Raw genomic sequence first — 227,199 nt, 5'->3', positions numbered from 1 at the left:
ATGACCTTCGTGTTCCGCCGCTGCGACGGCGCGCCCCTGGCGTTCCGTGCCGGCCAGTACGTGAACGTCGCCTTTCCCGTAAATGGTGAGGACCAGGAACCGGTGGACCGCAGCTACTCGCTGTCCAGTTCGCCCACCGAGCCGTGGACCTTCAGCATTACCGTCAAGTGCGACTCCACGGGACTGGTATCGCCATGGGTACACGAAAACGTCAAGCCCGGCACCGTCCTTGAGATGTTGGGACCGGTGGGAGCATTCCACCTGCCCGATGCCGACCGGCGGGCACGATACCTTTTGCTTGCCGCCGGCGCAGGCATCACTCCCATCATGTCCATGGTGCGGACCATCCACTCCCTGCCTGGACACGCCGATGTTGTGGTGCTGTACCACGGCTCGGATGCTGGCGGCTTTGCCTTCCACCGGGAACTGGCCTATATCGCCTCCGTAGACTCGCGCGTCAAGGTCTACTATTCCCTGGGTGACCGCAGTGCGCCGGAGGGATGGGAAGGACTCAGCGGAAGGCTGACGGCGGCAATGCTCGAGGAGGTGGCTCCGGACGCCAACGGGCGCCAGGTGTACGCGTGTGGCCCGGAGGGTTACCTGAACACCGCCACCGAGCTCCTCACGAAGGTCGGTGTCGACGACACTTCCATCTACATGGAGTTCTTCTCCGGAGACCGCCAGACACTCCTTGAATACCAGGCGGAGGTGGCACTTGCAGCCGACGTCGCGGAGGAAATTGCCGAGGAAATCGCAGAATCCGCGGAGGACTACTACGAAAGCCAGCCCGCCGCGTTCGGGCTCTACGAGCCTGGCTACGACGCAGACGGAACTCTGCAGGCCTCGGGACTGCCGCTGGAAATCAGCGACCCGGACAAGCCCGGCTCCGACCCCTCTGCCGACAGCCCGGGCGGGGAGCCGGAAGCCGGTGCCCCTGACGCATCCACCTTCAGCACGGTGGGAGCAGGCAGCCTCACTATGTCCTTTATGCGTACCGGCATCAATGTGCGAATCGACCCTACCGAACACATCCTTGAGGCGGCCCAGCGCGCCGGCGTCAGGATCGGCGCGAACTGCAAGGAAGGCATGTGCGGCTCCTGCAAGGTCGTCAAGCTTTCAGGGGAGGTCGATATGAACCACCAGGGCGGAATCCGGGCGCGGGAAATCTCGGCAGGCAAGTTCCTGCCCTGCTGCTCCACGGCGCAGACGGACCTGGTGATCGATGCCTAGCCCCTGTTCCGGTCCACCGTCAAGGCGCGGCCGGAAACCGAGAAATAGAGCTTAAGAGTTCAGAAAAACCTTGACACCAGGCTGTGATCCGAGCCACTCTGTTGCTTATTGCGAGACGTGTTGATCTTTACGGAACAGCCGCCACGATGGAAGCAAAGCTGGCCTTGATTACTGAATACCAGGAAGCCCGATCTTCCGCCCGGCTTGGGGACGCCGGAGTACAGCGCCACCCCATGAATCCGAACTAAGGACTTGCTCATGGCTTTAAACAGTGAAACCCGTCCGGACAACGACGTCCGGCCCGAACCGGATCCCCAGCCGGTCTCCCACCATCCGGAGGCCGAGGTGGAGGACACCGAACAGATCATGCAGGAACTCCGCCAAGGCCGTGCTGAACAGGCCGTGGCAGAGCGCCGAAACCGAAAGCTCACCCTGGACAAAGTCACCTTCGGCATCACGGGCATCCTCGCCCTGGCCTTTGTTGCATGGGGCTTCCTGGGTCGGGACAGCCTGTCCTCCACCTCAACCCTCGCCCTGGACTGGGTCATGGAGTACACCGGCTGGCTCTTTATGGTCCTGGCTTCATTGTTCGTCGTTTTTGTCCTGTGGCTGGCCCTGGGCAAGTGGGGTAACATCCCGCTGGGCAAAGACGGCGAAAAGCCCGAGTTCCGGACGGTCTCATGGATTGCCATGATGTTCGCGGCCGGCATGGGCATCGGCCTAATGTTCTACGGCGTGGCCGAGCCGCTCTACCACTTCGTCTCCCCGCCGCCGGGAACCGTCGATGGACGGACGCCCGCGGCCGTCCAGACGGCCATGGCCACTTCCATCTTCCACTGGACCCTTCACCCCTGGGCCATGTACGCCGTCGTCGGAATTGCCATGGCCTACGGCACCTACCGCCTCGGCCGCCGGCAGCTCATCTCCGCAGCGTTCACGTCCCTGTTCGGGATTAGGACAGTGGAAGGGCCGGTGGGCAGGTTCATCAACATCCTGGCGATCTTTGCCACGCTCTTCGGCACGGCGGCGTCCCTCGGCCTCGGCGCACTCCAGATCGGCAGCGGACTGACATCCAACGGGTGGATCAGCGAAACCGGCACCCCTGTCCTGGTGGCCATTGTTGCCATCCTGACCGCCTGTTTCGTCGCCTCGGCCATTTCCGGGATCAGCCGTGGCATCCAATGGCTGTCCAACATCAACATGGTCCTGGCCGTGATCCTGGCGCTCATCGTTTTCGTCGCCGGGCCCACCCTGTTCATCCTCAACCTCATCCCCGCTGCGGTAGGAGACTACGCCAGGGACCTCGCCGAAATGTCCTCGCGGACCGAGGCCGTAGGTGACGAAGCGCTGCGGACCTGGTTGTCCGGCTGGACCATCTTCTACTGGGCCTGGTGGGTATCGTGGACGCCGTTCGTGGGCATGTTTATTGCCCGCATCAGCCGCGGCCGCACCATCCGCCAGTTCGTCACCGGCGTCCTGCTCGTCCCCAGCGTGGTCAGCGTCATCTGGTTCGGCATCTTTGGCGGCACGGCCTTCCACGTCCAGCAGGAGGCGGACAAGGCCGGCACCCCTGGCCTGGTGTCCATGGCAAGCGGATCACCTTCGATCAACTTCGACGGAGCACTGTTCGACCTCGTGAAGAACATGTCCATGCCTGCCTGGCTGACCGGAGCGGTCATTGTCCTGGCCATGGTCCTGGTGGCCATCTTCTTCATCACCGGAGCGGATTCGGCGTCGATCATCATGGCGTCCCTGAGCTCCAACGGATCCTCTGACCCGAAGCGCGGCCTGATCATCTTCTGGGGCCTGCTGACAGGTGCAGTAGCTGCCGTGATGATGCTGGCCGGCGGCGACAAACCGTCCGAGGCGCTCTCCGGCCTGCAGCGCATCACCATTGTGGCGGCCCTGCCGTTCGTGCTGGTCATGCTGCTGCTGTGCTTCGCCCTGGTCAAGGACCTGCGCCGGGATCCGCTGTCCCTGCGACGGCGGCTGGCTGATTCGGTGGTGGAGCGCGCCATCCGCACGGGCGTGGACCAGCACGGCGGCGCCCAGTTTGACCTCGTGACAAAGCATGAATGCGGTGAACGCTGTTCAGAGGACGCGCCGTGCCACGGCAGTTCCAGTACGGCCGGCTCCACCGCAGTCAATCCCATTCCGGCGGATTCCGCCGTCGCCACCAAGCACACGCAAGCACCCTAGGAGCACACCATGACCACAGTCCTCGAAGGACGGCCCACCGCCAACGCGACGGCGGAAGCCGGCGCCGTCCCCAGCGTCCGCAACACCGGCACCGCACAGTACGTCCTCACCCTTGCCTGCCCGGAGCGCCCCGGAATCGTCCGGGCGATCACCGCATTCCTCGCTGATCGCGGCTTCGACATTGTTGAACACCAGCAGTTCGATGACCACATGAGCGGCAAGCTCTACCTGCGCACGGCCTTCACTCCGGGAGACAAGGAAGTTTCCGCAGAAGGCCTCAGCGCGGAGTTCGCCGCAGTTGCCGATGAGTTCGGCATGGAGTTCACCATCCACGACGGCAGGCCGCAGCGGCTGCTGGTGATGGTGTCTAAGTTCGGCCACTGCCTCAACGACCTGATCTTCCGCTGGCGCGCCGGCAGCCTGGGTGCGGAGATCGCCGTCGTGGTGTCCAACCACGAGGACCTCCGTCCCATGGCGGAAGCCGCCGGCCTGCCGTTCATCCATGTCCCGGTCACCGCGGACACCAAGCCGCAGGCCGAGGCGCGACTGCTGGAACTGGTCGAGGAGTACCAGGCAGACCTGGTGGTCCTGGCCCGGTACATGCAGGTGCTCTCCAACGAGCTCTGCGGCAATCTCCGCGGCCGTGCCATCAACATCCACCATTCCTTCCTGCCCGGGTTCAAGGGCGCCAAGCCCTACCACCAGGCCTACGACCGTGGCGTGAAGCTGATCGGAGCCACCGCGCACTACGTCACCGCCGACCTTGATGAGGGCCCGATCATCGAGCAGGAAGTCTTCCGGGTGGACCACAGTTTGGACCCCAATGCACTGGTCACTGTCGGCAGGGACGCCGAATCGCAGGCACTGTCCCGGGCAGTCAGGTGGCACAGCCAGCACCGGGTCCTGCTCAACAACACCCGCACCGTCGTCTTCCGCTAACGCCAACGCCCGCCACGCACAACAGGAGAACTACACCATGAGCGCATCACCACGCGTTGTCATTATCGGCGCCGGCATCGTCGGAACCAACCTTGCCGACGAACTCGTAACCCGGGGCTGGACCAACATCACGGTGGTGGAACAGGGCCCGCTGGAACTTGCCGGCGGCTCCACCTCGCACGCGCCGGGCCTGGTGTTCCAGAACAACCAGTCACGGACCATGACCGAATTCGCCACCTACACGGTCAACAAGTTCCTCTCCCTGAGCAAGGACGGCGAGTCCTGCTTCAACCAGGTTGGCGGCCTGGAACTGGCCACCACCCCCGAGCGCCTGGCCGACCTCAAGCGCAAGATGGGCGTGATGACCTCCTGGGGCGTCGAAAGCCGGATCGTCGACGCCGACGAATGCGAAAAGATCTACCCCCTCCTGAACACCGGCAAGCTCACCGGCGGCCGCGAAGTCCTGGGCGGCCTGCTCATTCCCACCGACGGCCTGGCCCTGGCCGCCCGTGCGGTGCAGTTGCTGATCGAGCGCTCCAGCGAGGCTGGCGTGACGTACCAGGGCAACACCACCGTCACCGGCATCGCCCAGGAGAGCGGCAAGGTGACGGGCGTGGAAACGTCCCAGGGTTTGATCCCGGCAGACATCGTAGTCTCCTGTGCTGGCTTCTGGGGCCGTGAGCTCGGCAAGATGGTTGGCCTTGAGGTACCGCTGCTGCCGCTTGCGCACCAGTACGTGGTCAGCACCCCGCTGCCCGAACTTGAGGGCGTCAACGAGCTTCCCAAGGGTGCCAGCAAGCCCATCCTGCGCTACCAGGACAAGGACCTGTACTACCGCGAATGGGGCAACCGCATCGGTATCGGCAGCTACGCCCACCGCCCCATGCCGGTGGACATGTCCGCCCTGCCGAAGGTCGCCGCAGAGGAAATGTCGGACCACCGCATGCCCTCCCGCCTGGAGTTCACCCTGGAAGACTTCCTGCCCGCTTGGGAGGACAGCCGGGACCTGCTGCCTGCGCTGCGCAGCGCCGAGATCGAGGATGGCTTCAACGGCATCTTCTCCTTCACCCCCGACGGCGGCCCGCTCATGGGCGAGGCGCCCGACCTCGAGGGCCTGTTCGTGGCCGAAGCCGTCTGGGTCACGCACTCGGCCGGCGTGGCCAAGGCAATGGCGGAACTGCTGGTGGAAGGCCGGTCCCGCACGGACCTGCACGGCTGTGAGCTGACCCGCTTCGAGAAGGTGCAGACCTCTGACGCGTATGTCAGCGAGACATCCCAGCAGAACTTCGTGGAGATTTACGATGTGATGCACCCGCTGCAGCCCAGGGAATCCCCGCGGGACCTGCGCGTCAGCCCGTTCAACGTGCGGCAGAAGGAGCTGGGGGCGTTCTTCCTGGAGTCCGCCGGCTGGGAGCGCCCGCACTGGTTCGAGGCCAACCGTGGGCTGCTCGAGGAACTGCCCACCGAATGGCAGACGCCGGAGCGGGATGAGTGGGCAGGAATGTTCTCGTCCCCCATCTCCGCCGCCGAGGCGTGGAGGACGCGCACCGCAGTCGGACTTTATGACATGACTCCGCTGAAGCGGCTGTCCGTGGTGGGTCCGGGCGCGCAGGCGCTGCTGCACCGTCTTAGCACGGGCAACATCGCCAAGAAGCCGGGTGCCGTGACGTACTGCCTGCTCCTGGAGCACGACGGCGGCATCCGCAGTGACGTGACCGTCGCACGGTTGGCGGAGGAGGAATTCCAGCTGGGCGTGAACAGCAATGTGGACTTCGACTACCTCCGGGTGGAGGCCCGCAAGCAGTCTGCTACGGATCCTGCCCAGTGGGCGCACGTTTCGGACATCACCGGCAGCACCTGCTGCATCGGCCTGTGGGGGCCGCTGGCGCGCGAAGTCATCGGCAAGGTCAGCTCCGACGACCTGACCAACGACGGCCTGAAGTACTTCCGGACCAAGGAAATCTCGGTAGGCGGCATCCCGGTCACCGCGATGCGGCTCTCCTACGTGGGCGAACTTGGCTGGGAGCTGTACACCACCGCTGAGTACGGCCTGAAGCTGTGGGACCTGCTGTTCGAAGCAGGCCGGGAGCACGGCATCATCGCGGCCGGGCGCGGCGCCTTCAACAGCATGCGGCTCGAGAAGGGCTACCGGCTGTGGGGCACGGACATGACGTCGGAGCACCACCCGTACGAGTCCGGCCTGGGCTTCTCCATCGCCAAGGACAAGACCGGCTTTGTGGGCGCCGAGGCCCTCGCTGAGCGCAAGGAGCAGCCTGCCACCCGGGCGCTGCGGTGCCTGACGGTCGACGACGGCACGTCCCTGGTGCTGGGCAAGGAGCCGGTGTACGTGGATGGCACAGCAGTTGGCTACGTCACCAGCGCGGCTTACGGCTACTCGGTCCGCAAGCCGATTGCGTACGCCTGGCTGCCGGCCTCGGTTTCCGAGGGCGACGCCGTCGAGGTCGAGTACTTCGGCAGGCGCATCGCCGCCACCGTCTCGGCCGAACCGCTGTTCGACCCGGGCATGGAGCGGCTTCGCGGCTGACCGGCCTGTCCGCTGGTTGAGCCCTGCGGTCACCGCCGACAACGAAGGCCTGCCGGCTTGGGAAGTTCCCAAGCCGGCAGGCCTTCCTCGTGTCCGGACCCGGTGGGGACCTTCACTGTGCGGCTTTTTCAACGCCAGCTTCAGGGGGCGGCATAGCTGGGCGATAAGGCTAGACTTTTGAGTGGGACCGTGGTGCGACCTGGCGGCTGCTTTGGAGTGCCGGACGGCTATTGATTTAGCCTCCGGCGTCAGCATGGCCCAGACCGGTTGCTCACAGCAGGAAGCCGTGAACAATCTGATGAAAGCTTTCAGCAACCGCAACGAGAAGTTGCGGGACGTCGCTCTCTCCGTCCTGGCACGCTTCAACGGTGCCGCTCACACCCTGCACTCCGATTCAATGTCATAAACGCCCAGAGCGGAAGGAAGCAGAAATGAGACGATCACGTTCCGCGTCAGCCCGGACCGCACGGGGCATGACAGAGGTGAGGCAGCCATGGACAATCCATTGCCACTAACAGGCAGGCTTGCTGCGCTGACGGAACAGATGGCAGGTGGGTTCCTCACCGAGGAGAAGGCATCCAAAGCCGTGCAGTCCCTTGCGTACGTCCTCAAGGACTCGGTACCCAATGCAACCGGCGCCGGCGCTTCGCTGATCAACGCGCGAGGCCGCAGGGAAAGCGCCGGGGCAACTGATCCGGTGGTGCTTCAGGCGGACAAACTGCAGTACGAGCTCGGCCAGGGGCCATGCCTGAGCGCCTGGGCAGAACAGCGCGCCGTCATCATTCAAGACACCAGGGAAGAGACGCGGTGGCCGGAATGGACCGCGGCAGTAGCAAATCTGCCCCTACGGTCCGTTCTGAGTGCCCCTCTCACCACCGAGGGACGGCATATCGGAGCCTTCAAGGTCTACTCCCCGGCGCCTCACGTCTTTGATGACCACTCGATCTTCCTGATCGAGCGGCTGGCCGTTCCTGCCGCCGTCATGCTCGGTAACGCCCGGGACAGGGAAGCCACCCAGCGGCTGAGTTCACAGCTGGTGGACGCCCTGGCTCAGCGTGACATGATTTCCACGGCACAAGGAGTGCTCATCGGGCGAATGAACATCACATCCCAGGATGCACTCAACGTCATGCTGTCGGCTTCCCGGGGAGAAGATAAGCCTCTGTATCTTGTCGCAAGGGAAATCGTCAGTGGAATGACCGACGAGTAGGAGTCCCGGTGGAGGTTTTAGATGACCCGGACGAACAGGCACAGGCCACCCGGGACGCAATGGAAGAAGCCGGGCTTCCATTGCATGCTGTCTGGATGCGCTATTTCAGCTTCACCGGCGCTGCCGGCGAGTACGAGCTCGACGCGTACCTGAACGGTTCCATGGAATTGTCAGCCCACGAACGTAACCTCGTCGCCCACGCCGTCAATGAGCTGATCAAAGAGCTGCCCCCGCGGCGTCTGGCACCCTACAGCCAAAACGGAACCAAACCGGGGGAAGGGCTTGAACCCTCTCAGGATGACAACGCCCTGTGAATTCCCGATCATGCCCCACCCGTCACCTCGGCTGCACGCATAACGCTGCTCCTTCGTTTAGAGGGTTCAACTGACTTACGTGGCCAAATGCCATAGCTGGTTGCCCGGATGAATTCCAGAGCGGCTCTGAAACGGGCGCCCGCACGATGCATTCGTCAGCCTGCGGCGAGGGCTGCGTTGACGAGCTTGGCGAGTTCGGGTGCGTCGGCTGCGGTGACTGCACCCACGGTACCGCTCTTCATAGCAGTGACCGCCAGGTTCCCCTTGACTCCGAAGACGGTGAGATTGCAGACCTGCTTCTGCCCCTCCGGGGTGGTCTGGATGGTCAGTGCAGCCATCGAATTATCGGCCTGCACCTCGGCGCTCACAGGTTTCAATTCGCTGGTGATCTTCTTGCCCTTCAACTCGACGGTGTAGGTGGAGCAGTCATCCAGCGCCGCTGCGCTCTTCTCGTATTGGGCACTCATCACCGAAGGGTCTTTGACCGCGAACACCGTCATGACCGTCGCCGTCTGAGCCTTCCCCGCCAGGCTCGCCCCGGCGGCGTAGGTGCTGCCCTCGGGAACCTGGGTGTTGTTATCAAACAGCACCCCGCAGGCCTCGGGCGTTATAACCGCGGTTTTGAGCATTTCCCGGGCTGCTATCAACCCCTGGTCGATCTGGGCGGCCGGGACCACGGTCAGGGCATTCCCCTGGGCATCCTTGAGGCCGGTGACAATTGCATTGAGGTCCTCGTTGCTGTAGGCCTTGGCCGGCGCTGAGGCGGTCGTCGCGGAGGAGGACGTGGCCGCGGGCGGTGGGGTCGTGTTTGTTTGGTCCGGCCCGCCGCAGCCTGTGAGGCTTAACGCCGCTGCTGCGATGGCAAGTGTCGCTGGTGCAATGCTTCGATGCATGAATTATTCCCGTCCCCTTGGGCCGGCCTGCCCGCGGGTTTCGCGGGCACATCCCGGAATCGCACCCTCTATGGTGGAGTGGCCGCACAGTGAACCTGCCCACCCGGCCGGCGTGATTGCTCAGAGCCTACGACTGGCGGGCAAACAGGCACCAGAGCCGCTGCTACCTGTCTTTCCCGGCACCTCTACCTGCCTACCCGACCACCTCACTAGAGCGCCCACACGAGTGTCAGCTGCTCTCCGTCGCCTTAGACAGCGTGAATATCCCATAGCGCATCGCACCAGTGCGGTAGGCCAGGATCAGGCGGGGGAAGCTCAGAACGAAGATGCGGTTGCGTGCGCCAAGGGCGAGGCGACGGGTCTCGCGGTCGACGAGCAAGGCTTTCACAAGTCGACGGGCGCAGATCGTCCATGTGCGCGCGACGCGGCGGCTGACATCCTCATAGCCATCGATCGCAAAGCCTGCCGCCACTGCCATCGCCTCATACTCCTCGCGCGTGCCCATCGAGGGCAGGCGCCCTTCACGGCAGATCGGCTCGAGCAGGTGGCGAACCTTCCAACCGCTGGCATCAGTCTCGGCGAGCCACGCGCAGACGACGAAGCGGCCACCGGGCGATAACACGCGATGCGCCTCGTCGAAGAACCTGGGCTTGTCGACCATGTGCTCGCTCGACTCGATCGCCCATGCGGCATTGGCCGAGGTATTTGGCAGTCCGTTGACGAGCCAGTCGCGGAGATGGATGTCCACATCGGGTACGGGATGGGCGGCGGCGTAGTGGGCCTGCTCAGCTGAAAGCGTGAAGCCGGCGACGCGGACCTTGCGCGTCACCGCGAGTTGCCGTGCGGTGGAGCCATAGCCGCAGCCGATGTCGACGCACGCCTCGCCGGGCATAAGACGCAGCCGGTCAGCGACCGTGTCGACTAGCGCCTCGACGGCCTCGGCGGGCGTCTCGCGACCCGTTGCCCAGAGCCCGTGATGAACATGCTCGCCCCACACTCGACGATAGATCGGATCGAGCTCGTCGTAGTGATCCGCGACCGCCACGGCGTTCTGGGGAATATCGGGGACGATCACGCCATCACGTTACAACGCCAGCCCTTGCCATCGGAAGGTTTCAGCCCAAGACTCCATAGCTGCCACCACGCGCGGAACCCCTTGCGGTGGCAGGCCACTGATGCTTGGCTGGTGAAATGGTTGACGAAGAGGTTTCCAAAGACATTCCTGACGACGAGCACCTGCGGCAGGACGTTGCGCCAGATTCCGGGGGAGAAGCGCAGGACGCGCCGGACAGCGGTTTCACGCCGGGACAAACCAACGCCGGACAACAGGTGGGAGGGCTTGCTTCTGCCACCGGCTACGGCAAGGACCTGGATCCCGAAGCCCAGCCTGACGGAAACAACCCGGTGTAGGCGGAGACTCAAAAAAAACTGACGACGGCGACATTCGGCACAAACCCGAATGTCGCCGTCGCTGTGTAACGGCGTGAGGAACTAGACCGTCGCCGGCTCAAGCTCCCCGGAAGCCTCCACCTCGGTGGTTTCCGCAAGATGCGGGACAAAGCGGACAAACATCGCCTTGAAGCCCGGAGTGTTGGACTCCCGCGCCACGTTCTCCTTGTGGACCAGGGCGTTGGCCTCGGGGAAGTACGCCGCGGCGCAGCCCTTGGCGGTGGGGTAGGCCACGAGGCGGAATTTCTCGGCGTGGCGGTCGACACCGCGGAAGGTGCTGACCACGTCCACGAGGTCCCGGTCTTGGAAGCCGAGCTCGGCCAGGTCCTCCGGGTGGATCAGGATCACGCGGCGGCCGCCGGAGATGCCGCGGTAGCGGTCGTCAAGGCCGTAGTAGGTGGTGTTGTACTGGTCGTGGCTGCGGATGGTCTGGAGCACCAGGTGCCCGTCCGGCGGGGTGAGGTATTCCAGCGGGCTGACCGTGAACCGGCCGCGGCCGATGTCCGTCTTGAAGGAACGGGTGTCCCGCGGCGGGTTGGGCAGGACAAAGCCGTTCTTGGTCCGGACCCGGGCGTTGAAGTCCTCGAAGCCAGGCAGGACGCGTTCAATGTGCTCGCGGATCACGTCGTAGTCCTCGGCCATGCCTTTCCAGTCCACCGGGTGGTCCGGACCAAAGGTCGCCTCGGCCATCCTCGCCACGATGACCGGCTCGGCCAGCAGGTGCTCGGATACCGGCGTCAGCCTGCCCTGTGTGGAGTGGACCACGGACATGGAGTCCTCCACGGACAGGAACTGGGCGCCCTTGGGGTGCTTGTCGTCCTTGTCCGTCCTGCCCAGGGTCGGGAGGATCAGCGAGGTGCGGCCGTGCACCACATGCGAACGGTTCGGTTTGGTGGAAATGTGCACGGTCAGGCCGATCCGCTGCATGCCGGCCTCGAGGGTTTCGGTGTCTGAGCACGCCAGGGAGAAATTGCCACCCATGGACACAAAGACGTCCACCTCGTCGCGTTCGAAGGCCTCCATGGCCTCCACTGCGTCATGGCCGTGGTGCCGCGGGGAAGTGATCCCAAACTCGCCATCCAAGGCTTCGAGGAGCCATTCCTTCGGTTTTTCCCCAGATGCCCATGGTCCGGTCGCCCTGGACGTTGGAGTGGCCGCGGACCGGGCAGGCTCCGGCGCCTGGCTTGCCGAAGTTGCCCTGCAGCAGCAGGACGTTGACCATTTCCTTGATGGTGTCCACCGAGTGCGGCTGCTGTGTGACGCCCAGGGCCCAGCAGAAGATGGTGGCCTTGGACCGGATCAGCATCCCGGCCACGGTTTCGATCTGTTCGCGGGACAGGCCGGTGGCCTTTTCGGTTTCCGCCCAGTCAAGCTCACCGCGGGCCTCGCGGTAGGCGTCGAACCCGTCCGTCTGCGCTTCCACGAAGGAATGGTCGACGACGGTGCCCGGGTTGCGTGCCTCCTCGGCCAGGAGGAGGTGGCCCAGCGCCTGGAACAGTGCCAGGTCACCGCCCACCTTGATCTGCAGGTACTCGTCGGCCAGCGGCGTTCCGCCGCCCACCACACCCGAGACCGTCTGGGGATCCTTGAAGTTGAACAGTCCGGCCTCGGGCAGCGGATTGACTGCCACCACCTTGCCGCCCTTGTCCTTGCATTCCTTCAGCGCGGACAGCATCCGGGGGTGGTTGGTCCCCGGGTTCTGCCCGACGACGAAGATCAGCTCGGAATCGTGGATATCATCCAGCGACACTGTCCCCTTGCCGATCCCGATGGTCGGGTTCAGCGCCGAGCCCGAGGACTCGTGGCACATGTTTGAGCAGTCCGGCAGGTTGTTGGTACCCAGGGCACGGGCGAACAACTGGTACATAAAGGCCGTCTCGTTCGCCGTGCGCCCGGAGGTGTAGAAGACACAGCGGTCCGGAGTGCTGGCCCGGACGTGCTCGCCGATCAGCTCGAAGGCGTCCGCCCAGGAAATCGGCGAATAGTGCGTTTCACCCTCCCGGATCACCACCGGTTCACTCAGCCGGCCCTGGTTGCCCAGCCAGTACTCCGTCTTCGTTGCGAGCTCAGCAATGGAATGCCGGGCCCAGAACTCGGCGCCCACCGTCCGAAGGGTGTTTTCCTCGGCCACGGCCTTGGCGCCGTTCTCACAGAACTCTGCAGCCTTGCGCTTCTTGTCCGACTCCGGCCAGGCACAGCCCGGGCAGTCGAACCCGCCCCGCTGGTTCAACCGCAGCAGCGACTGCGTCGTCCGCGTCACCCCGGCCTGGGCCACGGCGCGCTCCAGCGCCACCATCACGGCCTTGACGCCCGCCGCCTCCGTTTTCGGCTTGTGGACTTCGAGGTTGTCCTCATTGATGTCCGCCACGGGGGCGGGCTGCTTGCCGAACTTCATTGTTCCAACTTCCTTAGTTCACTGACTACTGCGAAACCTTCGCCAGCGTTTCCCGCTCGGCCTCGATCGTTGTGTTGTCGCCGTGCCCTGTGCGGACCACGGTTTCGGGCGGCAGCGTCAGCAGCCGTTCGCGGATGGAGGTGAGGATGGTGGGGTAATCGCTGTACGAGCGGCCGGTGGCACCCGGGCCGCCGTTGAAGAGTGTGTCCCCGGTGAAGACGGTCCCTTCGCTTTCGAGGTAGAAGCAGGTGGAACCGGGGGAGTGGCCGGGCGTGTGGATCGCCTGCAGCGTCGCCCCGCCCACCTCGAATACGTCACCATCAGCCAGGGAACGGTCCGGTTTGAAGTCCGGGTAGACCTGCTCCCACAGGATGTGGTCTTCCGGGTTCAGGTGGATCGGGGCTCCGACGGCGTCGGCTACCTCGCGGGCGGCACCGATGTGGTCGTTGTGCGCGTGCGTGAGGAGGATGGCCAGGACCTTCCGGCCCTTCACCTGGTTGATGATCGCGGCGGCGTCGTGCGGGGAGTCGATGATGACGCATTCCTCGTCGTTGCCCACGATCCAGACGTTGTTGTCCACGTCCCAGGTGCCGCCGTCGAGCGAAAACGTGCCCGAGGTGACCAGGTTCTCGATCTGGACACCCATCAGGAAGCCACCGCCGGCTCGATCTCAACGACGGAGCGCAGGACCTTGCCCTCGTGCATCCTGGCGAAGGCTTCTTCCACCTGCTCGATGGTGATGCGTTCGGTGACAAACGCGTCCAGGTCCAGGTTGCCCTGCTTGTAGTGCGCCACCAGCATGGGGAAGTCGCGGGAGGGCAGGCAGTCGCCGTACCAGGAGGACTTCAGCGACCCGCCCCGGCCAAAGACGTCCAGCAGGGGCAACTCGAGCTGCATGTCCGGCGTCGGGACGCCCACCAGCACCACGCGGCCAGCGAGGTCGCGGGCGTAGAACGCCTGCTTGTACGTTTCGGGACGTCCGACGGCGTCAATCACCACGTCTGCGCCGTTGCCGTTGGTGAGGGCGCGGATGGCCTCGATGGGGTCTTCCTTGCTGGAGTCCACGCCGTGGGTGGCGCCCAGGGATTTGGCCATTTCCACTTTGTTGGCGTCGATGTCCACGGCGATGATGGTGGTGGCGCCGGCCAGCCTGGCCCCGGCGATCGCGGCGATGCCCACGCCGCCACAGCCGATCACGGCCACGGATTCGCCGCGCTTGACCTCGCCGGTGTTAATGGCGGCACCGATGCCGGCCATCACGCCGCAGCCCAGCAGCCCGACGGCGGCAGCATCAGCCTCGGGGTCGACTTTGGTGCACTGCCCTGCCGCCACGAGGGTCTTCTCGGCGAAAGCACCGATGCCCAGCGCGGGGGAGAGCTCCGTACCGTCCTCAAGGGTCATCTTCTGCGTGGCGTTGTGCGTGTTGAAGCAGTACTGCGGCTGGCCCTTGGCACATGCCCGGCACTCACCGCAGACGGCACGCCAGTTCAGGATGACGCGGTCACCCGGGGCAACTTCGGTGACGCCCTCGCCAACGGCGCTGACCACACCCGTAGCCTCGTGGCCCAGCAGGATGGGGAAATCGTCGGTGATGCCACCCTGCTTGTAATGCAGGTCTGTGTGGCAGACCCCGCAGGTCAGGATGTCCACCAGGGCCTCACCCGGACCCGGGTCCGGAACCAGGATGGTCTGCACTGACACCGGGGCGTTCTTTTCCTTGGCAATGACTGCCTTGACTTTGTGAACCATGAAACTGGTGTTCCTTTCCTAAGTCCCCGGACTCCTGGCCGCGGTATTCCGGGCAGGCCAACCGGCCCGGGTTCAACCTTCTCATTGCTGCCGCTCCCCAGCCCAGTGCGCTTTGGCCGCTCACGTCCTAATTGCGTAATGCACAACACGATGCACATAGCGCGTACTGAAAATATGTCAGCCGTCACAACGGGTGTCAAGAGAAGTGCCGAGTACAACGCCCGCCCTTGTTATATTTTCAGGCCTCGTAGCCGCACCTGCGCAACGCGATTCCTATTATCGCAACGTATGGCGAGATTGCTTCAGTGAATGCATCGGTGCCGTACCGTCCTGCATTGCCGCCAAAATTGCGATCGCAGATACGGAAGCCCATTGACCGTGGTGAAAATCACCCCTAGGCTGTTGCAACAGCGTTGCGCAGATTGCAACCGCTCCTCTTCTAGCTTCGTAGAACCCCAGAAAGGCCCACCACGATGACCATCACCACCGAGAACGCCACCACCGTCGCCGAACTGGAGCGCACGAAGGTCCTCAAGAACGGCGAAAAAGTCCGCCTCACCTTCTCTGCCGCCGAGTTTGAGCGCAGGCTCGCCGGGCTCCGCCGCATCATGGAAGAAAAGGACCTCGACGCCGTCGTCCTCACCAGCTACCACTCCATCAAGTACTACTCCGACTTCCTGTTCACCACGTTCGGCCGCCCCTACGGCATGGTGGTCACCAAGGATGACACCGTCACCGTGACCGCCAATATCGACGCCGGGATGCCTTGGCGGCGGAGCTACGGCGATAACATCGTCTACACGGACTGGCGCCGCGACAACTACATCTTCGCCATCCAGGAAGTCCTGCGCACCCGCGGCATCAACCCCCGCCGTCTCGGCGTCGAGGACGACTCCCTACCGCTGGAGAACCGCAACAAGATCCAGGCCGCATTCCCCTCCGCAACCCTGGTGGACGTGGCGCAGGCAGCCATGCGCCAGCGCATGATCAAATCCGCCGAGGAAATCGAGGTCATCAAGCACGGAGCACGGATCGGTGACCTAGGCGGCGAAGCCATCCGCAACGCCATTACCGCCGGAATCTCCGAGTACGAGGTCGCCCTGATCGGCACCGAGGCCATGGTGCACGAGATCGCCCGGACCTTCCCCGACTCCGAAATCCGCGACACCTGGGTGTGGTTCCAGTCCGGCATCAACACCGACGGCGCTCACAACTGGGCCACCACCCGCAAAATCCAGGAACACGACATCCTGTCCCTGAACTGCTTCCCCATGACCTCCGGCTACTACACCGCCCTTGAGCGCACCCTGTTCTACGGCGAACCCGACGCCCGCTCCCTGGAGCTGTGGAACATCAACGTCGAAGTCCACAAGCGCGGCCTCGAACTTATCAAGCCGGGGGCGGTCTGCAAGGACATCGCCGCCGAACTCAACGAGATCTACGTCGGCCATGGCCTGCTGGCCAACCGCACCTTCGGCTACGGACACTCGTTCGGCGTCCTCAGCCACTACTACGGCCGGGAAGCCGGTCTGGAGCTCCGCGAGGACATCGATACCGTGCTCGAACCGGGCATGGTGGTGTCCATGGAACCGATGATCACGGTCCTGGACGGCCAGCCGGGCGCCGGCGGCTACCGCGAGCACGACATCCTGGTGGTGGGGGAGGACGGTGCCGAGAACATCACCAAGTTCCCGTTCGGTCCCGAGTACAACATCATCGGTGCCTAGTTTTTCAACGGTGCCATACCTGGAAGCGGCGTCATCAATCCGGTGGCGCCGCTTCCGGCCGCCCTTAGGGAATGATGGGTAGCACCATGAGCGCAACAGAACCCGAGACCACAGGCAGCGGCGACAGCAAGGGTGCGTCCGTCATCGTCAACGCGATCGCCGTCCTCCGCACCTTCACGGCGGATGAGCCGCTCCTCGGGGTCACCGAGATCGCCAACCGCGTCGGGCTGCACAAAAGCACCGTCTCCAGGATCCTGGCCACCTTCGAGCAGGAACACCTGGTGGAACGGGACGCCGAGACCCGCCGCTTCCGGCTGGGACTCGGGTTGATTGCGGTGGCGGGACCCCTGCTGGCGGAGCTCGAGGAGCGGCGCGTTGCCTACCCGGTGCTGCGCGAACTGTCGGAGCAGACCGGCGAAACCAGCGCGCTCATGGTGTGGAGCGGGGACGAGTCCATCTGTGTGGAGCAGATCCCCAGCCACCACCAGATCAAGCACACCACCCCGCTCGGTGCCCGCTACAGCGACGCCCTCAGCGCTTCCGTGCAGGTGTTCCTCGCCCGGGAACCGGAACCCCGCGTCCGTTCCCTCCTCAGCAGTGGTGCCATCACCTACCCGGGCCTGGATGAGCCCAGCCTGGACGCCTACCTTGTCCGTCTGAAGGACGACCTCCGGCGCGGCTGGGCCATCAACTACGGGGAAACCTCCATTGACGAAGTGGGCCTGGCAGCGCCTGTCTACGACCACCGCGGCGAAGTGGTGGCCGCGGTCCTGATCCCGGCGCCCCGGTTCCGCGTATCCCAGGACCGGTTGCAGGCGCTCGGTGAATCATGCGCCGCCGCAGCCGGGAAGGTCACAGCCCGCCTGGGCGGAAGGGTGCGCGGAACCGCCACGTAGACTGGCAGGATGCGGTTGGTGGCAAGTGACATAGACGGAACGATCCTCGGGCACGACGGAAAGATCAGTGACCGCACTGTCCGCGCCTTCCATGCCTGCCGGGACGCCGGCGTCGAACTCGTTTTTGTCACCGGCCGGCCGCCGCGCTGGCTGCACCCCCTGCAGGACCAACTCGGCCACGCCGGCACGGTCATCTGCTCCAACGGTGCCGTGGTCTGGGACCTCGAAGCCGAGCAGCTGGTCTCCGCCCGCACCCTCGCCATCAAGTCCGTGCTGGAGATCCGCCACATCATCAAGGAGCTCCGGCCGGGCGCCCTGTTTGCGGCGGAAACACTGACCGGATTCCACCTCGAACCCGGCTTCATCGAAAACGAGTCCAGCGAACTGCTCTCCGAATTCACCCCGGCGCCGCTGGCCGAAACTCTCACCGCGGATGACGCCGTCGTGAAGTTCCTGGCGATTGTCCGGGAGGGCAATCCCGACGACTTCCTGGCTGAGGTGCGGCCCGCCGTCGAACACCTGGCCGCCGCCACGCACTCCTCGCCCGGCGTGTCCATGCTGGAGCTGTGCCTTCCCGGCGTCAACAAGGCAGTGACGCTCGCCGAATATGCCGCCTCGCTGGGTATCGGCGCCGCCGATGTTGTGGCGTTCGGAGACATGCCCAACGACATCGAGATGCTCCGTTGGGCAGGCCACGGCTACGCAATGGCCAGCGGACACCCGGAAGCCATTCTCGCCGCAGGGCAGCAGGCACCCCATTTCGACGACGACGGCGTGGCCCAGGTTCTCGAGGCCCGCCTGGCGTCGCTGGGTGTCAAACTTCCCTGAGCTCAATTCACAGCTGACGCTCACCTTGCGTTCACTTCTTCTCTGTAACGTGGAGGGCGGGGAGCCGACACCTCCCCTTCTCGGGTCAAGGGGTAATGATGGCAAAGAACGTCAAGCACGACGCTGTTGATGCGCCGCTGCGCAGGGCAACCCCCGCGCCGCACTGGAAGCAGCTGCGCCAGGGCGACCGCGTCCGCGTGGTCTTCTCACCCGGATTCGAGGCCGGCGGCCTGGTGGACGCAATCACCGGGGACCACGCGGCAGTGTGGATCAACCTCGACGGCGGCCGTGGCCGCACCCTGCTGCACTGCAGCGACGGCGTGGAGGTTCTTCCCGAAGAGGATTAGGGCCCGGCAAGTCCGGCGTCCGGGGACTCCGGTACGCTCGCAGGGTGAGTTTGCCGTTCTTCAGCAGCCCTGGTGCTGCTGGCCCCCAGCTGCCTGTCGCCATGGCCCACCGCGGGTTTTCCTACGATGGGCTGGAGAATTCAATGGCCGCGTTCCGCGCCGCCGTCGAGCTCGGCTACCGGTACCTGGAAACCGACGTGCACACCACGGCGGACGGCGTGGTGCTCGTCCTGCACGATGACACACTGGACCGGGTGACGGACGGGACGGGGCGGGTCGCGAACCTCACCGCAGCCGAGGTGGCCCGCGCCCGTATTGATGGCCGCGAGCCCATCCCCACCTTCGATGACCTGGTCACCGGGCTGCCCGGTGTCCGGCTGAACGTGGATGTCAAGGACTGGAACTCGGTCCGGAGCCTTGCTGCGGCGATTGAACGCCACCAAGCACACTCCCGCGTCCTGGTCACCAGCTTCTCGGACCGGCGACGGCGGGCGGTGCTGAAGCTGCTGAGCCGTCCGGTGGCGTCGTCGGCGGGGGTTGTCACGGTGGGCCTGTTCACGGTCCTGGGCCGGGTGCTGCCCGGACCAGTCTTCCGGTTGGTCCTCCGCCGCATCCTGCGTGACGTCCACGCGCTTCAGGTTCCCGTGCGGTACGGGGCGGTTGAAGTGGTCACGCCCGGGTTTGTGCGCCGCGCTCACGCCCTGGGACTCGTGGTCCATGTGTGGACGGTCAATGATCCCGAGGAGATGCGCTGGCTGCTGCAGCTCGGAGTGGACGGGCTCGTGACCGACCGGGCGGACCTTCTCCGGGACGTGCTGCAGGAGCGCGGCGAGTGGCCTGACCCGGAGGTTTCCTAGCCCCGGCCGGTGCTGGTCGACGGGTCTTGGTCCCCTTCGGAAGGATCTGCGCGCAGTTCGTCCGGATCGCCGTCCGGCAGGCCTGCTGATCCCGGAACATCGCGCGGAACTCCTTCCGTGCCGCCCGATGGCGCAGAGGCGTTGCCGGCCACTCCGGTTGCATCCGCCCCCCTGCCACCTTGGACGCTGTGCGGCGTCCCGGTGTCTTCCCCTTCCTCGACGTCCCCGCCCAGGGGAGCTTCGGAAACCGGTCCCGGCGCCGCACCGGTTTTCAACCCGGGAGCCTTTTGCTTCTCGGCTTCCATTGCGTTGGACCCCTCACTGAGGGAGGAGTGGACTTCCACATCGTCGTTGGGATCCGAAGGGTCCGGAACATCCATTTTCTCAGTGGGCTTGCTTGTTCCTGCCAGGTCCTCCATGGCGTTCTCTGCTGCCTTGCCGATGCTGTCGCCGATACCCATGTGACTGCTCCTTCTGACATTGCGTGCCGGTGCCCCCGGTGGACTTCCGGAACATTACCCTTCCAGAATTATCAGCATGCTTACAATTAGTCCAGAGCTGGGGCACCAGACCACGGCCGGGCAGGAAGGGCGAGTACTGTGAGCAGCTACCATCCGGAAAACGACCCCGCGAACCCGGACCAGCCGGGCAAAGAGCAGCAGGGAACCAAGGAAGCCGGTCCGGGCCGGGAAGGTGGCCGGGACGTGGCCGGTTCAGCCAATCCGGACCCGGCGGCAGGCAACGTCACGGGGCTGGAACCCGGCGGGGGAGTACCGCCCGGGGAAACTCCACCCGCGGAGGATCAAATGAGCGCAGACCAAGGCCACGACGAATAGCCGGTCTGCAACGGATAGCAACCCGTCCCCGAAGCCCGTTGGGTCGCGGTGACGCCTGAGGGTTCGGCGGACCCTGCCTGACGTCAGCGGGAATCGGTGGGCGGAGAAATCCGGCCGGACGTTTCAGGGCCGACCAGCTGGCGCTTCAGCCCGTCCAAATCAACGCTGGTGTTCCAGCTTGTCCAGTCCTGGGGCCGGACGGACGGCCTGCCCAGCAGGTAGCCCTGGCCCGCGCTGATCCCAAGCTCTGTCAGGACCTTCAGTTCGCCGACTGTCTCGATGCCCTCCGCCACCAGGGTGGTGCCGATCTGCTCGGCGAAGTCCACCAGGCAGGCAACCATGGCCCGCTGGATGCCGTCATTGTCCACATCACCGATGACGTTCCGGCCCACCTTCAGGAAGTCGGGCCGCAGGTGCACCATCCGGCTCAGCGCGCCGGCTCCCGAGTGGGTATCGTCGACGGCGAGGCGCAGGCCCTTCTCGCGCAGCGGGTTGACCGCTGCAATGAACTGCGGGTACTCCTCGTCGCTGATGGTTTCCGTCAGTTCAAGCACCACGCGGCTGATGGGAAGGTCTATGTGCTGGAACAGTTCCGGCAGGCGCGGGTCCAGGCACGACGTGGGCGAAATGTTGAGCGAAACATACAGATCCGCAGGAAGGTCCCTGGCCGCCGCAGCGGCGGATCCGAGGGCCGAAAACTCAAGGTTGGCGCCCAGGCCCACGGCCGCCGCCTCGGCGAACCACAGTTCCGCGGCGGCGCCGTCATCGCTGACGAACCGGGACAGTGCCTCGACCCCCACCACGGTTTCTTCGGACAGTCCGTAGATGGGCTGGAACGCCGTCATCAGCATCTGGCTCTCGAGCAGTGCGCTGATGCGTGACATGCTGCGGATCGCATCGAGTTGTTCAGCGAGTTTCGGTGGCATGGCCGTTGGTTCGAGGCGCATTTTCCGGGCGCTGTCCAGCGTTTCCACGGTATTGGCATCGCTGCGCCGCGTTTCCAGGAGGTACTCCAGCAAAGCCCGTTCGGGCACGCCGGGATTCTCATCGAGGCTGTTGCTAAGTCGCTGCCGGACAGCGGCCCCGGAAGGATCCGGATCCGCCAGCACAGCGGCGATGATTCCCCACGCCTGTACACGAACCGACATTAGCTACGCCCCCAGTTGACGAAGTAATGACCCATTGGCCCTTTTTTGTTCAATTTCCAACCGCTTCTAAAGTTCCATGCTGCTGGCAAACCGCGATACCCGCGGCGACGAAAAACAGACCCAGCACGATGATCGTATATCGGTGCGAACAAAAGCGCAGTAGTTTTTTGCTTACTGCTTCGCGCTTTCCGGCTGGGCCGCGAGCAATCCGGGAACCTCGTCGGGCGGGACAGGCCGGCTGAAGTAATAGCCCTGGGCGCTGAGGCACCCCAGTCCGCGGAGTATTTCGGCCTGCTCCGCGGTCTCGACGCCTTCCCAGACAGCCTCCAGGCCGCACGCGCGCACGAGTTGCAGGACAGCAGCCACCAGGGCGGGCTGGGTGGGGTCGGTGCCGAGGCCGGAGATAAGGGAACGGTCCACCTTCACCCGGTCCACCGGCAGCCGGCGCAGGTAGCTGATGGATGAATATCCGGTTCCGAAGTCGTCGATCTCGATCCCCACGCCAAGGCCGCGCAGCCCGCCGAGCGAGTAGCGGTCCAGTTCGTTGCCCTTGACGATAGCCACTTCCGTCAGTTCCAGGACCACCTGCTCCGGCCGGACCCGGGTTTCCTTCAGGACATTCCGCACATCCTCGATGAACTGCAGGCTTTGCAGGTCAGTGGCGGAAATATTTATCCGGACGGAAAAGTGGCTGTCCACAAGGGACGCGGCAATCCATTGCCGAAGCTGGCGCACTGCCGTGCGAAGCACCCACAAACCAAGCTCGGAGATCAGGCCGGCATCCTCGGCCAGTGGAATGAACTCATCCGGCATGATGAGTCCGCGCGTCGGGTGGTTCCAGCGGACCAGGGCCTCCAGGCCTTCGATCCGGCTGGAGCTAAGTTCCACAACGGGCTGGTAGTGCAGGGTCAGTCCGTCGTTCTTGATCGCCGCCCGGAGATCCTCCACCAGTTGGCTGCGGAGCCTGCGGACCAGAAGGAGGCCTGGCTCGAACCGGTGGAGCCTGTTCTGGCCTTCCGCCTTGGAGGCGTACATGGCGACGTCGGCCTCCATCAGCATGTCCTCGGGGGTCTGGCCGGTTCCGCCGACACTTAGCCCGATGCTCGCGCCGCAGCGCACGCTTCTCCCCGGCAGCTCAATCGGTTCGCTGAGGGCCGCAAGGATGCGGTGCCCCACGATGGCCGCCTGGTCTGAGGAGACCGCCGGCATCACGATCGCGAATTCGTCCCCACCAAGGCGTGCGACGACATCCGTGGCGCGCACTGCGCCGCGGATCCGTTCCCCCACAGTGATCAGGACGTTGTCCCCGGCGGTGTGGCCCAGGCTGTCGTTGATGGATTTGAAGGCATCGAGGTCGAGCAGCAGGATGACAGGCCCTTCATTGGCATCGCCGTTGTCAATGGCCGCGCGTAAAGCCTCGAGGAGCGCCGAGCGGTTCGCCAGTCCGGTCAGCGGGTCCTGCATGGCCATCTTTTGCATTTCCAAGTGGGCCTCGTGCAACAGCTGGGTGCGCACCTGCACGCGCTGTTCGAGTTCCTCGTAAATAATCTGCAGGTCCTCGGCCAGGAGGTTGGTGCCCATGATGATGGCGTCGAGCTCATCGCGGGCGTCGGATACCTCGATCCGGGAGCTGAGGTCCCCGGACGCCAACCGGACAATGCCCTCCAGCAGTTGGGAGAGCCGGGGGTCGTTGTCAGCAAACATCGGTCCTCCTTCCCGCGCTCAGTTGGCCCGGCTGCGGCAGGGATCCAGCGGGAGGCTGACGGTGACCGTTGTCCCCGCGCCCAGGGTGGACGCCACGTCGATGCGGCCGCCGTGGCGCGCCACTATATCCTTGGTGATGGCCAGGCCCAGCCCGGTTCCGGGGATGGCCCCGGACATCGCGTTGGAGGCGCGGTAGAACCGGGTGAAGACCTGGTCGATTTCCTCGCTGGAGATGCCAATGCCGTTGTCCGCGACGCGGACGGTGGCCCACCTGGTGCCGTCGGCCGCCGCGCGCGATTCGCTGCCCACCTCGATCCGGCCCCCGCTGGGGGTGAACTTAATGGCGTTGGACACCAGGTTGGTGAACACCTGCTGCAGCTGTACCTCGTCCGCCAGGATTTCCGGATCGTCAGGGAGGGGGTGGACGGCGATGGTTACGTTCTGCAGTTGGGCCAGGGGACGCAGTGCGCCCGCAACAAGGTCCAGGGTCTGTCCCAGGCGCACCGGGGTGAGATGCATCAGGTTGTCATCGAGCCCGTTGCGGGACACGCTCAGCATGTCTTCGATCAGCATGCGGAGCCGCTCAGTGTTCCGTACCACGATGTCCAGCATCTGGTGGACTTCGGGGGAGACGGGCTGATCAGTGCTTTCCTGGATCATGTCCAGATACGCCATGATGGACGTCAGCGGCGTCCTCAACTCATGGTTAACGGTGGCCAGGAAGTCGGTTTTCGCCTTGTCGAGCTGCTGAAGTTGCTTCACCACCTGTTGCTGGCTGCTGATCAGGTGGCTTTGGATCAGGCCGTGCGCGGCGTTGCCCGCCACGTGCTGGATCAGTCCGAGCTCGGCGCGCGACCATTGCCGCGGCTGGTCCAGCATCACGATCCAGATGATGCCCAGCGAGGAGCCTCCGTCGCCCATCGGCACCGCCAGCAGGGAAGCAGCAGGGGCAAGGCGCGGGGTGCCCGATGCTTCACCCGCCCTCGTGTCCTCTTCCGACCCGTCGAAGGAAAGGGTTTCAGCCGCTGCCCAGAGCCTATTGGCCGTGTGCCGGGCGCAGTCCTCATCCGGAAGTGCTTCTGCTGGAAGCTTGTCGAGCCCCGGCCGGGTCCATGTTGCGGTAATCGGAGGAACCCGCTCATCGGCAAACGTGGTCAGCCGGACATGGTCCGCCTTGAACGTCCTGCCGAATCCCTCCACTACCAGGCGGGCAATTTCCTGCGGATCATTGGTGCCCCGGACGGCAGCCGAGACCAGGCGCAGCTGCTCACGGAGGCCTTCGGCTTCCTGCCGGGCCGCGGCCCGCCGGGACACCTGCCTGATGAGTGCTGTGGCCCGGTGAACCAGTTCTTTCGGCGGCACTGGTTTGGCTACGCAGTCGTGGATGCCAGGAGGCTGCATGGATGCAAGTTCTGCGGCGCTGTCCAGGTCCACCATCACCAGGACGGGGGCTTCTGCTTCCACCGCCGACAAGGACGTATCCACGACGACCACCGAGGGTTCGCCTGCCTCGAGCAGGGCGGCCAGCGCGCCCGCATCGCCGGCAGTACGCACCTCGTAGCCGGCGTCGCGCAGTGCCTGCGCGTTGACCGCCAGCCTTCCGCCGTCGGGGTCCGCCATAACAGCAGTGCAGGGCACAGCCGAGTCCCACGGCATGTCAGCCGTCACAATGCCCCCTTCGCTCCCAGTTGAGTACATTGTAGGGCGGACGCAGGCTGGATGGACCCGAAGAAGTTGAACATCCCGCAAGAGTGACGAAACAACCGGACGCGGACCACCCCGCATGGCCAAACGGGACGCTCGGCCGCCGGTTTGGCAGCGCAACCCATATATTTGATCCGTGTCCTCTCCAGCGAAATCAGTGCGCTCTGCCTGGCAGAAGTACCTGATGATTCCCAAACTCGTCCGCCTGTCCCGCTCCGCGCACAAGGACCGGCCGGTGGCGTGGGACAGGTACTGGGCAGGCATCAACGTGACCGGAGCGGATGGCGAGGTTCTCTGGGACTCCGGCAGGGACCATGAATTCCTGGGGTACAAGGAGGTGCTCGTGCGGTACCTGGACCCGGCGCTTCCCACGGTTGACGTGGGATGTGGGCACGGCAGCTTCACGCGAGCGCTCGCCGGGGTCTTCCCAGCCGTAGTTGGCGTAGACGTCTCGGCCCATGCAATTGAGCGCGCACGGTCTGAATCCGAAAAGGAGGGCGCCGGGGCAGGGTGCGTCCGCTACGAGGTGCGGGACATGACAGCGCCTGGCGCTGCAACCGGGCTGGCGGACGAACGCGGGGCGAACGTCTTTGTCCGCGGCGTGTTCCACGTACTCACCGCCGATGACCAGATGGCACTGGCGGAAAACCTTTGGAGCCTGGCCGGCAGGCACGGCACCGTATTCCTTGCAGAAACCAACTTCCAGGGAAACCCCGTGGACTATGTCTCGCACCTGGGAGCAACTACCAGGGGTATTCCGGCGCCGCTGGAGCGCGCCATCCGTGAGCTGCCCATGCCCGGCCATTTTGGCCCTGCCGAACGGGCCCGTGTCCTTCCCGGGGAAACCTGGGAGCTCCTTGAGGACGGTGCCGTCGCTATCCAGACGAACCCGATGACGGACGTGGCCGAGCAGAGCCTGATCCCCGGCTACTACGCGGTGGCGCGTCCCCGGACCTAGCCGCACGAAAGGGGCAGAGGTACAATCTTCATCCGCCCCGTCCCATGGACCTGCCCCCTTGACAGGGAGGCGGAGCGGGAGGCTACATAGTAAGTAGACTTACTAGTTAGTCGTAGGGGAAGGATGGCCACCATGGCGCAGGACAAAGGCAGTAAGAGCCGCGAGTCTGAAACGGACCAGGACGAAGAGGACCTGGGCGCAGGCCCGGACGACGGGAAGGTCCGCACTGGACCGGAATCATCCAAATCACTGAAGTATTCCCAGGAGGTCACCTCAACGGAAGACGAACCGGAGCGCGAGGGCCGGAGCCTGGTTACCACGCACCATGAAGTCATCAGGCAGTGGGCAGAGGACCGCGACGGCGTTCCCGCCACGGTGGAAGGCACCGAGCACGGTGACCACCTTGGCGTGCTGCGGATCGACTTTGGTGGCGAAAATGACAAGCTCCGCCACGTCAGCTGGGAGGAATGGTTTGAAACCTTTGACTCCCGCCAGCTGAACTTCATATACCAGGAACAGCGCAGCGACGGCCAACAATCAAACTTCTTCCGGCTTGAAAACCCTGGCCGGGAAGACGCCTAAGCCGCATTCGTCCAGCCGTACCCCGCAAGACCAGCACCGGATCACCTCCGGTGCCGTCCCGTCGTCGGCAGGCGCAAAACCAACAGGAACAACCATGCGCAAACTTATCCCTTCCGGTTCCCTCCGCGGGATGCTGCTGCCACCAACCTACGGCCGGCACGTCACGGACAGCACCGCATTCACCGTATTGTCCGTCGAGATCTGGACCAGCGGCCTGGTGGTCAACATCCAGATGGCGTCCGACGACGGGCCGGAGCCCAACATCATCCTCCAGGACCACTTCGGTACCGAGTATTCGCTGCTCAACTCGGCGAATTTGGGCTCCCGCAACCTCCAGGTATTCACCCCCTCGGTGCCGCCCGGAACCAGGAGCCTTACGGTCAAGTCGGCTGACGACGCACACGCCCGTCCGGTGGTTACCTTCGCCGTCCCGCTCCTGACCATGCGGGACGCCGCGGGCGACTCCAAGGATGACGGTTACCCCTCGCCGCCGGAACTCCGCCGTCCGGCCTGAAGACAAAGGAGCCACCATGAAGGACACCACGGGGTTCAGCCCCACCACCGCCATTGTCACCGCGTCAGACTCCGGCATCGGGAAGGCCACGGCCGTTGCGCTGGCCAAGGCGGGCATGGACGTGGGCGTGACCTGGCATTCGGACAAGGCGGGCGCCGAAGCGACAGCCGAAGAAATCCGGAGCCTGGGACGTAAGGCAGTGGTGCGGCAGCTGGATACCACTGAGCTCGGGGCCGCCGGCAGGGTAATCGAGGAACTGGCTGAGGAGCTAGGCGGGGTGGACGTGTTCGTCAACAATGCCGGCACCGGCGACGGGACCAAGTTCCTGGACCTGGATGTAAACACCTGGATGCAAACCCTGGACACGAACCTCAACGGCGCCTTCGTCTGCCTGCAGGCGGCCGCCCGGCGCATGGTCCAGGCCGGCAGGGGAGGGCGGTTGATTGCCGTCACCAGCGTGCACGAGTTCCAGCCGCGGGTGGGATCGTCCGCCTACGACGCCTCCAAGCACGGCCTGGGCGGGCTGATGAAGACGCTGGCCCTGGAACTCGCCGAGCACGGCATTACCGCCAACAGCGTTGCCCCCGGCGAGATAGCCACCCCCATGACAGGGCAGGAGGATGAGGACCCGACGACGAAGGACCGGCCCGGCGTACCGCTGGGCAGGCCGGGCGACGCGCGGGAAGTGGCTGCCGTGATTGCCTTCCTCGCATCGCCCGCTTCGAGCTACGTCACCGGCGCTTCCTGGGCGGTGGATGGCGGCATGCTGCAGATGGGCCCGCAGGGCGGCTCGCACATTACCGGCCACGAATGGCGCGAAGGGTAGGAGCTTCCGGCCGGACCTGCGGGAAAGGTGCCCCACCGTATGACATCTGGCAAGCGCTTTCCTCGCCGGTGCTGGCATGATGGAGCCCATGCGCATTCTTATTGCTCCGGACAAGTTCAAGGGTTCCCTCACAGCCGCTGAAGCAGCTGCCGCCATCGCGGAGGGTGCCCTGCGCGTTTACCCGGATGCCGTCGCCACACAGTTCCCCATCGCCGACGGCGGCGAGGGAACCCTCGAAGCGGCCGTCGCTGCCGGCTACGAGGAGCGGATCAATGCGGTGGTAGGCCCCATCCTTGCCCCTGTCGGCGCGGCCTGGGCCATCCGGAAGGGCGACGGCGGCAGGGTTGCCGCCGTCATTGAAACGGCGCAGGCCTCCGGCCTGGCCGAGATGGAGCCCACCCCCGCCAACGCGGTCCGTGCCCACAGCTACGGCTGCGGCCAACTGATTGCGGCAGCGCTGGACGCCGGTGCCACGGAAATTGTGCTGGGGCTCGGCGGATCGGCAATGACCGACGGCGGCAGCGGCGCCCTGCGCGCCCTGGGCCTGAAGCCGCTGGACCGGGCCGGGAATGTGGTGCCGCTGGGTGGCGGCTCACTCGCCGACATTGTGGCGCTGGATTCCTCCGAACTGGACCCCCGGCTGGCCGCCACCAGCTTCCGTATCGCCGTGGACGTACGGAACCCGCTCTACGGCACGCTGGGTGCCGCACACGTCTTTTCCCCGCAAAAGGGCGCGGACGAGGAGGCCGTGGAGCTGCTCGACGCCGGGCTCCGCAACTGGGCGTCACTCTTGCGCGAAGCAACGGGCCGGGACGTCAACATCGAGGGGGCAGGCGCCGCCGGCGGCTTCCCGGCGTCGTTCCTTGCCTTTACCGACGCCGCGCTGGAAGGCGGGTTCGCGCTGGTGGCGGGACTGACGGGTCTGGCAGGTCAGCTGGCGGAAAGCGACCTGGTGATCACGGGGGAAGGATCCATGGACCACCAATCACTGACTGGCAAAGCCCCCATCGCGCTCGCGGATGCTGCCAGGGAACGCGGCATTCCGGTCATCGTGGTGGCCGGGAGGATCCTGGTGACTCCCGAGGACCTCGCCGGGCACGGAGTGGTTGCTGCTGCCCAACTGCTGGACGTGGCGGCAAGCCCGGAGGATGCAGTGGCCAACGCCGCCAAGTACCTGGCCTGGGCTACAAGCCAGGTACTTGAAGGCGCTTAGGAAAGTGCGGCGCCGCTACCGGGCGCCGGGCGGCTAAACGATGGTCTTGTTGCGCCGGCGCTGCCAGACCAGGATCGCGATCAGCGCCACCAGGACCACTGCACCGATAACCCACGGCGTGTAATCCAGCCGGGTGGACTCGTTCTCAGCTGATTCCCCCGTTCCCGGATTGACCGGGCCGGCTGAGTTGGTATCCCCGGGCGAAGGCGTGGGGGAGGCGGCGGACAGCGCAACAGTAGTTGCCGTGGTGTGCGCGGCCGGCGAGGCATGGGCGGCGCCGAGCGAAAGTGCCGGTGCTGCAAGCACCAGCAGGGCCGCCAGTGCGATCTTCAAAAGTGTTTTCATAGGGTTCTCCTGTCGTTGTCCCGCGGCTTGTTGTCCGGCCGCGTGGCTGGTAAGGGCATGGGTTGTAGCTGGACATCAGCGTGGTAGGCCGGCTCGGGATCCGGTTCGGCGGACGGGCGCCGTGCAGCCGTGTTGTGGGTGGTAAGTTACCGGCCGGCCTCGGCGCGCCTGTTCAGGTGGATGGGCACGTAGACCAGCAGGACCACCATCACGGCCATCAATGCTCCGCCGGCGGTGAGGCCGGCTGTGCGTCCTGCGGTCACGTCGAACACCAGGGCCGCTGTGCCGGCACTCAACAGCGCGATTCCGGCAAGGGTGATCTTGGCGATGGTGTCGCCGCTGGAAACCAGGGTCTCCTTAAGCCGCTTCCGGAAGAGCCGCCGGTGGACACTGACCGGCAAAAGGATGAGCGCTGTGGTCAGCGCAGCGACCATCACGTTGGTCAGGTAGAGGGCAACCTGGAAGTCATCGAGGTCTTCGAACCGTTCCTGGAACGGCAGGGTCAGCAGGAAGCCGCCCAGGATCTGTACGCCCATCTGCAGCACCCGCATCTCCTGCAGCAGTTCCGCCCAGTTGCGGTCCAGCTGTTCCTCACGGGTTTCATTCCTGCCTGTCCGGCCGGTGTAATCCTCCACATCCGACATTGCTTCTCCTTTCTGCGCCGCCCAGTCCCTGGGAGCCTTGCTACTCCCCAAGTACCCAGAAACAAAGGGCAACGTTGCGCCGCGCCCCACATTTGATAAGTTTACTGATGATTTGCACGGAACGGTGGACTTTGCTCCTCCGGCCGGGATAGCTTCGAAGGGCCGGTGCACGGCTGGGCCCTCGGAAAACCGACACAGTGAGTAGGCGGACTATGAGCGAGACGGAAAAGCAAACAGACCAGCCAAAGGATCCCCGGGGCGGCTACCACACCGCCGGGTTCCCCGAGCAGGAGCAGAAGCAGCCCGGCCTGACGGCGCCCATGGAGCCCAAGCCGGACCACGGGGAACTCAGCTATGAGGGGCACGGGAAGCTGCAGGGCAAGTCAGCCCTCATCACAGGCGGCGATTCGGGCATTGGCAAGGCAGCCGCCATCGCCTTCGCCCGCGAGGGCGCCGACGTTGCCATCTCCTACCTGCCCGAAGAGGAGGAAGACGCCCAGGACACCGCGGACTGGATCCGGAAAGCGGGCCAGCGGGTCCTCCTGTTTCCCGGTGACGGCCGCGAAGAGGAGTTCAGCACCCGGATCGCCAATGAAACAGCGGCCGAGTTCGGACGCCTTGATGTGGTGGTGCTGAACGCGGCGTACCAGAAGAACCGCGAGAGCCTGGAGTCACTGCCCACCGAGGAATTCGACCGGGTCTTCAAGACCAACCTGTACTCGCTGCTGTGGACAGCGCGGGCGGCCGTGCCCCACCTGAAGCCGGGTGCCTCGATCATCACCACGGCCTCCATCCAGGCCTTCAATCCTTCGCCCGGCCTGATCGACTACGCCATGACCAAGGCGGCCCAGGTGGCATTCACCAAAGCGCTGGCGCAGGAGCTTGGCCCCAAGGGCATCAGGGTCAATGCGGTGGCTCCCGGACCGATCTGGACCCCGCTGATTCCCGCGACCGAATGGCCGGATAAGCTTCCGACGTTCGGCCAGGACACCCCACTGGAACGCGCGGGGCAGCCCGCCGAGCTTGCCGCGGCCTACGTGCTGCTGGCATCAGAGGACGGGTCCTACATTTCCGGCGCCGTACTGCCGGTCACCGGCGGAAAGGGGCTCTGAGCAGCCCCCGACGTTCAGTTTTCATCCAACGCACAACAGGAGGAACCATGACGCAGGAAAACCAGCACGCCCAGCCGGAATCGGACCCCGGCGGATATGGCACTCCCACCGCTGAGCAGGAACTGGGAGGAGCCCAGGGCTCCGTAGACAGCCCGGCCGCAGGCAGCACAGGCGGCGTGGACACTAATGAGCCGCAGTCCGGCACCGGCAGCGATCCCGTGCCCCGGGATGTGGATCTCCCCTCCGGGGAAGCTGAACTGGATGAGTCGAACGACGACTCCCAGGGCTCGGCCCCGGTGTCCTCCGAGCCCGGGCAGGAAGCCACCGGGATCCCGGACGGCAGCGGCAACGACCTGCCCAAGGAAAAGTCACCGAACGACGACGGCGGCGAGAGCTTCGACGCCGGGTAACCGGTGAGGTGCCGCTCCCTCAAGCAGTGCACCTGACCGCTGAAGGCCTCCCCCGTTGCCACGTGCGGCTCCGGGCGGAGGCCTTCGCCGTGCCCGGGCATACATCGACGCTGATGTGGGTACGGCACACGACGAACCCCATTCACTATCTATGCCGAGGCAGGCGCCGGGAGGTTGGGTGTGAGCAGGAAATCATCGGAACAGTGGGCACGGCGTGTCGAGGTGCCGGTCAGTGTTGCAGTGGACGTGCTGATTCCCACGTGCAACCGCCCGGCAGAACTGGCCGTGACGCTGGCCGGGCTGGCAGGGCAGGCCGACCCGCCCTTCCGCGTGGTGGTCAGCGACCAGTCCACGGATTCTCCCGGTTGGGAACACCCGGCGGCAGCGGCGATGGTCCGCGTCCTTGAAGCCCAGGGCCGCCCGGTCACGTTGCTCCGGCACCTGCCCCGGCGCGGACTGGCGGAGCACCGCCAGTTCCTGTTGGATCAGTCGACGGCCGAGCAGTGCCTTTTCCTTGATGATGACATCTGGCTGGAACCGGGAGCGCTGGAGCGGCTCAGCCGGGCACTCGACGAGCTGCACTGCGGTTTTGTCGGGATGGCTCCGCAGGGCTTGTCCTACCTTGATGACAGGCGGCCGGAGCAGACAGCCGGCTTTGAAGCGTGGGACGGTCCCGTGACCGCGGAGCGCATCCGGCCGGGTGCCCCTGGATTTGACCGCTGGCCGCTTCACAACGCCGCAAACCTCAGCCATCTCAGCGCGGACCTTTCCCTGGAACCGGGGGAGTGGGTGCCTTACCGCGTGGCCTGGCTTGGCGGCTGCGTGCTTTACCGCCGGGAAGCCCTGAACACCGCCGGTGGCTTTGCCTTCTGGACGAGCCTTCCCGTTGACCACGCGGGCGAGGACGTTGTGGCCCAATGGCAGGTCATGGAAAGGTACGGAGCCGCCGGGATCCTGCCCTCGGGCGCGGTCCATCTGGAGTCACCCACCACGGTGACGGACCGGCGGGTGGAGGCATACGACGTCGTACTCAGCGCAAACGCGCAGGCATACGCAGGGAACGCCGCGGCAGCAGACTAGGTAGGCAACCCCCGCTGCCGCCTCCCGCACGCACGGAGCGGGAGTATCCTTAGAACCAGGTTTTGCAGTAGGCCGCCAGCGCTTCAACCAAGGCGTGCAACATGGCCGCAGGACATCCGGAGCAGGTCGGCTGGGGACCGCTTCCACTATCCCCGGAGCCGGTTTTCGACAGCAAGGACGTCGAAAACTACCTCTGGGAGGTCACCCGCGAGTTCATGACGGACATCAAGGGCGAAATCCGCGGCATCGGCTGGGCCGCCACCCTCTTCCGCCTCGGGAAGGCGCGCACCCTGGCTGCAAGCACCGACCGGGCGCGCGAGGCGGACCGGGAACAGTGTTCCTTTGCTGACGGACCGGTCATCGAAGCGCTGCGCAGCGGCGAGTTCGTATTGCTTTCCGACGTCGGGCGGGACCGGCGCTGGCCCGGGTACGCGAGTGCCGCGGCCGGCCACGGTGTCCGGTCACTCCTGTCAGTGCCCATCGTGTCCGAGGGCGGGACGAGTGCAGCCATCAATCTTTATGCAGCTTCGCCCCATGCGTTTACCAGTGATGACCTCCTCCGAAGCCGCAGCTACGTGCAGCAGGTGGCGCGCTCGCTGCGCGTAGTGGTCAGGGTGGCCGAGCGGGCAGAGGCCACGGCGGGCCTTGCCGTCGCCCAAAGTTCGCTGGTCCTGGTGGATCTGGCGGTGCGCAGCCTCATGGACGAGTACGGCCTCAGCCGGGAAGGTGCCCTGCGCTTCCTGCAGCGGGAGGCGTCGCACCACGAGTTGGGCCTGCGGGATGCGGCCCTGAATGTTGTTGCTCCTGGCCCCGGCAGGGATCCGTCAGCGCCCCGGCGGGACCTGGCTGATGACCTGGAGGACTTCCGCCTGATGGCCCCGGCGGAACTGGACCAGCCGCTCGAGGCAGTTGCTGCCCCGGAAACCTACCCTTCCACGACGACGACGACGGCGAAAGGACGGCCGGCATGACCATCGAAGAGCAAGAGACGCGCCCCGGGCGGCCGCCGGCTGAGCGGCACCCGTGGCACCGCTTCGTAGCCCTCGGCGACTCCTACACCGAAGGAATCGGCGACCCGGAGCCCCGCAGCCCCGGCGGGCTCCGCGGCTGGGCTGACCGGACCGCCGAGGAACTCAGCCACGGCCAGAGCGACTTCGCCTACGCCAACCTTGCGGTGCGGGGAATGGTGCTCCAGGAGATCCTGGACCGGCAACTCGAGCCGGCCCTTGCCCTCAAACCGGACCTGGCAGCAATGTCCGGCGGCGGAAACGATGTGGTTTTCCACCGCGGTGATCCTGACAAGCTGGCCGAGAAGATGGACTCGGCCGTGGGCCAGCTGGCTGGAACCGCCGGCACCGTCCTGCTGTTCGCCGGGCCGGACTGGGGCAGTACGCCGGTGTTCGGCCAGATCAGGGGAAGGCTGGCCGTCTACAACGAACACCTCCACACCATCGGATTACGCCACCACGCGGTGATGGTGGACCTGTGGTGCCTGCCGGCGCTCCACGACGCCCGGATGTGGGACAGGGACCGGCTGCACCTTTCGCCGCTGGGCCACCACGTAGTCGCCGTCGCCACCCTTGACGCGCTGGGGGTGCCGCATGCGCTCAAGACCCTGCAGCCGCGGCCTGTTCCGTCCCATGGCTGGAAACAGGCCAGGGCGGATGACCTGATCTGGGCGCGGCAGTACCTGTTCCCCTGGGTCCTTGACCGCCTGCGGCCCCACTCGGTGGAGTCTTTGGCGGCGAAGCGGCCGCAGGCGGGCCCGGTCTTCGGCGTTGGCCTGCCTGGTCCGTTCCCTCCCGGCCATCCGGCCGGAATGGGCGTGGCTAACCTGCCGGAGGACGGTATTTCGACGGCGGACGGCTTCGGGCTCCGGACCGCCTCCGGGCCGGAGGGCGGGGACGGGCCTGAGGACGCGGAGGAAGCCGGTGAAGTGGCTTAGCTGATGTGGCGCTAGCGTTTTTTGGGCGCGCGCTTGGCTGCTGCGTTCATGGCCGCCTTGGCTGCCGGCGGCAGGCCGGCCTGCTCTGTCTCGGGCTCCGCCACGGTGCCGCGGGCCTTCGCGATGGCCTTCATGCCGTGGTAGATCACCAGGGCGGCGGCGGAACCGAGGGCGATGCCCGTGAACGTGAGGTCGCCGATGGTCCACGTGTAGTCGGCGATGCCTATGATCAGGGCCACGGCTGCGGTGGTGAGGTTGACCGGGTTCGAGAAGTTCACCTTGTTCTGCACCCAGATCTTCACACCCAGAATACCGATCATGCCGTACAGCATGGTGGCGGCGCCGCCCAAAACACCTGGCGGAACGGTGGCGATGAGCTCGCCGAACTTGGGGGAGAAGCTCAGCAGGATGGCGAAGACGCCCGCCACCCAGTAGGCCGCCGTTGAGTAGACCTTGGTGGCGGCCATAACGCCGATGTTCTCGGCGTAAGTGGTGGTTCCGGAACCGCCGCCAAATCCGGCCAGGACGGTGGCGGCGCCGTCGGCCATCAGCGCGCGGCCGGAGACGCCGTCGAGGTTCTGGCCGGTCATTGCGGCGACTGACTTAACGTGGCCGATGTTTTCAGCCACCAGCACCAGTACCACGGGTACGAACAGGCCCAGGACGCCCACATGGAACTCGGGGGTCTGGAACTGCGGGAGGCCCACCCAGGCGGCGGCGTCCATCTTCCCGTAGCTCACCTCGCCGCGCAGCATGGCCACGAAATAGCCCACCACCACGCCCACGAGGATGCTCAGGCGGCCCAGGATGCCGCGGAAGAGGACGCTCACCAGGATGATGGTGGCCAGCGTGACGACGGCGGTGACGGGGGCGGCGTCGAAATTGTTCTTGGCGGCGGGGGCAAGGTTAAGGCCGATCAGCGCCACGATGGCACCGGTGACGATCGGCGGCATGAGCCGGTTGATCCAGCCTGCACCGAACTTCTGCACAATGGCGCCCACCAGGGCCAGGGTTGCGCCCGCCAGCACCACGCCGCCGAGTGCCCCGGGCACGCCGAACTGCTGCTGGGACGCCATGATGGGAGCGATGAACGCGAAGCTTGAGCCAAGGTAGCTGGGCACCCGGCCCTTGGTGATCACCAGGAAAAGCAGAGTGCCGATGCCTGAGAAGAACAGCGTGGTGGCGGGCGGCATGCCGGTGATGATGGGCACCAGGAACGTGGCGCCGAACATGGCCACCACGTGCTGCATGCCAACGCCGATGGTCAGTGGCCAGGCGAGCCGCTCATCAGGTGCCACAACGTGGCCGGGCTTGATGGACTTGCCGGTGCCGTGCAGCTTCCATTTGATTCCGAGCATGCTCATGGGCGGAGGCCTTTCAAAAGGGTGGTGCCTCGGAGGGCGAAGATCAACTGGCTCCAGAATACCGCCAGCGTTCGCTGCCGGACCGCTGTGCCCAACGTCACCCGCCGTTACGGGAAGAGGCCCCGGTTAGTTGAAGTTGCAAGGATGGAAAGCATCGAGGCCGCCCCAAGCAGAGGGAGGCGCAGCGAAAGGTAAGCCAATGACCATTGCCCACGAAGAAGCAGTAATCGATTCGGCCGCCGTCGACGCCATTTTTGCCCAGGCCCGCACAGCCAACTCCTTCACCGGAGAGGTGACCGACGAGCAGGCGCAGGCCATCTATGAGCTGACCAAGTTCGGCCCCACGGCTTTCAACTCCCAGCCGCTGCGGGTCACCTACGTCCGGTCGGACGAGGCCCGCGCCACGCTCGTTAAAGCCCTCATGCCGGGCAACCGCGCCAAGACCGCCTCCGCGCCGCTCGTGGCCATCCTCAGCTACGACACCGACTGGGCCGGGCAGTGGGACAACTTCCTCCCCGGCTACAACGCCCCGAAGGCCATGTACGACGCCAACCCGGAACTCGCCGCCGCCACGGGCAGCAACAACGCCCACCTGCAGGCCGGCTACTTCATCCTGGCCGTCCGCTCCCTTGGGTTTGCCGCAGGCCCCATGACCGGCGCAGATTTCGGCGCGATTGACGCCGCCTTCTTCCCGAAGGGCGACCAGAAGAGCTTCCTGGTGGTCAACATCGGCCGGCCCGCAGAGGACGCTTTTGGTGAAGCCAAGCCCAAGTTCTCCTACGAGGACGTCGTCCGCACCGTCTAACCGCCCACCGTCCAACCCGACGCTCTCTCACCTAATGCGCCTTTTGGCCAGACGCTCTCTCACCCATGAACTGGTCCCCGGAAGTCGAAACTGAATTTCTCAGTCCAACTTCCGGGGACCAGTTCACCCATGAGAGAGCGTTTGTGTTCAACCGGCATTAACTGAGAGAGCGTCGTGGGGCAGTGGCAGACTATGGCTATGCCCGTACGGAACCTCATCTTCGTGGCCTTCGTCGAGCCCGTGACGGACGAGCTGGTTTTCCCGCGGACGCACTGGCCCCTGCACATCACGCTGGTGAGGTTCGACGTCGACAGTGACGGTGCTGCCGGACAGCTCGCCGCAGTGGCGGGCCCGCTCGCCGAGCCGGCCCTGGGTGCGACTCTCACCGTAGGGGAGGACGCCGGGTTCGGCCGGAACGGGTCCGTGGCCGTCAGCCTCATCCAGCCGCAAAAGGACTTGCAGGCACTGCACGAGCAGCTGGTTGCCGCAGTCAGGAGCCTTGCCGGCAAAGTCCTGACGCCGGCCCACACCCTGTCCGGCTACCGGCCCCACGTGTCGCACCACGGTGACAAACGGCTGAACCCGGGCGACGCCGTCGTGCTGGACCGGATCGCGCTAATGGACATGGCGCCGGACGGTGACCGAACCGTCCGGCGCATCCTCAAACTGTGGAGCCGGGACTAAACCGCTTAGGCGATAACGCCGTCCACCAGGGCCTTGGCTTCCGCCTGCACCTGCTTGAGGTGCTCCTCGCCCTTGAAGGACTCGGCGTAGATCTTGTAGACGTCCTCCGTGCCGGACGGGCGGGCAGCGAACCAGGCGTTCTCCGTGACCACCTTGAGCCCGCCGATGGACGCGCCGTTCCCCGGGGCTTCGGTGAGCTTGGAAATGATCGGCTCGCCGGCCAGCTCAGTTGCCGTGACGTCCGACGGCGACAACTTGCCAAGTGCCGACTTCTGCTCCCGCGTGGCTGCTGCGTCAATGCGGGCGTAAACGGGCGCGCCGAACTGGTCCGTGAGGCCCTTGTAGAGCTGGGACGGGGACTTGCCCGTGACCGCAGTGATCTCGGAGGCGAGCAGGGCCAGCAGGATGCCGTCCTTGTCCGTGGTCCAGACGCTGCCGTCCCTTTTATTGAAGGAGGCACCGGCCGATTCCTCGCCGCCGAATGCACCCTCGCCGGAGAGCAGCCCCGGAACGAACCACTTGAACCCCACCGGGACCTCCACCAGCTTGCGGCCCAGGCTCTCCGCCACGCGGTCGATGATGGAGGAGGACACCAACGTTTTGCCCACCACCGAGTTGGGGTTCCAGCCGCTGCGGTTGCGGTACAGGTAGTCGATCGCGACGGCGAGATAGTGGTTCGGGTTCATCAGCCCGCCCACCCCATCAACAACAGGTGTGACGATGCCGTGGCGGTCTGCGTCGGCGTCGTTGCCCGTGGCAATATCGAACGCCGGCTGGCCCGAAGACGAAGCATCGGCCATGCGCTGGATCAGCGAGGCCATGGCGGCGGGGGAGGAGCAGTCCATCCGGATCTTCTCGTCCCAGTCCAGCGTCATAAAGGCCCACTGCGGATCCACGGTGGGGTTGACCACTGTGAGGTTCAGGTGGTGGCGCTCGCCGATCTCGCTCCAGTAGTCCACAGCAGCGCCGCCCATGGGATCAGCCCCGATGCGGACGCCGGCCTCGCGTATGGCATCCAGGTTCAGGACGGAAGGCAGGTCATCCACGTAGCTGCTGAGGAAGTCGAATTTGCCGGTGGTGTCGGCGGCCAGCGCGTCCGCCAGCGGGATGCGCTTCACACCGCGCAGGTCGTTTTCGAGCAGTTCGTTGGCGCGGTTGGCGATCCAGCCGGTGGCATCCGAATCGGCGGGCCCGCCGTGCGGGGGGTTGTACTTGAAGCCGCCGTCGGCCGGCGGGTTGTGGCTGGGGGTGACCACGATGCCGTCAGCCTGGGGAGCACCGGCGCCGGCGTTCCGGTTGTAGGTGAGGATGGCGTGGCTAAGGGCAGGGGTGGGGGTGTAGCCGTGGCGTGCGTCGATGAGGACCTGGACGCCGTTGGCAGCCAGCACCTCGAGCGCGGAGTTCTGCGCCGGCTCGCTGAGGGCGTGGGTGTCCTTGGCCAGGAACAGCGGGCCAGTGATGCCCTGCCCCGCCCGGTACTCCACGATGGCCTGGGTGATGGCCACGATGTGCTTCTCGTTGAATGACGCCTTGAGGCTCGAGCCGCGGTGCCCGGAAGTGCCGAACGCCACGCGCTGGCCTGGATCACCCAGATCCGGTGTGATGTCGTAATACGCGTCAAGGAGGGCAGTGATGTCAACAAGGTCCTGGGGTTGGGCAACTGTACCCGCGCGGCTAGCCATGGCTACAGCATGCCAGACCCGGGCCGCAGTCAAAACGACCCGTCCACAATCCGGCCACTGTGTCCGGCCCTGTGACGGAACAACGTCATCAACCAAGTAGCCCACCTGAGTACAGGGCCATCAAAGTACTTATATACCGGCGCCCCTGCACACTGTTACTTTCGAAAAATCGGGCGGAATGTCCGCAAGCAAAAGGGCGACGGCGGCCTTCCGCCGTCGGTATTCCAGTCGGGAAAGCAGGGACGGGCCATGGGGGCAGGGGACGGGGCAGCGGAGCATTCCAGGCTGGCTGCGGAAAGGGTCGCGAGGCTCAAGCGCCAGCTCGACCAGGCAGAGCGCTCCACCAAGGCCTGGGATGCCGGCGCCGCCCACGGGCGGGTGGTGGAGGAGAAGCTCAGCGAATTGGTGCCGCGCGGCTGGTACGTGCTGCACGACGTGCACTGGCCGGGTCGGCCCAAGGCCAACCTGGATCACGTCCTGGTGGGGCCGGGCGGCGTGGTGGTGGTGGACGCCAAGAACTGGACCGGCGAAGTCCGGGTGGCCTCCGGTGTGCTGTGGCAGGGCCGCTACGCACGCACCCAGGCGGTAGAAGGCGCGCTGGCCCAGTGCGCCGCCGTCGCCTCCGTCATGGCGCCGCCACACCGCAGGCTGGTCCGTCCGTTGATCTGTATGGCTGCGCAGCCGGATCTCTTTGGTGTGACGAACGCGGACGTGCCCGTGGCCGGCGCCCAGCGTGTTGTGGGGGCCATCGAGGCCTTGCCCCCGGTGCTGGACCAGCAGGCCGTGGTGGGGCTCTACGCCCACCTCGGCCAGCAGCTCACGCATGAACAGGAGCCGGGCATCACGGCGTTCAGGAATGTCAGGCCGGGCACGGTGGTAAGGCCGGTTGACCCGCGTCAGGCGCCCTCGAACAGCGATAGGGAGCATCGTCCCGTGCCTGCCCGGCGCGTCTCTGCCCGTCCTATGCCTCCCCGATCCAGGGTTCGGGGGACCGCGCCGGAAACGGCCGCTGGCAGGCGGAACCCAGAGGCCCGCCGGCACGGCACAACCGGGGCAGGAACACTGGCACTCCTGGCCGCGTTCGTTATTTTCGCCGTCTACGTGCTGCCGTACTGGGGGCAATAGACCTGCCGCCGGTAGGCTGGAGAGCAAAACTTCCAAGGGGGAAACTTTGACTGACCAGCCGCCGGGCCCGTACAACCAGCCGGGCCCGTACAACCAGCCGCCGGGCTCATACCAGCCGGGCCCGTACAACCAGCCGCCGGGCTCATACCAGCCGGGCCCGTACAGCCAAGGCGGAATCCCCTACAGCCAGCCCGGCTACTACGGCGTGCCCGAGCCGAAGACACTCAGCATCGCGAGCATGGTCTGCGGCATCGCCTCGGTGATCATGGGCTTCCTCCTCCTGCCGCAGATCGCCGCCATCATCACCGGCCACATGGCGCTCAAACGCGAACCGTCCGGCAAGGGCATGTCGATCACGGGCCTGGTGCTGGGGTACCTCTGCCTGCTGGGCTACGGTGCGTTGTGGCTGCTGGCCATTATCGGGTTGGCCGTCGCGAGTACCACCACCGGTACCACCTCCACCTTCTGAACCAGCAGCCGACGGCGGCCCGGGGCTGAGGTGCCCAAGCCGCCGTCGTGCCTCTATGCCTTGGTCCCGGCCGGGAGCGGAAGGGTCTCCGCGGGGCTGTCCGGATAAATCGATTCGGCCGGCGCGCGGTTGGTGGCCTTCGCCCACGGGTAGTAGATCGCGAGGGTGACAGCGATCCCCACCAGCCACGAGATGTCCGCGCCGCCCAGCCAGCGGGTCACGGGTCCTGTGTACAGCGCCTGCGCGAGGAACGGGATCTGGACCACGACGCCGATTCCATAGGACACCAGGGCGGCGGCGTTCCAGCGGCCGTAGCGTCCGTCCGGGTTATAGAGCGCGGGGATGTCCAGGCGGTCCCGGGAGATCTTGTAGTAGTCCACGAGGTTGATCACGGACCAGGGAGTGAACACCATCAGCAGCAGCAGGACAAAGTTCTTGAAGAGGTTCAGGAAGTCCTTGCTGGCGAAAAGCGCAATGAGGACGCTGGCCGCTATCACCGCGATGATAAAAAAGATCCGCATGGCTTTGGAAACCGAGTTCCGGCGGTTGACGGCGGTGCTGATGGTGACGCCGCACATAAAGGCGCCGTAGGCGTTGAGGCAGTTAACGGTGAGCTTGCCGGTGACAATCATCAGGTAGATGAAGATGGCGATCAGTCCGCCGCCGGCAAGGTCGCCCATGTAGCCAACCTGGTTCTTCAGGAAGTCGCCGCCGAGCTTGGCTGCCGAGAGCCCGCCGGCGATGGCGCCCAAAGTCATGGCCCACTGCGCGCCGCCAACAGACCCGGCAAAGGTGTACCAGAACGTTCTGCGTTCGGAAGTGCCGGCGGGCAGGTAGCGGGAGTAGTCCGCTACGTAGGGGCCGAACGTGAGCTGCCACCCCGCCCCGAGCGCGATGGCGGTCAGGAACGTGGGCCATTCGAAGCCCTTGACCATCATCACCTGGGTGACGTCGAACTTTGTGAAGACGGCGACGGTGAGGTACAGGAATCCCGCCACGCCCACCACTGTGGCGATGCGGCCCAGGGCATGGATGTACTTGTAACCCAAGATCGCGAGCAGGGCGGTTGCGGCGCCGAAGATCAGGATGCCGACCGCCGGGGCTTCCACACCGAGCATCAGGTTGATCGCCTGGCCGGAGAGCACCGTCCCGGTGGAGGCAAACCCTACATACATCAGGATCACCAGGACCAGCGGGATGACTGCTCCGTAGACGCCGAACTGCGCACGGCTGGAGATCATCTGGGGCAGGCCGAGTTTGGGTCCCTGGGCTGAGTGCAGGGCCATCACGGCGCCGCCCACCACGTTGCCCACCAGCAGCCCCACAATCGCCCAGAAAGCATCGGCACCAAAAACAACCGCGAGGGCACCGTCAACGATGGCAGTGATCTGGGCGTTCGCGCCGAACCAGAGCGTGAACTGCCCCCGCGGGTGGCCGTGGCGCTCGCGCGGCGGAATCATTTCAATCGATCGTGCCTCTACGGCACTGCTTGTGGCGGCCATGGCCAACTCCTTGTGAAGAACGTAAGTTCCATCACACCGGTTCGGGCGCGCAAAGAGAACCGGAACTGGTGCCACGCTGTCTGGGCTGGGAGACAGTGTTGGCTGGTTGCGGCGTGTCGGGTTGTGCGGGACCTCGGCGGAGCAGTTCCACGTCCGACACCAGTTCGATGTGGGCCAGCATCGCGTCCCTTCCGCTTGGGATCCTGTGCCCTGTCGCTTCACCTCCGGGCGGCCAACCGGCCGCGCTGGTTCTGTTGCTAGGCGCAGCAGGCACCGGCCGCCGTCGTGCTACTTCCGCTGCGGGGACCGGGCGCGGTGGGCATTCCTGCGAAGCTGCAGGATGCGGGCTCCGCCGGCCACGGCAACAAGTACCCCGCCGGTCACGCTTGCGATAAACAGTGCCATTCCGAGCGGGACGAATCCTTCGAGCCCGAAGTAGCGGACGGCCACCTGGTCCTGGTTCTGCAGGATGAAGATGATCAGCAGGATCAGGAGTACCAAGGCGGCGACGACGGCGGCCCACACAACTCCGGCCCGGGTCACCCCCGGCTGGTCTGCAGCAGGCCGGGCTGCAGTTGCTGGAGTGGAATCTGCAGCCGGCCTGTTCGGGCTTACGCCGGTCCCGGGGGCCCCGGAATCAGCGGCGGAGGAGGTCCCGGCCGAGGACGGCGCGTCGGAGTAGTTTCCGTTGCCAGGTTCCGGCTGTCGGTCAGGTGCGGGGGACGGGTAGTTTCCGGTGCTCATGATGCTTCCCTTCCTGGGGGCGTAATAATAAGCATGCTTATTGTCCTACCCTAGTAGGAGGTCTTCCTGCAGCACAACGCGGGAGAGGCGCCGCCCCTCGACGCAACGGAAGGGCCTCCGCTGGAGTCCCTTCCGTTGTCATTTGCAGTGCAGGCGTCAGACCCTCTCCTCGCTCCGTTCAGCTGACGGGGTGCGCGGGGCTGGTGTCCTGCGCCAGTTAGGGAATGCCCAGAACGTAAAGTCCTGTGCCTTGACCGGCTTCTCCGGCGTTTCTACCGGGGTTTCCTGCTTGGCCTCGGGCTGGCGGTCAGCTTCTTTTCTGGTGCTCCGCCCGAAGTCCTTGTTGTAGGAATAACACATGACAGGCCTCCTCATGGTGACTGCCCTTTAATCGTCCTCCTGTTCGCCCACGGAGTCGAGGAGTTCAACCCTGTACATCAGGTGGGGCAGAGGTGGGTGCAGGTCAGGTGGGTGCGGATCAGTTGCGGCCGGACATTACGTCGTCGGCATCCTGCGGCCGGTGGAACTCACAGGGGCCGTGGTGCCGGAGCGGGAGAAGACAGACCCGGCCAGTGGGCAAATGCATTAGGGCGCAGCGCCCGGTCCTGGCCAGGTCCTCCCTGACATTGGCGTTGCTGAGATCGGGCCTGCCTGGACGCATCTGGCGGGAGGCTTCGCTGGCGGTGGTGGGATGTTCAGCGTTCATTGGGGCAACTCCTCGTTGAGTATCGGCCTTGGGTGGAACGGAAACCGTGCGGATCCTGCCAGTCTTACGCACTACGGTTACGGCAGAATTAAACCCGCGTTAGATGCAGGTCAACAAGCCCCGGCGCAAAGCTTCAGTATCCCAATTCCCTGGCCACCTGCAGCAGGAGTGCCTCGGAGCCCATGGGCCCTACCAGTTGGATCCCCATCGGAAGTCCGAGGCCGGGGGCGTTGCCGGTCCAGTGAACGGGGATGGTGATGGCGGGAAGGCCGCACACGTTGACCATGGAGGACCACGGCGCGAATTCGCACTGTTTCCGATAGTCGCCGTCGGCATCCCCTGCCCACCGCGCGGCCGGCCAGCGGTCGCTGCCGTGGGCCGTTCCGGTGAACCAGCCCACCGGGCGCGGAGCCTGGGCGAGGGCCGGCATCAGCAGCAGGTCCCACTGCGCGTATTGCGTCACCGTATCCCGCTGAAACTGGCGCAGGAACGCGGTGGCTTCGTTCAACTTGCCCGGGCTGCGCTGTTGGGCCCGACGGCGGAAGGTCCGGGTCAGGGGTGCCAGCAGCGCTTCACGGTGGGGACTGATCCTGGCCGCACCCACCGGCGCCGTCCAGGCCGTGGTGAACGCATCGGGGTACCGGTTGTCGTAACGGATGCTTGCTTCGCTGAGCGAGTGGCCCGCGTGCTCCAAGAGTTCCTCCCCCGTCCGGAGCGCGTCCAGCGCCTCTTGGTCGGGAGTGAACGGAAAGGTGCCGGACCAAGGACTGTCCAGGGTCACGCCGATCCTCAGCCGCGGCGGCTCCTGTTCAATCGCCGCGAGGTAGCCGCCGTTGTGTACGAACCCAGGCGAAGGGGCCAGTGCGTCCAGCAGCAGGGCGGCGTCGGCGGCGCTCCGGGCCAGGGGGCCGTCCACGACCAGCCGGGCAGGGTCGCCCAGGCTTTCACCGGCAGGCACCAAACCCCGCCCCGGCTTCAGTCCCACCAGCCCGCAGGCTGCGGCCGGTATGCGAATGGAGCCGCCGCCGTCCGTGCCCGGCGCAAACGGAAGGAGCCCGGCGGCCACCGCCGCGGCGCTTCCGCCGGAGGACCCCCCGGAGCTTCTGCTGGGTGCGTGGGGATTGCGCGACGGCGGCGCCACGCGGTTTTCGCTGTAGGCCGTCAGCCCGAACTCGGGCACCTGGGTCTTGCCCAGGGAAACCACGCCCGCGTCCTTGAGAAGGGCTACCAGCGGCCCGTCGCTGACGGCAGGCTTGTGGTCCAGGGCAGCGCTGCCGTGGGTGGTCACCACACCGGCCACGTCTGTGAGGTCCTTGAAGGCCAGGGGCATGCCGTGCAGCAAGGGCAACTCGTCAGGAGGAATGCTGCTTCGGAGCGCGTCGGCCGCGCGGGCACTGGCCCTCGCCTGTTCGGCCGTCACCGTGACAAACGCCCCGAGCAGGGAATTATGCTGTTCGATCCGGGCCAGGAAATGAGCTGCCGCTTCCGCCGATGAGACCTCGCCTTTCCGGAGGCAGTCCCGGAGGGCGACGGCGGATAGGTCGTGGAGTTCAGCCAAGGTACCGCGGCTCCAGGCGTTCCTCAACAGCGCCGTCCGCACCCTCGGAGGCCGTGACGATATACGCGCCCTTACCGGGGACTTCGGTTACCGCCTCCACCAGTTCCGTGCCGTGGTAAACCAGCCCGACGCCGTCGTCCGTGCAGTGCGTCTCGCCCAGCGTCCCGTCCGCCACCAGCCGGTGAACCAGCGGCCGCCTGCGCTCCTCCGAGTCATAATGCACGCCGTTGGCGAACGGCAGGAAGGCCAGGCCGTTGGTCACGGCGCGCAGTTCGGGGCCAAAGGAATCGGTGGTGCCGCCCTGGAACCAGCAGATGGACCCGGCGGACACCCCTGCCAGGACCACTCCGCTTTGCCATGCCTTGTGCAGAATGTTTTCCAGGCCGTGGGCCCGCCACACCGCCAGCAGGTTCACCACCGAGCCGCCGTTCACCCACACGACGTCCTGGTCCAGCACATGCGCCTCGGGATCAGCATGGTTGGGCATCGTGAAGAGATTAAGGTGGCTGAAGTCAAACCCCGCCAGCCGTGCTGCCTCGTCCATCTCGGAGTTGAACGCGCGCTGGTCGCCCGCAGCGGTGCCGATATGCGTCACCTTCGGCGCCCTGCCGCTGACTCCTGAGAGTTCGACGGCGTGGTGCAGCAACCGGTCGAACTCCAGGCGGGTGCGCGTGCCGGGCTTAAGGCCGCCCGAGGTTGCAAGGATGGTGGGCTGCTCTGCAGGCAAGGGTTCCTCCTAGGGGTCTTTCCAGAAGCCTAACTTGCTGTACTTCCGGGCACACCGGGCCGCGGGCACTAGGCTTAACACTGAACCCGATCTGCCAGACAGGACTTCCCATGAGCGATTTTGATACCGTCCGCGTCAACGACCTCCCTGCCGACGCCGCCATCCTGGATGTCCGCGAGGACTACGAATGGGTGGCCGGGCATGCTGAGGGCGCCCTTCACATCCCCCTGGACCAGCTTCCCGCACGGCTGGACGAGCTCGATCCGGACCAGGACCTGTACATCATCTGCCGCACCGGCGGCCGGTCCTTCCGCGCCGCGCAGTGGCTCACCGGCCAGGGCTACACGGCGATCAATGTCTCCGGCGGCATGGACCAGTGGCTCGAGGCCGGCAAGCCCCTCGTCTCGGACAACGGGCTGAAGCCCCTGGTTCTCTAGCGCACCGCTGCCGTTCCCGGGTGCCCGCGCCAAGGGCGCTCCCATGCCTCCGAAGGAATACCTATGCCTGCGCCCTCTGCTACCTACGCCTTCCTCGGGCCCGAAGGCACGTTTACCGAGGCAGCCCTGCTGAAGGTGCCGGGAGCGGCGCAGGCCAGCCGCGTACCGGCGTCGAACGTCAACGTGGCGCTGGACACGGTGCGGGCGGGGTCAGCTGACGCTGCGATGGTGCCGATCGAAAACTCGGTGGAAGGCGGCGTGACGGCCACGCTCGATGCCATCGCCACCGGTCCGGAACTGCGGATCGTACGGGAAGTCCTGGTGCCCATCAGCTTTGTGCTGGTGGCCCGGCGGGGCGTAAGGCTGCAGGACATCCGGCGGGTCTCAACGCATGACCATGCCTGGGCGCAGTGCCGGCTTTGGCTGGACGCCAACCTTCCGGGGGCGGAGTACGTGCCGGGATCGTCCACCGCCGCAGCAGCCCTGGGGCTGCTGGAGGAGGACTGCCACTACGACGCCGCCATCTGCGCCCCGCTCGTGGCCCAGGAGCAGCCGAAACTTTCCGCACTCGCGGAGGATATCGGTGACAACTCCGGCGCAGTGACCCGGTTCATCCTGGTCAGCCGGCCCGGCATTTTGCCCGAACGCACGGGAGCGGACAAGACCACGGTTGTAGTGCCCCTCCCCGAAGACCGCCCCGGTGCACTGATGGAGATCCTGGACCAGTTCGCCAGCCGCGGCGTGAACCTCAGCCGCATTGAATCCCGGCCCACGGGACAGTACTTGGGGCATTACTTCTTCAGTATCGACGCAGACGGCCACCTCGAAGACGCGCGTGTGGCGGATGCCCTGGCGGGACTCCACCGCATCAGCCCGGCCACCCGATTCCTTGGCTCCTACCCGCGGGCGGACAACCAGGAGACGGTGGTGGAGCCGCACACTTCTGATGATGTCTTCGAAGCAGCGAAGAAGTGGGTGGACGGGTTACGGCCGCAAATCGGGAGTCCGGAAAGCGGTTCCGGCGCTTCGCCCACAGCGTAGGTGATTGCCTTCCTTACCACTTCCGCGGGCTGTGGACAATGCGTATGCTTACTTGATCCACATTGGGGGATGGCCCTTAGCGAAGGGAGCGGGTCATGAGTACCAACGGCTCTGACAACGATGGCCAGGGGATGATTGTTAATCCCCGTCCCGCCGCCGACAACCAGGACTGGGACGGCGACGAGGCCGACCGGGCGGACCGCCTGCGCTTCGAAGAGGAGCAGGCCATGATCCGTGAGCAGTCCGAGGCCCGCGCCGCAGCAAAGGCCGCCGCCGAGGCACACAGGGAAGCCCACGCCTGAACCTTGCGCGTCAGGCCAGCGAGCCTTGCCCCTTAACCCTGATCAATAACGAACCCGGTTCCACCTGCACGGTAACCCTGGTGGCTTCGCCTGCCGTATCGCCGTCAAGCTGCGTGGGCATCGGCTCGGGGCACTTGATGACCACTTTGCCCGACCGGTAAACGGTCATGATGGGCAGTTTCCCGCTGTGCTTGAACATGATTTTTACGTACATCAGCACCCAGCCGATCGCACTGCGCGGACTCATCACCACCACGTCCAGCATGCCGTCATCGATCATGGCCTGGGGGATGAAGTCGATGCCGCCGGGAACCAGGCCGCAGTTGGCAAAAAGGATGCTGCGGATGTTCCGGACCTGGTCCGGGCTGCCGTCCAGCGAGATGGAAATCTTCTTGCGCCGGCCGGGCAGGTGGCGCATGCCCGCCTCGGTGTAGGCGAGCCAGCCGAACGTCTTCTTCAGGCCGGCGTTGGTGTCGGCCAAGACTTCTGCGTCCATGCCGATGCCCGCGATCACCAGGAACGCGTGTTCGGAGGAATGGCCGGTCCAGGAGTTTTCGATGCCCATCCGGGCGGTGTCGATGTAGCGCTGGTGGCCGAAGAGGGCCGTCTGCACGTTGCCGTGGAGGTCGTTGACGTCAAGGTCCACATTGCGGGCCAGGAGGTTGCCGGTGCCCAGCGGAATGAGGCCCATCGCAACACCGGTGCGGGCAAGGGACTCAGCCACCACCCGGACGGTGCCGTCGCCGCCGCCGACCACTACGACGTCGGGCTTGTGCTCCAACGCTGCCTGCACCTGCGAAAAGCCGGGGTCTTCCGCCGTCGTCTCGTAAAACACCGGCTCGTCCCAGCCAGCCGTCAGGCAGGCGCGCTGGATGGTGGCCTTGGCTTCGTCCGAGCGGGCCTTGATCGGGTTGAGAATCACCGCTACCCGCTGCTGGCTGAGCCCCGGCTCGTGCGCGTCCTCGCCAACCGCGCTGCGCACATGCAGCGCCTTAAGCCTGCGGACTCCCCACCAGCTGGAGACCGCGAAGGCAAGCGCCACCGCGATCAGCAGGTAGAGAATCAGGTCGCTCATGGTGGTTCAACAGTATCCCGGCGGCAGGTGCGCCGGTCCCGTTCGCCGGCCAGCCGCCGTCGTACCCCTGCGGATTGGATACCCTTATGGGGTGATCGACGTAAAAGACCTCAGCGAAAACCCGGACAAGTTCCGAGCCAGCCAGCGCGCCCGCGGCGCGGACGAATCAGTGGTGGACGCGATCATCTCCGCGGACTCTGCACGCCGGGCGGCGCTGATCCGCTTCGAGAACCTCCGCGCCGAGCAGAACGTCTTCGGCAAAAAGGTGGCCCAGGCCAAGGGCGATGAGAAGAAGGCGCTGTTGGCGGAGGTGAAGGAACTGGCCAACTCGGTCAAGGCCGCCTCCGCCGAGGCTGACGCCGCGCAGTTGAAGCAGGAAGAACTGCTGCGCACCATTCCCAACCTCATCGAGGACGGCGTTCCCGAAGGCGGCGAGGACGACTACGTGGTGGTCAAAACCGTCGGCACGCCCCGCGAGTTCCCCGACTTCGAGCCCCGTGACCACCTGGAGATCGGTGAGCTGATCGGCGCGATCGACATGGAACGCGGTGCAAAGGTGTCCGGCGCACGCTTCTACTTCCTCCGCGGCGTGGGTGCCCGGCTGGAGATGGCGCTGCTGCAGATGGCCATGGACCAGGCCATCGAGGCCGGCTTCGTCCCCATGATCACGCCCACTTTGGTCCGCCCGGAGACCATGCAGGGCACCGGCTTCGACGTAAAGCACGACGCCGAGATTTACCGCCTCGCCGAAGACGACCTTTACCTTGTGGGCACCTCCGAGGTTGCGCTGGCCGGATACCACGCCGACGAGATCCTGGACTTCTCGGCAGGCCCCATCCGTTACGCGGGCCAGAGCTCGTGCTACCGGCGCGAGGCCGGTTCGCACGGCAAGGACACCCGCGGCATCATCCGAGTGCACCAGTTCAACAAGGTGGAGATGTTTATCTACACCACGGTGGAGGAGGCCGCAGCCGAGCATCAGCGGCTGCTGGCGTGGGAAGAGGAAATGCTGGCCAAGTGCGAGCTGCCGTACCGCGTTATTGACACGGCTGCCGGCGACCTTGGTATGTCCGCCGCCCGGAAGTACGACTGCGAAGCATGGGTACCCACCCAGGGCGCGTACCGCGAGCTGACCTCGACGTCCAACTGCACCACCTTCCAGGCCCGCCGCCTCAACATCCGCGAACGCGCAGTCAATGCGGAGGGCGTGGCCAAGGGCACCCGTGCCGTTGCCACCCTGAACGGAACCCTTGCCACAACCCGCTGGATCGTGGCCCTCCTGGAGCACCACCAGAACGCGGACGGCTCGGTCAACGTTCCGAAGGCGCTGCAGAAGTACATCGGCGGGCTTGAGGTCCTCCCGGTCCTGTAGGTTTCCGTTGCTTTTTGGGTTTCCCCCCTTTGGGGGACTCTGCACCCGCGAATCCGCGGGTGCAGAGTCGGTCAGGGGGTGTTTTTGGTTTTGTTTCTGCTGTTGGGCAGACCTGCCTGGCGTAGCAGTGCGCCGAGCCGGGCTGGATCAGAGGCAGTGGCCCAATCCCAGCGCACCACTTTGAATCCGGCTGCACGTAGCTTGTCCTCGCGCTTCTTCTCGGCCAGTACGGCTTGACGTGCCGTTTGGTCGCCGAGGTACTCGTCACGCAGGTATTTCGCGTCGCCATCGAACTCTCCAATCAGACGATACTGGGGCCAAAAGAAGTCGGTTCGGGCAAGGAAGCGCCCTCCTGGGCGGAACGTCACTTGCAGCAAGGGAACAGGGAACCCCATGAGGTGCATCTGCGCCCTGCTCAAAGACTCCCCTGCCGACTCGGAATCAGTAACCGCAAATTCAAGCACCTGCATGACCCACCGCCGGCGCGCTCCCGACTCGAGACGCGCAGAGTGCGCAAGCAATTCCTCCTTGGTAACAGGCGGTCCGGACGAACGTCGCCGACTGATGGCGTGGTCGGCGAGCACTACCCCGGCGGTGAATCCTTCCCTGGCGATAACTGCCACCACCGTCTGCGGCGCTGGCGTTACCAGCAGCCCTTCATGCGGGAGGGTTTCTGTCTGCAAAGAGTGGCGCGCGACCCCGTAGGAAGTGAGCCTCTCAAGTCCAGACTGTCCGGACGGCATCAAAGCCGCGGACGTGGTGGGAAGGCTCCGGCCCATGTGGCCCCTCGATGCACCGGCCAGGTGGACGTGGCTCGGAACATCCAGCAGCTGCAGGTTTTACAGCGAAGCGGCCGTGTTGAGGCAAAACTTTGACAAAGGTAGTTCAAGGTTCACAGCGAACACTGTTTGGCGGTACCTTTCCCACGGCGTCAGCGAGATCCACTCGTCTTTGGGGGCGTATATGCCTTTCCGGACGCGGACCAGCTCGCCGCGGACGTAGCGTCTGCTGAGGGATCGGGCGTCCCCGGTACTGCGCCGGAGATGGCTGGCATCAATGAGCTGCATGCCCTCAGGGTCGCTGCACGCTGGCGGAGCAGGTAGCTCGATGCTGCTCTATGTGGACAACTGCACATCATCAATCACACCGTGAAACGGTCCTTGCACCACCGAGTGCGGCGGTGCTTTGTCCATGGGCGGGTGTAATCCGCGAACTAGGTTAGGATCCGGGGATCGGGAAGCGGGGGTGAACACTGACACCGGGCACACCCTGTGGGTATTTACCAACTGTTCAATAACACTGTGGTGCGCGTCCTAGCAGGTTTTTGGAGGCGTCTGCTCTACTTGATGGATGACAACCCTGACTGAAACCTCAGTCGCCGGCAACGATGACCGGCGAGAGAACGAAAACAACAACACAGACCATAAGCTGATGGTTGCCCTGGACGTGGACGGCACCCTGGTGGACCACGACGGGCACATGTCGGCGGCCGTCCGCGAAGCGGCACAGGCAGTAGTAGCCGCCGGGCACGAGGTCATGATTGCCACCGGCCGCTCCCTCAACGCCATGCTGCCCATCATCGAGAACATCGGCATCGAGCGCGGCTACGCGGTCTGCTGCAACGGCGGTGTGACTTTGCGGCTCCACCCGGAGCTTGAATCCGGCTACGAGGTCATCCACAAGGCCACCTTCGACCCGGCTCCTGCCCTCCGTGCACTCCGTGAACGGCTTCCGTCCGCCAAGTACGCGCTGGAGGACGAGGACGGTAACTTCCTTTCGACCGAACGCTTCCAGGACCCCAGCTTCGGCGTCGAGGCCGTCGGCGTGGACTTCCAGACCATGCTCGAGGCCACTGCCGTGCGTGTGGTGGTCTTCAGCACCGACAACACGCCCGAAGAGTTTACGGAGGCAATCGAGCACATCGGCCTTGCCGGGGTCACGTACTCGGTGGGCTGGACCGCCTGGCTGGACATCGCCGCTGCCGGAGTGACCAAGGCCAGCGCGCTGGAAAACCTGCGCGGCCGGCTCGGCATCGAGCCGCACCTCACAGTGGCCGTCGGTGACGGCCGGAATGATATCGAGATGCTCAGCTGGGCCGGACGGGGCGTGGCCATGGGCCAGGCTCCCGAGGAAGTGATCGCCGCCGCGGACGAGGTCACCCACTCAGTGTTCGACGACGGCGCCGCCCACGTGCTGCGCAGCCTCCTCTAAGCTGCCGGGGGCTTGCGGTGCTCCTGGTTCAGACTGCGGCCTTGACCGCCTGTGCGGTACTGGCCGGCCTGGCCGTTTTCCAGGCCGCACTGCTGGCCGGTGCCCCGCTTGGCAGGTTCGCCTGGGGCGGACAGCACAACGTCCTTCCCCACGGGTTGCGGGTGGGAAGCGCAGTGTCCATCGTCCTGTACGCGGCCTTCGGATATGCCGCGCTCGCCAAGGCAAACATGGTGCCGCCCCTCGGTGATGAGACTGTCACGTCCGTCATCGCCTGGGTCCTGACAGGCTATTTCGTGCTGGGTGTGCTGATGAACGCCATCTCGCGGAGCAAACCGGAGCGCACCGTTATGACGCCGGTGGCGCTTTTACTTGCCATCGCCTACCTGGTTCTCGCCGTCAACTGATCTCCCTGCAGACAGCCCGCCCGAGCCCTGCGTCAGGGGGACGCCCGCCGTCGGGCAGAATGGAAAGCATGACCCTTACGACGTTCGCCCTCATCCGCCATGGCCAGACTGACTGGAATGCGCAGCGCCGGCTGCAGGGATCCACGGACATTCCGTTGAACGACGTCGGCCGGGCCCAGGCACGTGACGCCGTCGCCGTTTTGTCCGCCTACGAATGGGACGCCATTGTGTCCTCGCCGCTGAGCCGCGCCGCCGAGACTGCCGATGTGATTGCCGCAGGACTCGGGCTGAGCGACGTCCGTCGCGTTCCTGAACTAGTCGAGCGCAGCTTCGGGCCCGCCGAGGGCATGCAGGCCGGGCCGGAACTGGACGCCATGCGTATTCCCGGCGGTTTCCGCGGCGCCGAAAGCGAGGACGAGGCAGCAGACCGGGGACTGGCAGCCCTGGAGGCACTGGCCGAGGAGTTCCGGGGACGACGGCTTCTCGTCGTCGCCCACGGGACCCTGCTCCGCGTGACCCTTAGCCGCGCCGTCGGCAGCACACTGGCGAGCATCGACAACGCGGTACTGAACCTCGCGCACCACCACGCGATCGACGGCTGGCAGCTCGAATACTTCAACGGCCAGCCGGTGATGGCAGCCAGCCAGGGCTGACCAAAGCCACTTAGTGTGGGGCCGCCCAGCGTCACCCGAACAGCAGTGCGGCTCCGAGCAGCAGCGGGACTGACAGTACGGTGGTGATGACCGCGGTGGACTGTGCCAGCGCCTGGCCCACGCCGTAGCGGATGCTGTACAGGACGACGTTCTGTCCCGTTGGCAGGATTGCGCAGGCAGTGACCACGAACATGCTGAATTGGTCCAGGTGAAAGACGTAGGCTGCCAAAACCCAGGCAAATGCCGGCTGGACCGCTGATTTCAGTACCACGGCGACGGTGGTAGGGGCCGCGTCGCCAGTGCCTCCGCGCAGGCTGATGCCGTGCAGGGACATGCCAAAAATGATCAGCATGAGCGGGACGGTCATCTGGGCGGCCAGGGATATGGGCGCGAGCACCAGGTCCGGTACTTCCACCTCGAGTGCGCTCAGCAGGATGCCCAGAATGGCGGCGACGGTGACGGGGTTGCGAAAGGGCGTGCTGACGACTTTCAGGACCGACAGCTTGTGTCCCTTGGGGTCTGCCAGATCCAGGATGGTGAGGGCAACCGGTGTCAGCAGGGCCAGCTGGAAGAGCATGATGGGGGTGACGTAAGTGGCGCTGCCAAATACGTAGACGGAGAGCGGCACGCCCAAATTAGTGGAGTTCACTATCCCCGTGGTCAGCGCCCCGATGACGGTTCGCCGGGTGCCCCACCGGCGGAGCGCCCCCACGGCCACGAAGATCATCATGCAGGCGACGGCGGTGATCACCGAAATGAGGCCGGTGGCGCTCAGGACCTCGGAGACATGCCGGGTGGCGATCATGGAAAACATCAGGCTCGGGAGGCCCACCGTGAATGAGAGGGCCGAAAGAACTTTGGTTCCCTGCGGCCCCAGCACGTCGTAGCGGGCCAGGAGGTAGCCAGCAAACAGCACCACGCCCACAACAAAAAAGCCCTGTAATACACCTTCCAAAAGGCAGGCCTCAATTCGGTTCGCGGGATGTTTGCACTTGTAAACCTACTTGGCTTCGAGCACGGCGATGCAAACCGGGCTTGCGTGCGAACTCCTGGGTGCAGGCGTCCTCAGCATGATTTTTCGCAGGACCCTGCAGGCCAGTTAAAGCCGCTAGCGCACCTCAAGGATCAGCGCCAGGAGCCTGGCCGCAGCGGGCCGCGCCGCATGCTCCTCGTTCCATTGCGAGCGCGCCACGGCCTTGCTGACTGCCTGTGTGGTGATGCCCAGTTCCTGGGCCACGGCCTTCTGCTGGCCGCGGACGCCGGGGGTCAGGAGGTCAAGGACCCGCCACTCGGCGTCGGAACGGTCACGGACGATATGTCCCAGGAGCCGAAGCACGGCCTCAGCGTCGTGGGCGACATCGGCCAAGGGCCCCTCCACTGCCACCGGAATCCGCTCTTTGCTGTTCCGCAGCCGGTCAACAGCACGCCGGGCATACACCAGCCCGTGGCCGGAGGCGTCCTTTATCTGGTTGGGCAACGGCTCGTTGACGGGCCCAACGCCGATCCCCACGTACCAGGAACCGCAGCGCAGTGCGATCAGCGCAGCCTCCACGGCCTGGTGCGGACAGTCCACGATGCCCTGGACCTCGTCCTCCACCGACCGGTCAAAGTCCAGGCGCGCAGGAATATGCCGCAGGTCTTTGAGCAACTGCGGCACCCGGTCACCATCGCGCCGGCTGTCCGTTTGGTTGATAGTCAGCGTGAACACTGAACCAAAGACTACCCGCTGGTAGCAGAGTGCAGGCAAGCGGGGTTGCCTCGCCCGGAACCATCTGATGCGATGGACCGACGGCCGCCTTGGCGGCAAACGTTACGTGAGGATGGTTATGGCCGGCAGCATGGGGCAGGACGAACTCGAACTTGTGGACCGCTGGTGGCGCGCCGCCAACTACCTTTCAGTGGGCCAGATCTATCTCCGCTCCAACCCGCTGCTGCGCGAACCACTGAAGGCAGAAAACACCAAGTCGCGCCTGCTGGGCCACTGGGGCACCACACCCGGGCTGAACTTCGTCTACGCCCACCTGAACCGCGTCATCCGCCGCGACTCCGCCGAGATGCTCTTTGTGGCAGGGCCCGGGCATGGTGGGCCCGCCGTCGTCGCCAACGCCTGGCTGGAAGGGACTTATTCCGAAATCTATGGGCATGTGGGCAACGACGCCGACGGCATGGCGGAGTTGTTCCGCCAGTTTTCCTACCCGGGCGGCATTCCCAGTCACGCCGCTCCAGAGAGCCCCGGCTCCATCAGCGAGGGTGGCGAACTGGGGTATTCCCTCGCCCACGCCTATGGCTCGGTGCTGGACAATCCCCAGCTGGTGACGGCGGTCGTGATTGGTGACGGCGAGGCCGAGACGGGTCCGCTGGCTGCCAGTTGGCACTCCCACAACTTCCTGGACCCGGCCACGGACGGCGCGGTGCTGCCCATCCTGCACCTGAACGGGTACAAGATCGCCAACCCCACCATCCTGGCGCGGATGCCCGAAGCGCAGCTGGAACAACTCCTGCGCGGTTACGGCCACGAGCCCTACTTCGTCACCGTGAAGGACCCGGACAGCACCGAGCAGGCGCACCGGGACTTCGCCGAGGCGCTGGAAAACTGCATGGCGGGCATCCGCGCCATCCAGGATTCCCGGCGGACGCCCCCGGCCGGGTCGGACGAGGATGCGAACGAAGCGCCCCGATGGCCGATGATCGTGCTGCGCTCGCCAAAGGGCTGGACAGGACCCCGCGAGGTGGACGGGCTGCAGGTTGAGGGGACGGCGCAGCCACCAGGTGCCGCTGTCCGAGGTCCACACCAACGAAGACCACCTGCGGCTGCTCGAGGAGTGGCTGCAGTCCTACCGCCCGGAAGAACTGTTCGACGGCGACGGCCGGCTCCGGCCCGACGTTGCTGAGGGTGCGCCCACGGGTGATTTCCGGATGAGCGCCACGCCGCATGCCAACGGCGGCCTGCTGCGGCGCGCGCTGAAGCTGCCCGACTACCGGGACCACGCCGTCGAGGTCGCCCGCGCAGGGACCGAGCGGGTCAGCCCCATGATCACGCTTGGCTCCTGGATGCGGGACGTCATTGGGCTGAACATGGAAACGTTCCGGCTGTTTGGCCCGGACGAGACGGCGTCGAACCGGCTCCAGAACGTCTACGAGGTCACGGACAAGGTGTGGCAGTACCGGATTGACGACGTCGATGAGCACCTTGCGCGTTCCGGCAGGGTGATGGAGGTGCTGAGCGAACACCTGTGCCAGGGCTGGCTCGAGGGCTACCTCCTGACCGGCAGGCACGGTGTCTTCAGCTGCTACGAGGCCTTCATTCACATCGTTGACTCGATGTTCAACCAGCATGCCAAGTGGCTGAAGGTGCACCGCAAGCTGCCATGGCGCCAGCCCGTGGCCTCGCTGAACTACTTGCTGTCCTCGCATGTGTGGCAGCAGGACCACAACGGTTTTTCACACCAGGACCCGGGGTTCATCGATCACGCGGTGAACAAGAAGGCCGAGGTCATCCGGGTGTACCTGCCGCCGGATACGAACACACTGCTGTCCGTGATGGAGCACTGCCTCGCGTCAACGGACTACGTGAACATTGTGGTCAGCGGGAAGCAACCGTCCCCCACATGGCTCGGGCCCGCTGACGCCGCCACCCACTGCCAGCGCGGGCTGGGCATCTGGGAGTTCGCGGGGTCCGAAGTCCCCGGGGAGGAGCCCGACGTCGTCCTGGCCTGCGCCGGCGACGTGCCCACGGTGGAGACGGTGGCCGCAGCCGAGCTGCTCAAGGCAGGCGCGCCGGGGCTGAAGGTCCGCGTGGTGAACGTGGTTGACCTGATGCGGCTGCAGGACGAGGGGGAGCACCCGCACGGGCTTCCGACCCGTGACTTTGACGGTATCTTCACCGCGGACAAGCCCATAATTTTCGCGTACCACGGCTACCCCGCGCTCATTCACCGGCTGGCCTACCGCCGCAGCAACCAGGAGGGCCTGCACGTGCGCGGCTACAAGGAAGAGGGCACCACCACCACGCCCTTCGACATGGCCATGCTGAACGGCATCGACAGATTCCAGCTGGCCATCGACGCCATCGACCGCGTGCCGGGCCTGGCGGAGAAGCACTCGATGCTGCGGCAGGAACTTCAGGACAGCAGGATCCGCGCCCGCGAGCACACCCGCACCCACGGAGAGGATCCGGAAGAGATCCGGAACTGGAAGCTGGGCGGCTGACCCATGCCATGGCTTGATGTGCTCGGCAACGACATCCACTACACGGACTCCGGCCGCGGTCGGCCGGTGGTGTTGCTGCACGGCCACGCATCGGCGTCGGCTGCTGGGAACCAATCGCCGCTGAGCTGGAGCAGGACTTCCGGGTACTGACGTACGACACCTACGATCACGGCTGGTCCTCCAACTCGCCGCGAAACGGACCGTTGGTTGACCGGGCTGCAGAGCTGGAGCACTTTCTCAACTCCCTCGGCCTGGAGAACCCGGTGATTGTGGGGCAGTCCATGGGCGGCATGACTGCGCTTCGCTGGGCCGTCCGGCATCCCGGCGGTGCCGCCGCCCTGGTGGTGTGCGGCATGGGCTGGCCGCTGGTGGTGCCGCCTCCCGGCCAGCCTGGGCAGCCGGAGAAGTTTGAGGTGTTCAGCTCCCTCGACTCCGACGAACGGATCTGGTTGGGCGTCGGAAACTCGTTCACTGACCGCTGGATCGCGGAGAACCCGCGCGACTACGCCCGCTACATCCGGATCCGTTCAACCGCCACTGCCATCGAAGCCGCCCGCTACCCGCGCAGCCTCGAGCAAAGCCAAGGAGAATTCCTGAGCGCCGAGCCGCAGGACGTCGACTGGTTCCAGAAGGGACTGGAGTCAGTAACCAGCCCGCTGACGGTTTTGATCGGGGACCAGGAAAGGCCACGCATCCGCCGCGGGGCTGAACACGTTGCCGCCACGGTCCCCGGAGCCCACCTCCTGGTGGTGGAAGACGCCGGGCACAACGCCTACTTCCAGCGCCAGGACATCCTGGTGGAAGCCATCCGCAACACGGTCGCCAGTAAACGGGGCCGCTGACGCGGCCGAAGTTGCTCTGATGTGAGCTTCAGGGCACCCGGGATCCCGTCCTGTCCGCTAAGGTCGTCACCCCGCGCAAAGGCGGCCCATAGGCTCCGCAGTTCCCGCCCCACCGCGTTCACGTCCTCCCAGCTGGCTCCTGCAATCAGACCCACGCCGTCCCACGTGCTCCGGTTGCCAAAAAGGAGTGGCAGGTCGATGGTGTGGGCGGCACCGAAGATGTTGCCGGGCGCGTGCCAGTGCAGGACGTAGCTATGGGCCCTTCCGCCTGCTTGGGCATGCCGCCGGGCGAATTTACGGGCAGCCCTGCCGTAGACGGTTTCGGTCACCACCCAGTCGATGGTGCGGATGGCGGCGGTTCCTGCCAGGGGAATCCGGGCAAGCCGGCTGAGGTACGGGCTGCGCGGCAGGAACAGCCGAGCCTCCTCCGACGTATGTCCGATCAGCACTTCAATGCCGGGGGCGGAACGATTCCATGCGGGTTCAGTATCCTGTTCTTCCGGCAGCGGCTCGTGCCCGTATTGGGTCCCGAAAGGCATGGCGGCGAGCATTCCGAATTTCCGGGCCACCTGCGCCACGTGGTCCTCGCGTTCCACCACTTCCATCGCGGGAGTTTCCTCGGAGACCGCTTCGGCAGCGATGCCCATTGCGTGGTTCATTTTGGCGCGCCCGCGCGAGATGCCCAAAGGTGCGCTCTGGATAATGGCCCGCTGGAACAGCGACGGTGCTTCCGGAGTGGCCATGAGATGGGCGATGGCGTCGCCGCCGGCGGACTGGCCGAAGGCGGTCACCCGGCCGGGATCGCCGCCGAACGCGGCAATGTTCCGCTGTACCCAGCGGAACGCCTCGAGCTGGTCCAGCAGGCCAAGGTTGCCTGGGCGGCCCGAGCGAGTGGCCAGGAAGCCGAACAGCCCCAGCCGGTAGGTCACGGAAACCACCACCACGCGGTTCTCGGCCACCAGTACCGCGGGGTCGAAGATGGCGAGGTCGCCGGAACCCGTGGTGTAGGAACCGCCGTGGATCCAAACCATCACGGGCAGGCGTTCGTTCATGGCGAGGTCCGCCGGCATCGTGACGGAGAGGTTCTGGCAGTCCTCGCTGCCTGGAAGTTCACCGTAGCGGGTGCCCAAAACGTCGTCGAGGAACGGCACCGGCCCCTGGGGACAGGCGGGAGCCAGGGAGGTTGCGGCAAACGGCTCAGTCCTGTCCGGCGCAGGGCTGGGGGCTTGGAAACGCCCGGCGGTGGCGTAAGGGATGCCGGTGGCCCGGACGACATCGCCGTCCCGCCATCCGGTGACGGGGCCGCAGGGCGGGGTAAAAGTTGGTGCGGAGTTCACGCACCAAGAGTTTCATATCCGGCTGGGAGGTCCTGACAGACGACGACGGCGGGTGCCCGGCTCTCGCGAACCGGGCACCCGCCGTCGAACTGCTTCAGTGGTTGAGATGCGCTCAGCCACCCGGGGGTCAGTGGCCCGTGGGGACGTAACGCTTGATGGAGGCTTCCAGCTCGGCTTCGGCGGCGGCGCGGTCGCCCCAACCCTCGGCCTTGACCCACTTGCCCGGCTCCAGGTCCTTGTAGCGGGTGAAGAAGTGCTCGATTTCCTTGATCAGGAAGTCGCTGACGTCGCTGACTTCCTGGATGTGGTCGAAACGGGCGTCGACCGGGACGCACAGGACCTTGGCGTCTCCGCCGCCGTCGTCGGTCATGTTGAACACGCCGATGGGGCGGGACTCAACAATAACGCCCGGGTGCAGGTCGAAGTCCTGCAGGAGCACCAGTGCGTCCAGCGGGTCGCCGTCCTCGCCCAAGGTGTTTTCGAAAAACCCGTAGTGCGTGGGGTACTGCATGGAGGTGAAGAGGACGCGGTCCAGGCGGACGCGGCCGGTCTCGTGGTCAACTTCGTACTTGACGCGTGATCCCTTGGGGATCTCGATGGTCACGTCATGCTTCATGGAATGCTCCTCGGCAATTGCAGGGGGTTCGCGGCACACCTGACGGCTCACCAAAAAGGAGTGTCCGTGCCGCCGACTATTATTGAGGATATAGCGAGAGGCCCTGGAATCAGGAACTTGTGGGGATATTTCAGGACTTGAGGACCAGCACCAGCATGACCAAACCAACTGCCCCGGAACCTGGGCTGGACCATGTCCGCCACCGTGTCCGCGCCGGCGTCACCGGCCTGCGGCGGTCCTGGCCAGCGTTTTTGCTGACGGCCCTCCTGGTGGTCCTACTGGTCCCCGCATCCCTGCTGGTGGCCCCGGGTTTCCTGGGGCCCGAGCCCCCTGCGCCCCCTCCGCCGGTACCGGCATGGCAGCAGGCTCCAACCACGTTGGCGCCCGGGCAAGGACTTGCCCCGCTGGATGACAGAGCCGCCGTCCCGCGGGCGTCCAGCGTGACAGCGAAGTTGGAGCCTCTGTTGAAGGCCGACGGCGGCGGATCGTTTACGGGGCTGGTGCAGGATGCGCTCACCGGGCAGGTTCTCTTTGACCGCGGCGGTTCCGAGAACAGGGTGCCGGCCTCCAACCTGAAGCTGCTGACCGCGGTGGCTGCCCTGCGCTCCCTTGGCCCCGATCACCGCTTTACCACCTCCGTGGTTGCAGGTTCCGCCGCCGGGCAGGTCGTGTTGGTGGGCGGCGGCGATGTTCTCCTTACGTCGGGGGACTCCAAGGCGGACCAGGTCATGGGACGTGCCGGCTTGGCTACCCTGGCTGCCGCGACTGTCGAGGCACTGAAGTCCGCGGGAACTGCGGGCGGGATCCAGGTCCTTGTGGATGACTCCCTGTTTACCGGTCCGGCACTCAACCCCGCATGGCAGGAGGGGGATGTGGCTGCCGGGGAAGTGGCGCCGCTGTTTCCCCTGGCATTGAACTCGGCCCGCTACGATCCTGCCGTCACCACCGGCCCGCGCCCGAAGGACTCCGCAATCACAGTGGCCGAGGAATTCGCGGCCCGGTTGCGGACGGCAGGCGCGGCCGCGGGACTGACCGTCGCAGCCGCCGTCGAACGTTCCCCGCGGCCGGGGCAACCGGCGGGTGAGCCAGCGGAAGATGCTGCAGGGGAGCCGGCAGTCCTGGCCGAAGTGCAGTCGGCCACGGTGGCGGAGCAGGTGGACCACATGCTGCAGGAATCGGACAACTACCTCGCGGAAGTCCTTGGCCGGATGGCATCAATCGCGGCAGGCCAGCCGGGCAGTAACGACGGCGCCACGGCTGCCGTCCGCGCGCAGCTCGCCCATGCCGGAATCCCCGCAGGCACCGTGAAACTGGTCGACGTGTGCGGCCTGGCCATGGGCAACCAGGTTTCAGCCCGGCAGATCGCCGAAGTGGTACGGGCAATGACCACCGGCACGGACGCCAGGCTCCGCGCGGCGCTTGACGGTTTTCCGGTCGCTGGCCTTACCGGAACCCTGGATCAGCGCTTCGGCGATGACTCAACAGCCAGGGGCGCAGGGTTGGTCCGCGCCAAGACCGGAACCCTGAATTCGGTGCTTGCACTCAGCGGCTTTGTGGTTGACGCCGACGGCCGCCTTTTGGTTTTCTCCTTCATCGGCAACGGGCTCACGCCGGGCGCCGCGGGCAACAGAGTGGCGTTGGACCGCGCCGCGACGGCGCTCGCGGCCTGCGGCTGCCGGTAAAGTTCCCTGGCAGGCGCTTGAGAGCGGCTCTGCCCCGCATGAACGGTTCCGGCCGGCACCGTTCATGCGGTTCCGGGCCGTTCCTAAGGGTTCAGCTGGCCCCTGTGAATCGGGGCTGCGGAGGTTCGCCGGTCAGCGAACTTAAGGACTATCCCCGGCCTGCTGTGTTCTGATGGGAACTATGGAGTCCACTGCAGGTGAGTCGTCAGCCCAAACGTTGTCCAGCCAGGCCTCGGCCCTGATCAATTGGGACCTTGCCGCCTCCACCGCGGCGCGGCTGGCTCCTGCCGGTCCGGTGATGAACAATGCCGCCATCGGAGATGCCGTGGAAAGCCTGCGCCGGCTCGCCGACGCCTCGGTTGAGCATGTCCACGAAATCACGGGGCTGGAAGCGGCGCGGGACCTCCGCGACTCGACGGTGCTGGTGGTGGACCGCGCCTCGTGGGCGAAAGCCAATACCCAAAGCTTTGCAGTGATGCTGAAACCCGCCATGGCAAAGATGCTCGAAAACCGGCGCGGCACGCTGAGTCCCGCTGCCGCGAGTGTCAGCGGCGCCATCACCGGCAGCCAGCTGGGCGCGGTCCTGGCCTTCCTGTCAAGCAAGGTCCTTGGCCAGTACGATCCCTTTGCCGCGCTCGCCGAAGGTTCCACGGCGCCGTCGGGTGGCCGGCTGCTCCTGGTCGCGCCCAACATCGTGGCCGTGGAGCGTGAATTGAACGTCACCCCCGAGGATTTCCGCCTGTGGGTCTGCCTTCACGAACAGACACACCGGGTCCAGTTCGCTGCCGCACCCTGGCTGCGGCACCACATGCTCGAACAGATTGACGAACTCAGCGAGCACCTGTTGGGCAACGTTGACACGCTGATGGAGCGGGCCACCGCCGCTGCCCGCTCACTGAAGGACCGCACCGGCAACGGAAATACGCCGGGCCGCGGTGCGATCCTGGATCTCCTGCAGGACCCGGAGGAAAAGGCTGCCATCTCGCACCTGACTGCCGTGATGAGCCTTCTGGAAGGCCACGCTAACGTGGTGATGGACGCCGTCGACGCCAGCATCGTGCCGTCCGTGAAAACCATCCGGCAGCGCTTCAACGACCGCGGCAAGGACCGCGGCGTGGTGGAAAAATTCATCCGCAGCCTGCTGGGCCTGGACGCGAAAATGCGCCAGTACTCCGACGGCGCCCGTTTCGTCCGTGCCGTGGTGGACGTCGCGGGAATGGAAGGCTTCAACAGGGTCTGGGAGTCGGTGGACCACCTCCCCACGGAACCGGAAATCCATGACGCCAAGCTGTGGCTTGAGCGGATGGGACTCTGATTAACACCATTCCCTGCCCCGGCCAGCCCACCCACCCCACCGGCCGTCGGCGGCCCGGAAGACTGGCGCCCGTCGTCGGTACTGCGCGCAAAATGCTTCAGGGCGCTCTGGCCGAGGCCGGTTACCCGCAGCACGTCCTCGTGGCGTGCAGCGGCGGCCCGGACTCCCTCGCTCTGGCCTCCGTGGCAGCCTACTTCGCCCGCCGCGGGCACCTTGAGGGCCACCCCATCACAGTGGGCGCGGTGGTGGTGGACCACCAGCTGCAGGAGGTTTCGGCCCAGGTGGCGGCGGAAACTGCGCAGGTCCTGCAGGAACTGGGCCTTGCCCCAGTGGAAGTCCGGACCGTCACGGTCGCTGGCGCCGGCCTGGGCCCGGAAGCCGCGGCCCGGGAAGCCCGGCACGCAGCGCTTGAAGCGGCCGCAGTAGACCAGGGAGCGGACGCCATCCTGCTGGGCCACACCCTGGACGACCAGGCCGAGCAGGTGCTGCTGGGCCTTGCCCGTGGTTCGGGTACCCGTTCGCTGGCCGGGATGAGGCCTGCGCGCGGCTTGCTGCTGCGGCCGTTCCTGGGACTTCGCCGGGCGGACACCGAGGAGATCTGTGCTGTCGAGGAACTGCGACCATGGCATGATCCCAGCAATTCGGACCCCGCGTTCGCCCGCTCACGCACGCGGGTGGAAGTGCTGCCGCACCTCGAGGAGAAGTTGGGCCCCGGCGTCGCGGAATCCTTGGCCCGCACCGCCTCCATCCTGCAGTTGGACGCCGACTACCTGGAGGATGTGGCTGAAGCCACCTTCACGTCGTTGGTGGAGCGGGACGGCCGGGAATTGAGCCTTCCGGAGGACGCGTTGCGCGCCCTGGCCCCCGCCATCAGGTTCCGTGTGATCGCCAAGGCGGCGGCCGACGTCGGCGGGCAGCAGCCCAGCTACCAGCGCCTTTTGGCCGCGGAAGCGCTGCTGCGGCGGCACGGCTCGGCGGGCCCGGTTGAGCTGCCCGGGGGAGTGGGCGTGTTCCGGTTGTCGCTCGCACAGCTGGAAGATGTCCCGGCCGCGGACCGCCCTGCCGCTCCGGATCACAGCACACCCGGTCCCCGCGGAGGCGCGCGCTGTGGGAAGCTAGTATTCCGGCCTCAAAAACCGCCCGCAAAATAGTCGCACCCCGCATCTACACAGGAGCCATTGGTGGATTCAAACGACGTCCAGGCAGACCTCAAGCACGTTCTCTACACCAAGGAGCAGATCCAGCAGCGGATCACCGAGCTCGCTGCGCAGATCGACAAGGACTACGAGGGCCGTGAAATCCTCATCGTGGGAGTCCTCAAGGGCGCTGTTATGGTCATGGCTGACCTCGCACGTGCACTCCACAGCCACATCTCCATGGACTGGATGGCCGTTTCCTCCTACGGCTCCGGCACCCAGTCCTCCGGCGTTGTCCGGATCCTGAAGGACCTGGACACGGACCTCATGGGCAAGGATGTGCTGATCGTCGAGGACATCATCGATTCCGGCCTCACGCTGTCCTGGCTGAAGACCAACCTGGAATCGCGCGGCACCGCCTCGGTTGAGATCTGCACGGCCTTCCGCAAGCCCACCGCCGCGAAGGTGGAAATTGACGTCAAGTACGTCGGCTACGACATCCCCAACGAATTCGTGGTGGGCTACGGCCTGGACTACGCCGAAAAGTACCGCAACCTCGACTTCGTGGGAACCCTCGCGCCGCACGTCTACGAGTAGGCTGCGCCCCACGCACCTTGCGCAAAAACGTCGGGATTAAGGACGTGGCCCTCGCCGCCGGGGTGTCCGTCACCACCGTCTCCCACGTCCTGAACGATGTTGCCTCCGCGCGGATAAGCACCGAAACGCGGGACAAGGTGCGGTCCGCCGCCGGGCAACTGGGCTACGGACCGAACCGCCTGGCGCAGGCCCTCCGCAGCAGGCGCACCGGGATGCTCGGGCTGGTCAGCGAGGATATTGCCACGACGCCGCACGCAGGGCGGATCATCCTCGGTGCTGATGATGCTGCCCGGGCACGCGGCTACACCCTGATGGTCATCAACACGTCCGGAACGGCAAGCCCGGACTCACGCAAGGCGGACGTGGAGGCGCTGCTCGAGCGGCAGGTGGAGGGCATCCTTTACGCCACCATGGACCGCCGGGCCGTGGATGCCCCGGCCAACCTGGGCCAGGTGCCGGCTGTCCTCATTGATGCCGTCAGCGGTGGTTTCCCCTCGGTGGTCCCGGACGAGTACGCCGGCGCCCGCACCGCCGTCGAAACCCTGCTGGCCGCCGGGCACACCCGCATCGGTTTCATCAACAACGCAGCGGACGTGCCTTCCGCCCGTGAGCGGCTCCGTGGCTTCCGGGGGATCCTCACCAGCGCCGGGCTCGACGCCGGTGCAGCGCCTGTGGAGGCAGCTTCCTCCGATGCAAAGGGAGGCTACAAGGCCGCGCGCAGGTTTATCGAAGCCGGCAACCCGCCGTCGGCCCTGTTCTGCTTTAACGACAGCATGGCAATGGGGGCCTACCGCGCCGCCGCGGAGCTGGGCGTGGCAATTCCGAACGACCTTTCCGTCGTTGGCTTCGGCGACCAGGAACTGATCGCCGACAACCTGCACCCCGGGCTGACCACCGTTGCGCTGCCCCACTATGAGATGGGCGTCTGGGCCGCGGAACGGCTGATCGACATGGTGGAAGGAACGCCTGGGCATGGCCGGTCGGTCGCGGAACCGGTCCTGCTTAACTGTCCGCTGGTACCTCGCGGCTCCGTGGCCAGGCCGCGGATCTAAGCCCAGCGCAGGCCCCGGCCCGGGCGGCGGCGGCCACTACGCCCAGAGGGAACTTTTGCCCCGCACCATGCGTGATCTACTCCGGACGGTGTATAGCTAGAAGCTGACGCAGCACCATCACGCGCGCAGACTACTCGCCGTGCAGCACTACCAGGAGGGACGGGGCCAGCCCCCGAACAGATGAAAGCTAAGAACTTCTTCAAGGGCCCGGGCATCTGGATCGTTGTCGTGATCGGCATGCTCCTGGTGGCCTTTGCAACGCTGGCTCCCGGCGGTGCCGCACGGATTGACACTGACAAGGGCCTCGAACTGCTCGCCGGCGACAACGTTGAGCAGGCAAAGATCTTCGATGGTGAAAACCGCGTTGACCTGGTGCTGAAGGAAAACTACCAGCAGGACGGGCAGGACAAGGGCAAGAGCGTCCAGTTCTTCTTTGTTGACGCACGTGCCCAGGACGTTGTCCGGGCCGTCACCGCTTCCGCTCCCACCGGCGGCTACACCGACCAGCCGATCGAAAGCAACTGGTTCTCCGGCCTGCTCTCCCTCCTGATCCCGGTTATCCTCCTGGGTGCACTCTTCTGGTTCCTCATGACCCGCATGCAGGGCGGCGGCTCCAAGATCATGCAGTTCGGCAAGTCCAAGGCCAAGATGGTCAGCAAGGACATGCCGCAGGTGACATTCGCTGATGTTGCCGGTTCCGATGAGGCCGTGGAGGAACTGCAGGAAATCAAGGAGTTTCTGCAGGAACCCGCCAAGTTCCAGGCCGTTGGCGCCAAGATTCCCAAGGGCGTGCTGCTCTACGGCCCGCCAGGCACCGGTAAGACCCTTCTGGCCCGTGCCGTCGCAGGCGAGGCAGGCGTTCCCTTCTTCTCCATTTCCGGCTCGGACTTCGTGGAAATGTTCGTCGGCGTGGGCGCTTCGCGTGTCCGCGACCTCTTCGAACAGGCCAAGGCAAACTCGCCGGCCATCATCTTCGTGGACGAAATCGACGCCGTCGGCCGCCACCGCGGTGCCGGCATCGGCGGCGGCAACGATGAACGCGAGCAGACCCTCAACCAGCTGCTGGTGGAGATGGACGGCTTCGACGTCAAGACCAACGTCATCCTGATCGCCGCCACCAACCGTCCGGACGTGCTGGACCCCGCGCTGCTGCGCCCGGGCCGCTTCGACCGGCAGATCGGTGTTGACGCGCCGGACCTGATCGGCCGCGACCAGATCCTGCAGGTCCATGCCAAGGGCAAGCCCATGGCGCCCGGCGTGGACCTCAAAGCCGTCGCCAAGAAGACCCCCGGTTACACCGGCGCCGACCTGGCGAACGTCCTTAACGAGGCCGCCCTCCTTACCGCCCGTTCCAACGCGAACCTGATCGATGACCGTGCCCTGGACGAGGCAATCGACCGCGTGATGGCCGGCCCGCAGAAGCGCAGCCGCGTGATGAAGGAACACGAGCGCAAGATCACCGCGTACCACGAAGGCGGCCACGCCCTCGTTGCGGCCGCGCTCCGGAACTCCGCCCCCGTCACCAAGATCACCATCCTTCCCCGCGGCCGGGCACTCGGCTACACCATGGTGGTCCCGGAAAACGACAAGTACTCCGTGACCCGCAACGAGCTGCTGGACCAGATGGCCTATGCCATGGGCGGCCGCGTCGCCGAGGAAATCGTCTTCCACGATCCATCCACCGGCGCCTCCAACGACATTGAGAAAGCCACCGGCACCGCCCGCAAGATGGTTACCGAATACGGCATGAGCGAACGCGTCGGAGCGGTCCGGCTGGGCCAGGGCGGCGGCGAGCCGTTCCTGGGCCGCGACGCCGGGCACGAGCGCAACTACTCGGACCAGATCGCCTACGTGGTGGATGAAGAAGTTCGCCGGCTGATTGACCAGGCCCATGACGAGGCTTACGCCATCCTCACCGAGAACCGGGAAGTCCTTGACCGGCTGGCCCTCGAGCTGCTGGAACGCGAAACGCTGAACCAGATCGAGATCGCCGACATCTTCCGCGACATCCGCAAGCGCGACTTCCGCGAGGTGTGGCTCTCCAAGGAAACCCGTCCGGTCCAAAAGGCCGGCCCCGTGGAATCCCGCCTGGAAAAGGCGGAGCGCGAGGCCCAGGAGGAAGCCAAGCAGGCACGGCTGGATGAGCCGCTGGACGCCCAGCCGCCGCATCCGCAGGGAGTTCCGGAAGACGCCCCGTTCCAGGGAGGGATCCCCGACTCGGGGCCTGACACCCTTCGCGGCTAAGCTTCTTACGTGACCCACTTCGACGATGACGACGTACCCGCCTCCGCCGGACACCCGGCGGAGGACGGCGCCCACCACTCCAAACACCTCAAGGTGGACCGGCCCCGAATCGAGGCTGCCGTCCGTGAGATTCTCCTGGCCATCGGAGAAGATCCGGACCGCGGCGGACTCGTGGACACCCCAAAGCGGGTAGCCAAAGCCTACGCCGAGGTGTTTGCGGGGCTGCACCACGACCCCGCCGACGTCCTGTCCACCACCTTTGACCTGGACCATGAGGAACTGGTCCTGGTCAAGGACATTCCCTTTTACTCCACCTGCGAGCACCACCTGGTGCCGTTCCACGGGGTGGCCCACGTGGGATACATCCCCTCCCATGACGGCAAGGTCACCGGGCTGAGCAAGCTTGCCCGGCTCGTGGATATCTACGCCCGCCGCCCGCAGGTGCAGGAGCGCCTCACCACGGAAATCGTCGAAGCGATGGTCACCCACCTCAAACCCCGTGGGGCGATCGTCGTCATTGAATGCGAACACATGTGCATGTCCATGCGCGGTATCCGCAAGCCCGGAGCAAAGACCGTCACCAGTGCGGTCCGCGGGCAGCTTCATGACCCGGCCACCCGTGCCGAAGCCATGAGCCTCATCCTCGGAAGGTAATGATCAGACCATGGATTCACTAGCTGCAGCGCCGGGAACCGGCCCCGCAACTTCTCCACTGCCTGTCCTGCGCAAACCGCGCCCGGCGGCACGGTTCGAAGACCTGCCCACTGGCCGCACCCTGGTGATGGGCATCGTCAACGTCACCCCGGACTCCTTCAGCGACGGCGGCCAGCACGCAACGGCAGACACGGCCATCGCCGCAGGCTTGCGGATGTTCTACGCGGGCGCGGACATCATCGACGTCGGCGGAGAATCCACCCGTCCCGGTGCTGAGGACGTCAGCCCCGAAGAAGAGCAGCAGCGCGTGATCCCCGTGATTGAGGCTTTGGTGAAAGCCGGCGCCCTGGTCAGCATCGACACCATCCACGCCTCCACAGCTGCTGCAGCCCTGGGCGCCGGCGCCGCCATCATCAACGACGTCTCCGGCCTCACCATGGAACCGGAAATGGCCGAACTTGTGGCGTCCTCCAAAGCTCCCTACATCCTCACGCACCGCCGCGGCGACGCCCGGACCATGAACTCCCTGGCGGAGTACAAGGACGTTGCGGGCGAGGTAGTGGCCGAACTGGCCGGAGTGCGGGACAAGCTTTACGCCGCGGGTGTCAGCCAGGAACAGATCATCATCGATCCCGGTTTGGGGTTCGCCAAGAATGATGCCCAGAACTGGGAGCTCCTGCAGAACCTGGACCAGCTGGAAAGCCTGGGCCACCGGATCCTCGTCGGCGCCTCCCGCAAGCGGTTCCTCGGCACCCTGCTGACGGTTTCCGGAAAGTCCGCCGCTCCCCAGGAGCGGGACGCGGCCACCGCTGCGATCACTGCCATTTGCGCGTCCCGCGGCGCCTGGGGCGTACGCGTGCACGACGTCGGTTCCAGCCTCGACGCCGTCAAGGTTGCCGCGCGCATGGCCGCCCCAAGAACCACCCAGTAGGCCCAGCCATGGACAGGATTACGCTGACCGGCGTCACCGCCGTCGGCCATCACGGTGTCTTTGATTTTGAACGCCGCGAGGGCCAGCCTTTTGTTGTGGACGCAGTGCTTTATCTTGACTTCGCCAAAGCGGCGGAATCCGATGACGTCCGGGACACCGCGCACTATGGCGAGGTGGCGCAGCGTATTACCGAATGGATTTCCGGGGAGCCGCTGAACCTGATCGAGGCGCTGGCCGTCCGGATCGCGGACAGCCTGCTCAGCGAATTCCGGCTCCAGGCCGTGGACGTCACAGTGCACAAACCCGAGGCACCCATCGAGGTGCCCTTCGGCGACGTGGCCGTCAGCGTCCACCGCGCCCGGAACAACGGGGACAAAACGTTCCAGGGGGAGACGCCATGAACTCCGGTTATTCCAAAGTTGTGCTGGCCCTGGGCAGCAACCTGGGCGAACGCAACGAGACCCTGACCGAGGCGGTTGCGGACCTCGTTGACCCGCCCGAAATCCGCCTCCTGGCCGTTTCGCCGATAGTGCAGACCAAACCTGTGGGCGGGCCCGCCGGCCAGCCTGACTTCCTGAACATGGTCATCACAGCTGAAACGAACCTTACCCCGCACGAACTGCTGGAACACTGCCAAGCCGTGGAAAACAAGCACCACCGCGTGCGGGAGGTGCGCTGGGGGCCGCGCACGCTCGACGTCGACATCATCACCTATGGCGAGCTCCGGAGTGATGATCCTGCCCTCACCCTTCCCCATCCCCGTGCGGCCTCCCGGGCCTTCGTCCTCTACCCCTGGTCGCTGATTGAGCCGGCCGCTACCCTGAACGGTGAGCGCATCAGCACGCTGGCGGCGCGGGCGGAGGATTTTGGCGGCCTTGCCCCGTTCGACGGATTCGGGGACTTTGACGGCCTGCGCACCGCCGGGACGGTGGACGAGCGATGAAGCCACTCAGCCCGCTGCGCCTCCTGCTGATCGGCTTCATCCTGGCGGTCGCGGGCTGGTCTGCCACGGTGGTGACCAGCCGTTATGGCATGGGCACTCCAGTCCTTCCGCTCACTGCCTTGGCCACCATGGCCGTCATAGTTGTTATCACCCTGGTCCTCGGCATCAGGGTCCTGAGGTGGCGCAACAGCAACAAACCCAACAGCACCCAAAAGAAACGGGTCCTCGATCCGCTCCTTGCAGCCCGCACACTGGTGCTGGCCCAGGCGTGCGCCTACGCGGGCACGGTCCTGCTCGGCTGGCACGTGGGGATCTTCCTTGACCAGCTGCGGATCTGGAGCCTGCGCAGCAACCAGGGCATCACCTGGTTGGCGCTGGCGATGGCCGGCGGCGGACTGCTGATGATCGTAGTGGGCCTGCTGGTGGAGCGGTTCTGTAAAATTCCGCCCGAGGACGGCGACACAAAGGGCGCAGACGGCAAACCGAACCGCGCGGTACGCGGCGAAGCCACAGGGGAAGGCGAATATGCATACCGAGGCGATTGACCCGCCGGGAATCGCCTGGCAGCGGGTGTCACCCAAGTACGTCACTGTCCGGCTGGTGCAGTGGGCACTGGGGAACCTGATTACCGTGCTTGTCCTGTCCCTGCCCCTGCTGTTTGTCCTCCTGGACGTGTGGGCCTGGCCGCCGCTGTGGCTTGCCGTCGCCGTGCCGGCCGCGGCACTGGTGCTCGCCATCTGGCGGCTGGTGCTGATTCCGCGCCAGGTATGGGCCATCGGGTACGCCGAGCGGGACGACGACCTGCTCATCAGGACCGGCATCTTTTTCCAGCGCACCATGGCCGTTCCCTACGGCCGGATGCAGTATGTGGACATCGGAGTTGGCCCCGTGGAACGCGGGCTGGGCCTCTGTACCCTGAAGCTGCACACGGCCTCACCCGGTACCAACGCCCAGATCCCCGGGCTGCCGGCAGCCGAGGGCGCGCGGCTGCGCGAGCAGCTGGCTGCCCGGGGCGAAGCCAGGCTGGCAGGACTGTGACGGCGGAGGGGCCGCGTCCGGAACTGGGGGGCCCTGCCACTGCCCCTGCTACCGAAGATGCCGCGCAGAACCCTTCGCGTGAAGCCGAGGCTGCGGCCGCAGCCGGGACCGGAGGCCAGGCCGACGGCGAATGGCTGCGGGTGCACCCGGCGTCGCCTTTCGTCCGTGGCTGGGTGGCCCTGGCCGCCATCGGTTTTTTCTTCGGCCGCGACGTCTTCGAGCGGGCGCTGCAAGGCCGGCCCATCCTTGAAGACCAGTTTGCGGGCCGGGCGCCCTTGCTGCTGGCCGGGGGCGGAGTGGTGCTGCTCATCGCGGTGCTGGGTTTCATTCTCACCTGGTACTTCACCAAGTACCAGGTTTCAGGCGGTTACGTCCGGGTCAACACCGGCTTCCTCTTCCGGCAGCAGCGCCAGGCGCGGCTGGACCGGGTCCAGGCCATCGATATCGTGCAGCCCATGCTGGCCCGCATCTTCGGCCTGGCCGAGCTCAAGTTCGAGGTGGCCGACGCCGGGGAGTCCGCCGTCCGGCTGGCCTACCTGAAGATGGACGACGCCCGGCAGCTCCGCGCCACCATCCTTGCCCGGGCTGCCGGGGTAGCCCTGGATCCGTCCCGCCCTGAGGAGCCGGCGCCCGAGGCGCCGGAATTTCCGGTACTGTCCGTGCCGCCGTCGCGCCTGGTCGGTTCCCTGCTGCTCAGCGAGCAGAGCATTTTTGTGGTGGCGGGCGCGGTAAGCGCAGTGGTCCTTTCCGCCGCCACCGGCAACGCCGCGTTCTACTTCTACCTGATCCCCGCCGCCCTCGGCCTGGCCGCCAGTTACTGGGGCCTTTTCAACAAGGGGGTACAACTTCACTGCGGCCATTTCGCCCGATGGCATCCGGCTCCGCTACGGATTGCTGGATACCCAGGCGCAAACACTTCCGCCCGGCCGGATCCAGGCACTGAAAGTAGCGCAGCCGCCGATGTGGCGGGCGCTGGGCTGGTACCGCATCCAGGTGAACGTGGCCGGATACGGCGCCCTTGAGGGGGCCGGCGAGGGTTCGGGCCGGACCACGCTCCTGCCGGTGGGCAGGCTCGAAGATGTGATGTCGATCCTTGCGCTGGTGCTACCGGACCCCGGCACGCAGCAACCCGCGGCAGTGTTCGGTGCCGGGCTCCACGGACTGGATTCCGACGGCGGATTCGTCACCACGCCGCGCAGGGCCCGCCTCCTAGCACCGCTGGGATGGCGGCGGAACGGATTCGCCGCCACAGGCACCGCCCTGCTGATCCGCTCCGGCCGCTGGTGGCGCGAGCTCGTGGTGGTGCCGCATCAGCGGACCCAGTCCATGGCGTTGCACCAGGGTCCGCTGGCGCGCCGGTTCGAGGTGGCAGACCTGGTGCTGCACACCACCGCCGGACCCGTTGTGCCGCGCCTTCGGCAGGCAGGCGTGGAGCAGTCGCTGGCGCTTTTTGACGCACAATCCGCCCGCGCCCGGCTGGCACGGAAGCGGCAGACCACCGAACAGTGGCTGGCCCAGGTGGCACCAGGCGCCCCGGAGCTGATGCCCGCCGAAAGCCCCGCCCCCAGCCCCACCCCGCTGGTTGAGCCCGCCGAAAGCCCGGCTCCCGCCCCGGCCCCCACTCCGCTGGTTGAGCCCGCCGAAAGCCCGGCCCCCGCCCCAGCCCCCACGCAGGAAGGCCAGCAGCATGGCTAAACCCGGACGCCTCGGCGTCGGAATCGTCGGCGCCGGAAAGGTGGGCGCCGTGCTCGGCGCAGCACTTCGCGCAGCCGAGCACGCCGTGGTCGGAGTCTCAGCCGTTTCCGAAGCGAGCCGTGAACGTGCCGAGACACTGCTCCGCGGCGTGCCCATCCTGGAAGTCCAGGAGATCGTGGAGCGCTCGGAGCTGGTGCTGCTGGCAGTGCCCGACGACGCCCTGCCAGGCCTGGTGGACGGCCTCGCGAAATTGGGCGCCTGGCAGCCGGGCCAACTGGTGGCCCACACGTCCGGTCGCTTTGGTGTGGGGGTGCTGCACCCGGTGCGTGCCGCCGGCGCGGTTCCGCTGGCCATGCACCCGGCGATGACCTTCACCGGGATGAGCCTTGACCTGACCCGCCTGCTGGATTGCACTTTTGGTGTCACCGCGGATGCGGCCATGCTGCCGATCGCGCAGGCGCTGGTGGTGGAGATGGGGGCCGAGCCCGTGGCCATTGCCGAGGCGGACAGGACGCTGTACCACGCAGCCCTGGCGCATGGCTCCAACCACCTCGTGACCCTTGTGGCTCAGGCCTCCCAGCTGCTCCGTGAGGTTGGAGTGGAGGCACCCGAACGCATACTGGGTCCGCTGTTGCGGGCCACGCTCGAGAACGCGCTGGCCTCCGGGGAATCCGCCCTTACCGGACCCGTAGCCCGTGGCGACACCGGAACCGTGCGGGCCCACGCGGAGGCATTGCGGGAGTTCGACGGCGGCGGTCACGGCGATGTGCTGGCGGCCTACCTGGCGATGGCGCGCGCCACAGCCCTGCGCGCCGAGGGCCGCGGGCTGCTGAAGCCGAACCAGCTGGGCGAGCTGCGCGAGGCCCTGGAACCGGAGGAAGACTGAGAATGCCCATCAAAATCGTTACTACTGTTGCCGACCTGCACGTTGAAAGTGCACGGCTCCTTGCGTCGAAGGGCGGCACTTCCCAGGGCCTCGTCCCCACCATGGGGGCGCTGCACGAGGGGCATGCCGCCCTGGCCCGCACCGCCGTCGAACAGAATGACGTTGTGGTGGCGACCATCTTCGTTAACCCGCTGCAGTTCGGCGACGCTACGGACCTGGAACGCTACCCGCGGACGCTGGACGCTGATGCTGCCCTGCTGGAAGAACAGGGCGTGGACCTTGTCTTTGCCCCGTCGGTGGACGAGGTGTACCCGGGCGGGGAGCCGCTGGTGCGGGTCACATCCGGGATGCTCGGTGAAAAGTGGGAGGGCGCTTCGCGTCCCGGCCACTTCGACGGCGCCCTGACGGTAGTGGCAAAGCTGCTGCACTACGGAATTCCGGGGGCGGGGCTGCCGGCTTCAGACAGGGACCAGGGTGGCTTGCCTGCCTACCGCGCCTACTTCGGCCAGAAGGACGCCCAGCAGTTGGCGCTGGTCCGGCGGATGGTGGCCGACCTCAACTTCCCGGTGGCGATAGTCGCGGTGCCCACCGTCCGGGCGGTTGACGGGCTCGCGCTCTCCAGCCGCAACCGGTTCCTAAATCAGGAAGAGCGGGAAGCCGCGCTGGTGCTGTCCCGTTCGCTGCGTTTGCTCGAGGAGCGGGCGAAATCCCGCGAACCCCTGGATCTGGAGTCGGCGCAGGCGATGGTGGAGTCCCAGCCGCTGGTGGCGTTGGACTACTTCGATGTGGTGGACCCGGACACCCTGGATCCGCTGGCCGAGAACTGCCGCGAGACACCGTTCCGCGGTGAAGCCCTGGCGATAATAGCTGCCAAGGTGGGTCCGGTCCGGCTGATCGACAATATGCCCCTGAGCTCGTAGCTGCTCGTCGAAGCCCGGAATCCTGAACCTAGATGCCTGGCCGTTCCCGGTTGAATGTCAGCTGTTCGAGGAGCGCCCGCTCCGGCCTGCCCGGATTCCTGGCGACGCAGCGGCGCAGCCTCGCCCTGACCAGCTCCTCGGCCGGTTCCTCCCTGCAGAGCACTTCGTCGATGATCTCCTGGGCCTGCCACCGAAGCGACTCGAGGGCGAGCTGACGAATTTCGGGCGGCGTATCGCTGGACATCCATGAATCCGGGTCCGAGAGCACGCTTTGGAACATCCGCTTTGCTGACATTGGGGCCTCCTTGCACCAGTCCGAAGGGGCCCTTGAACGACCTCCGCGGCGTCGTAGACACTGCGATAGAAGCAACAGTACAGTGGGCAGACCGGTCTGTCTTTACCTAGCCGCGGTAAACTGGGAATGCCATGAAGTCAGAAGCGGAATTCCCACAGGCTGCGGTAGACCTCGAACCTTCAGCCACGCTTTCCGCGGCGGCTCCTTCACCCATGGTGGCCGAAGCTCCCGCCCCGGAGAGCGCCACCGCGAAGTCCGTTTCCAGGATTATGGCCGTTGCCTATGAACTTTTCTCCCAGCGGGGCGTGCGTGATGTTGGCGTCAACGAGCTGATTGAACGGTCCGGGGTAGCCAAGGCGACCTTCTACCGACACTTCCCGTCCAAGGACTCCTTGGTCCTTGCCTTCCTCGAACAGCGGGACAAGCAGTGGACAGTTGACGCCATCGTCTCCGAAGCTCGCCGCCGAGGGGAAACGCCCACCGAGCAGTTGCTGGCCATCTTTGACGTCTTCGGGGACTGGTTCCTGCGGGAGGATTTCGAAGCCTGTTCCTTCATCAATGTCCTGCTGGAGATGGGCCCGGTCCATCCGCTGGGCCAGGCCAGCATCGATTACCTCGCCAGGATTCGCGGACATGTGCAGGCCCTTGCTGAAGAAGCCGGGCTCCAGCGGCCGGAAGAGTTCGCCCGGTCCTGGCACATCCTGATGAAGGGGTCCATCATCTCTGCCACCGAGGGTGACATGCTCGCGGCCAAGCGGGCTCAGCAGATGGCCGGCTGGCTGATCGAGCACCACCGGAGCTAGTCAACGAACGGCGCGCCGCCCGTTCATCACCTCCTTGATCAGCAGAAGCTGACGTTCTACGTCATTCAAGTCGGGATCAAGTCCCAAGCGATCGTCCAAAGCTTCTTTGCGCGAAAGAGCGTCTCAGCCGGATAAGTACTCTACGAAGACCTCTTCAATGGAACTGCGTTCCGGGGCGGGCAGGAGGCCGGGTGGCCAGTGGGGTGGTTCCCAGTTGTGGTGTTCGCTTTGGTAGTGGGCGGCCGGTGGGTGAGGTCCAGCCGGGTGGTTCGTTTGGGGTGGCTGGGGTGGGTGTCCAGCGGCTGTTGTGTTTGAGGCGGTGATGTTTTGGGCAGAGTTGTGCCAGGTTGCTGATTCCGGTGGTTCCGCCGTGCTGCCAGGGTTGGAGGTGGTCGGTTTCGTTGTCGGGGGTGCGGTTGTTGCAGCCGGGGAAGGTGCATTTTCCGTCGCGCAGGCGCAGTGCGTGCTTCATGGCTTTGGTGAGCCGGTATTTTGTGCGTCCGATTTCCAGTGGTGCGCCGTCGCGGGGGTCCACGAGGACGCGGTGGAAGGATGTGGCACCGTCGGTGAGGAGTTTGCGTGCCATGGAGGCGGGGATGGGGCCGTGCCCGTCGAGGACGGCTGGTTCGTCGGTGAGTCCGAGGAGTGCGAACACCGGGACGGTCACGAGCACCGTTGTGTTCGGGACCGGGACTTTGGCGACATCCGCGTACCCGCTGTTGCCGCCGTTGTCGGCGGAGCCTGTGGTGGCGTCGGTGCCTCCGCTGTTGCCGGCGGAGCCTGTGGCGTCTTCGGTCCCCCCGTATCCGGCGTCCCAGTACTCGTCGTCCCCGTATTGGTCGTCCTGGTACTCGATGGGGCCGGTGCCGGTGCCGGTGGCCGTGGCGTTGCTGTCGGTGATTGCCAGGGCGGCTCGTCCGATCGCGTCCGCGGAGCCGTCCTGGGAGCCGTCCTCGGAACCGTCCGCGGGGCCCTCGTCGGGGGTGTGCGGGCTGGTGTGTTCGTCGAGGCTGAGTGTGGTTCCTGCGCTGAGGAGGAGGCTGGTGAGGATGTCGGGCCGGAGTTGGGTGAGGTTTCGGGGTTCGTTCGGGCTTTGGGCGCCTCGGGCGAGGGCGGTGATCTTGTTCCAGATCGCGGATGCCTGGTGGGCGGGCAGGTAGGCGGAGAACCAGGCCATGCCGTTACGGTCGGGGCTGTATTCGACGCGGCGGTCGGCCGCGCTTTTGGCGTGCCGCTTTTCGATGGATTCGGGGTGGTGGCGTTCGCGCCAGGACCGTACTCTGGCCCGGAACCGGGAGGGCACCAGTTTCCCGGCGGCGGCTCCGCGGGCCGGGTGGGGTGCGTCCGGGTCGAGGAAATGCGCTACCAGGGCGTTGGCGCCGGCGGGGGTGAGGCCTTCTGTTTCGTCGGCGATGATTTTCGCGTGTTGCCAGGAGATGGTTCCGGAGGACAGTGCCGCCAGGGCCAGCGGGAGGGAGCAGAGTTGGCGGGACTGGGTGATGAACGCTCCGGCTGCGGGTCCGCTGATGGTCAGGACGCCGGCGGTTTCCTCGATCGCTGACATCTCGTTGTAGGTTCGTTCGTGCGCGGGCGCGTCCGGTGGGGTCATCGCTTGTTGCAGTTCGAAGGCTTCGGCTGCGTCGCGTGCCTTGAGCCCAGCTATCTGCGCTTCGAGCTTGGACAGCAGCCCCAACCGGTCCAAACGGACCTCGTACGCGCGCTGGAGCGCGTCAACCCCGCCACCGGCAGCAGCGGTAGTGGCCAGGGCGGCATCCTTGAGAAACAGGGCCCCCACGCCGGCAACAGAGGCATGAATGCCCTCCATCACTGCCACTGCGCCCTCGCCGTTTCCCATACCAACATCATCCATCGAGGCACTGACATTCTGAGTGGGAGCGCTTTCCGGCGCAACTGGCACGGCAGGCAGGATCGCCTCCTCACCAATGTCCACACCTGACCGGCCTTGCTCCATGGGTACATGCTCCACCGAGGCAATGACAATCCTCCGTGCCTGCGGGCTTTGCCGGTGGTGGGGGGAGAACAAGAAGTTGCCGCCTGCCGTCACACCTATGCCACACCCGCCACGCCGGCCTTGCCACCGCCCGCCACGCACCTGGCGCCCTTCCGCCGTCGTAATTCTGCGCCGCGCACACCCTACGCCCAGCTTGAGAAAAAATACTCAGCTTGCTTATTACTTTCCGACTTCCTAGGCTGGAAGCTGTCAGGCAAACAACTCTCGAAGCGGAAAATTTACGCCCTGATTCGGACGCTGAAACCCGCTTCAGGCGAGGAGGAAGAATGTCAGAACACAGCATCGCAGGCAAGAAGGTTGCATTCCTTTTGACCGACGGCGTGGAGCAGATTGAGCTCACCAGCCCGTGGCAGGCAGTCAAGGACGCCGGCGGCCAGCCCACCCTGGTTGCCCTGAAAAGCGGCAAGCTGCAGGGATTCGAGGGAACTGAGAAGGGCGACACGTTCGACGTCGACCTGACGGTCGCAGAGGCGAACGCCTCGGACTTCGACGCACTGGTGCTCCCCGGTGGCGTTGTCAACGCAGACCACCTCCGCGTGGACAAGGACGCCCAGAGCTTCACCAGGAGCTTCTTCGAACAACACAAGCCGGTGGCCTCCATCTGCCACGGACCGTGGCTGCTCATTGAAGCGGGAGTGGTGCGCGGGCGGAACCTCACCTCCTACCACACGCTCCAGACGGACCTGCAGAATGCCGGCGCCAACTGGCCCCCCCCCCCCCCCCCCCCCCCCCCCCCCCCCCCCCCCCCCCCCCCCCCCCCCCCCCCCCCCCCCCCCCCCCCCCCCCCCCCCCCCCCCCCCCCCCCCCCCCCCCCCCCCCCCCCCCCCCCCCCCCCCCCCCCCCCCCCCCCCCCCCCCCCCCCCCCCCCCCCCCCCCCCCCCCCCCCCCCCCCCCCCCCCCCCCCCCCCCCCCCCCCCCCCCCCCCCCCCCCCCCCCCCCCCCCCCCCCCCCCCCCCCCCCGCCCCCCCCCCCCCCCCCCCCCCCCCCCCCCCCCCCCACCGACGAGGAAGTGGTGGTGGACCAGGGGCTGGTCACCAGCCGCAACCCGGATGACCTCCCGGCCTTCAATAACAAACTGGTTGAAGAAATTTCGGAGGGTCAGCACGCCGGCCAAACGGCCTAGACGGTCCAGCGGAGGCAGCCTCGGCAGCCCCTCCCGACCCCCACTGTTCCCTCAGGGTTAAAGAAAAATCCCGCTCGGAGGAATTACTCCAAGCGGTAGAGTGTTGGAGTCTGCAGCGGCCTTGACCGCGCACCACTCACTTCCACAACTCCCTGAGGGAACACGCATGTCTACCGAAGTCTCTCCGAACGCCAGCGGCCAGTCCGTGCAAGCTCCCGGAACCACGCCCGCCGCGCCGGAGAAGATGTCCCGCGAATCGGTCACCGTCATCAGCACGCTGCTGGTGGCGACGTTTGTGGTGATCCTCAATGAGACCATCATGAACGTCGCCCTGCAGCGGCTCATGGTGGAACTCCAGGTGGACGCGCCCACGGTCCAGTGGCTCTCCACCGGATTTATGCTCACCATGGCAATCGTCATCCCCACCACTGGGTTCATCCTGCAGAGCCTGTCCACCCGTGCCGTGTTTATGCTGGCGATGGGGCTTTTTGCCGGCGGTACTGCACTTGCTGCCGTGGCTCCCGGGTTCGAAATCCTGTTGCTGGCCCGCATCGTCCAGGCCGCCGGCACTGCCATCATGCTGCCCTTGCTGATGACCACTATTCTGACGCTGGTCCCGTTGGCCAAGCGCGGCGCCGTGATGGGCAACGTCAGCATCGCCATCTCGGTGGCGCCGGCCATGGGCCCCACGGTTTCCGGGCTGATCCTGGAGCACTTCACGTGGCGCTTTATGTTTGTGTTCGTCCTCCCGGTGGCACTCGCAGCGCTGGCCATCGGCGCGAAGTACCTGACCAACATCGGCGAAGCGGAAAAGACAAAGCTTGACGCCCTCTCGGTAGTCCTCACCGTCCCGGCGTTCGGCGGCCTGGTCTACGGCCTGAGCCAGATCGGCGGCGGCCACGGCGGCCAGGCCGGCCCCGGCGCCACTGCCATCACCGCGCTGGTTATTGGCGTTGCCGGCCTCACGGCTTTCGTCCTTCGCCAGCTGCGGCTGCAGAAAGCCGAAGCCCCGCTGCTGGACCTGCGCGCGTTCAACTTCCGCATGTTCACGGTTTCGGTCCTGCTGATGGTGGTGGCCATGATGGCGCTGTTCGGCGGCGTCATCCTGCTGCCCCTCTACCTGCAGGAAGTCCGCGGCTTGGGCTCACTGGAGACCGGCCTGGCGCTCCTCCCCGGCGGCCTGGCGATGGGCCTTCTGGGGCCGGTCATCGGCCGGCTGTTCGACAAGGTAGGGCCACTGCCGCTCACCGTCACCGGTTCCATCCTGATGGTGGTGGCCCTGTGGCAGTTCTCACTGCTCGACGCCGGCACCTCCATCGCATGGATCGTCACCCTGCACGTGGGGCTGAGTTTCGGCCTGGCGCTGCTCTTCACGCCAGCGTTCACCACGGGCCTGAACCCGCTTCCGCCGCACCTCTACTCGCATGGATCCGCGATCATGAGCACCACCCAGCAGGTTGCCGGCGCCGCGGGCACCGCCCTGCTGGTGTCCATCTTCGCGGTGGTTTCCGCGACGTCGGGCCTCGTCGCGGGGATGAGCGCCGCCTTCCTGACGGCGACCGTCATAGCCCTCGCCGCCGTCGTACTTTCAGCGATGATGCGCAAGACCGAAGGTGCCGGCCCGGGCCACGGCGCGGGGCACTAAGCTAAGCCCGCGCTGGCCTCCGCCACCGAGCCGGTCGAATCACGCGTGGGTTCGGCCGGCTCAGTCACATGTCAGCCGGCGTAGAAGTCCGCGAGCTCCTTGATGAGCCGGTCCGGTGCCTTGATAACGCCGTCGTGCCCGAAGCCGGGCAGGATGGTGTAACTGGAGCCGGAGAGGACATCGTGGATCTGGCCGCAGGCCACCCCGAAGTACGCCGGGCTCTTTTCGCCCACCACAATCAGGGTTTCCAGCGGCAGTTCCAGGAACGGCTCCGCCGGCATGTCCGCCGCGATGATCGCCTTGATTTCCCGGACACCGGTCCTCATCAGCTCGCGCTGCTGCTTGCCCTCTGACGTGCCGGCCGTGAGTTTGTTGGCAAGGGTCAGCATGGAAAGCGGCATGCGGGACGAGAAGGCGCCGCCTGCCTCGAGGCCGCGCTGGAGGACTGCCAGGGCACGGTCATCATCCCCGGCAGCTGCGGCGCGTTCGTACTCGGCGGTCCAGTCGGCCTTCACGCTGTGGTTCACGGAGACGGCGGGGTCGTAGACAGCGAGCCGTTCAACGGGGAGCGTGCGGGCGGCGTGGAGGGCAACGGCCCCGCCAAAACTGTGCCCGAACACGTCCGTGCTGGCCGTGTGTTTCATAACGGCGGCCAGATCGCGGATGTCCACGTCGAGGGTGTAATCCTCCGGCTGGGGGGATGAGGATCCGCGGCCCCGCCGGTTGAACGTGTGGACCGGGCGGCCCAGCGCTGCGCTGAGCTTTTGCGCGAACTTTGTGTAGTCCGCCGCAGTCACCAGTGAGGGCGGGACAATAACCACGCCTGAACCGGCGGAAGCAAGATCCGCCCCGGTGGAAAAGAGCTCCAGAGTGCCGCCGTCGGGGGTCCTGATGTTCTCACGCGTCATGTTCCGAGCCTAGCCGAGCAACCTGAATGCGGGCACCATGACGCCGCCCGCGGCCGAGGCCGCACACAAACTGTCAGCCGAGGTTCTTGATGAGCACCGCGCTTTGCTCGCGGATGGAAGGCAGCTCGGGGCCGAGCCCGCAGAGGATGAGTCCGGCATCGGCTGCCTGCAGCGGCGAGCTGGAGGTGGCCATCCCGTCTGCCCGGAGGTTGATCAGGGATTCGACGAGGCGGAAGGAGAGGTCGCCCGGCCTGGCGCCCAAAGGGAATGCCGGGTCGGCTGGGGACAGTGCCGCTCCCAGCTCCCCGTACAGGTTCCGCAGCTCCTGCCGGTCTGCAAGGAAACGGGCGAAGCGCGCACTGCGGGCCTCGGGCAGGTGGTAGAGGACACCGAGGTTCCAGCGGGCGCTGCAAAGTTGCGTTCCGTCGTAAAGCGCGACGGCGTGGAGCCGGCTCCCATCCTGGCCTTCAGCCGGCGGCAGAGCCGCCACCGAGCGGGCGAACTTCAGCCCAGCCAGAACCGTGCCCTGAAGCAGGTCCTCGAGGATGTCGTCCTTGGTTTTGAAGTGGTGATAGAGCGATGACTGCCTGATTCCCACGGCATCGGCAATGGAGCGCGTGGAGGTGTTAGCGAACCCCTGGGTGGTAAAAAGCTCGGCCGCTGCGTCCAGGATTTCCTCACGGGCGGTGGCCCCGGGCCTGGAGGGCTGCTGGCTGCGGGGTCTCCCTGGTCCGGCTGAAGTCACCGCATCATTCTTGCACTCTCCTCTGCGCCGTTTGTGCGCGCGTCTGGACGGTGAGGGTACGGAAATAAAGCGGAAACAAGATGTCCATGTGCCTTTTACAGAGGCGAAACGGTTTGGGGACATCGCGCTGGAAAACTATCACTTGACCGGTATTCCGCAGCCATCGGCCGAGTGCTGCATTTGCCGGGAAGGCTCCATTCCAATGCCGTTCCAGCCCCCGGAGAATCCGATGACTTCAACCGTTCTTCCCACCGTCCATGCGGACGATGCGGACCTGACGTCCCTTGGCTACGAGCCCACCCTTCACCGGAAGCTCGGCCGCTACGCTTCCTTCGCCGCCGGGTTTTCGTTCGTATCCATCCTCACCACTATCTTCCAGCTGTTCGCCTTCGGCTACTCGTTCGCCGGCCCGGCCTTCTTCTGGACCTGGCCGGTAGTGCTGGTGGGCCAGCTGCTCGTTGCCTTGAACTTCGCGGAACTCGCCGCCCGCTACCCGCTTTCCGGAGCCGTGTACCAGTGGGCACGGCGGGTTGGGGGAGAGGGCGTGGGCTGGTTCGCAGGATGGTTCATGGCCATCGCCCAGGTGGTCACCGCAGCGGCCGCCGCCATCGCCCTGCAGGTGGTGCTGCCCCAGCTGTGGGACGGCTTCCAGGTAGTGGGCGGCGATCCGGCCCTTAACACCGTGACCGGAGCCGCCAACGCAGTGATCCTCGGTGCCGCGCTCCTGGTGGCCACCACCATCATCAACTCGCTCGGCGTCAAACTGATGTCCCACGTCAACTCCGTCGGCGTCACCTGCGAGATCGTCGGCGTTGTGGCCGTCATCCTTGCACTCATCAGCGCTGCCCAGCGCGGGCCGGACGTCGTGGCCGATACCACCGTGCTGCAGGGCTCGGACCTCGGCGCAGTGGGAGCCTTCCTGGTTTCGGGCCTGATGGCCGCCTACGTCATGGTGGGCTTCAACTCCGCCGGCGAGCTTTCCGAAGAGACCAAGGATCCGCGCAGGACAGCCCCGCGGACCATCCTTTCCGCCTTGCTGATCTCCGGCGTCGGCGGCGCACTGATGATCATCACCCGCACTGATGGCCGCGCCCAGCCTCGACGACGGCCGGCTCGCCACCGAAGGCCTGCCCTACGTCCTCACCGCAGTCCTGGGCACCTTCTGGGGCAAAGTGCTGCTGGTGGACGTGGCCATCGCCATCTTTGTTTGCACCCTGGCCATCCAGACAGCCGGGTCCCGCCTGGTCTTTTCCATGGCCCGCGACGGCAAACTTCCCGCTTCGGGGCTGCTGTCCTCCGTCCACCCCACCCGAGGGACGCCCATGTGGCCCTCGATCGTCATCGGCGCCCTGGCAGTTGGCGTGCTTGCGATCAACGTGGGCAACGCGGCCCTGTTCACCACCCTGACCAGCGTCTGCATCGTGATGGTCTACCTCGCCTACCTGCTGGTCACCGTGCCGCAGCTCCTCAACCGGCTGCGGGGGGAGTGGGACCGGGTGGGCCAGGCGCTGCCGGCAGGACTCTTCTCGCTCGGACGGTGGGGGTTGCCCGTCAACCTCCTGGCTGTCCTGTACGGGGCGCTGATGGTGGTCAACCTCGCCTGGCCCCGGCCCGAGGTTTACGACCCCTCGGGCGGTAACGGGATCCTCCTTTACTCCGCACCGCTCATGGTGACAGTGGTCCTGCTATTGGGGCTCTGGGTCCGCCGCCGCAACATGGCGGCCAACGCCTGAGCGGCACAAAGCTTCCACAGCATCACCCTTCAATACAAACCGAGCTTCAGAACCAACACAGGATCGACATGACACAAGTAACCGAAAGTCCAGCAACAGCCGGCACCGCCACTACGGCAGGCGCCCGGGCGCACGCCAGGGAACAGCACGGCCGGACAGTGGACACCATGCGTTTCGTGCCCGCGGCGTCCGCCCCGGCCCGGCTCACGGCCGGCCTGCCTGAAGAGGCAACCGCCAACCTCACCTGGGCGGAATCCCTCGCCTTCGGCCGCTACACCACCCTCATCCTGGCCCGCGGCACCAGGATCAGGCTTACGGACGCCGCCGGTGATGCCTGCGTCCACGCCCTCCTTTACCGCGCCGGAGCCCTGCACGAGCGACTCAACATCGCGGACACCGTCAAGGTGCCCTGGCAGGCCTACCCTGCCGCCGGCCATCCGCTCGTTTCCGACGCCGGCCGCCTGATGGCCACGATCGTCACCGATTCTTCCTCCCGGCATGACGCCCTGACCGGCGCCACCACACTGGAAGGAAATACGGCAAGGTACGGTGCCGGCACTGCCCACAGCGCGTCACCCGCCGCCCGGGAACTGCTCACGCTCGGAGCCCTCAAAAGCGGGCTGGGGCCGCGTGACGTGGCGCCGTCGCTGTCCCTGTTCAAGGGCATCAACGTGGACCCAGCCGGCAGCATCACCTTCACCGGAAGCGCCGGGCCGGGCGCCGCCGTCGAACTTCTCCTCCAGATGGATGCCGTGCTGGTCCTGTCCAACACCGCCCACCCGCTCGACCCCCGAGCCAACTTCACCGGCACCGCCGTGGACATTGTCGCCTGGCACGCGCCGCAGGACCTGGCAGCACTCGAAGCGGGCACGCTCACCGGCCCCCTGGCTCCCGAACACCTGCAGGCACTGCACAACACCGAACACGACCTGACCGCAAGGAACACCCGATGAACACCGCCACCTCCACCGATTCCATCGCGGACGCACGCGACATTGCACTGACACCCGGAGACGTAGTCCTTGACGAGTTCGTCGAAGCCCGCGGCCCCTGGTCCGCCGTGGTGGCGGCCGGAGAAGTGCTGACCATCGTGGACCTCGAAGGCAACCAGGCCGTGGACTGCCTGCTGTACGCGGCGGGCGACACCACCGTGCGCTACTCCGCGCCGGTCACCATCGCCCGGCAGCAGTCCATCGTCCTCACCGCAGGTTCCGTTCTTCGTGCGGAAACCGGGGTCCCCCTGATGACCGTGGTGGCCGATGAAGTGGGTGTGCACGACACCATCGGCGGTGCGTGCTCGCAGGAATCCAACACCCTCCGCTACGGGCAGCACACCCGGGAACAGCACGCCTGCGTGGAGAACTTCCTGATCGAAGGCTCACGCTGGGGCCTCGGAAAACGCGACCTGGTCTCCAACATCAACTGGTTCATGAACGTGCCCGTGGACCCGGACGGCGCCCTGGGAATTGTGGACGGCCTGTCCGCTCCCGGAAAGCGCATTGCACTCCGGGCAGAGGTGGACACCCTGGTGCTCGTCTCCAACTGCCCGCAGATCAACAACCCGTGCAACGGCTTCAACCCCACCCCTGTCCGCATGATCGTCACCCGGCCGGAGGCTGCCAAGTGAGTACTTTCGACACCCTCCTGATCGCCAACCGCGGCGAGATCGCCTGCCGCATCATCGAGTCGGCTAAAAAGCTCGGCCTGCGCACTGTCGCCGTGTTCTCCGAAGCGGACCGGGGCGCCAAGCACGTCCGGCTGGCCGATGAGGCAGTGCTTCTGGGACCGGCTCCGGCGAAGGAGTCCTACCTCCGGGTGGATGCCCTCCTGGAAGCTGCCAGGTCCACCGGCGCCGGTGCCATCCACCCCGGCTACGGGTTCCTGTCCGAGGACGCCGCCTTCGCCGACGCCGTTGAGGCCGCGGGGCTTGTTTTTGTGGGCCCCACCGCCGAGCAGCTGCGCATCTTCGGTACAAAGCACACAGCGCGCGACGCCGCCCGGGCGGCCGGGGTGCCGATGATCGCCGGTTCCGGGCTGCTTGAGGACGTGGACGCCGCCGTCGCCGCCAGCGCCGTGATTGGTTTCCCGCTGATGCTCAAAGCCACCGGCGGTGGTGGCGGCATCGGCATGACGGTCTGCCGCACCGAGGCCGAACTCGTGGACAGCTTCCCCCGCGTTGCCCGCCTGGCCGGCGCCAGCTTCGGCACCGCCGGCGTCTTCGCCGAGCGGTACGTCGAAAACGCCCGCCACGTCGAGGTCCAGATCTTCGGCGACGGCGAAGGCCGGGTCGTCAGCCTCGGCGACCGCGACTGCTCCCTCCAGCGCCGCCACCAGAAGGTCGTGGAAGAGGCACCCGCTCCGGACCTGCCGGAGGAACTGCGCGAAGAACTGCACCGCAGCTCCCGTACACTCTGCGCCTCCCTGAACTACCGCTCCGCCGGAACCGTCGAGTTCGTCTACGACTCCGCCCGCCGCGAGGCATCCTTCCTCGAGGTCAACGCCCGGCTCCAGGTGGAACACCCCGTTACCGAGGCCGTCACCGGCGTGGATCTGGTGGAGTGGATGCTCCGCCTGGCCCAGGGCGGAACCCAAGCCGCGACGGTCCTCGCCGGAGTTCCCGACAGCCTCCCGGTTTCCGGCCACGCTGTGGAGGCACGGGTTTACGCCGAGGACCCCGCCCGCGGTTTCCAGCCCAGCGCCGGGACCGTCACCAACGCGGTCTACCCCGCCACGGAGGACGTCCGCGTGGACGCCTGGGCCGAAACCGGAACCGAAGTTTCCACCAATTACGATCCCCTCCTGGGCAAGATCATCACCTTCGGCGCCAACCGCACCGAAGCCCTCGACCGGCTGGCCGCCGCGCTCGCCGGCACCCGGATCGACGGGATCGAGACCAACCTCGGGATGCTCCGCGCCGCCACCGGGCTGGATGAGGTCCGCAGCGTCCGGCACTCCACCAGCACCCTGGACAACGTGGGCGACCCCGAGCCGCGCATCACCGTGGACCGTCCCGGCCTGCAGACAAGCGTCCAGGACTGGCCCGGCCGGACCGGCCTGTGGCAGATCGGTGTACCGCCGAGCGGACCCATGGACGACCTGTCCTTCCGGCTCGGCAACACCGCCCTCGGCAACCCTGAAGACGCCCCCGGCCTGGAATTCACCATGACAGGCCCCAGCCTGACCTTCACCCACCCCACCACCGTCTGCGTCACCGGCGCGGAGGTAACCGTGACGGTCGACGGGACGGAAGCGGCCAGCTGGACTCCCGTCACCGTCCCCGCGGGAGGAACGCTCGACGTCGGCACTGCACAAGGCAACGGGCTTCGCGGCTACATCCTGTTCCAGGGCGGCCTGAACATCCCGCAGTACCTGGGCAGCGCCTCCACCTTCACCCTCGGCCAGTTCGGCGGCCACGCGGGCCGGGTCCTCCGCGCCGGCGACGTTCTCCGTGCCGTGACCCCGGTTGCGGGTACCACCGAAGCCGGCGGGAAGTCAGGCGTGGAAGCACTGCCGGCTGCAGTGCCTTTGGACAGCCGGCCTGCCCTGACCTCCACGTGGGAACTGAGTGTGGCGGAAGGGCCGCACGGTGCCCCGGAATTCTTCCAGCGCGAAGACATCGAGGAGCTTTACGCGTCCGAGTACGAAGTCCACTTCAACTCCGCCCGCACCGGCGTCCGGCTGATCGGCCCCAAGCCCCGCTGGGCGCGGACCGACGGCGGCGAGGCCGGCCTGCACCCGTCCAACATCCATGACACCGCGTACTCCGTTGGCGCCCTGGACTTCACGGGTGACACGCCCATCCTGCTCGGTCCCGACGGGCCCAGCCTGGGCGGCTTCGTCTGCCCCGTCACGGTGGTGACGGCTGACCGCTGGAAGCTCGGCCAGCTTCGGCCAGGGGACAAGGTCCGGTTCATTCCCATCCGGGTCAGCCAAGCGCCGTCGGCCAGGGATCTTGGACCCGGCCGCCAGCTGGTGCTGCCGGGCGACGCCGGATGGTCCGGTGACATCTCGACGGCCACCGCGGCAGCGGCGTCTGCACCGGCGCTGGCAGCGACATCCGCCGTTCGCGCTGCGAGGGGAGATTGCGACGACGGCGTGCTGGGCCGGGTGCCGGAAGGCGCCGGAAGGCCCGCGGTTACTTACCGCCGGTCGGGCGATGACAACCTGCTGGTGGAATACGGCGAGATGGTGCTGGACCTCGGGCTCCGCGCCAAGGTGCACGCCCTGCACCAGCACATTGAACAGCTCCGGGTGCCGGGAATCGTGGACCTCACCCCGGGCATCCGCTCCCTGCAGATCAAGGTGGATCCGTCGGTTCTGTCCACGAAGCGCCTGCTGGATGTGGTCCAGGAGATCGAAGTGGCGCTGCCGGCAAGTTCAGAGCTGGTGGTTCCAAGCCGCACCGTCAGGCTGCCGCTGTCCTGGGACGACCCAGCCACCCGTGAAGCGATCGAGCGCTACATGGCAGGTGTCCGAGACGACGCTCCGTGGTGCCCCTGGAACATCGAATTCATCCGCCGGATCAACGGGTTGGACTCGGTGAACGACGTGTTCGATACCGTCTTCAACGCCGAGTACCTGGTCCTGGGACTGGGCGACGTTTACCTGGGCGCCCCGGTAGCCACGCCGCTCGATCCGCGCCACCGGCTGGTCACCACCAAGTACAACCCGGCCCGCACCTGGACGCCGGAGAACGCGGTGGGCATCGGTGGCGCGTACATGTGCATTTACGGCATGGAAGGACCAGGCGGCTACCAGTTCGTTGGCCGTACCACGCAGGTATGGTCGCGCTACGCGGACTCCGCCCCGTTTGAGCCGGGTTCGCCGTGGCTGCTCCGCTTCTTTGACCGCATCTCCTGGTACCCCGTCAGCCCCGAGGAACTCCTGGACCTGCGCGCGGACATGGCCGCCGGAAGGGGCCGCGGAGTCGAGATTGAGGACGGCACGTTCTCGTTGGCCGAGCACGAGGTGTTCCTTGAGGACAACCGCGAATCCATCACGGCCTTCCGCGAAAAGCAGGGTGCGGCGTTCGCAGTGGAGCGGCAGGCATGGGCCGACGCCGGAGAGTTTGACCGCGCCGAAGCGCTTGCCGCCGTCGTGTCACCGGTGGTGGACGAGGTGGCGGTGCCTGACGGCGGATCGCTCGTGGCTGCGCCCTTCGCCGCGAGCGTGTGGAAAGTCGATGTAAAGGCAGGTGACCGGGTGGTGCAGGGCCAGCCGCTGGTGTCCCTGGAAGCCATGAAGATGGAAACAGTCCTGGAAGCGCCCTGTGACGGCGTGGTGCTGCGGGTCCTGCCCGTCGCCGGCTCGCAGGTTGTGGCCGGCGAAGCGGTGGTGGTGCTCGGCGGTACGGACCCGGAGTTCGAGCCCGCGGCGCCAAGCGCCGAACTGGTATCACAGGAACTGGAAGAGGCATCAGTATGAGAAACGCATCCGCAGGTCCGGCCACCCAGCGGGCCCAGGCTGCCCTCGCCGCCCTGGAAACCATCGACCGCCCGGAAATCTGGATCACCCTCCGCGGGGCGGACGAACTCTTGGCCGAGGCCGCTGCCATTGACACATCCGTCGCGGGCGGCGCTGACCTGCCGCTTGCCGGCCTCCTGCTCGCAGTCAAGAACAACGTGGACGTCGCAGGAATCCCGACGACCGCGGCCTGTCCCGGGTTTGCTTACCTCCCTGAGGAGGACGCGGAAGCGGTGGCACGGCTGCGTGCCGCAGGTGCTTTGGTGCTCGGGGCCACCAACCTGGACCAGTTCGCGACAGGCCTGGTGGGCACCCGGAGTCCGCATGGGGCGGTGCGTGATTCCCGCCGGTCGGACTTCATCTCCGGCGGCTCCAGCTCCGGTTCCGCTGTTGCCGTGGCCTTGGGGCTCGTGGACATCGCCATCGGGACGGACACGGCAGGTTCAGGCCGAGTGCCCGCCGGGCTGCAGGGAATTGTCGGCATCAAGCCCACCCTGCACGTTGTGTCCACCGCAGGGGTGGTGCCGGCCTGCAAGTCCTGGGACGCCGTCACCATCTTCGCCCGCCACCTGTCCACCGCCGAGCTCGCCATGGGCGTGATGGCGGGCGGTGCGCGGGCATGGCCGGCGGACATCCGCCTGGCCGCACCGGAAAAGCCGCGCGTGGCCTACCCGGCATCACTGCCGGCGCTGCCCGAGGCGTGGGCTGCCGAGTTCCACCGGCATGTCGATCGGCTGCAGGCTTCGGGAGTGGAAGCCGAACCCTTCGAATTCGATGTGTTCCTCGACGCTGCCCGGCTGTTGTACGACGGCGCGCTGGTGGCGGAGCGATACGCCGCCGTCGGGAATTTCATCGAAACCGCCGACGGCGGTGCGGGGACGCAGGCGGGCATCGACCCCACCGTGGAGCGCATCATCAAGGCGGCAGGCCAGGTGCCCGCACACCGCTATGTCGCAGACACTGCGACGCTGGAAGACCTGAAGCGCGAGGCGATGGCGCGGCTTGAAGGCTTCGACGCCCTCCTGATCCCCACCGCCCCCTTCCACCCCACACTGGCGGAGGTGGCGGCGGACCCGGTAGGGGTGAACTCCCTGATGGGCACCTACACCAACTTCTGCAACCTGTTTGACCTCTGCGCCGTTGCTGTCCCGGCCGGTGGGGTGGACGGCGCCCAGTTCGGCCTGACGGTGGTGGGCCGGACCTTCGATGACGCTGTTGCCGCTGACATCGCACGCCTGCTCGAGGTAACCCCGGATTCTCCGGCGCTCTTCGCCAGGGGAGCGGCACCGTCAGCCGGGCATGCTGCCGGCCAGTCGTCGTCGGGCCCATGGCCTGTAGTTGCAGGCGCCGTTGCTGTACCCCTGGTAGTGGTGGGCGCGCACCGCAAGGGGCAGCCGCTGGCGCCGCAGCTGGAGGAACTCGGAGCTGCCTGGGACGGCCCCGTGCGGACCGCTGCCCGCTACCGGATGGTGTCCCTCGACACCGTGCCGCCCAAGCCAGGCGTCTACCGCTCGGACGACGGCGGCGCGGAGCTTGTGGGTGAACGGTGGCTGGTATCCGAAGCCGGACTGGGACGGTTCCTGGCTGCGCTCCCCGAACCCATGCTGCTCGGATCGCTGGAGCTGGCGGATGGCTCGAAGGCTGTCGGGTTCGCCTGTGATGCTGTCGCGGCTGCACGCGGGGAAGACATCACGCACTACGGCGACTGGCTGGCTGACCGGAATGAGCCCAGGAGCCTGTGGCAGAACCTGGGGGATGCTGCCCTCGCCGGTTTCAGCCGCGGCACCTAGCCCTTGAAGTATTCGGAAATGTCGGTGACCAGTTCGTTCACGGCAGCGGGGATGGAGCCGTGGAACCCCTTGGGGGAGAGCTCATAGGTGCTGCCGGGAACGGCCGCGTGCAGCCGCTCCGCCGTGGCCTTGTAGTAGGCGGGGCTCTTGCCGCCGGCCATAAAGTGGGTGTTGGGAGGCAGCACGCTGAAATCCCTGGCGTGGTCCGCCTCGTTGTAGGCGGCCCGCAGTTCGCCAACGCCGCTGGGCATCACCTCGCGGAACATCCTGTTGACCTTGGTCCGCGATAACAGTGCCATCAGAGCGGCAAGGACAGGTTCGGGGATCTTCGCCATGGCGGAACCGGGGCTTGTGGCCTTCTTCATGTGCGCAAGGGCGTGGCCCACCTTGCCGCTGTTCACGGCCTCCTCGAAGCCGTCCAGCCAGCCGGTGTCGATGCTGCCGTCGATGTTGACGGCGGCGTCGTACACGACCAGCTTGTCAGGCACATAGGGGGTGCCGGTGAACTCCTGCACTGCGTTGAGGGCCACCGAACCGCCCAGGCTGTGGCCCAGGATGTTCCTGGCACCCGTGCCGTCCAGGACAGTACGGACATCGGCGATCTCGGTGGCCATGCAGTAATCCGCCGGCTGCCCGGAGGAACTTCCGCGGCCGCGGCGGTCGTACACGTCCACCGCCCAGCCCTTGCCCAAACCCTTGGCCAGCGCGACCGAAAACGGACGGTAGATCAGGGCAGTCAGGAACGCTCCGCCGATCAGGAGCACCCGGCGTTCTCCGGACGCATCCTCGGTGCCGTAACTGTATAAGGCCAGGCGGCCGCCGTCGTGCGTTGGAAGTACCTGTTCTCTCACCACCCCATCCTAGGCAGCAGCCCGATCCCGCCCCCGAAGCCGGGCCTGCCCAACTCCCGGTAAACTTGATGATTGTGACTTCCCAAAACACCCCCTCGTCCAAGAACGCCCCAGAGCCGCTCGATGCCAGCGAGCAGATGCGTATCCGCATGGAGAAGCGCGCCAAGCTGATTGAGCGCGGCGTCGAGGCGTACCCGGTGGGCGTGGAGCGGACGCATTCGCTCGCGGAGGTCCGTGAAAAGTACGCCCACCTCGAGGCGGACGACACCACTGGCGACATTGTCGGCGTCACCGGGCGCGTCGTGTTCGTGCGCAACACCGGAAAGCTCTGCTTCGCCACCCTTCAGGAAGGCGGCACCGACGGCAAGGGAACCCGCCTGCAGGCCATGCTCAGCCTCGCCAATGTTGGTGAGGAAGCGCTCGCCGACTGGAAGGCCCTCGTTGACCTCGGCGACCACGTGTTCATCAGGGGTGAGGTCATCTCCTCCCGCCGCGGCGAGCTCTCCGTCATGGCCGAATCGTGGGGCATGGCTTCCAAGGCCCTCCGCCCGCTGCCGGTACTCCACGCCGAGCTGAACGAGGAGACCCGCGTCCGCCAGCGTTACGTGGACCTGATGGTCCGCGACGAAGCCCGCGAAATGGTCTACACCCGTGCCGCCATCACGCGCTCCATCCGCGAGACGCTCTTCCGCCACAACTACGTGGAAGTTGAAACCCCCATCCTGCAGCTGGTCCACGGCGGCGCCCTGGCACGCCCGTTCGAGACCCACATGAACGCTTTCGACCAGAAGATGACGCTGCGCATCGCCACCGAGCTCTACCTCAAGCGTGCCGTGGTGGGCGGCATCGACCGCGTCTACGACATGGGACGGGTGTTCCGCAACGAGGGCGTGGACTCGACCCACAGCCCCGAGTTCACCACCCTCGAGAGCTACGAGGCGTGGGCTGACCAGTTCGTTATGGCGCAGCGCATCAAGGAGATCATCCTCGACGCGGCGGACGCCGTGGGCGCCGGCCGCGTCCTGCAGACCGAAGCGGGGGAGATCAACCTCGACGGCGAGTGGGCCTGGGTATCCGTCTACCCCGGACTGTCCGACGCCGTTGGCCAGGAAGTCACGCCGGAGACTTCGCTGGAGGTACTGCGCGAAATCGCCGAAAGGCACGAGGTCAAGGTTGATCCCAAGTGGGACGCCGAGAAGCTGGCGGTTGAGCTCTTCGGCGAAATCGTGGAGCCCACCCTCCTGAACCCCACCTTCGTCTACGACTACCCGCCCTCCGCCCAGCCGCTGGCCCGCCCGCACCGGGAGGACGGCCGGCTGATCGAGGCCTGGGATCTCATCATCGGCGGTATGGAGCGCGGCACCGCGTTCTCCGAACTGATCGACCCCGTTATCCAGCGCGAACGGCTCACCGAGCAGTCACGCCATGCAGCCGCCGGCGATGATGAGGCCATGCAGTTGGACGAGGACTTCCTGCGCGCGCTCGAATACGGCGCCCCGCCGATGGGCGGCATCGGACTCGGAATCGACCGGCTGGTGATGCTGTTCACCGGCGCCGGGATCCGCGAAACCATCCTCTTCCCGCTGCTCAAGCCCGAAGGGCACTGACCATGGAATATGTAGCTGTACTCCTGCCTTCCCTGGTGGTGGGCCTGCTCTTCTGGTTCGCCATGAAGTCGATCTTCAACGCGGACAAATCCGAACGCCAGGCGGAGGCGCAAGCCCAGGCTGAAGCCGAAGCGCGTACTTCCGGGCCTGCGGACCGCACGGACCCCGAATCGAATAGATAAATCCCCAAACTTCCGCTTTTATCCCCAAGAGCCAATAGGCGCTTTGACGCGTTGCCATAAAGAGGGTCATACTTTTAGGGAAACATCCTGCTTTTCTGAAAACCGAACCCTTTCCAAGAGGAAGACTTTAAATGGCACAGAAAGTAAACATCATCCTCGTTGATGATTTGGATGGGGGATCCGCAGACGAGAATGTAAAGTTTGGCCTTGACGGGGTCAACTATGAGATTGATCTATCGGCCGCCAATGCCGCTGAACTCCGCTCCTCCCTGGAACGGTTCATCGGTGCAGCGCGTAAGGCTTCGGGCAGCAGCGGCCGGGCTGCACGCACCAAAGCATCGGGCGGAGGCCGCAGCCACGATTCGGCACAGATTCGGCAATGGGCCCGGGAAAACGGCTACACCGTTAACAGCCGTGGCCGAATTCAGGCCGAAATCCAGGAAGCCTACCAAAAGGCCAATTCCTAGTTTCAGCCGCAATCGGTCAAAAGGCCCTGCTTCCCTCGTCGGGAAGCAGGGCCTTTTCGGTTTCCAGCCCGAAAGAGCGGGCAGTGCCGTAATTACTCCGCTGCACAGCGACATCACGGTGCAGCGACGGATTTACTCGAGGGATTGCGCACTAGGCTCGCGGCCGGAGGCTGTCCGGAAACTTAGACCACAAACAGGGCGCTCAAGGTCAGATGTGCGCATTGCCGGTCCTGACACAAGCAAGGGTGCCCGCTGCGGCGCATGCCGCCCCCACCCCTCGGCAGGAGTCCGATTGATTGGCCTACTACCCACTCCCGGCACGTGCCGCCGGCGCTGAAAAGTGGCGTCTGCGGGTATTCCCGGTCCATCCCGGTTTCCCCCGTGGCGAACACGCTCCACAAGTATGGGCGGGCCACGTAGCATCAAAGTACGTCGTAGCTAGGAGTGTGGCGAAATGTTTGAGCGATTTACGGACCGTGCCCGTCGCGTAGTTGTGCTTGCCCAAGAAGAGGCACGCATGCTGAACCACAATTACATTGGTACCGAACACATCCTCTTGGGTCTTATCCATGAGGGTGAGGGCGTTGCCGCCAAAGCTCTTGAGTCCTTGAGCATTTCGCTCGACGGCGTTCGCGAGCAGGTGCAGGAGATCATCGGGCAGGGCCAGCAGGCGCCGTCCGGCCACATCCCCTTCACCCCCCGTGCCAAGAAGGTGCTGGAACTCTCGCTGCGCGAAGCCCTCCAGCTGGGCCACAATTACATCGGCACGGAGCACATCCTGCTGGGACTCATCCGCGAGGGTGAGGGTGTTGCCGCCCAGGTGCTGGTCAAGCTCGGCGCAGACCTCAACCGGGTCCGCCAGCAGGTCATCCAGCTCCTGTCGGGCTACCAGGGCAAGGAAACAAGCGGTGCCGGCGTCGGCTCCAGCCAGCCCGAGGGTACGCCGGCGGGATCCGTTGTCCTGGACCAGTTCGGCCGCAACCTGACCCAGGCTGCCCGCGAGAACAAGCTGGACCCGGTCATCGGACGCGAGCAGGAGATGGAACGCGTTATGCAGGTCCTCTCTCGCCGCACCAAGAACAACCCGGTGTTGATCGGTGAGCCGGGTGTCGGCAAGACGGCCGTCGTCGAGGGTCTTGCCCAGGCGATTGTCCGTGGCGACGTCCCGGAAACCATCAAGGACAAGCAGCTGTACACCCTGGACCTCGGTTCCCTGGTGGCAGGCTCCCGGTACCGCGGTGACTTCGAAGAGCGCCTGAAGAAGGTCCTCAAGGAAATCCGTACCCGCGGTGACATCATTCTCTTCATCGACGAAATCCACACCCTTGTGGGTGCCGGTGCCGCCGAAGGTGCCATCGATGCTGCGTCCATCCTGAAGCCCATGCTGGCCCGCGGTGAACTGCAGACCATTGGTGCCACCACGCTGGACGAGTACCGCAAGCACATCGAGAAGGACGCCGCGCTGGAGCGCCGGTTCCAGCCGATCCAGGTCAAGGAGCCCTCGGTTGCGCATGCGATCGAGATCCTTAAGGGCCTGCGTGACCGCTACGAGGCGCACCACCGCGTCACCATTACCGACGGCGCCCTGGCCTCGGCTGCCAGCCTGGCCGAGCGCTACATCTCTGACCGCTTCCTGCCGGACAAGGCGATCGACCTGATCGACGAAGCCGGCGCACGGCTGCGCATCCGCCGCATGACCGCTCCGCCGGAGCTCAAGGCCATGGACGAGCGCATCGCCAAGCTGAAGATGGAAAAGGAGTCCGCGATTGACGCGCAGGACTTCGAAGGTGCAGCCGCGCTCCGTGACAAAGAGCAGAAGATGATCACCGAGCGCTCCGAGAAGGAACGCCACTGGAAGTCCGGCGGCATGGACGACATCTCCGAGGTGGATGAGGATCTCATCGCCGAGGTGCTGGCCAACTCGACCGGCATCCCCGTGTTCAAGCTGACCGAGGAAGAGTCCTCGCGCCTGCTGAAGATGGAAGACGAACTGCACAAGCGTGTGGTGGGCCAGGACGAGGCCATCAAGGCACTGTCCCAGGCCATCCGCCGCACCCGTGCAGGACTCAAGGACCCCAAGCGTCCGGGTGGCTCGTTCATCTTCGCCGGCCCCACCGGCGTCGGCAAGACCGAGCTCGCCAAGGCACTCGCGGAGTTCCTGTTCGGTGAAGAGGACGCCCTCATCACGCTGGACATGTCCGAGTACTCCGAGAAGCACACCGTCTCGCGGCTCTTCGGTGCCCCTCCGGGCTACGTTGGCTACGAGGAAGGCGGCCAGCTGACCGAGAAGGTCCGGCGTCGTCCGTTCTCCGTGGTGCTGTTCGATGAAGTGGAGAAGGCCCACGCGGACCTCTTCAACTCGCTCCTGCAGATCCTGGAAGACGGCCGGTTGACCGACTCCCAGGGCCGGGTGGTGGACTTCAAGAACACGGTGATCATCATGACCACCAACCTGGGCACCCGGGACATCTCAAAGAGTGTGGCCACCGGCTTCCAGTCCGGCACCGACACGCAGACCGGCTACAACCGCATGCGTGCCCGCGTGACCGAGGAGCTCAAGCAGCACTTCCGCCCCGAGTTCCTGAACCGTGTGGATGACGTTGTGGTGTTCCCGCAGCTCACCCAGGACGAGATCATCGAGATCGTGGACATGTTCGTTGGACGCCTGGAGAAGCGGCTCAAGGACAAGGACATGGGCATCGAGCTCACGCCCAAGGCCAAGGTGCTCCTGGCAACCCGCGGATACGATCCCGCCATGGGTGCGCGGCCGCTGCGCCGCACCATCCAGCGCGAGATCGAGGACCAGCTCTCCGAGAAGATCCTGTTCGGTGAGATCCACGCCGGCGACATCGTTGTAGTGGACGTGGAAGGCGACGGTGACGACGCCAAGTTCACGTTCGCCGGCAACGCCAAGCCGCGCATCCCGGAAATCGCTCCGAGCGTCTAGCACCAAGACGAAGGCCCCGCCCGCTCCGAAAGAGCAGGCGGGGCTTTCGCTTTGCCCCTCCCTTCCGTCAAACGGTTGGCGTTCTCCGTGGCTTGGTTGCCTGCCGTGGTTTAGTCCGGCACCGACCATCAGAGATTTCCCGGCGCCTGCTCGTTCCTCGCTTTGACGGCGCCTACATAAATCCCTGATGCCCGGCACCTAGTGCACGGTGGCATCCAGCGCAGGTGCTGGGGTCATTTGTGTAGCTTGCGTCAAAGCGACGGAGGAGCAGCAAGCGGCAAATGGCGCCGGGGCCGGAGCGACCCAACCACGGCGCCAAGCAGCCCCGCGTCCTTGCCCGGAAGCCGTTGGAACCGGCCGTGGCGTTTTCGCCGGTAGTGAAGTGGTTGTGACGGGGAGCACAGTTCGGGTTGAATCGGGGGCATGGCTAATCTGAATCCGGCGATCCCGGACGAGCAACCTTTGACTCCTTTCCATGATCTGGACCATTACCTGTCCATCCCGCGGGTGAGCGGGCTGGCGATGAGCCCCGACGGCCGGCGGCTGGTTACTACCGTGGCCACCCTGAACGGCAAGGGAACCGAATTTGGCACAGCGCTGTGGGAGCTTGATCCTGCAGGGCAGAAGCATGCGCGACGGATCACCCGCAGCGCCAAGGGTGAGGCAGGAGCGGCGTTCGCGGTCAACGGTGATGTCTACTTCACCTCCGCCCGGCCAGATCCTGACAGCCCCGAGGGCGACCCTGTGAACGCCCTCTGGCTCCTGCCCGCCGACGGCGGGGAGGCGCGAGTGGTGCTCAACCGGCCCGGTGGCGTGGGTGCCGTGATGACAGCCAAAGCGGCGGACGCCACCTTCGTTGTTGCGGAGGTCCTTGCGGGCTCGGCCGATGAAGATGACGATGCCGAACGGCGGAAGTCCCGCAAGGACAACAAGGTTTCTGCCATCCTGCACAGCGAGTATCCGGTGCGGTACTGGGATGCGGACCTGGGGCCAGGCCAGCCGCGGATCTTCGCTGTGGAGCCCGGGAAGGAGAAGGACCCCGGCAAACCCGCCACTGTGGATGCCATGGCTCCGCTGGCCCTCCGGAACCTCACGCCCGATGCAGGTGCGCGGCTGCGCGAGGCGGAAACTGCGGTCAGCCCCGACGGCCGGACCATTTACGCGAGCTACACCAAACCGCGGGCCCGCGCGGACAGTCGCTCCGTCCTGGTGGCCATCGACGTGGCCTCCGGGAACACGACGGTACTCCTGGACCGCGAGGGGATGAGCTACTTCCCCGGTCCGGTGAGCCCCGACGGCAGCACCTTGGTGGTGCTGAGCGAGAGCGACACCACTCCGCACCAGGCACCCCAAATAAAGCTGCACCTCCTGGATGTCTCTGAGGCCTCCTCGTCCGGCACTGGGCAGCTGACGCCCCTGGCGCACGACTGGGACCGCTGGGCCAAGCCGGCCGCCTGGCTACCCGACGGTTCTGCCCTCCTGGTCACCGCGGACGACGACGGCGCGTCGCCGGTTTTCCGGATCAGCGTCCCGGCATCTGCCGCTGAAGTGAGTGTTACACGGGTGACACAGGACGCGGCGGCCTACACCGACGTCGTGGTCTCACCTGAGGGGCGCAGCGCCTACGCCCTCCGCAGTTCCTATGAGTTCCCGCCGGAAGCTGTACGCATTGACCTGCAAACCGGCGAAACCACGCGTTTGCCGGCGCCGGCGGAACGGCCCACCCGTCCCGGCAGGCTGGAACGGATTGCGGCGACGGCGGCGGACGGTTCACGCGTCCCGGCGTACCTCGCGCTGCCCGAAGATGCCTCCGCCGATTCCCCGGCGCCGATGCTGCTCTGGATCCACGGCGGCCCGCTGGGATCCTGGAACGCCTGGACCTGGCGCTGGAACCCCTGGCTGCTGACCGCGAAGGGGTACGCGGTGCTTCTGCCCGATCCTGCCCTCTCCACAGGCTACGGCCAGAACTACATCCAGCGGGGCTGGGGCCAATGGGGTAAAAGCCCGTTCACAGACCTCATGGCCGTGACTGACGCCGCCGTCGACCGTCCTGATATTGACGCGGACCGTACCGCGGCAATGGGGGGCTCCTTCGGCGGCTACATGGCCAACTGGGTTGCCGGACAGACGGACCGGTTCAAGGCCGTAGTGACCCACGCCAGTCTTTGGGCGCTGGACCAGTTCGGCCCCACCACAGACTCCTCGCAGTACTGGCTGAAGGAGATGACCGAGGAGATGGCGCTGGAGAACTCGCCGCATCTTCACGTTGAAAAGATCAGCACGCCCATGCTGGTGATCCACGGGGACAAGGATTACCGCGTACCCATCGGGGAAGGCCTGCGTCTTTGGTATGAGCTGTTGTCCAAGTCGCAGCTGGCAGGGGACCAGGACGGCCGGACGCCGCACCGGTTCCTGTACTTCCCGGACGAAAACCACTGGGTCCTGCAGCCGCAGCACGCAAAGGTCTGGTACGGCGTTGTGGAAAGCTTCCTGGCCCGGAACGTCCTCGATCAGGACCTGCCGGTGCCTGCGGAACTCGGGCTGTAGGGGGTTGGCTTGGCGCCGTCGGCCGAGACATTTGCCGGCGCCTGCTCGTTCCTCGCTTTGACGGCGCGTACACAAATGCCTGACCGCCGCCACCTGCGTGCGGCACGCCTTAGCTAAGCGAGGGTGCCGGGGTCATTTGTGTAGCTTGCGTCAGGGCGAGGATGGAGCAGCAAGCGGCAAATGGCGCCGGTGCCGGAGCGCCCAAACCTGGCGCCGCCACGCGTCCAGACCCCGGCGCCTCGTAGGATTGCTCTGTGACGAACTCCTTCCATATCCGCCCTGCGCGCACCGGCGATGTTTCCGCTATCAAGAGACTGGTGGCGCCGCTGGCAGACCAGCGGATTCTGATGGCAAAGGAGACGGTGGCGTATTACGAGAGCCTGCAGGAGTTCCGGATCGCAGAGTCCTCGGACGGTGAAGTCATCGGCTGTGGGGCGCTCCACGTTATGTGGGAGGACCTGGCCGAAGTGCGGACCCTTGCCACTTCTGCGGACTGGCGGGGAAAAGGCGTGGGACATGTCCTGGTGGAGAGCCTGCTTGAGGAGGCGCGCGCCCTGGGCATCGCCCGCGTTTTTTGCCTTACCTTCGAGGTGGACTTCTTCAAGCGCCACGGATTCGACGTGATGGCGGACCAGTCCGCCGTGGACCCCGTGGTGTACTCGGAACTGCTCCGGTCCCACGACGAAGGTGTTGCCGAATTCCTCGATCTGGCAAGGGTCAAGCCAAACACCCTCGGAAACACCCGCATGATCAAGTTCCTCTAACCTTCCGGTTTTTCCGCTGCACCGCCAAAACCGGCCTGAACTGCACTTCCTTTTACTCGATTTGATGGATAAACTGTTTCCGGCCGGGATTGGGGGCCCAGGGAAAGGGACAGTCATTGGGGGCTGTCCCTTTTCTCTATTCGGCGGAAGCGCAGCCCTACCGCCGCGCCGCATGCCGGTAGTAGGGTCGGAATGTCATCCTCCAGGAAGCAAGCCAGGAGTACCGCCATGAAGAAGCTCATTAACGATCCAAAGTCGGTAGTCGACGAGTCCGTGCAGGGCTTCGGCCAGGCGCATTCGGGCCTTGTCACCGTCAGCGCCGATCCCCTGTACATCACGCGCAAAGACGCGCCAGTCAGCGGGAAAGTAGGACTCGTCTCGGGCGGCGGCAGCGGCCATGAACCGCTGCACGCCGGATTTGTGGGGCGTGGCATGCTGGACGCCGCCGTGCCCGGCGCGGTGTTCACCTCCCCGACACCGGACCAGATCCTCCCGGCGACACTCGCCGTGAACTCGGGCGCCGGCGTCGTGCACATCGTCAAGAACTACACCGGCGACGTCCTGAACTTCGAAACGGCAGCCGAACTCGCCGAAGCGGAAGGCGTCAACGTCCGCACCGTCCTGGTCAATGATGACGTTGCCGTAGAGGATTCGCTGTACACAGCAGGCCGGCGCGGAGTGGGCGGGACGGTGCTGGTGGAAAAGATCGCCGGAGCCGCTGCTGAGCGGGGGGACGGCCTCGACGCCGTGGCCGCGATAGGCGAACGCGTCAACAGCAACGTCCGCACCATGGGTGTGGCCCTGACCGCCTGCACCGTACCCCACGCCGGCTCGCCCAGCTTTGACCTGGCCGAGGATGAAATTGAGATCGGCATTGGAATCCACGGCGAGCCGGGCAGGCACCGGATTGCGATGGAAAACGCAGACGGCATCACGGACCGCCTGCTGGAGCCCGTACTGACTGATCTGGGAATCACTGCGGGGGACAGGGTGCTGCTGTTCGTCAACGGGATGGGCGGCACCCCCCTGAGCGAGCTGTATATCGTCTACCGGCGGGCCGCCCAGGTGCTCGCGGACAGGGGCGCCGCCGTCGAGCGTTCCCTGGTGGGAAATTACATCACGGCGCTGGAGATGCAGGGCTGCTCCATCTCGGTACTGCGGCTGGACGACGAACTCATCGATCTGTGGGACGCGCCGGTGCACACGGCGGCACTGCGCTGGGGCGTATAGCTGTGGTTCTGGACGTTAACTGGACCGTCAAGTGGCTGACCCTGTGCGCCCAGGCAATGGCGGAGCACAGGGTGGAGCTGATCGAACTGGACCGGGCCATTGGGGATTCCGATCACGGCGAAAACATGGACCGCGGCTTCCAGGCGGTATTGGACAAGCTGTCCGACTCCCCGCCGGAAACGCCCGGCGCTGCGCTGAAGTTGACCGCGATGACCCTGATGTCCAAAGTGGGTGGTGCGGCGGGCCCGCTGTACGGCACGGCGTTCCTTCGTGCAGCCACCTCCCTCGGGGACTCTGCGGAAATAGCTCCTGCCGCCTGGGCCGGTGCCCTGACTGCCGCGCGGGATGGGATAGTGGCGCGCGGAAAAGCGGAGCCAGGGGACAAAACCATGGTGGATGCCTGGACGCCTGCGGCAGAGGCAGCAAGCCAGGCTGCCGCAGACGGCAGCCCGGATGCCTTGACCGTTCTGGTGGCCGCGGCAGAGGCTGCCGAAGCCGGGGCCGTGGCTACTGATCCGCTGGTAGCCCGGAAGGGGCGCGCCAGCTACCTCGGGGAGCGAAGCGCCGGCCACCGTGACCCGGGCGCTGCTTCCAGCGCCCTGATCCTCCGGGCCGCCGTGAAGGCGGCTGCGTGACCGTCAGCATTGTGGTGGTTTCCCATAGCGAAAAAATCGCCGACGGCGCCGTGGAGCTTGCCGCGCAGATGGCGCCCGACGTCGTGCTTCTGGCAGCGGGCGGCACCATGGACGGAAGGATCGGCACCAGCCTGGAGAAGGTGCTGGCCGCTCTGGACAAAGTGGCCAGTGGTGACGGCGCCGTAATCATGACCGACTTGGGCTCCGCTGTCATGACCGCTGAATCCGCGTTGGAGTTCGCGGAAGACGCGTCCGAAATGGTGCTGGCGGATGCACCCCTGGTGGAGGGACTGGTGGCAGCCGCCGTCGCTGCACAGGGCGGCGGTGACGTCCAGGCGGTGAAACGGGCGGCGGAAGCTGTGCGCGGCCCTGCCCCGCAGGCTGGGAGCCCGGCGTTGCAGGCTGTCGGCCAAGGCTATGCCACCGGCTCCGGCCCGGATTTCACAGGGGACTTTGAGCTCGTGAACCAGGCCGGCATGCACGCCCGTCCCGCCGCGAAAATCGCCGGTGGGCTGTCGTCACTGGACGCCGAGGTGCAGGTCAACGGGGTTGATGGTGCGTCCATGACTGCTCTGATGACGCTGGCGGCCGGAAAGGGATCAGTGCTGCACGTTGAAGCATGGGGAGCGGACGCGGAACGGGCAGTGAACTATGTCGCAGGCCTGGTGCAGGCGGGCTTCGGGGAACCCTAGGGGCGGCGAACAACCCGAAATGGCGCCCGGGCGGTGTGTTCACAGCACCGCAGGGGACTCCTAGGGGCGGCGAACAACCCGAAATGGCGCCCGGGCGGTGTGTTCACAGCACCGCAGGGGACTCCTGCGAATATGCTCGATGCCATGGAACGGCTCGACCTCGAAGACAATGCCCCGGATATCGAAGTTCTGGAGGGGCAGATGTCCGTTGAGGAACTCCTCGCCGAGCTGGGTTTCGAGTGGCGGCCTGAGCCAGGGGCCGGGGAGCGCGAAGACGAGGCCGCGACGGCGGAAATCTTTAGCCAGCCGGCGCTGTTCTGACCGTCAGATCTGCTGGTGCAGGCCTTCAGCGTCGAGCAGCACCGATGCGGTGATGAACCTCCCGCACTGTTCGCCGTAGGGATAGTCGCCCCGGGGGCGGAAGTCCAGGGTCCGTACGGGCAGGGGTGATCCGTCCGTGCCCGTGCCCTGTTTCGGAGCCGGAGCTCAGGCGGGGAGCCGGAATCCGCCGTCGTGCAGCTCCGCCAGGCCATCGACGAGCAGGCCTGCAAGGGCACGTTCCAGCTGCTCGGGAGCAGAATTCAACCTGTGCAGGACCCCCAGCGGCACACCAATCCCCGCCGGCGCGAAACCAAGGTCCGCAGGCTCCCGCTGGAACATCTCCGGCGGCACGGGCGCCTCGGCCGCGCGCAGCACCGCCATGACGGCCCCGCGCACCTGGCGGTCAGTGCCGTGCCAGGCCTGGCCCTTGGGGACGTACGACGGCGGGGGCTCGCCTGCTGCCCGCCACGCACAGGAGTCGCTGACCGGGCAATCGCTGCACTTGGGTGCCCGGGCCGTGCACACCAGTGCCCCCAGCTCCATCACCGCAGCGTTCCAGCGCACGGACGTGCCGTCGTTGTCCGGCAGGAGCTGGGCGGCGAGCCGCATTTCTGCTGCAGTCAGCGCAGGGGCGGGCAGCGCAGCCCCGGAAATAAGGCGGGCGTGGACCCGCCTGATGTTGGTGTCCACCACCGTTTCGCGGCGCCCATAGGCGAATGCAGCCACCGCCGCGGCCGTGTAGCTGCCCACGCCGGGCAGAGCCAGAAGTTCGGCGTAATTGTCCGGCACCCTGCCCCTGTGGTGCTCGACAATGGCCACCGCTGCCGCATGCAGCCGCAGGGCGCGGCGGGGGTATCCCAGCCTGCCCCAGGAACGGACTGCCTCGCCGGCTGGTTCGCCCGCCAGGCCCGCGGGAGTAGGCCAACGCTTCAGCCATTCCTGCCAGACGGGCAGCACCCGGACCACCGGCGTTTGCTGCAGCATGATTTCGCTGACCAGCACGCCCCAGGGTGAACACTCAGGTTTCCGCCAGGGGAGGTCCCGGGCAATCCCCGCAAACCAGTTGTTGATTTGGCGGTGCAGCATTTGCAGTTCCGCCCCGGCGGGAACAGGGGCAGGCGCAGCGGTGGTGGGGGCTTGAGTGTCGATCCCAACACTGTAATTGATCCACCTGCGGGCCTGAAAACGGGATGTGACCAGAGCGTTGCCTGAGCGGCGGCGTGGTGGTGAAGCAGATCCGCGCCCGTTCTCTAGCCTAGAAGGATGGGCAGGCAAGGCAATTCAGCATCACGTGGCAGGGCGACGGTATCCGGTTCGAGCACCGTCCGTAAGCCGAGCCCCGCCGTGTACCGCCGGCGTCGGCTGTTCCTCGGCGTGGCGCTGCTCATGGTCATCGCGCTGGTGGCCGGCGGGTTCGCCCTGGCAGGGGCCGTCAGCGGCAGGTCGGAGCAGGCATCGTCCACGGACCCCACTGCTGGTGAGACGGCGTCAGCGGCCGCATCGCCGTCGGCGTCTGCTCCGGAACCTACACCAACGCCCTCAGCCACGCCCACCTGCAACCAGAACCTGGTCACAGTCTCGGCGTCCACGGACAAGGCCGCTTACGGGCCCGGGGAAAAGCCGATGTTCACGCTCAAGGTGACCAATGGCGGCACCATGCCCTGTGAGGTCAATATCGGAACCTCCCAGATGGAGTACCTGGTGACGAGCGGGCCGGACCGCATCTTTTCGTCCCGGGACTGCCAGGCAAAAAGCGAGGACCTGCTGAAAATCATCGCTCCCGGCGCCAGCGAAACCGCAAACTTCCCGTGGTCCCGGAACCGCAGCGTTGAAGGCTGCCAGCCCGTGGAAGCCAAGCCCGGCGGCGGCGGGGCATACTACATCTTCACCGCCAAACTCGGCTCGCGTGCCAGCCCTCAGGCTGTCTTCCAGCTGAACTGATCGGTGCTGCAATGGGCCCACGCTGGCAGGGTTCCCTGGCCGGGCTTGCGAGGCGAGGCCGCCAGTAGGGACTAGAGGAAGCGGTCCAACAGGCTTGCTTCCGCCATCCGGCTTAAGCCTTCCCGCACCGTCCGCGCCCGCTGGTCGCCGATGCCGTCCACCGTCATCAGATCATCGATGGTGGCCGCCATCAGGAACTGCAGACCTCCGAAGTGGTCCACCAAGCGGTCAGCAACTGCCTTCGGAACTGCCTTCAGTCCCGAAAGCAGGCGGTAGCCGCGCGGCTGCACTACAGCGTCGAGGTTTGCCTCACCGCCCGCAAAGCCGACGATCCCCGAGATTTTGCCGAGGTCAATCAACTCCGTGGGCCCGAGGTTCACGAGAGCGCTGACAGCTTTTTCGATTTCCTCGGGGGAGGCGTGGGCCGAGGCATAGTCGCGGATGATGACGTCGCTTCCGGGGCCGCGGCCTACAGTGAGCTCATCAAGCTGGAGCGAGAGGAGGCGGCCGTCTTCGCCCAGTTCAAGGACGTACTGGGAGATCTCCTCCGAGATGCGGCGAACCATCTCCTGCCGCTGCAGGGTGACTGCCACATCCCGGACGGTCACCATCGCTTCAATCTCCAACGCAGACAGCGAGCTGGTGACCTGGTCCAGGCGTGAGCGGTAGCGCTCCAGTGTGGCAAGGGCCTGGTTGGCGCGCGCGAGGACCGTCTCCGAACCTTCCAGGACGTGGCGCAGGCCGTTCACGTACAGGGCAATAATCTGCATGGACTGGCTGACGGAGATGACGGGCACTCCGGTCTGGATGGCCACGCGTTCGGCTGTGCGGTGGCGCGTGCCGGATTCGTGGGTTTCGATGCTGGAGTCCGGGACAAGCTGGACGGCGGCGCGGAGGATGTTGCCGGCGTCCTTGTCGCAGATGATGGCGCCGTCCATCTTGGCGAGCTCGCGCAGGCGTGTGGGGGAGAAATCGATGCCGATGTCGAAACCGCCCGAGCAGATGGAGTCGATGGTCCTGTCCGAGCCCAATACGATCAGCGCCCCGGTCCGTCCCCGGAGAATGCGCTCAAGGCCGTCACGGAGCGGTGTTCCGGGTGCCACCCTGCCCAGAGTTGCCCTTAGAGATTCTTCGGGGCTCCGCGCCATTAGGTGTTTCCCTTCAAAGGTGCGGACTGCCGCCCGCAGAAAATGCCGGCTTTCACGCTTGGCCGGCAGGAACAAAAGTACTCGATTTCCCGCAAGCTCAATGATAGGGGTAAGAAAGCCAACTTCCGCACGGTCAGGCCCTAAAGTGCCCCATTAGGGGACGTGCGGAAGTGGCTGGGAAAGTGTTCGACGGCGGGTGGCTGGCCGGGTACTTTTGAATCCGCTTGGTGGCCTTGACGCCGGGGGTCAGCGGGGCCGCTGCTGAAGCATCCGCTCCAGGTCTCTGCTGACCTTGGTAAGGGACGCCGCCCTGAGGGCCTTTTGCTCGGCGGCTGACTGGGTCCCGCGCCGCCTGGAAGTTTCCGCAGGCCGGGCGGCGCTGTGGTCCTGGATTCCGACGGGAGCCAGGCCGGTGGCCAAAGGATCAAAAAACAGGTTGCTGGAGAAGGAAACGCCCTCCACTGCTGCTCAGGCCCTTACATGGCGGTGCATCGGACTGCCGTACGTCATCATGCGGCCACGCTAGCTGGCCGGGATTTCGCGGCTTTGAACTCCCTGTTTCGCGGGTGTTAAGGGCCGGGGGATTACTGCGGCAGCACGGGTTTGGCCTGCAGCTAGTTCCCGCCCCTGAGGAACCGAACCTCCCGGGATGCCGTGCACCAGCCCGGCGGCAAGGAATATCTGCCGGGACCAGTGTCTTGTCGCTATTAGACCGACGGCGGCTTACCGCCGCCGTGCACGCAGCGTTCGTCCCCTGCCGGAGCCTGACCACCTGGCTTAGGTGCGGGCACGGGCAGCACCGACCAGTAGGAGCACCATGGATTTCGGCACAGGAACAACAACAGGTACCGGGCGCACGGCTCTCGTAGTAGGGGCCACCGGCATCGCTGGGTCAGCCCTTGTGGACAATCTGGCAGCCCAGGGGTGGGCCGTCCTTGCCCTGTCCCGCAACCCCGGAGCGGAGCGCCCCGGTGTCCGCTGGCTCTCCGCAGACCTGACCTCCGCTGAGTCATTGACAGCTGTACTGGGGCCGGAGAATCCCTCGCATGTCTTTTTCACGGCATGGTCGCGGCGGGACACCGAGGAGGAAAACATCACCGTCAATGCCGGCATGGTGCGTGATCTCCTCGCTGCACTTCGTGGCAAGGACGTGGCCCACGTTGCGCTGATGACCGGGCTCAAGCACTACCTCGGACCCTTTGAGGCGTACGCAGCCGGAGAGATGGCGGACACGCCCTTCCACGAGGAGGAGCCACGCCTGCCGGTGCGGAACTTCTACTACGCGCAGGAGGACGAGCTCTGGGCAGCAGCGGCTGATCAAGGATTTACCTGGTCCGTGCACCGCGCGCACACCGTCATTGGGCATGCGGTGGGCAATGCCATGAACATGGGCCTCACCCTCGCCGCCCAAGCGACCCTTTGCAGGGAGAACGGAGAGCCGTTTGTCTTTCCGGGATCCGGGACGCAGTGGAACGGCCTGACCGACATGACGGAGGCCGGCGTGCTCGCCGAGCACATGATCTGGGCAGCCACCACGCCAAAGGCTGCCAACGAGGCCTTCAACATTGTCAACGGCGATGTGTTCCGCTGGCGCTGGATGTGGCCGAAGCTCGCGGCCTACTTCGGTGTGGAGTGGGAGGGGTTCGAGGGGGAACCCCGGCCCCTTGAACAGTCCATGGCAGGGCGCGAGGACCAGTGGAGGGAACTTGCCGCGCGCCATAACCTCAGCGAGCCGGAGTTGGATCGGCTGGCGTCCTGGTGGCACACAGACAGCGACCTGGGACGAAATATTGAGGTAGTGACCGACATGGGCAAGAGCCGGGATGCCGGGTTCACCGGGTACCGGCGGACCCTGGACGCGTTTATCGCACTCTTCGACCGCTACCGGGCAGAGAACCTCATTTCCTGAGCATGGTGCCGGCTCCAGGCCGGATGGCTGGCGGGGGGAACGGGCAGGCGGACATGAAACGGGTGGAGCGTAAGGCTCTGCCGCTGCCGGTTGCAGCCCTGCGATAAACTGGAACTTGGCTGTTCGCCAGCCCGTTCCCCCGGTCCCCAGCCGCAACGTCTGATGAGGCAGTGCCCGGGGTTGCCCAAACCGCAGCGAAAGTAGCACCGTGTCCCAAGATGTCCTTAGCCCCGCCCGGGTCCACGAGATTCACAAACAGGCGGCCCGGCGTCGGACCTTTGCTGTTATTTCGCACCCTGACGCCGGCAAATCCACGCTGACCGAGGCGCTCGCGCTGCACGCCAAGGTCATCGGCACCGCCGGTGCCTCCAGCGGCAAGGCCAACCGCAAGGAAACGGTCTCGGACTGGATGCAGATGGAAAAGGACCGCGGCATCTCCATCAGCTCGGCGGCGCTGCAGTTTTCCTACCGGGACACCGTCATCAACCTCCTGGACACCCCCGGCCACGCCGACTTCTCCGAGGACACGTACCGGGTGCTCGCCGCCGTCGACTGCGCAGTGATGCTAGTGGACGCCGCCAAAGGCCTGGAAACCCAGACCATGAAGCTGTTCGAGGTCTGCAAGCAGCGGAACCTGCCCATCATCACCGTTATCAACAAGTGGGACCGCCCGGGCCTGGACGCGCTGGCACTGATGGACGAGATCACCGAGCGCACCGGGCTGCAGCCCATGCCGCTGACCTGGGCCGTGGGCATCTCCGGCGACTTCCGCGGCGTCTGGGACCTGCGCAATGACTGCTTTGCCCGGTTCCAGCGCAACAATGCCGGCGCGCAGATCGCGCTCACCGAGTACTTCACCCCGGAGGAAGCGGCCGAAAGCCAGGGCAGCAACTGGTCCGACGCCGTGGACGAGGCCGGTCTGGTCATTGAATCGAACCTGGAGTTCGACGTCGAAAGCTTCCACGCCGGCAAGGCCACCCCCATCCTGTTCAGCTCCGCCGCGCTCAACTTCGGCGTGAAGGAACTGCTGGACGCGCTGGTGGATTTCGCTCCGCCGGCAGCTCCGCGGCCCGATGTTGATGGCACCCCGCGTCCCGTGGCGTCCCCGTTCTCCGGCTTCGTTTTCAAGGTCCAGGCCGGCATGAACAAGGCCCACCGGGACCACGTGGCCTTCATCCGGGTCTGCTCCGGCGTCTTCGAGCGCGGCATGGTGGTCACCCAGACCCGGACCGGCAAGTCGTTCGCCACCAAGTACGCGCAGCAGGTCTTCGGCCGGGAACGCGAAGTGATTGATGAGGCCTACCCGGGTGACGTGGTGGGCCTGGTCAACGCGTCCTCCCTGCGCGTGGGGGACAGCCTCTTCCTCGAGGACGCCGTGGAATACCCGGCCATCCCGCTCTTCGCCCCGGAGCACTTCCAGGTGGCCCGGTCCAAGGACCCCAGCAAGTTCAAGCAGTTCCGCCGCGGCATCGAGCAGCTTGAGCACGAGGGCGTTATCCAGGTGCTCCGCTCCGACGTCCGCGGGGACCAGGCACCGGTGCTCGCCGCCGTCGGCCCCATGCAGTTCGAAGTGGTGGAGGACCGGATGGCGCACGACTTCAGCGCCCCCATGCGGCTGGAGCGCCTGCCCTACTCCCTGGCCAGGATCTCGACGGCGGATGCCATGCCCGCACTGGCGAACGTACCGGGCGCCGAGGTGCTCCTGCGGTCCGACGGCGAGTACCTCGCGTTGTTCAACGATGTTTGGGCCCTTCGCCGGATCGAAAAAAACCACCCGGACCTCACCCTCGTGCCCATCGGCACCCACAACCCCGCAAAGTAGGAACCGTGAACGCAGTGCAATCCGGCGCGGTGCAACCCGCCGCAGTTCAACCCCGCGCATTGATTACCGGTGCCGGCACCATCAATCCGCTCGGTTCCTCAGTGGCCGAAACCTGGTCCGCGCTGGTGGCCGGAAAGTCCGGCATTGCACCGCTCGAGGATGCGTGGGCGGAACAGCTGCCCGTGAAGATTGCCGGGCAGGTCACCACTGATCTGTCCGGGCACCTCAGCACCCGCGAAATGAAGCGCATGGACCGCTGCGGGCAGCTTGCGCTTATCGCCGCCCGCGAAGCCTGGAAACAGGCGGGCGCCCCCGAGGTGGATCCGGAGCGCTTCGCCGTGGTGATCGGCTCCGCTTACGGCGGGCTCGGCTCCACGCTGGAGCAGGACCGCACCCTTGCGGCAGCGGGCCCGCGCAAGGTTTCGCCGCACACACTCACCCGCCTGATGGTCAACGGCCCGGCGGCCTGGGTCTCCATCGACCTCGGTGCCCGCGGCGGCGCCCGGACCCCGGTCAGCGCATGCGCGTCCGGGGCGGAAGCGATTGTCCAGGCAGCCGAGATGATCCGCTCCGGCGCAGCCGACGTCGTAATTGCCGGCGGCGTTGACGCCTCCGTCAACGACCTGGTGATTACCGGCTTTTCCCAGATCCGCGCGCTGTCCACCCGCGCCGGGGATCCGCAGCGTGCGTCACGCCCGTTCGACGGCGGCCGTGACGGCTTTGTCCTCGCGGAGGGCGCCGGCGTGGTGGTGCTGGAGAGCGAAGAGCACGCACGCGCCCGCGGCGCAGCCGTGCTCGGTGCCGTGGCAGGCGGCGCGGTGACGTCGGACGCGAACGACATTGTGGCAGCCGATCCTGCCATGCAGCGGCGGGTCATGCAGAAGGCGCTTGAGTCCGCCGGCCTGGCCGCCGAGGACATCGGGTTCATTCACGCCCACGCCACCTCCACACCCGTGGGGGACCGGCTGGAAGGCCAGGCGATCAACGCGATCTTCGGTCCGGGCATCCCGGTCACGTCCACCAAGGGCCATACCGGCCACCTGCTGGGCGGTGCTGGTGCGCTGGCGGCCGTGGTGGTGGTTGAGGCACTGCGCACCGGGATGCTCCCGGGAACCCTGAACGTCCAGGAGGTGGACCCGGAGGTGGACCTTAACGTTGTCACCGAAGACGTCCGCCAGCTTCAGCCGGACAATGCCCCGGCCGGCCTGGTGAACGCCTTCGGTTTCGGCGGGCACAGCGTCGCCCTGGTGATTACGGGCGCGTAGCCAAAAGCCCGGGCCAGATTGCTGGCCCGGGCAGAGTTTTGTTGGCCGGACGGGATTTCCACCCGGGTCTGTTTAGCGTTAAGCCCGGCTCGGAACCGGCGCCTCCACGCTGAGGTCCTCGGCGGCGGCCGGCTCAGTTTCAGTGCGGCGTTCCTTTACGAAATACACCAGGCCCGCCGCGATGGTGGAGGCCGCTGCCAGCGCGAACAGGCCGGGGATGACGCTGCCGGTCTGCTCCTTGATGATGCCGAAGCCGAACGGGGCAACGAAGCCGCCCAGGTTGCCCAGCGAGTTGATGATGGCGATGGCGGGGGCGAGGACCAGCGGATGCAGCCCTGACTGCGGAATGGTCCAGAACAGCGGGGAAGCGCTCTTGAAGCCCATGGCAGCTATGGCCAGGAACACCAGCGCCATGACCGGCGAGGCGATGGCTGCCGCAAATGTGCCCACTGCGGCGACCAGGAGTGCAACCACCAGCAGCGGGCGTTTGGACGTGGCCTTGTCCTGCAGTTTCGCGGCGAAGTACATGGCGAACACGGCGCAGATCCAGGGGATGGAGGACAGGAAGCCAACCGTCAGGTCGGTGGTGCCGGGGATCTGCTTGATGATGCTGGGCAGCCAGAACGTGTTGGCGTAAATGGATAGCTGCACCGAGAAGTAGATGCCGCACAGCAGCAGGATCTGAGGGTTCAGGAGCATCTTCCAGCGGTTGATCTTCCCGCCGTCGGTAGTGGTGTGCTGCGCGTCCTCATCGGCGATGGCCTTGGACAGGGCATCCTTTTCAGAAGCGGTGAGCCACTTGGCGTCGTTGATTTTGGCGTCCAGGAGGAAAAACACGGTAAAGCCCACAACTACGGACAGGGCCCCCTCGAAGCCAAAAAGCCACTGCCAGCCACGCAGGCCCAGGGCGCCGTGGAGGCTAAGCAGCATCCCGGCGATGGGGCCGGACAGCGCGGCGGCGATCGAGGAGCCGGCAATGAAGATGGCCGTGGCCTTGCCGCGCTGGCCCGCCGGAACCCAGCGGGCGAAGTAGAAGATGACGGCGGGGAAGAAGCCGGCCTCTGCCGCGCCCAGCAGGAACCGCAGGACGTAGAACATGGTTTCGTTCTGCACGAAAGCCATCAGGAAGGAGACTATGCCCCAGCTGACCATGATCCTTGCCAGCCACACCTTGGCGCCGTACTTTTCCATCATCACGTTGCTGGGAAGTTCAAAAATTGCGTAGGCGATAAAGAACAGCCCGGCGCCAAAACCGTAGGCCGCGGCACCGATGCCGACGTCAGCCTGGAGATGGTCCTGCGCGTACCCGATGTTTGACCGGTTCAGCTGGTTGCAGACCAGCATGACCAGCATGATGGGCAGCACGCGCTTGAAAAACTTCTTCGTGGCCGAGGCCACGTCCGAGACAGCATTGTCCACAGACATCATTGGATGTTTCCTTTGGAATAGATAACGCAGGCCGGCTGCGGGCTCACGAAAAGTAGTGGGGCCGGTCACAGCGACCCCACTACTTTACTGGACGGCAGGCAGCAGTCAGTGACCCGAAGGCTGCTGCCCGGCTGGTTGCCTGACGGCTGCTAGCGGACCAGGCAGGGCCGTTTCGGGTCGAAGGACCAGCCCTCGATGTAGTACTGCATGCCGATGCTGTCATCACGGGCGTCGAGGCCGTGCTGCAAGTACAGCTGGTGCGCCTTGTCCAGGGCTTCGCGGTCCAGCTCGATGCCGAGGCCCGGGGCGGCCGGAACCTCGATGGCGCCGTCCTTGATCTGCAGCGGGTTCTTGGTCAGGCCCTGGCCGTCCTGCCAGATCCAGTGTGTGTCCAGTGCCGTGATCTCGCCCGGAGCTGCGGCCCCCGTGTGGGTGAACATCGCCAGCGAGATATCGAAGTGGTTGTTCGAGTGCGAGCCCCAGGTGAGGCCGAACTCGTGGCACATCTGCGCCACCCGGACGGAGCCGTGCATCGTCCAGAAGTGCGGATCGGCCAGCGGGATGTCCACGGCGTTGCTGCGGATGGCGTGGGACATTTCCCGCCAGTCCGTGGCGATCATGTTGGTGGCTGTCTTCAGCCCGGTGGCGCGGCGGAATTCCGCCATCACTTCGCGGCCCGAGAAGCGCCCCTCCGCACCGCACGGGTCCTCGGCGTAGGCCACAACGCCCTGCATTCGCTTGCCGAGACGGATGGCTTCCTCCAACAGCCAGCCACCGTTGGGGTCCAGGGTCACCCTGGCGTCGGGGAAGCGCCTGGCCAGTGCCGTGACAACATCCACCTCATCGTCGCCGGACAGCACGCCGCCCTTGAGCTTGAAGTCGCTGAAGCCGTAGCGTTCCTGGGCAGCTTCGGCCAGCGCGACGACGGCGTCCGGCGTCATTGCCTCCTGGCGCCGGAGCTTCTCCCAGCGGTCAGCAGGCGCGTCCTCCACGAGGTAGGGCAAGTCCGTGCGGGCGTGGTCGCCGATGAAGAACAGGTAACCGAGCATCGGCACCGAAGTGCGCTGCTGCCCGTCACCCAACAGTTCCGCCACGGGCACGCCGAGGAACTGCCCGTGCAGGTCCAGCAGGGCTGACTCGACGGCGGTGACGGCGTGGACGGTGGTGCGGAGGTCGAAGGTCTGCAGGCCGCGGCCGCCGGCGTCGCGGTCAGCGAACTCGGCCGCAACCTCCCGCAGGAGCGAGCGGTAGCGGGCCACGGGCTTGCCGTTGATCAGTGCGCCGGCTTCCTCGATGGTGGTCCGGATTTTCTCGCCGCCGGGAACCTCGCCCAGGCCGGTGCGGCCGTCGGAGTCGGTAACGATGACGATGTTGCGGGTGAAGAAGGGACCGTGCGCACCGCTGAGGTTCATCAGCATGCTGTCGTACCCGGCAACCGGAACAACCTCGATGCCGGCGATGGTGGGCTGGTTGCTCATGCGCTGACCTCGGCTTTCTCTGCAGCGGCTACTACTTCGCCGTCGATCCGTCGGTTGAGCTGCCAGGGGTTGGCATCCTGCAGCGCCTCCGGGAGCAGTTCCTGGGGGAGGTTCTGGTAGGCGACGGGGCGCAGGAAACGGTTGATGGCGAGGGTTCCGACGGAAGTGGTGCGGGAGTCGGAAGTGGCGGGGAAGGGGCCGCCGTGAACCATGGCGTGGCCTACTTCAACGCCCGTGGGCCAGCCGTTCACGATAATGCGGCCCACCTTTTGCTCCAGGACCGGAAGGAGGCGTGCCGCCGTCGGGTAGTCCTCTTCGGTGAGCTGCAGCGAGGCGGTCAGCTGGCCTTCGATGCGGGCGGCGGCCTGGAGCAGGTCCGCCACGGAGGAATAGCGGATCACCAGGGACGCGGCGCCGAAAATTTCCTCGTGCAGGACGTGGTTGCTGGTGAATTCCGTAACGCCGGTACCAAAGATGGTGGGGGCGGGGGCGTTCTCGGTGGGGCCCGGAGTGCCTTGGCCGATGACCTGGACGCCCTCGGCATTGCCGAGGTTTTCCGCTCCCGCGTTCCAGGACTTGGCGATGCCTTCGGTGAGCATGGTCTGTCCGGCGCTTGCGGAAACAGCGCGGCCGACGGCGGCGGCAAGTTTGTCGCCCAGCTCGCCTTCGGGGGCGAAGAGCAGCCCGGGGGAGGTGCAGAGCTGGCCGGAGCTGGCGGTCACGGAGGTGACGTACTGCTGCGCTAAGGCGTCGACGTCACCCTTTAGGGCGCCTTCGAAGACGAAGACCGGGTTCAGGGAGGACATTTCCGCGTAGACGGGAATGGGCTCGGGGCGGCCCGCAGCGGTGCGCATCAGGGCGACGCCGGCTGCCTGGGATCCGGTGAAGCCGACGGCCTTGATGGCGGGGTCGGCGACGAGGGCCTGGCCGATGCTTGCCCCCGGGCCGTAGATCAGCGAGAAGACACCGGGGTGCAGCCCGTTGTCCGCGACCGCTTTGGTGATGGCCTGGCCCACGAGTTCGCTGGTGCCCGGGTGGGCGTTGTGTGCTTTGAAGACCACCGGGCAGCCCGCGGCGAGGGCGGAAGCAGTGTCTCCACCCGCCGTCGAGAAGGCCAGCGGGAAGTTGCTGGCGCCGAACACGGCGACGGGGCCGAGGGGGATCTGGCGCTGGCGGATGTCGGCGCGGGGCAGGGGAGTGCGCTCAGGGATGGCGGGGTCGATGCGGACGCCGCGGAAGTCGCCCTGGCGGACCACGTTCGCGAAGAGCCGCAGCTGGCCGGTGGTACGCGCCCGCTCACCCTGCAGGCGGGCGGCGGGGAGGCCCGTTTCCTGGCCGGCGCGAATGATGAGTTCCTCGCCAATTGCCTCGATGTTCTCCGCGATGGCTTCGAGGAAGCCGGCGTGGGTTTCCGGGTCAAGGGTGCTGAAGGACGCGAATGCCTCGGCGGCGGCGGCCGTTGCTGCCCTAAGCTGCTCCTCGGTGAGCAGCGTGTAGGAGGGCTCCAGTGCCTGGTTTGTGGCCGGGTCGAAGCCAAAAGTGGTTTTGCCACCGCCGGCAGTGGGCTGTCCGGCGATCAGTGAGTGTCCGGTAAGGGTCACGGTGGTTCCTCCTAGTAGAGGGTGGATCAGGAGACGGTCGATCAGGAAACGCTGGCGATGAGGGCTTTGAGGTCCGCGAGGTCCTGCTCGGCGAGGTTCTGCAGCGGCGGGCGGACCGGCCCGGCGGACCGGCCGATGGCGTCAAGGCCACCCTTGACGATGGATACCGAGTAGCCTTTCACGCGGTCGCGGATATCCAGGTACGGGATCACAAAGTCGTTGAGCTTCTTGTTCACGGCCACGCGGTCGTTGTTGCGCACGTCCTGGTAGAAGTCCAGCGCGAACTGCGGGACGAAGTTGTACATGGCGCTGGAGTAGGTGCTCATGCCGAGCTGCAGCAGCGGCAGCGCGAAGGTTTCGGCCGTGGGCAGGCCGCCCAGGTAGAAAAGGCGGTCGCCGAGCTTGGCGTAGACGCGGGCGTCGTGCTCGAGGTCGCCCACGCCGTCCTTGAAGCCGATCAGGTTTTCGTGGCGGTCGGCCAGTGTTGCCACCGTGGTGTCCTTGTAGATGGCGTTGGCCCGGTTGTAGATGATAACGCCGAGGGACGTGGCGCTGCAGATGGCGCTGACGTGCTCCGTCAATCCGGCCTGGTCAGCCTCGGTCAGGTACGGCGGGAGGAGCAGGAGTCCGTCGGCGCCGGCTGCTTCGGCAGCTTTCGCGTTCTCGATGGCCTGGGCGGTGGATCCGCCGGCGGAGGCGAGGACAGGAACCTGCCCGCCCACTTCTTCGACGGCGGTGCGGACTACGCGCTCTGATTCCGCCGGGGTCAGCGAGAAGCCCTCCCCGGTGCCGCCGGCGGCGAACAGGCCGGCCACCGGGAAGCTTGCCTGCCACGCCAGGTGCTTGCGGTAGTTCTCCTCATCGAACTGAAGTTCGGCGTCGAACGAGGTGACAGGGAAGGACAGCAGGCCTTCCTTGAGGGTGTCCGCCAGTTCCTGGGGTGAGTACTTTGCCACGGTGTGGTCCTCCGGTGTGTGCGCCGCGGGCGGCGGGCTGATGATTCCCCTCCAGACTAGGAGTGCTGCTGATGCCTGTCTAAGTGCATTTTTGTATGTATTGATACCTTGCAAGCATGAGCGGACTGCCGTCCCCACTTATTCCATAGCGAACTCAAGGTCCCGCAGAAGTCGGGCCAGCGCAGGGTTGGTTATCCTGCGGTTCCAGATGGCATGGAGTTCAACCTGTTCGCTGTCGCTTACCGCCAGCGGCAGGAACTCCACACCCTTGATGCCCAGCAGGGTGGCAGAGTGCGGCACAAACGCCAGCCCGCGCTTTGCTGCAACGAGCGAGACCATTGTCAGGATCTGGCTCACGGTGTGGACAACGTTGGCATGGTTGAAGGGAAGTGTCCGGACCACCAGGTCGTAGAAGTAGCGGGCCTGGGTTGCCGAGTGCATTATCAACGGCTCCTCCTTGAAGTCCTCGGGCGAGATATCGCGCGCCAGCAGCGTCAAGGGGTGGCCGGAGGGGACGGCCAGGACCATGGACTCGCGGTAGAGCAGGTGGGAGTCGAATGTCTCCTTGTCGAACGGGGGGCGTGCCAAGCCGAGATCGAGTTCTCCCGTCAACAAGCCATTGAGCTGATCACCTGTTACCAGTTCCTGCAGGTCAACATCCACATCGGGAATGATGCCTGAAAGCTCTTCCAGCAGCGGCCCCAGGATGCTGAAGCCGCTGGCCGCCGTGAACCCGATGCGGAGAATGCCCGAGCGCCCCGAGGCGATCCGCCGTGCCGTTACCGGTGCCCGTTCGGCGAGGGCCATAAGCCGGCGCGCCTCCTCCAGGAACGTCTGTCCAGCATGCGTAAGCTCCACCTTCCGGTTGTCCCGTTCCAGCAGTTCTGCCCCGACGATTTTTTCCAGCTTCTGGATCTGGCGGCTCAACGGGGGCTGAGTCATGTTCAGCCGTTCGGCCGCCCGTCCGAAGTGGAGCTCCTCAGCTACGGCGATGAAGCCGGCCAGCTGGTCAAAAGTAAACATGATGCCTTCCAGGTATCAAATGATGCAGATTTGGGCTTAGACATGCATCATAACCACTCCCTACACTCGACAAAGCGAACGGGGTGACCCGCTTCACAGATGTTCCGGGCCCCAACGCCCGCCGTGCCAACTAGGAGTTCCAATGAAGCACTTCCCCACACGCCGCACGATTCTCGGAGCGGCCTCTGCCGTCACGCTGCTGGCGCTGACGGCGTGCGGCAACGTCGCCGGCGGCGGCACGGCCGATTCCGCGAAATACCCGTCCGGACCGGTCAACCTCTCGGTGGGTCAGGCTGCCGGCGGCAGTACCGACCTGATCGCCCGCGCCCTAGCCGAAGGTGCTTCCAAGACCCTCGGCCAGCCGATGCCCGTGGTCAACAAGCCCGGCGCCAACGGTGCCCTGGCCACGAAGGAAGTGGCCGGCAAACCCGCCGATGGCCAGGAGCTGGTCCTGCTGACCGCCTCCCTGATCACCATCACCCCGCTGGCAGTGACGCCGGACGAGGCCGTCAACATTGACGACCTGGACATCATCGCGGGCCTCTCCCAGGACGACTACGTCCTGGTGGCCAGCGCCGAGTCAGGCTTCAAGAGCTTCAAGGATGTGACGAGCGCCGGCCGCAGCGTCACGTTCGGCACCACCGGTGTTGGCACCGGTAGCCAACTGGCCCAGACGGTGCTCTTCAAACAGGCCAAGGTCACCGGCACGGACATTCCCTTTGACAGCGGCAAGCCTGCCCTGACGGCCGTCCTGGGTAACCAGGTGGAGCTCGCCACCATTCAGCTCGGTGAAGCCATGCCGCAGATCCAGGCAGGGAAGGTGTCCCCGCTCCTGGTCTTTTCCGAGGAACGCAACAGCTTCCTGAAGGACACCCCGACGGCGAAGGAAGCAGGCTTTGACGTTCCCGTGGCCCAGTACCGGGCCGTGGCCGCGCCCAAGGGCACGCCGCAGGAGGTCAAGGACAAGCTCCTTGCCGCCTTCCAGGAAACCTTCAAGTCGGACGCCTACAAGGAGTTCAACAAGAAGAACTCGCTGACCCCGAAGGAGATCTCCGGGGAGGAAGTAGTCACTGAGTGGAAGGGCTACGCGGCAAAGTACAAGGAACTGGTGGAGAAGTACGACATCAGCCTGAGCGGAAATAAGTGATTCCTGTGAAAGGAACCCCCGCAGGACCCACCGGAGGCAGCACCAGTACTGCTGCCTCCGGCGGGGACACCCCGCACTCCCTCCAGGACGAAGTTCTGGACGACCTGACGCCGGAGCAGCTGGCAGCACAGTGGGAGGAGGAAAAGCCTCCCGCAGCCGGCGCCCTCGCCAACGCTGCGTCGTCGTTGGTGGTCCTTGGCGTCGGCATTGCTGCAGGCATTCTTTCGATGGCCATGGGGCTGGGCACTCCGGCCACCCCACAGCCCGGCCTTTGGCCGTTCATCATCAGCTGCGTCATGGTGGCCCTGGGACTGTTCCAGCTGATTGCCGGCCGCCACAACCGGGACGCGGAAAAGTTCACGCGCATGTCCACCGCGCCGCTGACCGGCCTGGTGACCCTCGCTGCGATGGTGGCCCTGATGCCGCTGATCGGCTTTGAACTGCCCGCGCTGGCGCTGTGCGTCATCTGGATGCGCTTCCTCGGCGGTGAAACCTGGCGCTCCACCCTGGTGGTCAGCGCGAGCGTCGTTATTGGTTTTTATGCCATCTTCGTCCTCGCCCTGAACACCTCAATTCCCCACCTCTTCTAGGAGAACTTCCGTGGATTTTCTCAATCCCGTTATCAACGGATTCGCGGTAGTCCTGGAGCCCACCAACCTCCTTTACTGCCTGGTCGGCGTCGTGATCGGCATGCTGATCGGTGTGCTGCCGGGCCTCGGGCCCGCGGCAACCATCGCCATCCTGCTCCCGCTGACGTACAACGTGGAACCGGTCACCGCCATCATTATGCTGGCCGGCATCTTCTACGGCGCACAGTACGGCGGCACCATCACCTCGGTGCTCCTGCGGCTGCCCGGTGAAGCTTCCTCGGTGGTCACCGTGTTCGACGGCTACCAGATGGCGAAACAGGGCAGGGCAGGCACGGCGCTTGGCCTGGCATCCATCGGCTCCTTCGTCGGCGGAACAGCAGCCATCATCGGATTGACGTTGCTCGCACCCATCGTGGCGAGCTTCGCTCTGGATTTCGGTGCGCCCGAGTACACCGCCCTGGCGATGCTAGGCATCCTCCTCGTTGCCACCATCAGCAGCGGATCGAAAGCCAAGGCCCTGATCGCCGCGGCGCTCGGACTGCTCCTCGCTACCGTTGGCCGGGACATCTTCACCGGCGAAAGCCGGTTCACCTTCGGCAGCCTGCAACTCGCAGACGGCATCGACTTCGTGCCGATCGCCATGGGTATCTTCGGCCTGGGCGAGATCCTCTACAACCTGGAGGAGCGGCACCGCGCTGCCAAGGCGCCGTCGAAGGTGGCCAACGTCTGGCCTTCCCGCAAAGACCTCAAGCAGGCTTCCGGAGCTATCGGCCGTGGATCCGTGCTGGGCTTCTTCCTGGGAATCCTCCCCGGGGGTGGCGCGACTATTGCTTCCATGGCCTCCTACGCCATGGAGAAGAAGCGGGCCAAGCAGCCGGAGCGTTTCGGCAAGGGTGCCCCCGAGGGCGTGGCCGGACCGGAAACGGCCAACAACGCCGCGGCCACATCGTCCTTCATACCGCTGCTGACGCTCGGCATTCCCGCCAACGCCACCATGGCTCTGATGTTCGGCGCGTTGCTGATCCAGGGGGTAACCCCCGGCCCTCAGCTCGTGGAGCAGAACCCCGAACTTTTTTGGGGCGTGGTGAACTCCATGTACATCGGCAACATCCTGCTGCTCATCATGAGCCTGCCGCTCGTGGGAATCTTCGTGAGGATCCTCCGGGTCCGCGCCGCCATCCTGGCACCCGTCACAGCCCTCATTACGCTGCTGGGTGCCTACACCATCAACAACAGCATGTTTGATGTGACGCTCGTGGTGGTCTTCGGCATCGTCGGCTACCTCATGAAGAAGTTCGGCTTCGAACCGGGCCCCCTGGTGCTGGCCTTCGTGCTGGGTGAACTGCTGGAAAGCTCGATGCGGCGCTCCCTGCTGATGTTCGGCGGCGAGCCCCTCGGCTTCTTCGGCCGTCCCATCTCCGCCACCCTGCTGGTGGTCTTCGTCCTGGTAGCTGTGCTTCCGGCCGTCCGCACTGCCATCGCCAAGCGCAAGCGCACTTCAACTGCCACAACATCAGCCGTCACGCCGGACATCTAAGGAGAAGGTATGAGCATCATCGTTGGATTCGTCCCCACACCCGCAGGACAGGCCGCACTCACGGCAGGCATCGCCGAAGCGAAGCTCCGGAACGAGGACCTTGTGATCGTCAATTCGGCGCGGCAGGGTGCCCTGGTGGACAAGTCAGTGGCGACGGAGGACGTCCTGGCGCAGGCCGCCAGGCGTGCTGCCGACGTCGGAGTAACGGCAACTGTCATTCAGCCGCCCTACCAGCACGACCTGGCCGATGAGTTCCTTGACGTCGCCAGGGATGTTGATGCCTCGCTCATCGTTATTGGCTTGCGGCACCGCACCCAGGTGGGCAAGTTCATCCTGGGAAGCCACGCCCAGCAGATCCTGATGCAGGCCGACCGGCCCGTCCTGGCCGTCAAGGCCGACGGCGGCAACTTCTAGCATCCAGTCGCGAAGAAGCCGGTGACCCCCTCTGGGGTCACCGGCTTCTTACGTTCAACGGCGGACGTGTTCCGCCAGGGCATCCAGGACCGGTAGCTGGCCCTTCACCAGCTTGAGCCGCGCTTCCGCTTCCGGAAACCAGCGGGCGTCATCGATTTCCGGATAATGCTGGATCCGGCCTGAACCTTTGGGCCACTCCAGCGGGAAGGTGTTGCTGACGATCTGCTCGGGCCGGAAGTCCTGCTCCGCGGTGAAGACCGTGATGATCTTGCCGGACGGCTGCCGGAACTGTCCGAGTTGCTGGTAGTCCGCGGCGGGGGCGGGGGAGCCCATTTCTTCGGCGAACTCCCGCAGGGCTGCCGCCAGCGGCTCCTCGTCCTCGCTGTATTCGCCCTTCGGGATTGACCACGCCTGCGCGTCCTTGCGCGCCCAGAACGGTCCGCCCATGTGGGCTATCCAGACCTCCAGGCCGCCCGGGTTTGTCCTCCTGTGCAGCAGTATTCCTGCGCTGAAAACCGGCATTTGTCCTCCACCTGCTGGAAGTTTTCAAAACGAACGGAAACTCCCGTCCAACGTTAACCTGCAGTTCATGGCGCTGCTTTAGGTTATTCCTTCAGGCACTCTGCTCGAAGGGACCCGTCATGGCTAACATCGCTGAAATTTTGGGACGGCTAACGCCGGATGAACTTGATGAGCTTCGCACGCTTGGCCCGCAGGGCCACCTGCCGAGGTATCTTGTGGACGCCTTGGACCGGGCGGCCGGAGGACCCGGTTCAGGGCGTGGCTATTACGTTCCCACCGGAAACGTCAGCCCTACCGGCGGCCCGCTCCTGGTGCTGCGCAGCGACGTTGCCGGCTGGCTCTTCAGCGCCCACAGGGACGACCCCGACGAGCTTCCGCAGCACCCTTAACCTGCTGCCGGCCGGGGCGGGGCAGAAGCCCATGGTGCTTAGCTATCAGCGCACGGGATGGTGAATGTTGCCGTGGTACCCGCGCCGGGAGAGCTGTTGAGCCTTATTGTTCCGCCGTGCGCTTCGATAATCGTTTTGCTGACCGGCAAGCCCAGGCCGGCGCCGGGGATTGCTGTTTCACGGGACCGCGCTGACCGGAAGAACTTCGTAAACGCCTGCTCCTGCTCGTCGGCGCTCATGCCTACGCCGGTATCCGTAATTGAACACACAAGCTCCGCCCCGCTCCTTCCAGCCAGCACTGTGATCCGTCCCCCCTCGGGCGAGTACTTGATTGCGTTGGAGAGGAGGTTACCAATCACTTGGCGAATCCGGTTCGGGTCCACCCGGGCGGGCAATGGCTGCTCAACGTCGAGTACCAGTTGGAGCCCGTTCGTTGCCGCCTTGGGAATTGTCGAGTCAACTACATCGGCCAGCAGCCTTGCCAGGTCCGTGTCCTCCAAGGACAGTTCCATGCGCTCCGACGCCACCGCGATGAGGTCGTTAACCAAGCCCAGCAGGTGTTGGGCATTGCGGTGCACCACCAAAAGCTCCGCCTGGATCTCCTCGTGGCCTGGCTCGTCCAATACCAGCTCAAGGTAGCCGAGGATCGATGTCAGCGGTGTGCGAAGCTCGTGGGAAACGGTAGCAACGAAATTGTCCTTGGCAGCCAGCGCGCTGATGAGGCTCGTCACGTCCACGAATGTCAGGACGGAACCGCAGTCCTCCCCTTCCCCGGCACGTATGCCGTGGGTGCCCACCGAATAGGCACGCTGGTGTGCTTGATCGGCCGGGTCTCCGACCCAATACAGCTCATCGGCAATGGTGGAACCGCTGATCGCACGCGAAACAGGGGACAGGTGCGGGGGCACAGGGGAGGACCGGTCGGCGAGGTGAAGCCCGCCCTGGCCAGCCGTTTGGGTGAGGCCTGCCAGCGCTGGATCAGCCTGCATGGCCTTGTTCGTCAGGACGGTCCTGCCCCCGGCATCCACCACCCAAACACCAATTCCTACTGCTCCGAGCACCGCATCCAAAAGGTGCTGGCGGCGCGCGTTTTCCGCGAGCGTCTATGCCAGTTCATTTTCGTTGTGCAGGAGTCTCTGGCGTTGCCGGAGGACGATGCCGGCCACGGCATACGCGGTCACGGCGATGGCCGACATTACAAGGGGCAGGAATATCATCCTGATCATTTCCGGGGCAGTCGGAGATGAGCCGACGACGGCGGCGGGGAGCACAGTGCTGAGCACCGCCCCGAGGATGGCGAGGAAAAACATGTGCCGGCGGCGACGCACGGAAAGCCAAATGACGGGAAATACCAGCAAAAGGCTGAGTACGTTGAAGACCGGCCCGCCTGCTTCCCGGGTAAATCCGATGGCCACGCAGTCGAGGATGGGAATAGCCGCAGAGGCGCCAATGGGCAACCTCGCCCAAGGTACAGCCAGGCAGGCGGCGAAGATCGCCGTGTGGGCCAGCAGCGCCAGGCGGAACATGTCGCTCGCCAGGGTGGCCGGGCTGAACACCGCCGCAGCTGCCACCACCAGGCAAACAGTGAGGGTGAGGGGCAGTTGGGCCAAGACAATCCGGCCCCGGACCGCAAGCGTTCCGTACAGCGCATCGACGCGGTCGGCAATGGGGCCATCGATGGACAGTTCCCCGGCATCGGCCACAGCTATGTCCGAATCTTGACGTTGCTTCAGCAATCCGGCCCCCCAGCGCAGAAATACCCTCCGGCTGCCCGAAGATAGCTCCAGAGTACCGGTGACAACAGGAGTTGGCCCGTCGGTAACCACCCGCAAGCTCTACCCAAGCAGCAAGTCCTATCCAATCAGCAGACTCAGGGCCTCCGTCAAGTGCTCCACTTCGCGGACCGAGAAGCCGGCCGGAACCGGCCCCGGCCCGGTGTGGCTTGCAGGAACTACGGCGTGCGTGAACCCCAGCCGGTGAGCCTCCTGGATGCGCTGGTTAATGCCGGGGACCGGGCGGACCTCACCGGCCAGGCCCACCTCGCCAAAGGCAATCAGGCGGATCGGTAGGGGCTTGCGGGCCTTGGCTGAGGCCACCGCAAGGGCAACAGCGAGGTCCGTGGCAGGTTCACTCAGCTTCACGCCCCCCACCGTGGCCACGTAGGAATCGTCCTTGTGCAGCATGGTGCCTGCGCGCTGCTGCAGGACAGCCAGGAGCATGGAAACCCGGGAGCTGTCCAGGCCGCTGGTGGCCCGCCGGGGCTGCGAGTTGGGGCTTTCGGCGAGCAGCGACTGCACCTCCGCCAGCAGCGGACGCCGGCCCTCCATCGTTACGGTGATGCACGTGCCTGAAACCGGCTCCTTGGTGCGGCTGACGAACAGGCCGCTGGGATCGGCGAGCCCTTCGATGCCGTTCTCGTTCAGGTCGAAGCACCCGACGTCGTCGGTGGGTCCGTAGCGGTTCTTGACGGCGCGGAGCAGCCGCAGCCGGGAATGGCGTTCGCCCTCGAACTGGCAGACCACGTCCACCAAATGCTCCAGCAGCCGCGGCCCGGCGATGGAGCCGTCCTTGGTCACATGGCCCACGAGCAGGGTTGTCATGTTCCGCCGCTTGGCCGCGGCAATGATGGAGGCAGCCACTTCACGGACCTGCGAAACACCGCCGGCGCTGCCATCCACATCGGCGCTGCTGAGGGTCTGCACGGAGTCCACGATCAGGAGCCGGGGCTCGATCTTCTCCACCTGCCCCAGCGCCTGGCCCAAATCGGTTTCCGCAGAAAGGTACAGCGATTCCGCGACGGCGTCGATTCGCTCGGCACGGAGCTTGACCTGTGCTGCCGATTCCTCACCGGTCACATAGAGCACGTCCTGCGCGGTCCGGGCAAACTTTGCCGCGACGTCCAACAGCAGCGTGGACTTGCCCACACCGGGTTCACCCGCCAGCAGGATGACTGCACCCGGCACCAGCCCGCCCCCCAGAACCCGGTCCAGTTCATCAACGCCCGTGGGCAGGAACGCAGCCGTGGTGGCGTCCACCTCGGCGATCCGGCGCGCCGGCTCCAGAACAGTGGTGGCCGCCGTCGTTCGCGCAACAGCGGCTCCCGTTTCCTCAACTGTGCCCCACGCCTGGCACTCACCGCACCGGCCCACCCATTTGACCGTGGTCCAGCCGCACTCAGCGCACTTGTAGGCGGGCACCTTGGACGCCCGGGAAGTCTTTGTTGCCATGGGGTCCACCCTAACGGCGGGCCCTGACATTTCCCCGTCTGCCCAGATGCCACGCAAGCACGTCACTGGAGGTGCGCGGGAAAGCACTTGCCGGTGACCACAGCCACCTGTATAGTCAAACGTCGAAGGCATTTTCGCCTACAGGATTGTTACCCGGAATCGGGGCAAGACCTGAGAAGCACAGTACGTGCGTCTCGGGTCTTTTTTTGTGCCCAAAATAGACAGAGAGGTCTGACATGGCAACTGTGGACTACCGGTCGCTGGCCGGAGATATCTTGCAGGGAGTGGGCGGCGAGACCAACATCGCCAGCGCCACCCACTGCGCAACGCGGCTCCGGCTTAAGCTGCGGGACGACGCAAAGGCCGACACGGCCGCCATCGAAAAACTGCCCGGCGTGATCACAGTGATGCAGGCGGGCGGCCAGTACCAGGTGGTCATCGGCAACGATGTCCCCACGGTCTACGCCGAGCTCGGCAGGATCACAAAGCTCACCGGGGACGCCGCGGCGGCTGACGAGGAGCCGGCCCAGCACGGCAACATCTTCAACCGCTTCATCGACATGATCTCCTCGATCTTCTCGCCGGTCATCTGGCCGCTGGCCGCAGCCGGCCTGCTCAAGGCGTTCCTGAGCCTGGCAACACAGCTCGGCTGGCTGGATCCGGCGTCCCAGACCAACGTGATCCTGGCCGCCACCGCGGATGCCCTGTTCTACTTCCTGCCGATGTTCCTGGCGGTTACCGCCGCGAAGAGGTTCAAAGCGAACCAGTTCACCTCGATGGCCATCGGCGGTGCGCTGGTCTACCCGAGCATTGTGGCGCTCGCCGCCCAGGCCGAACCGGTCAGCTTCATGGGCCTGCCGATGGTGATGATGAACTACACCAGTTCCGTCATCCCGATCATCGTGGCCGTCTGGCTGCAGGGCTACCTGGAGCGCTTCAACACCCGAGTGCTCCCGTCCGCGATCCGGAACTTCACCACTCCGCTGCTGACCCTGGTGGTTATGGTCCCGCTGGTCCTGATGACAGTCGGCCCCGTCACCACCTTTGCCGCCCAGAGCCTCTCGGCGGGCATCACTGCGGCTTTTACCTTCGCTCCCTGGCTCGCCGGCGCCATCATGGGCGGCTTCTGGCAGGTCTTTGTCCTCTTCGGCCTGCACTGGGGACTCGTCCCGGGCATGCTGAACGAGATCGCCACGCAGGGCCACTCCCTGCTGATGGGCCCGCTGCTGCCGGCGGTGCTGGCGCAGGCCGGCGCAACCCTCGCCGTGATGTTCCGGACCCGCAACAAGGCCCGCCGCACGGTGGCCGGCCCTGCTGCACTATCGGGCTTCCTGGCAGGCATTACCGAACCAGGCATCTACGGTGTCAACCTGCCGCTGAAGACGCCGTTTTACTTCGGCATCGCGGGCGGTGTGGTGGGCGGCGCCATCGTGGCTGTCGGCGGCAGCGGAGCCACGTCCTTTGTGTTCCCGTCACTGCTGGGTTTGCCCGCGTTCAGCACTGTGGGCAGCTTCGCCCTCCTGATGCTCGGGACCGGCATCGCCATCGCCGTTGCCTTCCTCCTGACGTTCTTCTTCGGCCCGCGTGAGGCGGAAGAAGCAGCGTCCGACGCCGGCACTTCCGTTCCCGAAACGGCTGCGGATACGCATGAGGCTGCTGCGCCCGTCCCGACTTCCGCAGCGACCGGCACCACGAGCCGCACTGCCACCGGCACCGTTGAGGTCCTCGCCCCCGTCGCCGGACAGGCAGTTGCGCTGGCCGACGTCCAGGACAAGGTGTTCGCCTCGGGCGCCATGGGCAAGGGCCTGGGCATCATCCCGGCGGACGGCCGCATCTACTCGCCGATTTCCGGCTCCATCAAGGCGGCCATGAAGACCGGCCACGCTTTCGGCATCAAGTCCGACGACGGCGTGGAGGTCCTGGTCCACATCGGCATCGACACCGTCCAGCTCCAGGGCCGCGGGTTCGAATCCGCCGTTACCCGCGGCCAGCAGGTCCGTGCAGGCGACCTGCTCGCCGTCGTCGACCTGGACGTGGTAACCGAAGCAGGCTATGACACCACCACCCTGGTGATGGTCACCAACACCGCCCAGCTGGCGGGCGTCGACCCGGTGGCCGGCGGTACCCTCGCCCAGGGCGAGACCGCCATCACCGTCCAGGTCTGAGCCCAGGCCCGCACTCCACTTTCCAGTCCTACTGATGAAGGAATAATTACTGTGACCACCACTTTCCCCGAAGGATTCCTCTGGGGCGGCGCCACCGCCGCCAACCAGATCGAAGGCGCCTACAACGAGGGCGGCAAAGGGCTCTCCATCCAGGACGTGATGCCCAAGGGCATCACCGAAACCCCTACGGAAGGACCGACGCCGGAAAACCTCAAGCAGGTAGCGATCGACTTCTACCACCGCTACGAGGAGGACATCGCCCTCTTTGCGGACCTGGGATTCAAGGTCTACCGCTTCTCCATCGCGTGGAGCCGCATCTTCCCGCTGGGCGACGAGGAAACCCCCAACGCCGAAGGCCTTGCCTTCTACTCCCGCCTGCTGGACGAACTGGAAAAGCACGGCATCGAGCCGCTGGTGACCATCAGCCACTACGAGACCCCGCTGCACCTGGCCCGGAAGTACAACGGCTGGACCAACCGGGAGCTGATCGGTTTCTACGAACGCTACTGCCGCACCCTGTTCGAGCACTTTGGGTCCCGGGTGAAGTACTGGCTGACGTTCAACGAAATCAACTCCGTGCTCCATGAGCCGTTCCTCTCCGGCGGCATCCCCGCGCCCAAGGAGCAGCTCACCAAGCAGGACCTCTACCAGGCCATCCACCACGAGCTGGTGGCGTCCGCGCGGGCCACCAAACTGGCACATGAGCTGATGCCCGGTGCCCAGGTTGGCTGCATGATCCTGGCACTCCCTGTATACCCGCTGACTCCGGACCCGGCCGACGTGGTGGCGGCGATGCATACCGCGCAGGACAGCTACGCGTTCGGCGACATCCACTGCCGCGGCGAGTACCCGGGCTACCTGCTGCGCTACTTCCGGGACAACGGGATCGAGCTGGACATCACCGCGCAGGACCGTGAGGACCTGAAGAACACGGTGGACTTTGTCTCCTTCAGCTACTACATGAGCGTCTGCGAGACGGCGGACCCGGCGAAGAAGGTGACCGGCCCCGGCAACATCATGGGAGGCGTGGTCAACCCCACCCTCGAAGCCTCCGAATGGGGCTGGCAGATCGATCCGCAGGGCCTGCGCGTAGCCCTCAACGATTACTGGGACCGGTGGCAGAAGCCGCTCTTCATCGTGGAAAACGGCGTAGGCGCCAAAGACCAGCTCGTGGAAGTGGACGGGGCCAAAACCGTCGCGGATGATTACCGCATCGCGTACCTCAACGACCACCTGGTGCAGGCCCGTGAAGCCGTGGACGACGGGGTGCAGCTGCTGGGCTACACCGCGTGGGGATGCATCGACGTGGTCAGTGCCTCCACCGCGCAGATGAGCAAGCGCTACGGGTTCATCTACGTGGACCGCAACGATGACGGCACCGGAACCCTTGATCGCTACCCGAAGAAGTCCTACGGGTGGTACAAGGAAGTCATCGCCAGCAACGGCGCGAGCCTGAAGAACTAGCCCCGGTCTGAAAGACTGGCGCCAGCAGAGTTTCCGGACAGGTGCGACGGCTCAAAGCGTTTTAAAAGTCGCCGTACCTGTCCGGAAACTCAAGGCTCGCCACTTGTTCCGCTCGACGATGAAAGGAGGACGACGTGGAGGTGTTGCGCGTTTTCAACAACAACGTCGTCCTCGCCCGCGCCGCCGACAGGGGAGAGGTCATCCTCACCGGCCGCGGCCTGGGGTTCCAGGCCAAACCTGGCCAGCTGGTGGACGAAACCAAGGTGGTACGCGTCTTCGTTCCCGAAGACGGCCGCAACGCCGACAACTTCGGCGCCCTGGTGGCAGCCATCCCGCCCGAGCACCTAACGCTGGCAGACCAGGCGCTGGAAATTGCCCGCGGGGGGATGACAGGATCGCTGAACTCCACCACAGTGGTGGCACTTGCGGACCACCTCAGCTTCGCCATCAAACGGCTTCGGCAGGGCCTGAACATTGAATACCCGCTCCGGGCCGAGGTTGCCCACCTTTACCCGGATGAGCTGCGGATGGGGCAGCAAATCGTCGATTTCGTCAACGACAGACTCGAGGAACAGCTGCCCCGCGACGAGTCGGTTGCAGTGGCACTCCACCTCGTCAACGCAGGCTTCGCCAGCGGCGACCTCTCCTACACGTACCAAATGACGGGCGTCTTCGCCCAGCTCTTTGAGGTCCTGGAGCAGGCTTATGGCCGCGCCTTTGACCGGGAAACCGTCAACGCCGCCCGCTTTATCACCCACCTGCGCTACTTCTTCGTCCGTGCACACACCGGGCGGCAGTTGGCGGAAGGATCAACCGGACTGGGGTCCGCCATCCGCGAAGCCTACCCCGAGGCCTTCGGCACTGCCCTGAAGCTGCAGGCCGTCCTGGAACTCCGGCTCGGCGAGCCCCTCACCGATGACGAGGTAACCTACCTGACCCTTCACGTGGCCCGGATGGCTGACGACCTTCGCCTCAACCAGGGCGCCGAAACCGGCAGCTGAACCACCGGCTGGTTACAACGCGGGGAGCACGTCCCGGGCTTCGCGCGCGTCCATGCCGGTGGCCTCCAGCAGGTCCACCATCAGCGGCCTGTACAGCATCACCACTGTTTCCCCTTCCAGCCTCTGCACCTCCAGCATTTTGGGATGCAGGCGCAGGGCGATTTCGCTCAGGTCCCGGCGGGCCGTGCGCAGGTGGGCGCGGCGGACGCCGTCGTGCGTTTCCGCCAAGCCCAGCGACAACTCGTCAATAGCGGCAGCGGTCTCCTGCAGCACTTCCGCCATGTTCTCCGTCGCCTCATCGGAAAGCGCAGCGTGGTTGATAGCACTGGTGAGCCGGCGTGCGAAGACCCTGCTGTTCCTCAGCGCCAGGTCAATGAAGTCGAGCGACTGCTTGAGCCGGTCCAGTTCCTCCCGGTGCCTCCTGTAGGCCGGCGCGAGGGTGGCCACTTCCCCGGACGCGCGGAGGGACTGGCGCATTCCGTCCACCAGCGGCTGGCAGTTCCTGCCCCGAATAAGGGCGTGCCACGCCTGCGTGGAATCGCTGTTGACGAGCGCGTCGCCGCACTCGCGCAGCACCTCGGCCAGTTCGTGGAGCAGCTTTTGGACGTCCTTGCGGGGCTCCCGCCGGGGGTCCTTGGGGATGAGGATGGTGACCAGTAGGGCGCAGAGGCCGCCCACCACTGCGTCGATGCTCCGCGTGAACGGCCCGCCGGCCGGCGCGGGCAGCAACACAACCAGGAGCGACTGCAGCCCCAGCTGGGTGGTGAAGATGGTGCCGCTGTCGAGGAAGCGTGCCAACAGGATGGAGAAGAGAAGGACGACGGCGGCCTGCCAGATCCCGCCGCCCAGCCAGTGCAGGAGCAGGTCACCCACTGCGATGCCGATGGTGCAGCCCAGGCCCACCTCCACCACCCGGCGCAGCCTCGGTTCCCGGGAAAAGCCCAGGGCGATGAGGGAGGACGTGGCGGCGAACAGGGGACCGGAATGGCCCAGCACATACTCGGCGAAGGCGTAGGCACCCACCGCACAGAGGGTCATCTGGATGGCAGGAAGCAGGGAGTTCCGGCTGCGGATCAGGCCGGTGCGGATACGGCCATGCAGGAACCGCCTGCTTGCTGAGAGTCCTGCTGCGGGGGCCATGACGTCCAGTCTATTGCTGCCTGGACCTTATATTTCTGAAGCCTGTGCACTACGGCCGGACATGTGATCTACGCAATGGGAACCCGGCACTTGTAAGCCAATATCCCGCCGTCGTTAATGTCCCGTTCACTTTGGACCGCCAATCCCGTTACCTGCGGCCCTTAACTTCGATGAAGGTACAAAACGTACGCATCGCGCTGCAGGGCGTCTCCGGTCCTGCCCGCAAGACTGAGACCCTGGAAGGGGTACAACTAGTGAAGGCACTCCGCTTCGGCCGCCACGCGGCTATCGCTGTTATCGCAGCCGGCGCTCTCGCGCTCACCGCCTGCGGTTCAGACAACGCCACGGGCACCTCGCCTACCGGCGGCCAGACTTCAGCCGGCACCAAGGTCACCGGCACCCTCACCGGCATCGGAGCTTCCTCCACCGGTGCAGCCATAGACGCGTGGAAGGCCGGTTTCGCTTCCGCTAACCAGGGCGCCACCGTGCAGTACTCCCCGGACGGCTCCGGCGCAGGCCGCAAGGCCCTCCTCGACGGCTCGGCACAGTTCGCCGGTTCGGACGCCTACCTCAAGGACGAAGAGCTCGAAAGCTCCAAGGCCGTGTGCGGTCCCGACGGTGCCATCAACATCCCCGTCTACATTTCTCCGATCGCCGTGGCCTTCAACCTCCCCGGCATCACCGAGTTGAAGCTCGACGCCGCTACGGTGGCCAAGATCTTCCGCGGCGATATTGCCAAGTGGAACGATCCCGCAATTGCCGCGCTCAACGAGGGCGTTACCCTGCCGGACCTCAAGGTCACACCGGTAAACCGTTCGGATGACTCTGGCACCACCACCAACTTCACCGATTACCTCGCTACGGCAGCTCCTGAGGTCTGGACAGACGAGTCTGACGGCATCTGGCCTGCAACCCTGCAGGGCGAGAACGCCAAGGGCACCTCCGGTGTGGTCAAAACCGTTACCGACACCCCCGGCGCCGTGACCTACGCTGATGACTCCGCTGTTGGCGGCACTCTCGGCACCGCGTCCATCAAGGTGGGCGAGGAATTCGTAGCCATCTCCGCAGAAGCAGCCGCCAAGGCCGTGGAAGCAGGCACCCCCGTTGAAGGCCGCGCCAGCACCGACGTTTCCATCAAGCTGGACCGCAAGACCAGCGCGGCCGGCGCCTACCCGGTGGTCCTCGTTTCCTACCACGTGGTATGCAGCACATACGACAAGCAGGAAACCGTTGACCTGGTCAAGGCCTTCGAGAACTACGTCGTCTCCGAGGAAGGCCAGCAGGCCGCCGCGGATTCCGCCAAGTCCGCCCCGCTCTCCCCGGCCCTGGCCGAGAAGGCCGCCGCGGCCATCGAGTCCATCAAGGTCAAGTCCTAATAACCGCTCTGAACCCGGGTTCCCCGCCTGCCGAAAGGCAGTGCGGGGAACTTGGCTTTGGACGCAGCCTCTTCCCCTCCCAGTAATCGATCGAAGGGCCGTCGAATGACCGCCACCTCCCTGACCAGCACCCAGGGCGCCGGCCGCGCCGGGGACAAAATCTTTTCGGGTGCCGCCCTGGCCGCGGGCTGCCTCATTCTCGCCGTCCTCTTCGGCGTCGCACTCTTCCTGGTGGTCCAGGCCATCCCGGCGCTGACCGCACCGGCCGCCGAGATCCAGGGCGGCGAAGGCTTCTTCGCCTACATCTGGCCCATTGTGATCGGCACGCTCATCGCGGCAGTCATCGCGCTGGTCATCGCCACGCCCATCGCCATCGGCGTCGCGCTGTTCATCTCACACTTTGCCCCGCGCGGGCTCGCGTCCGGCCTGGGGTACGTGGTGGACCTGCTCGCAGCCATCCCGTCTGTAATCTACGGCGCCTGGGGTGCAGCGTTCCTGGCCAAGGAAATCTCCCCGGCTTATAACTGGCTCGCGGGCAACATGGGCTGGCTGCCCATCTTCCAGGGCCCGGCTTCCGCCACTGGCAAGACTATCCTCACGGCAGGAATCGTCCTCTCCGTTATGGTGCTGCCGATCATCACCTCACTTTCCCGCGAGATCTTCCTCCAGACCCCCAAGCTGCATGAGGAAGCCGCGCTCGCTTTGGGCGCCACGCGCTGGGAAATGATCAAGATGTCCGTCCTGCCGTTCGCCCGCCCAGGCATTATCAGCGCCGTTATGCTGGGCCTCGGCCGCGCCCTCGGCGAGACCATGGCCGTGGCCCTGGTGCTCTCCTCCGGCGCGCTGACCGCAAGCCTGATCCAGTCCGGCAACCAGACAATCGCCGCGGAGATCGCCCTGAACTTCCCCGAGGCAAGCGGGCTCAAGGTCAGCACGCTGATCGCCGCCGGCCTGGTCCTGTTCGTCATCACCCTGGCCGTGAACATGATCGCGCGCTGGATCATCACCCGGCACAAAGAATTCTCGGGAGCCAACTAATGACCTCCACGCTTACTCCCGTACGCAAGCGCTCGGCGCTTACCAAGGGCCAGTTGCCCAAGTACGCGCCCTACGTGGTCCTGGCCGTCGCGCTGATCGTCGGTGCGGCCATCCTCGCCCTGGTGGGCTTTAACGCGTTCGGCTGGGGCATAGTCTCCGCGATCCTGTTCGCCATCGGCCTGGTGTCCTGGAGCGCCGCCGTCGAGGGGTCCCGCAAGGCCAAGGACAAACTGGCCACCTGCCTGGTGGTGGGTTCCTTCCTCGTGGCCCTGCTCCCGCTCTTCTCGGTGATCTGGACCGTGCTCGTCAACGGTGTGCCCGGGCTCCTTACGCCCGGATTCCTCACCACCTCCATGAACGGCGTCACCGGCGTCTTCGACACCAGGGCAGTGGAACAAGGCACCCCGGTCCTGGGCGGCATCTACCACGCGCTCCTGGGCACGGTTCAGATCACGCTGCTGGCAACCATCATCTCGGTGCCGGTGGGCCTGCTGACCGCCATCTACCTGGTGGAATATGGCAACGACGGCCGGCTTGCCCGCGCCATCACGTTCTTCGTTGACGTAATGACCGGCATCCCCTCCATCGTGGCCGGCCTCTTCGCCGCGGCCTTCTTCTTCGCCGTGGTTGGCCCGGGCACCAAGACCGGTGCCGTTGCCGCCGTCGCCCTTTCCGTGCTGATGATCCCCGTGGTGGTGCGGTCCAGCGAGGAAATGCTGAAGATCGTTCCCAACGAACTGCGCGAGGCCGCGTACGCCCTGGGCGTGCGCAAGTGGCGGACCATTGTCAAGGTGGTCATCCCGACGGCGATTTCCGGCATCGCGTCCGGCGTCACCCTGGCGATCGCCCGCGTCATTGGCGAGACTGCCCCCATCCTGGTCACCGCAGGCTTCGCCACCAGCATCAATTCCAACGTGTTCAGCGGCTGGATGGCCTCGCTGCCCACATTCATCTACACCCAGATCCTGAATCCCACCTCACCGGCCAACCCGGACCCATCGTCACAGCGGGCCTGGGGTGCAGCCCTGGTGCTGATCATCCTGGTGATGATCCTCAACCTGGGCGCCCGGCTGATCGCCAGGGTCTTCGCCCCCAAGACAGGCCGCTGACCGCCTGCTCCTTCCGGTCCCACGGGCCGGGTCATAGACTTCAATTCATACCCAGTTAGTGAAGGAACATCATGTCTAAGCGCATCGACGTCAAGGACCTGAACGTGTACTACGGCGAATTCCTCGCGGTGGAAGACGTCACCATCAACATCGAGGCCAAGTCCGTCACCGCCTTTATCGGTCCGTCCGGCTGCGGTAAGTCCACCTTCCTGCGGACCCTCAACCGCATGCACGAGGTGCTTCCCGGTGCCCGCGTGGAGGGCGAGGTCCTGCTCGACGGTGACAACCTGTACGGCCCCGGCGTGGATCCCGTAACTGTCCGCTCGCAGATCGGCATGGTCTTCCAGCGGCCCAACCCGTTCCCCACCATGTCCATCAGGGACAACGTGCTGGCCGGCGTGAAGCTGAACAACAAAAAAATCTCCAAGGGCGAGGCTGACGTCCTGGTGGAGCGCTCGCTAAAGGGCGCCAACCTGTGGAACGAGGTCAAGGACCGCCTGGACAAGCCCGGTTCAGGCCTCTCGGGCGGCCAGCAGCAGCGGCTCTGCATCGCCCGGGCCATCGCCGTGGAACCGCAGGTGATCCTGATGGACGAGCCCTGCTCCGCGCTGGACCCCATCTCCACCCTGGCCATCGAGGACCTCATCAACGAGCTCAAGGACCAGTACACCGTGGTGATCGTGACCCACAACATGCAGCAGGCAGCCCGCGTTTCGGACCGGACCGCCTTCTTCAACATCGCGGGCACCGGCAAGCCCGGCAAGCTGATTGAGATCGGGGACACCCACACCATCTTCAGCAACCCCACCCAGAAGGCAACTGAGGACTACGTCTCCGGCCGGTTCGGATAATCCCCAGCCGCGCCCCAGGCTCGCACGTTCGCCCGGGGACCCCTGCGGCCGTGGGCCCACAGCCGGCTGGACCGGGCACTCGCCCCGGGCGGCTACTCGGGCACTTCCAGCTGGAAGCCGCACCGGCAGCGCAGGACCCTGGTGGGAAGTGAGACGGCGCTGAGTCCGCCACTGCCGCTGCTGGTGCGGTAGCACAAGCGTTCAATTTCGAACTCGGCTGCCTCCATGGGGAAGCCGCAGTGGACGTACTCATCACCGAACATAACCACCTTGGCCATCCAGCGCACCTGGTGCAGGGCCGCGGCCACGTCCGCCGCGTACGCAAGGTGTTCGTGGAACCGGCGGCAGTCATTGCAGGTGTACGAAACGGTGACCAGGTCACCGTTGGCTGCCCCCATCGCTGTGATGGCGTGGATGGTCAGGTGGTGTTGCGTCCCGCAGGTTTCGCATTCCATCTGCCGTGGCTGGGGCAGGGAGTGCCGGGGATTCGAGTTGGACACGGTGCTCTTTTCCGCGATGTGCATCCGGGCCGCCGGTATTCTGCAGCGGCGTTGGTCCGCGGCCCTGCACCCGGCGGCGGATGTCGGCCCCGGCAGCAGCGCTTGGGGCGTACTGTCGAAATTACGTCAGACGTGTCAGCCTGTACAGGGCAGCAGGGACTTCCAGGCTCCCCCCGGGGAATGACGGCGCGGGCCACCGTGCGGCCACCGTTCACCCAGCCAGCGGGGACAGTGCCAGGGCCAGGACAAACGCGAGGGCGGCCGTCGCCGCCGGCGTCAGGATCCACAGTGCCACGATGCGGATCACCAGCTTCCGGTTGGTCACCGAAAAGTTCTGGTTTTCACCGGCGCCCAGCACCGCGGAGGTGACTGTATGCGTGGTGGAGAGCGGCCACTGCAGGCCAATCGCGCCCACAAACAGCATGAGGGCGCTGAAGATCTGCGCCACCGAGCCGCGCAGCGGATCAATCTTGGTGATTTTGTAGCCGATGGTGTGCGAGATCCGCCAGCCCCCGTACAGCGTGCCGGCAGTGATCATCACCGCCGTAAGCAGCGCCACCCACACGGGGATGGTGCCGCCGTCGGAATAGCCCGCGGCCAGCAGGGCGAGGATCAGCACGGCGCTGATCCGCTGCCCGTCCTGCAGGCCGTGGCCAAAGGCGACCGCCCCGGCAGCTATGGACTGGCTCCGGCGGAACCGCTGGTTGACCACGCTGGGTTGTGTGTAGCGGGCAGCCCAGGTGGCCGGGTACACGAGCAGGAAGGTGCCGCTGTAGGCCACCAGCGGCGACAGCACCAGTGGCAGGACCACCTGAAACAACAGGGAATGGTCCACCCCGCCCACGCCCGTACCGCCCACCGCCAGGCTGGCGAGCCCGGCGCCGGCGAGGCCCCCTACCAGGGCGTGCGTTGAAGAGGCCGGAATGCCCCGCCACCACAGCAGTATGCCCCACGTGATGGCGCTGCCAAGACCGGCGAGCAGGATGCTGAGGCCGTCCGTCCCTTCGGGCAGGTGGATCCAGGTCTGGCTGACGGCCACCGCCAGGAGTGCGCTCATCAGGGCACCCAGGAAGTTGAAGAAGGCGGCCAGCAGCACTGCCACGCTAGGTGTGAGTGCACGGGTCCGGACGGCAAGGGCCACCGAGGTGGAGACGTCGCGGAAGCCGTTGACGAACGCGAACACGGCTGCCAGCAGGACCACCGCGCCGAAGACGACAGCTGTCACCTCAGGATTCCTTGACGATGATGCTGCCTACCTGGGTGGCGATCCGCCGCATGTCCTTGGTAACGTCCACCAGTTGGTCGGCGACATCACGGTTCCGTGAGTACTGCGCCCACTTCATGTCCCTGATCATGTCCGCCACCCAGACCCGGTGCGTCCGTTCAGCACGCTTGGCCAGGCGGAGGATCTCGATCCAGTAATCCTCCAGGTCGTCCAGGTTGTCGAGCCGGCGCATGGCGTCCACGGTGAGCTCGGCCTGCCGGCTGATGATTTCCAGCTGGTCCGCGGCACGCTTGGGCAGCCGCTCGAGGCGGTACAGCGCCACCAGTTCAGCCGCGCCATCCAGCTTCTCGATGGCTTCGTTGAGGTAGCGGGACAGGGCATACATGTCTTCGCGGGGGAGCGGGTTCACGAAGCTGGTGCGCATGTGGGTGAGGAGGGCGAAGTGCAGCTCCGCGGATTTGGCCTCGTGGTTGTGCATGTCCTCCACGAGCTTGCCGTGCTCTGCGGCGGGTACGCCGAGGATTTCAGCCAGGGTGGCGCTGGCCAGCACGATTTGCTGTGCCATCTGCGATAAGAGGTTCAGCCCGGCGGGCTCCTGGGGAAAAAGGCGCAGCTTCACAGTTACCGGTCTCCGGGATAAGTACGGGGCGGGAGTTGCCTGCCGTGTGACTTGACCCCGGCGCGCAACTGACCCTAACTCTACCGGCCCGTAACTGCACCCCTGAAATGGACCTTGAGGAGATGTGCAGGAAGGAAATAGGCGATCGGTAATTGGGCAGAAAAATGGTGCCGAACCGGATACGCCTCTCGGCGGTAGGCCGCTCTAGGCGGCTGAATGTTGAAGCCCGGGGGTTTCGCGGCTCGGCACCAGTTTCAGTGTTCTACGTTGGTTGGCCCAAGTCAACATTGACAGATCCGGGCTCTTGGGCCATTAGGCTTCGGTCAGTCGAGTTCGCCCAAACGCCATGCGTTGGCGGCGTGCTCAAGGTCCTCGGCGGTCTTTACCAGCTGATGCGAGTTGCGGGTGAGTTTGCTGGCGTGCGCCTCGTTGCCGTGCTCGGCACCATCGGCCAGCGTGGCCTGGCCGAGCGCCACCACCCGGCAGAACGCGGCGGAACGTTCCAGCGCGACGTCGAACTCGCCGTCGAACGCGCCCGAAAGGATGGCGTCAGCCATCGCTTTCATCTCGTCAGCGCCGGGAGGCTCGGCGGCCCCGGCCACCACGTTGGAGACCTGTGCGGTGTCCTTGCCTGCGCGGAAGTACACCGAAATGCGCTCCGGGTCCTGGACTGTGGCCGCGCGCAAGGCGTACAGCCGCCACAGCGCGCCGGGCAGCGAACGGGCCGGGCTTTCGGCCCACATCTCCGCGATGGCCTCCAGTCCCTGCTCGTCCGCAAGCTTCACCAGCCGATCGGTCACCACGGGGTCGTCGCTGTCCCGGCCGTGGCGGACCAGCGCCTGGGCAGCGAGGTGCGCCGCTTCGGACACGCGGGCGGGGTCGGCGCCGCCGGCGAAGGGTTCGAAGTCGACTGGCGCGAAAGGCTTCGGCTTGTGGTGCCGGTTGGCGCCGCCGTAATGACTGGAACCTGTTTGCTCGCTCATGCCCCCACGCTACTCCTGTGCCCCGCGGGAAATCGAGCACCAGGACATAGCCAGTGCGTGCGGAGGCAGGGCGCGACGGCGGAGCGCGGCGTGCGTGCGAATGGTGCCTTGACCATGGGTTAGAGTATTAACGTCCAGAAATGGATGGGCCGGGTTGGCCGGCACAGCGTGCCGACGCAGCCCGGTTGGGGCCTTTAGCTCAGTTGGTAGAGCATCGGACTTTTAATCCGTGGGTCGTGGGTTCGAGCCCCACAGGGCCCACTCTTTTAGCGAAGAGCGGGAAATCCCCCGGCAGCCTCCCCGAGGCCGCCGGGGGATTTCTTGTTGGCGGCAACCGGCACAATGGGGGCATGACAAAAAGCAGCACCGGGCGGCTGCCGCGCCTTGAGGACGTGGCCGAACTTGCCGGCGTCTCGCACCAGACCGTTTCCCGGGTGGTCAACGGCCACCCCAATGTCAGCAAGGCAACCCGGGAAAAGGTCGAGGCTGCCATCGCCGAGCTTGGCTACCGGCGGAACACAGCAGCCCGGAGCCTGGTGACCCGGCGCTCGCAAACCATCGGTGTGCTCGGCAGCGAGCTTTCCCAGTACGGCCCCGCCAACACGCTCCTTGGAGTGGAGCAGGCAGCCCGGAACGCAGGCTACTTCGTCAGCATCGCCGCGCTGCGTTCGGTGGGCAGGGACGCCATCCTCGATGCGCTAAGGCACTTCCTGGACCAGGCGGTGGATGGCATCGCCGTCCTGGTGCCGCACACCGAAACCCTGCGGATCCTGGAGGAATTTAATCCCGGCGTGCCCGTGGTGGCTGTCGGCTCGGCGGGCAACGATGCCGTGAGCGGGGCGATGGTGGACCAGAAGCGCGGCGCGGAGATCGCCGTCGGACATCTCATCGAACTGGGGCACACGAGGATCGGACACGTTGCCGGGCCCGCGGACTGGATCGACGGCGCCCTGCGGACCGAGGGCTGGCGCGCGGCGCTGCAGCATGCCGGGCTTCAGGACGACCTGCTGCTGGAAGGCGACTGGAGCGCCGGCAGCGGTTACGCCATCGGGCGGCAGCTGGCAGCGGAACGGGCGGCAACCGCAGTGTTCGTGGGCAATGACCAGATGGCACTCGGGGTGCTTCGCGCCTTCAACGAGGCGGGGGTCAGGGTGCCCGACGACGTTTCCGTCGTCGGCTTCGACGACCAGCCGGAGTCCGGCTACTTCACCCCGCCGCTCACCACCGTTCGCCAGGACTTCGAAGAGCTGGGCAGGCGCTGCATGGACACCATGCTGAAGGAGATTGAGGCGGGCGCCGCCGTCAGCTCAACCGTGGTCATCCCGGAGTTGGTGCGCCGGGGGAGCACAGCTCCGCTGCCGGGCTGAGGACCAGCCGGCAAACCGGGGCCAGTAAGTGACGGCCGCATTCGACGCCAGTGCCGCGCCCATGTGCAGGTACAGCATCAGGTGCAGCGAATAACCCGCCGGCGCGGCCGGCTCACCGGCCCGCAATGGTTCCTGAGCCACTCCGCCGTGCCCGTGCACTGAAAGCCCGCTTCCGGAGCCGCCGGCAAAAACCGCAAACCCCACGTGAAGCAGCTGCTGGGCCACCCCGCACAAAAGCAGCAGTGCCCAGCCCGGCAACGGGAAGCGCCCCAGTATTGCCGCCGCCATGGCGAACAGCGCGGTCAGCGCCCCAAGGATCATGAGGCTGGGCGCGGGGCCTCCGGCCGCAATGTGGGCAGCCAGTCCGAAGCCGGTGGAGAGCGGACCTGCCAGCCACGCGAGACCGCCGGCACGGGCGGGCGGTTTTGCGTCGTCCACGGAGCTCCTTCCGGTTGTGCTGCGATTCAGTCTGTCCGTACCCCTTCAGGCAGCGTCCCACACTTCCCGGCGCGCCCGGCATAGTTCCGGGAACGAGCAGACGACCTTTCGAGCCGCTAGAGCATTCAACGCCGCCATTGACATGAACCTTGTTAGCGCTCACAATGAAAGGGTCGCGAAGCTGCGGCAGCTATCGGAGGAACTCTTTTATGGACGTCACAGCAGACACGGACAGCTACGTCATCGGTGTGGACTATGGAACGCTTTCCGGCCGGGCAGTGGTGGTCCGCGTCCGCGACGGCAAGGAGGTCGGCAGCGGTGTATACGAGTACCCCCACGCGGTGGTTACAGGCGCGCTCCCCGTGGATGTGACCGGTGCCGGCGCCCAGAGCGCCCGGCTTCCCGGGGAGTGGGCGCTTCAGGTGCCCAACGATTACCGCGATGTCCTGCGGGTTGCGGTACCGGCAGCAGTCGCCGAAGCAGGGATCGACCCGGCCGCCGTGGTCGGAATTGCCACGGATTTCACTGCCTGCACCATGGTTCCGGCCAAGGCTGACGGCACGCCGTTGAATGAACTGCCCGGATTCGAGAACCGGCCGCACGCGTACGTGAAGCTGTGGCGCCATCACGCCGCGCAGGGCCAGGCCGACCGGATCAACCAGTTAGCTGCCGAACGGGGCGAGGACTGGCTGCCGCGCTACGGCGGGCTGATCTCCTCCGAATGGGAGTTCGCCAAGGGACTGCAGCTCCTGGAGGAGGACCCGGAAGCCTACGCGGCCATGGACCACTGGGTCGAAGCGGCCGACTGGATCGTCTGGCAGCTGTGCGGCCAGTACGTCCGCAACGCCTGCACCGCCGGGTACAAAGGAATCTACCAGGATGGGCGTTACCCGTCGGAGGACTTCCTGGCGGCCCTGAACCCGCAGTTCAAGGACTTCGTCAGCACCAAGCTCGAGCACACGATCGGCCGGCTCGGCGACGCTGCCGGGTACCTCACTGCCGAGGCTGCTGCCTGGACGGGTCTGCCCGAGGGCATCGCCGTGGCGGTGGGCAACGTGGACGCCCATGTGACGGCGCCTGCTGCGAGGGCGGTGGATCCCGGCCAGCTGGTGGCCATCATGGGTACCTCCACCTGCCACGTTATGAACGGCACCGAACTGCGAGAAGTGCCCGGGATGTGCGGGGCGGTGGACGGCGGGATCGTGGACGGACTCTGGGGCTACGAAGCCGGTCAGTCCGGTGTAGGCGACATCTTCGGCTGGTTCACGAAGTACGGCGTGCCGCCCGAATACCACCAGGCAGCGGAATCAGCCGGGCTCGGCATCCACGAATACCTCACCGAACTGGCGTCCCAGCAGGCCATCGGTGAGCACGGCCTCATCGCCCTTGACTGGCATTCGGGCAACCGCTCGGTGCTGGTGGACCACGAGCTCTCCGGCATCGTGGTAGGGCAGACCCTTGCCACGCGGCCCGAGGATTCCTACCGGGCACTGCTGGAGGCCACCGCCTTTGGCACCCGGACCATTGTGGACGCGTTCCGCGACTCGGGTGTTCCGGTGAAGGAGTTCATCGTGGCCGGCGGCCTGCTGAAGAACCCGCTCCTGATGCAGATCTACGCGGACGCCACTAATCTGCAGTTATCCACGATCGGTTCCGCCCAGGGCCCGGCCCTCGGTTCCGCCATCCACGCCGCCGTCGCTGCGGGACAGTACCCAAACATCCGCGAAGCCGCCTCGGCGATGGGTTCCGAACCCGGCGAGGTCTACACACCGATCCCGGAAAACGTGGCCGCGTACGGGGAACTCTTCCAGGAGTACAAGGTTCTGCACGACTACTTCGGCCGCGGGAGCAACGACGTGATGCACCGGCTCAAAGCCATCCAGCGCAGGGCGGCCGGCTCCGTTTTTGAACCTGCGGCCAACACTTCCGCGGCTGCTGCGGAGGTGCCGGCATGAGCGCAGGAACTGGAACCGGAATCCTGGGCACTATTGCCCGCGTTCGGGAGGAAGTCTGTGCCCTGCACGCAGAGCTGACCCGGTATGGATTGGTGGTGTGGACGGCGGGGAACGTCTCGGCCAGGGTTCCCGGCCACGAGCTGATGGTGATCAAGCCGTCCGGCGTCTCGTACCAGGACCTGACCCCGGAACAGATGGTGGTCACGGATCTCTACGGGGTGCCCGTGGATGGCGATGCCGCAGGTGAGTGGGGCAACCCGGCGCTGTCGCCGTCGTCGGACACTGCTGCGCACGCTTACGTGTACCGGCACATGCCCGAGGTGGGCGGGGTGGTGCACACGCACTCCACCTATGCCACCGCGTGGGCGGCCCGCGGGGAGGCGATCCCGTGCGTGCTGACCATGATGAGCGACGAATTCGGCGGATCCATCCCGGTGGGGCCGTTCGCGCTGATCGGTGACGATTCCATCGGCCACGGGATCGTGGAGACGCTGAAAAACTCCAATTCCCCGGCGGTGCTGATGCAGAACCACGGGCCGTTCACCATCGGCAAGGACGCCAAGTCCGCGGTGAAGGCGGCAGTGATGTGCGAGGAAGTGGCCCGCACGGTCCACATCGCACGGCAGCTCGGCGAGCCCGTCGCCATCGACCAGGGCCACATCGACTCCCTCTACGCCCGCTACCAGAACGTCTACGGCCAGTAAACCCAGGCGAGTAAGCCCATGCCAGTAGACCCGCCCCCAAACTTTTCAGGAGACCCATGAGCAGCGCAGCAAACACTTCCCTTGACGGCTACGAGGTCTGGTTCCTCACCGGCAGCCAGCACCTGTACGGCGAGGACGTCCTAAAACAGGTGGCCGCCCAGTCCCAGGAGATCGCCAACCAGCTCAACGCTTCATCCTCGGTGCCGGTGCGGATCGTGTGGAAGCCGGTCCTGACCGACTCGGACGCCATCCGGCGTACGGCCCTGGAGGCCAACTCGGACGATTCCGTCATCGGCGTCACCGCGTGGATGCACACCTTCTCGCCGGCCAAGATGTGGATCCAGGGCCTGGACCTGCTGCGCAAGCCGCTGCTGCACCTGCACACCCAGGCCAACCGGGACCTGCCCTGGGCGGACATCGACTTCGACTTCATGAACCTGAATCAGGCCGCCCACGGTGACCGCGAGTTCGGCTACATCCAGTCCCGCCTCGGCATTGCCCGCAAGACCGTTGTGGGGCACGTGTCAAACCCCGAGGTGGCCCGCCAGGTGGGGTCCTGGCAGCGCGCCGCCGCCGGCTGGGCTGCCGTGCGGACCCTGAAGCTGACCCGCTTCGGCGACAACATGCGCAACGTCGCCGTCACCGAAGGCGACAAGACCGAGGCCGAGCTGCGCTTCGGCGTCGCGGTCAACACCTGGTCCGTCAACGAACTCGCCGACGCCGTGCACGGCGCCGCGGAGTCCGACGTCGACGCGCTGGTCGCCGAGTACGAGGACCTTTACGACGTGGTGCCGGAGCTCCGCGCAGGCGCGCCCCGCCACGAATCGCTGCGTTACGGGGCCCGGATTGAGCTGGGCCTGCGCAGTTTCCTGGAAGCGAACGGGTCAGCCGCGTTCACTACCTCCTTCGAGGACCTCGGCGCGCTTCGCCAGCTCCCCGGCCTGGCGGTGCAGCGGCTCATGGCGGCCGGCTACGGCTTCGGCGCCGAGGGCGACTGGAAGACTGCCATCCTGGTCCGCGCCGCGAAGGTCATGGGCGCGGGACTGCCCGGCGGAGCGTCCCTGATGGAGGATTACACCTACCACCTGGAACCCGGCGCCGAGAAAATCCTGGGCGCGCACATGCTGGAGGTCTGCCCCTCCCTGACCGCCGGCAAGCCGCGACTGGAAATCCATCCGCTCGGCATCGGCGGGAAGGAAGACCCCGTCCGCCTGGTGTTCGACGCCGATGCCTCCCCGGGCGTCGTCGTGGCCCTTTCGGACATGCGCGACCGGTTCCGCCTGGTGGCCAACGCCGTGGACGTGGTCCCGCTGGACCGGCCCCTGCCGAACCTTCCCGTGGCCCGCGCGCTGTGGCAGCCCAAACCTGACTTTGCCACCTCCGCCGCCGCCTGGCTCACCGCCGGCGCCGCGCACCACACGGTGCTCTCCACCCAAGTGGGCATGGGTGTATTCGAGGACTTCGCGGAAATCGCCAAAACCGAGCTTCTGACCATCGACGAGGGAACCACCATCCGCCAGTTCAAAAAGGACCTGAACTGGAACGCCGCCTACTACAAACTGGCCGGCGGAATCTAGGCAGCCCTTCCCGAAAGCAGTGCTTCCTCCTGGGTGTGTGCCGCCTGGCTTGCTTAGTGGCCGAAGTGTGCGCGTGGAGGGCCCTCAGGCAACCGCTCGAGGATGTCCTCCGCCACCCTGCGGACCTTGATATTCCGGTGGCTTGACGCCTTGGCCAGGATCGAAAAGGCCTCGTGGTAGGAGCACCTGTTCTGGGCCATGATCACGCCGCATGCCACGTTGATGGACGTGCGGCTGTCCAATGCCAAACGCAGGTCCGAGGCCGTGGACCTCGCGTTGTGCAGGTCGAGGGCCATCTGCAGGCTCTTGGAGGCAAGGCCCGCGAAGGCCCGTGCCTCCGAAATTACCTGCAGCGGGAACGCCTTGGCGTCCTGGGCAAAAAAAGCCAGGGCCGCGCTGGTCTGGCGGACAGGAGTGCCATCGTCCCGCACCTCCCCGTCCTGGTCCAGGCGGAGCCGGACGCCCAGGACGCTGCCCACGGTGGCCAGCTGCAACTGGCTGCAATACCGCGGCCAGCGGAAGTCCCCACTTCTTTGCAGCACTGCCACGGGATGTCCCCCGGACAGGACCTCACTGACCGGCCCTTCGCCCGCTTCCTGCTCCCACTCCAGCAGGCGGATGATTTCCGGGGAGGTGCCGGTGATGGCCGGCGCCCTCTTCGTCTGGTGCACCACCACGCCGCATTCAATGACAAGGCCTGCCGTGGGGACAACGGCCCGGGCGGATGCGGCCGCGAGCAGTTTAAGGGAGTCGTGCAGTGTCTCCGTGCCTGTCATCAGGTCCAGCAGGATCCCGTCCGGTTTACCTGCTGCGGAAGCTTTCGCTGCTGTGGGGGTCGCTGTCCTTGGTTGCCGCGGGGTTGCCGGCGCAGTGTGCCCCAACGGGGAGTTTCCGCGTGGGCCGGTTCCCGGAGTGGCGGCGCCCTGCCGGTGGTGATTGGGGCTCTGCGGGGAAGTGAGAGGGCCGGCGACGGCTGGGGGAGAGGCCTTGGTCTCGAAGGCCTCCTCGTCGCCGGCCCCGTCTAGTGCCCGGGTCCGTCGGACCGGGAAGTCGGAGCTTGCGTATCGTGCATGCATTTCGTCTCACACCCCCTCGTGAGTCAAGTACCGCGAGCCAAAACATGTCTTGTCTCTGTGAAAAACCTAGTTGCGTGGCGGCCTGGGGAGAACGCGTAACCGGTACTCGTTTTTGTAATTAGGTACTACTTGGTTTTTTGCCCTTTCTACCTGTTTTTGGTGTCTTCGCAGGTGGGCGTCCCGGCCCCGCCGGGGACCGCACTGCACGCATCCGAGACCTATGTCCGGCCGCCGGGGTTGACTCGAGCCGCAGCCCCGTCAACAATGTTTCTATAACGTTGTAAAAAAATCAGAAGAAACCCAGGAACGAGGACGTTTTCGTGGCAACAACAGAACCGGCAGGTCCCGGGACCAGCGACGCAGGACCCGCGGCAGCAAAGATCACCATGGATCCCGCCTTTGCGGTTGGGCCCGTCCGCCGCCGCACTTTTGGTGCGTTTGTGGAGCACCTGGGACGCTGTGTGTACACGGGCATATTTGAGCCGGACCATCCGCAGGCCGACGAGGACGGCTTCCGCGGCGACGTGCTGGAGCTGACCCGCGAACTCGGAGTGTCCACTATCCGCTACCCTGGCGGCAACTTCGTCTCCGGCTACCGCTGGGAGGACGGCGTGGGCCCCGCGGACAAGCGGCCGGTCCGTCTCGACCTCGCCTGGCACTCCACCGATCCCAACCTGGTGGGCGTTGACGAGTTCGCCAAGTGGTCAGCAAAAGCCGGCGTCGAGACCATGATGGCCGTGAACCTGGGCACCCGTGGCACGCAGGAAGCGCTGGACCTGCTGGAGTACTGCAACATCGATAGCGGCACTGCCTTATCGGACCAGCGCCGGGCCAATGGCGCGGAAAACGGCTACGGCATCAAAATGTGGTGCCTGGGCAACGAGATGGACGGTCCCTGGCAGATCGGGCACAAGAATGCCCGGGAGTACGGCCGGCTCGCCGCCGATACCGCCCGCGGCATGCGGATGGTTGAACCCGACCTTGAACTGGTGGCCTGCGGCAGTTCCGGCCCCACCATGAGCACCTTCGGCGAATGGGAGCGCGTCGTCCTCTCGGAGACCTACGAGTTGGTGGACCTCATCTCGGCGCACCAATACTTCGAGGACTTCGGTGACCTGCAGGAACACCTTTCCGCCGGCCATCGGATGGAAGCCTTCATCCACGACATCGTGAGCCACATCGACCACGTGAAATCCGTGAAGAAGTCCACCAGGCAGGTGAACATCTCCTTCGACGAGTGGAACGTGTGGCACATGAGCCGGGACGAGTCCCGGGCGCCTATCGGCAAGGACTGGCCCGTTGCCCCCGTCCTGCTCGAGGACACCTACACGGTGGCGGATGCCGTCGTCGTCGGTGATCTCCTGGTCACGCTGCTCAAGAACACGGACCGGGTCCACTCCGCCAGCCTGGCGCAGCTGGTCAATGTCATCGCCCCCATCATGACCGAGCCCGGCGGCCGTGCGTGGAAGCAGACCACCTTCCACCCGTTCGCGCTCACCTCACGGCACGCTTCCGGAACGGTGCTGCAGCTTGCCGTCGAATCCCCGCTGGTCAGCGGCGGCAAGACGCTCGACTTTGCGGCGGTGTCCGCCGTCGCCACCTACGACGCCGAGAAGGGCGGGGCTGTGGTGTTCGCCGTGAACCGCTCGGCCACGGAGGCGCTCGCTCTGGACGCGGTGGTGTCCGGTCTCGGTAACGTCCGCGTTGTTGAGGCCGTCACGTACGCCAACAAGGACCCCTACTGGCAGGCAACGGCAGATGATTCGACGTCGGTCCTGCCGTCGGAGAACGTTTCCGTGAAGGCCGACGGCGGCCGGCTCACCGCCGAGCTGCCGGCAGTGTCATGGTCCATGATCCGGCTGGCCGTGGCCCATTAGCCTCACAGGTGAGACTTTCAGCGGGGCGCGGGAAGCAGATCCCCGTACGCCGCTGACTGTCGTGGGGAACCTCTGGGAGGATGGACGGCATGGAACTGCACATCACGGGGGATCCCGACGCGGACAAGTTGTTGAGCGAGGACGCTTTCGCATTGCTGACGGGCATGCTGCTGGACCAGCAGGTGACCATGGAATCGGCGTTTGCCGGGCCCGAGAAAATCAAAACCAGGATCGGGTCCATGAAGCCCGAGGCCATCGCCTCGCAGGAACCGCAGGCCTTTGTCGAGATGTTCAAGGAGCGGCCGGCCGTGCACCGCTTTCCGGGTTCGATGGCGGCACGAGTGCAGGCGCTCGCCGAAACCGTGCAGAGCGAGTGGGACGGCGATGCCGCAGCCATCTGGACCAAAGGCGGGCCCGACGGCAGCGAGGTGCTGCGCCGGTTGAAGGCGTTGCCGGGCTTCGGTGAGCAGAAGGCCAAGATCTTCCTTGCCCTGCTGGGCAAGCAGTGCGGCCTCCAGGCGCCAGGCTGGCGCGAAGCGGCCGGGCATTACGGCGAGGAAGGGGCTTACCTTTCAGTCGCCGACATCGTTGATCCGGAGTCCCTGGTGAAAGTACGGGCCAGCAAGCAGGCCGCCAAGGCAGCAGCGAAGGCAGCAAAAGCGACGGGCTGACCGGACTCGTCCCGGCCCGCCAGCTCATGGCGGTTCCCGCACGGAACGCATCCTCTGCAACGATGTATGCCAGGAACAGGCGGAACCACAAAAAGGAGCCACGATGGCGGTCACCATGAATGACGTAGCGAGGGCGGCGGGCGTATCGCTCAAGACGGTGTCGAACGTCCTGAACGACTACGAGTTCATCCGGCCCGCCACCAAGCAGCGGGTCCAGGACGCCATCGCCGAACTCGGGTACGAAGCAAACCTCACCGCCCGCAGCCTCCGCTCCGGCAAGACCCGGATGCTGGGCCTGGTCCTGTCAGACCTTTCCGCGCCTTACTACGCGGAGCTTGCCTCCAGGCTGATGAAAGCAGCCGCACAGCGGGGCTACCGGGTGCTGGTGGAACAGTCAGACGCCGTGGCGGACGTGGAGCTGAACGCCCTGCAGGGGCCGTTTCGCCAGCTGACCGACGGCCTGTTGTTCACGCCGCTGATGATCGACGCCGAGGCCATCGCAGCCCGCGTGGGCAAGAAGCCGCTGGTCATGCTGGGCGAACACATCCTGGATCCCCGGTTCGACCTCGTCACCATGAAGAACGGGGAAGCCGCCGCTGCCCTGACCGCCCACCTGCTGGCGGCGGGCCGCCGTCGGGTTGCCGTGGTCGGCGCGCACCCGGAGGAGTCCACAGGCAGTTCCGGGCTTCGCCTCAACGGCTACCGGAATGCGCTGGAGCAGGCCGGGATTCCCTTCGATCCGGCGCTGATCGCGCCGTGCGAGTGGCGCCGGGACAATGGCGCGGCCGCTGTTGCCGGGCTCCTGGAAAAGGGCGTGGAGTTCGACGCCGTCTTCGGCCTGAACGACGTCCTGGCGCTGGGAGCCATGCATGAACTGCTGATCCGCGGTGTCCGGGTGCCGGATGAGGTGGCCGTAGCCGGCTTCGACGATATCGATGAGGCGCGGTTTGCGTCGCCGTCCCTCACCACCGTCTCGCCGGGCATGGAGGAGATCGCGGAACGCTCCGTCGCCCTGCTGCTCGACCGGATCGAGGGGCAGGAAACGGACAGCCAGGGCGTTCATGTCGAGGCCGGGTTCCGGCTGAAGATCCGCGAATCCGCACCCTAGGTTTCAGCCGCCCAGCCACAGGGTACCTTTCCCGCAGATCTCTACGAGGGAAAGGTGCCCACATGATTGCACTTCTTGTCATTGACATGCAGAACGCGTACTTCGAGGCGCCGGAACTGGCCGAGCAGCAGGAACGGCTGGTCGAGTCCTGCAACAGGCTGCTCGAAGCTTTCAAGGCAAACGGGCATAAGGCGTTAATGGTTGGTACCGAGCACGAGCGGGACAAATCCACGTGGACGCTGAACATGCTTGACGACGACCAGGGCTTCATTTTCCGCGGCAGCGAGCAGGCGCAGGCCGTGCCCGGCCTCGCCATCGACGGCCTGCCACAGCTGAACAAGACGCGTGACAGCGCCTTTGTTGGCACCAATTTGCTGGCCCGGCTGCGTAACTGGGGTGCTGACGAAGTGGTGCTTGCCGGGGTTTCCACCCACAACTGCATCGCCCAGACCGGCGCCGACGCTTTCGCCCACAACATCCGGGTCACCTACGCGAAGGATGCCATGGCATCGGAGGACAACCAGGACGCTGCGGACATGCTGCGCATCCTCTCCACCAGTTACCGCCAGCCCGTACAGTCCAGCGACGAGATCCTGGCCGGCCTCCGCCGCTGAGTCTCCCCACCTTCAAGGGCGGCCGACGGCGTGTCCCCGGCGAAACGCCGTCGTCCTCGCCTTCCCCGGATTGAAACCTGGGGAGTTTCAGCGCGGCCGGCCGGAGGTCCCCGGAACTGGGATCGGGACGCGGAGAGCCGCGCATAACAAAACTGAAATGTGGCCGAAACGTTGGCCACCTACTGTGGGTCCCACGCCGTCCGCTGGCCGCCGAAGGGACCCACATGCATCTGATGCCACGTGAGCAGGAAAAGCTGCTGATCGTAGTGGCCGCCGACCTCGCCCGGCGCCGCCAGGCCCGAGGACTTCAGCTCAACTACCCCGAAGCCGTGGCCATTATCAGCTACGAACTGATCGAGGGCGCCCGGGACGGCCGCACAGTGGCCGACCTGATGAGCTACGGCACTACCCTTTTGAGCCGGGACGAGGTGATGGAAGGCGTGCCTGAGATGATCCGCGACGTGCAGATCGAGGCCACCTTCCCGGATGGCACCAAGCTCGTCACCGTCCACGATCCCATCCGCTGAAGGGGCAGGCCATGATTCCCGGAGAGTACATCCTGCGAGCCGAGCCGGTGACGGCGAACGCGGGGCGGGAGGCGATTGACGTCGTCGTTATTAATACCGGCGACCGGCCCGTGCAGGTGGGCTCGCATTTCCACTTTGCCGAGGCGAACGCGGCCCTGACCTTCGACCGGGAGGCAGCCTACGGCCGGCGCCTGGACATTCCCGCCGGAACCGCCGCACGGTTCGAGCCCGGGGATTCCCGGAACGTGCGGCTCATCGGACTCGCCGGCACCCGTGAGGTGTACGGACTGAGCAATGCGGTCAACGGGCCGCTGGACTACGCGACACATCTTGAGGACCCAGCCCGGCCGGGTGCCGCAGCAGAAAAGGACGAGCAGTGAGCTTCGAGATGCCCCGCAGGCAGTACGCCGATCTCTACGGCCCGACCACCGGTGACGCCATCCGGCTGGCGGACACCGACCTGTTCCTTGAGATCGAAAAGGACCTCACCGTGTACGGCGAGGAAGTGGTGTTTGGCGGCGGCAAAGTGATCCGCGACGGGATGGGCCAGAACGGCCAGATGACCCGGGAGGAGGACGTTCCGGACACCGTCATCACCAACGCGGTGATCCTGGACTACACCGGGATTTTCAAGGCCGACGTCGCGATCAAGGACGGCCACATCTTCAAGATCGGCAAAGCCGGCAACCCGCAAATCAGCGACGCCGTGGACATTGTGATCGGCGCGAGCACTGAAATCATTGCCGGCGAACGCAGGATCCTCACTGCGGGGGGAGTGGACACCCACATACACTTCATCTCCCCGGACCAGATTCCCACCGCGCTGACCAGCGGCATCACCACCATGATCGGCGGCGGCACCGGCCCGGCCGAAGGCACCAAGGCCACCACGGTAACTCCTGGGAAGTGGCACATCCAGCGGATGCTGCAGGCGGCCGAGGGCTTTCCCATGAACATCGGCCTGTTCGGCAAGGGCCACGCGTCCGCCGTCGAACCTTTGGCCGAGCAGATCCGCGCCGGCGCCATCGGGCTCAAGGTTCATGAGGACTGGGGCTCCACCACCGCCTCGATCGACACCTCCCTGACAGTGGCGGATGAGTACGACGTCCAGGTGGCCATCCACACCGACACCCTCAACGAGTGCGGCTTTGTGGAAGACACCATCCGCGCCATCGACGGCCGCGTCATCCACACCTTCCACACCGAGGGCGCGGGCGGCGGGCACGCCCCGGACATCATCAAGATCGCCGGGATGCCCAACGTCCTGCCGGCGTCCACCAACCCCACGCTGCCGTACACCCGCAACACCATCGAAGAGCACCTGGACATGCTGATGGTGTGCCACCACCTCAACCCGGACATCCCGGAGGACGTGGCGTTCGCGGATTCCCGGATCCGGGCCGAGACCATCGCTGCCGAGGACGTCCTGCAGGACCTCGGCATCTTCTCCATCACCTCCTCCGACTCGCAGGCAATGGGCCGGGTGGGCGAGGTGATCACCCGCACGTGGCAGGTGGCGGACAAGATGAAGAAGCAGCGTGGGGTGCTTTTGGATGATGACGGCGGTGTCCACGGCGCTGAGCCGGGCTTGGGTGCGGGCAGCGACAACTTCCGCCTCAAGCGCTACGTGGCCAAGTACACGATCAACCCGGCTATCGCGCAGGGCATCGCGGACTCCGTCGGCTCTGTCGAGGTGGGCAAGTTCGCCGACCTGGTGCTGTGGGACCCGGCCTTCTTCGGCGTCAAACCGGAGCTGGTGCTCAAAGGCGGGCAGATCGCCTACGCATTGATGGGTGACGCCAACGCCTCCATCCCCACACCGCAGCCGCGCACCATGCGGCCCATGTTCGCGGCGTTCGGCAAAGCCGTGCAGCAGTGCTCCATCACGTTCTTGTCCCAGGCAGCGATCGACGCCGGCGTCCCGCACGAGCTGGGGCTGGAGAAGGTCATCCGGCCCGTCTCGGGAATCCGCACGCTGACCAAGGCCGACTTGAAGTACAACGACGCCACCCCGGACATCCAGGTGGACCCGGAAACGTACCAGGTAACGGTCGACGGCGAAGACATTACGTGCGAGCCGTCCGACGTGCTCCCCATGGCCCAGCGCTACTTCCTCTTTTAGGAGCCTCTCCGTGATCATTGAAAAAGTCCTCGGCAACCTGCATGAACTGCCAGAGACCGACCTCGCCGCCTACGCCGGCCTGCACCGGGAGAAGGTGGTGCTTCCCAGCGCCCAGCTGGTCAAGCGCATCCAGCGCGCGACGACGGACCACGGCAAGGAGATCGGAATCCGACTTCCCCCGGGCTCAGGCGACCTGCGCGACGGCGACATCCTGCACGTCGCCGATTCCAACATGATCGTGGTGTCCGTGCTGCCCACCGACGTTCTGGTGATTGCTCCGCGGTCGGTTTACGAGATGGGCGTCGTGGCGCACTCGCTCGGCAACCGGCACCTCCAGGCACAGTTCTTCGACTCGTCGTCGGAATATGAAGCCGAGGTCATGGTGTGCGCTTACGACCACACCGTCGAGGACTACCTTCGCCACGTGGGTGCGCCCTACACCCGCCAGGAACGCGTTATGCCTGTACCTTTCCGCCATGCTGAGCACTCGCACTAAGTCATCGCCTTCGGCTCCTTCGGCTTGGGGCGCCGTCCGTGGGGCTTCGGCGGGAGATAGGGGCCGTGCCCGTCCCCAGGCGCTCCCAACCCTCGCAAGCTCGGCTCGAGGCCCTCGCGCCAGTGGGCCCCCCGCGCGGCCCACCACGCCGCGGCCCCTATCTCCCGCCTCCGCCGATCGGACAGGTCGCCTTTCGTTGAGGTGCCTGCCATGAGTTATCAGTTGGCGCTGCAGCAGTTGTGTGATTCCGCCTTGCCTACTGGGGCTTTTGCTCACTCTCTTGGGTTTGAAACCTATGTCGATGCTGGGGTCATTTCTGATGAGGGGTCTTTTGGGGTTTGGCTCGGTGCTTTTGTTTCGCAGTCGCTTTCTTACTCTGATGGGCTGGCCATTCGGTCTCTTTATGAGGGGGTTGATGTGGGGGAAGTGGATTCGCTTTTGTCTGCTTCTCTTTTGCCTCGGCAGGTTCGTGAAGCCAGTGTGAAGATGGGCCTTCGGCTGCTTGAGATCGGTGGGGAGGTCTTTCCCTCGGCTGAGCTGGGACTGTACCGGGACCTGGTGAGCCAGGGCCGCGCCGCCGGGCATCAGCCGCTGGCGTTCGCCGTCGTCGCACGTTCGCTGGGTGTGCCGCTTCAGGAGGCGCTCGCCGCCTACCTTTTCGCCACCGTGACGTCGCTGACGCAGAACGCCGTCCGCGCCATCCCGCTCGGCCAAAACGCCGGCCAGCGGCTGCTTCGGCAAGCGGCCGACGACGTTGCTGCCGCCGTCGAACGCATTCCGCACCTGACGCCGGACGACTTCGGTGCTGTCAGCCCCGGACTGGAAATTTCGCAAATGCGGCACGAACGCCAACGTGCCCGGATGTTCATGAGCTAACAGGAGGACAGCATGACGGAACCCATCAAAATCGGCATCGGCGGACCAGTCGGAGCCGGCAAAACCCCAGCTCGTGGAACGGCTCACCCGCCACATGAGCGGCGAGATTTCCATGGCCGCCATCACCAACGACATCTACACCATCGAGGACGCTAGAATCCTGGCCGCCAACGGCATCCTCCCCGTGGACCGGATCATCGGCGTCGAAACCGGCGGCTGCCCGCACACCGCAATCCGCGAAGACACCTCCATGAACACCGCCGCCATCGAGGAACTCAAAGCCCGCCATCCCGACCTGCAGGTGATCTTCGTAGAATCCGGCGGCGACAACCTCTCCGCCACCTTTAGCCCCGAACTTGTCGACTTTTCCATCTACATCATCGATGTGGCCCAAGGTGAGAAAATCCCCCGCAAAGCCGGTCAGGGCATGATCAAGTCCGACCTCTTCATCATCAACAAAACCGACCTCGCCCCGCACGTGGGCGCGGACTTATCAGTTATGGAACGGGATTCGCGGGAATTCAGGGGCAACAAACCCTTTTGCTTTACCAACCTCAAAACCGACGAAGGACTCGACAAAGTCATCGATTGGATACGCCACGACGTCCTGATGCTTGGTCTGGCGCAGTGATTCCAGACAGTTCCGCGGTCATCTCACCTCGGGCGGCGCCCGCGGATGAAGGGGGCCGTGCCCGCTCCGCGGTGCCCGCCACGCCGCGGCCCCCTTCATCCGCGACCGCTTTCCGCCCCGTCAGAGGTCGGCTCGAGCTTGGCGTGAGTGTCCGAGGTGGGAGGTCCGTGGCATCACGGCAATTCCATGAGGGGGCGCTTCGTGTTTTGCGGCCGCACTATCTTGATGAGTCCGGGCAGGTTTGTTATGTCGTGGTGAACCCGGGTGGCGCGTATTTGGGGGCGGACCTCTTTTTGCTGGATGTCGAGGTCGGGGATGACGCTGATCTGTTGTTGACGACGCAGTCGGCTACCAAGGTTTATCGGACTCCTGGGGCTTTTGCTGAGCAGCGGATGGTTGTTCGGTTGGGGGAGCGGTCGCGGTTGGAGCTTGTGCCGGACCAGCTCATTGCCTATCGGGAGGCCAGCTACCGGCAACGGACGCTGGTTACTGTGCGGCCCTCGTCGTCGCTGGTGATGGCGGAGGTGGTAACCCCCGGTTGGTCGCCGGACGGGGGCGCCTTCCGATATGAGGAAGTGCGGCTGCGGAGCGAGGTCCATGTTGAGACGGATGCGGGCAGCCAACTGCTGGCGCTGGATAACCTGCTGATCCGGCCGCCGTCGGGGGATGTCACCGGGCTGGGGTTCATGGAGGGCTACAGCCACCTCGGTTCCCTCATCGTGGTGGACGCACGGGTGGACCAGGCGCTCGCCGATGAGCTGCACGGCGCCACATCGGCGCTCGATGCCCTGACCGGGATCTCGCTGACCCGCACCATAGCGGGAACCAGGGGGTTGGTCCTCCGCTCGCTGTCCAACAGCACGGGGGAACTGAATATCCTGCTCGGCGCCTGCACCGCCCGCCTCCGGAGGCTGTGGCACGGGCAGGAACCACTGAACCTGAGGAAGCACTGATGACCGCCATAACGAACATTGCCACCCTCTACCGTTCGCGGGAAGCATTGCCGTTGCGGACCCGCCTGCTGTGCATGTTCGGTGCGGTGGCCGCGCTGCACGCTGCCGCCGTCGTACTTCTGCTCTCCGGTAATGCGGGCAGCGCGGGCAACAGGGGCACCCAGGTACTCACCTGGGGCCTGATCCTCACGGCCTATCTCGCCGGCGTGAAGCACAGCTACGACTGGGACCACCTTGCGGCCATCGACAACTCAACGCGCAAGTTCGTAGCACAGCGCCAGGACCCGGTGAGCGTCGGCTTCGCCTTTAGCCTGGGACACAGCTCTGTTGTGACACTGGCAGGAGCGCTGGTCATCGCAGGCGCGGCCGTCGTCGGAGAGTTTATGCAGGACGGGTCCGCCGGAAACCTGGTGCTCGGGCTGATCGGCAGCGGCGTTTCCGGCCTGTTCCTGCTGGCGATGGGCCTGTTCAACGGTTCGGCGTTCGCCCGCTCGGCGCAGGCCTACCGCCGGGCACGGGCCGGAGCGGCGGTTGATCCCCTGGATCTTGAGCCGAAAGGCCTGGTGGCACGGCTGCTCGCCCGTCCGTTGTCGCGGGTGCGCCGGCCGCGGAACATTTACGTGATCGGCTTCCTGTTCGGCCTGGGCTTCGACACCGCCACCACTATCGGGCTGCTGATGATGACGACGGCCGCGTCCCTGGCCGGAGTGCCAACGTTCGCCTTGCTTGCCTTGCCGCTGGCGTTCGCTGCCGCCATGACCCTGTGCGACTCGCTGAACGGGCTGGCTATGATGCGGATGTACCGCTCCGCGCTTGATGACCCGCAGCGGAAACTGGGGTTCAACGCCTTGGTCACAGGCATTTCGGCAGTTTCCGCACTGTTCATAGCGGTGATCACCCTGGGCGGGTTCCTCAACGCCGCCTTCGCGCTGGAGGACCCCCTTACCATGTGGCTGGGGGTCGATTGACCTGGGCGACGCCGGGCTGTTGCTGGTCGGGCTGCTGCTGGCTGTGTGGGGTGCGGCTGCGTTGAAGGGGCGGCTTCAGGGCGCCTCAAGGCACCTGCGCTAGGCAGGTGCAAGCATCCGGTCAGGCGGCCATCGGGCCACTGCTTTTCCGGCGGCCACGGTCCTTCTCGCCCGACGCACCCTTCGTGGCGGCAGGAACCTTCGCCTGCTCGAAACCACGTGCTGTGGAGCCCAACGGCACGTGCCCGCCGTCGGGAACTGCGCTGTCCGCGTGCAAGTGGACGCCGTGCTCGATCAGGACGCTGGAGCCGATCCGGGAGTGGCTGCCGATGTGCACCCGGTTTCCGATTACCGTTCCCCGGCCGATCCGCACGCCGTCGCCGATCACGGCCCGGTCGCCGATGGTGGCATCGCGGTCAATCCAGCTGCCGTGGCCAATCCGGCACCCGGCGCCGATCCGGGCGCCGTACTCCACATAGGTCATCGGGCCGATGCGTGCGCTTTCGGCCGCGGACGCGCCGGGAGCGATCAGGCCGCCGCCGTTGGCATGGCGGACATAGCGGGTGACCTTCCCGGCGTCGTCTTCAACTGAGACATACTTCGCGTTCATGCAATCCCTCGCTCGACTGCGCGGCACTGTCCGCACATTCAGTTAACGGTCCGGAACTCAAATGGATTCCCGGGCACGCCGCGGGGTGGGCTAAAGGGCCGCAAACCTGCGCGCAAAGGGACCGTTGAGCCAGCGACGAAGGGCGGCGTTAAGCTACGAGATTGGCTGCGGCGGTGTCCATGTGCGCGCGGATGGTAGTGCGGGCGAGGGAGGCATCGCCGGTTTCGATGGCCGCCACGATCTCACGGTGCCGGTCGACGCTCATGTTCTTGACGCCTTTGTCCAGGCCGCCAAACATGATGGACATCCGGATGGAACCTTCCAGCGACTGCCAGGAGTGCAGCAGCGTTTCATTGCCGGTCAGCCGGCACAGGGTCCGGTGGAATTCCATGTCCGATTCGATCCGCTCCTCCAATGACGCATCCTGGGCCGCCTCCATCAGGTCGATGGTCTTGTGGAGGGACTCGATGGCATGGGCGCGGTCCGGGAGTTCGCAGAGGGTGCGCGCGGCCAGGGATTCCAGGGCGGCCCGGACGGCGAAGATGTCGCGGATTTCCTTTTCGTCCAGGTGCCGGACGGAGAGCCTGCCGCGGGGCCCTGCCGAGAGCAGGCCTTCCTGTTCAAGCTGGCGCAGCGCTTCACGCAGGGTTCCCCGGCTGATCTGCAGCATCTCGGACAGTTCGGTTTCCACGAGATGCCGGCCAGGCGCCAGTTCACCGCTGGTGATGGCGGTCCTCAGTGCCGAGAGCGCCTGCTCGCGCAGGCTTTTCTTTTGCAGTCCCAGCAGGGGAGCTGTGAGTCCGGCCATGGGGTCTGTCCTCGATGTCATAAGTCGACTGTTTACACTCGGTGGTAGTTCCGATAGTACGGCAGAAAGCACGGCACCGGGCGGGACCAGTGCCGTGCTTCTGTATCTGCCGACACCGCCTAGCCGAGTTCGGCGAGCACCTTCGCCACGATGCGGTCTACGGCCAGGCCGTAGCGGTGGTGGAGGGTGGGCAGCGCGCCGGCGTCGAGGAACTGATCGGGGAGCGCAATGGGAACCACGCGCTTCCCTACTCCAGCGGTGACGACGGCGGAGGCGACGGTTTCGAACAGGCCGCCCACCACGCTGTGGTTCTCCAGCGTTACGGCGAGCCGGTCGGTGTTGATCTCGGAAAGGACGGTGGCGGCGTCGAAGGGCTTGATGGTGGGCGTGTGGACGACGGCGACATCCACGTTGTGTGCGGCCAGCGCCTTGGCTGCCTGGAGGGCGCGCATGGTCATCAGGCCCGAGGAGATGAACACGACGTCGTTCCCGCCGCGCAGGATCTTGGCCTTGCCTAGCTCGAACGTGTAGTCGTACTCGTCCAGGACGGTGGGGACGTTGCCGCGGAGCAAGCGCAGGTAGGTGGGCCCGTCGCTGGCGGCGAGCTGTGGGACAGCTTGCTCGATGTCGATCGAGTCGCAGGGGTCCACGATGGTCAGGTTCGGCATGCCGCGGAAAATCGCCATGTCCTCGGTGGCCTGGTGGCTGGGGCCGTACCCGGTGGTCAGGCCGGGAAGGCCGCCTACGATGTTGACGTTCAGGTTGGGCTCGGCCGCATCCAGGCACAGGAAGTCGTAGGCGCGGCGGGCGGCGAACACTGAGTAGGTGGAAGCGAACGGTACGAGCCCGGTTTCGGCCAGGCCGGCGGCGGCGCCGAAGAGGAGCTGTTCGGCCATGCCCATCTGGAAGAACCGCTCCGGGAAGGCCTTGGCGAAGATGTGCATGTCTGTGTACTTGCCCAGGTCCGCCGTCAGGCCGACGATTTTGTCGTTCTCTTGGGCGGCCTTGACCAGGGCGTGCCCGAATGGGGCGGGCGCGGTCTTCTGGTCCGGGTCGGCGAAGGAGGCGATCATCGCCGAGGTCTTGAGCTTCGGCTTGGCGGCTGTTGTGGTGTCTGGGGCCTCGGTGGTGGTGCTCATGCTGAAGCCTTTCCTTCGTAGCCTGCGGTCAGTTGCTCGCGGCAGGTCTGCCATTCGTTCTCTTCGATGCGCATGAAATGCGCCTTTTCGCGGTTTTCCAACAGCGGTACGCCGCGGCCCACCTTCGTATCGCACAGGATCACCGAAGGGCGTCCGACGGCGGCGGCCTGGGCAGCTGCGTTGTCGAACGCGGCCAACAGAGCGCCGACGTCGTTCCCGTCCACCCGCTGGGTGTACCAGCCGAAGGATTCCCACTTCTCAGTGACCGGTTCGGTGCGCAGCACCGTGTCCGTCTTGCCGTCCGCCTGCAGGGCGTTGATGTCCACCATCGCGGTCAGGTTGCCCAGCTGGTGGTGGTGTGCGCCCATGGCGGCTTCCCAAGTGGAGCCCTCGTCCAGCTCGCCGTCCGAGAGGAAGTTGTACACGCGGGCGCCGGAGCCCTGGTAGCGCAGGCCCAGGGCGATCCCGACGGCGATGGTCAGGCCGTGGCCCAGGGAGCCGCCGGAGATTTCCATGCCTGGCGTGTAGGTGGACATCCCGGACATGGGCAGCCGCGAATCGTCAGAGCCGTACGTTTCCAGTTCCTCCACCGGAACGATCCCGGCCTCGGCGAGGGCTGCGTAGTGGCCGATTGCGTAGTGACCCGTGGAGAGCAGGAACCGGTCGCGGGCCTCCCAGTGCGGGTCCTCCGCATGGAACCGCAACTGGTCGCCGTATACCGTGGCCAGCATGTCCGCTGCGCCCAGGGCTTGGCCCACGTAACCCTGGCCCTGCACCTCGCCCATGTTCAGGGCGTGGTGCCGGATCCGGTAGGCGGCGGCGCTGATCTTCGCGATGCGGTCCTGCGTCACCTGGCCCTCTACGGCGCGGTCCTGGACGGTATCTGTTGGCATTGCTGGCTCCGTGTTCTTTTCGTGCGTGACAGTCATTAGACGCTCACCGTGTTGGGGGTGCTTTTGGTGGCTTCCTCGGCAAGCTGGCGTTCGCGCTTGCCCCAGGTTTCCCGGGTGGCCAGGGCTGCCCAGAGGCCGATCGCGGCGTAGAAGCTGAAAAGCAGGGCCGGGCCCATCCAGCCAAGGGCAACAAACAGCAGCGTGGTGATGAAGGGGGTGAAGCCGGAGACCATCGCGGAGATTTGGTAGGCCAGCGAGGCGCCGGAGGAGCGGGTCTTGGCCTGGAAAAGCTCCGGGAACCAGGGGCCCTGGGCGCCGGCCAACGAGTTCTGGCAGACGGCGTAGGAGATGGCCACGGTGATGATGATCGCGATAAACATGCCGGTGTTGACGAGCAGGAACATCGGGATGCCGAAGAGCAGGGCGAATGCTGTGGACCAGACGTACAGCGGCCGGCGCCCTATCCGGTCAGTCAGCCGGGCCCAGGCGGCCGTAGCGAAAATACCGATTGCTGACGCGATGCAGAGAGCCACGAGGGTTTCGGTCTTGTTCGCGAGCTGCTCGGTGTGGAGGTAGGAAATCATGTAGGTGATGGACACGGCGTAACCGGCAGTCTCGGCAATGCGCAGGCCGATGCCCTTGACGATATTGCGCCAGTCGGTCTTGATGACCTCGACGATAGGGGACTTCACGATGGCGCCGCTTTCCTTGACCTCGTCAAAGACCGGGGACTCGGGGACCTTGGCGCGGATGATCAGACCGACAGCCACCAGCACGATGCTGGCAAGGAAAGGAACGCGCCAGGCAAGCTCGCCACCTAGGTTCACGCTCACCAGGAAGACGAGGTTTGCCAGGAGGAGCCCAACAGGGAAGCCGGCCTGGACGATGCCGGTGTACTTGCCTTTGGATTTCCAGGGTGCGTGCTCGTAGCTCATGAGAATGGCGCCGCCCCATTCAGCGCCGAACGCCAGACCCTGGACGATGCGGACAAACACCAGCAGTGCGGGGGCCAGCAGACCCACCTGCTCGTAGGTCGGCAACAGACCGATGAGGAAGGTGGCCACACCCATGAGGATCAGCGAGGCCACCAGTACGGGTTTGCGGCCTACCTTGTCCCCGAGGTGTCCACCGATGACTCCGCCAATGGGTCGGGCAGCAAACCCGACGCCAAGAGTAGCGAAGGCGGCAAGGGTGCCGGTGACGGGGTCGCCAGTGGGGAAGAAGGCAGTTCCGAAGTACAGAGCAGCGGCGGTGCCGAAACCGATGAAGTCGTAGGTCTCGATGACGGCGCCGACACCCGAGCCGACTGCAACACGCTTTGCGTCCTTGGTGCCATGCACGTGGCCGCGCATTTTGAGAGCTTCATTGCTCATGGTGGTTCCCTTCCGAATAGCGACTAAGGAAAACCTGCCGCTGTCGACTGTTAACGATGGTACCTCCATAGTGTGACCCGCATCATGCGCAACTGTCAACAGTCAACTATGAAGGTTGACTGTTGACACCGTTGTTCCGTAGTGTGGTCCCCATCACTGCTGCACCTGGGACCGAAGTCCAACGTCGTGCCAACCACCAAGGAGCAATCATGACCACCATCCAGCGCACCGCCGTTCTCACCGGGGCAACCTCGGACCGCGGGATCGGCATCACCACCGCCCGCCGTTACGCCAATGAAGGATGGGCAGTTGTCGTCCTGGACCTCAACGGCGAGAAGTCAGCCAAGGTCGCAGCGGACATCGGAAACGAATTCAACGTCCCGGCTTTCGGCCACGAGATCGACGTCGCTAATGAAGCCTCCGTCACCGCCGCCCAGGCTGCAGTCGCCGCCGAGGTCTCTGCCGGCAACCTGCCGCCGGTGGGTGCCCTGGCCAACATCGCCGGAATCACCTCGCCGCTTCCGTTCCTTGAGACCACGCTGGAGCTGTGGCACAAGGTGATGGACGTCAACGCAACGGGCACCTACCTGGTGACCAAGGCATTCCTGCCGGACATGATTGCCAATGGCTGGGGCCGGATCGTCAACATGTCATCTGTCTCGGCCCAGCGCGGCGGCGGCGTCTTCGGCAAGGTCCCGTACTCTGCAGCAAAGGCCGCCATCCTCGGCCTCACCAAGGCTCTGGCCCGGGAGCTCGGAACCACCGGCGTCACCGTCAACGCCATCACTCCGGGGGCTGTCGACACCAACATCCGCGTCGGCAGCACCGATGAGCAGGAAGCCGCAATCAACGCAGGGATCCCGCTTGGCCGGAATGCGACTACGGAAGAAGTGGCGGCTGTCATCACTTTCCTGTCCTCTGAAGACTCGGCGTACCTCACCGGCACCACCATCGACATCAACGGCGGAAGCCACCTCCACTAACAGGCCGCAGCAGCGAAAGTCCACTGGCATGAGAACGGAGCAGGGCGGCGGCATGAAGCCGTATCGCTACCATGAGTGGAGCCGGTTGATTGGAACCCCGGTGGAGGTCCGAAAGGACTTCGAGATTGTGCGGGCCGGCACCGTGGATGATGCCATGGCGGATTCTTCTGCCTTGTGGCTGGCGGCGGACACCCGGGGAGGCAGGGTCCTCTTCGCTGCCGCGGAGGGCTATGAGGTGTGGGTCCGGCCCCAAAGGCTCAGCGGAAAGTTGTGTTTCAAGATGGCGGCTGCCCAACTCTCGGGGTCCGGTCCGGCCGGGGGATCCCGGTAAGCAGGCAAGTGAAGGGGTGGGCTTCCCGGCGCCCGGTTCCTACACTGGGGTGATGATTACAGTCACCGGAAGTGTGGAAACCAGGTTGCCCGCCGAGCAGGCCTTCGCTTACATGCGCGAGTTCGAAAACACGAGCGAGTGGGACCCCAGCACCCCGGTGATGGACAAGCTGACGCCTGGTCCGGTGGCGGTGGGGCACAGGTATCACGCCGAGTCTGAATTTCGGGGCAAACGCCAGACCCTCGAATACGAGGTCATTGAGCTGACGGAGAACCACATCAAGCTCCGGGGCGAAAACAAGACGGTGACAGCGTTCGACTCCATCGACGTCAGTCCTGCCCAAGGGGGCTCGGTGGTCAAATACACCGCCGAGTTCAGCATCAAGGGCCCGGCAAAGATCATCCAGCCGCTGCTCAAGCCGGCCTTTATGTCGTTGCGCGAGCCTGCACTGAACGGGATCAGGGACACTTTGAACGCGCGTGCCCTGACCTAAGGCGCCTCCTCCGGGGAGTTTGGGCTGACCCTCCGGGAGACGTAGTCCGCTGCAGGAGCCGATGGGCAGAGTCTCAGGAAAGCTCGGCCAGGCGCGTGCAGGCGTCCCACAAGCGCCTGCGGGCATCGGGATCAGAGCCCATGCCCGGCGTCGGAATCTCCTGCCGCTTGGTCCACAGCTTCCCTGAGACCTCCGCTGCTTCGGGCGAGGTGGCAAGCCAGACTGCTGTGTCAGAAGCCTTGTCAGCGGGGGCGCCGAAGGTGTTTGTGACCCAGCGGAACGGGCCCCCAACGTCCTGGAGCAGGGCCGTGTTTTTTACGAGGCCCGGGTGCACGGCGTTTGCCACCACCCCTGTGCCGCGCAGGCGTTCGGCGAACTCCTGGGTGAGCAGGACGCGGGCGAGCATGGTGGGCGGCGTCGAGCGAAGGTAGCTGTATTTGCCCTTTGCCGTCTGAAGGTCGTCGAAGTTAAGCGCGGCATTGCCGTATCTTGAGGCGACGTTCACTATCCGTGATGGAGCCAAAGCCAGCGCCCACCCACGCCCGCTTGCGGTTCCGGTGTTTGCGTTCCTGATGGCGGCTGCGCGCCTGAGCGGATCGAGCAGCAGGTTGGTCATCAGGAAGTACGCCATCACGTTCGTGGCGAAAGTCAGTTCGAGCCCGTCCGGAGTGACGTGGCGTTCCTTGCGGAAGACGCCGGCGGCATTTACAAGCACATCCAGCCTGTCGTGGCGGGACAGGAAATCGGACGCTGCCCTCCGGATTGAGGATTGGACCGAGAGGTCACAAGCCAAGGGCTCGAGCCGGGCGTCCGGAACCAGCGTGCTGATGCCTGCCATTGCCGCATCCGCCCGGTCAAGTGATCGTCCAACAACGACGACGGCGGCACCCTCCCGCGCCAGTCCGGCGGCCACCGCTTTACCCAAGCCGCCCGTCGCGCCAGTGACCAGGGCAAGCCGCCCCTCCAGTGATCCCATTCCTGCCTCCTTAGCACCTTGGAGTGTGCCTTGGGGTGGCTCCGCTGCCGGGAGCCTGCCCGGCGCCTTCAGATTACGCCTCCAGCACGGCGCGTCCCACCTCGGTGTGAGGCTAAAACTACGCATGACACGAAAGTAGGTAGACTGGTCTACCTACCGCCACAAGGAGCGCCTGTGACCCCGTCTGCAGTGCCTAGCAGGAAGTCCGCCCGCGATCTGTTGCTTGCAGCCGCAGCACGGCTTTTCTACGCCCAAGGCGTCGGAGCTACGGGCATCGACACCATCACGGCTGAAGCCGGGGTGGCAAAAAAGAGCCTGTACAACAACTTTTCCTCCAAGTCCGAATTGGTGGGTGCATACCTCGAAAGCCGGCACGAGGAATGGCTTGGCCTCTACCGTGCGCGCGTGGACACCGCGCCCGGACCAAGGGAACGCGTGCTTGCCATCTTTGACGCTTACCTCGATCATGCGCACTTTGCCTATGAACACGGATTCCGGGGGTGCGGACTGCTGAATGCGGCGGCGGAACTGCCGGCCGGCAGCCCGGGCCGCTTGGCAGTGCGGCGCCACAAGGAAGAAGTCGAAGACCTCCTCGCAGCGCATCTGGCCGAGCTGCTCCCCGGAGAGGACGAGCGCGGGACCAGGCTCGCCAGTCATATGGCCTTCCTGCTCGAAGGCGCCATGGTCCGTGCCGGCCTCGAAGGCGGGGACGCCCGGCTCCTCGAGGGCCGGACCATCGCCGCGCAGATGGTGGACGAGCTGTGATGGTTTCGCCCGGCCACATGTCCGGTCCGTTCTGGGGTGCCGTTTTTGTGCTTGCCGCTTCGGTGCTCTGGGGCACCACGGGAACGGCCGCCACTTTTGCCCCTGAGGTCAGTCCGTTGGCTATCGGTGCGGTTGCCATGGGAGTCGGCGGGTTGCTGCAGGCTCTGTACGCGGCCCACCCGATCCGCGCGCAATGGCGGCGCCTGTGGGAGCAATGGCCGCTCGTGTCCCTGGGGGCGCTGGCAGTTGCGGTTTATCCCCTGGCCTTTTACAGCTCGATGCATCTTGCCGGCGTGGCCGTGGGGACTGTGGTTTCCATTGGGTCGGCCCCTTTGGCCGCAGCGGTGATCGAACGCGTTGCCGACCATAAGCCACTTACGTGCCGCTGGATGGTGGGAGCGCTGCTCGGCGTGGGGGGCGCGGTGTTGTTGTCGTTTGCCGGGCACCGGCCCGACGGCGGCGGCGCGGGTCCCGCTGCCGAGTCATGGTGGACGCCGGCGGGCATAGCCCTGGGCCTGGTTGCCGGCATCACCTACGCCCTCTATTCGTGGGCGGCCCACCGCCTCATCGGCAGCGGCGTTTCCTCGCGGGCCACGATGGGAACAGTTTTCGGGGCGGGCGGGGTGCTGCTGATGCCCGTCCTGTTTTTCACCGGCCGACCGCTCGTTGAGTCCTGGACGAACTTCACCGTGGGGGCCTACATGGCACTCGTTCCCATGTTTGCAGGGTATGTCCTGTTCGGGTGGGGCCTGGCCCGGGTGCGTGCCAGTACGGCCACGGGTCTTTCCCTGGTGGAGACTGTGGTGGCAGCGGCATTGGCTGTGCTGGTGGTGGGGGAACGGCTGCCGGTGGCGGGCTGGATCGGAGCGGCAACCGTTCTGGCGAGCCTGTTCTTCCTGGTTCCACGTGCTTCAGCACAGGGCCAACAACACCAAAACAACGCAGGGCTACGTCGGCTGCCCTCCCCGCCTGCGCCGGCCTACGGGATGCTTGTGCAGAGCGAGGTAGGCGCCGAAAGCCACCAGCAGGAACCCGGTGACAGCGACACCGATGACCTGGCCGCCGACGCCCGCAACGAAAAGCACAAGGCCGAGCAGGCCCGCGGCTGAACCGTAGTAGAAGCCTGCCCTGAACCGGCGTGCGGGGTAGCCGGAGAGCAGCTCCATCGCCAAGTGGGGATCGTCGGCGATCAGCCCGAGCTCCAGCTCCTTGAGGAGCCTCCGCTCCTCCTCGGACATTGGCATTGGACGCCTTTGAATCTAAGTCGGGAGTATCGATATGACCGTAGGATTCTTGACGGGCTGCGTCAAGAGTGAGGTTCCGGCCAACCGTGAAGGCTTCACAGCCGGGAGGCAGGACCACCGCGGCTCAGGCCTACCGCCGTCGTAATTCCGCGAACTCAAGGGAGGGCACGATGGCGCCGGCGTCCCGCTCTACGAAGTTGGTGCCTGGCGGGACAACGTCATCGATGGCGTCCAGCACGGATTCACCCAGCCGAACTTCGGCCGCCTTCAGATACGCCGCCAAGTGCTCTTCGCTGCGCGGCCCAATGATTACGCTGCTGATGGCCGGATGTGCCAGGGCGAAGCCGATGGAGAGGTCAACCAGCGAAAGCTCCAGCTTGTCCGCCAGCCGGGCCAGGGCATCGGCTGCGTGCAGCTTGCGCTCGCTGGAGGGGCCGGAGATGTCGTAGCGGCCGGGAAGCGAGTGCACCCGGGTGGGCGCCTTGCCGGGCTCCAGGACAAAGCTGCCGGACAGCCAGCCTCCTGCCAGCGGGCCGTACGCCAGCACACCGAGGGCATACTGCTGCGCTATGGGGAAAACGTCGCGTTCGTTGGCGCGCACCAGCATCGAGTACGGCACCTGGTTGCCCAGCGGGGGGATCAGATGGTTGGTGGTGGCGAGCCACTGCGCCTCCACCAGCTGCGCCGGCGTGAACACCGAGGTGCCGTAATAGAGGATTTTTCCCTGCCGGATCAGGTCATTGAGGGTGGTGATGGTTTCCAGGACATCCGTGTTGTAGTCCGGCCGGTGCGCCTGGTACAGGTCAATGCGGTCAGTCTGCAGCCGGCGCAGGCTGCCTTCCACCGCTTGGGTGATCCACCGACGGGAGTTGCCGGCATGGGCAGGATTGGGGCTCATCTGGCCGTGGAACTTGGTGGCGAGGAAGACGTCGTCGCGGCGGCCACGGAGTGCCCGGCCTACCACCTGCTCCGACTCACCCTGCGAGTAGACATCGGCGGTATCCATGGCGGTGATGCCCGAGTCCAGCGCGGACTGAATGATCCGGATGCTCTCTTCCGCTCCGGTGGGCGCGCCGTGCACTCCACCACTGCCCTCGCCGAAGTTCATGGTGCCCAGGGTCAGCGGGCTGATGGGGGCGCCTGATCGCCCGAACACCCGAAGTTCGCTGAGGCTCATTTCCGGTCTCCTCTGATTTGTGCGGCACGTTGCTTCCAATGCGTGCCCTCGATCGTCCCGAGGCTACACAAATCCGCCTTACGGCGGCGGATTCCCGCCGCAGGGCTTCTCTTTTCGACTTCCGGAGTAACGCAGGGCCCCGGCATGACGTTTTGTGGAGCACTGAGGCGCAGGAAGAAGCGGGCTCGAACCGCTGAAACGGGTTGCTCCAGTTTCGCCTCTGCGCCGCCCTGCAATAATCTGAACCAACGGTTGTGCGCGGGGGTGCAGACGCCCGGTGCAACAGGCAGCACTGTAAGTTCGGGCCACATCACACCAGACGAGGCGGACACGCATGACGGCTTCAGACCAGCAGCACCCACAGGGATCGCAGATACCCTCGGATCCGCCGGGCTTTCAACCCGTTGTCCGCGAAGCTGCTGCCGGGACCGTGGACCCGCACCTCCTTCAGCAACTGGCGGACGTCCACGGAGTGGGCACGTCCTTCCAGGGTTGGGACGGGCTGCCCCACCATGTTGCCGAAGAAACCCTGATCAAGGTGCTGGCCTCCCTGGGGGTGCAGGCCCACACCAATGAGCTCATCGAGGCGGCACTTGCGGAAGCGGAACTGGCTCCGTGGCGGCGGATGCTGCCTCCCGCCGTCGTGATCCAGCAGGGCGAGCCGGCGCAGGTCCCGGTCCATGTGCGCGACGGAGCCACCGCCCAGGTGAGCATCCTGCTTGAAGGCGGTGCGGGGACAAGGGATGCCGTTCACCAGGACCTCCGGGTGCAGCCCCGGGACGTCGACGGCGTATCAACCGGGCGTGCCACCTTCGCCCTTCCGCAGGACCTGCCGCTGGGCTGGCACACGCTGCACGCGGAATCAGAAGGTGCCACCGCTTCCGGCACCCTCGTGGTGGTGCCCGCGCGCCTGACTACCGCCGCGCCACTGGAAGAGCGCCGCGGCTGGGGGCTGGCCACCCAGCTGTACTCCGTGCGCTCAAGGCGGTCATGGGGAATCGGTGATTTTTCCGACCTGGCTGACCTTGGCGCGCTGAGCGCAGCCCGCGGGGCTGACTACATTTTGGTCAATCCGCTCCACGCCGCCGAGCCGGTTCCGCCTGTGCAGCCCTCGCCGTACTCGCCGTCCACCCGGCGGTTCTTCAACCCGTTATATATCCGCGTCGAGGCAATACCCGAGCTGGCGTACCTCAAGCCGCGCAAGCGTGCCGCCGTGGAGAAGCTTCACGAGGAAGTAGCTGCCCTGAACAAGGAGGGCGCCCGGCTGGACCGCGATTCGGTCTACGCCGCCAAGCTCCAGGCCCTGGAGATGCTCTATCACACGCGCCGGTCGCCGGCCCGGCAGGCGGCCTTCGATGAGTTTTGCCGCATCTCCGGCCAGGGGTTGGACGACTTTGCCCTGTGGTCCGCCATCCGCGAGGACCTGCCGGCCGGGGATCCCTTCTGGTCGGACCCGGCCGGCGCCCTTGGTACACCGCAGACCGAGGCGCTCAGGGAAAAGCTTCAGGACCGGATCGGGTTTTACCGTTGGCTGCAGTGGATTTGCGACGAACAGCTTGAAAACGCGCAGCAGGCTGCGTTGCGGTCCGGCATGCGGCTCGGCGTAGTCCACGACCTCGCCGTGGGGGTGGACCACAGCAGCGCCGACGCCTGGACACTCCGCGACGTGCTTGCTCCCGGCACCAGCGTCGGCGCCCCGCCGGACATGTACAACCAGCAGGGCCAGGACTGGGGCCAGCCGCCATGGCATCCGGCCCGGCTTGCAGAGGCCGGCTACATTCCATTCCGCGACATGCTGGCCACCGTGCTGCGGCATGCGGGAGGTGTACGCGTGGACCACATCCTGGGCCTGTTCCGGCTCTGGTGGATCCCGTCAGGTAATTCCCCGGGCGATGGCGCCTACGTGCGCTATGACCATGAAGCCCTGATCGGCATCCTCGCCCTCGAGGCGCAGCGTGCCGGCGCCGTGGTGATCGGCGAGGACCTCGGCACTTTCGAGCCCTGGGTCCGTGACTATCTCGCTGCCCGCGGCATCCTGGGGACGTCCATCCTTTGGTTCGAGTACGACGGCGATTCGCCCCTTGCGCCCGAAAAGTACCGCACGCAGGCACTTGCCAGCGTGAACACCCACGACCTTCCACCCACCGCCGGGTACCTTGCCGGCGACCATGTGGCGCTGCGTAGCGGCCTCGGCCTCCTTGAGCGTTCCGAGGCGGAGGAACGGGCCGAGCACAACGCCTCGCTGGAGAAGATGCTGGCCCTGGTGCGCGAGCGCGGCTACCTGCCCGAGGATGTTTCCGGTGGTCCGGGGGCCAGTGAAGAACGGACCATCGAGGCCCTGCACCTGCTGCTGGCGCAGGCGCCGTCGGTGCTGCTTGGGGTCGCCCTGGTTGACGCAGTGGGGGAGCGACGGGTCCAGAACCAGCCCGGCACCACCGAAGCGCTGTACCCGAACTGGCAGGTTCCGTTGGGCGGGCCGGACGGCAAGCCGGTGTTCCTGGATGATCTTCCCGCCAATGCACGGTTCAACTCGCTGCTGGCGGCGGTGGAGGAGGCCCTGCGCGGGTAAGCTGCGCGGCCAGGTTAGAAGGCAGGAGGCGACGATGGGTGAGGGACCAGTACTGGTAGTAGGCGGCACCGGCATGCTGGGCGGCCAGGTGGTGACAGAGCTGCTGAACCGGGGAAAACAGGTGCGTGCCTTGGTACGCTCCGGCTCGGATGCTTCCCGCCTGGAGTCTGCGGGGGTGGAGGTTGCCCGCGGCGACATGATGGATCCGGAGTCGCTGCGGCGGGCCATGGCTGGGGTGGATGCAGTGGTCACCACCGCCGCCGGGTACACCCGCCACCGCAAGGGCGATACCCCGGAGACCGACACGGTAGGCAACGCGAACCTCGCTGAAGCTGCCAAACGCGCCGGGGTCCGCCGGTTTGTCCTCACCAGCATTTTGACGTGCGACCAGACGCCCCGCGTCCCGCATTTCTGGCATAAGAGGCTTATGGAAGACCGGCTCCAGGCATTGGACGTGCCGTTTGTCGCCTTGCGGCCAGGGGCTTTCCTGGACCAGGTGACCCGGTTCGGCGGAGACCCGGTCAGCAAACACAAGGTGATGTGGCTCGGCTCGGCCGGAATCCCGCTGACCTTTGCGCTCACGCCGGATGTCGCCGGATACCTGGCCGTCGCCGTGGATGCCCCGGGAGTGGAGGGCCAGCGCATCGATATCGGCTGGGACAGGCCCATCGCCATGCAGGAGTTTGCCGACCTCGCCGAGCAGTTGACTGGTGAGGAAGTCCGTGTCCGGCCCGTTCCCCTCCGTGTCCTGCGGATGGCCGGGACGCTGCTGGGGCCGGTCAACCCCATGGCCAAGGATACGGCTGCCATGATCGCGTGGTTCCAGACTGGCCGGTACGTGGCTGACACCACCCGGCAGCGGGAAGTGTTTGGGACGCCGCCCACCGCGGAGGACGCGGTACGGCGGCTGGTCACCAGCCTCGGGCACGCGGTCCGAAGCTAGGCTCTCCTCCGGCGGGACACCCCAATTACAGCAGGCCACCGGCCGCCTCTCCCGTTCGGAGTGGCGGCCGGTGGCCCTTCCATGCGGCAGCAGGACGCTTCAGTCCGCCGTTAGCACGTGCGTGTAGTGGTCGTAGCGGAAGGTGACCGCTCCGCCGTCGTGCTCAAACGGGATGTCGGCACCAGGGCTGGCCCCGCCCGCACCGTAGCTGACGCCCCAGGACCGGTCCAGGGCGGCTTTGAAGGCGTAGGTGCCGGCGGGCAGGTCCGGTACGGACAGCTTCCACACGAGGTCGGCCGGATCCAGCACCAGTTGAGCCTGGTCGCACGTCGGCTCCCAGTCCGTTGCACAGCCGAGTTCGCTGTTCATGCTCCCGGGGGCGGATACTGCGCCCGGCTGCTCCGATGCATACACTGCGCTGATCACGTGCGTGCTGTTGTCGTAGCGGAACGTGACTGAACCGCCGGGGTGGTCCAGCACGAGGTTGGGTCCATTGGCCTCGCCCCCGGCCCCGTAGTTCGCGTTCCAGCCGCCGTTGAGTGCAGCCTTGTACTCGTACCGCCCGGCTGGAAGGTCAACAGTAAGGCGCCAGATCTTGTCCGCCGGATCCAGGGTCATCATGGCCTGCGTGCAGGCCGGATCCCACACGGCGGCGCAGCCCATCGCCTGGTTGAAGGACCCAACTGCTGTCACCGAACGAGGCTGCGGTGCCTCGCCCACGGTTACCGTCCGGACGTTGCTGGTGACTTTGTAGCCAGGGCCTTCCATGGTGGCGCGGTACTGCACCTGGTCACCGTCCGCCAGTCCGGCCAGGTCGTCCTTGACCGAGTACACCGGGGACGAATCGTCCGTTCCCACCGGCGTCCACTCGCCGCCGGCCACGCTGCGCTCAAAAGACACCTCATGGCTGGCCTTTTCCGGGTCCGCCGTGGCGCTGAGTTCCACCGGGCCTTCCACGTTGCTGCCCTCGACGGGCTTCTGCAGGGTGAGGATCGGCGCCGGAACCGCTGCGGTGCGGGAAGGTGACGTTGCGGTGTGCCGTCCGTTGTCCAGCACGGTGGCGCGGTAGTCCACGGCTGTACCGGCATCCAATGCCGCAACGTCGTGGAACACCTGGTACGGCGCTGTGTCGTCGGTGCCGATAGGCTGCCACGTTCCGCCTGCCGTCTTTGCTTCGAAGGTGACCTCGTAGAACGAGGAACCGTCGACGTCGGCCGTCACCTTAAGGCGTCCGTTGTCACCTTGCGTCGCTGCGGGCGCCTGGAGGACGACGGCGGGCGCCGCCCGGGAGTGCGGAATCCGGCCGGACGACTGGTAGATGACAGCGGAAAGCGGCGGGACGGTGACGGACAGCTTGCCGTCAGCAGAGGTCTTGGCCTCATCCGCGCCCTCGCCGTAGACGCGGGTGTAATTGCGCTTGGCGATGTAGGTGGGCACCTCCGCGGTCTGTGCCTGCTCACTGTTGTTCAGCGCCACCACGTACTCGCGCTGGTCCTCGGCGTCCGTGCGGGAGAAGGCGTAGATGCCTTGCCCGTCGGAGGCGTAGCGGTGCTGGTGGGCGCCGTCGCGCAGGGCAGGATGCTCCTTGGTCAGGCTGGCAAGCTGGCTGATCTTTGAGTACAGCGGGTGCGTGGTGTTGAAGTTGTCCGTGGCATGGGTTGCATCGGTGCCCAGCAGGTCGTCGTTCAGGTAGTCCTTCACCTGGCTGGCGAAGAGCGTCTGCCGGGCGTCCTGGTCCCCGCCAGGGCCGGTGAAGCCCTGCTCGTCGCCGTAGTAGATCACCGGGTTGCCGCGGGAAAAGTACATCAGCTCGTGGGCCAGCTGATCGCGGGCCACCTGCTCGGCGTCCGTGGAACCGGGATTATCAGCGGCGATGAAGCTGCCGATGCGGCCCATGTCATGGTTCCCCAGGAACGTGGGCAGCTGGTAGACGTTGGAATCGGCGTCGGTGTACCAGTCGTCACCCGCGAAAAAGGTTTCCAGCATGGTGGCGTCCTGGCCCTTGGAGGCGAAGTTGCGGGCTGCATCCTGGAACGGGAAGTCCAGCACTGCCTGCATGCTGTTCCGTGTGGTGAACTGCGAGGTAAAGCTCTTCGTGGTGTCGAAGACTTCGCCGAACATAAAGAATTCGTCTTTGCCCTGTTCCTTGGCGTAGCTGAGGACGTCCGGGCCGAAGTCCTGCCAGAACTCGTTGTTGACGTGCTTCATGGTGTCGATCCGGAAGCCGTCCACGCCGAAGTCTTTGATCCAGGCCTTGTAGATGTCCTTCATTCCGTCCACCACCGTAGGATGCTCGGTGAAAAGGTCATCGAGGCCGAAGAAGTCACCGTAGTAAGCGGCCTCGCCCGCGAAGGTGGTGTTACCGCGGTTGTGATAGAGGGAGGGATCGTTAAGCCAATCCGGTACCTTCAGGCTTTCTTCGCCCGGTTCGAGGACGGGCTTGTAAGAGAAGGATGTTGCGGGGTCGAGTTCCGGGAAACTGTCCGAACCGGCATAGTCCCGGTCATCGAATGCCTCACCCCCTGCGGTCTTATACGGCACTTCGTCCTTGGAGGTGTATCCCCTGCGTGCGGCTCCGTCATAGCCAATGACGTCCGCGGTGTGGTTCGTGATGATGTCGAAGTACACCTTCATGCCGCGGCGGTGGGCCTCGTCGATCAGGGCCTTGAGTTCGGCATTAGTGCCCAGGTGGGGATCGATCTGCGTGAAGTCCGTGATCCAGTAGCCGTGGTATCCCGCGGACTTGTCCTCCGGCTGCACGGCCTTGTTTTTGAAGCTCGGGGTGAGCCAGATGGAGGTTGTGCCCAGGCCCTGGATGTAGTCGATCTTGTCGAGGAGGCCGGCGAGGTCCCCGCCGTTGTAGAAGCCTTTTTGGGTGGGATCGAAGCCGGACACCATGGGGTGGTGGCTTAACCCGCCGTGGTCATTGGCCGTGCTTCCGTTGCTGAACCGGTCGGCCATCACGAAGTAGAAATTCTCGTCCGTCACGGGTGTGCGCAGGCTGTGAAGGGCCGACGCCGACGTCGGGTTTTTGGCACCCGGATCCTTCGTGCCCGGGGCAGCCTGGGCGGGATGGGCCGTCGCCGAAACGGCGACGGCCGCTGCCAGCAGCGCAACGGCAGTACGCGCTGCCGTTGTTCGGACGGTGGTATTTAGCCCCACGGTCTGATGTGGGGTAACAGCGGTTGTTTTCGTGTTTGTTCCGGGATCTCTTCCGGAGCTTCTCGTGCCGTGTATTTTCACGCCTTTTCGATCGCTTGGGGAAGCGCTGGCGAGGGTGCGGAATTTCAAGGCAGGAGACCTTTCCTGGTAGCGGCGCTGCTGTGCAGGCTTGCCGGGGCAAGGGTTCGGTGAGGCTGCCCGGTCTGCAACCCAGCTAGGGCAGCCCTGTGAACCAAGTCACAACTGTAAGCTCTTGCACCGAATAACTCCAGCGTTTGGGAAAGGTGCCTGTCCGTTATTTGGTGGCCTTGTTCGGCGGGTCCGAATGCCTATAGGGCGTGTGCCGGGGCGTATCCTCCGGGGACCAAGGCTGTGGGGGAGGGCGTTTCAAGGTTGTGAACCACCGGGCCGGGTAGGCCCGTGACGGGGTCCAGCTCAAACGTTGCTATGTTGTCCGACCGCTCGTGGGCCACGTGCAGCCACCGGCCACTGACCAGGTGATGCCGCGGCCAGTCCCCTCCGCTGGGGAAGTCCCCGGCCGGCACGAGTTCCGTGCCGGCGGCTCCGACCTCCAGCACGCTTACCAGGTTGGAGCCGCGCACGCCCACGTACACGTGCCTGCCCCCTTCACCGAGGCTGATTTCCGCAGCTGAGTCGTCCGGCAGGCTGCCACCGGAAGTGGCCGGTCCCCGGAAAACAAGCTCGAACGTACCGGCTTCCGGCCTGACGACGAAGACCTCAATCGAGTATTCGGAAACCACAAAGACGTTTCCGCTGGCGTGCTGTACCAAGTGGCGTGGACCGGACCCGAAGGGGAGGGCCACCTCATGGTCGGCAATCAGGCCCGACCCGGGCACGTACTCCCAGATCCGGAGGGTGTCGTGGCCCAGGTCCGTCGTCATGATGCGCCCGTCCTGCAGCATCAGGCTCGCGTGGGCGCGGCTCTGCCGGGGCTCACCCGGAGTCTGGCTGGCGTGCGGGTCTACCGATGGCAGCGCGGGAAACCGTGCAGTGATGCCCCCGTCGGGATCCAGTTCGTAAAGCAGGACCTGGCCGTCGCCCCAGCATGCGGCGGTGAGGAAGCGGCCCTGCGGGTCCACCGCCACGTGGCAGGTGGCTTCTCCCGAGGGTTGCGGATCGCCGAGAGGCTCCAGCCCATGAGCACCCGTGCGCCGAAAGGCCCGGACCATCTTGCGTTGCTCGGCCACTGCATACACCACGGGCACGGTGGGGTGGATGGCAACGAACGACGGCGAATCAGTCTTGGCCGCCGTGCCCAACCATTCGAGCGAGCCGTCAGGTTGTGCGGACAGTGCGCCGATTCCCTCCGCGCGTCCGCCGCCGTCGGGCGTGTAGGTGCCGGTCCAGATCAGTGGGTGCGGGGCAGCGGAAGTCATAGGTCCATCCTGCCAAGAAAAGCCCCCAAAACCGGGGAATTGCCGATTAGCATTGGCTTCCAGCGGTTGCAAAGGGGTGAGCTCGAACTCCTGCTTCATCGATCTCGGGCAGTCCCTCGTAGTTCCGTTCGGGCCTTCCAGCCTGGTAACGGGCGAAGTGCCACACCGGATCACCGAAAGGCCTTTTTTATGCCGGCTCCTGAATCACTTGCTTCTCCCGGTTTTGCCGACCTTGTGCCCCTGCTGAGGGCAGCCGGCTGCGTGTTCGCCGAAGATGAAGCACAGGTGCTCTTGTCCGAAGCTTGTGGTGCCGCTGAGCTTTACGAGTGGGTGGAACGCCGGATTTCCGGCGAGCCGCTCGAATGGATCGTTGGCTGGGCGGAGTTCTGTGGACTTCGCATAGCCGTGGACCAAGGTGTTTTTGTGCCGCGGCGCCGCACCGAATTGCTTGTTTCGCAAGCCGCTTCCCTGCTGCGGGAAGTGGTGGGGGCTGCTGACTTGCCGGCATCCGGCACCCTTGTGGATCTATGCTGCGGATCCGGGGCCGTGGGCGTCGCAGTAGTCTCCCATGGATCCGTGGGGGAACTTCACTCGGCCGATATCGACCCAATTGCGGTGGAGTGCGCCCGAAGGAACCTGGCAGCCGTAGGCGGCCACGTCCACCAAGGGGACTTATATGCAGCCCTTCCCGCCCGGCTCAAGAAGCAAGTACAGCTCATCGTGGTGAACGCTCCCTACGTGCCTACTGCCGTGCTGCCGACAATGCCGCCCGAAGCCAGAATCCACGAGCCGCCGCGTTGTCTGGATGGCGGAGCCGACGGATTGAACCTCCATCGTCGCGTCATTCGTGAAGCCCCGGAGTGGTTGGATGCCAACGGCTACCTTGTCATCGAGACCAGCGAACGCCAGGCCGCCGGAACTGCGGCCCTTATGGCTGCTGCGGGACTTGCCGCACGGATTGTCCACTCTGAAGAGCTGGACGGCACTGTGGTGGTAGGCAGCCCACAGTGCTGGTGACTCACCACCTTCGGTATCTCTAACCAACGGCACTGGAAAAGTCGTTGCGGGCAGCCCGGTTGTGGTCACACCATCATTCCCGGGGTGGTGGGGGTGGTTTGAAGTAGGTGTTTTGTTGGGGTTTTTGGTGGGGGTCGATGTGTTTTGGGGGTGTGTACCAGGGGGTGCCGTTGATGGTGGTGATGGTCCATTGGTCTTTGTGGATCAGGTGGTGGTGGCCGGTGCAGAGGAGTGCGCCGTTGTTGATGGTGGTGGGGCCGCCGTGGGACCAGTAGGTGATGTGGTGGGCTTCGCACCAGGGGGCGGGGATGGTGCAGTGGGGGAAGGTGCAGCCTTGGTCGCGGGCGGTGAGGGCGAGGCGTTGGGTGGGGGTGAAGAGCCGGTTTTTGCGGCCGAGGTCGAGTAGTTCGCCGTGGGTGCCGAGGATGGCGGGGATGATGTCGGCGTCGCAGGCGATTTTGCGGAGGGTCGCTGGGGCGGCGGGTCCGGTGAAGACGAAGTTCCCCGTGCCGGTGCCGGTGCCCTTGCCTGTGCCCTTGCCGGTGCCGGTGCCGGGTGGGTTGTTGTCGGGGTGGGGGAGGAGGTCCTGGTAGTTGATGGTGGCGATGATTTGGGGTCGGTTGCCGCCGGTGCCGGGCAGGGCGTTGGTGGCGAGGGCAACCTTGGCGGCGCCGATGAGGCCGTCGAGTTGTTTCTGTGGCCGGGTGCGGCGGTCCAGGTCAGGGTCGCCGTGAGCCCAACCGTCATGTCCAGTGCCGGTGCCGGTGCCGGTGCCGGTGCCAGTCGCGGTGCTGGTGCTGGTGGGTGTGGTGCGGGGGTTGGTGGTGGTGTTCATGACGGTGAGGAGGTGTTCGTACTGGTCGGTGGTGGCGAAGATTTCGAGGTGGTGCAGGCCGTGGCGGGGTTTGCGGATGAACGCGCCCTGGGTGTGGCGGAGGGCTTCTTCGCTGGGTTCGGTGCCGTCGGCGTCGATGGTGTCGGCCCAGCGGCGGGCGACGCGGGTGAGGAAGTCCGGGTCCGTTGTCGCGGCGGTGGTGGTGAGGTTCTCCTCGATCAGCGCGAGTTTCTCCGGGGTGGTGAGGTGTTGAAGCCGGTTCAGGGTCAGGCTGATGATGGTCCCGGCACGGGATGACACGACCGGGCAGGCGGCTGCCGTGTCCTCGGTGTCAGGGTCAGAGTTTGGGGCGGTGTCGTCGGGGTTTGTGGCGGGTGTCGGGGTGAGGGCGGCGGCGAGGTGTTCGCGCGGGGCCGGGATGGTGTCGCCGGTGAGCGTGGTCGCGGGGAGGATGTCCGCGGCGAAGGCCAGACGGCGGTGGGCTTCACTCTTGCTTATACGCAGCCGTTGGCGGAGGAACTCGGCGGTGCTGGCGCACCCGTCATCGGCCGGGGAGGTGATGACCCGGTCACGACCGGCCGTCGCAGTCCCGCCAGGGCCGGCAGGTGCTTCACTGGGCCAGGCTGCGTCTGTTTCGTTCAGGGTTTCCACGCCGTTGTCCCAGCCGGTGACCCAGCCCTTGCCCGTGCGGGAGCGGCCGGCCCGGGCGGCGTCCGCGGCGGCGATGGCCCCTGTTCGGGTCCGGTCCACGGCGCCGGCGGCCAGGACCTGCAGGTACTCCACACCCCGGGAGAGGTCCTCAACCTGCCCGGCGAAATCAGCGGCCTCCACGTAGTCAGCCGAAGCCAGCAAACCAGGGGCAGCAGCAGCGGCAACAGCCAGGAGCCGGCCAATATCCGCCAGGCTGACCGGGGCACCGGCACCGGCACGCGGCCCGGTAGCCGGGGCGAGGGTCTCAGCTTCAGCCGGCACAGCTTCGGCAGACTCAACTTCGCGAGGTGTGGGCGTGGCGGGACCGACGCGAAGGCGAGGGCCGGAACTGGGGCGAGCGCCGTCGTCGTACGCTCCAGGGCCATGTGCGGGACTGGTTTCAGCCCGCGTCAGCACGGCAGTGGAACCGCCGAACTCCGCACGCTGATCCCCCATGGCCTCCATAGGACAACTCTGCCAAAGACCCCCGACAAAAGTGCGTGCAGAAGTCGCTATGTGGATAAACGGGCAGTCGGGTCGCACTGTCCGCGGGGACGCCGCTGGCCGCCGCGTCCCCCAAGGATCGCGACGGCCAGCAAAGCCATCCAGTTGTAGCACATCAACGCTGCGGCCTCTTGTCGCAAGGGTGCCGCACGTCGTGAGCAGCCGGTATAGCTACGCTTTGGACTCCGGTTCGCCACTGGAGGTATCCAGATTGAGCGTCTCGGGATGGGTGCTGTGTGCAGGGATGTGGCCACTGTCAGGGCCCGAATCCCCGGCAGTCCCGGCCGTGCCGGCAGCAGCACCTGTTGTAGTAGCGCCATAGGACGTGGACTTGCTGTCCCCGGACGAGCCGTCCCGGTGCATTGCGGAGCCGATGACGGTGCCTGCGCGGCGGGCCGCTTCGGTCAGCTGATCGGCAACTTCGGGAGCCTTTTCCTTAATGGCCTCCGTAGCCACGGACACCTTGTCCTGGACAGGCTTGCTGTCCCAGATGCCGGCAGCGCGTGCCTTGAGTTTGTCATAGGCTGCCCGGCCGGAACGGGATCCGAGAACGTACCCGGTGGCGATTCCGATGCCCAAAAGAAGTTTGTTTTTCATGATGAACTCCTGCTCCGTGAGAAGGTTTCAGTTTCCCGGCCGGAGAGGCCGGGAGATAGGAAAACCGGCCCGGGGATGTTGTCCCCAGGCCGGTTTCCTGGCTAGCGCGCTAAATTAGCGACGCGCACCGCGCTTGGTGATCATGCCGTACACCAGCAGCACGATAAGCGCGCCGCCAATGGCCAGCAGCCACGTCTGCAGGGAGAAGAACTCCTGCAGTCCGGAGCCGAAGAGCATTCCGCCGATCCAGCCGCCGAGGAGTGCTCCAACGACGCCCAGGACGAGGGTGATGATCCAGCCGCCACCCTGGTGGCCCGGGAGGATCGCCTTAGCGATCGCACCAGCAATAAGTCCGAGAATTAGAAATGCAATGAATCCCATTTTTTGTTCCTCTTCCTAAGTAAAGGAGGCCTCCGGATCCCGGAAGCACTTCATCCTTCTGCCTCAATAGTAATCATGCTTACTATCTATTTGCCAACCCCGTTTCTAACGAGAACCGCATTTCAGGGCCGATTCAGTGGCCTGTGACGTCCGAATCGTTGCCCGCGTCCGGACCCTCATCAAGGATGGCTAATTCCGCTAGATCCTGCGGGTCCAAGGCGAAATCAAAGATGTCCAGGTTTTCCCGCATCCGCTCCGGATTGGAAGTTTTCGGAATCGTTACAATTCTGTTCTGGACGAGCCACCGAAGGGCCAGTTGGCCGGGGGTTTTGCCATACTTTTCCCCCAGCCGGGACAGGATGGGGGCGCTCAAAAGACCTGCCCCATCCCCTCCCAGCGGGCTGTAGGACTGGGTCACAATCCCGTGTCGGTCATGAAATTCACGCTCGGCAGTTCGTGTGATAGCAGGGCTCAGCTGGATCTGGTTCACCGCCGGCACCACGTCCGTCTCCGCCATCAGCCGCTCCAGGTGGGCCGGCTTGAAATTGGAAACACCGATGGAACGGACCTTGCCTTCCGCCTGCAGCCGCTCGAAGGTCTTCCAGGTGGAGACATACTCATCGCGCTGGGGCAGCGGCCAATGGACCAGGAACAGGTCCACGTAATCCAGCCCCAACCGCTTCAGCGAGCCATCCAGCCCTTCAACAGCACGGTCGCTGCCCTGGAACTGGCCGTCAACCTTGGTGGTGATAAACACCTCACTCCGGTCCACGCCGCTGGCCCGGAGACCGTTGCCCACGCCCTGTTCGTTGCCGTATTTCACGGCAGTATCGATATGCCGGTACCCGGCTTCCAGGGCTTGTACGACGGCGGTCGCCGCCTGATCGTCGTCCAGCGGCCAGGTGCCGAGGCCCACCTGCGGGATGGAGTAACCGTCATTGAGTTTGATCAGCGGTGCAAGTGTCATTGCAACAGTCTCTCCTTTACGACGTGGCTGTCCTAGCCCCCAAACGCCCGCAGAATGTTTTCGGCGTTGTAGGCAAGGGCCACGCGTGCGGTGTCCGATACCTTGTCCGGGCCCTTCTGCTGGTCCAGGAAGTCCACGAAACGCTGCAGTGCCTGCGCCGCCTTGGCGGCGTCGCCGTCCTCAACCGCTTTAGCGGCCTGCCGGATGCCCGCGGTCAGCTGGCTGCCTACCGGCCCCGCCACGTCACCTGATTCGACCAGGTCTTCCAGCACATGCTGCAGCGCCTTCACGCTGCCCGGGAGCCACGCGGCGCGCAGGGGCACATGGGCGAAGTCCATGTCGGAGGCGAGGTAGAAGTCCGTGTAGGCCGGCTGGTTGTAGGAGGTGTTCTGCCGCGCCACTTCTGCACGGTACTGCGGGTCATGCATCAGTGTGTAGAGCTTGTGATTGGTCACTTCGGTGCTGAGGTACATCCGCAGGGCTGAGCTGTCCGCGGTCCTCACCAGAAGTTCTTCCCGCCAGTCACCCATCACGTCCGCCACCAAGCTGGGGTTGCCCTTGGTGCCGTTGTTGGTCCGGGTGTCCGTGGCAGCGAGGAGCCGGCCGCGCTTCCAGTCGTCGATGGTGGGGGTTTCGTTTCCGGACCCGTTGACGATCTGTGTGGTCATGTCCGCGGCCCACTTGATGTTCATGTTGGTGCCGGGGCTTTTGGTGGAGAGCTTGTCGCCGTCGGCCGATTGCATGCCGATGGCCCAGTTCTCGATGCCGGGAACGGCGGGATCGACGTCGCCGATCATGCCGCGGCCGGTGTCCTTGCCCGAGTAGGCACCGAAAAGTACGTCGCCGGTTTCGGCGTCCCGCATGGCGTAACCGTAGGGCGCATAGGCGCCGCCCTCGTGCACGCTGAAGATTTCCTTGCCCGGACGTGCGGGATCAATATCGGTGACATGAATGGCGTCGCCGTGGCCCAGCCGGGCTTCCTCACCGGGTATTGCGCTGCCGGCCGGCATGGTGTCGAAGGAGCTGTAAAGCAGCGACCCGTCGTCGTCGATTGTGGCGGAGCCGTAAACGACCTCCTGTTTGCCGTCGCCGTCCACGTCCGAGGCGCTGAGGGAGTGGAAGCCCTGCGTGGTGAGCGTTCCGAACTCCGGGTCGGTGCCGTTCCGCCCGTGCGGGCCGTCGTTGAACGGGTTTGTCATGGGCGTCCAGCCGGAATCGACGTTCCACACAGGGGAGAGGTTGGATCCGTCCCAGGTGTAGGCAGCCAGCGTGCTGCGGGTGTAGTAGCCGCGGGCGAACACAGCTGCCGGCTTTTTGCCGTCCAGGTAGGCGACGCCGGCGAGGAACCGGTCCACGCGGTTGCCCGGTTCGATGCGGGCCATGGCGTAATCGCCCCACATAAGGCCGTCGTCGTGCCTTCCGGGCTCGTAGGCGACAGTCTTCAATTCCTTGCCTGAAGCGCCCTCGAAGACGGTGAGGTACTCCGGACCGGAGACAATAAAGCCTTCGAAGGCCCGCAGGTTGTTCCGCGCACTGCGCGACGGGGCGTAGTCGTCCATGAAGTAGTCCGTCAGCGCCTCGGCGTCCGTTTGGGACAGCGGGTATTGGTACTTCGGCTCGATACCGAATGCTTCCTCCAGCGTGGCGGGCCAGTTGCCGGCCTTCACTTCAGGGTGCTCGGTCCAGCCCTGGAACGTCTTCACCATGTGCTGGTGGTAGTCCGCGGCGCTCATGCGGTAGTCGTCCGAGTTTGAGTAGCCGGCCTGGATGTCCGACTGCAGCAGGGAGATGAATCTTTCAGAAGCTACGCTGCCGTCGGCGTTGAAGTTGGTGCTCTTGGTTCCCGGGGCCGTCTTCATCATCATCTCCGCGCGGCCGTCGCCGTCGAAGTCGTTGACCAGAAGCTGGGTGTAGTGGGCGCCGGAGCGGATGTTTACGCCGAGGTCGATCCGGTGGAGGAGGGTGCCGTCCGCCTTGTAGGTGTCTACGTAGGTGTTGCCGGTATAGCCGACCTGGGAGACGTCCTTGGAGTTGTTCGGTTCCCATTTGACGACGAATTCGTACTGGCCGTCGCCGTCCACATCTCCAACGGAGGCATCGCTTGCCGCGTATGTGTACGCCTGGCCCACCGGGGTCACGCCGTCGGCTGGTTTCTTGAGCGGGATGTCCTTGAAGTTGCCGCCCCAGGCTGTAGTGGTTGCGCTGCGGTCCAGTTCAACGCCGCCGACGACGGCCCGCACCTGGTATTCAGAGGCTGCGGTTCCGGTGGTGTCCTGGTAGTTGGTGCTGTCCGTGACCGTTGCCAGTTTTTCGCCGTCCCGGTAGACGTTGAAGTCCGTGCCGGTCAGGCCGGTGGCGGAGGATCCGGTGGCTTCATGGCCGAGGAGGCGCCAGCTCAGGAATACCCCTTCCGACGTCTTTGCGGCCACCAGGCCGCGGTCCAGGTGGTCCAGCTGGACGCCCGGGGCGCCGGGCTTGGGGGAATGTTCGCCGGCGGTGGCCGGGGCGGAGAGGCAGCCGAGGGAGAGGGCAATACCCAGTGCGCCTGCTGAAAAAAGGCGGGCGGAGTGCTTGCTCGGATTCATCAGTGAATCCTTTCAATTGGAGAACGGGAAAACGCTTCCCCAGTAACTTAGTGGTGCGGTGCAGGTAAAACAAGCCTTGCGGCAGCGTTGGAAAGAGGTTATTTAGAACGTTGTAGATTTTGGCCCCACCTGCGTCTGGCAAATCCGCGGTGATGAGGCCAGCAGGCACGCCGGAGGCTTGGCGAATCAAGCTACGCGGCGTGCCGGCAGGATTACGCTCCCCGGCGGGCCCATTCGGTCAGCCGGTCGCTCAGGTCCATGAACTGCTGGTTGACCACCTGCAGCCCGGGGTTTGCGTCGTACCAGTTCACGATTTCCCGTGCTCCGTCGGCAAACGGAATGCTGGCGCAGTAGTCCGGCACCAAGGACTTGATCTTGGTGTTGTCGAAAACCACCGAGTGGGAGCGGTCGCCCAGCAGGTTCGGCCCAAGTTCGTCACTGTGGGCCGCGATGGTTTCGGAGGCGACGTGTACCAGTTCCGGCTCCGACACACCGGCTGCGCGGGCAAACAGTTGGTAGATCTGGTTCCAGGGCAGGTACTCGTCCGAGGTGATGGTGTAGCTCTCGCCCACGGCCTGGGGCCGGCCCAGCAGCCCGACAAAAGCCTTGGCGAAATCCCTGCTGTGGGTGAGTGTCCAGAGGGACGTTCCGTCGCCGTGCACCATGACCGGCAGCCCGGCGCGCATCCGGTGGATGTCCGTCCATCCGCCCACCATGGCGATCTTGGTGCGGTCGTAGGTGTGCGACGGGCGCACTACTGTGAGCGGGAAGTCCTGCTCCCGGTACGCCTCGTAGAACAGGTCCTCACAGGCAATTTTGTCCCGCGAGTACTGCCAGAACGGGTTTTTCAATGGTGTGGACTCCAGGATGGGCAGCCGCGTGGGCGGTTTCTGGTACGCCGACGCGGAACTGATGAACACGTACTGTCCCGTGCGGCCGGCAAACAGATCAATGCTTGCCTTGGCCTGCTCGGGCTTGTACGTGATGAAGTCCGCGACGGCGTCGAACTCCCGCCCTGCCAGCGCCTCCTGGACCGCGGAGACGTCCCGGACGTCCGCGTGCAAGGTCGCCACTCCCGTCCGGGACCGGCCTGGTGGACCGGCCCCGGTTGAGAATTGTCAGCCGGTGGCCCACTGCGACGGCGCGTTGTGCCGCCGTCGCGCTGATGACCCCGGTGCCGCCAATGAAAAGGATGCTCCTCGGCGCCACCGCATCCGCAGAATTTACGAGTGGGTTCACCACGCGTAGTCTTCCGGCGCCGTCCGGTGTCCGGGGAAGATGCCGTCGAGCCGCTTGAGCGCATCGGCGTCGAGCGTGACGTCCAAAGCCCGGATGGCGGCATCGAGCTGTTCCTTGGTCCGCGGCCCCACGATTGGTGCCGTAACGGCGGGCTGGTGCAACAGCCAGGCGAGGGCGATGTCGCCGGGCTCCTGGCCCAGGTCATCGGCAAGGTCCTCGTACTGCTGGATCTGGTCCTGGTGCTTCTTGAGGGTTTCGGCAGCCCGGCCCTCAGTCCGCCGGACGCCCTGCCGCTCCTTCTTCAGCACGCCGCCCAGGAGTCCGCCCTGCAGCGGGGACCAGGGAATGAGCCCCAGCCCGTACTGCTGGGCCGCGGGAATCACTTCCAGCTCCACCTGGCGCGTGAACAGGTTGTAGATGGACTGCTCGCTGACCAGGCCGGTGTAGTTGCGCTTGCGCGCAGCCTCCTGCGCCTGGGCAATATGCCAGCCGGCAAAGTTGCTGCTTCCCGAGTACAGGATCTTGCCCTGCTGGACCGCCACCTCGACGGCCTGCCAGATCTCGTCCCACGGGGTGTTCCGGTCAATGTGGTGGAACTGGTAGATGTCGATGTAGTCCGTCTGCAGGCGCTTAAGGCTCGCATCCAGTGCGCGCCGGATGTTCAGCGCGGAGAGCTTGGATTCGTTGGGACGGTCCGTCATGGTCCCGTAGAGCTTGGTGGCCAGCACGGTGTGCTCCCGGCGCTCGCCGCCCTTGGCGAACCAGCGGCCAATGATTTCCTCGGTCCAGCCCCGGTGGCCGGCTCCGCCGTACACGTTGGCGGTATCAAAGAAATTGATGCCCTGGTCATGCGCGGAGTCCATGATGCTGTGGGCTTCGACTTCCTCGGTCTGGGGACCAAAGTTCATGGTGCCCAGGCAGAGCCGGGAGACTTTCAGGCCGGAGCGGCCCAGTTGGGTGTACTGCATTGTGAAGTCCTTTGGTTTGGTTCTTACAGCTGTGTGAAGGACGCGACGGCGGGATCGGACCCCTGGCGCGCTCCGGACTCGAGTGCCGTGATGGCCGAAATCTCGTCGTCGGAAAGGGTGAGGGCTGAAGCGGCGAAGTTCTCGCGGATCCGGGCAGCCTGGCTGGACTTGGGGATAACGATGTTGCCGGCGGCCAGCTGCCAGGCGAGCACCACCTGGGCGGTGGTGGCGTTGTGGGCATTGGCGATGCTGGTAACTGCATTTCCGTTCAGGTCGGCGCCCCGGCCCAGCGGGCTGTAGGCCTCCACTGCGATGCCCAGGTTCCGGCATTTCTCCGCCAGTTCCGCCTGCTGGTAGCTGGGGTGCAGCTCGATCTGGTTCACGGCCGGGACGATTTCGGCGGATTCCAGGAGGTCATCCAAGTGCTCGGCGAGGAAGTTGGAGACGCCGATCGCGCGAATCTGGTTGTTCTCGTACAGCCGTTCCATCTCCTTCCAGGCCTGAACGTACAAGCCCTGCGACGGGACGGGCCAGTGGATGAGGTAGAGATCCACGTAATCCAAACCGAGTGCTTTGCGGCTGTTCTGGAATGCTTCCTGCGCCCGGTCCTGCTCGCCGTTCCGGAGCTTCGTGGTGACGAAGATGTCCTCGCGCGGGATACCGGTGGCCGCGATGGCGGCCCCCACACCGGCCTCGTTGCGGTAGGCGGCAGCGGTGTCAATGTGGCGGTATCCGGCCTCAAAGGCGTCCTCCACAGTCCGCTGGGTGTCTTCCGGCGGTACCTGGAAAACACCAAAACCAAGCTGGGGAATGGTGACGCCGTTGTTGAGTGTCAGCTCTGACATGGGTGGCTCCTTGTTATGACGCGGGGCAAAAGTTGCGGGGGTGCCGTGGGCTCGACCTGAGAAAGCGGTTTCCGCTGGCTCTGCATTTGAGCCTATGCACTTTTCCCGGGTCTGTCAGTAAGCAAGGCTGATCTTATTTTTCCTAGGACTCCCAGTCCTACCTTCGTTGTAGGACGGCAGGGACAGCGCGGGTCACAATGGTCTGCATGGGTCAAAGCGCCGAGTTCGGAAAATTCCTTAAAGCCATGCGGTCCCGGCTAAGTCCTGAGGACGCCGGCGCAGGTCCCGCCACCGGCGCCCGCAGGGTCCCCGGCCTTCGGCGCGAGGAGGTCGCAAGGCTGGCGGGGGTCAGCACGGACTACTACGTCCGCCTGGAACAGGGCCGGAACATCCATCCCTCGCGCACGGTCCTGGACGCGGTGTCCCGGGCGCTCCGCCTCAGCAGCAGCGAGCACGCGCACATGATGGATCTTTTGGAACACTGCGCCGCCACGCCACGGTCGGCCGGGCAAGCAGCGCAAGGCGTCCGCCCGGCCTTGCGCCACCTCCTTGAGGCAGTGGGCGATGTTCCCGCCATGGTGCTCGGCCGCCGCAGTGACGTCCTGGCCGGAAACCGCTTGGCGTTCCTGCTCTTCGAGGACTTCCCGGCGCTTCCAGTGGCGGAAAGGAACCTCACCCGGTGGCTCATCCTCGACCCGGCAGCCCGGGAGCTGTTCCGGGACTGGAAGACGGTGGCCGCTGAGGCTGCCGGCGCGCTCCGCCTGGATGTCGGCAAGCACCCGAACGACGCGCAGGCCAACCAGCTGGTGGGTGAACTGGCGGTCAACAGCGACCATTTCCGTCAGTGGTGGGCGGGGCACCGGGTGGCAACCCGGGCGGCCGGGACTGTCCGTCTGCACCATCCCGCCGTGGGGGACCTCGAACTGAACTTTGAGAACTTTGCCCTTCCGGACGATCCCGACCAGATGCTCAGGGTCTATTCCGCCCGGCCCGGGTCGTCGTCGTCCGATGCCCTGGCCTTGCTGGGCAGCCTTGGCGCGGGGCTCTCCAAAACTGCAGCCGCGCAGGGGCAGCAGCGTACGTTTGTGGCCGATGCTTCCGTAGCCGCTGCCGAGGACGCGGAGTAACACCCTGCCGCCGGCGGCAACCGCTGTACATTTGGCCAGCAGCCTGGCCTGATTCTGGCCAGGAGCCCATTGGGGACGCGGGGCAGCCTTCCTAGGCTGGAGGAACAAGTTCTCACCCCAAGGATGGTCTCAACGATGAAACGCATCGCACTGCTGAAGGAACGCCAGGCTTCTGCCGCTTCCGGCGCTCCCTCTACCGCCACCGGCTCGCACTGCCCGGCCTCCGGCCTGTGGAGCCCCGACCTCGACCCGCACACCGTGCTGTCCTTCTTCGAAGGCCACGTATTCCCGGCGTTCGACGGCGTTCCCACCGTCTGGCGGCGGCGCACCACAGGCGCTGTCTCGGCCAATTAGCTCCGGTTAAACCAAACTGGCCCGCAGTTAACGTCCTTGGCGACGTTAACTGCGGGCCAGTTGGCGTTGGTTTAGTGTTCTTCCAGCCGGAAACCGAGCTTGATGGTGACCTGCCAGTCAGCGACTTTGCCCTCTTCCAGGTGGCCCCTGATTTCCTTGACTTCAAACCAGTCAAGGTTGCGGAGGGTCTGGGATGCCTTGGCGATTCCGTTCCGGACGGCGTCGTCCACTCCCTGATCCGACGTGCCGACAATTTCAGAAATGCTGTACGTGTGGTTGGACAACTTCGCTCCTCGTGATTGCCTTGGGGCTCCCGGTTGCGGGCCGTCCCTGAAGCCTAGTAGCACTTCAAGAACGTTGGCCAGCCCCCGGGCCGTGGCGGGCAGCCGCTACTTTGCTTCAAGCACCAGGTTCTTGAGGTCGTCGAGGGTCTGCTGCATGTGCGCGTCCATGGCTTCCCGCGAGCGCGAAGCATCACGGGATTCCAGCGCCTCGGCGATGTTTTGGTGATGCCCGATTGCGTGCTCCTGGATTTCACGCACCGCCGAGGTTTCGGTGCGCCGCTTCTCCAGCACCCGGTGCAGCGGCTCGAACAGTACGGCCACAAAGACGTTTTCCGAGGCGTGCAGGATCAGGTCGTGAAAGGCCAGGTCCGCTTCCACGAACGCGGCCACGTCGTTGACCCCGTGGGCGGCCCGCATGGCCGCCACATGCCCGAAGAGTTTCCGGACGTCCGCATCACTGATCCGTCCTGCCGCGAGTTCGCAGGCCCCGGTCTCCAGCATGCGGCGGAGCTCGATGAGCTGGACCGAAGCCTCTGCCTCGTTTTTGCCTTCGGAAGCGGCGCGCAGCACGGCTTCGAGCGAGGCCCACCGGTTGAGCGGGTTCACGAACGTACCGCGGCCGCGCTCCACGCTGAGGATCTGCTGCGCCTGCAGGGTTTTCATCGCTTCGCGGACGGTCATCCGGCTGACGTCGTGCCTGGCGCTGAGTTCGTGCTCTCCGGGAACGAGGGCGCCGGGCGGAAATTCGCCGGCAATGATGCGGTCCAGAAGCTCATCGGCCACCTGGCCTACCAGCGACTTCCTTGCCATTGCTGCCCCCATCGATGCCCTGCCGGATATGTCAGACAAGTCTACTTGCGCGTCCTTATGTCCTGTGCCACACTAGCTTTCAAATGCAAGATGTCAGACATCTTACAGCTACCTTTACACCAAGATCTTCCCCCGGATCCATACACAACGGAGTGCACTGTGACGCTTGAAGCAGACGTTCTGGTCGCTTACCCGGCCGAGGTCCGGATTCCCGCCGAACTGGTGGCCAGTACCTTGGCTGCCTCCAACGCGGAGACCCGGCGTGTCCTGGTAGTGCTCGACGACGACCCCACCGGTACGCAGTCCGTGGCAGATTTGCCCGTGCTCACCCGCTGGGACGTGGAGGACTTCATCTGGGCCTTCGCCCAGTCCAAGCCCGCCGTTTACGTCCTCACCAACACCCGCAGCCTGGACCCGGCAGAGGCCGCCGCCCGTAATGAAGAAGTGGTCCGCAACGCCCTCGCTGCCGCGGGCTCCCCTGAGGAACTGCGCCTCGGCTTCGTCAGCCGCAGCGATTCCACCCTCCGCGGCCACTACCCGCTGGAGCCGGACGTCATCGCCGCCACGGTTGCGGACGTCAGCGGAGAAAAGACCGACGGCGTAGTGCTGGTGCCTGCCTTCCCCGACGCCGGGCGCGTCACCATCGGCGGCGTCCACTACATGCGGGGAACCGGTGACGCAGCCGGCACGCTGACGCCGGTGTCCGATACTGAGTTCGCCAGGGACGCCACCTTCGGCTTCGCTACCTCCGTGATGGCCGACTACGTTGAGGAGAAGTCCCAGGGCCGCTTCGCCGCGGATTCGGTCATCGTCCTGGACCTCACCATCATCCGTGCCGGCGCAGCTGCACAGGACGCCGCAGTTTCTGCGAAGGCCATCGCCGACGCTATCGACGCGGCCACGGACTCCACGCCTATCGTGGCGGACATCGTGACGGAGAACGACTTCCGGGCCCTTGCCCTTGGCCTGGAGGAAGCCGAACGCCGCGGCAAGAAGCTCCTCTACCGTGTGGGTCCGCCGTTCGTCCGCGGCCGCATCGGTCAGGAAATCCGCACCCCGCTGACAGCCGAGGAGGCCTTCGAGGGCAACACCCCGTCGGAAGCCGGCGGCCTGATCGTGGTGGGCTCCCACGTAGGGGTTACCACCCGGCAGCTGAACGTCCTCACCGCGGAACACAGCGCCGCCCGCATCGTCGAGATCGACGTCGAAAAGCTCCTCGGCGCTGACGCTGACGCACACCTGGACCAGACAGTGGACACCGTCGTCGAAGCCCTCCGCGGCGGCGACGTCATCGTCCACACCAGCCGGCTGCTGATCAAGACGGACGACCCCGCCGAAAGCCTGCGGATCGCTCGAACCGTCTCCGCCGCCGTCGTCGCCGTGGTGAACCGCACCCTGAAGACCTTCCCGCCGCGGTTCGTCATCGCCAAGGGCGGCATCACCTCCTCCGATGTGGCTGCCCACGGTTTGGAAATCCGCCATGCCATTGTCCGCGGCCCCATGCTGCCGGGCATCGTCTCGCTCTTGGAGCCGGTGGACGGGCCTGCCAAGGGCATCCCGTACATCGTCTTCGCCGGCAACGTGGGTGATGACCAGTCCCTTGCCGACGTCACCCGCAAACTCAGCAACACCTCCCCACTCGCCCCCTAACCTCGCAAGTCCCCACCGGTTCCCAACCCTCGCAAGCTCGGGTCGGGGCCCTCACCGGTGCGGCTCCACGGCCAGGGAACCCGGCGAGCGTGGCCCCTATTCAATCCAATGGAGAACACCATGACCAGCAACTACACCGTCACCGTCCTGGGCCTCGGCGCCATGGGCCTGCCCATGGCCACCCGGATGGCCTCGCAGCTGACCGTCCACGGCTTCGACATCGCCGAGCCCCGCCTGAAGCTGGCAGAAGAAGCCGGCATCACCACGTACGCCTCGGCCCGGGAAGCAGCAAAGGGCGCCGACGCCGTGCTCCTGGCCGTCCGCAACGGCGAACAGCTCAACGACGTCCTCTTCGGCGGGAACGGCGTGGCCTCCGTGCTGGAGCCGGGCGCCGTCGTTATCCTCGGCAGCACCGTGGGCACCGAAGCCATCCCCGCCACCGTGGCCAAGCTGGCGGAATACGGCGTCGAACTCGTTGACGCCCCGCTGTCCGGCGGCCCCAAGCGCGCCGGCGAAGGCGACCTGCTGATCGTCGTCGGCGCTTCGCCGGAAGCCCGCGAAAAGGCAGCCCCCGCGCTGGAACTGCTCGCCTCCACCCTCACCGTGGTGGGCGACAAGCCCGGCGACGGCCAGGCCCTGAAGACCGTCAACCAGCTGCTGTGCGGCGTCCACATCGCCGCCGCCGCAGAAGCCATGGCCCTCGCCGATGCGCTGGGCCTTGACCAGGCCAAGACCCTCGCGGCCCTCGAAGCCGGCGCCGCCGGTTCTTTCATGCTGTCCAACCGCGGCCCGCGCATCCCTCGAGGCGTACAACGAGGAAGGCGCCGAGGTCCTGTCCCGCCTGGACATTTTCGTCAAGGACATGGGCATCGTGGGCAAGGCCACCCGCGCCGCCGGCCTGGCAGCCCCGGTTGCCGCCGCCGCCGAGCAGCTTTACCTGCTGGGCCAGGCCCAAGGCCTCGCCGCCGCCGATGACTCCGCCGTCATCAAGGTGGTTGCCCCCACCAAGCGCACCAAGTAGCCCCTTCCACCCTATCCAAAGCCCGACGACGGCGGTCCCCCCTCCGCCGTCGTCGTATCCATCCAGTTCGCTAGGCTTAACTAGCGATGTCAAAGGAGACACACGATGAGCGCACTAGCTCTCCTGGCCATAGCAGTGGCGGGCGTCGCCCTGCTGCTGGTGGCCGTCATTAAGTTCAAGATCCCCGCCTTCCTCGCCCTGCTCGTGGTCAGCGTGGCAGTTGCCCTGGTGGCAGGCATACCGCTGCCGGATGTCATCAAGACCGTTACTGAAGGCATGGGCGGTACCCTGGGATCCGTAGCCATCCTTGTTGGCCTGGGCGCCATGCTCGGCAAAATGATCGAGATTTCCGGTGGTGCACAGGCACTGGCCGGCAAATTTACCCAGCTGCTCGGCCCCCGCCGGGTCATCGCCGCCTTGACCTCTGCAGCCTTCCTGCTGGCCATCCCGGTCTTCTTTGACGTTGGATTCATTATCCTGATCCCCATCATCTACGGCTTCGCAAAAGCCGCGGGCGTCAACCCGGTCAAGATCGGCCTGCCCGTTGGCGGCATCATGCTGGCCATCCACGTTGTTGTCCCGCCGCACCCCGGCGTCGTTGGCGGGGCCGGAATCCTCGGAGCCGACATCGGCTGGACTACCATCATCGGCCTAGCCCTCTGCATTCCCGTAGGCGTTCTGGGCTACTTCGTTGCCCGCCGGCTGAACCGCCGCGACTTCCCCATGCTGCCGGCCACCGCTGAGCAGTTCCGTCTCTTTGGCACCGGCACTTCGCAGGTCGAGCAGGAGGCTGCCCACGGCACTTCCACCGTCGCCGTCAAGAGCGAGGTCAAGACAGCTCCCAGCCCGGCAATGATCATCACCCTGATTGTCCTTCCGATCCTCATGATCATGGTGGGAACTGTCGGTGCGGTCATCCTGCCCAAGGACAGTTTCGCTTCCCAGCTGGCCGCCTTCATCGGCGCCCCGCTGATTGCGCTCCTCACGGCACTGGGTTTGGCGTACTACTTCCTGGGCATTCGCCGCGGCTGGTCCTCCCAGCACACCGGCGAGGTCATGGACTCCGCACTGGCCCCCACTGCGATCGTGATTCTGGTTACCGGCGCCGGCGGCGTTTTTGGCAAGGTGCTCACCGTATCGGGCATCGGGAAGGCCCTCGCCGAAGGCCTGCAGACTGCAGGCCTCCCCGTCATCGTGATGGCCTTCGTCCTTGCGGCCATCCTCCGCGCATCCCAGGGGTCCGCAACGGTGGCCATCATCACCACTTCCGGCCTGCTGGCAGCCTCGGTGGCGGACGGCGGCTTCTCACCCTTCCAGACAGCACTCATTCTGGTGGCCATGGGCTTCGGGGCGCTTGGCCTCAGCCACGTAAATGACTCCGGCTTCTGGATCGTGACCCGCTTTCTCGGCCTCTCGGTGGCGGACGGACTCAAGACCTGGACGGTGCTCACCACCATCCTGGGCCTGGCAGGGTTTGCCCTGACGTTCCTGGTCTGGGTTCTGACCGGGGGCCTGGGCGTCTGATGCGCACCCGACTCGACCACCTGGTCACCTCCGCCCTCCAGCAGGGCTGCGCCGTCCCGGCCTTCACCTGCTACGACTTCACCACTGCGCTGGCCGTGGTGGCTGCCGCTGAGGAATCCGGCCGCGGAGTTATCCTGCTGGTGACCCCCAAGACGGCCGCCACGTCCAACGGCCTGCGCCTTATCGGAGCACTCCGCGGCCTCGCCGACGCAGCCGCCGTGCCCGTGGCTGTGCAGCTGGACCACGCCAGTGACCTCCAGGTAATGTCCGACGCCGTCGCGGCAGGGGCGGATTCCGTCCTCGCCGACGGTTCGTCCCTTCCTTACGAGGACAACATTGCACTGGTCCGGGCGGCCCGTGAGCTGCTGGGACCCACCGTGGTGCTGGAAGCCGAGCTGGGCGGCCTCGCCGGGGATGAGGACCGCGCCTTTGGCGCGGACCAATCCGGCGTAGCCGTGGCGGGGCTGACGGATTCGGCCCAGGTGGAGGACTTTGTGTCCCGCACCGGCGCCGAACTACTGGCGGTCGCCGTCGGGAACGTCCACGGCAAGTACAAGGGGGAGCCGCAGCTGCGCTGGGACGTCCTGCAGGACATCGCGGTGCGGACCCACATCCCGCTGGTGCTCCACGGAGCGTCCGGGATCCCTGCGGAGGAGCTGGTGAAGGCTGCCTCCATGAACGTTGGCAAGGTCAACTTCAACACTGAGCTCCGCACTGGCGTGCTCGCAACCTTGGAGGAGCAGTTGCCGGGGCACCGGTCCGACGGCGAGAACCTCCAGGGCCTTTTGGGCCACTGGAACCAGTCCGCGGGCAGCTTCGCAACCACAGCGCTGGCAACGCTCACGCGCTGACGTGCTCTTGAAAGAGGGGGGCCAGGATTAACCATGATCCTGGCCTCCCTTCTTGCTGTGCTGATGGTGAAGGGTAAGCCGGGGCATTGCCAGCGGGGTGAAGTAGTGCCAGTGTCGAACCATGACCGAGAACACGATGTCCACCGAGGATAAGTTCACCCCCGACGTCTCGCTGAGGCGCAACGACGCGCATCACCGCTACGAGCTGCATGTGGGCGGCAAACTCGCCGTCCAGTCCTTCTACCGGGACCTTCCCGGCCATATCGACTTCAGCCACACCGAGACGTCGCCGGGCTTTGAGGGCCAGGGCCTGGGCAAGGTCCTTGCCCACTTCGCGCTGGATGACGTGGTGGCAGCGGGAAAACGGATCATCCCGCACTGCCCCTTCATTGCGGGCTACCTTCGCCAGCACGAGGGCTACGAGCAGTGCGTGGACTGGCCCGACAGCCCGGCGAGGAACGGCTCGGGAGCTTAAGGGGCGGCACCAGCAACCGCAAAGAAAACAATTCCTGCCCACGGACCGGGTTGCGCGTTATTGTGCGGCAGCGCCGGGTACCTTTCCTGGGCGCGGTCTTGCAGAGGGCGCACGCATTGTGAATCCGCGCCCTGTCTAAGGGCGCAGCGCACCGGGAAGGAATCCGGGATGAATCACCAGGAACAACTGTTTGACGTGGCTGTCATCGGCGGCGGGCCTGCCGGGCTCAGTGCAGGGGTTGCCCTCGCCAGGGCCTTGCGGTCCGTAATAGTGATCGACGCCGGTGGGCAAAGGAACCTGCCCGCAGAAGGCGTGCACGGTTTCCTTACCCGTGAGGGTATGAGTCCCAGGGAACTCCTGGCTGCCGGACGGGAAGAACTGGCAGAGTACGGCGGGGAAGCCATCGCCGGTGAGGTGAAGTCCGCCACGCGCGACGGCGACAACTTCGTACTCTCGCTCGACGACGGCACAACCTGCACCGCCCGCCGGCTGCTCATCACCTCCGGAATTCAAGATGAGCTCCCCGACCTGCCGGGGGTGGCCGACCGCTGGGGGCGGGATGTGCTCTACTGCCCTTATTGCCATGGCTGGGAAATCCGAAACCAAAAGGTGGGAGTGCTGGCCTCCGACGCCCACGCGGTTCTCCACGCCCTGACCTTCCGGCAGTGGAGCCCGGACGTGACCCTCCTGCTCAACGGCGAACTGGCGCTCAGCCCGGGCCAATCGGAACAGCTGGACGCACGGTCCGTCAAGGTCATTGAGGGCCGGGTCCGCGGGCTGGTAAGCCAGGACGACAAGCTCACGGCGGTTACGCTCGACGACGGATCGGCAGTACCGCTGGAAGTGCTGGTGGTCAGCCCCGAAACCGTCAGCAAGGCCAACATGCTCCAAGCCCTGGGGCTGGAGCCTGATGATCTGGAAGAGGGGCCGGGGCACGCGCCTGGCGACGGACGAATCGGGGCGCACGTCCTGCCCGGGAGTCTGGGCCGCCGGCAATGCCACCGACGTTTCCGCCCAGGTCATGACTGCGGCGGCTGCCGGGCTGAAGGCTGCCGCCGCCATTAACGCGGACTTGGTCCTGGAGGATACGCGCCTGGCGGTGGAAGCCGCCAGGGCTCCCGTTGCCCGTTAGCTCGCCAGGGCGTGCAGGCTGGCTACCGGGACATCGATGGTGAAACCGCAGCCGCAGCGGTAGGTGTCAACGCTGGCGGTCGGGGAGCCGGCGCTCACCGCAATGACCTGGGCACTGTCAACGTGGACGGGCTGGTGCAGCGGCGTGGCGTCCGGATCCACCAGCTGCATGGGGGCACGGCAATGCATCCGTGAATTCAGGGTGACCAGCAGCCCCGCATCCACCGGACGGATGAAGCTCAATGAGGCTTCTGCTCCTGCTTCGTGCTCCGCAGGAGCCCCTGGCTGGTTTTCTGTAACGCTGGTCATGATGGTCGTCCTTGGGCTTCTTCACGGTGCTGCCGGCGTTGGCAGCACCGCCGCGACTGCTTGCGGAGGTTCATTTACTACATAACCTAAGCATGCTTACTAATGGCTGGGCAAATCGGCGTGTGGCCCATGACACATGCGGCTTGGCCCGGTCTGCAGCAGATGCCGGCTATTCGTGCCGGACGGTTCCGCTGGCGGCCGCCCCTAGCCGCGCCGGCGCTGCCACTGGGTTGCGTGCCACAGCAGCAGTCCGATGACGGCGATGATGCCGCCCAGAATTGCATGCGGTGCAAGGGTGAAAACCATGAAAGCCAGCGGCATTTCTCCGCTCGACGGTCCCAGTGCCAGGTTGGCGTTGAGGAGCGCCGCGAGGCCGCCGCCGATCAGCACGGCAGCCATTGGCCATAGAACCACAATGAACGGGTTGATGCCGAAGCGACCCACGCCTGTCGAATTTTCCACCGCTGCAGACTGCAGCTTCTCGCTAACCGGGTTTCCGTCTTGGTCCACTTCCCGGAATCCGACCGCGCTTCCTGACTGCTCCACGTTTCCCCCAATTGATGCGCAGCAATACGCAGCCGTGGCTGCTGGTAGCCCAACCCTAGCGCTGGCACCCCGCGTTGTCTTGTCACACGGTCGGGCATGCGTGGGGGGACATTCTGCGGGAGCAGTGGCTCCGACTGCCAGTCAATGACGGCCCGTGAGGCAATATATGGCCGAAATTAGAACCCATGGGACCAATACATCACAAAAGTTTGATTAAAAGGGTGTCCTAAGTAAGGCTTGCCTTTGCACTTGGATGATCGCCGACCGACCGAAGGAAAACCGTGCCCCTGATGCCCCGTCTTGACGAGTTACAAATGGACTCCCCACCAAATAACCCCGAGCCGTCGGGCCAGGACTTCGGTTCGCGCGTGGAACTCGCCCTCGGAGCCACTAACCACCTCTTCAACGCGCGCAATTCACCCCGCTACGTGGCACAGGTCCTGCAGGGTGTCACAACCGTTGCCACCAAACTGGAGCGGGGCACACGGCCGTTCACCGGCGTCGCACCTACGGAGTTGAAGGCGCGGGTAGCGGCGGTTGACCTCGAAACGCCCCTGCCGGACACGGCTGCCGCGCTGCAGGAACTCGAAGACGTTTACCTGCGCGACGCGGTCTACTTCCACGACGCCAAGTACGCGGCGCACCTGAACTGCCCCGTGGTGATTCCGGCGTTGGTGGGTGAGGCCATCCTGTCCGCGGTGAACTCATCGATGGATACCTGGGACCAGAGCGCAGGTGCCACCATGATTGAACGCCGTCTCGTCGACTGGGCCGCGGAAAGGCTGCACCTGGGAAGCGATGCCGACGGCATTTTTACATCCGGCGGCAGCCAGTCCAACCTCCAGGCCCTGCTGATCGCACGCAACCACGCAGTGGCCGGGCTCCGGCAGGACCCGTCCCGGAGCGACCTCCGGCTCCCGGCCCTGCTGGACACACTACGGATCTTTACTTCCGAGGACAGCCACTTCAGCATCCAGAAGTCGGCATCCATGCTGGGCCTGGGGTTCGACGCCGTCATCACCGTTCCCTGCACGCCTGACCACCGCATGGACCCTGCCTCCCTCGCGGAGGCCATGGCGGAAGCGCACGACGCCGGCCTGTCGCCCATGGCGGTTGTCGCCACCGCCGGGACTACAGACTTCGGCGCGGTGGACCCGCTCGCAGAGCTCGCCGCACTGGCCCGGGCCTACGGCGCCTGGTTCCACATCGACGCCGCGTACGGCGGCGGCCTGATGGTTTCCGGCCGCTACCGCCACCTCCTGGACGGAATTGGGCTGGCCGATTCGGTAACCGTGGACTTCCACAAAACCTTCTTCCAGCCGGTCAGTTCCAGCGCATTGCTGGTCCGCGACCGCACCATGCTCCGCCACATCACCTACTACGCGGACTACCTCAACCCGGAAAGCGCCGCCCTTGCCGAGATCCCCAACCAGGTGGACAAAAGCATCCAGACCACCCGGCGCTTTGATGGGCTGAAGCTCTGGCTGACCCTTCGCATTATGGGCGCGGAGGCGGTCGGCGCCCTGTTCGATGAAGCCATAGACCTTGCCGCCCGCGTCGGCTCGCTCCTCGCCGCCGAGGACGATTTCGAACTGGCCGCACCGCCCCAGCTCAGCACCCTCGTCTTCCGGTACCGGCCACGCTTGGAATCCGGCGGGCGCCTCTCCGAAGACGCCGCCGATGCCCTGAACCCGGCCATCCGTGCCGCCGTCTTCGCCTCCGGGAAAGCTGTGGTTGCCGGGACGACAGTGGGAGGGCGCCACTATCTCAAGTTCACCCTTCTCAACGCCGAGGCCACCCTTGAGGATATTGCCGGGATCGTCTCCCTTCTGCGCCGCACCGGCGCGGGTCTGCTGCAGCGCGAGGTATCCGCGTGAGCACCTCCACCAACAGCAGGATTTACGACTTCGCTGCCGTCGGCGTCGGGCCCTTCAATTTGGGGCTCGCCGCACTTGCGGAGCCGGTGGAAGGAGTGAACGGCATCTTTCTGGAGCGCCGGGAAGCCTTTGACTGGCACCCCGGAATGATGCTGGAACCCGCCCACCTCCAAGTCCCCTTCATGGCCGATCTCGTCACCATGGCCGACCCCACCTCGCCCTACTCGTTCCTGAACTTCCTCAAGCAGACCGGCCGGCTGTACCGCTTTTACATCCGGGAGAACTTTTATCCGCTGCGTGCCGAGTACAACCAGTACTGCCAGTGGGTGGCCGGGCAGCTGCCCGCCGTGCGTTTTGGCACAGTTGTGCTGGACGTGACGTACCGCGACGGCGTGTACCGGCTTTCCGTCTCCGGCCCGGAAGGGCCTGGGGTGCTGCTGGCGCGGCGGCTGGTGCTGGGCACCGGCACCTCCCCGTACGTGCCGGAGGCCGCGGCAGGAATTCTGGCCCAAGCGGCAGCCGGTGGCGGGGGAGTGGTTATCCATAACGCCGATTATTTGGCCCGGAAGGCGGAACTGCAGCAGCAGCGGAGCATCACCATCCTCGGCAGTGGCCAGAGTGCCGCCGAGATCTACTGCGAGCTGCTGCAGGAATCGGACGCGCACGGCTACCAGCTGAACTGGGTGACCCGCTCCGGCCGCTTCTTCCCGCTGGAATACACCAAGCTCACCCTCGAGATGACCTCCCCCGAGTACGTGGACTACTTTCACGGCCTCCCGCAGCACCAGCGCGACCACCTCAACAAGACCCAGAAGAACCTCTACAAGGGCATCAACTCCGACCTGATCGACGCCATCTACGACCTGCTTTACACCAAGAGCATCTCCGGCATGGTGGACACCCGGCTGCTGACGCATTCGACCCTGACTGCCGCCCACTGGAACCCGGAAGCGGAAACCCACACCCTGCACCTGGAACACGGGGAGCAGGGCACGTCCTACACGCTGGACAGCGAAGCGGTGGTGCTGGCCACCGGTTATGGCTACCAGGAACCAGGCTTCCTGGCCGGCATCCAGGACCGGATCGCCCGGGACGCCGCCGGGAGGTTCGCCGTGGACCGGAACTACAGCACCGGCGTCGAACCCGGAGAAATCTTCGTCCAGAACGCGGAGCTGCACACCCACGGATTCGTCACCCCGGACCTGGGCATGGGCGCTTACCGCAACTCCTGCATCCTGCGGGAGATCACCGGCCGCGAGGTATACCCGGTGGAGCGCAGCATCGCCTTCCAGCAGTTCGGCGCGCCGGCAGACCTGGGGGTCTTTGAGACGGTGTCAGAGGCTGGAACAGGGGTGCCGGCGTGAGGTTCACGTTCCGCTGCCTCGACCCAGAAGCCGACGCGCCGCTCCTCCACGCCTGGGTAACTCAACCCTACGCCGCGTTCTGGGGCATGCTGTCCGCGAGTGTGGACGACGTGGTGGAGGAGTACACAAAAATCCAAACCAACGGCCACCACCACGCATTGCTGGGGCTCGACGACGGCGTCCCCGCCTTCCTGATGGAGGAATACCTTCCAGCGTTCTCACCGCTGGCGCCGGTCTACCCCGTCCTCCCCGGGGACCTGGGCATGCACCTGTTGGTGGCGCCGCCGGCGGAAGGGCCTGAACCTGGTTACACCACCGCTGTCATGGACGCAGTCCTGGACCGGCTGTTCGCCAAGCCCGGAGTGGACCGCGTCGTGGTGGAACCGGATGCGGGCAACACCAAAATCCACGCCCTCAATGAGCGGCTGGGCTTCCAATTCGCCGGGGTAGTCACCCTGCCGGATAAGGACGCGCTGCTGAGCTTCTGCAGCCGCGATGACTACCTCGCCGCCCGCGCGGCCTTGCCCCTCACCCGTACCACCCTCCAGGAAGCCGCACTATGACCATCCACCTCGAATCCTCCACTCCTGCCCCCGCCACGGACCTTGCCCCCGCAGCTGCCGCACCCCACCTCACCGGCGACCGGTGGGACAGGGCAAACCGGCACCTGCTCCGCAAGGCGCTCGCGGAGTTCTCGCACGAGCGGATCCTTGCCCCGGAACCGGTCGCTGAAGAGCCGGGCAGCTACCGGGTGCGGAGCGACGACGGCACGCATGAGTACCGTTTCAGCGCACGGGTCCTCGAACTCGACCATTGGTCCGTCGACGCCGATTCCGTCCGGTACTTCCTGCACGGCACCGAAGCGCCGCTGGACGCGCTCGAGTTCATTACGGCGTTCTCGGGCACCCTTGGCATCAACCTCCAGATGCTCCCCGTGTACCTCGAGGAGATCAGCAGCACCCTGGCGAGCCACGCCTACAAGCAGTGGGCCGGCCAGCCGTCGGCCGCCGAACTGGCGGCGGGGGTCACCGGCGGACTGGACCGCGCGGTCGACTTCCAGGCCATCGAGCGGAGCATGACCGAGGGCCACCCTTGCTTTGTGGCCAACAACGGACGCCTGGGCTTCGGCCTCAACGACTACCGCGCCTTCGCCCCCGAAACGGGCGCTCTAGTGCAGCTTGAATGGATCGCCGTGCACCGCAGCCACGCCGTCTTTACGTCCAGCGCGGGGCTGGACTACCAGGCCCACCTGAAGGCCGAACTCGGCGCATTGCTGGGCCATTTCGCCGCCGGATTGCAGGTGCTGGGCCGGGACCCGGACCAGTACTTCCTGATGCCGGTGCACCCGTGGCAGTGGGAGAACAAGCTCACCGTGACGTTCGCCGCGGAGATCGCCCGGCAGCGCATCGTCCACCTGGGCACCGGGACGGACAGCTACCAGGCGCAGCAGTCCATCCGTACGTTCTTCAACACCAGTGTTCCGGACCGCCACTACGTCAAGACTGCCTTGTCCGTGCTGAACATGGGTTTTATGCGTGGGTTGTCGCCGCAGTACATGAAGGCGACCCCGGCCATCAACGACTGGCTGCGGAACCTGATCGAGGCGGACGGCGCACTCCAGTCACGCGGGTTCACCATGATCGGCGAAATCGCCGCCATTGGCTACCACAACGGGTACTACGAGGCCGGGTCAACCAACGGCTCGCCATACCGGAAGATGCTGTCCGCGCTGTGGCGCGAGAGCCCGCTGCCGCTCCTGCAGGACGGGCAGCAGTTGGCCACCATGGCGTCGCTCCTGCACGTGGACTCCGAGGGCACGTCGATGGTTTCCGCCCTCATCGAACGCTCGGGGCTGGCGCCGGAGCAGTGGTTGCGGCGGTACTTCGAGGCGTACCTGGTTCCGCTGGTGCACTGCCTGTACCAGTACGAACTGGCCTTTATGCCGCACGGCGAGAACGTCATCCTTGTCCTCGAGGATGGCGTGCCGGTCCGCGCCATCATGAAGGACATCGCGGAGGAAATTGTGGTCATGGGAGACAGGCTGGACCTGCCCGAAGAGGTGTCACGGATCAAGGCGGACATTCCGGACGACGAGAAGGTGCTGGCCATATTCACTGACGTCTTCGACTGCATCTTCCGCTTCCTGGCCGCGCTCCTCGAGGAGGACGGAAAGCTGAGGCAGGAGGAGTTCTGGCGCACAGCTGCTGCCGCCATCAAGGACTACCAGGCACAGCATCCCGGGCTGGCCGACCAGTTTTCACGGCATGACCTCTTTACCGCAGACTTTGAGCTGTCCTGCCTCAACAGGCTGCAGCTGCGCAACAACCAGCAGATGCTGGATTTGGCGGATCCTTCCGGCGGGCTGCAGATGGCCGGGCGCCTGGCGAACCCGTTGGCGAGGTTCGCGGGGCAATAACCCAGGACAGGACACCGGTGGCTAGGCTGGCAGCATGACTGCAGACATCGCCGCAACCACAGCCCTTATCACCGGTGCCAGTGCAGGCCTGGGTTCCGAGTTCGCACGGCAGCTCGCGGCCAAAGGGTGCAACCTGGTGCTGGTGGCGCGGAACCGGGCCCGCCTCGAGGAAACAGCGGCGGGCTTGGAACAGCGCTACGGAATCACGGCCGAGGTGCTGCCCGCGGACCTGACGGACGACGCCGGCGTGGCCGCCGTCGTCAGACGCCTGTCCGAACCGCAGCGGCCGGTGGGGATCCTGGTCAACAACGCAGGGATCGGGCTGCTGCACAATTTCGAGGACAACCCCATCTCGGAGGAGAAGAAGCACCTGAAGCTGCATGGCGAGACGGCCATGGAGCTCACCCATGCTGCGCTGAAGGGCATGCTGGAGCGGGGCAGCGGCCGGATCATCAACGTGGCGAGCATCGCCGCGTTCCTGCCCAGGGGAACTTACTCCGCGGCGAAGGCGTGGCTGGTGAGCTTCAGCCGCTGGGCCAACCTCACCTACCGCCCGCGCGGCATCAAGGTCACCGCGGTATGCCCAGGCTTTACCCACACCGAATTCCACGACCGGATGGGAATGGACAAGTCCGTGGCGCCGTCATGGGCCTGGCTGAACGCTGAGCGGGTAGTGCGGGAGGGCCTGGCGGACAACGAGCGGGGCAAAGCGGTGTCCATCCCGTCCAAGCGGTACAAGGCAGTGGCGGCGCTGGCGAGGGTGGCGCCGGCACGGTTAGTGGCGGGACCGGCGCGCAAACCCAAATAGAACTGCAGGGTTGCGCGTACCCGCCCGCCGCACTGCAACCACCACAGCGATTCCCACCAATGCACCCACCAGCGTCTCGACGCCGCGTTCCAGAATCAGGACTGCGGGGTCGATGGGGTCGGCGAGCTGGGTCATCAGGAGGATCACCGGCGTAAAGGAGACCATGGCCAGGCCGTAATGACGGGCCATAAACAACTCGGTGGTGAACTGGAACAGGATCACCAGCAGTGCCAGCAGCACGGCTTGCCGGCCGGGGAACAGCCCTGCCAGGGACCACGGGCCGGGCATGATGACCGCGGCTGTGACCGCCAGCCCCACGAACGTCCCCACAATGCGGTGGATCCCGCGCCGGACGCTGCTGGGGAGGTCGGCGCCGGCGAGAGGCACGGCCGCGGCTGCCATGGCCCAGTGCGGGTGGCCGCTGCCGGACAGGACCCCGACCGTTCCCGCGGCGCCGACAGCGAGGACGTACCGGGCAGCGTGCATCAGCAACTCAGGGCGGCCGGCGGGCTGTTCGGCAGGAGCGCTCCGGACGGCCCCGCGCTGCCAGGACCTGTGGCGGATCCAGCCGCCGAAGCCCACCAGTAGGGAGAAGGCGGCCGACCCTGCGGCGATGAGCATGGCGACCTGCCAGGGAACCTCCATAGGTACCGAGGCGCAGGCTCCGAGCGCAAGGACGCCGAAGAAGGGCCCGTTGGGTTTGAGCCGGACCCGGTCCGCGAACACCGATCCGACGCCGGCCAGCACTGCTTCGACGGCGACGAGCCACCACGAGTGCAGGTGGTTGACGGACAGGAACAGGCCGACAGCAACCCCGCCGAGCAGGACTACCGCGGCCTGGGCCTGGTGCCGGAGGCGGAGCTGGTGCGGTTCCGAGCGGCCGTACATGCCGGTCAGGGCACCGAAGACGGCATACATGATGAGGTCGGTGTGGCCTGCCGCCAGGAGCAGGAGCGAGGGCACTGCAACGCTGATGGCTACCCGCAGTGCTGCGAGGTGGTCCCGGTTGGCCGGCTCCAGCCGATGAAGGGCGCGCACCTGCTCCACAAGTAGCTTCATGGTGCACCGTCCCTGCTTGTCACTGAGTTCCTTCCGGGCCTTTCGGAACGTATCACCGGCAGCTCCATCCGGGCCATTCCCGGGCGGCCACAGGACATAAATGAACATGGCGGCAAGGCCTGAGGTGGCAAGGCAAAGGCCCGTTCTGCGCAGCTTCCGCAGAAGCTGCGCAGAACGGGCCGGGAGCGTTGCTACAAGGCCTCCCCGGTGGGGGACTGCCTGGGTGCTGTCGCCTGCCTGGTTGCGCGGCTAGACCTGGGCGGGAGCCTTTCCGGCAGAACTCGAATCCGTGATGTCCTGGGTCTCGAACGGCAGTTCGTCAAGATCGATCAGCGGGTTCTCATCCTGTGTGGCCACCAGCTCGCGGGCCTCTGCCTGGGTGTCCACGCTGGGCATGGAGCCTGGCAGCGGGCGCTGGGCCGACTCCTTCAGGAAGTAAATGGCGACGGCACCCACCAGGGACGTGCCCATCAGGTAGTAGGCCGGCATCATGTCGTTGCCGGTGGCACTGATGAGGGCTGCCACGATGAACGGGGTCGTTCCGCCGAAGATTGCCACGGAGAAGTTGTAGGCGATGCCCATGGCGCCGTAGCGGCTGGACGTGGGGAACTGGGCCGGGAGTGCGGAGGCCAGGTTGGCCACGTAGAACGTCACCGGGAACGCGATCAGGGAAAGGCCGGCCAGCGTGGACCAGATTTCGCCGATGCCGATCAGCAGGAAGGCCGGGGTTGCCAGGACAACCGTACTCAGCGCTCCGATCCACAGGACAGGGCGCCGGCCAATCCGGTCGGACAACTTTCCGGTGAGCGGGATGCAGAGGCTCATGACCACCAGTACGGGGATGGTCAGCAGCGTGCCGTGCACCTCGTCGTAGCCCTTGGACTCCGTGAGGTATGTGGGCATGTAGGAGGTGAGGGCGTAACCGGCGGTGTTGGCTGCCGCAACCAGGATCATCGCCACGATGATTGAGCGCCAGTAAGCCTTCACGATTCCCACCGGGCCCTTGACCGTGGCGTCATCCGAGGCGGCGGCGTGCTTGGCAAGGTCTTCCTGTGCGTCCAGGGTTGCCTGGAATTGGGGAGACTCCTCGATCTTGCTCCGGAAGTAGACGGCGATCAGGCCCAGGGGACCGGCAACCAGGAACGGAATTCGCCAGCCCCACTCTTCCATGGCCGCCTGGCCGAGGGTCAGCTGCAGGGCGGACACCAGTGCCGCGCCGAGGGCGAAGCCAAAGTAGCTGCCCATATCCAGGAAGCTGGCGAAGAAACCGCGTCGCTTGTCCGGGGCGTACTCGCTGACGAACGTAGTGGCGCCGGCGTATTCGCCACCCGTGGAAAAGCCCTGGACGATCTTCAGCAGCACCAGCAGGCCTGCTGCCCACAGCCCGATCTGGGCGTAACCGGGAAGGAGCCCGATGGCGAAGGTGCTTGCCGCCATGATCATCAGCGTGGTGGCCAGGATCTTCTGGCGGCCCATCTTGTCGCCGAGCCAGCCGAAGATCACGCCGCCGAGGGGGCGGGCGATAAACGTTGCGGCGAAGGTCCCCAGCAGGAAGAGCGTCTGGGTGGTGGGGTCGGACTCCGGCAGGAAGACGGGTCCCATGGTGGTGATGAGGTAGCCGAACACGCCAACGTCGTACCATTCCATGGTGTTGCCGACGATGGTTCCGCCGAGGGCCTTTTTCAGCATGGGCTGGTTGACAACGTTGACGTCCGACTCCTTGAGCCGGCGGCGCTTCAGGATATTCGGCTTCCGCGGACCCCTGGCAGCCGAGGCTGGGGTGCCGGGGGGTGAAACTGGGTCGGTTCCGGAGGCGTTGTAATCGCCTGCGGAAGAGTCGGTGATGCTTCGGTCTGTGGGCATTTGGGTAACTCCCGTGGAGGTCATTTGCTTGCGACTTGTAGCTGCCCCGCTCCGGGCAGGCCTTCAATTTTACGCGAATGCCATGGCACGGGTGTGCCTGATGCCGTAGGGTTACCCCTTTTAATGGCCCTCAACTGCCGGTTCCCGGAAACTTCTTTCCCGGCTTTTCCCGCGCCAGCACTGGGATCGGTGACCCCCGGCGCCATCGTTACCGAATCTTTTTCCTTTTGGACGTCCGAAACCCTCTTTTGCCCCGTATCTGCGCGGAATAGTGACGCCGCCCACGGCTTCTGCGCCGTCCCGCAGCTAACCCGCATGACCCGGCCGGGGCCGCCGTCGTTCTTACTTGCAGCCGCTGCTGCTCCAAGGGGTTCACAGGTGCCCTGCGCTTCCCTATGGTTGTGCCATGGGAACACTTTCTTTCAAGTAGGCGCGCGCCCGCGGCCAGGCCACTGCCGGCCGCTCCTTCTGTTGCGGAAGGCCCGATGTGGGCCTCTATTTTTAGCACTTCATTTCACTGCGGAAAGGAAGAACAATGGCTGACGAAAACACTGGAAAACACATAGCGCCGGAGTTGGCGGATCACCTGGCGGAGGCAATGGAAGCCCCCGACATGCCTGGTGCAGCGGCCCCGCTGTCCCCGATGGGGACGAACGGCCAGCGGACCTGGCCGGACGGCAACGGGAAACGGCGGCATCCCAGGGAACGTGGTTCCAGCCACGGCTGGATGGGGCAGGGGGCAGCCGTGACAGCGGTTCACCGCACCGGCCGGCCGCAAATGCCGCACTCCTCCTAGCGCAACTCGAAATCACAATCGACACGCAGGTTACCTGGCGGCCCCGTTATTAGGTGGTCGCCAGGTAATTTCTGCGCCGAGGGGGAATGGTCGAGTCCCGGTCAGCCTTCCCGGACCACCTCGGCCGGGTCCTTGTCCAGCCGCCAGCCGCGCCAGACCGGATGGCGGAGCCGCCCCGTCCCGGTCCATTCGCTGTACGTCACTTCGCCAACAAGCTGCGGGGTTACCCAGTGCGCGTCCGCCGAGTCCTCGCGCGGAACATCCTGGAAGGGGGACGTTTTTCGGGCGAGACGGTCCACGGTCTGCCGGAGTTCCGTCAGCTCGCGGAAACTGAAACCGCTGCCCACCCTGCCCACGTAGCGCAGGTTCCGGCCGTCCGGGATGCCTACCAGCAGCGACCCCACCGAGTCCTGGCGGGCGCCCTTGCCGGGCCGCCAGCCGCCCACCACCACCTCCTGGGTCTGGTCGAGCTTGAGCTTGATCCAGGTCCGCGTGCGCCGGCCGCTCACGTACCGGCTGTCGGTGCGCTTGGCCATCACGCCCTCGAGGCCCAGTTCCTGCGCGCTCTCCAGGATGTGCTCCACCCGGTCCTCGAGGACCGTGGAAAGGTCCACCGGGCTGTCGGACGGGCTGAAGAACTGCTCCAAACGCTGGCGGCGCTTGATGAGGGGCAACCTGCGGAGGTCGGTCCCGCCGTCGTACAGCAGGTCAAACAGCATCAGCCGGACCGGGATGGCCCTGCGTGCTTTGGCCACATCGCCGGGCCGGGTGAGTTTCATGCGTCCCTGGAGCAGCCCAAAGTCCGGCCGGCCTGAAGGTCCGACGGCGATGATCTCGCCGTCCGCGACAAACGGCTGGGGCGGCCAGCTGTCCCTGTCCGTGAACTCGGGGTAGGTCTTGCTGACGTCGTTCCCGTTGCGGCTGAAGATCCTGACTATCTCCTCGTCGGCGACGAGGAGGGCGCGTATCCCGTCCCACTTGAGTTCGAACTGCCAGTTGCTGCCCTGGAGGTCCGCCATCGTCCCTGACGTGGCCATCATGGGGCCGAAATCCTCGGGTGACGCCGAAGGGGCGGGCGACGGCGGAACTTGGGATGGCTCTTCGGCTTCCTCTTCCGGCTCCGCGGCTTCCTCCGGCCCGTCATCCGGTACTGGCACGGAATGGTGCCTGCTGCTCGGATGGTCCTTGTCCATGAGGTGTATGAGCCACTGGCCTTCGGAGTCCCTGCCCTGCCCGCGGCCGGTATGGATCAGCGCGAACTTCCGGGTGCCGCCCAAGCCGCCACCCTCGGAACCTGTGAGGGTGACGATGACTTCCCTGCCGTTGATCCACTTGTGCAGTTCATAGGTGCCGGTGTCCCAGATGGTCATCTCACCGGCGCCGTACTCACCTTTGGGGATGGTGCCGTGAAAAGTGAGGTAGTCCAGCGGGTGGTCCTCGGTCTGGACCGCCAGGTGGTTCTTGCCACCGGTTTCGGGAACCCCCTTGGGCAAGGCCCAGGACACAAGGACGCCGTCGTGCTCCAGTCGCAGGTCGAAGTGCAGCCGGCTGGCATGGTGCTCCTGGATGACAAAGCTGTCCCCGCTGCCCTCCGCGCCGGCAAAGGGCTCAGGCGTCTTTTTCGGGTCGCGCATGGAGCGGTATTTGCCCAGCCGCGGGTCGCCGTCGTCATCCTTGTCAGGGGCGTCCGCGTTGGGGCGGGAGGCGCGGACGACGGCAGCGAACGGCTCCGTGCCGTCCTGCACCCTCCGCAGCACCTCCTGGTAGTCCAGGTGCCGAAGGCCCGGAGTGCTGATCTCCTGCCAAGTCCGGGGCGCAGCAACCATAGGGGTGGGGCGGCCTCGGAGCGAATACGGAACGATGGTGGTTTTGGCCGCATTGTTCTGGCTCCAATCCACCAGCACCTTGCCTTTGCGAAGGGTCTTCTTCATGTCGCTGACCGCCAGGTCAGGGTGGTCCGCCTCCAGTGCCCGCGCCAACTCGCGGGCGAATGCGGAAATTTGGTCGGAGCTCTGGCTTCGGTCCAGTGCGGCGTACAGGTGGATGCCTTTGCTGCCGCTGGTTACCGGGACCGGATCCATGCCCACGTCCTCGAGGATGGAGCGGGCCAGGAGCGCCACCTCAACGCACTCCTCCAGGCCCGCACCTTCGCCGGGGTCCAGGTCCAGCACCAGCCGGTCAGGGTTCAGCTGGTTGCCGTGTGAATCCACCTGCCACTGGGGAACGTGAATTTCCAGCGAGTTGATCTGGCCGAACCACGTGAGCGTGGCGGGGTCGTTGACCATCGGATAGTGGATGGTCCGGTCCTTGTGCGTGATGGCGGCACGCGGCAGCCAGCCCGGGGCAGAGTCCTCGAGGTTCTTCTGGAAGAACACCTCGCCCGGCTTCTCCGCGGTGCCCACGCCGTTGACCCACCGCTTCCTGGTAGCCGGCCTGTCGGCAGCAGCGGGGATCAGGACACGGGCCACCGCGGCGTAGTAAGCCAATACGTCGGCCTTGGTGGTGCCGGTCTCCGGGTAGATGACCTTGCCCAGGTTGGTGAGGGTCAATTCCCGGCCCGCAACCCGGACACGCTCCTTAGCTGCGGCCATAGGGCTTCACCTCCGGGGCTGCGTGATGTTGACTTAGGGAATGAGAGCCATCTGGAAAGGTGCCATCGCGTTTGGCCTGGTCAACGTACCCGTGAAGGTCTACAGCGCCACCGAAGATCATGACATCAGTCTGCACCAGGTCCACAACGCCGACGGCGGCCGTATCCGCTACCAGCGCAGGTGCGAAGTTTGCAGCCAGGTCATTGATTATTCGGATATTGAGAAGGCCTACGAGGAGGACGGCCGGACCGTCATCCTTGCCAAGGACGAGCTCAAGGCCATTCCGGCGGAGAACAGCCACGAGATCGAGGTGGTGCAGTTCGTCCCGTCCGAGCAGCTTGAACCCATGATGTTCGAGAAGAGCTACTACCTCGAGCCGGACTCGAAATCGCCCAAGGCCTACGTGCTGCTGCGCCGGGCGCTGGAGGACACGGACCGGGTGGCTATCGTCCAGTTCGCGCTGCGCGAGAAGACCCGGCTGGGTGCCTTGCGGATCAAGGACGACACCTTGGTCCTCCAGTCCCTGCTCTGGCCTGACGAGGTACGCGAAGCCAACTTCCCTTCCCTGGAGGCGGATATCAAGATCTCCGCGCAGGAACGCGACATGTCCGCGGCCCTGGTGGAGTCCATGGCAGCCGACTTCGACCCCGCCCACTTCACCGATGACTACCAGGTGCAGCTGCGCCAGCTCATCGAGGCCAAACTCGAACAGGGCGACTCCCTTGATACCGACGAAACGTTTGGCGTGGAAGCCGGCGAGGGCGGCAAGGGCGAGGTCATTGACCTGATGGAAGCACTGAAACGGAGCCTGGACCGGAAGCGCGGAGGCGGATCCGATGCTTCCGCCGCAGGCTCGGGCGACGAAGACTCGGCCGAGTCCGGCGACGACGAGGAAGAAGGCGCCAAGCCGGCGCGCAAGAGGGCTGCGGCCACCAAACAGACGGGGAGTAAGTCTGCCGACACGAAATCCACGGCGGCCCGGTCCGCCAGCAAGTCCACCGCCGCGAAGTCGACCGGCACAAAGACCAGCACGGCAAAGACCAGCACGGAAAAGTCCACCGACACCAAGTCCGCTGCAGCGAAGTCCACGGCGGGTAAGACCGCGGCCAAACCTGCCGCCAAAAGCACCACCAGCAAGGCAACCGGCACCAGGGCGCGGAAGCCGGCGTAATGGACCGGAGCCTGCGGCGCCTGTTCGGTGGGTTAATGCCATGAGTATGAAACTACTAAGCCTGCTTGCTTTCCGGTAGTCGGTACCGCTTCGCAGCCGGGCTGCCTGCAGCAGAGTCTTTACGCCTGCCGTCTTGGGGCTCCCCTCTTTGCGGCCCGTCTTTACAGTTGACTTCGGCGAGTTCACAATGAGTCGCATCGCAGCCTCCGCTGTGCCCGCAGCGCGCTGTTCACTCACTGACGAACCATCACAGTAGAGAGAGGCACAGTCATGACAGACCAAACAGATGTCCTGGAGGCGGACCGGGCGCTCAAGCAGAAGCACAGGGCCATGTGGGCGTCAGGGGACTACCCGGCGCTCGCCGGTGAATTGCTCCCCGAATTGGGAGCCATCCTGGTGGAAGCCTGCGGCGTCAACTCACGCCAGCGGGTCCTGGACGTCGCCGCAGGGGCAGGAAATGCGGCCATCCCCGCGGCCATGATGGGTGCGAAGGTGGTGGCCAGCGACCTCACGCCCGAATTGTTTGACGCCGGCCGCCACCAGGCAGCGGACCGTGGCGTGGAGCTGGAATGGAAGGAAGGCGACGCAGAAGCCCTGCCTTTCGCCGATGATGAGTTCGATACCGTGATGTCCTGCCTCGGCGTGATGTTCGCGCCCCACCACCAGCCCGCAGCCGACGAGCTCCTGCGCGTCTGCAAACCGGGTGGCACCATCGGGCTCCTCAACTGGACTCCTGAAGGGTTCATCGGCAGGATGTTCGCCACCCTGAAGCCGTTTGCCCCGCCGCCGCCGCCGGGTGCCCAGCCCGCACCGCTGTGGGGGAGCGAGGACCACGTGCGCGAACTCTTTGGCGACAGGATCACCGAAGCCCAGGCCCGGAAAAAGACCCTGGGGGTCCGCAGTTTCCACCAACCGGAGGATTTTGTCCGCTACTTCAAGTCCCACTACGGCCCCACCATCTCGGTCTATAAGTTCATTGCCGAGGACGGGGACAAGGTGAAGGACTTGGACAGGGCTTTGACGGAACTGGCGGAGTCGTTTGGCGACGCCCACGGTGATACCCCGTTCCATATGGAGTGGGAGTACCTGCTGTTTACGGCCAAAAAAGCCAAGGGCAATGCCGGGTGATTACGTAGCCACGTCCTCGGCTGACGCTTAAAGCGAGCGGCCGCCGTCGGGCGTTCCCCTCAGTGGGGAGGCCCGACGGCGGCCGCTCTGCTCAGTGCCTCCTCAGCAGTGCTGCCTCAGCAGCTGTGCTGTTACTCGGCGTCGTGATCCGTTTCCAGGATCTGGACCAGGCGCTCCAGCGCCGTGTCAGCGCCGTCGCCTTCGGCCCGGAGCACCACAACGTCGCCGTGTGATGCGCCAAGGCTCATGAGGGAAAGGATGCTGGCGGCATCCATGGCCTCATCGGCCGGCTCACCTTCACGGGCGATGGTGATGTCCAGGTCGAACTCGCCGGCTGCCTCCGCGAAGATGGCGGCAGGGCGGGCGTGCAGGCCAACGCGGCTGGCGACGGTTGCGGTGCGTTCTGGCATTTTTGCTCCTTATGGCTTTCGGCAGGCTGGGTGTTCAGTGCCGGACAGGTAGTAGGTGAAGCGGGTCAGACCGTTGCTGGGACGGTTTCCACCGTAGCAGTGGTCTTGGGGGCTGCCCAGCGCTTGAGGGCCACCACGGCCAGGGCGGTGATTACCGTACCAACCGCGATCGCAATGACGAACATGATGAAGTTGTCGATTGCGAAGAAGACGAAGATGCCGCCGTGGGGTGCTTTGGAACCGACACCGGCTGCCATCGTAATAGCACCCGTCACCGCGCCGCCCAGCATGCTGGCGGGGATAACCCGCAGCGGGTCTGCTGCTGCGAAGGGGATGGCGCCTTCGGAGATGAAGGATGCTCCCAGCAGCCATGCTGCCTTTCCGTTTTCACGCTCAGCCAGGCTGAAACGCTTCTTGTCCAGGACCGTTGACGCCAGGGCCATGGCCAACGGCGGCACCATGCCGGCGGCCATGACCGTTGCCATGATCTGCCACGGCGCCTGGTTGTCCAGCGTTGCGGCACCAAGACCGGCGACGGCGAATGCGTAAGCGACCTTGTTGACAGGGCCGCCCAGGTCGAAGCACATCATGAGGCCCAGAATGACGCCCAAGACGATGGCGCTGGCGCCGGTAAGGCCCGACAGCCATCCGTTCAACCCTGCAGTGAGCGCAACGATTGGTCCGCCAAGAACCAGGAACATCAGGCCGGAAGCGAAAATTGAGGCCAGCAGTGGGATGATGACCACCGGCATCAGGCCGCGAAGCCAGCGGGGGACAGACCAGGTTCCAATCAGGTGCGCCATGTAGCCCGCCAGCAGGCCGCCGACAATGCCGCCGAGGAAGCCGGCACCCATGAATCCGGCTACCGCACCGGCAACAAAGCCGGGGGCGATGCCGGGTCGGTCCGCTATCGCGTAGGCGATGTAGCCCGCCAGCGCGGGAACCAGGAAGCTCATCGACAGGGCGCCGATCTTGAACAGCACCGCGCCGAGGTAGGCACCCAGCGGGCCGACGGCCTGTTCCGGGTATTCCGTGGGCAGGTTGAAGAAGTTGTTCGTGGTCACGATGGTGTCCGCGAAATCTGTGATGAGGTAGCCGCCCAGCAGGAAGCCGAGGGCAATCAGCAGGCCGCCGCCGGCAACGAACGGAATCATGTAGCTGACGCCGGTCAGCAGGGCACGCTTCAGCTTCTGGCCGATGTGCTCGCCCTTTTCCTCGGCGTCGTGCTCAGCCTGTTCCTCCGCGCCGAAGTGCGGGACGCGGCGGGCATTCGGGTTGTCCGCGGCGGCCAGCGCTTCCTGGACCATCTTGGCGGGCTCATCGATACCGCGCTTTACCGGCGCATTGATGACGGGCTTGCCGGCAAAGCGTTCCTTGCCGCGCACGTCCACGTCCACCGCGAAGATCACGGCATCTGCGGCGGCGATGACGGCGGGGTCCAGCGGCTTGGCGCCGGAGGAGCCCTGGGTTTCCACCTGCAGGTCGACGCCTGCTTCCTGGGCTGCTGCCACCAGGGAATCAGCGGCCATGTAGGTGTGGGCGATGCCGGTGGGGCACGCGGTCACGGCAACGAGCCGCTTGGGTCCCGATCCGGTGGTTGAGCCTGCCGAAGCTGAGTCTGCTGAAACCGCCGAAGCTCCGGCGTTCGAGCCCGCGCCGGCCGTATCTGCCGAAACCGGCGCTGCATGGGCAGCGGGCTTGTCGGCGAGTGCTCCGTCCACCAGTTCCACGATCTCCTCACGGGAAGAGGCGTTGCGCAGGGCTGCGGTGAAGTCCTTCTTGATCAGGGACCTGGCGAGCTTGGACAGCAGCTTCAGGTGCTGCTGGTCCGCGCCGTCCGGGGCTGCGATGAAGAAGATCAGGTCTGCCGGGCCGTCCTTGGCGCCGAAGTCCACCTTGGGGTCAAGGCGGGCCATGGCCAGGGTAGGTTCCGTCACTGCAGCAGAGCGGCAGTGGGGAATGGCGATGCCGCCGGGAATGCCCGTGGCAGTCTTCTGCTCTCGGGCGAAGGCGTCCGCAAAGAGGCCTTCAACTTCTGACGCGCGTCCGGTGGCAGCTACTTTGCTTGCAAGGTGCCGGATCACCGTCTCGGGGGAGTTGCCCAGGTTCTGGTCGAGGTCGACCAGTTCCGTGGTGATGAGCTGGGTCACTGTCAATCCTTTCGAAGGGCCGTGATGGTTACGGCATCCGGTGTGGTTTGGTGGACTGCCGGGACAGTGGAACCCGGCAGGGAGGCGGCGGCGGCACCGTGGGCCACCGCCTGGCGAAGGCAGTCGGCCGGGGCGGCGCCCTGGCCGTGGGCGAGCAGGTAGCCGGCAAGGGCAGAATCGCCCGCTCCGACGGTACTGACCGCGGCGACCGGCGGATGCGTGGCCAGCCACGCGCCGTCGGCCGTTACCAGGACAGCTCCCTTGGATCCGAGAGTTGCCAGCACAGCACCCACACCGGAACGTACGACGGCGGCGGCTGCCGCTGCGGCAGCAGCCGGGTCCGCTTCCAGTTCGTCAGCGGTGGCCGGGGAGGCGAAGCCGGCTGCAGCAGCCAGTTCCGCCAGTTCTTCGGCGTTGGGTTTGAGGAGGTCCGGTTTTCCCGAACCATTTCCTGCCTCGCCGCTGGAGACAGCGGCGGCAAGAGGGGCGCCGGAAGAGTCCACGGCAATTTGGGGAGCGTTTCCGTTTCCCGCGGAGCGGAGCCGGCGGGCCACGGTGGCGTAGAAGTCGGCGGGGAAGCCCGGGGGAAGCGATCCGGCCAGGACTACCCAGCTGGCACCGCGGGAACTCTCCAACAGCAGCTTCATCAGGGCTTCCTGCTGGTCCGCGTCGAGCAGCGGGCCGGGCTCGTTGATCTTGGTGGTCACTCCGCCCGGCTCGGTGAGCGCCACGTTGGTGCGGAGCGGCTCATTGATGGGGAGGGAAACGAAGGGCACCCCGCTCGCACGCAGGCCGGCCAGCACGGGATCGCTGTCCGCGCCCGGGAGTACGGCGACGGACTCGAGGCCCGAAGCCACGAGGGCGCGGGAGACGTTGACGCCCTTGCCGCCGGATTCCTGGCTGACGGAGACGGCGCGCTGCACTTCGCCCCGTTCCAGGGGGCCGGGGAGGGCCACCGTCCGGTCCAGGCTGGGGTTGGCCGTAAAGGTGACGATCATGCGATCACCACGTCTACGCCGGCTTCTTCAAGGGCGGCTGCAAGTTCCGGTCCGGGTTCGCTGTCTGTAATCAAGGTGTCCAGATCTTTCAGGGAGGCGAACTGGACCAGGGTTTCCGTGTCCAGCTTGGAGGAGTCGGCCAGCACCACAATGCGGCGGGCCGAACGGACAAAAGCTGCCTTGACGGCGGCTTCTTCGGGATCGGGAGTGCTCAGGCCGAACGATGCGTGGATGCCGTTGGTGCCGATAAAGGCAATGTCAGGCCGGAGCCTGTGGGCTGCGTCCACGGTGCCCTGGCCTACGGCAACCTGCGTGAGCCCGCGGACCCGACCGCCCAGGACTTCGAGGGCAATGCCGGGGACGCTGGACAGTTTGCCGGCGATAGGGACTGCGTGGGTGATGGCCACCAGTTCTGCGTGCGCGTCCGTGGGATCGGAAGGCTCGACGGCGGTCCGCCGGGAGAGCAGGTCCGCCAGAACTTCGGTGGTGGTGCCGCCGTCGATTAGGACGCTGCCGGGGGAGTTGCGGGGGATGAGGGCAAGAGCGGCTTCAGCGATCCGGATTTTCTGGTCAGGACGCTGGATGGCACGTTCGTTGACACTTTCCTCTGTGGTGCTGAAGCGGTCTGCCGCCACGGCCCCGCCGTGCACGCGGCGGACGGTCCCGGCGTTCTCGAGGGTGGCAAGATCCCGGCGGACGGTTTCGGTGGTGATGCGGAAGCGCTCGGCCAGGAGGGTCACGCTGACCCGGCCGGTGCCGGCTACAAGCTCGGCAATCTTTTGCTGGCGCTCCTCGGCGAACACATACCCTCCGTTGCGTAAGGCTTGATGGTGCGTGACTGGCATCACATGATGTTGTGTTACTTGACTTTATCTTTGGTTCTGTTGGTTTGTCAATGGAAACCAACACGAAACAAAATGAACGGCTTCCGACCTTAAACCCGGGGCGGGAAAGAAGAAGCCGGGCCGGACCACGGTGGTCCAGCCCGGCTTTGTCGGGTTCACGGCAGTTTTCCTGCCTGGCTACAATCCGCCGTCGCGGCTTTCATTCCGGGTGATGCGCTCGCCGGTGTTGGGGTCCACGACTGAACGGGTTTCGCTGATCCTGCGGCTGCGGCTGCGGCCCGGCGAGGCGAGCATGAGCGAGGCGATCAGGCCGATGACGCCGACGGCGATCAGGATGTAACCAACCAGCACCTGGTCGACGAAGGGGATAAGCCCTGGGGCAACCGCCCAGGCAAGGATGGTGCCGAGTGCGATGAGGAAGATGGAGGATCCGATTCTCATGTGTTGCTCCTTGTCGTGGCGGAAGGGCGTCTGCGCAGCCCGATGACGGTTTTGAAGAATGCTGTCCGTCACGCGTCACGCTACAGCGCGGAGTTGGCGTATTCAACGATCAGGGGCGGCACTTTTAGCGGGCCCATCTGTGGGCGGCTGGGCACGGCTTCAGGCTCCTTCCCGGCCTGCCTAGTTAGGCTGATGCGATGGAAACAGTTGTGTGGTCCAAGCCCGAGGCCGAGCGGGCAGGCACCCCGTTGCTGGTGATGATGCACGGCTACGGCACGGATGAGTCGCGCATGGTCCGGCTCTTTGAGTACCTGCCGGCCGAATTCACCTGCGCGGCCCTGCGTGCTCCCATGGCCATTGGCGACCACTACGGCTGGTTCCTGCTGGACTACTTCCTCGCCAATGACTTTGCCGACGTCATCAAGGCCTCGAGCGCTGTCCAGACCTGGATCAACACCGTCAAGGGCCAGCACACCAGCGTGAGCCTGCTTGGTTATTCGCAGGGCATGGCGATGGCCAGCACGCTGCTGCGCCTCCACCCCAAGGATTATGTGGCCGTTGTAGGGCTTTCAGGTTTTGTGCTCGAGAATGAGTTGCTGTCCCTTACCGAATCCTTTGACACCAGGCCGCCCTTCTTCTGGGGGCGGGACAAGGCCGACCTGGTTATCAACGAAGACGCGATCGCCTACACCGGGGAGTGGCTCCAGAACAACACGCTCCTCACCGCCAGGACCTACCCGGGCATGGGCCACGCGATGTCCAAGACGGAAATGGTGGACGTCAGTGCGTTCCTGCGCCATTACGTGCTGAAGACGAACGGACCTGCGGGTACGTAGCTGGACCGGTTAGCGGTTGTGAAGTCCATCACAGTTCCGGCCGCGGGAAAAAACAGTTGCCAGCCAAATTTGTAAGCGCTTACACTCGTCTTCGGCCTTTATTGTGGCCCTGAACTGGGCGGACAAGGAGAGCAGCGCGGTGCGGATGGTTTACTGCGGCCCGAAACGGCCTGGTGCCCTTGGTGCTGCGGTCCCCGTCGTAGGTTCCGCTGGCTTGTACCGTGGCGCACAACACGTTCATGATGGAGTAGAACGATCAGCAAGCTTATGGCCGCCGCACTTCCCGCGCCCACGGCTGCCTGCAGTTCGTCAGGGCATCGAGGCCTCCCCACTCCCAAGCATCCCGCCTTCGGGGCTGCCCGCCGTCCTGAAAGGACACCGCACCGCTGATGACTGAAAAACTGGCTACCGACCAACGAACCCCTGCGCTCTCCGCTTGGGCCGGCGCCTCTGCCATCCTTTTCGATCTTGACGGCGTGCTGACCCCCACAGCCACCGTGCACGAGCAGGCCTGGCAGGAACTTTTTGAAAGCTACCTCGCATTGCAGCCGCAGGTTGCCGCCTACAGCGAAAGCGACTATTTCGACCACATCGACGGTAAGCCGCGCTTCGACGGTGTCCGGGACTTCCTGGCCTCGCGCGGGATAGTGCTCCCCGAGGGTCCCACCGACGACGACCCCGCCAACATCACGGTGCAGGGCCTGGGCAACCGGAAGAACGGGATTTTCAATGACATCGTGAGCGCGGGCGTCGAGCCTTTCGCGGGTTCCGTGCGCTTCCTTGAAGCCGTGCTGGATCGGGGATTGAAGGTCGCCGTCGTCTCTTCCTCCCGCAACGCTCCTGCCGTCCTTGCAGCCGCCGGTCTCAGCAGCTACTTCCCGGTGGTGGTGGACGGCGTGGTGGCAGCCAGGGAAGGCCTGCCCGGCAAACCCAGCCCCGCTACGTACGAATACGCCGCGACGCTGCTGGACCTGCCCAGTGAGGAATGCGTGGTGGTGGAGGACGCCGTCTCCGGCGTGCAGGCCGGAAACGCGGGCTCCTTCCACTCCGTAGTCGGGGTGGACCGCGGCGCCGGGCGGAAGACCCTGCTCGACGCCGGAGCCACCGTGGTGGTCAACGAGCTCGACGAGCTTCTCTAGCAACCCCGCAAGTCTCCCCAAGGCAGCCTTCCCCCGGCAGCCGTCCGCTGCTTTCCCCGGCAGCATCCGAAGTCCCTCAACCTCCCGGCACGCCCCGGCCGGCAGCACCGCCCCTCGCACAAGGACCCCAACACCATGGCTTTGATCTCCGCGGACCGCGAAAGATTCCCCAACACACCCTGGCAACTCGTGGAAACACGTCATGAACCGGGCACCGAAGGGACTCTGGAAACCCTCTTTGCGCTGGGTAACGGACACCTGGGTATCCGCGGTGCCCACTGGGCGGCAGCGGACTCTGACCTGCCGGGCAGCTTCATCAATGGCCTGCACGAAATTTGGGACATCAAGCACGCCGAAAACGCCTTTGGCTTCGCCCGCACCGGCCAGCGCATCCTGTACATCCCGGACGCCAACAACTTTGCAGTCATCATCGACGGCGAAGCCCTCAGCCTGGCCGAATCCGAGGTGCTGGAATACCGGCGCTCCGTTGATTTCTCCACCGGCGTCTACGAGTGCCGGATCACCTGGCAGTGCCGCTCCGGCGCCACCGTCACCACCACCGAGCGGCGCGCCGTCGGCTTCGATTCCCGGGGAACCCTTGGCATCTCACTGGAGGTGGCTACCGACCGCGAGGTCTCCGTGGACGTGACCTCCTCGGTGATCAACCGCCAGGACCAGCCGGTGGAAGACCACTCCGTCCACGATCCCCGCCGCGCCGGCCGCCACGCCGGCCGGGTGTTGCTGCCCCTGCGCCTCGACGGCGGGGACGGGTCGCTCCGGCTGGCCTGGGAGGCCGCCGAATCCAAGCAGCGGGTGGGCGTTGCAGTGGACCACTGGACATCCGCCGGGCACCAGCCGTTCGACACCCTCGTGGACCAGGACGACAGCAGCGTCCGCTACGTCCTGGCGGTCAGTGCCGACGAGCCGTTCCGCCTGGAAAAAAGCGTCAGCTACGCAGCCGGCGCCGCCATCCAGGAACCGTCGGTGGACCCGGCCTCCGTGGCAGAAGGAAACCTGCGTTCAGTCCAGGACATCTTCGCCGAAAGCGAAGCGCACTTCCGCGACTACTGGTCCACTTCGGACATCGTGGTGGCCGGCCAGCCCGAACTGCAGCAGGCCATCCGGTGGAACCTGTTCCAGCTTGCCCAGGCAACGGCCCGTGCGGACGTTGCCGGCATTCCCGCGAAGGGCGTGACCGGTTCCGGCTACGAGGGCCACTATTTCTGGGACCAGGAGGTCTACCTCCTGCCGTACCTGACGTACACCAATCCCGACGGCGCCCGCCAGGTCCTGGAATTCCGCCACAGCATCCTTCCAGAAGCCAAGGTCCGGGCGAAGGAGCTGAGTGTGGACGGCGCGCTGTTCCCGTGGCGCACCATCAACGGGCTCGAAGCCAGCGCCTACTACGCTGCCGGCACCGCGCAGTTCCACATCGCCGCCGCCATCGCCTTTGCCACCAACCGGTACGTCTGGGCCACGGGGGACGCCGCGTTCCGTGACGGAATGGGCGCCGAGCTGCTGATCGAAACGGCGCGCATGTGGATTTCGCTGGGCTTCTTCGGCAAGGACGGGCTCTTCCACATCCACGGCGTCACCGGGCCGGACGAATACACGGCCGTGGTCAACGACAACCTCTACACAAACGTTATGGCCCGCTTCAACCTCCGTGCCGCCGCTGCCCTCGACCATGCCGTCATCAGCCAGGAAGAGCGGCAGCTGTGGCAGGCCGCCGCGAACCGGATGCAGCTGCCGTTCGACGAGCGCATGCAGGTCCACTCGCAGGACAACGACTTTATGCACCTCGAGCCCTGGGACTGGAACACGCCCCGGTCCAAGTACCCGCTGCTCCTGCATTTCCACCCGCTGGTCATTTACCGCCACCAGGTCCTGAAGCAGGCGGACACCGTCCTGGCCATGTTCCTCCAATGGCAGGACTTCACCGCCGAGGAAAAACAGCGGGCCTTTGATTTCTATGACCCGCTGACTACGGGGGATTCGACGCTTTCCGCCTGCGTCCAGGGCATCATGGCCGCCGAGGTGGGGTACTCCCGGGAAGCGCTGGAGCACTTCACCAACGCCGTGTTCATCGACCTGGACGATACGCACGGCAACACTATCGACGGTGTGCACATCGCCTCCACCGGCGGTGTGTGGAGTTCCCTGGTGTGCGGCTTTGCCGGCCTGCGGGACCAGGGCGCGGTCCCGTACTTTGATCCGCGGCTGCCTGCCGACTGGGAAGGCCTGACGTTCCACCTCAAGATCCGCGGGCGCCTGCTGCTGGTGGAGCTCGACGCCGGTGCCATCACCCTGACTGTCCAGGACGGCGAGGCCCTCGAGCTGGACGTGCGCGGACAGCTGCTCAGCGTGGGCGCCCAGCCCGTCCGGGTGGCACTTGCACCCGTGCCGGAACCGGAACCCACGGTGTTCCCCAGCGGACATCCGACGGCGAGCATTCCGGTGGTGCGCGCCAACAGTTAGTTGCCGCAGGGCGCGCTCACACTGCCGGGCAGCCTAGTCTCCCGCCGCCGTCGAACGTTCCGCAACAGGAGCCCTGTCCAGCGGGTGGGCCAGTTCGTCGTCGGGCATGCGTGCCACCGTCATGGCGATGACCGCCATGACGGGGCACACAAGGCCGGCCACCAGGAAGATCAGCCAGATGGGCAGGACCTCGGCGGCCGGCCCGGCCAGGGCCATCGATACGGGCATCAGGGCGAGCGACACAAAGAAGTCAAGGCTGGAGACCCGGCCCAGAAGGTGGGGCGGGACGCGCCGCTGGAGCAGGGTGCCCCAGATGACCATGCCCACGCTGCCGGTCACGCCCCAGATGAACAGGGCAGCGGCGAGGACCCAGAAGCTGTCCATGATCCCGACGGCGGCCACCGGCAGGCTGCCCGCACCCCAGGACACCATCATCACCGTGAGGTAGCGCCGGGGCAGCCTCAGGGAGGCCGTCAACAAGGAGCCCAAGGCCGCGCCGACGCCCATCACGGCGAGGAGGAAGCCGAACATGCGCGAATCGCCGTCCAGCTGGTCGCGCACCACAAACGGCAGCAGCACCTCGATGGGGCCGATCAGGAACAGGACCGAGATGCACGCCCACAGCAGCGTCCACAGCAGCCATGGGGTGCGCAGCGTGTAGCTGACGCCCTCGTGCAGGTCCTGGCGGAAGGAGGACTTGCCGCGCTCCGTTCCGGTCGCAGGGGTGCCGTCTTCGGCGCCGTTGACGGGTGCGGCCAGGGCGTGCTGGCCCAGGAAGTTCAGGATGATGAACGCCGCAAGGTGGCAGACGGCCACTGCCGTGACGGCGTGCGACGGCGAGAGGGCAGCCACCACGATGCCTGCCACCGCAGGACCCGCGGCCTGCTGGAGCACCGGCCGCATGGAACCCTCCACGCCGTTTGCTGCCAGCAGGTCCTCCGCCGGGAGGATGCGCGGCAGGATGGCGGAATAGGCGGGGAAGAAGAACGCCGCTCCCACGCCCAGCACGAAGGCTCCCACTGCAAGGTGCCAGAGTTGCAGCCACCCCGCCATGGCCAGCCCGCTGATGGCCGCGATCACGGCGAGGTTGGCTCCCTCCACGGCGATGATCAGGCGGCGCTGCGGAATCCGGTCGGCGGCGATCCCGCCGGCCAGGAGGAAGGCCACCAGGCCCACACTGCCGGCGGCAGCAACAAGGGACAGCTCAAGCGGTCCGCCGCCCAGGTGGATCACCTGGTAGACCATGGCAACGGCCCACATTCCGGAACCAAAAATGGAAATGGCAAGCGCCGAAATCAGTACCCGGTACTCACGATGGGCAAACGGCCGCAGGGCTTTGGGAGCGGGCATAGGGTAAGTCTAGGCTTCGGACGAATACCCGGACAGCAGGCAACTACCCTCGTAGCCAATGGGGCAGGGGTGCCGTGGCCTAGTGTTAAGCAACCTTAGTATTAGGAAAGGCCGCATCCGACGCGGCCGGCGAGACCAACAGAGGTGACCATGGCCAAGCGCAGCAATCCCGCGGTACGAATCGCACACGAAACCGCCCACAATGCCGTATTCGACGAACACGGCAAACCGAAGCCGGGCGTGCACAACATGCTTCTGAAGGCAGTGGAGATCCAGCGCCCGCTGGTCCTGGCATACATCCGCCGGCTGCAGCGCAAGCACCCGCGCGCCACGGCTGCCCAGCTGGCCGACATCCTGGAGCGCGACTACCTGCGTGCCGTCACTGGCGGCGGGGCGCTGGTTGGTGCCACCGCCGTCGTTCCCGGCGTTGGCACCGTGGCTTCCCTCGGACTCTCCGCCGCCGCGACCGTTGGGTTCCTGGAGGCAACCGCCCTGTACGCCACCTCACTCGCGGAGCTGCACGGCATCCGCCTGACCAACCCGGAGAAGGCCAGCACCATGGTCATGGCACTGATGCTCGGCGAGGAAGGCACCGCGTTGCTTGGAACGCTCAGCGGCCAGGCTGCGGGCAATGGCCTTAGTGCCTCCAGCGCGTGGGGCAACGTGCTGTCAAAGTCGATGGCCGTGCCCGGCTTCGGCTCAGTCCGGAACCGGATCCAGAAAGCCTTCCTCAAGAACCTCCTCAAGCGCCAGGGCACCGCGCTGTTCGGCCGGGCCCTGCCGTTCGGCATCGGCGCGGTGGTGGGCGGGGCCGGCAACCTCATGATGGGGCGCGCGGTGGTCTCCAACGCGAAGGAAGCGTTCGGTCCCATGCCCCAAACCATTCCCGGCGAGCTTAACGCTGCCGCACCGGAAAACCTGACGCTGGAAGGCAATAACCTTGGATCTCAACGCTGACCTCGGCGAATCATTCGGCTCCTGGAACATGGGGGACGATCCCGCCATGTTCAGGTTGGTCACCAGCGCCAACGTGGCCTGCGGCTTCCATGCCGGCGACCCCGTCACCATGCTGGACAGCTGCCGGGCGGCCTATGAGCTGGACGTAACCGTCGGCGCGCACGTGGGCTACCGCGACCTCGCCGGCTTCGGCCGCCGCTCGCTGGACATGTCCTTTGACGAGCTGTTCGGCGACGTGCTGTACCAGCTGGGCGCGCTCGACGGTGTCGCGCACGCCGTGGGTGCCTCCGTTGACTACGTGAAGCCGCACGGCGCGCTGTACAACCGTCTGGTCCACGACGCAGACCAGGCCTCTGCGGTGGTGGCCGCCGTGAACTCCTACGATCCGGGCCTGCCCATCCTCGGCCTGCCCGGTTCCGAGCTTTTGAAGCAGGCCAAGGAAGCCGGGCACCCCGTCTTCATCGAAGCGTTTGTGGACCGCGCCTACATGGCCGACGGAACACTGGTGCCGCGCTCGCAGGAGGGCGCCGTCCTGCACAACGTCGACGACATCGTTGAGCGCGCCGTGCGCCTGGCCACCAAGGGCGAGGTGCTGGCTCTGGACGGAACCTTGGTCCAGGTGCAGCCCGACTCCCTGTGCATCCACGGGGACACGCCAGGCGCCGTCGAGATGGCTTCCGCCGTCAGGGCGGGCCTTGAAGCGGCCGGTGTCGAGCTGGAGTCCTTCGCGTAGTTACGGGGCCGAACTAGCCGAAAATCAGGTGCGCGATGGTGAAGATCGTGAGCCCGGCCAGTGAACCCACCACCGTGCCGTTGATCCGGATGAACTGCAGGTCCTTGCCCACCTGGAGCTCGATCTTCTGGGAGGTTTCCTCGGCGTCCCAGCGGGCAACGGTATCGGTGATGACCCCGGCAATGTCGGAGCGGTACGTCCGCACGAGGTAGCCCGCGGCGTCGCCGATCCAGGCGTTGACCTTACCTGCCAGTTCGGGATCGTTGACCAGGCGCGAGCCGAAGTCGCGGACAGCTGCCTTGAACTTGATGGTCAGGTCGCTGTCCGGATCGTCCACGGCGCCGAGCAGGGCGTTCTTCACCGTGCCCCACGTCCGGGACGCGAGTTCCTGCACCTCGGGGTCGCCCAGGACCTGTGCCTTGATGTCCTCGGCGCGCGCGATCATGGCCGGATCATGCTGCAGGTCCTGCGCCAGGTCGTTGAGGTACTTGTCGATGGACTGCCGCACCTCGTGGTTGGGGTTGGCCTGGACCGCGCGGACGAATTTGAGGATCTCCACGTATACCTTGTCGCCCACCAGGCCGTCTACGAACTGCGGAACCCAGGTGGGGGAGCGGTCTGAAACAAGGTGGGTGACGGTGTCGTGGTTGTCATCCACCCAGTCCGCGGCCCTGTCCACGAGCAGGTCCACCAGCTTGTGGTGGTGCCCGTCGTGGAAAATACGCTCCGCCATCCTGCCCACGGGAGGTCCCCACGGCGGAGTCAGCAGGTGCTTGCGGACCATGCCCTCGATGACCGCCTGGACGTCGTCGTCGTTCAGGACCTTGAACGCGCCGCGGATCACGGCGGCGCCCTCCTTGGCCACGCGCTCCGCCCCAGCTGGCGTGGCGAGCCATTCGCCGGCCCGGCGTGCGATGTTCACGCTGGCCAGCTTGTCCTGGACCACCTGCTCGGAGAGGAAGTTGGTTTCCACGAACTCACCCAGCGAGGCGCCGATCTGGTCCTTGCGGCGGGGAATGATCGCGGTGTGCGGGATCTTGATGCCCATGGGGTACTTGAAAAGCGCGGTGACGGCGAACCAGTCGGCCAGCGCGCCCACCATGCCGCCCTCAGCGGCAGCGCGCACGTACTGGAGCCACGGATACTCCTTCTGCAGCGCGAACGCGAACACAAAAATCACCGCCATGGCAACCAGCAGCCCCAGCGCCACCATTTTCATTTTCCGCAGCGCTGCCGCCTTTTCGGCGTCGCCGGCAGAGAATTGGTTGACGGCGGCGGGACCCGCCTTTGCGCGGCCCTTCGCATATGGCGGGGCGGGAGGAGCGGGCCTGGTGGGTGCTTCCTCGGTAGTTGGCTCAGAGTTCACCTGCATGTGCCAAGCCTAGTCCCGCAGAGCGGGGCAGGTCGGCTACCGTGTCTCCATGACTACTGCAGAGTCAATGCAACAGCGGCCGTTGGTCTTTGCCCACCGCGGTTCGAGTGCCGCGTTTGCCGAACACACCCGTGCCGCCTACCTGCAGGCGCTGGCTGATGGGGGCGGACGGTGTGGAATGCGATGTCCACCTCACCCGCGACCAGCACGTCATCCTCCTGCACGACGCCAACCTCGACCGCACCTCTGACGGGACCGGGCCGGTGGCGGAGCGGACTCTGCGGGAGCTGCGCCGCCTGGACTTTTCATCGTGGAAGGGCGTGCGCATCCCTGAGATGTACGGTCCGCGGTCCGAGCAGTTCCTCACCCTTCCGGAACTGCTGGAGATCCTTCGCGGCGCAGGGCGTCCTGTGCGGCTGGCGATTGAGCTGAAGCATCCCAGCCCGTACCAGCTCAAGCTGGAGGACCGGGTGCTTGAAGTCCTCCGGGGCGAGGGCTGGGACGCCGGGAGTTCAACGGTGGACAACGTGGCGGTGACCTTCATGAGCTTCAGCCCGGAATCTGTCCGCCGCCTGCTTCGGTCCGTACCGGCGGAGTACATCTGCCAACTGGTGGATGACGTGGATGTGCATGAGCTGCGTGAGGAATTGGGTTTTGGGCTGATCACGGGCGGTGCGAT

The 227,199-nt window shown here is 65.6% G+C and carries 203 protein-coding genes, 1 tRNA gene and 12 pseudogenes (2 of these 216 running past the window's edge); 134 read left to right on the top strand and 82 right to left on the bottom strand.

All coding sequences use genetic code 11. From position 1 onward, the window contains the following. The 7 genes from QFZ70_RS16815 to QFZ70_RS16785 form a co-directional block, all read left to right on the top strand. On the top strand, positions 1 to 1,230 hold the 3' portion of the coding sequence (locus QFZ70_RS16815; RefSeq protein WP_307097231.1) for a ferredoxin reductase. 186 nt of this gene lie to the left of the window's left edge; only the last 1,230 of its 1,416 coding nucleotides appear in the window; its start codon lies off the left edge, out of view; the stop codon is at positions 1,228 to 1,230. A gap of 258 nt (positions 1,231 to 1,488) precedes the next feature. Beyond that, a complete protein-coding gene (locus QFZ70_RS16810) occupies positions 1,489 to 3,429 on the top strand; it encodes a BCCT family transporter (protein ID WP_307097230.1) in 1,941 nt (646 codons plus the stop codon). A gap of 9 nt (positions 3,430 to 3,438) precedes the next feature. After that, entirely contained in the window at positions 3,439 to 4,368 is a 930-nt protein-coding gene (purU, locus tag QFZ70_RS16805) for a formyltetrahydrofolate deformylase (RefSeq protein WP_307097228.1), read from the top strand. Positions 4,369 to 4,405: 37 nt separating this feature from the next. Continuing rightward, the gene (locus QFZ70_RS16800) at positions 4,406 to 6,913 is read left to right on the top strand and encodes an FAD-dependent oxidoreductase (protein ID WP_307097227.1); all 2,508 of its coding nucleotides are present in this window, start codon (positions 4,406 to 4,408) and stop codon (positions 6,911 to 6,913) included. A gap of 181 nt (positions 6,914 to 7,094) precedes the next feature. Next, positions 7,095 to 7,319 carry an ANTAR domain-containing protein gene (locus QFZ70_RS16795; RefSeq protein ID WP_307097225.1) on the top strand — a complete coding sequence of 75 codons (225 nt, stop codon included), beginning with the start codon at positions 7,095 to 7,097 and terminating at the stop codon, positions 7,317 to 7,319. Positions 7,320 to 7,406: 87 nt separating this feature from the next. Next, positions 7,407 to 8,123: a GAF and ANTAR domain-containing protein gene (locus tag QFZ70_RS16790; protein WP_307097223.1), complete on the top strand. Its 717-nt coding sequence runs from the start codon at positions 7,407 to 7,409 to the stop codon at positions 8,121 to 8,123. Positions 8,124 to 8,131: 8 nt separating this feature from the next. Beyond that, positions 8,132 to 8,437: a hypothetical protein gene (locus QFZ70_RS16785; RefSeq protein ID WP_307097222.1), complete on the top strand. Its 306-nt coding sequence runs from the start codon at positions 8,132 to 8,134 to the stop codon at positions 8,435 to 8,437. 155 nt (positions 8,438 to 8,592) lie between these two features. On the opposite strand, the gene QFZ70_RS16780 is transcribed toward QFZ70_RS16785, so the two are convergent. Further along, on the bottom strand, positions 8,593 to 9,330 hold the full coding sequence (locus QFZ70_RS16780) for a hypothetical protein (protein WP_307097220.1): 738 nt from the start codon (positions 9,328 to 9,330) through the stop codon (positions 8,593 to 8,595). Between the two features lie 229 nt (positions 9,331 to 9,559). Continuing rightward, on the bottom strand, positions 9,560 to 10,405 hold the full coding sequence (locus QFZ70_RS16775) for a cyclopropane-fatty-acyl-phospholipid synthase family protein (RefSeq protein ID WP_307097219.1): 846 nt from the start codon (positions 10,403 to 10,405) through the stop codon (positions 9,560 to 9,562). A 116-nt stretch (positions 10,406 to 10,521) separates the two neighbouring features. Here QFZ70_RS16775 and QFZ70_RS16770 point away from each other — a divergent pair, with 116 nt between their 5' ends. Further along, positions 10,522 to 10,740 (top strand): hypothetical protein, encoded by a 219-nt coding sequence (locus QFZ70_RS16770; protein WP_307097217.1) that lies wholly within the window; start codon positions 10,522 to 10,524, stop codon positions 10,738 to 10,740. An 81-nt stretch (positions 10,741 to 10,821) separates the two neighbouring features. Here the strand turns inward: QFZ70_RS16770 and QFZ70_RS16765 are convergent. The 3 genes and pseudogenes from QFZ70_RS16765 to QFZ70_RS16755 all read right to left on the bottom strand — a co-directional run bounded on the left by QFZ70_RS16765 (position 10,822) and on the right by QFZ70_RS16755 (position 14,923). Continuing rightward, positions 10,822 to 13,174 (bottom strand): annotated as a pseudogene (locus QFZ70_RS16765) (FdhF/YdeP family oxidoreductase). Positions 13,175 to 13,199: 25 nt separating this feature from the next. Then, a complete protein-coding gene (locus QFZ70_RS16760) occupies positions 13,200 to 13,820 on the bottom strand; it encodes an MBL fold metallo-hydrolase (RefSeq protein ID WP_307097215.1) in 621 nt (206 codons plus the stop codon). Next, positions 13,820 to 14,923 (bottom strand): S-(hydroxymethyl)mycothiol dehydrogenase, encoded by a 1,104-nt coding sequence (locus tag QFZ70_RS16755; protein ID WP_307097213.1) that lies wholly within the window; start codon positions 14,921 to 14,923, stop codon positions 13,820 to 13,822. The genes QFZ70_RS16760 and QFZ70_RS16755 overlap by 1 nt, the downstream gene beginning before the upstream one ends. A gap of 473 nt (positions 14,924 to 15,396) precedes the next feature. On the opposite strand from QFZ70_RS16755, the gene QFZ70_RS16750 reads away from it, so the two are divergent. The 5 genes from QFZ70_RS16750 to QFZ70_RS16730 all read left to right on the top strand — a co-directional run bounded on the left by QFZ70_RS16750 (position 15,397) and on the right by QFZ70_RS16730 (position 19,578). Further along, entirely contained in the window at positions 15,397 to 16,650 is a 1,254-nt protein-coding gene (locus QFZ70_RS16750; protein ID WP_307097212.1) for an aminopeptidase P family protein, read from the top strand. 86 nt (positions 16,651 to 16,736) lie between these two features. After that, on the top strand, positions 16,737 to 17,546 hold the full coding sequence (locus QFZ70_RS16745; protein ID WP_307097210.1) for an IclR family transcriptional regulator: 810 nt from the start codon (positions 16,737 to 16,739) through the stop codon (positions 17,544 to 17,546). A 9-nt stretch (positions 17,547 to 17,555) separates the two neighbouring features. Further along, positions 17,556 to 18,374, top strand: coding sequence for an HAD family hydrolase (locus tag QFZ70_RS16740; RefSeq protein WP_307097208.1), 819 nt, complete (start codon positions 17,556 to 17,558; stop codon positions 18,372 to 18,374). Between the two features lie 98 nt (positions 18,375 to 18,472). Then, positions 18,473 to 18,721 carry a hypothetical protein gene (locus QFZ70_RS16735; RefSeq protein ID WP_307097920.1) on the top strand — a complete coding sequence of 83 codons (249 nt, stop codon included), beginning with the start codon at positions 18,473 to 18,475 and terminating at the stop codon, positions 18,719 to 18,721. Between the two features lie 44 nt (positions 18,722 to 18,765). Beyond that, positions 18,766 to 19,578 carry a glycerophosphodiester phosphodiesterase gene (locus tag QFZ70_RS16730; protein WP_307097206.1) on the top strand — a complete coding sequence of 271 codons (813 nt, stop codon included), beginning with the start codon at positions 18,766 to 18,768 and terminating at the stop codon, positions 19,576 to 19,578. Here the strand turns inward: QFZ70_RS16730 and QFZ70_RS16725 are convergent. Continuing rightward, positions 19,575 to 20,039: a hypothetical protein gene (locus QFZ70_RS16725; protein WP_307097204.1), complete on the bottom strand. Its 465-nt coding sequence runs from the start codon at positions 20,037 to 20,039 to the stop codon at positions 19,575 to 19,577. The two genes, QFZ70_RS16730 and QFZ70_RS16725, sit on opposite strands and share 4 nt — an antisense overlap. A gap of 138 nt (positions 20,040 to 20,177) precedes the next feature. Here QFZ70_RS16725 and QFZ70_RS16720 point away from each other — a divergent pair, with 138 nt between their 5' ends. Further along, positions 20,178 to 20,414, top strand: a complete 237-nt coding sequence (locus QFZ70_RS16720) for a DUF6480 family protein (protein ID WP_307097202.1) — start codon at positions 20,178 to 20,180, stop codon at positions 20,412 to 20,414. Between the two features lie 83 nt (positions 20,415 to 20,497). Here QFZ70_RS16720 and QFZ70_RS16715 read toward each other — a convergent pair whose 3' ends face one another. From QFZ70_RS16715 to QFZ70_RS16705, 3 genes are all read right to left on the bottom strand, one after another. Next, positions 20,498 to 21,562 (bottom strand): EAL domain-containing protein, encoded by a 1,065-nt coding sequence (locus tag QFZ70_RS16715; RefSeq protein ID WP_307097201.1) that lies wholly within the window; start codon positions 21,560 to 21,562, stop codon positions 20,498 to 20,500. Positions 21,563 to 21,733: 171 nt separating this feature from the next. Then, entirely contained in the window at positions 21,734 to 23,266 is a 1,533-nt protein-coding gene (locus QFZ70_RS16710) for a bifunctional diguanylate cyclase/phosphodiesterase (RefSeq protein ID WP_307097199.1), read from the bottom strand. 18 nt (positions 23,267 to 23,284) lie between these two features. After that, a complete protein-coding gene (locus QFZ70_RS16705; protein ID WP_307097919.1) occupies positions 23,285 to 24,922 on the bottom strand; it encodes an ATP-binding protein in 1,638 nt (545 codons plus the stop codon). A 232-nt stretch (positions 24,923 to 25,154) separates the two neighbouring features. On the opposite strand from QFZ70_RS16705, the gene QFZ70_RS16700 reads away from it, so the two are divergent. The 5 genes from QFZ70_RS16700 (at position 25,155) to QFZ70_RS16680 (ending at position 29,063) form a co-directional block, all read left to right on the top strand. Beyond that, positions 25,155 to 25,928, top strand: a complete 774-nt coding sequence (locus tag QFZ70_RS16700; RefSeq protein ID WP_307097918.1) for a class I SAM-dependent methyltransferase — start codon at positions 25,155 to 25,157, stop codon at positions 25,926 to 25,928. Between the two features lie 132 nt (positions 25,929 to 26,060). Further along, positions 26,061 to 26,510, top strand: a complete 450-nt coding sequence (locus QFZ70_RS16695; protein WP_307097198.1) for a hypothetical protein — start codon at positions 26,061 to 26,063, stop codon at positions 26,508 to 26,510. Between the two features lie 94 nt (positions 26,511 to 26,604). Next, positions 26,605 to 27,024 carry a hypothetical protein gene (locus QFZ70_RS16690; protein ID WP_307097196.1) on the top strand — a complete coding sequence of 140 codons (420 nt, stop codon included), beginning with the start codon at positions 26,605 to 26,607 and terminating at the stop codon, positions 27,022 to 27,024. Positions 27,025 to 27,040: 16 nt separating this feature from the next. Then, positions 27,041 to 27,850: an SDR family oxidoreductase gene (locus QFZ70_RS16685; RefSeq protein WP_307097194.1), complete on the top strand. Its 810-nt coding sequence runs from the start codon at positions 27,041 to 27,043 to the stop codon at positions 27,848 to 27,850. A gap of 88 nt (positions 27,851 to 27,938) precedes the next feature. Beyond that, entirely contained in the window at positions 27,939 to 29,063 is a 1,125-nt protein-coding gene (locus QFZ70_RS16680) for a glycerate kinase (protein ID WP_307097193.1), read from the top strand. Positions 29,064 to 29,096: 33 nt separating this feature from the next. On the opposite strand, the gene QFZ70_RS16675 is transcribed toward QFZ70_RS16680, so the two are convergent. After that, the gene (locus tag QFZ70_RS16675; RefSeq protein ID WP_307097191.1) at positions 29,097 to 29,408 is read right to left on the bottom strand and encodes a LuxR family transcriptional regulator; all 312 of its coding nucleotides are present in this window, start codon (positions 29,406 to 29,408) and stop codon (positions 29,097 to 29,099) included. Positions 29,409 to 29,554: 146 nt separating this feature from the next. Next, a complete protein-coding gene (locus QFZ70_RS16670) occupies positions 29,555 to 30,052 on the bottom strand; it encodes a DUF6328 family protein (RefSeq protein ID WP_307097189.1) in 498 nt (165 codons plus the stop codon). A gap of 212 nt (positions 30,053 to 30,264) precedes the next feature. Between QFZ70_RS16670 and QFZ70_RS16665 the strand changes: the two genes are divergently transcribed. From QFZ70_RS16665 to QFZ70_RS16645, 5 genes are all read left to right on the top strand, one after another. Further along, positions 30,265 to 31,164 carry an SDR family oxidoreductase gene (locus tag QFZ70_RS16665; protein WP_307097187.1) on the top strand — a complete coding sequence of 300 codons (900 nt, stop codon included), beginning with the start codon at positions 30,265 to 30,267 and terminating at the stop codon, positions 31,162 to 31,164. A gap of 47 nt (positions 31,165 to 31,211) precedes the next feature. After that, positions 31,212 to 31,574, top strand: coding sequence for a hypothetical protein (locus QFZ70_RS16660; RefSeq protein WP_307097185.1), 363 nt, complete (start codon positions 31,212 to 31,214; stop codon positions 31,572 to 31,574). Positions 31,575 to 31,754: 180 nt separating this feature from the next. Next, positions 31,755 to 32,654, top strand: a complete 900-nt coding sequence (locus tag QFZ70_RS16655) for a glycosyltransferase family A protein (RefSeq protein ID WP_307097183.1) — start codon at positions 31,755 to 31,757, stop codon at positions 32,652 to 32,654. Between the two features lie 101 nt (positions 32,655 to 32,755). Further along, positions 32,756 to 33,625 carry a GAF and ANTAR domain-containing protein gene (locus tag QFZ70_RS16650; protein ID WP_307097182.1) on the top strand — a complete coding sequence of 290 codons (870 nt, stop codon included), beginning with the start codon at positions 32,756 to 32,758 and terminating at the stop codon, positions 33,623 to 33,625. Next, a complete protein-coding gene (locus QFZ70_RS16645) occupies positions 33,622 to 34,599 on the top strand; it encodes an SGNH/GDSL hydrolase family protein (RefSeq protein ID WP_307097181.1) in 978 nt (325 codons plus the stop codon). Before QFZ70_RS16650 ends, QFZ70_RS16645 begins: the two co-directional genes overlap by 4 nt. 11 nt (positions 34,600 to 34,610) lie before the next feature. Here the strand turns inward: QFZ70_RS16645 and QFZ70_RS16640 are convergent, their stop codons facing one another. Next, positions 34,611 to 35,963: a uracil-xanthine permease family protein gene (locus QFZ70_RS16640; protein ID WP_307097179.1), complete on the bottom strand. Its 1,353-nt coding sequence runs from the start codon at positions 35,961 to 35,963 to the stop codon at positions 34,611 to 34,613. A gap of 199 nt (positions 35,964 to 36,162) precedes the next feature. On the opposite strand from QFZ70_RS16640, the gene QFZ70_RS16635 reads away from it, so the two are divergent. Continuing rightward, a complete protein-coding gene (locus QFZ70_RS16635; RefSeq protein ID WP_307097177.1) occupies positions 36,163 to 36,768 on the top strand; it encodes a malonic semialdehyde reductase in 606 nt (201 codons plus the stop codon). Between the two features lie 198 nt (positions 36,769 to 36,966). Beyond that, on the top strand, positions 36,967 to 37,452 hold the full coding sequence (locus QFZ70_RS16630; RefSeq protein ID WP_307097174.1) for a 2'-5' RNA ligase family protein: 486 nt from the start codon (positions 36,967 to 36,969) through the stop codon (positions 37,450 to 37,452). A 5-nt stretch (positions 37,453 to 37,457) separates the two neighbouring features. Here QFZ70_RS16630 and pgm read toward each other — a convergent pair whose 3' ends face one another. Next, a complete protein-coding gene (pgm, locus tag QFZ70_RS16625; protein ID WP_307097173.1) occupies positions 37,458 to 39,134 on the bottom strand; it encodes a phosphoglucomutase (alpha-D-glucose-1,6-bisphosphate-dependent) in 1,677 nt (558 codons plus the stop codon). A gap of 249 nt (positions 39,135 to 39,383) precedes the next feature. Between pgm and QFZ70_RS16620 the strand changes: the two genes are divergently transcribed. Together QFZ70_RS16620 and QFZ70_RS16615 are read left to right on the top strand one after the other, a co-directional pair. Next, entirely contained in the window at positions 39,384 to 40,259 is an 876-nt protein-coding gene (locus QFZ70_RS16620; protein WP_307097171.1) for an NERD domain-containing protein, read from the top strand. Between the two features lie 46 nt (positions 40,260 to 40,305). Then, complete coding sequence (locus tag QFZ70_RS16615; RefSeq protein WP_307097169.1) at positions 40,306 to 40,728, top strand: DUF4190 domain-containing protein; 423 nt, start codon at positions 40,306 to 40,308, stop codon at positions 40,726 to 40,728. 53 nt (positions 40,729 to 40,781) lie between these two features. Here QFZ70_RS16615 and QFZ70_RS16610 read toward each other — a convergent pair whose 3' ends face one another. The 5 genes from QFZ70_RS16610 to QFZ70_RS16590 form a co-directional block, all read right to left on the bottom strand. Continuing rightward, positions 40,782 to 42,230 carry a cytosine permease gene (locus tag QFZ70_RS16610; RefSeq protein WP_307097168.1) on the bottom strand — a complete coding sequence of 483 codons (1,449 nt, stop codon included), beginning with the start codon at positions 42,228 to 42,230 and terminating at the stop codon, positions 40,782 to 40,784. A gap of 288 nt (positions 42,231 to 42,518) precedes the next feature. After that, the gene (locus QFZ70_RS16605; protein WP_307097166.1) at positions 42,519 to 42,974 is read right to left on the bottom strand and encodes a lipopolysaccharide assembly LapA domain-containing protein; all 456 of its coding nucleotides are present in this window, start codon (positions 42,972 to 42,974) and stop codon (positions 42,519 to 42,521) included. A 478-nt stretch (positions 42,975 to 43,452) separates the two neighbouring features. After that, the gene (locus QFZ70_RS16600; protein ID WP_307097164.1) at positions 43,453 to 43,680 is read right to left on the bottom strand and encodes a hypothetical protein; all 228 of its coding nucleotides are present in this window, start codon (positions 43,678 to 43,680) and stop codon (positions 43,453 to 43,455) included. A gap of 133 nt (positions 43,681 to 43,813) precedes the next feature. After that, on the bottom strand, positions 43,814 to 45,238 hold the full coding sequence (locus QFZ70_RS16595) for an amidase (RefSeq protein WP_307097163.1): 1,425 nt from the start codon (positions 45,236 to 45,238) through the stop codon (positions 43,814 to 43,816). After that, a complete protein-coding gene (locus QFZ70_RS16590) occupies positions 45,231 to 45,965 on the bottom strand; it encodes a peptidase E (RefSeq protein WP_307097162.1) in 735 nt (244 codons plus the stop codon). The genes QFZ70_RS16595 and QFZ70_RS16590 overlap by 8 nt, the downstream gene beginning before the upstream one ends. A 110-nt stretch (positions 45,966 to 46,075) precedes the next feature. On the opposite strand from QFZ70_RS16590, the gene QFZ70_RS16585 reads away from it, so the two are divergent. The 3 genes from QFZ70_RS16585 (at position 46,076) to QFZ70_RS16575 (ending at position 47,745) form a co-directional block, all read left to right on the top strand. Continuing rightward, positions 46,076 to 46,402 (top strand): rhodanese-like domain-containing protein, encoded by a 327-nt coding sequence (locus QFZ70_RS16585; RefSeq protein WP_104044120.1) that lies wholly within the window; start codon positions 46,076 to 46,078, stop codon positions 46,400 to 46,402. Between the two features lie 63 nt (positions 46,403 to 46,465). Next, entirely contained in the window at positions 46,466 to 47,443 is a 978-nt protein-coding gene (pheA, locus tag QFZ70_RS16580) for a prephenate dehydratase (protein WP_307097160.1), read from the top strand. Between the two features lie 95 nt (positions 47,444 to 47,538). Beyond that, positions 47,539 to 47,745 (top strand): hypothetical protein, encoded by a 207-nt coding sequence (locus QFZ70_RS16575; RefSeq protein WP_307097158.1) that lies wholly within the window; start codon positions 47,539 to 47,541, stop codon positions 47,743 to 47,745. Between the two features lie 10 nt (positions 47,746 to 47,755). On the opposite strand, the gene QFZ70_RS16570 is transcribed toward QFZ70_RS16575, so the two are convergent. Next, positions 47,756 to 48,820, bottom strand: a complete 1,065-nt coding sequence (locus tag QFZ70_RS16570) for a diacylglycerol kinase family protein (RefSeq protein WP_307097155.1) — start codon at positions 48,818 to 48,820, stop codon at positions 47,756 to 47,758. Between the two features lie 91 nt (positions 48,821 to 48,911). Here QFZ70_RS16570 and serS point away from each other — a divergent pair, with 91 nt between their 5' ends. Further along, positions 48,912 to 50,192 (top strand): serine--tRNA ligase, encoded by a 1,281-nt coding sequence (gene serS, locus QFZ70_RS16565; RefSeq protein WP_307097153.1) that lies wholly within the window; start codon positions 48,912 to 48,914, stop codon positions 50,190 to 50,192. A gap of 71 nt (positions 50,193 to 50,263) precedes the next feature. On the opposite strand, the gene QFZ70_RS16560 is transcribed toward serS, so the two are convergent. Together QFZ70_RS16560 and QFZ70_RS16555 are read right to left on the bottom strand one after the other, a co-directional pair. Further along, positions 50,264 to 50,662 carry a hypothetical protein gene (locus QFZ70_RS16560; protein WP_307097151.1) on the bottom strand — a complete coding sequence of 133 codons (399 nt, stop codon included), beginning with the start codon at positions 50,660 to 50,662 and terminating at the stop codon, positions 50,264 to 50,266. A gap of 369 nt (positions 50,663 to 51,031) precedes the next feature. Further along, entirely contained in the window at positions 51,032 to 51,259 is a 228-nt protein-coding gene (locus QFZ70_RS16555; RefSeq protein WP_307097150.1) for a hypothetical protein, read from the bottom strand. Positions 51,260 to 51,542: 283 nt separating this feature from the next. On the opposite strand from QFZ70_RS16555, the gene QFZ70_RS16550 reads away from it, so the two are divergent. The 3 genes from QFZ70_RS16550 (at position 51,543) to QFZ70_RS16540 (ending at position 53,460) form a co-directional block, all read left to right on the top strand. Beyond that, positions 51,543 to 52,403: an HAD family hydrolase gene (locus QFZ70_RS16550; RefSeq protein WP_307097149.1), complete on the top strand. Its 861-nt coding sequence runs from the start codon at positions 51,543 to 51,545 to the stop codon at positions 52,401 to 52,403. 41 nt (positions 52,404 to 52,444) lie between these two features. Continuing rightward, positions 52,445 to 52,807 (top strand): hypothetical protein, encoded by a 363-nt coding sequence (locus QFZ70_RS16545; RefSeq protein WP_307097147.1) that lies wholly within the window; start codon positions 52,445 to 52,447, stop codon positions 52,805 to 52,807. A gap of 68 nt (positions 52,808 to 52,875) precedes the next feature. Next, positions 52,876 to 53,460 (top strand): histidine phosphatase family protein, encoded by a 585-nt coding sequence (locus tag QFZ70_RS16540; protein ID WP_307097145.1) that lies wholly within the window; start codon positions 52,876 to 52,878, stop codon positions 53,458 to 53,460. Between the two features lie 31 nt (positions 53,461 to 53,491). Here the strand turns inward: QFZ70_RS16540 and QFZ70_RS16535 are convergent, their stop codons facing one another. Next, entirely contained in the window at positions 53,492 to 54,415 is a 924-nt protein-coding gene (locus tag QFZ70_RS16535; protein WP_307097143.1) for an AEC family transporter, read from the bottom strand. A gap of 153 nt (positions 54,416 to 54,568) precedes the next feature. Then, positions 54,569 to 55,168 (bottom strand): hypothetical protein, encoded by a 600-nt coding sequence (locus tag QFZ70_RS16530; RefSeq protein ID WP_307097917.1) that lies wholly within the window; start codon positions 55,166 to 55,168, stop codon positions 54,569 to 54,571. Between the two features lie 118 nt (positions 55,169 to 55,286). Between QFZ70_RS16530 and QFZ70_RS16525 the strand changes: the two are divergent. From QFZ70_RS16525 to QFZ70_RS16515, 3 genes and pseudogenes are all read left to right on the top strand, one after another. Further along, a pseudogene (locus tag QFZ70_RS16525) lies at positions 55,287 to 57,669 on the top strand (phosphoketolase). Positions 57,670 to 57,672: 3 nt separating this feature from the next. Then, positions 57,673 to 57,819 (top strand): hypothetical protein, encoded by a 147-nt coding sequence (locus QFZ70_RS16520; RefSeq protein WP_307097141.1) that lies wholly within the window; start codon positions 57,673 to 57,675, stop codon positions 57,817 to 57,819. Further along, positions 57,759 to 58,511, top strand: coding sequence for an alpha/beta fold hydrolase (locus tag QFZ70_RS16515; RefSeq protein ID WP_307097916.1), 753 nt, complete (start codon positions 57,759 to 57,761; stop codon positions 58,509 to 58,511). Before QFZ70_RS16520 ends, QFZ70_RS16515 begins: the two co-directional genes overlap by 61 nt. Here the strand turns inward: QFZ70_RS16515 and QFZ70_RS16510 are convergent. Beyond that, positions 58,442 to 59,848, bottom strand: a complete 1,407-nt coding sequence (locus tag QFZ70_RS16510; protein ID WP_307097140.1) for a carboxylesterase family protein — start codon at positions 59,846 to 59,848, stop codon at positions 58,442 to 58,444. The two genes, QFZ70_RS16515 and QFZ70_RS16510, sit on opposite strands and share 70 nt — an antisense overlap. A gap of 127 nt (positions 59,849 to 59,975) precedes the next feature. Beyond that, positions 59,976 to 60,464 carry an inorganic diphosphatase gene (locus QFZ70_RS16505; protein WP_104044131.1) on the bottom strand — a complete coding sequence of 163 codons (489 nt, stop codon included), beginning with the start codon at positions 60,462 to 60,464 and terminating at the stop codon, positions 59,976 to 59,978. A gap of 155 nt (positions 60,465 to 60,619) precedes the next feature. Here QFZ70_RS16505 and dacB point away from each other — a divergent pair, with 155 nt between their 5' ends. The 15 genes and pseudogenes from dacB to panC all read left to right on the top strand — a co-directional run bounded on the left by dacB (position 60,620) and on the right by panC (position 75,557). After that, positions 60,620 to 62,146, top strand: coding sequence for a D-alanyl-D-alanine carboxypeptidase/D-alanyl-D-alanine-endopeptidase (gene dacB, locus QFZ70_RS16500; RefSeq protein ID WP_307097137.1), 1,527 nt, complete (start codon positions 60,620 to 60,622; stop codon positions 62,144 to 62,146). Positions 62,147 to 62,327: 181 nt separating this feature from the next. Further along, positions 62,328 to 63,461 carry a zinc-dependent metalloprotease gene (locus tag QFZ70_RS16495; RefSeq protein WP_307097136.1) on the top strand — a complete coding sequence of 378 codons (1,134 nt, stop codon included), beginning with the start codon at positions 62,328 to 62,330 and terminating at the stop codon, positions 63,459 to 63,461. Positions 63,462 to 63,553: 92 nt separating this feature from the next. Next, the gene (tilS, locus tag QFZ70_RS16490; protein ID WP_307097134.1) at positions 63,554 to 64,612 is read left to right on the top strand and encodes a tRNA lysidine(34) synthetase TilS; all 1,059 of its coding nucleotides are present in this window, start codon (positions 63,554 to 63,556) and stop codon (positions 64,610 to 64,612) included. Positions 64,613 to 64,642: 30 nt separating this feature from the next. Continuing rightward, complete coding sequence (hpt, locus tag QFZ70_RS16485) at positions 64,643 to 65,194, top strand: hypoxanthine phosphoribosyltransferase (protein ID WP_041651844.1); 552 nt, start codon at positions 64,643 to 64,645, stop codon at positions 65,192 to 65,194. Positions 65,195 to 65,211: 17 nt separating this feature from the next. After that, a complete protein-coding gene (locus tag QFZ70_RS16480; RefSeq protein ID WP_307097129.1) occupies positions 65,212 to 66,246 on the top strand; it encodes a LacI family DNA-binding transcriptional regulator in 1,035 nt (344 codons plus the stop codon). Between the two features lie 180 nt (positions 66,247 to 66,426). Further along, the gene (gene ftsH / locus QFZ70_RS16475; protein WP_307097127.1) at positions 66,427 to 68,490 is read left to right on the top strand and encodes an ATP-dependent zinc metalloprotease FtsH; all 2,064 of its coding nucleotides are present in this window, start codon (positions 66,427 to 66,429) and stop codon (positions 68,488 to 68,490) included. A gap of 9 nt (positions 68,491 to 68,499) precedes the next feature. Beyond that, positions 68,500 to 69,144: a GTP cyclohydrolase I FolE gene (gene folE, locus QFZ70_RS16470; protein WP_307097126.1), complete on the top strand. Its 645-nt coding sequence runs from the start codon at positions 68,500 to 68,502 to the stop codon at positions 69,142 to 69,144. A gap of 10 nt (positions 69,145 to 69,154) precedes the next feature. Beyond that, a complete protein-coding gene (gene folP / locus QFZ70_RS16465; RefSeq protein WP_307097124.1) occupies positions 69,155 to 70,075 on the top strand; it encodes a dihydropteroate synthase in 921 nt (306 codons plus the stop codon). A gap of 8 nt (positions 70,076 to 70,083) precedes the next feature. Then, positions 70,084 to 70,476: a dihydroneopterin aldolase gene (folB, locus tag QFZ70_RS16460; protein WP_307097122.1), complete on the top strand. Its 393-nt coding sequence runs from the start codon at positions 70,084 to 70,086 to the stop codon at positions 70,474 to 70,476. Then, positions 70,473 to 71,018 (top strand): 2-amino-4-hydroxy-6-hydroxymethyldihydropteridine diphosphokinase, encoded by a 546-nt coding sequence (gene folK, locus QFZ70_RS16455; RefSeq protein ID WP_307097120.1) that lies wholly within the window; start codon positions 70,473 to 70,475, stop codon positions 71,016 to 71,018. Before folB ends, folK begins: the two co-directional genes overlap by 4 nt. Beyond that, on the top strand, positions 71,015 to 71,563 hold the full coding sequence (locus QFZ70_RS16450; RefSeq protein ID WP_307097119.1) for a DUF3180 domain-containing protein: 549 nt from the start codon (positions 71,015 to 71,017) through the stop codon (positions 71,561 to 71,563). Before folK ends, QFZ70_RS16450 begins: the two co-directional genes overlap by 4 nt. Then, positions 71,544 to 72,056, top strand: a complete 513-nt coding sequence (locus QFZ70_RS16445) for a PH domain-containing protein (RefSeq protein ID WP_307097118.1) — start codon at positions 71,544 to 71,546, stop codon at positions 72,054 to 72,056. The genes QFZ70_RS16450 and QFZ70_RS16445 overlap by 20 nt, the downstream gene beginning before the upstream one ends. 140 nt (positions 72,057 to 72,196) lie before the next feature. Further along, a pseudogene (locus tag QFZ70_RS16440) lies at positions 72,197 to 73,751 on the top strand (PH domain-containing protein). After that, entirely contained in the window at positions 73,744 to 74,637 is an 894-nt protein-coding gene (locus QFZ70_RS16435) for a Rossmann-like and DUF2520 domain-containing protein (protein WP_307097116.1), read from the top strand. Before QFZ70_RS16440 ends, QFZ70_RS16435 begins: the two are co-directional and overlap by 8 nt. 2 nt (positions 74,638 to 74,639) lie before the next feature. Continuing rightward, positions 74,640 to 75,557, top strand: coding sequence for a pantoate--beta-alanine ligase (panC, locus tag QFZ70_RS16430; protein ID WP_307097115.1), 918 nt, complete (start codon positions 74,640 to 74,642; stop codon positions 75,555 to 75,557). A gap of 28 nt (positions 75,558 to 75,585) precedes the next feature. Here the strand turns inward: panC and QFZ70_RS16425 are convergent, their stop codons facing one another. Beyond that, positions 75,586 to 75,852 (bottom strand): hypothetical protein, encoded by a 267-nt coding sequence (locus QFZ70_RS16425; protein WP_307097114.1) that lies wholly within the window; start codon positions 75,850 to 75,852, stop codon positions 75,586 to 75,588. Between the two features lie 212 nt (positions 75,853 to 76,064). Here QFZ70_RS16425 and QFZ70_RS16420 point away from each other — a divergent pair, with 212 nt between their 5' ends. Continuing rightward, complete coding sequence (locus QFZ70_RS16420) at positions 76,065 to 76,655, top strand: TetR/AcrR family transcriptional regulator (RefSeq protein ID WP_307097915.1); 591 nt, start codon at positions 76,065 to 76,067, stop codon at positions 76,653 to 76,655. A 123-nt stretch (positions 76,656 to 76,778) separates the two neighbouring features. Here the strand turns inward: QFZ70_RS16420 and QFZ70_RS16415 are convergent. Continuing rightward, positions 76,779 to 78,510: pseudogene (locus QFZ70_RS16415) on the bottom strand (DUF222 domain-containing protein). Positions 78,511 to 78,953: 443 nt separating this feature from the next. On the opposite strand from QFZ70_RS16415, the pseudogene QFZ70_RS16410 reads away from it, so the two are divergent. Beyond that, positions 78,954 to 79,394, top strand: a pseudogene (locus QFZ70_RS16410) (type 1 glutamine amidotransferase domain-containing protein); the annotation flags it as partial. 582 nt (positions 79,395 to 79,976) lie between these two features. Further along, positions 79,977 to 81,455 carry a DHA2 family efflux MFS transporter permease subunit gene (locus tag QFZ70_RS16400; RefSeq protein WP_307097112.1) on the top strand — a complete coding sequence of 493 codons (1,479 nt, stop codon included), beginning with the start codon at positions 79,977 to 79,979 and terminating at the stop codon, positions 81,453 to 81,455. Between the two features lie 71 nt (positions 81,456 to 81,526). Here the strand turns inward: QFZ70_RS16400 and QFZ70_RS16395 are convergent, their stop codons facing one another. Further along, positions 81,527 to 82,363 carry an alpha/beta fold hydrolase gene (locus QFZ70_RS16395; RefSeq protein WP_307097111.1) on the bottom strand — a complete coding sequence of 279 codons (837 nt, stop codon included), beginning with the start codon at positions 82,361 to 82,363 and terminating at the stop codon, positions 81,527 to 81,529. A 73-nt stretch (positions 82,364 to 82,436) separates the two neighbouring features. Beyond that, positions 82,437 to 83,108, bottom strand: coding sequence for a TetR/AcrR family transcriptional regulator (locus tag QFZ70_RS16390; RefSeq protein WP_307097110.1), 672 nt, complete (start codon positions 83,106 to 83,108; stop codon positions 82,437 to 82,439). Between the two features lie 229 nt (positions 83,109 to 83,337). On the opposite strand from QFZ70_RS16390, the pseudogene QFZ70_RS16385 reads away from it, so the two are divergent. The 5 genes and pseudogenes from QFZ70_RS16385 to atzF all read left to right on the top strand — a co-directional run bounded on the left by QFZ70_RS16385 (position 83,338) and on the right by atzF (position 92,094). Then, positions 83,338 to 84,841 (top strand): annotated as a pseudogene (locus tag QFZ70_RS16385) (amino acid permease). A 68-nt stretch (positions 84,842 to 84,909) separates the two neighbouring features. Next, positions 84,910 to 85,794 (top strand): urea amidolyase associated protein UAAP1, encoded by an 885-nt coding sequence (locus tag QFZ70_RS16380; RefSeq protein WP_307097108.1) that lies wholly within the window; start codon positions 84,910 to 84,912, stop codon positions 85,792 to 85,794. Then, positions 85,791 to 86,468, top strand: coding sequence for an urea amidolyase associated protein UAAP2 (locus QFZ70_RS16375; RefSeq protein ID WP_307097106.1), 678 nt, complete (start codon positions 85,791 to 85,793; stop codon positions 86,466 to 86,468). The genes QFZ70_RS16380 and QFZ70_RS16375 overlap by 4 nt, the downstream gene beginning before the upstream one ends. Beyond that, the gene (gene uca / locus QFZ70_RS16370; protein ID WP_307097105.1) at positions 86,465 to 90,265 is read left to right on the top strand and encodes an urea carboxylase; all 3,801 of its coding nucleotides are present in this window, start codon (positions 86,465 to 86,467) and stop codon (positions 90,263 to 90,265) included. Before QFZ70_RS16375 ends, uca begins: the two co-directional genes overlap by 4 nt. Continuing rightward, a complete protein-coding gene (gene atzF / locus QFZ70_RS16365) occupies positions 90,262 to 92,094 on the top strand; it encodes an allophanate hydrolase (RefSeq protein ID WP_307097103.1) in 1,833 nt (610 codons plus the stop codon). The genes uca and atzF overlap by 4 nt, the downstream gene beginning before the upstream one ends. On the opposite strand, the gene QFZ70_RS16360 is transcribed toward atzF, so the two are convergent. Further along, positions 92,091 to 92,945 carry an alpha/beta fold hydrolase gene (locus QFZ70_RS16360; protein WP_307097101.1) on the bottom strand — a complete coding sequence of 285 codons (855 nt, stop codon included), beginning with the start codon at positions 92,943 to 92,945 and terminating at the stop codon, positions 92,091 to 92,093. The two genes, atzF and QFZ70_RS16360, sit on opposite strands and share 4 nt — an antisense overlap. Before the next feature lie 68 nt (positions 92,946 to 93,013). On the opposite strand from QFZ70_RS16360, the gene lysS reads away from it, so the two are divergent. The 4 genes from lysS (at position 93,014) to QFZ70_RS16340 (ending at position 98,148) form a co-directional block, all read left to right on the top strand. Next, a complete protein-coding gene (lysS, locus tag QFZ70_RS16355; RefSeq protein ID WP_307097100.1) occupies positions 93,014 to 94,552 on the top strand; it encodes a lysine--tRNA ligase in 1,539 nt (512 codons plus the stop codon). 2 nt (positions 94,553 to 94,554) lie between these two features. Further along, positions 94,555 to 94,734, top strand: coding sequence for a hypothetical protein (locus QFZ70_RS16350; protein WP_307097098.1), 180 nt, complete (start codon positions 94,555 to 94,557; stop codon positions 94,732 to 94,734). Between the two features lie 131 nt (positions 94,735 to 94,865). Beyond that, the gene (locus tag QFZ70_RS16345; RefSeq protein ID WP_307097096.1) at positions 94,866 to 95,201 is read left to right on the top strand and encodes an Lsr2 family protein; all 336 of its coding nucleotides are present in this window, start codon (positions 94,866 to 94,868) and stop codon (positions 95,199 to 95,201) included. A gap of 454 nt (positions 95,202 to 95,655) precedes the next feature. After that, positions 95,656 to 98,148, top strand: coding sequence for an ATP-dependent Clp protease ATP-binding subunit (locus QFZ70_RS16340; protein WP_307097095.1), 2,493 nt, complete (start codon positions 95,656 to 95,658; stop codon positions 98,146 to 98,148). A gap of 1,458 nt (positions 98,149 to 99,606) precedes the next feature. On the opposite strand, the gene QFZ70_RS19020 is transcribed toward QFZ70_RS16340, so the two are convergent. Beyond that, on the bottom strand, positions 99,607 to 99,720 hold the full coding sequence (locus QFZ70_RS19020; RefSeq protein WP_373461690.1) for a hypothetical protein: 114 nt from the start codon (positions 99,718 to 99,720) through the stop codon (positions 99,607 to 99,609). 258 nt (positions 99,721 to 99,978) lie between these two features. Here QFZ70_RS19020 and QFZ70_RS19015 point away from each other — a divergent pair, with 258 nt between their 5' ends. From QFZ70_RS19015 to QFZ70_RS16310, 6 genes are all read left to right on the top strand, one after another. Next, a complete protein-coding gene (locus QFZ70_RS19015) occupies positions 99,979 to 100,695 on the top strand; it encodes an alpha/beta hydrolase family protein (protein WP_373461689.1) in 717 nt (238 codons plus the stop codon). Positions 100,696 to 100,949: 254 nt separating this feature from the next. After that, on the top strand, positions 100,950 to 101,459 hold the full coding sequence (locus QFZ70_RS16330) for an amino-acid N-acetyltransferase (RefSeq protein WP_307097091.1): 510 nt from the start codon (positions 100,950 to 100,952) through the stop codon (positions 101,457 to 101,459). 228 nt (positions 101,460 to 101,687) lie between these two features. Next, positions 101,688 to 102,689 (top strand): dihydroxyacetone kinase subunit DhaK, encoded by a 1,002-nt coding sequence (gene dhaK / locus QFZ70_RS16325; RefSeq protein ID WP_307097090.1) that lies wholly within the window; start codon positions 101,688 to 101,690, stop codon positions 102,687 to 102,689. A gap of 2 nt (positions 102,690 to 102,691) precedes the next feature. Continuing rightward, on the top strand, positions 102,692 to 103,324 hold the full coding sequence (dhaL, locus tag QFZ70_RS16320) for a dihydroxyacetone kinase subunit DhaL (protein WP_307097914.1): 633 nt from the start codon (positions 102,692 to 102,694) through the stop codon (positions 103,322 to 103,324). Then, on the top strand, positions 103,321 to 104,016 hold the full coding sequence (gene dhaM, locus QFZ70_RS16315) for a dihydroxyacetone kinase phosphoryl donor subunit DhaM (RefSeq protein ID WP_307097088.1): 696 nt from the start codon (positions 103,321 to 103,323) through the stop codon (positions 104,014 to 104,016). The genes dhaL and dhaM overlap by 4 nt, the downstream gene beginning before the upstream one ends. A gap of 144 nt (positions 104,017 to 104,160) precedes the next feature. After that, the gene (locus tag QFZ70_RS16310; RefSeq protein WP_307097087.1) at positions 104,161 to 104,337 is read left to right on the top strand and encodes a hypothetical protein; all 177 of its coding nucleotides are present in this window, start codon (positions 104,161 to 104,163) and stop codon (positions 104,335 to 104,337) included. Between the two features lie 165 nt (positions 104,338 to 104,502). Here QFZ70_RS16310 and QFZ70_RS16305 read toward each other — a convergent pair whose 3' ends face one another. Further along, positions 104,503 to 105,423, bottom strand: coding sequence for an A/G-specific adenine glycosylase (locus QFZ70_RS16305; RefSeq protein ID WP_307097085.1), 921 nt, complete (start codon positions 105,421 to 105,423; stop codon positions 104,503 to 104,505). A gap of 177 nt (positions 105,424 to 105,600) precedes the next feature. Between QFZ70_RS16305 and QFZ70_RS16300 the strand changes: the two genes are divergently transcribed. Further along, entirely contained in the window at positions 105,601 to 106,278 is a 678-nt protein-coding gene (locus QFZ70_RS16300; protein WP_307097083.1) for a hypothetical protein, read from the top strand. A 71-nt stretch (positions 106,279 to 106,349) separates the two neighbouring features. Here QFZ70_RS16300 and disA read toward each other — a convergent pair whose 3' ends face one another. Both disA and QFZ70_RS16290 read right to left on the bottom strand, forming a co-directional pair. After that, the gene (gene disA, locus QFZ70_RS16295; protein ID WP_307097082.1) at positions 106,350 to 107,426 is read right to left on the bottom strand and encodes a DNA integrity scanning diadenylate cyclase DisA; all 1,077 of its coding nucleotides are present in this window, start codon (positions 107,424 to 107,426) and stop codon (positions 106,350 to 106,352) included. Positions 107,427 to 107,672: 246 nt separating this feature from the next. Next, positions 107,673 to 107,888 carry a hypothetical protein gene (locus tag QFZ70_RS16290; RefSeq protein ID WP_307097079.1) on the bottom strand — a complete coding sequence of 72 codons (216 nt, stop codon included), beginning with the start codon at positions 107,886 to 107,888 and terminating at the stop codon, positions 107,673 to 107,675. A gap of 355 nt (positions 107,889 to 108,243) precedes the next feature. On the opposite strand from QFZ70_RS16290, the gene QFZ70_RS16285 reads away from it, so the two are divergent. The 3 genes from QFZ70_RS16285 (at position 108,244) to QFZ70_RS16275 (ending at position 112,422) form a co-directional block, all read left to right on the top strand. Beyond that, positions 108,244 to 109,335 carry an SDR family oxidoreductase gene (locus QFZ70_RS16285; RefSeq protein ID WP_307097077.1) on the top strand — a complete coding sequence of 364 codons (1,092 nt, stop codon included), beginning with the start codon at positions 108,244 to 108,246 and terminating at the stop codon, positions 109,333 to 109,335. A 208-nt stretch (positions 109,336 to 109,543) separates the two neighbouring features. Continuing rightward, the gene (locus tag QFZ70_RS16280; protein ID WP_307097075.1) at positions 109,544 to 111,157 is read left to right on the top strand and encodes a peptide chain release factor 3; all 1,614 of its coding nucleotides are present in this window, start codon (positions 109,544 to 109,546) and stop codon (positions 111,155 to 111,157) included. 5 nt (positions 111,158 to 111,162) lie between these two features. Then, entirely contained in the window at positions 111,163 to 112,422 is a 1,260-nt protein-coding gene (locus QFZ70_RS16275; RefSeq protein ID WP_307097074.1) for a beta-ketoacyl synthase, read from the top strand. Between the two features lie 78 nt (positions 112,423 to 112,500). Here the strand turns inward: QFZ70_RS16275 and QFZ70_RS16270 are convergent, their stop codons facing one another. The 5 genes from QFZ70_RS16270 to QFZ70_RS16250 all read right to left on the bottom strand — a co-directional run bounded on the left by QFZ70_RS16270 (position 112,501) and on the right by QFZ70_RS16250 (position 118,908). Continuing rightward, on the bottom strand, positions 112,501 to 113,850 hold the full coding sequence (locus QFZ70_RS16270; protein WP_307097072.1) for an MFS transporter: 1,350 nt from the start codon (positions 113,848 to 113,850) through the stop codon (positions 112,501 to 112,503). 149 nt (positions 113,851 to 113,999) lie between these two features. Then, positions 114,000 to 115,328: an enolase C-terminal domain-like protein gene (locus QFZ70_RS16265; protein ID WP_307097071.1), complete on the bottom strand. Its 1,329-nt coding sequence runs from the start codon at positions 115,326 to 115,328 to the stop codon at positions 114,000 to 114,002. Then, the gene (locus tag QFZ70_RS16260; RefSeq protein ID WP_307097069.1) at positions 115,325 to 116,929 is read right to left on the bottom strand and encodes an aldehyde dehydrogenase (NADP(+)); all 1,605 of its coding nucleotides are present in this window, start codon (positions 116,927 to 116,929) and stop codon (positions 115,325 to 115,327) included. Before QFZ70_RS16260 ends, QFZ70_RS16265 begins: the two co-directional genes overlap by 4 nt. Before the next feature lie 41 nt (positions 116,930 to 116,970). After that, positions 116,971 to 117,885: a 5-dehydro-4-deoxyglucarate dehydratase gene (gene kdgD, locus QFZ70_RS16255; RefSeq protein WP_307097068.1), complete on the bottom strand. Its 915-nt coding sequence runs from the start codon at positions 117,883 to 117,885 to the stop codon at positions 116,971 to 116,973. A 138-nt stretch (positions 117,886 to 118,023) separates the two neighbouring features. Then, a complete protein-coding gene (locus QFZ70_RS16250; protein ID WP_307097066.1) occupies positions 118,024 to 118,908 on the bottom strand; it encodes a LysR substrate-binding domain-containing protein in 885 nt (294 codons plus the stop codon). Between the two features lie 142 nt (positions 118,909 to 119,050). Here QFZ70_RS16250 and QFZ70_RS16245 point away from each other — a divergent pair, with 142 nt between their 5' ends. Genes QFZ70_RS16245 through QFZ70_RS16230 form a run of 4 tightly spaced genes read left to right on the top strand, consistent with a single transcriptional unit; the run spans position 119,051 to position 122,596 of the window. Then, on the top strand, positions 119,051 to 120,055 hold the full coding sequence (locus tag QFZ70_RS16245; protein WP_307097065.1) for a tripartite tricarboxylate transporter substrate binding protein: 1,005 nt from the start codon (positions 119,051 to 119,053) through the stop codon (positions 120,053 to 120,055). Positions 120,056 to 120,060: 5 nt separating this feature from the next. After that, entirely contained in the window at positions 120,061 to 120,645 is a 585-nt protein-coding gene (locus tag QFZ70_RS16240; protein WP_373461604.1) for a tripartite tricarboxylate transporter TctB family protein, read from the top strand. A 10-nt stretch (positions 120,646 to 120,655) separates the two neighbouring features. Beyond that, positions 120,656 to 122,182 carry a tripartite tricarboxylate transporter permease gene (locus QFZ70_RS16235; RefSeq protein ID WP_307097063.1) on the top strand — a complete coding sequence of 509 codons (1,527 nt, stop codon included), beginning with the start codon at positions 120,656 to 120,658 and terminating at the stop codon, positions 122,180 to 122,182. A 9-nt stretch (positions 122,183 to 122,191) separates the two neighbouring features. After that, a complete protein-coding gene (locus QFZ70_RS16230; RefSeq protein WP_307097061.1) occupies positions 122,192 to 122,596 on the top strand; it encodes a universal stress protein in 405 nt (134 codons plus the stop codon). Between the two features lie 54 nt (positions 122,597 to 122,650). Here the strand turns inward: QFZ70_RS16230 and QFZ70_RS16225 are convergent, their stop codons facing one another. Further along, entirely contained in the window at positions 122,651 to 123,118 is a 468-nt protein-coding gene (locus QFZ70_RS16225) for an NUDIX domain-containing protein (RefSeq protein ID WP_307097060.1), read from the bottom strand. Between the two features lie 119 nt (positions 123,119 to 123,237). Between QFZ70_RS16225 and QFZ70_RS16220 the strand changes: the two genes are divergently transcribed. Beyond that, positions 123,238 to 123,507, top strand: a complete 270-nt coding sequence (locus QFZ70_RS16220) for a hypothetical protein (RefSeq protein ID WP_307097059.1) — start codon at positions 123,238 to 123,240, stop codon at positions 123,505 to 123,507. 38 nt (positions 123,508 to 123,545) lie between these two features. Here the strand turns inward: QFZ70_RS16220 and QFZ70_RS16215 are convergent, their stop codons facing one another. From QFZ70_RS16215 to radA, 3 genes are all read right to left on the bottom strand, one after another. After that, positions 123,546 to 124,568 (bottom strand): cell wall metabolism sensor histidine kinase WalK, encoded by a 1,023-nt coding sequence (locus QFZ70_RS16215; RefSeq protein WP_307097058.1) that lies wholly within the window; start codon positions 124,566 to 124,568, stop codon positions 123,546 to 123,548. Positions 124,569 to 124,610: 42 nt separating this feature from the next. Beyond that, positions 124,611 to 125,243: a hypothetical protein gene (locus QFZ70_RS16210; protein WP_307097056.1), complete on the bottom strand. Its 633-nt coding sequence runs from the start codon at positions 125,241 to 125,243 to the stop codon at positions 124,611 to 124,613. 117 nt (positions 125,244 to 125,360) lie between these two features. Next, the gene (radA, locus tag QFZ70_RS16205; protein WP_307097054.1) at positions 125,361 to 126,734 is read right to left on the bottom strand and encodes a DNA repair protein RadA; all 1,374 of its coding nucleotides are present in this window, start codon (positions 126,732 to 126,734) and stop codon (positions 125,361 to 125,363) included. Between the two features lie 236 nt (positions 126,735 to 126,970). On the opposite strand from radA, the gene QFZ70_RS16200 reads away from it, so the two are divergent. From QFZ70_RS16200 to QFZ70_RS16190, 3 genes are all read left to right on the top strand, one after another. Next, positions 126,971 to 128,899: a beta-glucoside-specific PTS transporter subunit IIABC gene (locus QFZ70_RS16200; protein ID WP_307097053.1), complete on the top strand. Its 1,929-nt coding sequence runs from the start codon at positions 126,971 to 126,973 to the stop codon at positions 128,897 to 128,899. Between the two features lie 42 nt (positions 128,900 to 128,941). Further along, positions 128,942 to 130,363, top strand: a complete 1,422-nt coding sequence (locus QFZ70_RS16195) for a glycoside hydrolase family 1 protein (RefSeq protein WP_373461688.1) — start codon at positions 128,942 to 128,944, stop codon at positions 130,361 to 130,363. 134 nt (positions 130,364 to 130,497) lie between these two features. Continuing rightward, positions 130,498 to 131,364: a PRD domain-containing protein gene (locus QFZ70_RS16190; RefSeq protein ID WP_307097051.1), complete on the top strand. Its 867-nt coding sequence runs from the start codon at positions 130,498 to 130,500 to the stop codon at positions 131,362 to 131,364. 12 nt (positions 131,365 to 131,376) lie between these two features. Here QFZ70_RS16190 and QFZ70_RS16185 read toward each other — a convergent pair whose 3' ends face one another. Next, positions 131,377 to 132,504 carry an aromatic acid exporter family protein gene (locus QFZ70_RS16185; protein WP_307097049.1) on the bottom strand — a complete coding sequence of 376 codons (1,128 nt, stop codon included), beginning with the start codon at positions 132,502 to 132,504 and terminating at the stop codon, positions 131,377 to 131,379. A gap of 254 nt (positions 132,505 to 132,758) precedes the next feature. On the opposite strand from QFZ70_RS16185, the gene pstS reads away from it, so the two are divergent. The 4 genes from pstS (at position 132,759) to pstB (ending at position 136,878) form a co-directional block, all read left to right on the top strand. After that, the gene (pstS, locus tag QFZ70_RS16180; RefSeq protein WP_307097912.1) at positions 132,759 to 133,880 is read left to right on the top strand and encodes a phosphate ABC transporter substrate-binding protein PstS; all 1,122 of its coding nucleotides are present in this window, start codon (positions 132,759 to 132,761) and stop codon (positions 133,878 to 133,880) included. 105 nt (positions 133,881 to 133,985) lie between these two features. Then, the gene (gene pstC, locus QFZ70_RS16175; RefSeq protein WP_307097047.1) at positions 133,986 to 134,918 is read left to right on the top strand and encodes a phosphate ABC transporter permease subunit PstC; all 933 of its coding nucleotides are present in this window, start codon (positions 133,986 to 133,988) and stop codon (positions 134,916 to 134,918) included. Continuing rightward, a complete protein-coding gene (gene pstA, locus QFZ70_RS16170; RefSeq protein WP_307097046.1) occupies positions 134,918 to 136,027 on the top strand; it encodes a phosphate ABC transporter permease PstA in 1,110 nt (369 codons plus the stop codon). The genes pstC and pstA overlap by 1 nt, the downstream gene beginning before the upstream one ends. A 71-nt stretch (positions 136,028 to 136,098) precedes the next feature. Beyond that, entirely contained in the window at positions 136,099 to 136,878 is a 780-nt protein-coding gene (gene pstB, locus QFZ70_RS16165; protein ID WP_307097044.1) for a phosphate ABC transporter ATP-binding protein PstB, read from the top strand. Between the two features lie 92 nt (positions 136,879 to 136,970). Here the strand turns inward: pstB and QFZ70_RS16160 are convergent, their stop codons facing one another. The 4 genes from QFZ70_RS16160 to QFZ70_RS16145 all read right to left on the bottom strand — a co-directional run bounded on the left by QFZ70_RS16160 (position 136,971) and on the right by QFZ70_RS16145 (position 140,205). After that, the gene (locus QFZ70_RS16160) at positions 136,971 to 137,402 is read right to left on the bottom strand and encodes a hypothetical protein (protein WP_307097043.1); all 432 of its coding nucleotides are present in this window, start codon (positions 137,400 to 137,402) and stop codon (positions 136,971 to 136,973) included. Positions 137,403 to 137,589: 187 nt separating this feature from the next. Beyond that, a complete protein-coding gene (locus QFZ70_RS16155) occupies positions 137,590 to 138,603 on the bottom strand; it encodes an inorganic phosphate transporter (protein ID WP_307097042.1) in 1,014 nt (337 codons plus the stop codon). 1 nt (position 138,604) lies between these two features. Next, the gene (locus QFZ70_RS16150) at positions 138,605 to 139,222 is read right to left on the bottom strand and encodes a nuclease PIN (protein WP_307097040.1); all 618 of its coding nucleotides are present in this window, start codon (positions 139,220 to 139,222) and stop codon (positions 138,605 to 138,607) included. Positions 139,223 to 139,545: 323 nt separating this feature from the next. Continuing rightward, on the bottom strand, positions 139,546 to 140,205 hold the full coding sequence (locus tag QFZ70_RS16145; protein WP_104044197.1) for a hypothetical protein: 660 nt from the start codon (positions 140,203 to 140,205) through the stop codon (positions 139,546 to 139,548). Positions 140,206 to 140,393: 188 nt separating this feature from the next. On the opposite strand from QFZ70_RS16145, the gene QFZ70_RS16140 reads away from it, so the two are divergent. Together QFZ70_RS16140 and QFZ70_RS16135 are read left to right on the top strand one after the other, a co-directional pair. Next, positions 140,394 to 140,466, top strand: a tRNA-Lys gene (locus QFZ70_RS16140). 89 nt (positions 140,467 to 140,555) lie between these two features. Continuing rightward, entirely contained in the window at positions 140,556 to 141,572 is a 1,017-nt protein-coding gene (locus QFZ70_RS16135; protein WP_307097039.1) for a LacI family DNA-binding transcriptional regulator, read from the top strand. On the opposite strand, the gene QFZ70_RS16130 is transcribed toward QFZ70_RS16135, so the two are convergent. Then, positions 141,513 to 142,010, bottom strand: a complete 498-nt coding sequence (locus QFZ70_RS16130; RefSeq protein ID WP_307097038.1) for a hypothetical protein — start codon at positions 142,008 to 142,010, stop codon at positions 141,513 to 141,515. The two genes, QFZ70_RS16135 and QFZ70_RS16130, sit on opposite strands and share 60 nt — an antisense overlap. 209 nt (positions 142,011 to 142,219) lie before the next feature. Here QFZ70_RS16130 and araB point away from each other — a divergent pair, with 209 nt between their 5' ends. From araB to araA, 3 genes are read left to right on the top strand one after another with little or no spacing between them, the layout of a single operon-like run. Then, positions 142,220 to 143,965, top strand: coding sequence for a ribulokinase (gene araB / locus QFZ70_RS16125; RefSeq protein WP_307097035.1), 1,746 nt, complete (start codon positions 142,220 to 142,222; stop codon positions 143,963 to 143,965). Next, positions 143,962 to 144,669 (top strand): L-ribulose-5-phosphate 4-epimerase, encoded by a 708-nt coding sequence (locus QFZ70_RS16120; RefSeq protein WP_307097033.1) that lies wholly within the window; start codon positions 143,962 to 143,964, stop codon positions 144,667 to 144,669. Before araB ends, QFZ70_RS16120 begins: the two co-directional genes overlap by 4 nt. 56 nt (positions 144,670 to 144,725) lie before the next feature. Then, on the top strand, positions 144,726 to 146,246 hold the full coding sequence (gene araA / locus QFZ70_RS16115; protein WP_307097032.1) for an L-arabinose isomerase: 1,521 nt from the start codon (positions 144,726 to 144,728) through the stop codon (positions 146,244 to 146,246). Between the two features lie 53 nt (positions 146,247 to 146,299). Here araA and QFZ70_RS16110 read toward each other — a convergent pair whose 3' ends face one another. After that, complete coding sequence (locus tag QFZ70_RS16110) at positions 146,300 to 147,022, bottom strand: ANTAR domain-containing protein (protein WP_307097031.1); 723 nt, start codon at positions 147,020 to 147,022, stop codon at positions 146,300 to 146,302. 686 nt (positions 147,023 to 147,708) lie between these two features. Here QFZ70_RS16110 and QFZ70_RS16105 point away from each other — a divergent pair. The 12 genes and pseudogenes from QFZ70_RS16105 (at position 147,709) to QFZ70_RS16050 (ending at position 158,268) form a co-directional block, all read left to right on the top strand. Then, positions 147,709 to 149,199, top strand: a complete 1,491-nt coding sequence (locus QFZ70_RS16105) for an alpha-N-arabinofuranosidase (RefSeq protein WP_307097911.1) — start codon at positions 147,709 to 147,711, stop codon at positions 149,197 to 149,199. Positions 149,200 to 149,279: 80 nt separating this feature from the next. After that, the gene (locus QFZ70_RS16100; protein ID WP_307097029.1) at positions 149,280 to 149,870 is read left to right on the top strand and encodes an HhH-GPD-type base excision DNA repair protein; all 591 of its coding nucleotides are present in this window, start codon (positions 149,280 to 149,282) and stop codon (positions 149,868 to 149,870) included. A 103-nt stretch (positions 149,871 to 149,973) separates the two neighbouring features. Beyond that, the gene (locus QFZ70_RS16095; RefSeq protein ID WP_307097027.1) at positions 149,974 to 150,978 is read left to right on the top strand and encodes a LacI family DNA-binding transcriptional regulator; all 1,005 of its coding nucleotides are present in this window, start codon (positions 149,974 to 149,976) and stop codon (positions 150,976 to 150,978) included. 62 nt (positions 150,979 to 151,040) lie between these two features. Then, the gene (locus QFZ70_RS16090; RefSeq protein WP_307097025.1) at positions 151,041 to 151,592 is read left to right on the top strand and encodes a cysteine hydrolase family protein; all 552 of its coding nucleotides are present in this window, start codon (positions 151,041 to 151,043) and stop codon (positions 151,590 to 151,592) included. A gap of 224 nt (positions 151,593 to 151,816) precedes the next feature. Continuing rightward, positions 151,817 to 152,119 carry an urease subunit gamma gene (locus QFZ70_RS16085; protein ID WP_307097023.1) on the top strand — a complete coding sequence of 101 codons (303 nt, stop codon included), beginning with the start codon at positions 151,817 to 151,819 and terminating at the stop codon, positions 152,117 to 152,119. 11 nt (positions 152,120 to 152,130) lie between these two features. Next, positions 152,131 to 152,499 (top strand): urease subunit beta, encoded by a 369-nt coding sequence (locus QFZ70_RS16080; RefSeq protein ID WP_307097022.1) that lies wholly within the window; start codon positions 152,131 to 152,133, stop codon positions 152,497 to 152,499. After that, entirely contained in the window at positions 152,496 to 154,241 is a 1,746-nt protein-coding gene (gene ureC / locus QFZ70_RS16075; RefSeq protein WP_307097021.1) for an urease subunit alpha, read from the top strand. The genes QFZ70_RS16080 and ureC overlap by 4 nt, the downstream gene beginning before the upstream one ends. A 10-nt stretch (positions 154,242 to 154,251) precedes the next feature. Further along, positions 154,252 to 154,737: an urease accessory protein UreE gene (ureE, locus tag QFZ70_RS16070; protein ID WP_307097019.1), complete on the top strand. Its 486-nt coding sequence runs from the start codon at positions 154,252 to 154,254 to the stop codon at positions 154,735 to 154,737. A gap of 210 nt (positions 154,738 to 154,947) precedes the next feature. Then, entirely contained in the window at positions 154,948 to 155,613 is a 666-nt protein-coding gene (locus QFZ70_RS16065) for an urease accessory protein UreF (RefSeq protein ID WP_307097018.1), read from the top strand. A 12-nt stretch (positions 155,614 to 155,625) separates the two neighbouring features. Beyond that, positions 155,626 to 156,244: pseudogene (gene ureG / locus QFZ70_RS16060) on the top strand (urease accessory protein UreG). A gap of 71 nt (positions 156,245 to 156,315) precedes the next feature. Then, the gene (locus tag QFZ70_RS16055) at positions 156,316 to 157,197 is read left to right on the top strand and encodes an urease accessory protein UreD (RefSeq protein ID WP_373461687.1); all 882 of its coding nucleotides are present in this window, start codon (positions 156,316 to 156,318) and stop codon (positions 157,195 to 157,197) included. Further along, positions 157,197 to 158,268, top strand: a pseudogene (locus tag QFZ70_RS16050) (HoxN/HupN/NixA family nickel/cobalt transporter). Before QFZ70_RS16055 ends, QFZ70_RS16050 begins: the two are co-directional and overlap by 1 nt. 18 nt (positions 158,269 to 158,286) lie before the next feature. Here the strand turns inward: QFZ70_RS16050 and QFZ70_RS16045 are convergent. The 5 genes from QFZ70_RS16045 to QFZ70_RS16025 form a co-directional block, all read right to left on the bottom strand. Then, complete coding sequence (locus QFZ70_RS16045; RefSeq protein WP_307097014.1) at positions 158,287 to 158,775, bottom strand: DapH/DapD/GlmU-related protein; 489 nt, start codon at positions 158,773 to 158,775, stop codon at positions 158,287 to 158,289. Between the two features lie 148 nt (positions 158,776 to 158,923). After that, complete coding sequence (locus tag QFZ70_RS16040) at positions 158,924 to 159,583, bottom strand: GntR family transcriptional regulator (RefSeq protein WP_307097910.1); 660 nt, start codon at positions 159,581 to 159,583, stop codon at positions 158,924 to 158,926. A 119-nt stretch (positions 159,584 to 159,702) separates the two neighbouring features. Continuing rightward, a complete protein-coding gene (locus QFZ70_RS16035; protein ID WP_307097012.1) occupies positions 159,703 to 160,722 on the bottom strand; it encodes a transketolase family protein in 1,020 nt (339 codons plus the stop codon). After that, positions 160,719 to 161,615, bottom strand: a complete 897-nt coding sequence (locus tag QFZ70_RS16030; RefSeq protein WP_307097010.1) for a transketolase — start codon at positions 161,613 to 161,615, stop codon at positions 160,719 to 160,721. The genes QFZ70_RS16035 and QFZ70_RS16030 overlap by 4 nt, the downstream gene beginning before the upstream one ends. Positions 161,616 to 161,650: 35 nt before the next feature. Beyond that, a complete protein-coding gene (locus QFZ70_RS16025; RefSeq protein WP_307097009.1) occupies positions 161,651 to 162,988 on the bottom strand; it encodes an MFS transporter in 1,338 nt (445 codons plus the stop codon). A gap of 209 nt (positions 162,989 to 163,197) precedes the next feature. Here QFZ70_RS16025 and QFZ70_RS16020 point away from each other — a divergent pair, with 209 nt between their 5' ends. The 3 genes from QFZ70_RS16020 to QFZ70_RS16010 are packed head-to-tail and all read left to right on the top strand — an operon-like array spanning position 163,198 to position 164,795. Then, positions 163,198 to 163,971, top strand: coding sequence for an SDR family NAD(P)-dependent oxidoreductase (locus QFZ70_RS16020; RefSeq protein WP_307097007.1), 774 nt, complete (start codon positions 163,198 to 163,200; stop codon positions 163,969 to 163,971). A 28-nt stretch (positions 163,972 to 163,999) separates the two neighbouring features. Further along, positions 164,000 to 164,302, top strand: a complete 303-nt coding sequence (locus tag QFZ70_RS16015; RefSeq protein WP_307097006.1) for a hypothetical protein — start codon at positions 164,000 to 164,002, stop codon at positions 164,300 to 164,302. A gap of 52 nt (positions 164,303 to 164,354) precedes the next feature. Further along, positions 164,355 to 164,795: an SRPBCC family protein gene (locus QFZ70_RS16010; protein WP_307097005.1), complete on the top strand. Its 441-nt coding sequence runs from the start codon at positions 164,355 to 164,357 to the stop codon at positions 164,793 to 164,795. A 73-nt stretch (positions 164,796 to 164,868) separates the two neighbouring features. On the opposite strand, the gene QFZ70_RS16005 is transcribed toward QFZ70_RS16010, so the two are convergent. Continuing rightward, positions 164,869 to 165,771, bottom strand: coding sequence for an SDR family NAD(P)-dependent oxidoreductase (locus QFZ70_RS16005; protein WP_307097004.1), 903 nt, complete (start codon positions 165,769 to 165,771; stop codon positions 164,869 to 164,871). 174 nt (positions 165,772 to 165,945) lie between these two features. On the opposite strand from QFZ70_RS16005, the gene QFZ70_RS16000 reads away from it, so the two are divergent. Both QFZ70_RS16000 and QFZ70_RS15995 read left to right on the top strand, forming a co-directional pair. Then, complete coding sequence (locus QFZ70_RS16000; protein ID WP_307097002.1) at positions 165,946 to 166,536, top strand: TetR/AcrR family transcriptional regulator; 591 nt, start codon at positions 165,946 to 165,948, stop codon at positions 166,534 to 166,536. Then, positions 166,536 to 167,645: a DMT family transporter gene (locus tag QFZ70_RS15995; RefSeq protein ID WP_307097909.1), complete on the top strand. Its 1,110-nt coding sequence runs from the start codon at positions 166,536 to 166,538 to the stop codon at positions 167,643 to 167,645. The genes QFZ70_RS16000 and QFZ70_RS15995 overlap by 1 nt, the downstream gene beginning before the upstream one ends. On the opposite strand, the pseudogene QFZ70_RS15990 reads toward QFZ70_RS15995, so the two are convergent. Beyond that, a pseudogene (locus QFZ70_RS15990) lies at positions 167,601 to 167,774 on the bottom strand (DUF3040 domain-containing protein); the annotation flags it as partial. The gene QFZ70_RS15995 and the pseudogene QFZ70_RS15990 sit on opposite strands and share 45 nt — an antisense overlap. Before the next feature lie 136 nt (positions 167,775 to 167,910). Continuing rightward, positions 167,911 to 168,957, bottom strand: a complete 1,047-nt coding sequence (locus tag QFZ70_RS15985) for an aldo/keto reductase (RefSeq protein ID WP_307097001.1) — start codon at positions 168,955 to 168,957, stop codon at positions 167,911 to 167,913. Positions 168,958 to 169,291: 334 nt separating this feature from the next. Here QFZ70_RS15985 and malQ point away from each other — a divergent pair, with 334 nt between their 5' ends. Both malQ and QFZ70_RS15975 read left to right on the top strand, forming a co-directional pair. Next, the gene (malQ, locus tag QFZ70_RS15980; RefSeq protein ID WP_307097000.1) at positions 169,292 to 171,526 is read left to right on the top strand and encodes a 4-alpha-glucanotransferase; all 2,235 of its coding nucleotides are present in this window, start codon (positions 169,292 to 169,294) and stop codon (positions 171,524 to 171,526) included. A 34-nt stretch (positions 171,527 to 171,560) separates the two neighbouring features. Next, positions 171,561 to 172,469, top strand: coding sequence for an SDR family oxidoreductase (locus QFZ70_RS15975; protein ID WP_307096999.1), 909 nt, complete (start codon positions 171,561 to 171,563; stop codon positions 172,467 to 172,469). 99 nt (positions 172,470 to 172,568) lie between these two features. Here the strand turns inward: QFZ70_RS15975 and QFZ70_RS15970 are convergent, their stop codons facing one another. Next, positions 172,569 to 175,631 carry an alpha-amylase family glycosyl hydrolase gene (locus QFZ70_RS15970; protein WP_307096998.1) on the bottom strand — a complete coding sequence of 1,021 codons (3,063 nt, stop codon included), beginning with the start codon at positions 175,629 to 175,631 and terminating at the stop codon, positions 172,569 to 172,571. Between the two features lie 329 nt (positions 175,632 to 175,960). After that, a complete protein-coding gene (locus QFZ70_RS15965; RefSeq protein WP_307096996.1) occupies positions 175,961 to 177,028 on the bottom strand; it encodes a beta-propeller fold lactonase family protein in 1,068 nt (355 codons plus the stop codon). A gap of 189 nt (positions 177,029 to 177,217) precedes the next feature. On the opposite strand from QFZ70_RS15965, the gene QFZ70_RS15960 reads away from it, so the two are divergent. Next, positions 177,218 to 178,045 (top strand): putative protein N(5)-glutamine methyltransferase, encoded by an 828-nt coding sequence (locus QFZ70_RS15960; protein ID WP_307096994.1) that lies wholly within the window; start codon positions 177,218 to 177,220, stop codon positions 178,043 to 178,045. A gap of 73 nt (positions 178,046 to 178,118) precedes the next feature. Here the strand turns inward: QFZ70_RS15960 and QFZ70_RS15955 are convergent, their stop codons facing one another. From QFZ70_RS15955 to QFZ70_RS15920, 8 genes and pseudogenes are all read right to left on the bottom strand, one after another. Then, complete coding sequence (locus QFZ70_RS15955) at positions 178,119 to 180,026, bottom strand: HNH endonuclease signature motif containing protein (protein WP_307096992.1); 1,908 nt, start codon at positions 180,024 to 180,026, stop codon at positions 178,119 to 178,121. 219 nt (positions 180,027 to 180,245) lie between these two features. Continuing rightward, positions 180,246 to 180,671: a YtxH domain-containing protein gene (locus QFZ70_RS15950; RefSeq protein WP_307096990.1), complete on the bottom strand. Its 426-nt coding sequence runs from the start codon at positions 180,669 to 180,671 to the stop codon at positions 180,246 to 180,248. A gap of 114 nt (positions 180,672 to 180,785) precedes the next feature. Beyond that, positions 180,786 to 181,052 carry a GlsB/YeaQ/YmgE family stress response membrane protein gene (locus QFZ70_RS15945; RefSeq protein WP_307096988.1) on the bottom strand — a complete coding sequence of 89 codons (267 nt, stop codon included), beginning with the start codon at positions 181,050 to 181,052 and terminating at the stop codon, positions 180,786 to 180,788. Between the two features lie 133 nt (positions 181,053 to 181,185). Beyond that, complete coding sequence (locus QFZ70_RS15940; protein WP_307096986.1) at positions 181,186 to 182,019, bottom strand: aldo/keto reductase; 834 nt, start codon at positions 182,017 to 182,019, stop codon at positions 181,186 to 181,188. Positions 182,020 to 182,051: 32 nt separating this feature from the next. Next, positions 182,052 to 184,604 carry a rhamnogalacturonan lyase gene (locus QFZ70_RS15935; protein WP_307096984.1) on the bottom strand — a complete coding sequence of 851 codons (2,553 nt, stop codon included), beginning with the start codon at positions 184,602 to 184,604 and terminating at the stop codon, positions 182,052 to 182,054. Between the two features lie 212 nt (positions 184,605 to 184,816). Next, a pseudogene (locus QFZ70_RS15930) lies at positions 184,817 to 185,846 on the bottom strand (SDR family oxidoreductase). Then, the gene (locus tag QFZ70_RS15925) at positions 185,840 to 186,811 is read right to left on the bottom strand and encodes an aldo/keto reductase (protein WP_307096982.1); all 972 of its coding nucleotides are present in this window, start codon (positions 186,809 to 186,811) and stop codon (positions 185,840 to 185,842) included. Before QFZ70_RS15925 ends, QFZ70_RS15930 begins: the two are co-directional and overlap by 7 nt. Positions 186,812 to 186,834: 23 nt before the next feature. Beyond that, entirely contained in the window at positions 186,835 to 187,656 is an 822-nt protein-coding gene (locus QFZ70_RS15920; protein ID WP_307096980.1) for an aldo/keto reductase, read from the bottom strand. Positions 187,657 to 187,862: 206 nt separating this feature from the next. Here QFZ70_RS15920 and QFZ70_RS15915 point away from each other — a divergent pair, with 206 nt between their 5' ends. Both QFZ70_RS15915 and QFZ70_RS15910 read left to right on the top strand, forming a co-directional pair. After that, complete coding sequence (locus QFZ70_RS15915) at positions 187,863 to 188,783, top strand: helix-turn-helix domain-containing protein (protein WP_307096978.1); 921 nt, start codon at positions 187,863 to 187,865, stop codon at positions 188,781 to 188,783. Between the two features lie 135 nt (positions 188,784 to 188,918). Next, entirely contained in the window at positions 188,919 to 189,137 is a 219-nt protein-coding gene (locus QFZ70_RS15910; RefSeq protein WP_307096976.1) for a hypothetical protein, read from the top strand. A 71-nt stretch (positions 189,138 to 189,208) separates the two neighbouring features. On the opposite strand, the gene QFZ70_RS15905 is transcribed toward QFZ70_RS15910, so the two are convergent. Together QFZ70_RS15905 and QFZ70_RS15900 are read right to left on the bottom strand one after the other, a co-directional pair. Next, positions 189,209 to 189,421, bottom strand: coding sequence for a dodecin (locus QFZ70_RS15905; RefSeq protein WP_307096974.1), 213 nt, complete (start codon positions 189,419 to 189,421; stop codon positions 189,209 to 189,211). A 105-nt stretch (positions 189,422 to 189,526) separates the two neighbouring features. Then, the gene (locus tag QFZ70_RS15900) at positions 189,527 to 190,231 is read right to left on the bottom strand and encodes a FadR/GntR family transcriptional regulator (RefSeq protein ID WP_307097908.1); all 705 of its coding nucleotides are present in this window, start codon (positions 190,229 to 190,231) and stop codon (positions 189,527 to 189,529) included. A 159-nt stretch (positions 190,232 to 190,390) separates the two neighbouring features. Here QFZ70_RS15900 and QFZ70_RS15895 point away from each other — a divergent pair, with 159 nt between their 5' ends. The 6 genes and pseudogenes from QFZ70_RS15895 to QFZ70_RS15870 all read left to right on the top strand — a co-directional run bounded on the left by QFZ70_RS15895 (position 190,391) and on the right by QFZ70_RS15870 (position 196,817). Further along, positions 190,391 to 191,881 carry a four-carbon acid sugar kinase family protein gene (locus tag QFZ70_RS15895; RefSeq protein WP_307096973.1) on the top strand — a complete coding sequence of 497 codons (1,491 nt, stop codon included), beginning with the start codon at positions 190,391 to 190,393 and terminating at the stop codon, positions 191,879 to 191,881. 120 nt (positions 191,882 to 192,001) lie between these two features. Further along, positions 192,002 to 192,902 (top strand): annotated as a pseudogene (locus QFZ70_RS15890) (NAD(P)-dependent oxidoreductase). Positions 192,903 to 193,007: 105 nt separating this feature from the next. Then, positions 193,008 to 194,426: a GntP family transporter gene (locus tag QFZ70_RS15885; protein ID WP_307096971.1), complete on the top strand. Its 1,419-nt coding sequence runs from the start codon at positions 193,008 to 193,010 to the stop codon at positions 194,424 to 194,426. Further along, on the top strand, positions 194,426 to 195,277 hold the full coding sequence (locus tag QFZ70_RS15880) for a class II fructose-bisphosphate aldolase (RefSeq protein WP_307096970.1): 852 nt from the start codon (positions 194,426 to 194,428) through the stop codon (positions 195,275 to 195,277). Before QFZ70_RS15885 ends, QFZ70_RS15880 begins: the two co-directional genes overlap by 1 nt. Positions 195,278 to 195,398: 121 nt before the next feature. Then, a complete protein-coding gene (locus QFZ70_RS15875; protein WP_307096968.1) occupies positions 195,399 to 195,752 on the top strand; it encodes a GNAT family N-acetyltransferase in 354 nt (117 codons plus the stop codon). A 168-nt stretch (positions 195,753 to 195,920) separates the two neighbouring features. After that, on the top strand, positions 195,921 to 196,817 hold the full coding sequence (locus QFZ70_RS15870; RefSeq protein WP_307096966.1) for an NAD(P)/FAD-dependent oxidoreductase: 897 nt from the start codon (positions 195,921 to 195,923) through the stop codon (positions 196,815 to 196,817). A gap of 63 nt (positions 196,818 to 196,880) precedes the next feature. On the opposite strand, the gene QFZ70_RS15865 is transcribed toward QFZ70_RS15870, so the two are convergent. Both QFZ70_RS15865 and QFZ70_RS15860 read right to left on the bottom strand, forming a co-directional pair. Beyond that, complete coding sequence (locus tag QFZ70_RS15865) at positions 196,881 to 197,192, bottom strand: hypothetical protein (RefSeq protein WP_307096964.1); 312 nt, start codon at positions 197,190 to 197,192, stop codon at positions 196,881 to 196,883. Positions 197,193 to 197,396: 204 nt separating this feature from the next. Next, positions 197,397 to 197,654 (bottom strand): hypothetical protein, encoded by a 258-nt coding sequence (locus tag QFZ70_RS15860; protein WP_307096962.1) that lies wholly within the window; start codon positions 197,652 to 197,654, stop codon positions 197,397 to 197,399. Positions 197,655 to 198,052: 398 nt separating this feature from the next. On the opposite strand from QFZ70_RS15860, the gene QFZ70_RS15855 reads away from it, so the two are divergent. Genes QFZ70_RS15855 through QFZ70_RS15835 form a run of 5 tightly spaced genes read left to right on the top strand, consistent with a single transcriptional unit; the run spans position 198,053 to position 204,203 of the window. Then, positions 198,053 to 199,615 carry an aspartate aminotransferase family protein gene (locus QFZ70_RS15855; protein ID WP_307096961.1) on the top strand — a complete coding sequence of 521 codons (1,563 nt, stop codon included), beginning with the start codon at positions 198,053 to 198,055 and terminating at the stop codon, positions 199,613 to 199,615. Continuing rightward, a complete protein-coding gene (locus QFZ70_RS15850; RefSeq protein WP_307096960.1) occupies positions 199,612 to 200,979 on the top strand; it encodes a lysine N(6)-hydroxylase/L-ornithine N(5)-oxygenase family protein in 1,368 nt (455 codons plus the stop codon). The genes QFZ70_RS15855 and QFZ70_RS15850 overlap by 4 nt, the downstream gene beginning before the upstream one ends. Next, the gene (locus tag QFZ70_RS15845) at positions 200,976 to 201,542 is read left to right on the top strand and encodes a GNAT family N-acetyltransferase (RefSeq protein WP_307096958.1); all 567 of its coding nucleotides are present in this window, start codon (positions 200,976 to 200,978) and stop codon (positions 201,540 to 201,542) included. The genes QFZ70_RS15850 and QFZ70_RS15845 overlap by 4 nt, the downstream gene beginning before the upstream one ends. Then, positions 201,539 to 203,395: an IucA/IucC family siderophore biosynthesis protein gene (locus tag QFZ70_RS15840; RefSeq protein ID WP_307096957.1), complete on the top strand. Its 1,857-nt coding sequence runs from the start codon at positions 201,539 to 201,541 to the stop codon at positions 203,393 to 203,395. The genes QFZ70_RS15845 and QFZ70_RS15840 overlap by 4 nt, the downstream gene beginning before the upstream one ends. A 34-nt stretch (positions 203,396 to 203,429) precedes the next feature. After that, on the top strand, positions 203,430 to 204,203 hold the full coding sequence (locus tag QFZ70_RS15835) for an SDR family oxidoreductase (RefSeq protein WP_307096956.1): 774 nt from the start codon (positions 203,430 to 203,432) through the stop codon (positions 204,201 to 204,203). Here QFZ70_RS15835 and QFZ70_RS15830 read toward each other — a convergent pair. Together QFZ70_RS15830 and QFZ70_RS15825 are read right to left on the bottom strand one after the other, a co-directional pair. Continuing rightward, complete coding sequence (locus QFZ70_RS15830; RefSeq protein WP_307096954.1) at positions 204,171 to 205,262, bottom strand: FUSC family protein; 1,092 nt, start codon at positions 205,260 to 205,262, stop codon at positions 204,171 to 204,173. The two genes, QFZ70_RS15835 and QFZ70_RS15830, sit on opposite strands and share 33 nt — an antisense overlap. A 249-nt stretch (positions 205,263 to 205,511) precedes the next feature. Beyond that, positions 205,512 to 207,125: an MFS transporter gene (locus QFZ70_RS15825; RefSeq protein WP_307096953.1), complete on the bottom strand. Its 1,614-nt coding sequence runs from the start codon at positions 207,123 to 207,125 to the stop codon at positions 205,512 to 205,514. Positions 207,126 to 207,660: 535 nt separating this feature from the next. Here QFZ70_RS15825 and QFZ70_RS15820 point away from each other — a divergent pair. Next, complete coding sequence (locus tag QFZ70_RS15820; protein ID WP_307096952.1) at positions 207,661 to 207,921, top strand: hypothetical protein; 261 nt, start codon at positions 207,661 to 207,663, stop codon at positions 207,919 to 207,921. 101 nt (positions 207,922 to 208,022) lie between these two features. Here QFZ70_RS15820 and QFZ70_RS15815 read toward each other — a convergent pair whose 3' ends face one another. Continuing rightward, positions 208,023 to 210,512, bottom strand: a complete 2,490-nt coding sequence (locus QFZ70_RS15815) for an ATP-dependent DNA ligase (protein ID WP_307096950.1) — start codon at positions 210,510 to 210,512, stop codon at positions 208,023 to 208,025. 40 nt (positions 210,513 to 210,552) lie between these two features. Here QFZ70_RS15815 and QFZ70_RS15810 point away from each other — a divergent pair, with 40 nt between their 5' ends. Both QFZ70_RS15810 and QFZ70_RS15805 read left to right on the top strand, forming a co-directional pair. Then, positions 210,553 to 211,683, top strand: coding sequence for a Ku protein (locus QFZ70_RS15810; protein WP_307096949.1), 1,131 nt, complete (start codon positions 210,553 to 210,555; stop codon positions 211,681 to 211,683). Positions 211,684 to 211,953: 270 nt separating this feature from the next. Beyond that, on the top strand, positions 211,954 to 212,811 hold the full coding sequence (locus tag QFZ70_RS15805) for a class I SAM-dependent methyltransferase (RefSeq protein ID WP_307096947.1): 858 nt from the start codon (positions 211,954 to 211,956) through the stop codon (positions 212,809 to 212,811). 131 nt (positions 212,812 to 212,942) lie between these two features. Here the strand turns inward: QFZ70_RS15805 and QFZ70_RS15800 are convergent, their stop codons facing one another. The 5 genes from QFZ70_RS15800 to QFZ70_RS15780 all read right to left on the bottom strand — a co-directional run bounded on the left by QFZ70_RS15800 (position 212,943) and on the right by QFZ70_RS15780 (position 217,655). After that, the gene (locus QFZ70_RS15800) at positions 212,943 to 213,221 is read right to left on the bottom strand and encodes an HPr family phosphocarrier protein (RefSeq protein WP_104043337.1); all 279 of its coding nucleotides are present in this window, start codon (positions 213,219 to 213,221) and stop codon (positions 212,943 to 212,945) included. A gap of 65 nt (positions 213,222 to 213,286) precedes the next feature. After that, the gene (locus QFZ70_RS15795; RefSeq protein WP_307096945.1) at positions 213,287 to 215,371 is read right to left on the bottom strand and encodes a fructose-specific PTS transporter subunit EIIC; all 2,085 of its coding nucleotides are present in this window, start codon (positions 215,369 to 215,371) and stop codon (positions 213,287 to 213,289) included. 2 nt (positions 215,372 to 215,373) lie between these two features. Next, positions 215,374 to 216,369, bottom strand: coding sequence for a 1-phosphofructokinase family hexose kinase (locus QFZ70_RS15790; protein WP_307096944.1), 996 nt, complete (start codon positions 216,367 to 216,369; stop codon positions 215,374 to 215,376). Continuing rightward, positions 216,366 to 217,172, bottom strand: a complete 807-nt coding sequence (locus QFZ70_RS15785; protein WP_307097907.1) for a DeoR/GlpR family DNA-binding transcription regulator — start codon at positions 217,170 to 217,172, stop codon at positions 216,366 to 216,368. The genes QFZ70_RS15790 and QFZ70_RS15785 overlap by 4 nt, the downstream gene beginning before the upstream one ends. A gap of 219 nt (positions 217,173 to 217,391) precedes the next feature. Continuing rightward, positions 217,392 to 217,655 carry a DUF6458 family protein gene (locus QFZ70_RS15780; protein WP_307096943.1) on the bottom strand — a complete coding sequence of 88 codons (264 nt, stop codon included), beginning with the start codon at positions 217,653 to 217,655 and terminating at the stop codon, positions 217,392 to 217,394. 197 nt (positions 217,656 to 217,852) lie between these two features. Between QFZ70_RS15780 and QFZ70_RS15775 the strand changes: the two genes are divergently transcribed. The 3 genes from QFZ70_RS15775 to QFZ70_RS15765 all read left to right on the top strand — a co-directional run bounded on the left by QFZ70_RS15775 (position 217,853) and on the right by QFZ70_RS15765 (position 222,108). Continuing rightward, on the top strand, positions 217,853 to 218,491 hold the full coding sequence (locus QFZ70_RS15775) for an alpha/beta hydrolase (RefSeq protein WP_307096941.1): 639 nt from the start codon (positions 217,853 to 217,855) through the stop codon (positions 218,489 to 218,491). Between the two features lie 389 nt (positions 218,492 to 218,880). Then, on the top strand, positions 218,881 to 219,630 hold the full coding sequence (locus QFZ70_RS15770; RefSeq protein ID WP_307096940.1) for an HAD family phosphatase: 750 nt from the start codon (positions 218,881 to 218,883) through the stop codon (positions 219,628 to 219,630). 135 nt (positions 219,631 to 219,765) lie between these two features. Beyond that, complete coding sequence (locus QFZ70_RS15765) at positions 219,766 to 222,108, top strand: glycoside hydrolase family 65 protein (RefSeq protein ID WP_307096938.1); 2,343 nt, start codon at positions 219,766 to 219,768, stop codon at positions 222,106 to 222,108. Positions 222,109 to 222,141: 33 nt separating this feature from the next. Here the strand turns inward: QFZ70_RS15765 and QFZ70_RS15760 are convergent, their stop codons facing one another. Continuing rightward, positions 222,142 to 223,458 carry an MFS transporter gene (locus QFZ70_RS15760; protein WP_307096937.1) on the bottom strand — a complete coding sequence of 439 codons (1,317 nt, stop codon included), beginning with the start codon at positions 223,456 to 223,458 and terminating at the stop codon, positions 222,142 to 222,144. Between the two features lie 150 nt (positions 223,459 to 223,608). Between QFZ70_RS15760 and QFZ70_RS15755 the strand changes: the two genes are divergently transcribed. Together QFZ70_RS15755 and QFZ70_RS15750 are read left to right on the top strand one after the other, a co-directional pair. Continuing rightward, the gene (locus QFZ70_RS15755; RefSeq protein WP_307096935.1) at positions 223,609 to 224,415 is read left to right on the top strand and encodes a hypothetical protein; all 807 of its coding nucleotides are present in this window, start codon (positions 223,609 to 223,611) and stop codon (positions 224,413 to 224,415) included. Beyond that, positions 224,399 to 225,148: a LamB/YcsF family protein gene (locus tag QFZ70_RS15750; RefSeq protein ID WP_307096933.1), complete on the top strand. Its 750-nt coding sequence runs from the start codon at positions 224,399 to 224,401 to the stop codon at positions 225,146 to 225,148. The genes QFZ70_RS15755 and QFZ70_RS15750 overlap by 17 nt, the downstream gene beginning before the upstream one ends. A 13-nt stretch (positions 225,149 to 225,161) precedes the next feature. Here QFZ70_RS15750 and QFZ70_RS15745 read toward each other — a convergent pair whose 3' ends face one another. Continuing rightward, positions 225,162 to 226,520 (bottom strand): DUF445 domain-containing protein, encoded by a 1,359-nt coding sequence (locus QFZ70_RS15745; RefSeq protein ID WP_307096932.1) that lies wholly within the window; start codon positions 226,518 to 226,520, stop codon positions 225,162 to 225,164. A 49-nt stretch (positions 226,521 to 226,569) separates the two neighbouring features. Between QFZ70_RS15745 and QFZ70_RS15740 the strand changes: the two are divergent. Further along, a pseudogene (locus QFZ70_RS15740) lies at positions 226,570 to 227,199 on the top strand (glycerophosphodiester phosphodiesterase); it runs 271 nt beyond the window's last position.

This window comes from Arthrobacter sp. V1I9, from assembly GCF_030817075.1.
Lineage (GTDB): Bacteria > Actinomycetota > Actinomycetes > Actinomycetales > Micrococcaceae > Arthrobacter.
This window is presented reverse-complemented; position numbering and strand designations above follow the sequence as displayed.

Coding starts and splice junctions, on each gene's coding strand:
- QFZ70_RS16810 (WP_307097230.1), top strand. CDS start 1,489: ATGGCTTTAAACAGTGAAACCCGTCCGGACAACGACGTCCGGCCCGAA.
- purU (WP_307097228.1), top strand. CDS start 3,439: ATGACCACAGTCCTCGAAGGACGGCCCACCGCCAACGCGACGGCGGAA.
- QFZ70_RS16800 (WP_307097227.1), top strand. CDS start 4,406: ATGAGCGCATCACCACGCGTTGTCATTATCGGCGCCGGCATCGTCGGA.
- QFZ70_RS16790 (WP_307097223.1), top strand. CDS start 7,407: ATGGACAATCCATTGCCACTAACAGGCAGGCTTGCTGCGCTGACGGAA.
- QFZ70_RS16780 (WP_307097220.1), bottom strand. CDS start 9,330: ATGCATCGAAGCATTGCACCAGCGACACTTGCCATCGCAGCAGCGGCG.
- QFZ70_RS16770 (WP_307097217.1), top strand. CDS start 10,522: ATGGTTGACGAAGAGGTTTCCAAAGACATTCCTGACGACGAGCACCTG.
- QFZ70_RS16760 (WP_307097215.1), bottom strand. CDS start 13,820: ATGGGTGTCCAGATCGAGAACCTGGTCACCTCGGGCACGTTTTCGCTC.
- QFZ70_RS16755 (WP_307097213.1), bottom strand. CDS start 14,923: ATGGTTCACAAAGTCAAGGCAGTCATTGCCAAGGAAAAGAACGCCCCG.
- QFZ70_RS16750 (WP_307097212.1), top strand. CDS start 15,397: ATGACCATCACCACCGAGAACGCCACCACCGTCGCCGAACTGGAGCGC.
- QFZ70_RS16745 (WP_307097210.1), top strand. CDS start 16,737: ATGAGCGCAACAGAACCCGAGACCACAGGCAGCGGCGACAGCAAGGGT.
- QFZ70_RS16740 (WP_307097208.1), top strand. CDS start 17,556: ATGCGGTTGGTGGCAAGTGACATAGACGGAACGATCCTCGGGCACGAC.
- QFZ70_RS16735 (WP_307097920.1), top strand. CDS start 18,473: ATGGCAAAGAACGTCAAGCACGACGCTGTTGATGCGCCGCTGCGCAGG.
- QFZ70_RS16725 (WP_307097204.1), bottom strand. CDS start 20,039: ATGGGTATCGGCGACAGCATCGGCAAGGCAGCAGAGAACGCCATGGAG.
- QFZ70_RS16715 (WP_307097201.1), bottom strand. CDS start 21,562: ATGTCGGTTCGTGTACAGGCGTGGGGAATCATCGCCGCTGTGCTGGCG.
- QFZ70_RS16710 (WP_307097199.1), bottom strand. CDS start 23,266: ATGTTTGCTGACAACGACCCCCGGCTCTCCCAACTGCTGGAGGGCATT.
- QFZ70_RS16705 (WP_307097919.1), bottom strand. CDS start 24,922: ATGCCGTGGGACTCGGCTGTGCCCTGCACTGCTGTTATGGCGGACCCC.
- QFZ70_RS16700 (WP_307097918.1), top strand. CDS start 25,155: ATGATTCCCAAACTCGTCCGCCTGTCCCGCTCCGCGCACAAGGACCGG.
- QFZ70_RS16695 (WP_307097198.1), top strand. CDS start 26,061: ATGGCGCAGGACAAAGGCAGTAAGAGCCGCGAGTCTGAAACGGACCAG.
- QFZ70_RS16690 (WP_307097196.1), top strand. CDS start 26,605: ATGCGCAAACTTATCCCTTCCGGTTCCCTCCGCGGGATGCTGCTGCCA.
- QFZ70_RS16685 (WP_307097194.1), top strand. CDS start 27,041: ATGAAGGACACCACGGGGTTCAGCCCCACCACCGCCATTGTCACCGCG.
- QFZ70_RS16680 (WP_307097193.1), top strand. CDS start 27,939: ATGCGCATTCTTATTGCTCCGGACAAGTTCAAGGGTTCCCTCACAGCC.
- QFZ70_RS16675 (WP_307097191.1), bottom strand. CDS start 29,408: ATGAAAACACTTTTGAAGATCGCACTGGCGGCCCTGCTGGTGCTTGCA.
- QFZ70_RS16670 (WP_307097189.1), bottom strand. CDS start 30,052: ATGTCGGATGTGGAGGATTACACCGGCCGGACAGGCAGGAATGAAACC.
- QFZ70_RS16665 (WP_307097187.1), top strand. CDS start 30,265: ATGAGCGAGACGGAAAAGCAAACAGACCAGCCAAAGGATCCCCGGGGC.
- QFZ70_RS16660 (WP_307097185.1), top strand. CDS start 31,212: ATGACGCAGGAAAACCAGCACGCCCAGCCGGAATCGGACCCCGGCGGA.
- QFZ70_RS16650 (WP_307097182.1), top strand. CDS start 32,756: ATGGCCGCAGGACATCCGGAGCAGGTCGGCTGGGGACCGCTTCCACTA.
- QFZ70_RS16645 (WP_307097181.1), top strand. CDS start 33,622: ATGACCATCGAAGAGCAAGAGACGCGCCCCGGGCGGCCGCCGGCTGAG.
- QFZ70_RS16640 (WP_307097179.1), bottom strand. CDS start 35,963: ATGAGCATGCTCGGAATCAAATGGAAGCTGCACGGCACCGGCAAGTCC.
- QFZ70_RS16635 (WP_307097177.1), top strand. CDS start 36,163: ATGACCATTGCCCACGAAGAAGCAGTAATCGATTCGGCCGCCGTCGAC.
- QFZ70_RS16630 (WP_307097174.1), top strand. CDS start 36,967: ATGCCCGTACGGAACCTCATCTTCGTGGCCTTCGTCGAGCCCGTGACG.
- pgm (WP_307097173.1), bottom strand. CDS start 39,134: ATGGCTAGCCGCGCGGGTACAGTTGCCCAACCCCAGGACCTTGTTGAC.
- QFZ70_RS16620 (WP_307097171.1), top strand. CDS start 39,384: ATGGGGGCAGGGGACGGGGCAGCGGAGCATTCCAGGCTGGCTGCGGAA.
- QFZ70_RS16610 (WP_307097168.1), bottom strand. CDS start 42,230: ATGGCCGCCACAAGCAGTGCCGTAGAGGCACGATCGATTGAAATGATT.
- QFZ70_RS16605 (WP_307097166.1), bottom strand. CDS start 42,974: ATGAGCACCGGAAACTACCCGTCCCCCGCACCTGACCGACAGCCGGAA.
- QFZ70_RS16600 (WP_307097164.1), bottom strand. CDS start 43,680: ATGAACGCTGAACATCCCACCACCGCCAGCGAAGCCTCCCGCCAGATG.
- QFZ70_RS16585 (WP_104044120.1), top strand. CDS start 46,076: ATGAGCGATTTTGATACCGTCCGCGTCAACGACCTCCCTGCCGACGCC.
- pheA (WP_307097160.1), top strand. CDS start 46,466: ATGCCTGCGCCCTCTGCTACCTACGCCTTCCTCGGGCCCGAAGGCACG.
- QFZ70_RS16575 (WP_307097158.1), top strand. CDS start 47,539: ATGAGTACCAACGGCTCTGACAACGATGGCCAGGGGATGATTGTTAAT.
- QFZ70_RS16570 (WP_307097155.1), bottom strand. CDS start 48,820: ATGAGCGACCTGATTCTCTACCTGCTGATCGCGGTGGCGCTTGCCTTC.
- QFZ70_RS16560 (WP_307097151.1), bottom strand. CDS start 50,662: ATGCAGGTGCTTGAATTTGCGGTTACTGATTCCGAGTCGGCAGGGGAG.
- QFZ70_RS16555 (WP_307097150.1), bottom strand. CDS start 51,259: ATGCAGCTCATTGATGCCAGCCATCTCCGGCGCAGTACCGGGGACGCC.
- QFZ70_RS16550 (WP_307097149.1), top strand. CDS start 51,543: ATGACAACCCTGACTGAAACCTCAGTCGCCGGCAACGATGACCGGCGA.
- QFZ70_RS16540 (WP_307097145.1), top strand. CDS start 52,876: ATGACCCTTACGACGTTCGCCCTCATCCGCCATGGCCAGACTGACTGG.
- QFZ70_RS16520 (WP_307097141.1), top strand. CDS start 57,673: ATGCCATGGCTTGATGTGCTCGGCAACGACATCCACTACACGGACTCC.
- QFZ70_RS16505 (WP_104044131.1), bottom strand. CDS start 60,464: ATGAAGCATGACGTGACCATCGAGATCCCCAAGGGATCACGCGTCAAG.
- dacB (WP_307097137.1), top strand. CDS start 60,620: ATGACCAAACCAACTGCCCCGGAACCTGGGCTGGACCATGTCCGCCAC.
- QFZ70_RS16495 (WP_307097136.1), top strand. CDS start 62,328: ATGGAGTCCACTGCAGGTGAGTCGTCAGCCCAAACGTTGTCCAGCCAG.
- tilS (WP_307097134.1), top strand. CDS start 63,554: ATGCTTCAGGGCGCTCTGGCCGAGGCCGGTTACCCGCAGCACGTCCTC.
- ftsH (WP_307097127.1), top strand. CDS start 66,427: ATGAAAGCTAAGAACTTCTTCAAGGGCCCGGGCATCTGGATCGTTGTC.
- folP (WP_307097124.1), top strand. CDS start 69,155: ATGGATTCACTAGCTGCAGCGCCGGGAACCGGCCCCGCAACTTCTCCA.
- folB (WP_307097122.1), top strand. CDS start 70,084: ATGGACAGGATTACGCTGACCGGCGTCACCGCCGTCGGCCATCACGGT.
- folK (WP_307097120.1), top strand. CDS start 70,473: ATGAACTCCGGTTATTCCAAAGTTGTGCTGGCCCTGGGCAGCAACCTG.
- QFZ70_RS16450 (WP_307097119.1), top strand. CDS start 71,015: ATGAAGCCACTCAGCCCGCTGCGCCTCCTGCTGATCGGCTTCATCCTG.
- QFZ70_RS16445 (WP_307097118.1), top strand. CDS start 71,544: ATGCATACCGAGGCGATTGACCCGCCGGGAATCGCCTGGCAGCGGGTG.
- QFZ70_RS16435 (WP_307097116.1), top strand. CDS start 73,744: ATGGCTAAACCCGGACGCCTCGGCGTCGGAATCGTCGGCGCCGGAAAG.
- panC (WP_307097115.1), top strand. CDS start 74,640: ATGCCCATCAAAATCGTTACTACTGTTGCCGACCTGCACGTTGAAAGT.
- QFZ70_RS16425 (WP_307097114.1), bottom strand. CDS start 75,852: ATGTCAGCAAAGCGGATGTTCCAAAGCGTGCTCTCGGACCCGGATTCA.
- QFZ70_RS16420 (WP_307097915.1), top strand. CDS start 76,065: ATGGTGGCCGAAGCTCCCGCCCCGGAGAGCGCCACCGCGAAGTCCGTT.
- QFZ70_RS16400 (WP_307097112.1), top strand. CDS start 79,977: ATGTCTACCGAAGTCTCTCCGAACGCCAGCGGCCAGTCCGTGCAAGCT.
- QFZ70_RS16395 (WP_307097111.1), bottom strand. CDS start 82,363: ATGACGCGTGAGAACATCAGGACCCCCGACGGCGGCACTCTGGAGCTC.
- QFZ70_RS16380 (WP_307097108.1), top strand. CDS start 84,910: ATGACACAAGTAACCGAAAGTCCAGCAACAGCCGGCACCGCCACTACG.
- QFZ70_RS16375 (WP_307097106.1), top strand. CDS start 85,791: ATGAACACCGCCACCTCCACCGATTCCATCGCGGACGCACGCGACATT.
- atzF (WP_307097103.1), top strand. CDS start 90,262: ATGAGAAACGCATCCGCAGGTCCGGCCACCCAGCGGGCCCAGGCTGCC.
- lysS (WP_307097100.1), top strand. CDS start 93,014: ATGATTGTGACTTCCCAAAACACCCCCTCGTCCAAGAACGCCCCAGAG.
- QFZ70_RS16350 (WP_307097098.1), top strand. CDS start 94,555: ATGGAATATGTAGCTGTACTCCTGCCTTCCCTGGTGGTGGGCCTGCTC.
- QFZ70_RS16345 (WP_307097096.1), top strand. CDS start 94,866: ATGGCACAGAAAGTAAACATCATCCTCGTTGATGATTTGGATGGGGGA.
- QFZ70_RS16340 (WP_307097095.1), top strand. CDS start 95,656: ATGTTTGAGCGATTTACGGACCGTGCCCGTCGCGTAGTTGTGCTTGCC.
- QFZ70_RS19015 (WP_373461689.1), top strand. CDS start 99,979: ATGCTGCTCTGGATCCACGGCGGCCCGCTGGGATCCTGGAACGCCTGG.
- dhaK (WP_307097090.1), top strand. CDS start 101,688: ATGAAGAAGCTCATTAACGATCCAAAGTCGGTAGTCGACGAGTCCGTG.
- QFZ70_RS16310 (WP_307097087.1), top strand. CDS start 104,161: ATGGAACGGCTCGACCTCGAAGACAATGCCCCGGATATCGAAGTTCTG.
- QFZ70_RS16305 (WP_307097085.1), bottom strand. CDS start 105,423: ATGCTGCACCGCCAAATCAACAACTGGTTTGCGGGGATTGCCCGGGAC.
- QFZ70_RS16300 (WP_307097083.1), top strand. CDS start 105,601: ATGGGCAGGCAAGGCAATTCAGCATCACGTGGCAGGGCGACGGTATCC.
- disA (WP_307097082.1), bottom strand. CDS start 107,426: ATGGCGCGGAGCCCCGAAGAATCTCTAAGGGCAACTCTGGGCAGGGTG.
- QFZ70_RS16285 (WP_307097077.1), top strand. CDS start 108,244: ATGGATTTCGGCACAGGAACAACAACAGGTACCGGGCGCACGGCTCTC.
- QFZ70_RS16270 (WP_307097072.1), bottom strand. CDS start 113,850: ATGATGTCTGTGGACAATGCTGTCTCGGACGTGGCCTCGGCCACGAAG.
- QFZ70_RS16265 (WP_307097071.1), bottom strand. CDS start 115,328: ATGAGCAACCAGCCCACCATCGCCGGCATCGAGGTTGTTCCGGTTGCC.
- QFZ70_RS16250 (WP_307097066.1), bottom strand. CDS start 118,908: ATGTTTACTTTTGACCAGCTGGCCGGCTTCATCGCCGTAGCTGAGGAG.
- QFZ70_RS16245 (WP_307097065.1), top strand. CDS start 119,051: ATGAAGCACTTCCCCACACGCCGCACGATTCTCGGAGCGGCCTCTGCC.
- QFZ70_RS16230 (WP_307097061.1), top strand. CDS start 122,192: ATGAGCATCATCGTTGGATTCGTCCCCACACCCGCAGGACAGGCCGCA.
- QFZ70_RS16225 (WP_307097060.1), bottom strand. CDS start 123,118: ATGCCGGTTTTCAGCGCAGGAATACTGCTGCACAGGAGGACAAACCCG.
- QFZ70_RS16220 (WP_307097059.1), top strand. CDS start 123,238: ATGGCTAACATCGCTGAAATTTTGGGACGGCTAACGCCGGATGAACTT.
- radA (WP_307097054.1), bottom strand. CDS start 126,734: ATGGCAACAAAGACTTCCCGGGCGTCCAAGGTGCCCGCCTACAAGTGC.
- QFZ70_RS16200 (WP_307097053.1), top strand. CDS start 126,971: ATGGCAACTGTGGACTACCGGTCGCTGGCCGGAGATATCTTGCAGGGA.
- QFZ70_RS16185 (WP_307097049.1), bottom strand. CDS start 132,504: ATGGCCCCCGCAGCAGGACTCTCAGCAAGCAGGCGGTTCCTGCATGGC.
- pstC (WP_307097047.1), top strand. CDS start 133,986: ATGACCGCCACCTCCCTGACCAGCACCCAGGGCGCCGGCCGCGCCGGG.
- pstA (WP_307097046.1), top strand. CDS start 134,918: ATGACCTCCACGCTTACTCCCGTACGCAAGCGCTCGGCGCTTACCAAG.
- pstB (WP_307097044.1), top strand. CDS start 136,099: ATGTCTAAGCGCATCGACGTCAAGGACCTGAACGTGTACTACGGCGAA.
- QFZ70_RS16160 (WP_307097043.1), bottom strand. CDS start 137,402: ATGCACATCGCGGAAAAGAGCACCGTGTCCAACTCGAATCCCCGGCAC.
- QFZ70_RS16145 (WP_104044197.1), bottom strand. CDS start 140,205: ATGAGCGAGCAAACAGGTTCCAGTCATTACGGCGGCGCCAACCGGCAC.
- QFZ70_RS16135 (WP_307097039.1), top strand. CDS start 140,556: ATGACAAAAAGCAGCACCGGGCGGCTGCCGCGCCTTGAGGACGTGGCC.
- araB (WP_307097035.1), top strand. CDS start 142,220: ATGGACGTCACAGCAGACACGGACAGCTACGTCATCGGTGTGGACTAT.
- QFZ70_RS16120 (WP_307097033.1), top strand. CDS start 143,962: ATGAGCGCAGGAACTGGAACCGGAATCCTGGGCACTATTGCCCGCGTT.
- araA (WP_307097032.1), top strand. CDS start 144,726: ATGAGCAGCGCAGCAAACACTTCCCTTGACGGCTACGAGGTCTGGTTC.
- QFZ70_RS16110 (WP_307097031.1), bottom strand. CDS start 147,022: ATGACAGGCACGGAGACACTGCACGACTCCCTTAAACTGCTCGCGGCC.
- QFZ70_RS16105 (WP_307097911.1), top strand. CDS start 147,709: ATGGATCCCGCCTTTGCGGTTGGGCCCGTCCGCCGCCGCACTTTTGGT.
- QFZ70_RS16100 (WP_307097029.1), top strand. CDS start 149,280: ATGGACGGCATGGAACTGCACATCACGGGGGATCCCGACGCGGACAAG.
- QFZ70_RS16095 (WP_307097027.1), top strand. CDS start 149,974: ATGGCGGTCACCATGAATGACGTAGCGAGGGCGGCGGGCGTATCGCTC.
- QFZ70_RS16090 (WP_307097025.1), top strand. CDS start 151,041: ATGATTGCACTTCTTGTCATTGACATGCAGAACGCGTACTTCGAGGCG.
- QFZ70_RS16085 (WP_307097023.1), top strand. CDS start 151,817: ATGCATCTGATGCCACGTGAGCAGGAAAAGCTGCTGATCGTAGTGGCC.
- QFZ70_RS16080 (WP_307097022.1), top strand. CDS start 152,131: ATGATTCCCGGAGAGTACATCCTGCGAGCCGAGCCGGTGACGGCGAAC.
- QFZ70_RS16065 (WP_307097018.1), top strand. CDS start 154,948: ATGAGTTATCAGTTGGCGCTGCAGCAGTTGTGTGATTCCGCCTTGCCT.
- QFZ70_RS16045 (WP_307097014.1), bottom strand. CDS start 158,775: ATGAACGCGAAGTATGTCTCAGTTGAAGACGACGCCGGGAAGGTCACC.
- QFZ70_RS16040 (WP_307097910.1), bottom strand. CDS start 159,583: ATGGCCGGACTCACAGCTCCCCTGCTGGGACTGCAAAAGAAAAGCCTG.
- QFZ70_RS16035 (WP_307097012.1), bottom strand. CDS start 160,722: ATGAGCACCACCACCGAGGCCCCAGACACCACAACAGCCGCCAAGCCG.
- QFZ70_RS16030 (WP_307097010.1), bottom strand. CDS start 161,615: ATGCCAACAGATACCGTCCAGGACCGCGCCGTAGAGGGCCAGGTGACG.
- QFZ70_RS16025 (WP_307097009.1), bottom strand. CDS start 162,988: ATGAGCAATGAAGCTCTCAAAATGCGCGGCCACGTGCATGGCACCAAG.
- QFZ70_RS16020 (WP_307097007.1), top strand. CDS start 163,198: ATGACCACCATCCAGCGCACCGCCGTTCTCACCGGGGCAACCTCGGAC.
- QFZ70_RS16015 (WP_307097006.1), top strand. CDS start 164,000: ATGAGAACGGAGCAGGGCGGCGGCATGAAGCCGTATCGCTACCATGAG.
- QFZ70_RS16010 (WP_307097005.1), top strand. CDS start 164,355: ATGATTACAGTCACCGGAAGTGTGGAAACCAGGTTGCCCGCCGAGCAG.
- QFZ70_RS16005 (WP_307097004.1), bottom strand. CDS start 165,771: ATGGGATCACTGGAGGGGCGGCTTGCCCTGGTCACTGGCGCGACGGGC.
- QFZ70_RS15995 (WP_307097909.1), top strand. CDS start 166,536: ATGGTTTCGCCCGGCCACATGTCCGGTCCGTTCTGGGGTGCCGTTTTT.
- QFZ70_RS15985 (WP_307097001.1), bottom strand. CDS start 168,957: ATGAGCCTCAGCGAACTTCGGGTGTTCGGGCGATCAGGCGCCCCCATC.
- malQ (WP_307097000.1), top strand. CDS start 169,292: ATGACGGCTTCAGACCAGCAGCACCCACAGGGATCGCAGATACCCTCG.
- QFZ70_RS15975 (WP_307096999.1), top strand. CDS start 171,561: ATGGGTGAGGGACCAGTACTGGTAGTAGGCGGCACCGGCATGCTGGGC.
- QFZ70_RS15965 (WP_307096996.1), bottom strand. CDS start 177,028: ATGACTTCCGCTGCCCCGCACCCACTGATCTGGACCGGCACCTACACG.
- QFZ70_RS15960 (WP_307096994.1), top strand. CDS start 177,218: ATGCCGGCTCCTGAATCACTTGCTTCTCCCGGTTTTGCCGACCTTGTG.
- QFZ70_RS15955 (WP_307096992.1), bottom strand. CDS start 180,026: ATGGGGGATCAGCGTGCGGAGTTCGGCGGTTCCACTGCCGTGCTGACG.
- QFZ70_RS15950 (WP_307096990.1), bottom strand. CDS start 180,671: ATGAAAAACAAACTTCTTTTGGGCATCGGAATCGCCACCGGGTACGTT.
- QFZ70_RS15945 (WP_307096988.1), bottom strand. CDS start 181,052: ATGGGATTCATTGCATTTCTAATTCTCGGACTTATTGCTGGTGCGATC.
- QFZ70_RS15940 (WP_307096986.1), bottom strand. CDS start 182,019: ATGACACTTGCACCGCTGATCAAACTCAATGACGGTTACTCCATCCCG.
- QFZ70_RS15935 (WP_307096984.1), bottom strand. CDS start 184,604: ATGAATCCGAGCAAGCACTCCGCCCGCCTTTTTTCAGCAGGCGCACTG.
- QFZ70_RS15925 (WP_307096982.1), bottom strand. CDS start 186,811: ATGCAGTACACCCAACTGGGCCGCTCCGGCCTGAAAGTCTCCCGGCTC.
- QFZ70_RS15920 (WP_307096980.1), bottom strand. CDS start 187,656: ATGTCAGAGCTGACACTCAACAACGGCGTCACCATTCCCCAGCTTGGT.
- QFZ70_RS15915 (WP_307096978.1), top strand. CDS start 187,863: ATGGGTCAAAGCGCCGAGTTCGGAAAATTCCTTAAAGCCATGCGGTCC.
- QFZ70_RS15910 (WP_307096976.1), top strand. CDS start 188,919: ATGAAACGCATCGCACTGCTGAAGGAACGCCAGGCTTCTGCCGCTTCC.
- QFZ70_RS15900 (WP_307097908.1), bottom strand. CDS start 190,231: ATGGCAAGGAAGTCGCTGGTAGGCCAGGTGGCCGATGAGCTTCTGGAC.
- QFZ70_RS15885 (WP_307096971.1), top strand. CDS start 193,008: ATGAGCGCACTAGCTCTCCTGGCCATAGCAGTGGCGGGCGTCGCCCTG.
- QFZ70_RS15880 (WP_307096970.1), top strand. CDS start 194,426: ATGCGCACCCGACTCGACCACCTGGTCACCTCCGCCCTCCAGCAGGGC.
- QFZ70_RS15875 (WP_307096968.1), top strand. CDS start 195,399: ATGACCGAGAACACGATGTCCACCGAGGATAAGTTCACCCCCGACGTC.
- QFZ70_RS15870 (WP_307096966.1), top strand. CDS start 195,921: ATGAATCACCAGGAACAACTGTTTGACGTGGCTGTCATCGGCGGCGGG.
- QFZ70_RS15865 (WP_307096964.1), bottom strand. CDS start 197,192: ATGACCAGCGTTACAGAAAACCAGCCAGGGGCTCCTGCGGAGCACGAA.
- QFZ70_RS15855 (WP_307096961.1), top strand. CDS start 198,053: ATGGACTCCCCACCAAATAACCCCGAGCCGTCGGGCCAGGACTTCGGT.
- QFZ70_RS15840 (WP_307096957.1), top strand. CDS start 201,539: ATGACCATCCACCTCGAATCCTCCACTCCTGCCCCCGCCACGGACCTT.
- QFZ70_RS15835 (WP_307096956.1), top strand. CDS start 203,430: ATGACTGCAGACATCGCCGCAACCACAGCCCTTATCACCGGTGCCAGT.
- QFZ70_RS15830 (WP_307096954.1), bottom strand. CDS start 205,262: ATGAAGCTACTTGTGGAGCAGGTGCGCGCCCTTCATCGGCTGGAGCCG.
- QFZ70_RS15825 (WP_307096953.1), bottom strand. CDS start 207,125: ATGCCCACAGACCGAAGCATCACCGACTCTTCCGCAGGCGATTACAAC.
- QFZ70_RS15820 (WP_307096952.1), top strand. CDS start 207,661: ATGGCTGACGAAAACACTGGAAAACACATAGCGCCGGAGTTGGCGGAT.
- QFZ70_RS15815 (WP_307096950.1), bottom strand. CDS start 210,512: ATGGCCGCAGCTAAGGAGCGTGTCCGGGTTGCGGGCCGGGAATTGACC.
- QFZ70_RS15810 (WP_307096949.1), top strand. CDS start 210,553: ATGAGAGCCATCTGGAAAGGTGCCATCGCGTTTGGCCTGGTCAACGTA.
- QFZ70_RS15805 (WP_307096947.1), top strand. CDS start 211,954: ATGACAGACCAAACAGATGTCCTGGAGGCGGACCGGGCGCTCAAGCAG.
- QFZ70_RS15800 (WP_104043337.1), bottom strand. CDS start 213,221: ATGCCAGAACGCACCGCAACCGTCGCCAGCCGCGTTGGCCTGCACGCC.
- QFZ70_RS15790 (WP_307096944.1), bottom strand. CDS start 216,369: ATGATCGTCACCTTTACGGCCAACCCCAGCCTGGACCGGACGGTGGCC.
- QFZ70_RS15780 (WP_307096943.1), bottom strand. CDS start 217,655: ATGAGAATCGGATCCTCCATCTTCCTCATCGCACTCGGCACCATCCTT.
- QFZ70_RS15775 (WP_307096941.1), top strand. CDS start 217,853: ATGGAAACAGTTGTGTGGTCCAAGCCCGAGGCCGAGCGGGCAGGCACC.
- QFZ70_RS15770 (WP_307096940.1), top strand. CDS start 218,881: ATGACTGAAAAACTGGCTACCGACCAACGAACCCCTGCGCTCTCCGCT.
- QFZ70_RS15765 (WP_307096938.1), top strand. CDS start 219,766: ATGGCTTTGATCTCCGCGGACCGCGAAAGATTCCCCAACACACCCTGG.
- QFZ70_RS15760 (WP_307096937.1), bottom strand. CDS start 223,458: ATGCCCGCTCCCAAAGCCCTGCGGCCGTTTGCCCATCGTGAGTACCGG.
- QFZ70_RS15755 (WP_307096935.1), top strand. CDS start 223,609: ATGGCCAAGCGCAGCAATCCCGCGGTACGAATCGCACACGAAACCGCC.
- QFZ70_RS15745 (WP_307096932.1), bottom strand. CDS start 226,520: ATGCAGGTGAACTCTGAGCCAACTACCGAGGAAGCACCCACCAGGCCC.